The 230,686-nt window shown below is 37.6% G+C and carries 219 protein-coding genes, 3 tRNA genes and 1 riboswitch (2 of these 223 only partly in view); of the genes, 139 read left to right on the top strand and 83 right to left on the bottom strand.

The window, feature by feature from the left end; genetic code table 11:
• Together ACZZZK_RS11165 and ACZZZK_RS11160 are read right to left on the bottom strand one after the other, a co-directional pair.
• Window positions 1–228, bottom strand: the beginning of a protein-coding gene (locus ACZZZK_RS11165) for a hypothetical protein (protein WP_463484192.1). The gene continues 555 nt to the left of window position 1, outside the view; the window shows 228 of its 783 coding nt (coding positions 1–228); its start codon is at window positions 226–228; the stop codon falls past the left edge of the window.
• A gap of 221 nt (window positions 229–449) precedes the next feature.
• Window positions 450–1,151, bottom strand: coding sequence for an SAM-dependent methyltransferase (locus ACZZZK_RS11160; protein WP_463484191.1), 702 nt, complete (start codon window positions 1,149–1,151; stop codon window positions 450–452).
• Window positions 1,152–1,428: 277 nt separating this feature from the next.
• Here ACZZZK_RS11160 and ACZZZK_RS11155 point away from each other — a divergent pair, with 277 nt between their 5' ends.
• Window positions 1,429–3,267, top strand: a complete 1,839-nt coding sequence (locus tag ACZZZK_RS11155) for a DUF6600 domain-containing protein (RefSeq protein ID WP_463484190.1) — start codon at window positions 1,429–1,431, stop codon at window positions 3,265–3,267.
• A gap of 44 nt (window positions 3,268–3,311) precedes the next feature.
• Here ACZZZK_RS11155 and ACZZZK_RS11150 read toward each other — a convergent pair whose 3' ends face one another.
• Window positions 3,312–3,935 (bottom strand): HAD family hydrolase, encoded by a 624-nt coding sequence (locus ACZZZK_RS11150; RefSeq protein WP_463484189.1) that lies wholly within the window; start codon window positions 3,933–3,935, stop codon window positions 3,312–3,314.
• Between the two features lie 79 nt (window positions 3,936–4,014).
• On the opposite strand from ACZZZK_RS11150, the gene ACZZZK_RS11145 reads away from it, so the two are divergent.
• From ACZZZK_RS11145 to ACZZZK_RS11135, 3 genes are all read left to right on the top strand, one after another.
• Window positions 4,015–4,263 (top strand): YtxH domain-containing protein, encoded by a 249-nt coding sequence (locus ACZZZK_RS11145; protein WP_056851094.1) that lies wholly within the window; start codon window positions 4,015–4,017, stop codon window positions 4,261–4,263.
• A gap of 60 nt (window positions 4,264–4,323) precedes the next feature.
• Entirely contained in the window at window positions 4,324–5,757 is a 1,434-nt protein-coding gene (locus ACZZZK_RS11140; protein WP_463484188.1) for an MBL fold metallo-hydrolase RNA specificity domain-containing protein, read from the top strand.
• 69 nt (window positions 5,758–5,826) lie between these two features.
• A complete protein-coding gene (locus tag ACZZZK_RS11135) occupies window positions 5,827–6,510 on the top strand; it encodes a class I SAM-dependent methyltransferase (protein WP_463484187.1) in 684 nt (227 codons plus the stop codon).
• A 50-nt stretch (window positions 6,511–6,560) separates the two neighbouring features.
• Here the strand turns inward: ACZZZK_RS11135 and ACZZZK_RS11130 are convergent, their stop codons facing one another.
• The 8 genes from ACZZZK_RS11130 to ACZZZK_RS11095 all read right to left on the bottom strand — a co-directional run bounded on the left by ACZZZK_RS11130 (window position 6,561) and on the right by ACZZZK_RS11095 (window position 17,876).
• The gene (locus tag ACZZZK_RS11130; RefSeq protein ID WP_463484186.1) at window positions 6,561–9,335 is read right to left on the bottom strand and encodes an outer membrane beta-barrel protein; all 2,775 of its coding nucleotides are present in this window, start codon (window positions 9,333–9,335) and stop codon (window positions 6,561–6,563) included.
• A 275-nt stretch (window positions 9,336–9,610) separates the two neighbouring features.
• A complete protein-coding gene (locus tag ACZZZK_RS11125; RefSeq protein ID WP_463484185.1) occupies window positions 9,611–10,687 on the bottom strand; it encodes a DUF5694 domain-containing protein in 1,077 nt (358 codons plus the stop codon).
• A 178-nt stretch (window positions 10,688–10,865) separates the two neighbouring features.
• Window positions 10,866–12,005 carry a M28 family metallopeptidase gene (locus tag ACZZZK_RS11120; protein ID WP_463484184.1) on the bottom strand — a complete coding sequence of 380 codons (1,140 nt, stop codon included), beginning with the start codon at window positions 12,003–12,005 and terminating at the stop codon, window positions 10,866–10,868.
• A gap of 105 nt (window positions 12,006–12,110) precedes the next feature.
• Complete coding sequence (locus ACZZZK_RS11115) at window positions 12,111–12,302, bottom strand: hypothetical protein (RefSeq protein WP_463484183.1); 192 nt, start codon at window positions 12,300–12,302, stop codon at window positions 12,111–12,113.
• Window positions 12,303–12,411: 109 nt separating this feature from the next.
• Window positions 12,412–13,332, bottom strand: a complete 921-nt coding sequence (locus ACZZZK_RS11110; protein WP_463484182.1) for a DUF6607 family protein — start codon at window positions 13,330–13,332, stop codon at window positions 12,412–12,414.
• An 18-nt stretch (window positions 13,333–13,350) separates the two neighbouring features.
• On the bottom strand, window positions 13,351–14,511 hold the full coding sequence (locus ACZZZK_RS11105) for a PepSY-associated TM helix domain-containing protein (RefSeq protein WP_463484181.1): 1,161 nt from the start codon (window positions 14,509–14,511) through the stop codon (window positions 13,351–13,353).
• A gap of 9 nt (window positions 14,512–14,520) precedes the next feature.
• On the bottom strand, window positions 14,521–16,944 hold the full coding sequence (locus tag ACZZZK_RS11100) for a TonB-dependent siderophore receptor (RefSeq protein ID WP_463484180.1): 2,424 nt from the start codon (window positions 16,942–16,944) through the stop codon (window positions 14,521–14,523).
• A gap of 224 nt (window positions 16,945–17,168) precedes the next feature.
• A complete protein-coding gene (locus ACZZZK_RS11095) occupies window positions 17,169–17,876 on the bottom strand; it encodes a DUF4397 domain-containing protein (protein WP_463484179.1) in 708 nt (235 codons plus the stop codon).
• Window positions 17,877–18,185: 309 nt separating this feature from the next.
• Between ACZZZK_RS11095 and ACZZZK_RS11090 the strand changes: the two genes are divergently transcribed.
• From ACZZZK_RS11090 to ACZZZK_RS11030, 13 genes are all read left to right on the top strand, one after another.
• Entirely contained in the window at window positions 18,186–18,734 is a 549-nt protein-coding gene (locus ACZZZK_RS11090; RefSeq protein ID WP_463484178.1) for a hypothetical protein, read from the top strand.
• Window positions 18,735–19,094: 360 nt separating this feature from the next.
• Window positions 19,095–19,796 (top strand): N-acetyltransferase, encoded by a 702-nt coding sequence (locus tag ACZZZK_RS11085; protein WP_056851082.1) that lies wholly within the window; start codon window positions 19,095–19,097, stop codon window positions 19,794–19,796.
• A complete protein-coding gene (gene argG, locus ACZZZK_RS11080; RefSeq protein WP_463484177.1) occupies window positions 19,796–20,992 on the top strand; it encodes an argininosuccinate synthase in 1,197 nt (398 codons plus the stop codon). The genes ACZZZK_RS11085 and argG overlap by 1 nt, the downstream gene beginning before the upstream one ends.
• Before the next feature lie 151 nt (window positions 20,993–21,143).
• The gene (gene argC, locus ACZZZK_RS11075) at window positions 21,144–22,151 is read left to right on the top strand and encodes an N-acetyl-gamma-glutamyl-phosphate reductase (protein ID WP_463484176.1); all 1,008 of its coding nucleotides are present in this window, start codon (window positions 21,144–21,146) and stop codon (window positions 22,149–22,151) included.
• Window positions 22,152–22,228: 77 nt separating this feature from the next.
• Window positions 22,229–22,585 (top strand): four helix bundle protein, encoded by a 357-nt coding sequence (locus ACZZZK_RS11070; protein ID WP_463484175.1) that lies wholly within the window; start codon window positions 22,229–22,231, stop codon window positions 22,583–22,585.
• A 97-nt stretch (window positions 22,586–22,682) separates the two neighbouring features.
• Window positions 22,683–23,813 carry an aspartate aminotransferase family protein gene (locus ACZZZK_RS11065; protein WP_463484174.1) on the top strand — a complete coding sequence of 377 codons (1,131 nt, stop codon included), beginning with the start codon at window positions 22,683–22,685 and terminating at the stop codon, window positions 23,811–23,813.
• A 227-nt stretch (window positions 23,814–24,040) separates the two neighbouring features.
• Window positions 24,041–25,015, top strand: coding sequence for a Rossmann-fold NAD(P)-binding domain-containing protein (locus tag ACZZZK_RS11060; RefSeq protein ID WP_463484173.1), 975 nt, complete (start codon window positions 24,041–24,043; stop codon window positions 25,013–25,015).
• A gap of 81 nt (window positions 25,016–25,096) precedes the next feature.
• Window positions 25,097–25,927, top strand: coding sequence for an acetylglutamate kinase (gene argB, locus ACZZZK_RS11055; protein ID WP_463484172.1), 831 nt, complete (start codon window positions 25,097–25,099; stop codon window positions 25,925–25,927).
• Between the two features lie 276 nt (window positions 25,928–26,203).
• Window positions 26,204–27,013 carry a pyrroline-5-carboxylate reductase gene (proC, locus tag ACZZZK_RS11050; RefSeq protein WP_463484171.1) on the top strand — a complete coding sequence of 270 codons (810 nt, stop codon included), beginning with the start codon at window positions 26,204–26,206 and terminating at the stop codon, window positions 27,011–27,013.
• A 69-nt stretch (window positions 27,014–27,082) separates the two neighbouring features.
• Window positions 27,083–28,147, top strand: a complete 1,065-nt coding sequence (locus tag ACZZZK_RS11045; RefSeq protein WP_463484170.1) for a M20 family metallo-hydrolase — start codon at window positions 27,083–27,085, stop codon at window positions 28,145–28,147.
• 108 nt (window positions 28,148–28,255) lie between these two features.
• Window positions 28,256–29,587, top strand: a complete 1,332-nt coding sequence (argH, locus tag ACZZZK_RS11040; protein ID WP_463484169.1) for an argininosuccinate lyase — start codon at window positions 28,256–28,258, stop codon at window positions 29,585–29,587.
• Window positions 29,588–29,699: 112 nt separating this feature from the next.
• Entirely contained in the window at window positions 29,700–30,953 is a 1,254-nt protein-coding gene (locus ACZZZK_RS11035; RefSeq protein ID WP_463484168.1) for a pyridoxal phosphate-dependent aminotransferase, read from the top strand.
• Between the two features lie 72 nt (window positions 30,954–31,025).
• Window positions 31,026–31,877 carry a hypothetical protein gene (locus tag ACZZZK_RS11030; RefSeq protein WP_463484167.1) on the top strand — a complete coding sequence of 284 codons (852 nt, stop codon included), beginning with the start codon at window positions 31,026–31,028 and terminating at the stop codon, window positions 31,875–31,877.
• Between the two features lie 112 nt (window positions 31,878–31,989).
• Here ACZZZK_RS11030 and ACZZZK_RS11025 read toward each other — a convergent pair whose 3' ends face one another.
• The 3 genes from ACZZZK_RS11025 to ACZZZK_RS11015 form a co-directional block, all read right to left on the bottom strand.
• Entirely contained in the window at window positions 31,990–33,414 is a 1,425-nt protein-coding gene (locus ACZZZK_RS11025) for an RtcB family protein (RefSeq protein ID WP_463484166.1), read from the bottom strand.
• A 196-nt stretch (window positions 33,415–33,610) separates the two neighbouring features.
• Entirely contained in the window at window positions 33,611–34,708 is a 1,098-nt protein-coding gene (locus tag ACZZZK_RS11020; RefSeq protein WP_463484165.1) for a slipin family protein, read from the bottom strand.
• Between the two features lie 360 nt (window positions 34,709–35,068).
• Window positions 35,069–35,132: transfer RNA gene (locus tag ACZZZK_RS11015), tRNA-OTHER, on the bottom strand.
• A 545-nt stretch (window positions 35,133–35,677) separates the two neighbouring features.
• Between ACZZZK_RS11015 and ACZZZK_RS11010 the strand changes: the two genes are divergently transcribed.
• Complete coding sequence (locus ACZZZK_RS11010) at window positions 35,678–36,709, top strand: helix-turn-helix transcriptional regulator (RefSeq protein WP_463484164.1); 1,032 nt, start codon at window positions 35,678–35,680, stop codon at window positions 36,707–36,709.
• Window positions 36,710–36,719: 10 nt separating this feature from the next.
• Here ACZZZK_RS11010 and rsmA read toward each other — a convergent pair whose 3' ends face one another.
• Window positions 36,720–37,508 carry a 16S rRNA (adenine(1518)-N(6)/adenine(1519)-N(6))-dimethyltransferase RsmA gene (rsmA, locus tag ACZZZK_RS11005; protein WP_463484163.1) on the bottom strand — a complete coding sequence of 263 codons (789 nt, stop codon included), beginning with the start codon at window positions 37,506–37,508 and terminating at the stop codon, window positions 36,720–36,722.
• Window positions 37,509–37,692: 184 nt separating this feature from the next.
• Here rsmA and pdxA point away from each other — a divergent pair, with 184 nt between their 5' ends.
• The 17 genes from pdxA to ade all read left to right on the top strand — a co-directional run bounded on the left by pdxA (window position 37,693) and on the right by ade (window position 55,189).
• Window positions 37,693–38,772 (top strand): 4-hydroxythreonine-4-phosphate dehydrogenase PdxA, encoded by a 1,080-nt coding sequence (gene pdxA / locus ACZZZK_RS11000; RefSeq protein WP_463484162.1) that lies wholly within the window; start codon window positions 37,693–37,695, stop codon window positions 38,770–38,772.
• A gap of 151 nt (window positions 38,773–38,923) precedes the next feature.
• Complete coding sequence (locus ACZZZK_RS10995) at window positions 38,924–39,766, top strand: sulfurtransferase (protein ID WP_463484161.1); 843 nt, start codon at window positions 38,924–38,926, stop codon at window positions 39,764–39,766.
• A gap of 306 nt (window positions 39,767–40,072) precedes the next feature.
• Window positions 40,073–40,603 carry a YceD family protein gene (locus tag ACZZZK_RS10990; protein ID WP_056851063.1) on the top strand — a complete coding sequence of 177 codons (531 nt, stop codon included), beginning with the start codon at window positions 40,073–40,075 and terminating at the stop codon, window positions 40,601–40,603.
• A gap of 15 nt (window positions 40,604–40,618) precedes the next feature.
• On the top strand, window positions 40,619–40,810 hold the full coding sequence (gene rpmF, locus ACZZZK_RS10985) for a 50S ribosomal protein L32 (protein ID WP_010600130.1): 192 nt from the start codon (window positions 40,619–40,621) through the stop codon (window positions 40,808–40,810).
• Between the two features lie 101 nt (window positions 40,811–40,911).
• Window positions 40,912–41,850, top strand: coding sequence for a phosphate acyltransferase PlsX (plsX, locus tag ACZZZK_RS10980; protein WP_056851062.1), 939 nt, complete (start codon window positions 40,912–40,914; stop codon window positions 41,848–41,850).
• 18 nt (window positions 41,851–41,868) lie between these two features.
• Window positions 41,869–42,867, top strand: coding sequence for a beta-ketoacyl-ACP synthase III (locus ACZZZK_RS10975; RefSeq protein ID WP_463484160.1), 999 nt, complete (start codon window positions 41,869–41,871; stop codon window positions 42,865–42,867).
• Window positions 42,868–43,023: 156 nt separating this feature from the next.
• Window positions 43,024–43,500, top strand: coding sequence for an acetyl-CoA carboxylase biotin carboxyl carrier protein (gene accB / locus ACZZZK_RS10970; RefSeq protein WP_463484159.1), 477 nt, complete (start codon window positions 43,024–43,026; stop codon window positions 43,498–43,500).
• A 98-nt stretch (window positions 43,501–43,598) separates the two neighbouring features.
• Window positions 43,599–44,945, top strand: coding sequence for an acetyl-CoA carboxylase biotin carboxylase subunit (accC, locus tag ACZZZK_RS10965; protein ID WP_056851059.1), 1,347 nt, complete (start codon window positions 43,599–43,601; stop codon window positions 44,943–44,945).
• A 170-nt stretch (window positions 44,946–45,115) separates the two neighbouring features.
• Window positions 45,116–46,315, top strand: coding sequence for an LVIVD repeat-containing protein (locus ACZZZK_RS10960; RefSeq protein WP_463484158.1), 1,200 nt, complete (start codon window positions 45,116–45,118; stop codon window positions 46,313–46,315).
• A 120-nt stretch (window positions 46,316–46,435) separates the two neighbouring features.
• A complete protein-coding gene (tatC, locus tag ACZZZK_RS10955; protein ID WP_463484157.1) occupies window positions 46,436–47,317 on the top strand; it encodes a twin-arginine translocase subunit TatC in 882 nt (293 codons plus the stop codon).
• Between the two features lie 45 nt (window positions 47,318–47,362).
• A complete protein-coding gene (gene rpiB / locus ACZZZK_RS10950) occupies window positions 47,363–47,800 on the top strand; it encodes a ribose 5-phosphate isomerase B (protein ID WP_463484156.1) in 438 nt (145 codons plus the stop codon).
• Between the two features lie 31 nt (window positions 47,801–47,831).
• On the top strand, window positions 47,832–49,469 hold the full coding sequence (locus tag ACZZZK_RS10945) for a M28 family peptidase (RefSeq protein ID WP_463484155.1): 1,638 nt from the start codon (window positions 47,832–47,834) through the stop codon (window positions 49,467–49,469).
• Between the two features lie 87 nt (window positions 49,470–49,556).
• Window positions 49,557–50,945 carry a LutB/LldF family L-lactate oxidation iron-sulfur protein gene (locus tag ACZZZK_RS10940; protein ID WP_463484154.1) on the top strand — a complete coding sequence of 463 codons (1,389 nt, stop codon included), beginning with the start codon at window positions 49,557–49,559 and terminating at the stop codon, window positions 50,943–50,945.
• Between the two features lie 69 nt (window positions 50,946–51,014).
• On the top strand, window positions 51,015–51,248 hold the full coding sequence (locus ACZZZK_RS10935) for a DUF4160 domain-containing protein (protein ID WP_463484153.1): 234 nt from the start codon (window positions 51,015–51,017) through the stop codon (window positions 51,246–51,248).
• On the top strand, window positions 51,238–51,480 hold the full coding sequence (locus ACZZZK_RS10930) for a DUF2442 domain-containing protein (protein ID WP_463484152.1): 243 nt from the start codon (window positions 51,238–51,240) through the stop codon (window positions 51,478–51,480). Before ACZZZK_RS10935 ends, ACZZZK_RS10930 begins: the two co-directional genes overlap by 11 nt.
• 19 nt (window positions 51,481–51,499) lie before the next feature.
• Window positions 51,500–53,476 (top strand): alpha-ketoacid dehydrogenase subunit alpha/beta, encoded by a 1,977-nt coding sequence (locus ACZZZK_RS10925; RefSeq protein WP_463484151.1) that lies wholly within the window; start codon window positions 51,500–51,502, stop codon window positions 53,474–53,476.
• 75 nt (window positions 53,477–53,551) lie between these two features.
• Window positions 53,552–55,189 carry an adenine deaminase gene (gene ade, locus ACZZZK_RS10920; RefSeq protein WP_463484150.1) on the top strand — a complete coding sequence of 546 codons (1,638 nt, stop codon included), beginning with the start codon at window positions 53,552–53,554 and terminating at the stop codon, window positions 55,187–55,189.
• Between the two features lie 4 nt (window positions 55,190–55,193).
• On the opposite strand, the gene ACZZZK_RS10915 is transcribed toward ade, so the two are convergent.
• From ACZZZK_RS10915 to ACZZZK_RS10905, 3 genes are all read right to left on the bottom strand, one after another.
• Entirely contained in the window at window positions 55,194–55,799 is a 606-nt protein-coding gene (locus tag ACZZZK_RS10915) for a SprT-like domain-containing protein (RefSeq protein WP_463484149.1), read from the bottom strand.
• Window positions 55,800–56,030: 231 nt separating this feature from the next.
• Window positions 56,031–58,301 (bottom strand): helix-turn-helix domain-containing protein, encoded by a 2,271-nt coding sequence (locus tag ACZZZK_RS10910; RefSeq protein WP_463484148.1) that lies wholly within the window; start codon window positions 58,299–58,301, stop codon window positions 56,031–56,033.
• Between the two features lie 171 nt (window positions 58,302–58,472).
• On the bottom strand, window positions 58,473–58,613 hold the full coding sequence (locus ACZZZK_RS10905; RefSeq protein ID WP_463484147.1) for a hypothetical protein: 141 nt from the start codon (window positions 58,611–58,613) through the stop codon (window positions 58,473–58,475).
• Between the two features lie 461 nt (window positions 58,614–59,074).
• Here ACZZZK_RS10905 and ACZZZK_RS10900 point away from each other — a divergent pair, with 461 nt between their 5' ends.
• From ACZZZK_RS10900 to ACZZZK_RS10890, 3 genes are all read left to right on the top strand, one after another.
• Entirely contained in the window at window positions 59,075–60,658 is a 1,584-nt protein-coding gene (locus ACZZZK_RS10900; protein ID WP_056851049.1) for a peptide chain release factor 3, read from the top strand.
• Window positions 60,659–60,725: 67 nt separating this feature from the next.
• Window positions 60,726–61,091, top strand: a complete 366-nt coding sequence (locus ACZZZK_RS10895; RefSeq protein WP_463484146.1) for a hypothetical protein — start codon at window positions 60,726–60,728, stop codon at window positions 61,089–61,091.
• A 101-nt stretch (window positions 61,092–61,192) separates the two neighbouring features.
• On the top strand, window positions 61,193–61,789 hold the full coding sequence (locus tag ACZZZK_RS10890; protein WP_463484145.1) for a thioredoxin family protein: 597 nt from the start codon (window positions 61,193–61,195) through the stop codon (window positions 61,787–61,789).
• Here the strand turns inward: ACZZZK_RS10890 and ACZZZK_RS10885 are convergent.
• From ACZZZK_RS10885 to ACZZZK_RS10875, 3 genes are read right to left on the bottom strand one after another with little or no spacing between them, the layout of a single operon-like run.
• Entirely contained in the window at window positions 61,786–62,115 is a 330-nt protein-coding gene (locus tag ACZZZK_RS10885; protein WP_463484144.1) for a type II toxin-antitoxin system RelE family toxin, read from the bottom strand. The genes ACZZZK_RS10890 and ACZZZK_RS10885 overlap by 4 nt on opposite strands.
• The gene (locus ACZZZK_RS10880; protein ID WP_463484143.1) at window positions 62,105–62,311 is read right to left on the bottom strand and encodes a hypothetical protein; all 207 of its coding nucleotides are present in this window, start codon (window positions 62,309–62,311) and stop codon (window positions 62,105–62,107) included. The genes ACZZZK_RS10885 and ACZZZK_RS10880 overlap by 11 nt, the downstream gene beginning before the upstream one ends.
• Window positions 62,312–62,355: 44 nt before the next feature.
• On the bottom strand, window positions 62,356–62,637 hold the full coding sequence (locus tag ACZZZK_RS10875) for an ATP-dependent Clp protease adaptor ClpS (protein ID WP_010599054.1): 282 nt from the start codon (window positions 62,635–62,637) through the stop codon (window positions 62,356–62,358).
• Between the two features lie 133 nt (window positions 62,638–62,770).
• On the opposite strand from ACZZZK_RS10875, the gene ACZZZK_RS10870 reads away from it, so the two are divergent.
• The gene (locus tag ACZZZK_RS10870; RefSeq protein ID WP_463484142.1) at window positions 62,771–63,817 is read left to right on the top strand and encodes a 3-oxoacyl-ACP synthase III family protein; all 1,047 of its coding nucleotides are present in this window, start codon (window positions 62,771–62,773) and stop codon (window positions 63,815–63,817) included.
• A gap of 93 nt (window positions 63,818–63,910) precedes the next feature.
• On the opposite strand, the gene ACZZZK_RS10865 is transcribed toward ACZZZK_RS10870, so the two are convergent.
• From ACZZZK_RS10865 to ACZZZK_RS10855, 3 genes are read right to left on the bottom strand one after another with little or no spacing between them, the layout of a single operon-like run.
• Window positions 63,911–64,294 (bottom strand): hypothetical protein, encoded by a 384-nt coding sequence (locus ACZZZK_RS10865; RefSeq protein ID WP_463484141.1) that lies wholly within the window; start codon window positions 64,292–64,294, stop codon window positions 63,911–63,913.
• A 36-nt stretch (window positions 64,295–64,330) separates the two neighbouring features.
• Window positions 64,331–66,775 (bottom strand): hypothetical protein, encoded by a 2,445-nt coding sequence (locus tag ACZZZK_RS10860; RefSeq protein ID WP_463484140.1) that lies wholly within the window; start codon window positions 66,773–66,775, stop codon window positions 64,331–64,333.
• The gene (locus tag ACZZZK_RS10855; protein ID WP_463484139.1) at window positions 66,741–67,766 is read right to left on the bottom strand and encodes a hypothetical protein; all 1,026 of its coding nucleotides are present in this window, start codon (window positions 67,764–67,766) and stop codon (window positions 66,741–66,743) included. The genes ACZZZK_RS10860 and ACZZZK_RS10855 overlap by 35 nt, the downstream gene beginning before the upstream one ends.
• Window positions 67,767–67,796: 30 nt before the next feature.
• On the opposite strand from ACZZZK_RS10855, the gene dtd reads away from it, so the two are divergent.
• From dtd to ACZZZK_RS10840, 3 genes are read left to right on the top strand one after another with little or no spacing between them, the layout of a single operon-like run.
• Window positions 67,797–68,249: a D-aminoacyl-tRNA deacylase gene (gene dtd, locus ACZZZK_RS10850; RefSeq protein ID WP_463484138.1), complete on the top strand. Its 453-nt coding sequence runs from the start codon at window positions 67,797–67,799 to the stop codon at window positions 68,247–68,249.
• A 59-nt stretch (window positions 68,250–68,308) separates the two neighbouring features.
• A complete protein-coding gene (locus ACZZZK_RS10845) occupies window positions 68,309–69,895 on the top strand; it encodes a glycosyltransferase family 39 protein (RefSeq protein WP_463484137.1) in 1,587 nt (528 codons plus the stop codon).
• Complete coding sequence (locus tag ACZZZK_RS10840) at window positions 69,885–70,211, top strand: nucleotide pyrophosphohydrolase (protein ID WP_463484136.1); 327 nt, start codon at window positions 69,885–69,887, stop codon at window positions 70,209–70,211. The genes ACZZZK_RS10845 and ACZZZK_RS10840 overlap by 11 nt, the downstream gene beginning before the upstream one ends.
• 96 nt (window positions 70,212–70,307) lie before the next feature.
• Here the strand turns inward: ACZZZK_RS10840 and ACZZZK_RS10835 are convergent, their stop codons facing one another.
• A complete protein-coding gene (locus ACZZZK_RS10835; RefSeq protein ID WP_463484135.1) occupies window positions 70,308–70,619 on the bottom strand; it encodes a DUF4286 family protein in 312 nt (103 codons plus the stop codon).
• A gap of 84 nt (window positions 70,620–70,703) precedes the next feature.
• On the opposite strand from ACZZZK_RS10835, the gene ACZZZK_RS10830 reads away from it, so the two are divergent.
• Entirely contained in the window at window positions 70,704–71,258 is a 555-nt protein-coding gene (locus tag ACZZZK_RS10830; protein ID WP_463484134.1) for a GNAT family N-acetyltransferase, read from the top strand.
• Between the two features lies 1 nt (window position 71,259).
• Here the strand turns inward: ACZZZK_RS10830 and ACZZZK_RS10825 are convergent, their stop codons facing one another.
• Window positions 71,260–72,867, bottom strand: coding sequence for a S41 family peptidase (locus tag ACZZZK_RS10825; RefSeq protein ID WP_463484133.1), 1,608 nt, complete (start codon window positions 72,865–72,867; stop codon window positions 71,260–71,262).
• Window positions 72,868–73,056: 189 nt separating this feature from the next.
• On the opposite strand from ACZZZK_RS10825, the gene murQ reads away from it, so the two are divergent.
• From murQ to ACZZZK_RS10775, 10 genes are all read left to right on the top strand, one after another.
• Window positions 73,057–73,872, top strand: a complete 816-nt coding sequence (gene murQ / locus ACZZZK_RS10820) for an N-acetylmuramic acid 6-phosphate etherase (protein WP_463484132.1) — start codon at window positions 73,057–73,059, stop codon at window positions 73,870–73,872.
• Between the two features lie 92 nt (window positions 73,873–73,964).
• Window positions 73,965–74,531 carry a hypothetical protein gene (locus ACZZZK_RS10815; protein WP_056851036.1) on the top strand — a complete coding sequence of 189 codons (567 nt, stop codon included), beginning with the start codon at window positions 73,965–73,967 and terminating at the stop codon, window positions 74,529–74,531.
• 40 nt (window positions 74,532–74,571) lie between these two features.
• Complete coding sequence (locus ACZZZK_RS10810) at window positions 74,572–75,315, top strand: Bax inhibitor-1/YccA family protein (RefSeq protein WP_056851035.1); 744 nt, start codon at window positions 74,572–74,574, stop codon at window positions 75,313–75,315.
• Window positions 75,316–75,604: 289 nt separating this feature from the next.
• Window positions 75,605–75,710, top strand: a riboswitch (SAM riboswitch).
• A 164-nt stretch (window positions 75,711–75,874) separates the two neighbouring features.
• A complete protein-coding gene (gene metH / locus ACZZZK_RS10805; RefSeq protein ID WP_463484131.1) occupies window positions 75,875–79,591 on the top strand; it encodes a methionine synthase in 3,717 nt (1,238 codons plus the stop codon).
• Window positions 79,592–79,629: 38 nt separating this feature from the next.
• Complete coding sequence (locus ACZZZK_RS10800) at window positions 79,630–79,989, top strand: four helix bundle protein (RefSeq protein ID WP_463484130.1); 360 nt, start codon at window positions 79,630–79,632, stop codon at window positions 79,987–79,989.
• A gap of 27 nt (window positions 79,990–80,016) precedes the next feature.
• A complete protein-coding gene (locus ACZZZK_RS10795) occupies window positions 80,017–80,970 on the top strand; it encodes a methylenetetrahydrofolate reductase (RefSeq protein ID WP_265799409.1) in 954 nt (317 codons plus the stop codon).
• Window positions 80,971–81,076: 106 nt separating this feature from the next.
• Window positions 81,077–81,379, top strand: coding sequence for a hypothetical protein (locus ACZZZK_RS10790; RefSeq protein ID WP_463484129.1), 303 nt, complete (start codon window positions 81,077–81,079; stop codon window positions 81,377–81,379).
• Window positions 81,380–81,449: 70 nt separating this feature from the next.
• Window positions 81,450–81,869 (top strand): tail fiber domain-containing protein, encoded by a 420-nt coding sequence (locus ACZZZK_RS10785; protein ID WP_463484128.1) that lies wholly within the window; start codon window positions 81,450–81,452, stop codon window positions 81,867–81,869.
• Between the two features lie 98 nt (window positions 81,870–81,967).
• Complete coding sequence (locus ACZZZK_RS10780; RefSeq protein WP_463484127.1) at window positions 81,968–82,522, top strand: hypothetical protein; 555 nt, start codon at window positions 81,968–81,970, stop codon at window positions 82,520–82,522.
• Window positions 82,523–82,588: 66 nt separating this feature from the next.
• A complete protein-coding gene (locus ACZZZK_RS10775) occupies window positions 82,589–83,464 on the top strand; it encodes a hypothetical protein (protein WP_463484126.1) in 876 nt (291 codons plus the stop codon).
• A 159-nt stretch (window positions 83,465–83,623) separates the two neighbouring features.
• Here ACZZZK_RS10775 and ACZZZK_RS10770 read toward each other — a convergent pair whose 3' ends face one another.
• The 4 genes from ACZZZK_RS10770 to thrA all read right to left on the bottom strand — a co-directional run bounded on the left by ACZZZK_RS10770 (window position 83,624) and on the right by thrA (window position 89,296).
• Complete coding sequence (locus ACZZZK_RS10770; protein WP_463484125.1) at window positions 83,624–84,166, bottom strand: REP-associated tyrosine transposase; 543 nt, start codon at window positions 84,164–84,166, stop codon at window positions 83,624–83,626.
• Window positions 84,167–84,331: 165 nt separating this feature from the next.
• A complete protein-coding gene (gene thrC / locus ACZZZK_RS10765; protein ID WP_463484124.1) occupies window positions 84,332–85,642 on the bottom strand; it encodes a threonine synthase in 1,311 nt (436 codons plus the stop codon).
• 184 nt (window positions 85,643–85,826) lie between these two features.
• Window positions 85,827–86,756 (bottom strand): homoserine kinase, encoded by a 930-nt coding sequence (locus tag ACZZZK_RS10760; RefSeq protein ID WP_463484123.1) that lies wholly within the window; start codon window positions 86,754–86,756, stop codon window positions 85,827–85,829.
• 92 nt (window positions 86,757–86,848) lie between these two features.
• Window positions 86,849–89,296: a bifunctional aspartate kinase/homoserine dehydrogenase I gene (gene thrA, locus ACZZZK_RS10755; RefSeq protein WP_463484122.1), complete on the bottom strand. Its 2,448-nt coding sequence runs from the start codon at window positions 89,294–89,296 to the stop codon at window positions 86,849–86,851.
• Window positions 89,297–90,071: 775 nt separating this feature from the next.
• Here thrA and ACZZZK_RS10750 point away from each other — a divergent pair.
• Window positions 90,072–90,407, top strand: coding sequence for a hypothetical protein (locus ACZZZK_RS10750; RefSeq protein ID WP_463484121.1), 336 nt, complete (start codon window positions 90,072–90,074; stop codon window positions 90,405–90,407).
• A 1-nt stretch (window position 90,408) separates the two neighbouring features.
• Here the strand turns inward: ACZZZK_RS10750 and ACZZZK_RS10745 are convergent, their stop codons facing one another.
• Complete coding sequence (locus ACZZZK_RS10745; RefSeq protein WP_463484120.1) at window positions 90,409–90,858, bottom strand: GyrI-like domain-containing protein; 450 nt, start codon at window positions 90,856–90,858, stop codon at window positions 90,409–90,411.
• A 199-nt stretch (window positions 90,859–91,057) separates the two neighbouring features.
• Between ACZZZK_RS10745 and rsgA the strand changes: the two genes are divergently transcribed.
• Both rsgA and ACZZZK_RS10735 read left to right on the top strand, forming a co-directional pair.
• Complete coding sequence (gene rsgA / locus ACZZZK_RS10740; protein ID WP_056851023.1) at window positions 91,058–91,978, top strand: ribosome small subunit-dependent GTPase A; 921 nt, start codon at window positions 91,058–91,060, stop codon at window positions 91,976–91,978.
• 163 nt (window positions 91,979–92,141) lie between these two features.
• Window positions 92,142–93,095 (top strand): Smr/MutS family protein, encoded by a 954-nt coding sequence (locus ACZZZK_RS10735; protein ID WP_463484119.1) that lies wholly within the window; start codon window positions 92,142–92,144, stop codon window positions 93,093–93,095.
• A gap of 28 nt (window positions 93,096–93,123) precedes the next feature.
• Here the strand turns inward: ACZZZK_RS10735 and ACZZZK_RS10730 are convergent, their stop codons facing one another.
• The 4 genes from ACZZZK_RS10730 to ACZZZK_RS10715 are packed head-to-tail and all read right to left on the bottom strand — an operon-like array spanning window position 93,124 to window position 95,967.
• A complete protein-coding gene (locus ACZZZK_RS10730; protein ID WP_463484118.1) occupies window positions 93,124–93,990 on the bottom strand; it encodes a carbohydrate kinase family protein in 867 nt (288 codons plus the stop codon).
• Window positions 93,991–94,032: 42 nt separating this feature from the next.
• Window positions 94,033–95,025, bottom strand: a complete 993-nt coding sequence (locus tag ACZZZK_RS10725; RefSeq protein ID WP_463484117.1) for a hypothetical protein — start codon at window positions 95,023–95,025, stop codon at window positions 94,033–94,035.
• On the bottom strand, window positions 95,018–95,299 hold the full coding sequence (locus ACZZZK_RS10720) for a hypothetical protein (RefSeq protein WP_463484116.1): 282 nt from the start codon (window positions 95,297–95,299) through the stop codon (window positions 95,018–95,020). The genes ACZZZK_RS10725 and ACZZZK_RS10720 overlap by 8 nt, the downstream gene beginning before the upstream one ends.
• The gene (locus ACZZZK_RS10715; RefSeq protein ID WP_463484115.1) at window positions 95,299–95,967 is read right to left on the bottom strand and encodes a suppressor of fused domain protein; all 669 of its coding nucleotides are present in this window, start codon (window positions 95,965–95,967) and stop codon (window positions 95,299–95,301) included. The genes ACZZZK_RS10720 and ACZZZK_RS10715 overlap by 1 nt, the downstream gene beginning before the upstream one ends.
• A gap of 173 nt (window positions 95,968–96,140) precedes the next feature.
• Between ACZZZK_RS10715 and ACZZZK_RS10710 the strand changes: the two genes are divergently transcribed.
• Entirely contained in the window at window positions 96,141–96,569 is a 429-nt protein-coding gene (locus tag ACZZZK_RS10710) for a YybH family protein (protein ID WP_463484114.1), read from the top strand.
• A gap of 2 nt (window positions 96,570–96,571) precedes the next feature.
• Window positions 96,572–97,111 (top strand): hypothetical protein, encoded by a 540-nt coding sequence (locus tag ACZZZK_RS10705; protein WP_463484113.1) that lies wholly within the window; start codon window positions 96,572–96,574, stop codon window positions 97,109–97,111.
• Here ACZZZK_RS10705 and ACZZZK_RS10700 read toward each other — a convergent pair.
• From ACZZZK_RS10700 to ACZZZK_RS10685, 4 genes are all read right to left on the bottom strand, one after another.
• Window positions 97,089–98,357 carry a DUF5690 family protein gene (locus ACZZZK_RS10700; RefSeq protein ID WP_463484112.1) on the bottom strand — a complete coding sequence of 423 codons (1,269 nt, stop codon included), beginning with the start codon at window positions 98,355–98,357 and terminating at the stop codon, window positions 97,089–97,091. The two genes, ACZZZK_RS10705 and ACZZZK_RS10700, sit on opposite strands and share 23 nt — an antisense overlap.
• A gap of 80 nt (window positions 98,358–98,437) precedes the next feature.
• Window positions 98,438–99,052 (bottom strand): sugar O-acetyltransferase, encoded by a 615-nt coding sequence (locus ACZZZK_RS10695; protein ID WP_463484111.1) that lies wholly within the window; start codon window positions 99,050–99,052, stop codon window positions 98,438–98,440.
• 174 nt (window positions 99,053–99,226) lie between these two features.
• A complete protein-coding gene (locus ACZZZK_RS10690) occupies window positions 99,227–100,108 on the bottom strand; it encodes a cupin-like domain-containing protein (RefSeq protein WP_265799392.1) in 882 nt (293 codons plus the stop codon).
• 131 nt (window positions 100,109–100,239) lie between these two features.
• Window positions 100,240–101,025: a DUF3050 domain-containing protein gene (locus ACZZZK_RS10685; protein ID WP_463484110.1), complete on the bottom strand. Its 786-nt coding sequence runs from the start codon at window positions 101,023–101,025 to the stop codon at window positions 100,240–100,242.
• Window positions 101,026–101,199: 174 nt separating this feature from the next.
• On the opposite strand from ACZZZK_RS10685, the gene ACZZZK_RS10680 reads away from it, so the two are divergent.
• Window positions 101,200–101,421 (top strand): hypothetical protein, encoded by a 222-nt coding sequence (locus tag ACZZZK_RS10680; protein WP_463484109.1) that lies wholly within the window; start codon window positions 101,200–101,202, stop codon window positions 101,419–101,421.
• 124 nt (window positions 101,422–101,545) lie between these two features.
• Here the strand turns inward: ACZZZK_RS10680 and ACZZZK_RS10675 are convergent, their stop codons facing one another.
• Window positions 101,546–102,328 (bottom strand): SDR family oxidoreductase, encoded by a 783-nt coding sequence (locus ACZZZK_RS10675; RefSeq protein WP_463484108.1) that lies wholly within the window; start codon window positions 102,326–102,328, stop codon window positions 101,546–101,548.
• A gap of 87 nt (window positions 102,329–102,415) precedes the next feature.
• Entirely contained in the window at window positions 102,416–103,543 is a 1,128-nt protein-coding gene (gene hemW, locus ACZZZK_RS10670; RefSeq protein ID WP_463486287.1) for a radical SAM family heme chaperone HemW, read from the bottom strand.
• A gap of 97 nt (window positions 103,544–103,640) precedes the next feature.
• On the opposite strand from hemW, the gene ACZZZK_RS10665 reads away from it, so the two are divergent.
• The 6 genes from ACZZZK_RS10665 (at window position 103,641) to porN (ending at window position 110,298) form a co-directional block, all read left to right on the top strand.
• A complete protein-coding gene (locus tag ACZZZK_RS10665; protein WP_463484107.1) occupies window positions 103,641–104,618 on the top strand; it encodes a DUF4271 domain-containing protein in 978 nt (325 codons plus the stop codon).
• Between the two features lie 14 nt (window positions 104,619–104,632).
• Window positions 104,633–105,403: a uroporphyrinogen-III synthase gene (locus tag ACZZZK_RS10660; protein WP_056851011.1), complete on the top strand. Its 771-nt coding sequence runs from the start codon at window positions 104,633–104,635 to the stop codon at window positions 105,401–105,403.
• A 223-nt stretch (window positions 105,404–105,626) separates the two neighbouring features.
• Entirely contained in the window at window positions 105,627–106,952 is a 1,326-nt protein-coding gene (gene porK, locus ACZZZK_RS10655) for a T9SS ring complex lipoprotein PorK/GldK (protein WP_056851210.1), read from the top strand.
• Window positions 106,953–106,997: 45 nt separating this feature from the next.
• Complete coding sequence (porL, locus tag ACZZZK_RS10650) at window positions 106,998–107,807, top strand: type IX secretion system motor protein PorL/GldL (protein ID WP_463484106.1); 810 nt, start codon at window positions 106,998–107,000, stop codon at window positions 107,805–107,807.
• A 42-nt stretch (window positions 107,808–107,849) separates the two neighbouring features.
• Window positions 107,850–109,382 carry a type IX secretion system motor protein PorM/GldM gene (porM, locus tag ACZZZK_RS10645; protein WP_463484105.1) on the top strand — a complete coding sequence of 511 codons (1,533 nt, stop codon included), beginning with the start codon at window positions 107,850–107,852 and terminating at the stop codon, window positions 109,380–109,382.
• 7 nt (window positions 109,383–109,389) lie between these two features.
• On the top strand, window positions 109,390–110,298 hold the full coding sequence (porN, locus tag ACZZZK_RS10640; protein WP_463484104.1) for a type IX secretion system ring subunit PorN/GldN: 909 nt from the start codon (window positions 109,390–109,392) through the stop codon (window positions 110,296–110,298).
• A 128-nt stretch (window positions 110,299–110,426) separates the two neighbouring features.
• Here the strand turns inward: porN and uvrC are convergent, their stop codons facing one another.
• The 3 genes from uvrC to porW form a co-directional block, all read right to left on the bottom strand.
• The gene (gene uvrC, locus ACZZZK_RS10635) at window positions 110,427–112,259 is read right to left on the bottom strand and encodes an excinuclease ABC subunit UvrC (protein WP_463484103.1); all 1,833 of its coding nucleotides are present in this window, start codon (window positions 112,257–112,259) and stop codon (window positions 110,427–110,429) included.
• Between the two features lie 196 nt (window positions 112,260–112,455).
• Window positions 112,456–114,678, bottom strand: coding sequence for a transglycosylase domain-containing protein (locus ACZZZK_RS10630; RefSeq protein WP_463484102.1), 2,223 nt, complete (start codon window positions 114,676–114,678; stop codon window positions 112,456–112,458).
• A 110-nt stretch (window positions 114,679–114,788) separates the two neighbouring features.
• Window positions 114,789–117,566 (bottom strand): type IX secretion system periplasmic lipoprotein PorW/SprE, encoded by a 2,778-nt coding sequence (porW, locus tag ACZZZK_RS10625; RefSeq protein ID WP_463484101.1) that lies wholly within the window; start codon window positions 117,564–117,566, stop codon window positions 114,789–114,791.
• A gap of 110 nt (window positions 117,567–117,676) precedes the next feature.
• On the opposite strand from porW, the gene ACZZZK_RS10620 reads away from it, so the two are divergent.
• The 8 genes from ACZZZK_RS10620 to atpG all read left to right on the top strand — a co-directional run bounded on the left by ACZZZK_RS10620 (window position 117,677) and on the right by atpG (window position 123,850).
• Window positions 117,677–117,898: an AtpZ/AtpI family protein gene (locus tag ACZZZK_RS10620; RefSeq protein ID WP_056851004.1), complete on the top strand. Its 222-nt coding sequence runs from the start codon at window positions 117,677–117,679 to the stop codon at window positions 117,896–117,898.
• Between the two features lie 132 nt (window positions 117,899–118,030).
• Window positions 118,031–118,420, top strand: coding sequence for a hypothetical protein (locus ACZZZK_RS10615; RefSeq protein ID WP_463484100.1), 390 nt, complete (start codon window positions 118,031–118,033; stop codon window positions 118,418–118,420).
• A gap of 14 nt (window positions 118,421–118,434) precedes the next feature.
• Window positions 118,435–119,601 (top strand): F0F1 ATP synthase subunit A, encoded by a 1,167-nt coding sequence (atpB, locus tag ACZZZK_RS10610; RefSeq protein ID WP_463484099.1) that lies wholly within the window; start codon window positions 118,435–118,437, stop codon window positions 119,599–119,601.
• Window positions 119,602–119,641: 40 nt separating this feature from the next.
• Complete coding sequence (atpE, locus tag ACZZZK_RS10605; RefSeq protein WP_029287406.1) at window positions 119,642–119,854, top strand: ATP synthase F0 subunit C; 213 nt, start codon at window positions 119,642–119,644, stop codon at window positions 119,852–119,854.
• Between the two features lie 85 nt (window positions 119,855–119,939).
• Window positions 119,940–120,434 (top strand): F0F1 ATP synthase subunit B, encoded by a 495-nt coding sequence (gene atpF / locus ACZZZK_RS10600; protein WP_265799377.1) that lies wholly within the window; start codon window positions 119,940–119,942, stop codon window positions 120,432–120,434.
• 93 nt (window positions 120,435–120,527) lie between these two features.
• The gene (atpH, locus tag ACZZZK_RS10595) at window positions 120,528–121,067 is read left to right on the top strand and encodes an ATP synthase F1 subunit delta (RefSeq protein WP_463484098.1); all 540 of its coding nucleotides are present in this window, start codon (window positions 120,528–120,530) and stop codon (window positions 121,065–121,067) included.
• A 229-nt stretch (window positions 121,068–121,296) separates the two neighbouring features.
• A complete protein-coding gene (gene atpA, locus ACZZZK_RS10590; RefSeq protein ID WP_056850999.1) occupies window positions 121,297–122,871 on the top strand; it encodes a F0F1 ATP synthase subunit alpha in 1,575 nt (524 codons plus the stop codon).
• Window positions 122,872–122,956: 85 nt separating this feature from the next.
• Window positions 122,957–123,850: an ATP synthase F1 subunit gamma gene (gene atpG, locus ACZZZK_RS10585; RefSeq protein WP_463484097.1), complete on the top strand. Its 894-nt coding sequence runs from the start codon at window positions 122,957–122,959 to the stop codon at window positions 123,848–123,850.
• Window positions 123,851–123,918: 68 nt separating this feature from the next.
• On the opposite strand, the gene ACZZZK_RS10580 is transcribed toward atpG, so the two are convergent.
• On the bottom strand, window positions 123,919–124,653 hold the full coding sequence (locus tag ACZZZK_RS10580) for a hypothetical protein (protein ID WP_463484096.1): 735 nt from the start codon (window positions 124,651–124,653) through the stop codon (window positions 123,919–123,921).
• Window positions 124,654–124,838: 185 nt separating this feature from the next.
• Here ACZZZK_RS10580 and ACZZZK_RS10575 point away from each other — a divergent pair, with 185 nt between their 5' ends.
• The 4 genes from ACZZZK_RS10575 (at window position 124,839) to ACZZZK_RS10560 (ending at window position 127,676) form a co-directional block, all read left to right on the top strand.
• On the top strand, window positions 124,839–125,603 hold the full coding sequence (locus tag ACZZZK_RS10575; protein ID WP_463484095.1) for a 5'-nucleotidase, lipoprotein e(P4) family: 765 nt from the start codon (window positions 124,839–124,841) through the stop codon (window positions 125,601–125,603).
• Between the two features lie 58 nt (window positions 125,604–125,661).
• The gene (locus tag ACZZZK_RS10570; RefSeq protein WP_056850995.1) at window positions 125,662–125,880 is read left to right on the top strand and encodes a hypothetical protein; all 219 of its coding nucleotides are present in this window, start codon (window positions 125,662–125,664) and stop codon (window positions 125,878–125,880) included.
• Between the two features lie 250 nt (window positions 125,881–126,130).
• The gene (locus tag ACZZZK_RS10565) at window positions 126,131–127,015 is read left to right on the top strand and encodes a DUF4349 domain-containing protein (protein WP_463484094.1); all 885 of its coding nucleotides are present in this window, start codon (window positions 126,131–126,133) and stop codon (window positions 127,013–127,015) included.
• A 220-nt stretch (window positions 127,016–127,235) separates the two neighbouring features.
• Complete coding sequence (locus ACZZZK_RS10560; protein WP_463484093.1) at window positions 127,236–127,676, top strand: hypothetical protein; 441 nt, start codon at window positions 127,236–127,238, stop codon at window positions 127,674–127,676.
• 246 nt (window positions 127,677–127,922) lie between these two features.
• Here the strand turns inward: ACZZZK_RS10560 and ruvC are convergent, their stop codons facing one another.
• Window positions 127,923–128,510: a crossover junction endodeoxyribonuclease RuvC gene (ruvC, locus tag ACZZZK_RS10555; protein WP_463484092.1), complete on the bottom strand. Its 588-nt coding sequence runs from the start codon at window positions 128,508–128,510 to the stop codon at window positions 127,923–127,925.
• Window positions 128,511–128,551: 41 nt separating this feature from the next.
• Between ruvC and ACZZZK_RS10550 the strand changes: the two genes are divergently transcribed.
• Genes ACZZZK_RS10550 through ACZZZK_RS10540 form a run of 3 tightly spaced genes read left to right on the top strand, consistent with a single transcriptional unit; the run spans window position 128,552 to window position 131,785 of the window.
• On the top strand, window positions 128,552–129,529 hold the full coding sequence (locus ACZZZK_RS10550) for a hypothetical protein (RefSeq protein WP_463486286.1): 978 nt from the start codon (window positions 128,552–128,554) through the stop codon (window positions 129,527–129,529).
• Window positions 129,507–130,643: a glycosyltransferase family 2 protein gene (locus ACZZZK_RS10545; protein ID WP_463484091.1), complete on the top strand. Its 1,137-nt coding sequence runs from the start codon at window positions 129,507–129,509 to the stop codon at window positions 130,641–130,643. The genes ACZZZK_RS10550 and ACZZZK_RS10545 overlap by 23 nt, the downstream gene beginning before the upstream one ends.
• Window positions 130,643–131,785: an ABC transporter permease gene (locus tag ACZZZK_RS10540; RefSeq protein WP_463484090.1), complete on the top strand. Its 1,143-nt coding sequence runs from the start codon at window positions 130,643–130,645 to the stop codon at window positions 131,783–131,785. The genes ACZZZK_RS10545 and ACZZZK_RS10540 overlap by 1 nt, the downstream gene beginning before the upstream one ends.
• A 380-nt stretch (window positions 131,786–132,165) precedes the next feature.
• On the opposite strand, the gene ACZZZK_RS10535 is transcribed toward ACZZZK_RS10540, so the two are convergent.
• Both ACZZZK_RS10535 and ACZZZK_RS10530 read right to left on the bottom strand, forming a co-directional pair.
• Window positions 132,166–132,507 carry a TfoX/Sxy family protein gene (locus ACZZZK_RS10535; protein ID WP_463484089.1) on the bottom strand — a complete coding sequence of 114 codons (342 nt, stop codon included), beginning with the start codon at window positions 132,505–132,507 and terminating at the stop codon, window positions 132,166–132,168.
• 2 nt (window positions 132,508–132,509) lie between these two features.
• Window positions 132,510–133,109 (bottom strand): hypothetical protein, encoded by a 600-nt coding sequence (locus tag ACZZZK_RS10530; protein ID WP_463484088.1) that lies wholly within the window; start codon window positions 133,107–133,109, stop codon window positions 132,510–132,512.
• A gap of 82 nt (window positions 133,110–133,191) precedes the next feature.
• Between ACZZZK_RS10530 and ACZZZK_RS10525 the strand changes: the two genes are divergently transcribed.
• From ACZZZK_RS10525 to ACZZZK_RS10515, 3 genes are all read left to right on the top strand, one after another.
• Window positions 133,192–133,800, top strand: coding sequence for a ribonuclease HII (locus tag ACZZZK_RS10525; protein WP_463484087.1), 609 nt, complete (start codon window positions 133,192–133,194; stop codon window positions 133,798–133,800).
• Between the two features lie 65 nt (window positions 133,801–133,865).
• Entirely contained in the window at window positions 133,866–135,158 is a 1,293-nt protein-coding gene (locus tag ACZZZK_RS10520) for a WG repeat-containing protein (RefSeq protein ID WP_463484086.1), read from the top strand.
• 46 nt (window positions 135,159–135,204) lie between these two features.
• Window positions 135,205–136,407, top strand: a complete 1,203-nt coding sequence (locus ACZZZK_RS10515; RefSeq protein WP_463484085.1) for a glycosyltransferase family 4 protein — start codon at window positions 135,205–135,207, stop codon at window positions 136,405–136,407.
• Between the two features lie 48 nt (window positions 136,408–136,455).
• Here ACZZZK_RS10515 and ACZZZK_RS10510 read toward each other — a convergent pair whose 3' ends face one another.
• Window positions 136,456–136,914, bottom strand: coding sequence for an SRPBCC family protein (locus ACZZZK_RS10510; protein WP_463484084.1), 459 nt, complete (start codon window positions 136,912–136,914; stop codon window positions 136,456–136,458).
• Between the two features lie 293 nt (window positions 136,915–137,207).
• On the opposite strand from ACZZZK_RS10510, the gene gcvT reads away from it, so the two are divergent.
• Entirely contained in the window at window positions 137,208–138,287 is a 1,080-nt protein-coding gene (gene gcvT, locus ACZZZK_RS10505; protein ID WP_463484083.1) for a glycine cleavage system aminomethyltransferase GcvT, read from the top strand.
• 81 nt (window positions 138,288–138,368) lie between these two features.
• Window positions 138,369–139,094 (top strand): 2-phosphosulfolactate phosphatase, encoded by a 726-nt coding sequence (locus ACZZZK_RS10500; protein ID WP_463484082.1) that lies wholly within the window; start codon window positions 138,369–138,371, stop codon window positions 139,092–139,094.
• 138 nt (window positions 139,095–139,232) lie between these two features.
• Here ACZZZK_RS10500 and ACZZZK_RS10495 read toward each other — a convergent pair whose 3' ends face one another.
• Window positions 139,233–140,009 (bottom strand): patatin-like phospholipase family protein, encoded by a 777-nt coding sequence (locus ACZZZK_RS10495; RefSeq protein WP_463484081.1) that lies wholly within the window; start codon window positions 140,007–140,009, stop codon window positions 139,233–139,235.
• A 74-nt stretch (window positions 140,010–140,083) separates the two neighbouring features.
• Window positions 140,084–141,115 (bottom strand): gliding motility lipoprotein GldB, encoded by a 1,032-nt coding sequence (gldB, locus tag ACZZZK_RS10490; protein WP_463484080.1) that lies wholly within the window; start codon window positions 141,113–141,115, stop codon window positions 140,084–140,086.
• Between the two features lie 26 nt (window positions 141,116–141,141).
• Between gldB and ACZZZK_RS10485 the strand changes: the two genes are divergently transcribed.
• Together ACZZZK_RS10485 and ACZZZK_RS10480 are read left to right on the top strand one after the other, a co-directional pair.
• Entirely contained in the window at window positions 141,142–141,816 is a 675-nt protein-coding gene (locus ACZZZK_RS10485) for a porin family protein (RefSeq protein ID WP_463484079.1), read from the top strand.
• Between the two features lie 46 nt (window positions 141,817–141,862).
• A complete protein-coding gene (locus ACZZZK_RS10480) occupies window positions 141,863–143,503 on the top strand; it encodes an NAD+ synthase (RefSeq protein WP_463484078.1) in 1,641 nt (546 codons plus the stop codon).
• A gap of 56 nt (window positions 143,504–143,559) precedes the next feature.
• On the opposite strand, the gene ACZZZK_RS10475 is transcribed toward ACZZZK_RS10480, so the two are convergent.
• From ACZZZK_RS10475 to rsmI, 6 genes are all read right to left on the bottom strand, one after another.
• Complete coding sequence (locus ACZZZK_RS10475) at window positions 143,560–143,976, bottom strand: OsmC family protein (RefSeq protein ID WP_463484077.1); 417 nt, start codon at window positions 143,974–143,976, stop codon at window positions 143,560–143,562.
• A 96-nt stretch (window positions 143,977–144,072) separates the two neighbouring features.
• Entirely contained in the window at window positions 144,073–144,600 is a 528-nt protein-coding gene (gene lspA / locus ACZZZK_RS10470; protein WP_463484076.1) for a signal peptidase II, read from the bottom strand.
• 11 nt (window positions 144,601–144,611) lie between these two features.
• Window positions 144,612–145,073: a DinB family protein gene (locus tag ACZZZK_RS10465; RefSeq protein WP_463484075.1), complete on the bottom strand. Its 462-nt coding sequence runs from the start codon at window positions 145,071–145,073 to the stop codon at window positions 144,612–144,614.
• A 4-nt stretch (window positions 145,074–145,077) separates the two neighbouring features.
• Entirely contained in the window at window positions 145,078–146,688 is a 1,611-nt protein-coding gene (gene lnt, locus ACZZZK_RS10460) for an apolipoprotein N-acyltransferase (RefSeq protein WP_463484074.1), read from the bottom strand.
• A gap of 85 nt (window positions 146,689–146,773) precedes the next feature.
• The gene (locus tag ACZZZK_RS10455; protein WP_463484073.1) at window positions 146,774–147,421 is read right to left on the bottom strand and encodes a PH domain-containing protein; all 648 of its coding nucleotides are present in this window, start codon (window positions 147,419–147,421) and stop codon (window positions 146,774–146,776) included.
• 37 nt (window positions 147,422–147,458) lie between these two features.
• On the bottom strand, window positions 147,459–148,184 hold the full coding sequence (gene rsmI, locus ACZZZK_RS10450) for a 16S rRNA (cytidine(1402)-2'-O)-methyltransferase (RefSeq protein WP_463484072.1): 726 nt from the start codon (window positions 148,182–148,184) through the stop codon (window positions 147,459–147,461).
• A gap of 99 nt (window positions 148,185–148,283) precedes the next feature.
• Between rsmI and serS the strand changes: the two genes are divergently transcribed.
• Window positions 148,284–149,555: a serine--tRNA ligase gene (gene serS / locus ACZZZK_RS10445; protein WP_463484071.1), complete on the top strand. Its 1,272-nt coding sequence runs from the start codon at window positions 148,284–148,286 to the stop codon at window positions 149,553–149,555.
• Between the two features lie 157 nt (window positions 149,556–149,712).
• Here the strand turns inward: serS and ACZZZK_RS10440 are convergent, their stop codons facing one another.
• Window positions 149,713–150,027 (bottom strand): hypothetical protein, encoded by a 315-nt coding sequence (locus ACZZZK_RS10440; protein WP_265799347.1) that lies wholly within the window; start codon window positions 150,025–150,027, stop codon window positions 149,713–149,715.
• Between the two features lie 100 nt (window positions 150,028–150,127).
• Window positions 150,128–150,817 (bottom strand): SIMPL domain-containing protein, encoded by a 690-nt coding sequence (locus tag ACZZZK_RS10435; RefSeq protein WP_463484070.1) that lies wholly within the window; start codon window positions 150,815–150,817, stop codon window positions 150,128–150,130.
• A gap of 442 nt (window positions 150,818–151,259) precedes the next feature.
• Between ACZZZK_RS10435 and hemC the strand changes: the two genes are divergently transcribed.
• The 16 genes from hemC to ACZZZK_RS10355 all read left to right on the top strand — a co-directional run bounded on the left by hemC (window position 151,260) and on the right by ACZZZK_RS10355 (window position 166,082).
• On the top strand, window positions 151,260–152,840 hold the full coding sequence (gene hemC / locus ACZZZK_RS10430) for a hydroxymethylbilane synthase (protein ID WP_463484069.1): 1,581 nt from the start codon (window positions 151,260–151,262) through the stop codon (window positions 152,838–152,840).
• Window positions 152,841–153,110: 270 nt separating this feature from the next.
• The gene (gene hemB, locus ACZZZK_RS10425) at window positions 153,111–154,079 is read left to right on the top strand and encodes a porphobilinogen synthase (protein WP_463484068.1); all 969 of its coding nucleotides are present in this window, start codon (window positions 153,111–153,113) and stop codon (window positions 154,077–154,079) included.
• A 94-nt stretch (window positions 154,080–154,173) separates the two neighbouring features.
• Window positions 154,174–155,544 (top strand): glutamate-1-semialdehyde 2,1-aminomutase, encoded by a 1,371-nt coding sequence (gene hemL / locus ACZZZK_RS10420; protein WP_463484067.1) that lies wholly within the window; start codon window positions 154,174–154,176, stop codon window positions 155,542–155,544.
• A gap of 468 nt (window positions 155,545–156,012) precedes the next feature.
• Window positions 156,013–156,879, top strand: coding sequence for a sensor histidine kinase (locus ACZZZK_RS10415; protein WP_056850967.1), 867 nt, complete (start codon window positions 156,013–156,015; stop codon window positions 156,877–156,879).
• A gap of 8 nt (window positions 156,880–156,887) precedes the next feature.
• Complete coding sequence (locus ACZZZK_RS10410) at window positions 156,888–157,592, top strand: response regulator transcription factor (RefSeq protein ID WP_025146905.1); 705 nt, start codon at window positions 156,888–156,890, stop codon at window positions 157,590–157,592.
• Window positions 157,592–158,107, top strand: a complete 516-nt coding sequence (locus tag ACZZZK_RS10405; protein WP_056850966.1) for a hypothetical protein — start codon at window positions 157,592–157,594, stop codon at window positions 158,105–158,107. Before ACZZZK_RS10410 ends, ACZZZK_RS10405 begins: the two co-directional genes overlap by 1 nt.
• A 191-nt stretch (window positions 158,108–158,298) precedes the next feature.
• Window positions 158,299–159,324 carry a uroporphyrinogen decarboxylase gene (gene hemE / locus ACZZZK_RS10400; RefSeq protein WP_463484066.1) on the top strand — a complete coding sequence of 342 codons (1,026 nt, stop codon included), beginning with the start codon at window positions 158,299–158,301 and terminating at the stop codon, window positions 159,322–159,324.
• A gap of 50 nt (window positions 159,325–159,374) precedes the next feature.
• Complete coding sequence (locus ACZZZK_RS10395; RefSeq protein WP_463484065.1) at window positions 159,375–159,584, top strand: hypothetical protein; 210 nt, start codon at window positions 159,375–159,377, stop codon at window positions 159,582–159,584.
• A 111-nt stretch (window positions 159,585–159,695) separates the two neighbouring features.
• Window positions 159,696–159,866 carry a type II toxin-antitoxin system RelE/ParE family toxin gene (locus ACZZZK_RS10390; protein WP_463484064.1) on the top strand — a complete coding sequence of 57 codons (171 nt, stop codon included), beginning with the start codon at window positions 159,696–159,698 and terminating at the stop codon, window positions 159,864–159,866.
• Between the two features lie 28 nt (window positions 159,867–159,894).
• On the top strand, window positions 159,895–160,449 hold the full coding sequence (locus tag ACZZZK_RS10385) for a CopD family protein (protein WP_463484063.1): 555 nt from the start codon (window positions 159,895–159,897) through the stop codon (window positions 160,447–160,449).
• A gap of 54 nt (window positions 160,450–160,503) precedes the next feature.
• Window positions 160,504–161,088, top strand: a complete 585-nt coding sequence (locus ACZZZK_RS10380; protein ID WP_463484062.1) for a hypothetical protein — start codon at window positions 160,504–160,506, stop codon at window positions 161,086–161,088.
• An 86-nt stretch (window positions 161,089–161,174) separates the two neighbouring features.
• A complete protein-coding gene (locus tag ACZZZK_RS10375) occupies window positions 161,175–162,311 on the top strand; it encodes a hypothetical protein (RefSeq protein ID WP_463484061.1) in 1,137 nt (378 codons plus the stop codon).
• 442 nt (window positions 162,312–162,753) lie between these two features.
• Window positions 162,754–163,323 (top strand): RNA polymerase sigma factor, encoded by a 570-nt coding sequence (locus ACZZZK_RS10370; RefSeq protein ID WP_010601060.1) that lies wholly within the window; start codon window positions 162,754–162,756, stop codon window positions 163,321–163,323.
• The gene (locus ACZZZK_RS10365) at window positions 163,304–164,050 is read left to right on the top strand and encodes a hypothetical protein (RefSeq protein ID WP_463484060.1); all 747 of its coding nucleotides are present in this window, start codon (window positions 163,304–163,306) and stop codon (window positions 164,048–164,050) included. The genes ACZZZK_RS10370 and ACZZZK_RS10365 overlap by 20 nt, the downstream gene beginning before the upstream one ends.
• A 100-nt stretch (window positions 164,051–164,150) precedes the next feature.
• The gene (locus tag ACZZZK_RS10360; RefSeq protein ID WP_463484059.1) at window positions 164,151–164,945 is read left to right on the top strand and encodes an outer membrane beta-barrel protein; all 795 of its coding nucleotides are present in this window, start codon (window positions 164,151–164,153) and stop codon (window positions 164,943–164,945) included.
• A 144-nt stretch (window positions 164,946–165,089) separates the two neighbouring features.
• Window positions 165,090–166,082 (top strand): ABC transporter ATP-binding protein, encoded by a 993-nt coding sequence (locus ACZZZK_RS10355; RefSeq protein ID WP_463484058.1) that lies wholly within the window; start codon window positions 165,090–165,092, stop codon window positions 166,080–166,082.
• Window positions 166,083–166,091: 9 nt separating this feature from the next.
• On the opposite strand, the gene ACZZZK_RS10350 is transcribed toward ACZZZK_RS10355, so the two are convergent.
• Window positions 166,092–166,499, bottom strand: coding sequence for a hypothetical protein (locus tag ACZZZK_RS10350; RefSeq protein ID WP_463484057.1), 408 nt, complete (start codon window positions 166,497–166,499; stop codon window positions 166,092–166,094).
• Between the two features lie 136 nt (window positions 166,500–166,635).
• Between ACZZZK_RS10350 and ACZZZK_RS10345 the strand changes: the two genes are divergently transcribed.
• The gene (locus ACZZZK_RS10345) at window positions 166,636–167,196 is read left to right on the top strand and encodes a DUF4230 domain-containing protein (RefSeq protein ID WP_463484056.1); all 561 of its coding nucleotides are present in this window, start codon (window positions 166,636–166,638) and stop codon (window positions 167,194–167,196) included.
• A gap of 18 nt (window positions 167,197–167,214) precedes the next feature.
• On the opposite strand, the gene ACZZZK_RS10340 is transcribed toward ACZZZK_RS10345, so the two are convergent.
• From ACZZZK_RS10340 to fabV, 4 genes are all read right to left on the bottom strand, one after another.
• On the bottom strand, window positions 167,215–167,562 hold the full coding sequence (locus ACZZZK_RS10340) for a cupin domain-containing protein (RefSeq protein WP_463484055.1): 348 nt from the start codon (window positions 167,560–167,562) through the stop codon (window positions 167,215–167,217).
• A 312-nt stretch (window positions 167,563–167,874) separates the two neighbouring features.
• Entirely contained in the window at window positions 167,875–168,327 is a 453-nt protein-coding gene (locus ACZZZK_RS10335; protein ID WP_056850953.1) for a cold-shock protein, read from the bottom strand.
• Between the two features lie 227 nt (window positions 168,328–168,554).
• On the bottom strand, window positions 168,555–169,109 hold the full coding sequence (locus ACZZZK_RS10330; protein WP_463484054.1) for a GNAT family N-acetyltransferase: 555 nt from the start codon (window positions 169,107–169,109) through the stop codon (window positions 168,555–168,557).
• 169 nt (window positions 169,110–169,278) lie between these two features.
• Complete coding sequence (gene fabV / locus ACZZZK_RS10325; RefSeq protein WP_463484053.1) at window positions 169,279–170,472, bottom strand: enoyl-ACP reductase FabV; 1,194 nt, start codon at window positions 170,470–170,472, stop codon at window positions 169,279–169,281.
• Between the two features lie 376 nt (window positions 170,473–170,848).
• Here fabV and ACZZZK_RS10320 point away from each other — a divergent pair, with 376 nt between their 5' ends.
• Together ACZZZK_RS10320 and ACZZZK_RS10315 are read left to right on the top strand one after the other, a co-directional pair.
• Window positions 170,849–171,553 carry a DUF2490 domain-containing protein gene (locus ACZZZK_RS10320; RefSeq protein WP_463484052.1) on the top strand — a complete coding sequence of 235 codons (705 nt, stop codon included), beginning with the start codon at window positions 170,849–170,851 and terminating at the stop codon, window positions 171,551–171,553.
• 96 nt (window positions 171,554–171,649) lie between these two features.
• Window positions 171,650–172,540 (top strand): hypothetical protein, encoded by an 891-nt coding sequence (locus ACZZZK_RS10315; RefSeq protein WP_463484051.1) that lies wholly within the window; start codon window positions 171,650–171,652, stop codon window positions 172,538–172,540.
• A 149-nt stretch (window positions 172,541–172,689) separates the two neighbouring features.
• Here the strand turns inward: ACZZZK_RS10315 and ACZZZK_RS10310 are convergent, their stop codons facing one another.
• The 5 genes from ACZZZK_RS10310 to ACZZZK_RS10290 all read right to left on the bottom strand — a co-directional run bounded on the left by ACZZZK_RS10310 (window position 172,690) and on the right by ACZZZK_RS10290 (window position 179,101).
• Window positions 172,690–173,202, bottom strand: a complete 513-nt coding sequence (locus ACZZZK_RS10310) for an STM3941 family protein (RefSeq protein ID WP_463484050.1) — start codon at window positions 173,200–173,202, stop codon at window positions 172,690–172,692.
• Window positions 173,203–173,513: 311 nt separating this feature from the next.
• Complete coding sequence (locus ACZZZK_RS10305; protein ID WP_463484049.1) at window positions 173,514–174,245, bottom strand: head GIN domain-containing protein; 732 nt, start codon at window positions 174,243–174,245, stop codon at window positions 173,514–173,516.
• Between the two features lie 301 nt (window positions 174,246–174,546).
• A complete protein-coding gene (locus ACZZZK_RS10300) occupies window positions 174,547–176,199 on the bottom strand; it encodes a M1 family metallopeptidase (protein WP_463484048.1) in 1,653 nt (550 codons plus the stop codon).
• A 177-nt stretch (window positions 176,200–176,376) separates the two neighbouring features.
• Entirely contained in the window at window positions 176,377–176,730 is a 354-nt protein-coding gene (locus ACZZZK_RS10295) for an endonuclease domain-containing protein (RefSeq protein WP_463484047.1), read from the bottom strand.
• A 502-nt stretch (window positions 176,731–177,232) separates the two neighbouring features.
• On the bottom strand, window positions 177,233–179,101 hold the full coding sequence (locus tag ACZZZK_RS10290) for a CocE/NonD family hydrolase (RefSeq protein ID WP_463484046.1): 1,869 nt from the start codon (window positions 179,099–179,101) through the stop codon (window positions 177,233–177,235).
• A 193-nt stretch (window positions 179,102–179,294) separates the two neighbouring features.
• Here ACZZZK_RS10290 and ACZZZK_RS10285 point away from each other — a divergent pair, with 193 nt between their 5' ends.
• From ACZZZK_RS10285 to ACZZZK_RS10260, 6 genes are all read left to right on the top strand, one after another.
• Window positions 179,295–180,194, top strand: a complete 900-nt coding sequence (locus ACZZZK_RS10285; RefSeq protein WP_463484045.1) for a DUF6515 family protein — start codon at window positions 179,295–179,297, stop codon at window positions 180,192–180,194.
• A 99-nt stretch (window positions 180,195–180,293) separates the two neighbouring features.
• On the top strand, window positions 180,294–181,457 hold the full coding sequence (locus tag ACZZZK_RS10280) for an esterase-like activity of phytase family protein (protein ID WP_463484044.1): 1,164 nt from the start codon (window positions 180,294–180,296) through the stop codon (window positions 181,455–181,457).
• A gap of 94 nt (window positions 181,458–181,551) precedes the next feature.
• Window positions 181,552–182,217, top strand: a complete 666-nt coding sequence (locus ACZZZK_RS10275; protein ID WP_463484043.1) for an HAD family hydrolase — start codon at window positions 181,552–181,554, stop codon at window positions 182,215–182,217.
• Between the two features lie 198 nt (window positions 182,218–182,415).
• Entirely contained in the window at window positions 182,416–183,822 is a 1,407-nt protein-coding gene (gene lpdA, locus ACZZZK_RS10270; protein ID WP_463484042.1) for a dihydrolipoyl dehydrogenase, read from the top strand.
• Window positions 183,823–184,327: 505 nt separating this feature from the next.
• Window positions 184,328–185,857 (top strand): choice-of-anchor I family protein, encoded by a 1,530-nt coding sequence (locus ACZZZK_RS10265; RefSeq protein WP_463484041.1) that lies wholly within the window; start codon window positions 184,328–184,330, stop codon window positions 185,855–185,857.
• Window positions 185,858–186,040: 183 nt separating this feature from the next.
• On the top strand, window positions 186,041–187,243 hold the full coding sequence (locus ACZZZK_RS10260) for an MFS transporter (RefSeq protein WP_463484040.1): 1,203 nt from the start codon (window positions 186,041–186,043) through the stop codon (window positions 187,241–187,243).
• A 12-nt stretch (window positions 187,244–187,255) separates the two neighbouring features.
• Here the strand turns inward: ACZZZK_RS10260 and ACZZZK_RS10255 are convergent, their stop codons facing one another.
• From ACZZZK_RS10255 to ACZZZK_RS10225, 7 genes are all read right to left on the bottom strand, one after another.
• Window positions 187,256–187,549 carry a type II toxin-antitoxin system RelE/ParE family toxin gene (locus ACZZZK_RS10255; protein WP_463484039.1) on the bottom strand — a complete coding sequence of 98 codons (294 nt, stop codon included), beginning with the start codon at window positions 187,547–187,549 and terminating at the stop codon, window positions 187,256–187,258.
• A complete protein-coding gene (locus ACZZZK_RS10250) occupies window positions 187,546–187,788 on the bottom strand; it encodes a hypothetical protein (RefSeq protein WP_463484038.1) in 243 nt (80 codons plus the stop codon). The genes ACZZZK_RS10255 and ACZZZK_RS10250 overlap by 4 nt, the downstream gene beginning before the upstream one ends.
• Window positions 187,789–187,827: 39 nt before the next feature.
• The gene (locus tag ACZZZK_RS10245; RefSeq protein WP_463484037.1) at window positions 187,828–188,631 is read right to left on the bottom strand and encodes a hypothetical protein; all 804 of its coding nucleotides are present in this window, start codon (window positions 188,629–188,631) and stop codon (window positions 187,828–187,830) included.
• Window positions 188,632–188,892: 261 nt separating this feature from the next.
• Window positions 188,893–192,069, bottom strand: coding sequence for an efflux RND transporter permease subunit (locus tag ACZZZK_RS10240; protein ID WP_463484036.1), 3,177 nt, complete (start codon window positions 192,067–192,069; stop codon window positions 188,893–188,895).
• A gap of 95 nt (window positions 192,070–192,164) precedes the next feature.
• Complete coding sequence (locus ACZZZK_RS10235; protein WP_463484035.1) at window positions 192,165–193,229, bottom strand: efflux RND transporter periplasmic adaptor subunit; 1,065 nt, start codon at window positions 193,227–193,229, stop codon at window positions 192,165–192,167.
• 2 nt (window positions 193,230–193,231) lie between these two features.
• Window positions 193,232–194,572, bottom strand: a complete 1,341-nt coding sequence (locus tag ACZZZK_RS10230; RefSeq protein ID WP_463484034.1) for a TolC family protein — start codon at window positions 194,570–194,572, stop codon at window positions 193,232–193,234.
• Window positions 194,573–194,747: 175 nt separating this feature from the next.
• The gene (locus tag ACZZZK_RS10225) at window positions 194,748–195,353 is read right to left on the bottom strand and encodes a TetR/AcrR family transcriptional regulator (protein ID WP_463484033.1); all 606 of its coding nucleotides are present in this window, start codon (window positions 195,351–195,353) and stop codon (window positions 194,748–194,750) included.
• A gap of 170 nt (window positions 195,354–195,523) precedes the next feature.
• Between ACZZZK_RS10225 and ACZZZK_RS10220 the strand changes: the two genes are divergently transcribed.
• From ACZZZK_RS10220 to ACZZZK_RS10200, 5 genes are all read left to right on the top strand, one after another.
• A complete protein-coding gene (locus tag ACZZZK_RS10220) occupies window positions 195,524–195,964 on the top strand; it encodes a sterol desaturase family protein (protein ID WP_463484032.1) in 441 nt (146 codons plus the stop codon).
• Window positions 195,965–196,008: 44 nt separating this feature from the next.
• Complete coding sequence (locus ACZZZK_RS10215; protein ID WP_463484031.1) at window positions 196,009–196,449, top strand: hypothetical protein; 441 nt, start codon at window positions 196,009–196,011, stop codon at window positions 196,447–196,449.
• Window positions 196,446–197,537 (top strand): DUF4369 domain-containing protein, encoded by a 1,092-nt coding sequence (locus tag ACZZZK_RS10210; protein ID WP_463484030.1) that lies wholly within the window; start codon window positions 196,446–196,448, stop codon window positions 197,535–197,537. The genes ACZZZK_RS10215 and ACZZZK_RS10210 overlap by 4 nt, the downstream gene beginning before the upstream one ends.
• A gap of 159 nt (window positions 197,538–197,696) precedes the next feature.
• The gene (gene murB, locus ACZZZK_RS10205; protein ID WP_463484029.1) at window positions 197,697–198,713 is read left to right on the top strand and encodes a UDP-N-acetylmuramate dehydrogenase; all 1,017 of its coding nucleotides are present in this window, start codon (window positions 197,697–197,699) and stop codon (window positions 198,711–198,713) included.
• A gap of 128 nt (window positions 198,714–198,841) precedes the next feature.
• Complete coding sequence (locus ACZZZK_RS10200) at window positions 198,842–199,372, top strand: RNA polymerase sigma factor (protein WP_154279199.1); 531 nt, start codon at window positions 198,842–198,844, stop codon at window positions 199,370–199,372.
• 459 nt (window positions 199,373–199,831) lie between these two features.
• On the opposite strand, the gene ACZZZK_RS10195 is transcribed toward ACZZZK_RS10200, so the two are convergent.
• The gene (locus ACZZZK_RS10195; protein ID WP_463484028.1) at window positions 199,832–201,469 is read right to left on the bottom strand and encodes a phytoene desaturase family protein; all 1,638 of its coding nucleotides are present in this window, start codon (window positions 201,467–201,469) and stop codon (window positions 199,832–199,834) included.
• Between ACZZZK_RS10195 and ACZZZK_RS10190 the strand changes: the two genes are divergently transcribed.
• From ACZZZK_RS10190 to ACZZZK_RS10180, 3 genes are all read left to right on the top strand, one after another.
• On the top strand, window positions 201,469–201,960 hold the full coding sequence (locus ACZZZK_RS10190) for a hypothetical protein (RefSeq protein ID WP_463484027.1): 492 nt from the start codon (window positions 201,469–201,471) through the stop codon (window positions 201,958–201,960). The genes ACZZZK_RS10195 and ACZZZK_RS10190 overlap by 1 nt on opposite strands.
• Window positions 201,960–202,646, top strand: a complete 687-nt coding sequence (locus ACZZZK_RS10185; RefSeq protein WP_463484026.1) for a lycopene cyclase domain-containing protein — start codon at window positions 201,960–201,962, stop codon at window positions 202,644–202,646. Before ACZZZK_RS10190 ends, ACZZZK_RS10185 begins: the two co-directional genes overlap by 1 nt.
• A gap of 157 nt (window positions 202,647–202,803) precedes the next feature.
• Window positions 202,804–203,037 carry a cytochrome b5 domain-containing protein gene (locus ACZZZK_RS10180; protein ID WP_265799475.1) on the top strand — a complete coding sequence of 78 codons (234 nt, stop codon included), beginning with the start codon at window positions 202,804–202,806 and terminating at the stop codon, window positions 203,035–203,037.
• Window positions 203,038–203,222: 185 nt separating this feature from the next.
• On the opposite strand, the gene ACZZZK_RS10175 is transcribed toward ACZZZK_RS10180, so the two are convergent.
• From ACZZZK_RS10175 to ACZZZK_RS10165, 3 genes are all read right to left on the bottom strand, one after another.
• Window positions 203,223–203,903, bottom strand: a complete 681-nt coding sequence (locus ACZZZK_RS10175) for an aspartate/glutamate racemase family protein (protein WP_463484025.1) — start codon at window positions 203,901–203,903, stop codon at window positions 203,223–203,225.
• Window positions 203,904–204,018: 115 nt separating this feature from the next.
• Window positions 204,019–204,095 (bottom strand) — tRNA-Asn (locus ACZZZK_RS10170).
• 84 nt (window positions 204,096–204,179) lie between these two features.
• Window positions 204,180–204,253, bottom strand: a tRNA-Asn gene (locus ACZZZK_RS10165).
• A gap of 144 nt (window positions 204,254–204,397) precedes the next feature.
• On the opposite strand from ACZZZK_RS10165, the gene ACZZZK_RS10160 reads away from it, so the two are divergent.
• The 6 genes from ACZZZK_RS10160 to ACZZZK_RS10135 all read left to right on the top strand — a co-directional run bounded on the left by ACZZZK_RS10160 (window position 204,398) and on the right by ACZZZK_RS10135 (window position 208,459).
• Window positions 204,398–205,318 (top strand): PfkB family carbohydrate kinase, encoded by a 921-nt coding sequence (locus ACZZZK_RS10160; RefSeq protein ID WP_463484024.1) that lies wholly within the window; start codon window positions 204,398–204,400, stop codon window positions 205,316–205,318.
• A 302-nt stretch (window positions 205,319–205,620) separates the two neighbouring features.
• Window positions 205,621–206,064, top strand: coding sequence for an Hsp20/alpha crystallin family protein (locus tag ACZZZK_RS10155; protein ID WP_463484023.1), 444 nt, complete (start codon window positions 205,621–205,623; stop codon window positions 206,062–206,064).
• Between the two features lie 56 nt (window positions 206,065–206,120).
• Window positions 206,121–206,408, top strand: coding sequence for a hypothetical protein (locus ACZZZK_RS10150; RefSeq protein WP_463484022.1), 288 nt, complete (start codon window positions 206,121–206,123; stop codon window positions 206,406–206,408).
• A gap of 54 nt (window positions 206,409–206,462) precedes the next feature.
• Window positions 206,463–206,993, top strand: coding sequence for a DinB family protein (locus tag ACZZZK_RS10145; protein WP_463484021.1), 531 nt, complete (start codon window positions 206,463–206,465; stop codon window positions 206,991–206,993).
• A 74-nt stretch (window positions 206,994–207,067) separates the two neighbouring features.
• The gene (locus ACZZZK_RS10140) at window positions 207,068–207,493 is read left to right on the top strand and encodes a DUF1801 domain-containing protein (RefSeq protein ID WP_463484020.1); all 426 of its coding nucleotides are present in this window, start codon (window positions 207,068–207,070) and stop codon (window positions 207,491–207,493) included.
• Window positions 207,494–207,574: 81 nt separating this feature from the next.
• Entirely contained in the window at window positions 207,575–208,459 is an 885-nt protein-coding gene (locus ACZZZK_RS10135) for a DUF808 domain-containing protein (protein WP_463484019.1), read from the top strand.
• On the opposite strand, the gene ACZZZK_RS10130 is transcribed toward ACZZZK_RS10135, so the two are convergent.
• Window positions 208,451–209,203 carry a response regulator transcription factor gene (locus ACZZZK_RS10130; protein ID WP_463484018.1) on the bottom strand — a complete coding sequence of 251 codons (753 nt, stop codon included), beginning with the start codon at window positions 209,201–209,203 and terminating at the stop codon, window positions 208,451–208,453. The genes ACZZZK_RS10135 and ACZZZK_RS10130 overlap by 9 nt on opposite strands.
• A gap of 121 nt (window positions 209,204–209,324) precedes the next feature.
• Between ACZZZK_RS10130 and ACZZZK_RS10125 the strand changes: the two genes are divergently transcribed.
• Window positions 209,325–209,972 carry a DUF1349 domain-containing protein gene (locus ACZZZK_RS10125; protein ID WP_463484017.1) on the top strand — a complete coding sequence of 216 codons (648 nt, stop codon included), beginning with the start codon at window positions 209,325–209,327 and terminating at the stop codon, window positions 209,970–209,972.
• A gap of 247 nt (window positions 209,973–210,219) precedes the next feature.
• Entirely contained in the window at window positions 210,220–211,755 is a 1,536-nt protein-coding gene (locus ACZZZK_RS10120; protein WP_463484016.1) for a SulP family inorganic anion transporter, read from the top strand.
• Here the strand turns inward: ACZZZK_RS10120 and dinB are convergent, their stop codons facing one another.
• Window positions 211,756–212,856 (bottom strand): DNA polymerase IV, encoded by a 1,101-nt coding sequence (gene dinB / locus ACZZZK_RS10115; RefSeq protein ID WP_463484015.1) that lies wholly within the window; start codon window positions 212,854–212,856, stop codon window positions 211,756–211,758.
• 91 nt (window positions 212,857–212,947) lie between these two features.
• On the bottom strand, window positions 212,948–213,307 hold the full coding sequence (locus tag ACZZZK_RS10110) for a response regulator (RefSeq protein ID WP_463484014.1): 360 nt from the start codon (window positions 213,305–213,307) through the stop codon (window positions 212,948–212,950).
• A gap of 311 nt (window positions 213,308–213,618) precedes the next feature.
• On the opposite strand from ACZZZK_RS10110, the gene ACZZZK_RS10105 reads away from it, so the two are divergent.
• The 10 genes from ACZZZK_RS10105 to ACZZZK_RS10060 form a co-directional block, all read left to right on the top strand.
• Window positions 213,619–214,644 (top strand): LacI family DNA-binding transcriptional regulator, encoded by a 1,026-nt coding sequence (locus ACZZZK_RS10105; RefSeq protein WP_463484013.1) that lies wholly within the window; start codon window positions 213,619–213,621, stop codon window positions 214,642–214,644.
• Between the two features lie 422 nt (window positions 214,645–215,066).
• The gene (locus tag ACZZZK_RS10100) at window positions 215,067–218,033 is read left to right on the top strand and encodes a SusC/RagA family TonB-linked outer membrane protein (protein ID WP_463484012.1); all 2,967 of its coding nucleotides are present in this window, start codon (window positions 215,067–215,069) and stop codon (window positions 218,031–218,033) included.
• Between the two features lie 13 nt (window positions 218,034–218,046).
• Window positions 218,047–219,657, top strand: coding sequence for a RagB/SusD family nutrient uptake outer membrane protein (locus tag ACZZZK_RS10095; RefSeq protein WP_463484011.1), 1,611 nt, complete (start codon window positions 218,047–218,049; stop codon window positions 219,655–219,657).
• Window positions 219,658–219,676: 19 nt separating this feature from the next.
• Entirely contained in the window at window positions 219,677–220,711 is a 1,035-nt protein-coding gene (locus tag ACZZZK_RS10090; RefSeq protein WP_463484010.1) for a SusE domain-containing protein, read from the top strand.
• Window positions 220,712–220,772: 61 nt separating this feature from the next.
• A complete protein-coding gene (locus tag ACZZZK_RS10085) occupies window positions 220,773–222,689 on the top strand; it encodes a glycoside hydrolase family 13 protein (protein ID WP_463484009.1) in 1,917 nt (638 codons plus the stop codon).
• 49 nt (window positions 222,690–222,738) lie between these two features.
• Complete coding sequence (gene pgmB, locus ACZZZK_RS10080) at window positions 222,739–223,419, top strand: beta-phosphoglucomutase (RefSeq protein ID WP_463484008.1); 681 nt, start codon at window positions 222,739–222,741, stop codon at window positions 223,417–223,419.
• Between the two features lie 121 nt (window positions 223,420–223,540).
• Window positions 223,541–225,859: a glycoside hydrolase family 65 protein gene (locus ACZZZK_RS10075; protein ID WP_463484007.1), complete on the top strand. Its 2,319-nt coding sequence runs from the start codon at window positions 223,541–223,543 to the stop codon at window positions 225,857–225,859.
• Window positions 225,860–226,041: 182 nt separating this feature from the next.
• Window positions 226,042–227,721, top strand: coding sequence for an alpha-amylase family protein (locus tag ACZZZK_RS10070; RefSeq protein ID WP_463484006.1), 1,680 nt, complete (start codon window positions 226,042–226,044; stop codon window positions 227,719–227,721).
• A gap of 151 nt (window positions 227,722–227,872) precedes the next feature.
• Entirely contained in the window at window positions 227,873–229,249 is a 1,377-nt protein-coding gene (locus tag ACZZZK_RS10065) for an MFS transporter (RefSeq protein WP_463484005.1), read from the top strand.
• Between the two features lie 136 nt (window positions 229,250–229,385).
• Window positions 229,386–230,686, top strand: the 5' portion of a protein-coding gene (locus ACZZZK_RS10060) for an alpha-amylase family glycosyl hydrolase (RefSeq protein ID WP_463484004.1). The gene runs 583 nt beyond the window's last position; 1,301 of the gene's 1,884 nt are visible here — the first part of the coding sequence; its start codon is at window positions 229,386–229,388; its stop codon lies off the right edge, out of view.

Below are 230,686 nucleotides of genomic sequence, written 5' to 3'. Positions count from 1 at the left end.
GTGTTCACCGGTAAAGCCCGATAAAAAATTACCCAAACTTTTGGCATATTGCATCATCAAAGTTTTATCATCGGTAATCTTTTCTGCTGTTACCACAATTAAATCCAAATCAGAAAATTCATCTATTTGGTTGCTTAGCCACGATCCGCCTACAGCTAAACCAATTACGTTTTCATTTTTTGAAAATATTTCTTTTGCCTTTTGCGCAAATTCTAGTTGCATCATCATGATATCGATTAACCTTGAAATGTTGACAATTTAAAAAAAAAATCTTCTCAATTTTTTTCATTGGAAATACCTTTTCTTGATCTCGATTTATTGTTTCGGGCTTTGAGGACACAGACCGTGGCGTTAAAATTTTTCCACTGCACATATGCCCTTTATTGCCATCCGGCTTCAGCCGACGGATGTATTAAAATAAAAAGCCTGTTCGTCACAGGCCATTTGTTTTAATACATTAAAAATATAGTAGGTTTTTTATGAAGATCAATTTCTTCTTTGCGCCAATTGTAAACGCTTTGGGTTTTGATAAATTCGTCTTCAGCAGTGAGGTTGCTGGCCACGCAAATCTGCGTGTTGGGTTTACAACTTTTTAACACCTCTTCAAAAAGCTGATTGTTACGAAAAGGCGTTTCGATAAAAATTTGTGTTTGCTTGTAGCGACTTGCTGATAAATCTAAGTCTTTAATCCGTTTGGTGCGCTGTTCTTTATCTATTGGTAAATATCCCCAAAAAGCAAAACTTTGTCCATTAAATCCTGAAGCCATTAAAGCCAACAAGATCGAACTTGGGCCAACCAAAGGAACTACCTTGATACCACGTTTGTGGGCTTCGGCAACAATTTCTGCACCTGGATCTGCAATGCCCGGGCAACCTGCTTCACTCATCAAACCAACGTCTTTTCCTTCCTTTAGTTCGTTAAAAAACTGTCCTAAATCTGTGCGGTTATGTTTGCCATAGTCGTGTACAATGAGGTCTTTTTGTGGCGTTTTTAATCCGGCCTCTTTTAAAAAGCGACGGGCTGTTTTGCTATTCTCCACAATGTAAGTATCAATCTGATTGATGGTATCAACCAAATAAGGAGTAAAAGTTTTGTGTGAAACCTCTTCTGCCAGAGGAACAGGAATAAGATATAAGGTGCCGTTTTGCATGTTGCAAAAATAGGCACAATAAACAGAATTTTAGTTCTAAAGTTTTGCGTTAATGCGATATAATCTATTTTCTAAACAGTGGTGTAGCAAATATTATTTCTGGCTGACTTATTTTCTGCACAATTAAGCTTCGCTTAAAACGTTAAATATTAGTTAAATATGCCTTCAGAGGCAATATCAGGCCGAAAAACGAAAAACTATGCAAGCATATTAAACCTTGATGAATTTTGGTTCTCTAATTGATACACACAAGTTAGGTTATTAAATAAACACACAAATGAAAACACTGAAAAAATCGGCAATTGTGCTGGGGCTTTTTGGGCTCCTTGCCGGAACCACCACCTTAGTCAGGGCACAAGACTATCAAGACAATTATCAGGATGATGGTTATAGCACAGGGAATGTTTCTATGCAAACCTTTTATGATGAACTTTCTCCTTACGGTACCTGGATTCAAGATCCGCAATACGGTTATGTTTGGCGTCCTGATGTTGATCAAAACGAATTTCGCCCGTATTATACCAATGGCCGCTGGGCAATGACAGAATATGGAAATACCTGGGTTTCGAACTACGATTGGGGTTGGGCTCCGTTTCACTATGGCCGTTGGGTAATTAACAGCTATCGCCAGTGGATTTGGTTGCCAGATACAAACTGGGGGCCAGCATGGGTAGATTGGAGAAGTGGCGATGGATACTATGGATGGGCACCAATGGCACCAAGCATTAGCATTAATTTAAGCTTTGGAAGGCGTTATTCAGTTCCTGAGTTCTGCTGGAATTTTATTCCTCAGCGTAATATTTATATAAATACTTTTCCAAGGTACGATTACGGCCGTAACAATGTTTACATCCGCAATACTACGATCATCAATAATACCTACGTTTACAATAGAAGGTCGTATTATGGCGGTCCGAGGATTGATGATATCAGAAGAGCAACTAATCGTGATGTAACTGTTTACAGGTATGCGCAAAGTAATCGCCCGGGTGCAAGTAGAGTTGGTGGAAGAGAGGTTTCGATTTACAGACCAAGGCCAGAGCGTAATGCCGATAACCGCAATGCAGCTCCAAGGAAATTTGAGCAGGGAAATGCAGGGATAAGCAGAGGTGGAAGAAATGAAGGTTACGCAAACCGTAATCAACCTGGTAGAGATAACAACGGCAATCGCAACGATAATGATCAAAGGGGAAATAATGATAACCGCTTTGGAAACAGAAACGATAACCGTGGTGGCCAACCGAATAGAGGAAATGAAGCTAACGCCGGTCGTGACAATAATCAACCAAATAATAGGGGTGAAGCTTACGATAGAAACGCAAATGGCCGTACCAGCAGAGGCAATTCAAATGGAATTGACCAACGTAACAATGACGGCAACGTAAATAGAGGTCAAGATCAGGAACGGGCAAACCAAATGCGTCAGCAACGTAATCAGCAAGATCGCATGAGTCAGGATCAGCAGCGTGCTCAAAATGAGACGAGAGGAAATAATGACCGCTCAGGAGATGCCCAAAGACAACAACGTTCAGAACAGGCAGCACAACAAAATGCACAACGCAACGAACAGATGCAGCAACAGCGCAGTCAGCAGGCTGAGCAACAAAGAGCTCAACGCGATCAGCAAATGCAACAACAACGCGGTCAGCAGGCAGAGCAACAAAGAGCTCAACGCGATCAGCAGATGCAGCAGCAACGCAGTCAGCAGTCGGAACAACAAAGAGCTCAACGTGATCAGCAAATGCAGCAGCAACGCAGTCAGCAGGTGGAGCAACAAAGAGCTCAACGTGATCAGCAGATGCAGCAACAACGCAGTCAGCAGGCTGAACAGCAAAGAGCGCAACGTGATCAGCAAATGCAACAACAACGCAGTCAGCAGGCGGAACAGCAAAGAGCTCAACGTGATCAGCAGATGCAGCAACAACGCAGTCAGCAGGCAGAGCAACAAAGAGCACAACGTGATGCGCAACAGCAACAGCAAAGAGCACAACAACAGCAACAAATGCAACAACGCCAGGAACAAAGAAGAACTGAATCGGCCCCTCAACAACAAAGAGGTGGTGGCGAAAGAAGTGGCGCTGAAGGTGGCAGGCCATCAAGAGGTGGCAGAGGATAAATTAATGAAAAGTCCCGGTGAAAACCGGGACTTTTTTTGGGTAATTACTGCCCCGCAGCCTGGTGCAGCTGACTTAAATTTTTTCCAATATAGGTGCTTTTGGCATTTGGATGAAGGTTTTCAGGATCCAGCAAAAAAGTTTCGATGCCAAGTTCCAGCCCATATTTAATTTCCGATTCTGCATCATCGCCAATGATCAGGATATCTTCAGTATCCAGATTAAATTTTTCAATTAAATTTAAGAATGCCTGTTTTTTATTGCTAACAGTTACATCAACAACTTGAACATCGTCGAAATCATCAGCTATTCCTAACATTTTCACTTTTGAATACTGTTGTTTAGGGAAACCGGCGGTAACGATAAACTTTCTGCCCTTTAAACTTTTTATATTATGGTAATCATCACTCGGAATTAATGCTTTGGTGACTTCTCTATTCGATAGATAATCAATTAAACGATCGGTTACCTCTTTTGGAAATTCGTATTTTTCGGCCACTTTTAAGAATGGTGTTCTTAGCATTTCCGCTTTTGCGGATAAATATTGTTCGTCAGTGAGTTTTAAATCTTGCTGCTCAAGCAAATCATACAGTCCTTTCATCAAAACATCTTCATTCGGTTTGGTAAAGTAGATCGTGTTATCTAAATCGATAAAAAATACTTGTTTCATTGTGGTTTGGTTTTTGCAAGGTAAAAAAAGTTAAAACACCTTAAGGGTTAATATGTTTAATAACTAAATAACGAAAACCATGAAAAAAGAGACAAAAATTATAGTGGGCGTTTTAGCCGGAGCAGCATTAGGCGCAACAATTGCATTAGCATTATCGTCAGATTCATCTAGTGATTTAAAAGGTAAGGTTTCAGATTTTTTTGCTGATCTTTTAGATGCTTCTAAAGATAAGTTAGCTGGATTAGCAGATAAGGCATCAGGTTTAGCAGACAAAGCCTCTGGAGTAGCAGAGAGAGTTAAAGATAAAATCTCAGAAGTTCACGCTTAAAGAAATTGGAAATGCCGGAAATATCCGGCATTTTTATACTACATTAATTCTAACCATCTAATGAAGATTGCCTTTCATGGTGCTGCCCGTACAGTTACGGGAAGTAAGCACCTTATTACCCTAAAAAATAACACCCAGATATTACTAGATTGTGGCCTGTTTCAGGGAATGGGTCGTGTTACCGATAAACTAAATGACTATTTTGGTTTCGATCCCCAAAAAATTACCTATCTCATTTTATCTCATGCCCACATTGATCATTGCGGTTTGTTGCCTAAACTGGTAGCCGATGGCTTTAGCGGAAAAATCTTTTGTACGCCCGCCACAATGGATCTTTCCCGCATCTTAATGATGGACTCAGCGAAGATCCAGATGCAGGACGCTGATTTTTCGAATAAGCATCGTCGTGAAGGTGAGGAAATGGAAGAGGCGCTCTACACAGAGGAAGATGTGACCCAGACTTTGAGTCAGATGAAAATTGTGGAATATGAGGAAGATTTCGAAATTGATGAAAACATTCGTTTGAAACTCACCGATGCCGGACACATTTTGGGTAGCTCGGCGGTTCATTTAACTATTACCGAAAACGGCGACACGAAAAGGATTACCTTTTCTGGCGATGTTGGTCGCTATGGAGATTTACTTTTGAAAAGTCCTCAGCAATTCGATCAGGCTGATTACATTTTGATGGAATCTACCTATGGCGATTCACTTCATACAGACCTCGATCCGATTGAGGATATGCTCTACGAAATCATTAACCACACCTGTATCGTAAAAAAAGGTAAAGTAATTATACCGGCATTTGCGGTTGGGAGAACGCAAGAGTTATTGTATGCACTAAACGGCTTGGAGTTAAAAGGAAAATTGCCAGATGTTCCATTTTATGTTGATAGTCCGCTATCATCAAAGGCTACCGAAATTTTGCGCAACCACCCTGAGGTTTACAATAATGGTGTAAAACAAGTTTTAAAAGTTGACCACGACATTTTTGGATTTAAAGGCTTGCGTTTCATCGAAAGTGTAGAAGAATCGAAAAAACTGAACGATGATCCACGTCCTTGTGTAATTATTTCTGCATCGGGCATGGCAGATGCTGGCCGTGTGAAACATCACATTAGAAACAATATAGGAAACCAGAAAAACACCATTTTGATGGTGGGTTATTGCGAACCCAACTCTCTGGGTGGGCAATTGGTTGCTGGTAAAAAAGTGGTGGAAATTTTCCGCGATGAATATGATGTGAAGGCGGAAGTGCAGGCAATAAAATCGATGAGTGCGCATGGCGATTACGAAGATTTATTGCAGTTTTTGTCTTGTCAAGACCCAGCGGAAGTGAAGCAACTTTTTCTTGTGCATGGAGAATATGAAGTTCAGCAGCATTTCGCAACACGATTAAAAGACCAGGGATTTAAACATGTGGCTATTCCGGAATATCATCAGGAGTTTAGCCTCACCCCAGCCCTCTCCAAAGGAGAGGGAGCGCAAACTTGAAGAAGGTAGTTGCTTTAGTCTTTAGTCTTTTTGCTTTCAGCTTTAGTCTTTCTAACTATCTTTGCTTCCATGGATGTTTTTGGCAAAGCGCTTACTGATATTTACAAAACCGGCGAAGCCGATACACTTTGGTTGCACAATTCTTATGGTGAGCCTGAAGAGATGCCCTTAGAATTTTTCTTCCGTGATGATGAAGATATGCCCGTTTTGGAGCTTCAAGCTTTGCACCTGTGCAACGGGAAAGTTTTAGATATCGGAGCCGGCGTTGGCAGTCACGCTTTGCTTTTGCAAGCTTTTAATATCGATGTAACTGCTATTGATGTTTCTGAAGCTGCGGTTAACATTATGAAAGACCGTGGAGTAAAAAAAGCTTTGCTACAAGATGTCTTTACCTATCAGGAAAGGTTCGATACCATTTTAATGTTGATGAATGGCATTGGCTTAACCGGAACATTGGCCGGTTTTAAAGATTTCTTAATCAGAATTAAAAATCTACTCCATCCGGGCGGACAGGTAATTTTCGATTCATCCGATATTTCTTATTTATATGAGGATTTGCCAAAGCCCCAAAATCAATATTACGGTGAAGTTTCTTATCAATATGAATACAAAGGAGAGAAGGGAAATTGGTTTAACTGGGTTTATGTAGATGAAGAAACCATTAAAGCCATCGCGAAAGAAACCGGCTGGAATTGTGAAATGATATTCGATGATGGAGAAGACCAGTATTTGGTGAAGCTTACCTTGGCGTAAATGCGTCATTGCCTGCCTGCATATCGCAGGCAAGCCATGAAGCTTTAAGTTTAAAAGCTAAAAAACGTTTGTCTTCCGCCTACTTTCTGCCCAAAATTTTGGATATTGTAAGTTAGCGTTATCATTCCATACCTGCCTAAATTATTGGTTTGGTAATCGATTACGCTATTTCCGGTAATCTCCACAGATCGCCTTACATTACTTTGCAAAATATCATTCACCGCTAATTTCAATTGTAGTCGGTCATTTTTCATGAATAGATAGGTCACTGCTGCATTCCACAGTTTAATGTTATTGTTGTAACCGGCAATTTGTTGCGTATTTGCAGTGATGGCGAAATTGGTTTCAAAAACCACCTTTTTTGGGTATCGAATAATTAATTCTGAGGTTGCGTTCTGTGTGTTGTAGCTCAGGTCTGTATAGAAATCATCCTGATAGCGGCTGCGGTTTAGGTTAATGGAATAAGATTGGTTAAGCTCCACAAAATCATTGAAGTTTAATTTTATATTTCCGTTCGGACCAATATAAAATACGTTTGCATCACTTCTAATATCATTGATAATAACTGGTGTATGATTGAAGTTTGCCCAGAAACCTAAGCCAACTTTTAAATTTGTTTTATTGATTTTGAAATCCTTCGAACCATTTGCACCACCGTTAAAATTATAAATGCCGCTCACGTTAATTGGAGTTACGGTTTGCACACCATTGCTAATTGTAGTGGTATTTACGATGCCGTTTTTGGTGAAATTTCCGTAACCATACAAATTATAATTCACTAGCAACTTCGGATCGTATTTGTACATGTTCAAACTCAATCTTTGCATTCTGGCTGGCAACAAATTAGGGTTACCATTTCTAATGTAAAGGGCATTGGTATTATCGGCTACAGGTTGCAAATAACTTACATTGGGTTCTGTAAATCGGGCATCGTAATTCAACCTAAAAATTTTATACACCAGTTGAAATGAAGGCCAAATGAAGTGATATCGCTGATCGATATTGGCGCTATTGCTAAAGCGGTTATTTAACGAAATGTAGTTGTGTACAATTCCAGGTTGGATATTAAAATCTTTAGTTATTCGGTATTTCAAACTAATATTCGTGTTCGTTTTAAAACCAGCCTGCTCTACAGTTTGGCTTAAGCTTGGGATTACAACATCGTAAAGTTGGTTTGCAGGGTTTCTGTAAAATGTGCTCAAGGCATTTTCGTTGTTCAAAATATTTCCGCTTAAATCAATTTTAAAGCTTAATTTTTTACTGATGGGTTCGCTATAATTGGCATAGATGTACGATCGAAAATTCTCAATTTGATTGTTCCGCAGCTGATCTATTTCTGAAGTTGATGGCGTAATGAAGAAGTTGCTGATGCTGCGGTTATAATTTAAGGTTGGATTTGGAGTAGTCGAAATATCAAAACCGATATTGAATGATCTGCCCGCTTTCTTAAAATCTTTACTTAAATCGGCTACGAGCTGATATTTATTACTTGATGAATTTCGGTCGTTTATATTCTGCAAGTTATTAACCAGCTGACCAGCAGCATTTGTGTTTGTGGAGCGATTGGTGCTGATAGCGTTGTTCGAATTTAAAACGATAAAAGGCTCAATGGTAAGTTGTGTTAATGAATCGATTTGCCAATCTAATTTCCCTGCAATATTATGTTTAAGCGTTAATGCGCTTGTGTTTTCATTTGCATTGGTAATCAACCGATCATTGCCCAGCGTTTGGTTCGTATTGGTTAATCGTTCCAGTAAATTATCATTGCGGCCGAAAAAATATTGCGTATTTAGCTTAATGCCTTTTTTTGTGAGGGTGTTAAAGTTAAAGCCGCCACCTGATGATGTTTGTACACCGCTAAAGCTTCCACCAAAACTAATTCCATTAAACTCAAAATAGCCGCCAGAACTCATCATCATCGAGTTAACACCACTTCGAGCAAAGCCACCAATCCTTTGTACATCATTGGGGTTAAAGCCCGGCTGGTTGATGTTGTTTCCATAAGCCAGAATACTCACCTGAGTCGTATCGCGGAAAAAATTCATTAAACCTCCAGCTTGATAAAGCTCTTTGATGCCACCACCAGCATACAACTTGCCAAATGCACCTTTCTTAATGGCTTTCTTCAATTTCAAATTGATGATTTGAGGAATTTCTGCCGCGGTTAAATCGGGATCTCGTCTTTTTGCTTGCTTATCATCCACCACCTGAATTTTATCAATAATGTTGGCAGGTAAATTTTTAGTGGCGATTTGCTGGTCGCCTCCAAAAAATTCCTTTCCATCAACCAGAATTTTGCTTACTGCTTTCCCGTTAACCATAATCGACCCATCTTCGGCAATTTGTACCCCCGGGAGTTTCTTCAACAAGTCTTCAACTACGGCAGAGGGAAGTGTTTTGAAAGACTCTGCATTAAATTCAATCGTGTCTTTACGCACAATAACAGGCGGCCTTTCTGCTACAATATTCACTTCGTTTAAATCGTTAGCCTTGGTTGATAAATAAATGGTGCCTAAATTTAACGCCGGATTTTCTGGCGTCAGCGCAATCTCTTTGCGGTAGGTGCCATACTGCCAGGCAGAAATAATTAGGCGATATTTTATCCCCGTTTGTAGGTTATTTATTTTAAAAGTGCCTTTATCATCAGAAAGCTTATAGGTGGTAAGTACACTATCGCCAACTTTGTAAACCGAAACTGTAGAATAATTCAAAGTGGTTTTGTGGTTGGCACTATCGGCTAATATTCCGGTGATGCTACCGTTTTTCTGTGCCAAGAGATTTAGAAAGAAGAGAGAAAATAAATTAGAAAGTAGAAACTGCTTCATATAAGGTAAGTAAGAATGTTGGGCTAATTTAATGTTGACGTTTAAATGGTTTTCAAAAATGTGACGAATTCGATTTGAAATGTGATGAATTTAGATTCTCGATTTATTCCACGCCAAATAACAAACAGGTTGTATCCCAGAACTATCAACTAAATCTTTAGGTAAAGATGATTTTATATTTGATTAATTACAAATGCAATCAAAAAAATTACAAAGGTGGAAACGAAAAAATCCCCAAAGGTTAAACTTTGAGGATTAATATTAAGTCGTGGTTCTTACTTTAAGTCGTTGTAGCTGACGATTTTCACATCGGGATTCTTTGCTAAAATTTCTTCCATCCAAACGCGGTGCGCTGCTCCGACACCAACCACTACTCGCTTCGCATTTTTAGCTCTTGCCTGTTCGATCACGTTTTTGCACATCCCTTCGTTTCTGTTTGTCCATTGTGCCACCATGTCTTTTAAATTTTCGGTAGGGAAACCTGCATAGCCATAAAATTTACGACCGCCATAAAAGTTCCATGCTTCAATCAATTCTCCGTATTTGGCTGTAGCCATTCCTGCATATTCATCAGCAGAAAACTTCTTTTCTTCCTCATTACTGTAAACCCAATATTTGTCTATCGCAGCCATTGTTCTTCCTTCTGGTGATAATGAATCTGCTTTAGCTTTTTGGGCCATTACTTTATATGCAGAATCCATTTTACCCCAAGCTTCACCCCAGGGTTTATCATAAGTTTGGCAATCCATATTATAAATTTGGTTCTGACCGAGTTGATAAATCAACGGGAAATATATTTTGCTGTACTCGCTTCCTGGTCTGATGATGCCGAGTTTTTTTAGGGAATCCAGGCTTCCAAAGATTTTAGCATAGGTTTCTTGCTCTTGCTTTCCAAACCTGGTTTTCATTTCATTTTCCAGTACAAACATCTGATAATCGAAATTACCCCTGTCCCAATTTTTAGCATATTCAACAGCTAAATCCATTCTTGTTTTGTGGTAGTATGCAAAAGAGGTTAACGCTTTCTGTTTTTTCTTAATCGAAGCAGCACTATTTTTTAGGGGACCGGGATTCAATCTGGTAATGTAGTTAACCTTTTTTACAAACCCTTGTTTAGCCCAATGGTCATTACTTAGGGTAGCATAATCTGTTGCTGGCAAATACTCTCCGAAAACCATATCAGGTTTAAAATTTTTAAGTTTATCAATTATAGCCTGAAAATTTTGTGTCGATTTAACGTTATCGTGAGAAGAAGCCACAATTACAATTTCTATTTGATTCTGGGCTTTGCTATTAACAGCTATGCTGATTAATAGTAGCAATGCGAAGCTGAAGTTTAGGATGGTTTTCATAGTGAATCTTTTTTCTTTTTTGTTGATTCAAATATGAGGAGAACAACTTCGCCACTATATTTAATTATCCCAACGGCTTTAAATTTTATCCCAATAGGGTTTACAGCTTAATCAACAATTCGTCACCACACAGATGGCGTTGATATAAAATTTGAGCTAATTCATACCAGAATTGAAGCTATTTCATTAACTTTTTATTAAAGTTGACCAGCAATTTAAAAAGATCATTATACTCATTTAATGGTAAAGTATCGGCTTGATCAAACACATCGTGATAGGCAGAAGGCCCACCTTGAGTATAGATAAAAAAGGCAGGAACCCCTTTTTCGGAGAAAAAATAATGATCACTATTTGCCGCCTTGCCTCTCGAATTTATTTTTGAAATATATTGATGCTGATCATTGATTTCCTTTAATAAGGAAAATGCCTTTGGATAAACTGACGCATTAACTACTGTCATCCCAGCCTCGCCTGTGCCCACTAAATCGAGATTAATAAGGAATTTAATTTTATTCAGCGGCAAAAGTGGATTTTCGGTATAGTATCTTGAACCCAATAAACCTGCCTCTTCGGCTGCGAAACAAATAAAACCAACGGAGTAAGGCTGAGGATTTGCGGCGTAGAATTTCGCCAAACTTAAAAGTGTGGCAACACCGGCAGCGTTATCATTTGCTCCCGGAAAATATGTGTTTATACCCATGCCACCCAAGTGATCGTAATGAGCGGTAATCATTAAAATAGAATCTGGGTATTTGGTGCCTTTAACCAACCCGCAAACATTAGAAGCCTGGAAGTTGGTAATAAATCTGTTTTCGATATCAACATTTATCCGCTTCGGGCTAGTATTCAAAGCTTTTTTATTGATTTGGATTTGTGTCGTCTCACCAACTTCAGTAGCTACAGACCAGGTGAGTTTATCTTTCAACGAAACTTTTAATATTGGGCTTGCCTGAAAATTTAAACTATCAATTTGCTTTAAGGCTGCTTTTAGCTTAACCGTTGGGCTTTCGTTATTGATGATGAAATCTTTGCCTGGAATTAATTTTTTTCCATCAACTTCTACCGTCATTTTTCCAGGGAATGTGTTAACCGGGAAATTAAAATCCTGTTTGTAACTTGTGCCGAAGGGAATTAAACCCAGCTTGTTATATTCTTCAGCAATGAAATCTGCAGCCTTTTTCATTCCGTCTTTTGTGTAACCTCTGCCCCAAAATTCTTTTGCAGTAAGTTTATTCACCATTTTTCTGGTGTAGGCAGAATCTTGAGCAGGACAAAAAGAAGAATAAAATAAGGCGACTACAAGCAACAAGTTTTTCATGCTTGTAATTTACCAATGTTGATGCAAGTTTTTTCTATCGATTGTTAAATCACAGAAATTTTTGGCTATTTATTTATAAAGTACCCAAGCCAAGATGATATAAAATCATTGCTGCAATTCTGCCACTTTAGGTTTTTCTAATGATTTAATTATGGCATAAGCCAGAGGCAGTATTAGCGTGATAATGATTTCCTGACGCTGAAAATTTAATTGGAATAATAAGATCGAAAGTGCACATAATGTCCAGATTACACCAGATGCCAGGAAAAAGTGTTTTGAAAAGTTGATAAGCTTCATTTTATAAGGCGATTAATTTTATAAGCTAATATAATCACAGTAACTTAATTTGCAATCAAAAAAAAGGTCGGTTGAAAATCAACCGACCTAAAATATGGTTTGGATAAATCTACTTAACTAAATAGGGTTGCAAGGCTGTTTTTATTTTCTGCTTATTTTGGCTGGCAGTCCATTTTTCTTTAATCGATTGATCGCCTAAAGTAAATAATGTTTCATAAAGCAATTTGCCATTTACATTGGTTTGAACTTTGAAATTGGTAGTGGAAGTTTTAGCTAAATCTGCCCAAACGTCGCGTACATCTGCCCAATATGTTTTTTGGCTATCCCACCATTTTTGCGCATAGGCAAATTTAGCCGGATCTATTTTCGTAAATTCTTCATAACCCTTTTCAACAGCAATGAGTTTATCACCCTGGGGTGTTCTAACAACTTTTTTATTGTCTTGCTCAAACATCCAACCCTCTTTGGTAATGGTAATTCTGCTGCCGCGGTTTAAAACATTGTAATCTTTACGTACGGTAGATTCTCTTCTGGGAAGTGGAGAATCGGTTTCACTTTGCCAGGCATCGCGACCCCCAACATGGCTCCAGGTTCCATAACCCTGGTAACGCGGACTATCATCAACCTGATAAACTTTTTGCGTCCATTTTCCCTTAACGTCAGCAGGATTTAAAGTAACCTTCTTCCATGCATTATCTTGAGTATAAAGCATAATTTCAGGGTCTTCGTAAGTCCAATCCTGGCGCCAGTGTTTAATTACGGTCGAATCGTTAATCGCCAACATGTGCTGAATGACGATCTTTTTAGGCTCATCAACAATTACTTCAGCCCATTCATTTCCATGGCTTCTGTATGGCTTGCTAAAGATATAATTTGGATCAGGTGAGGTAATTTCCCCATAATTGAAGTTTACTTTGTAAAAGCCGGCCAATGATTTGATGGCTTTTCTATCTTGCTCTAATTTATCTTGAGCATTAGCGCTAAACGTAAAAAATACAGTTAGTGCCAGAAGGAGGTTTAAAATTTTCATAGTTTAAATTGTTATCGTTTATTGAGCTGCAGGGGTAGATTTTTTCTTTTTCTTGTTTCTTCCAATCCAGATGAGAACACCTGTAATTGGCATACTTGCTGCAATTAAGCTGGCGAAAAATGCGATGATTTTTCCAGGTAAACCAGCAATTGCCCCAACATGGATGTCGTAATTCATCCGCATGATTTTATCGGCAACAGTTGCGTTTTTTAACTTTCCGAAAACATGTTTAACTTCGATTTCCTTCAAGGTATGCTGATCAAAATAACTGTAGTCAGCTTTCCAATAGGTCTCTGGATCGGGATTTTTTGCAATTTCGATAGATGCTTTTTCGTTTTCAGGGACATGGACATCAAGACTTCCGTCAAATTTTGGATCGGCATCCAGATAAGATTTCCAAAGTTGATCAGCAGCTGAAGCATTTAGCTGCAGCTTTGTATTACGGGTGGTATCAGAATACGTTTCTTCGAACTGATTGAGCGTTTTGCCGCCCGAGCTTACAAAGTAAACCGATTTGGCAAACCATTGGAAGCCCATCACCATCCCCGAAAGTGCAATAAAAATGATAATCCAGGTGATGTAAAAGCCCAACACGTTATGGAAATCATAATTAACCCGACGCCATTTAGCGTTCCATTTGATGGTAAAACGTTGTTTTGAAGCCGCTTTATTTTTTGGCCACCACAATATCAACCCAGAAAACAATAAAACCACAAACATTAAGGTAGCTGTAGTAAGTACCGGCTGGCCAATTTCTGGTGGCAACCATAAATAATAATGCCCCATGATCACGATTCGGAAAAAATCGTCGTTCATGTTTTTAACTTTAATTACTTCGCCCGTGTACTGGTTTACGAAAACGATATAATAGTATTCTGGATCAAAATTATAGTAAACAACTTGTGCACTTTTGCCCGGTTGATAAGTAATGCTGTGGGCATGTTTGTTTGGCAAGGCTCGATCCGCAATCTTTTTTAATCCGGTAGGTGGAAGTAAGGGTTTGTTTTGAACCTCCAGATTGCGATAGGGTTGGGTAACATTTTCAATTTCTCGTTCAAAGGCTAAAATGCAGCCGGTAATTCCAAGGAAACAAACAAACAACCCGGAAATTAATCCGAGCCATAAGTGTATTCTTCCCACCCAATATTTAAATGTTTTATTTTTTTTCTTTTCAGACATGTATGCTGATTAAAATTTATAGGCTACGCTAACTCTGAAATTTCTTGGTGCTTCGGCTTGCCATGAATAAGCTGGCTGATTATAATCTGGCGCATTCCAGTAACCCGTGTAGTAGGAGCCGCTGTACAAATATTTATCAAGAATGTTGAAAACGTTGGCGTTGATTTTCAACTTCCTGTTTCCCCAAAATAAACCTCCATCCAATTTGAAATAATCTGGTAGGTTTTGCTCAGGATTGGTAGGGCTAAAATTCGCAGTAGCCCGATCGGCCAGGTAGGTAAATCCTCCGGAGATCCCGAAACCTTTTAATGCTCCATTTTGTAAAGTATAAGTTAACCAGGCGTTAGCAGTATGTTTTGCAAAACCCGGTACAACTTGGCCTACGAAAAGAACATCCGTTACAGCGCCTTCGGCTACCTCGGTTACTTTACCATCGGTATAAGCATAATTCGCAATCAGGTTTAATCCTTTTGTTATCTCTCCGCGAACATCAAATTCAATCCCTTGGGCTTGTTTTTCGCCAACAACAATACTATAGTTTTCTCCTGCCTGGTTAAAGGGATCGGCAGCAAGTTCATTTTGCTTGGTAATTCGGTATGCAGATAGCGTAGTATTCCAACGTCCATCAAGCCAGTCTTTCTTAATCCCGATTTCTTTGTTGTTTCCGGTGATTGGTTTTGGTGTAGATCCATCACGCAACAAACCAGATTGTGGTGTAAAAGCCTCGTCATAAACGGCATAAACGGAAGTGTTTTTATCAACCGAAACACTTAAGCCCACTCTTGGCGTAACATGTTTGGCTTTATCTGGCGCAGCACCCCAGGCTGATTGACTTACATAAGTATAACGACCAGCAAGTGTTAAACGAATCCTGTTTTCCCAAAAACCCAACTCATCCTGAACGTAACCGCTTAAATATTTTTGATCAATTAAACCTCCGCCAGCTATTGCTCTTTGCTCAAGACTGGTGTTTCTGTCGAAATTCGGATATCCATTTGATGGAAATCCATAATTGGGATTTGCCAGACTGAATGGCGAACCTGGAAGGTCTAAATCATGTGACTGACCGAAATCTGCCATGTATCCCTTCTTCCCTCCATCGAAGCCTGCAAGAATTCTATGAACGATACCTCCGGTTTTCACTGTTCCGTTTACAAATACCTGGGCCAGTTTCATTGAGCTTGATGCATCCCAGATTCCTACATTTCTTATCAATGTTCCGTTAGGATATACTGCGGATGGCCAGGAGCTAGAGCCCATTTGTAAGTATTTATAATAAGCAGCTTGTGCTGTTAATTTCCAATTCTGACCTAATTGCTGTTGTAAGTTTAGCGTTAAGCTTTGATCATTGATGCGGGTGGGCTGTACGCCAGGTTGGGTAAGGGTAAAATCTCTAGGTAAAGTTGCATAACCTGTAGTGCTAAATAGATAATATGAACCTACTTCAGTCATTTTTGCGTTCTGCAAAGTATATTCTGCTGTTAATTTAGTGCTTGGTGTAATTTGATAGCTTAGAACCGGGGCAAAACTGAAGCGGTTGTTTTCTTCGTAAGGTCTGAAAGAACCTTTGCTTTGTGCAGCCGCATTTAACCTGAATAAAAATTTGCCATCAGAGGTAAGTTTATGGTCTAAATCAACCGTTGTTCTAAACAAATCGTAGCTACCGGCTGTAAACGAAACTTCACCCTGATTTAAACCTGTAGGCTTTTTGGTCACCACATTATACAATCCACTCGGATCTCCGTTGCCCAGCATAAAACCAGCAGGACCTTTAACAAACTCAATGTGATCGACAAAACTCATGTCTTCAGTTAATGGGCCCCAGTAGGAAGAAACAATATTAAACCCATTGCGCATGGCTTGAATTTGCGAGCCACGCATGGTAATGTTGGTGTATAAATCGCCCCAATGCTCTAAACGTACAGCGCCACTTACATTCCTTAATACCCCATCACTCATGCTAATTAATTGCTGATCTTTTATGGCTTGATTACTCACCACCTGGATGTTTTGAGGGGCTTCCAGCAAAGGCTCATTTAGCCTTAAAGTAGCGGAGGGTAAACTTATTTTATATTTTTTGTTGATGCCGGCAATCGTTACCTCTTCCAGGGCCTGATCATTTTCCTGCAAAGAAAAATCAACTGAAACAGTTTCTCCGGCTACAACATTCACTGTTTTTTGGGCAGGGGTAATGCCAATTGCGGAAGCTTTAATGGTATAACTGCCCGCCTTTACACGGTTTATTGTATATTTTCCGCTTTCGTCGGTGATTGTTCCTTGTCCTTTACCTGTAAGTCCAACTGAAATATAGGCTGCAGGTTTACCATTTGAAGTGGTTACGAGACCTTTAATAGTGCCAAATTGTTGAGCGTAGGATGTTAGTGAGAGTGTAGCGAGTAAAAACGTTAAAACGAAAAGTTCAATTTTGCGCATCTTAAATTTATTTGGATTAATTCTAAACAGCCGCAAAATAACAGCACAAAAATTTATTTTCCAAATTATTTTGAACAATTCTAAATAAGAATTGTCGATTTTAAGATTTAATGGGCATTAGTTTTTTGATCTGATGTAAGTTAACTAGCGCATCATACAAAAATAAAAAAGGACTGTCAGCTAGCCGACAATCCTTTGAATGATGGTTTTTTGGGTAAAATTCTTTACTTAATGGTTAATACGAATAAATTAAGTGAACGCTCAGTATCGTCTGCCGGACTTGCTAAACCGCCACAAACAATATCATAATGGTAACCAGCCACTAAAGTTGTATTTTCTGAAACAACTTTCGTGTTACCAGTTGCAGTTTCCTTTGCATCGAAAGTAAAGGTGCCTGGAGAAACTGCTATAAATCCACTTGTAGTTTTATATGTTTTATTGCTGGTTAACATAGTAGTTTCGCCGGTTTTAGCGAGGTCGAGTGCTGGTGCATCAGGCGATAAATTAATGAAACGGACATAAGCTTTATCTGCAGATGGTATGCTTAAATCGTCAGTGATCAACAAACCATCTAATGAACCTGGTTTGTTAATTAAATAAAAACTGTTGTAGGTGCTGGCAGTAAGCGAAAAACTTTTGGTTAGTACACTTTCGGCATTGTTTTCAGTTGTAAATTTTAAATTGCTAACGCCAGCCGATACCGGTCCGAAAGCAGTGGATCCACCAAAGGGTAATGCTGAGGAACTTACTGATGCACTATTTAAAAAAGGATAGTAGGTGGCTAAAGTTGGTGCTGCGTTAACTACCCGAATATAACTCACGGAGCTGGCTGTTTCTTCTTTTTTGCAAGCACTAAATGTTGTTAAAATCAATAGAAAAATAACGGAAGCGAAGGCTAATGTTCTGAATGAGGATAGGGAAAATGTTTTCATCAATTTTTAAGGTTTTAAATTATATAAACGATTACTATTTAAACGGCATCGAAGACCAATTCGCTACAGCCAATGCAAAGATTGAAGTTAATGGCTTCTGTGGTTGTTAAATGGTGTTAATGCTTGTTAAACTTTCCCTATAGATTTTAACAATGTTAATTTTTGTGAAAAATAGGTTTTGATATTAAATTCCTCGAAAACAAAAAATCGATGTGGTTGTTCATCTAAAGTTTATTTAACCATTTAATAATCTTAACATTAAATACTTATTGCGATTATAATTTCGTCTAACCATCAAATATTAAAACAATGATTAAAAACATCTCAAAATTTGCGCTAATCTCCTTAGGAACGATTGCGCTTTCGTCGTGTGGCGGTACTTCAAAAGATAAGGCTGCTGATGCAGACACAACCATCACCAAAAGCGAAACCATTATTAAGCATGGTGATAAAGCAGAAAACGGTCCTGAAACGATTGCTTACACCGTTTCGCCAGATACTGCAGTTTTAGGAAAGGCGAAAGAAGCGCTTGTTAAAGTTGTGGAGGCAAGTGCTGTTAATTTGCAAGATGCAGAAGGAAAATCGACCGGGGCAGAGCTTACTGTAAAGCTATTGGTAACTAACAAGAGTACTCTCGATGCCAAAAAGTATTTTTCAATTCCAGCATCTGATGCGAGATTACAACTTGACAATGGCACATCGATTCCGGGAAGTAAAGAAAGTGGAAGTACCGAACCAGATGCCGAAGCTTCAACCGAAGCGGTATGGAAGTTTCAGGTGCCCGCAAATGCGAATCCCTCAAAGCTCAACTTCTTCTTAGATGGAACAAGAGTTTCAGTAGGCATTATGAAAGAATAAAATTAAAATCCCGAATCTTCGGGATTTTTTGTTTCTGCTGATTAGTAAAAAAATGTAAAAAAGTTAAAAAATATTGTGGAACTCAATTATTATTTAAACCTTTGCACCTCAATAGAGTTAAAGCCGTTTTAATACGCAAGAAATGATTAAACAATTTTTACATAAACTTTCTAGTTTCACAGCCCACCTGGTTGCTGGTGAAAGTTTATTTATTAATCGTTTTCAGCCCGTATTTTATTATCCCACAAGCCGGCAAAATTTCACTCCACGTATTTAGTACTCCACTAAACGTAACGAGGAATTGATCCTCTCTAAAAACCCAATTAACAAGAATACTTATAATTTTTCGTTAGAAAACGAATGGATATTAACGAATTTATAGTGCAGGTCGCACTTCCTGAACATCGTGTATTTGCAGAACAAATCGTAACCGAGATGGCCGAATCTGCTAAAGCACGTGGTACAGGCATTGCAAAACGTTCTCCTGACTACGTTGCCAATAAAATGCAAGAGGGCAAAGCTGTTATTGCATTCCATAAAGATGGTACATGGGCTGGCTTTTGCTATATCGAAACCTGGAGTCATGGTCAATTTGTGGCTAACTCTGGCCTAATTGTATCTCCCGAATTTAGAAAAGCAGGTTTAGCACACGCCATCAAAGAGAAGGTTTTCGAATTATCGAGAGCTTTATACCCTAAAGCAAAGATTTTTGGTTTAACCACTGGTTTGGCTGTAATGAAAATCAATTCAGATTTGGGTTACGAACCAGTTACTTATTCTGAATTAACCCAGGATGAGGAATTTTGGAAAGGCTGCCAAAGCTGTGTAAACTTCGAGATTTTGAAAATGAAGGAACGTAAAAACTGCATGTGTACTGCCATGCTTTACGATCCTGCTACGCAAAAGCACGATGCGGCAAAGAAATTCGCCGAAGAATTACAGAAGAAACCCAAATTATATGAGCGTTTTATGCGCATCAAGCAACGTTTAGTTGTTAAACCTAAGCCAAAATCTGGCTTCAAAGTATTGATGTTTTTATTTACCCTGTTATTTAATAAGTAATGAAGAAAAAAGTAGTTTTAGCTTTTAGCGGAGGTTTAGATACCTCATTTTGTTGTATATATCTCGCTCAAGATCGCGACTTGGAAGTTCACTCGGTAATTGTAAATACTGGTGGTTTTTCTGATGAAGAATTACAGGAAATAGAGAAAAGAGCTTATGCTTTAGGCGTGAAATCTCATGCTGTGGTAGATGAAACGGAAAGTTATTATAACGATTGCATCAAATATTTAATCTTCGGAAACGTATTAAAAAATGCTACTTACCCACTTTCTGTAAGTGCTGAACGTGTGAGTCAGGCAACGGCAATTGCGAACTACGTTAAAAAAATCGGAGCTGATTATGTCGCTCATGGAAGTACTGGTGCCGGAAACGATCAGGTGCGTTTCGATATGATTTTTAATATCTTAATTCCAGAGGTTGAAATCATTACGCCAATCAGAGATTTGAAATTATCCCGCGAAGCGGAAATAGAATACCTGGCTGAACATGGAGTTGAATATAGTGCAGCAAAAGCACAATATTCAATTAACAAAGGTTTGTGGGGAACTTCAGTAGGCGGGAAAGAAACTTTAACCTCAAACGAAACTTTACCAGAAAGCGCATGGCCAACCCAGGTGAGTGAAACAGAATCGCGTAGACTGGAATTAACCTTTGAGAAAGGGGAGCTTGTTGCTATTGATGGCGAAACTTTGGAGCCTGTTAGAGCGATTCAAAAATTACAAGCTATTGCGCAACCTTACGGTATTGGCCGCGATATCCATGTTGGTGATACCATTATCGGCATTAAAGGCCGTGTGGGTTTTGAAGCTGCGGCACCTGTTTTAATTATTAAAGCACACCATACTCTAGAAAAACACACGTTAACGAAATGGCAGTTAACCTGGAAAGAGCAATTATCTTCTTTTTATGGTAACTGGTTGCATGAAGGTCAATTCCACGACCCAATTATGCGGAATATTGAGGCTTTTTTAGCAGATACTCAAAAAGTAGTAAGTGGGAAAGTATTTATAGAATTATTACCCTATCGTTTCCAAATTATCGGTATTGAATCGAACCATGATTTAATGAGCAACAAGTTTGGTAGCTACGGCGAAATGAACAATGCCTGGAGCGGCGAAGATGTTAAAGGTTTCTCCAAAATCTTCGGTAACCAGGTAATGATTTGGCATAAAGTAAATAATGAGGTAGAGGGCTAAAAGGTTGAAGACGTAAGGTTTCCTCGCTTCTCGTCATTGCGAGGAGGCACGACGAAGCAATCTCCTTAATTTTGTCATCTTGAATTGTGCTGATCCGATAGCTATCGGATTTACATCGGTAGCTTGTCGAAGGATTAAAGTTATATAGACTATGAGTAGTAAAATAAAAGCAGGAATAATTGGTGGTGCAGGATACACAGGTGGCGAAATGCTCCGTATCTTGGTCAATCATCCAAATGTTGAAATCGCTTTCGTAAATAGTACCAGTAATGCAGGGAATTTAATTTCGGATGTACATACTGACTTAATCGGCGATACTGATTTAAAATTTGTAAGCGATATTCCGCAGGATATTGATGTACTTTTCCTTTGCGTTGGTCACGGCGATGCGAAAAAGTTTTTAGCAGCTAACCCGATTAACGATAGCATTAAAATCATCGATTTATCTCAGGACTTCAGACTTTCAGCAAACGCTAGTTTTTCGACTCCAGACTCAGGACTTCAGACTAAAGACTTCATTTACGGTCTTCCAGAGTTAAATAGTGATCAAATTAAATCAGCGAAAAATATTGCCAATCCAGGTTGTTTTGCAACTTGTATCCAATTAGGTTTATTGCCTTTGGCTGCAAAAGGTTCAATCAAAAGCGAAGTTCACATCAATGCGACAACTGGTTCAACAGGTGCTGGACAAAGCTTATCAACTACTTCTCATTTTAGCTGGAGAAATAATAATCTTTCCATTTATAAAGCATTTGAACATCAGCACTTAAATGAGATTGGAGAAAGTTTAACACAGCTTCAGCCTTTAATTTCTGAAGCTTTAAATTTTATCCCACAACGTGGTGCTTTTTCCAGAGGGATTTTAGCCTCCATGTATTTAGAAAGTGATTTGACTTTGGAAGAAGCTCAAACTATCTACGAAGAATATTATAGTGCTCATCCATTTACTCATGTAAGTCGGCAAAATATAGATTTAAAGCAGGTTGTAAATACCAACAAGGCGCTGGTTCACATCGAAAAACACGGTAATAAATTATTCATTATCAGCATTATCGATAACCTGTTGAAAGGTGCCAGCGGACAAGCAGTTCAAAATATGAATTTAATGTTTGGCTTGGAAGAAAATAGTGGTTTGCGCTTAAAGGCAGCTTATTTTTAGACCAAAGCTGAAAGACCAAAGACTAAAGCGAAGATAGCGTATTGCTATTAGATAGATTAATTATTGTAAGTTCAAAAATGAGAGACTATCAAAAATTAGACGTTTGGAAGAAATCACATTTGATGGTTTTGCATGTTTACAAAGTTATTTTACCTGCATTTCCCGCTCATGAAAAGTATGATTTGCATAGTCAAGTAAAAAGAGCGGCTTATTCTGTCCCCCTAAACATAGTTGAGGGAGCAGGTCGGCGTACAGAAAAAGATTTCGCTCACTTTCTTGATAATGCATTAGGCTCAGTTCAAGAAATGGAATATGCTTGTTTTCTTGCTAAAGATTTAGAATATCTGGAAGAAAGCAAATATTTAGAAATTTGTAAAATGGCTGGCGAAGTTAAAGCTATGTTAATCGGCTTAATTAAACATTTGCGACCATAATAACCCATGGATTAAAAACTATTGATTAGGCTTGCAGCTATATAAAATATTGCGGGAAGCTTTAGTCTTTAGTCTTTGGTCTTTAACCTTTAAAAAAATGAACTTATTCGACGTATACCCACTTAACGATATAGAAATCACAAAAGCATCTGGCAGCAATGTTTGGGATGCTCACGAACAAAAATATTTAGATTTATACGGAGGTCACGCAGTGATTTCAATTGGACATACCAATCCGCATTATGTAAGTCGCTTAACTGATCAATTGAACAAAGTTGGTTTTTACTCTAATTCAGTTAAAATCCCTTTGCAAACGCAATTGGCTGAGAAATTAGGCCAGGTTTCTGGCAAAAAAGATTTCCAATTATTTTTGGTTAATTCTGGTGCAGAAGCCAATGAAAATGCGCTAAAACTGGCCTCATTTTACAATGGCAGAAAAAAAGTAATTGCTTTTACTGGCGCTTTTCATGGACGTACCTCTTTGGCAGTGGCAGTTACGGATAATCCGAAAATTGTAGCGCCTGTTAATCAAACCGAGAATGTAATCTTTTTGCCCTTTAATAATGAGGTTGCACTTGAAGAAGCTTTTAAATCGCAAGGCGATGAAATCTCGGCTGTCATTATTGAGGGTATTCAAGGTGTTGGCGGAATCAAAGAAGCCTCAAAAAGTTTCCTACAGAAAATCCGTTCTCTTTGCGATGAGTACAATGCGGTTTACATTGCCGATTCAGTTCAGTGCGGTTATGGTAGAACAGGGTTGTTTTATTCGCATGATTATTCGGGCGTTGAAGCAGATGTTTACACGATGGCGAAAGGAATGGGTAACGGATTTCCAGTGGCAGGAATTTCCATTGCGCCGAAATTCAAACCTTGGCATGGAGAATTAGGAACCACTTTTGGGGGCAATCACCTGGCTTGCGCTGCAGCTTTAGCCGTTTTAGAAGTGATGGAAAGAGATCGTCTAATGAAAAATGCTGAGGAGATTGGAAACTATTTAATTACCGAATTGAAGAAATTCGAGCAAGTTGTAGAAGTTCGTGGCCGTGGGTTGATGATAGGAATTGAATTACCAGAAGAATTAGCTCACGTTAAAAAAGAATTATTATTTACACATCATATTTTCACCGGCGAGGCCAAACCAAACGTAATTCGTTTGTTGCCAGCTTTGAATTTAACAAAAGAAAATGCTGACGAATTTTTGGCGGCTTTTGGTGAGTTAGTAAAATAATACACTCGTCATTGCGAGGCACGAAGCAATCTTACAACGCTAGAAATACTTAGCAATTGCTTTAAGATTGCTTCGTACCTCGCAATGACAACAAAATAACAAACGAGGTTAAAGCAATGCTGATCGAATTGCTGAAACGGTTAAGAAACAATTGACTGAAGTCTGGGGCTGTTTTTGCATTGGCAAGAAGCTTTCAGCCTTGAGCTTTAGTCTTTAAGCTTTAAAAAATGAAACTTTTTACTTCCGTAAACGATGTTCCGAGCATCAAACAATTTGTAAATGATGCACTTGAATTAAAGGCAAATCCTTATGCACACCAAGATTTAGGTAAAAACAAAACCTTGGGATTGGTTTTCATGAATCCAAGTTTGCGTACCCGTTTGAGTACCCAAAAAGCGGCGCTAAACTTAGGTATGAATGTGATGGTAATGAATTTAGACAAAGAAGGTTGGGCATTAGAAACACAGGATGGTGTAGTCATGAACGGGTCGACAGTGGAACATATTCGTGAAGCGGCAGCCGTGATGGGTCAATATTGCGATATTTTAGGCTTGCGTTCTTTTCCGAAATTAAACAATCGCGAAGAGGATTATAGCGAAGACTTTTTTAACAAGTTTGTTAAATACTGCGCCGTTCCCGTAGTGAGTTTGGAGAGCGCTACCCGTCACCCGTTACAAAGCTTCGCCGATATTATCACCATCCATGAAACTTGGAATAAAAAACCAGACGGACGTAAACCAAAGGTAGTTTTGGCTTGGGCCCCTCATGTAAAAGCATTGCCTCAGGCTGTTCCCAATTCATTTGCAGAATGGATGTGCAAGGCACAAGCAGAGGGAATGATTGATTTCACCATCGCACAGCCAGAAGGTTATGAACTCGCCGAAGAATTTACGCCAGGTGCAGATATTCAATATAATATAGAAGAAGCTTTAGCTGGCGCTGACTATGTTTATGTGAAGAATTGGAGTAGCTATAAAGAATACGGTAAAGTTTTAACTTATCCTGATGGATGGATGATGAACAACGAAAAACTGAAGTTCACTAACGACGCAAAAGTAATGCACTGTTTGCCTGTTCGTCGCGATTTGGAATTATCTTCTGAAATTTTGGATGGACCAAATTCACTGGTGATCCATGAAGCAGGAAATCGTTTATGGGCAGCGCAAGCGGTAATTAAAGCGATGTTGGAAGAAATGAAATAATCTGTTGTGTGTTGCCAGTTACATGTTGCCGGTCTAATTGCCTGAACATGTAACTGGCAACTGGCAACTCATAACACATATATGAAACAACTTACCATCATAAAAATAGGCGGAAACGTAATTGATAATTCTGCGAATTTGCATCAGTTTTTATTAGATTTTACGGCCTTACCTGGCGATAAAATCTTGGTTCATGGTGGGGGCAAAATTGCAACCGAACTGGGCGAAAGCTTAGGCATTGAAGCTAAAATGGTTGAAGGTCGTCGGATTACAGATCTTGAAACTTTGCGAATCGTTACGATGGTTTATGCAGGGTTGATCAATAAAAATATGGTTGCCCAGCTACAAGCTAAGGGCAACAATGCAATTGGATTATCGGGAGCGGATGGCAACATCATCAAAGCTAAAAAGCGTCCTGTTGTTACAAAAACACATGGAGCAGCTCCGGGCCCATTAGCCGGAGAAGTTATCGATTATGGTTTTGTTGGCGATTTAGATGAAAATTCTGTTTCTGCAACTACATTGGATAGTTTGTTAAAAGCTGGATTAACACCGGTTTTATGTGCAATTACACATGATGGAGATACACAATTATTAAATACCAATGCGGATACCATTGCCTCAGCTGTAGCAGTTGCAATGTCGGCTTTATATGAAACGCGTTTGGTATATTGCTTTGAAAAAAAGGGCGTTTTGAAAGATGTAAATGATGATGATTCAGTTGTCAGAGAAATCAAAGCGGATGAATTTGAGGGTTTAAAAGCTGACGGCACAGTACAGGGTGGAATGATTCCGAAATTGCACAATGCTTTTGAGGCGATAAAAAAAGGTGTTGCTACAGTTTATATTGGCAAAGCTGATGAATTAGGAGAACTTGCGGATGGGACTTTCGGGACGAAGATGAACCTCTAAATCTTCTAAAAGGGGAGGCAGGGTTTTGCCTTTCCGAGGTACGAAGCAATTTTAAAACTGTAGCTATTAGCATAGTGTACTGGGAGTGCTTCATAACTTGCAATGACGGAAGTGAATTAAACCTGATAGAAACGGATCCCGATTTTTTATCGGGATAAGTGAATAGTTCCAAGGGAATGCCTTTGGCACAGGACTGACATTAACTAAAAACTGCAATTGCTTTCCAAAAAAATATAAATATCAGTTTAAGTAACTGAACCAAATAAAACTAACCACATGAAAAAAATAGCCATAATTGGTAGCGGAAATATTGGATTATCTTTAGCAAAAGGGTTGGTAAAAGCCGATTTTGCTGAAGCTGGCGACATTATGCTTACCAGAAGAAATATCGACCATTTGCAGTCTTTCGCATCGGCAGGCTTTGTTGTTTCAAAAGATAACAACCAAGCGGTTGCAAGTGCTGATGTCGTAATTCTTGCTGTTTTGCCTCAACAATTAAATACGGTTTTAGATGAAATCAAGTCCTCGATAAATTCAGCTAAACACCTTGTAATTTCGGTGATTTCGGGTGTGAGTTGTGCTGCGGTCAGAGAAAAATTAGGAGACGATGTAGAGGTAATCCGAGTGATGCCCAATACAGCCATTGCCATCGGGCAATCTATGACTTGTATGGCTAGCGACAATGCATCTGTAGAAAATATTGCCGACGTAACCAGAATGTTTGAAACGGTTGGTTCCGTGGTGAAGATTAACGAAGATTTAATGACGTCGGCAACGGCGCTTTGTGCTTGTGGTATCGCCTTCTTTTTAAGAGCAATAAGAGCCGCTTCGCAAGGTGGTGTCGAAATTGGTTTCCATGCAGATGAAGCACTTAAAATGGCTGTTCAAACCGCTAAGGGAGCAGCAGATTTGCTTTTATTACATGGCACACACCCAGAATCAGAAATAGATAAAGTAACTTCGCCGAAAGGTTGTACCATTGCGGGCTTAAACGAAATGGAGCATAATGGCTTTAGTTCATCATTAATAAAAGGTATAAAATTATCAGCTTTAAAAGCTGGAAATTTGTACACTAAAGAAGGTTAAAAGTATATGGTAAAAGGTTTAGGGGTTTAGGCTCCACATCTTGATACTTAATACTAAATACTTGATACTATGTTGTTAGAAAATATACAAAAAGAAAGTCTGGATTTGTTGCGACAGTTAATCCGCATTCAGTCTTTTAGCAAAGAAGAAGACAGAACAGCGAATTTAATTGCTCAATTTTTAGAAGAGCGAGGAATTAAAACCCAACGCAAAATGAACAACGTTTGGGCTTATAATAAGTATTTCGATGCAAGTAAACCTACGGTGTTACTGAACTCGCATCACGATACTGTTAAACCAAACTCGGGCTACACTCGTGATCCTTATGATGCTGCCATTGAAAGCGATAAATTATTCGGCTTGGGAAGTAATGACGCTGGTGGTTGTCTGGTTTCGTTAATTGGTGCGTTTTTGTATTACTACGAGCAGGAGAATTTAAAATATAACATCTGTTTGGCCGCAACGGCGGAAGAAGAAATTTCTGGTAATAATGGCTTGGAACTGGTTTTGCCAGATTTAGGTGAGTTAGAATTTGGAATCGTAGGCGAACCAACAGAAATGAATTTAGCCATTGCAGAACGTGGGTTGTTGGTGATCGATTGCGTTTCTCATGGTAAAGCTGGTCACGCGGCAAGGGAAGAGGGCGAAAATGCAATTTACAAAGCGCTGAAAGATATTGAGTGGTTCAGGAATTATCAGTTTCCTAAAGTATCGGAAGTTTTCGGTCCGCTGAAAATGACGGTTACCATTATCAATGCAGGTTCTCAACACAATGTGGTGCCGGCAAATTGTACTTTTACAGTTGATGTTCGCGTAACCGATGCTTACACAAATGAGGAAGTTTTAGAAATCATCAGAGCCCATGTAGATTGCGATGTTACACCTCGTTCCATTCGTTTAAAACCATCGTCGATAGATAAAAACCACCCGGTAGTTCAGGCAGGAATAGCATTGGGTAAAACCACTTATGGTTCGCCAACTACGTCAGATCAAGCGCTATTGGATATCCCATCAGTAAAATGTGGACCGGGGTTTTCTGGACGCTCGCACATGGCAGATGAGTTTTTATACGTTAGAGAGGTTGCTGAAGGTGTTGAGGGATACGTGAATATGTTGAAACCAGTGATACAATAAATCCGTCATTGCGAGGAACGAAGCAATCTTAATGCAGAGGAATCGTAAGGTGTTTTTAATTTCATACAAAGGGGATTGCTTCGTGCCTCGCAATGACGAAGTTTGATTATGAAGATTTGGCAAAAAAATATAGATGTAAATAAATTCGTGGAAACTTTTACGGTTGGTAAAGACCGCGAACTGGATTTACAAATGGCAAAGTTTGATGTTTTGGGCTCTTTAGCGCATACACAAATGTTGGAAACTATTAATCTGCTTACCGCCGAAGAATTGAAAACGGTTCAACAGGAACTTAAAAATATCTACGCTGAAATTGAGGCCGGGAATTTTACTATTGAAGATACCGTTGAGGATGTGCATTCGCAGGTAGAATGGTTGTTAACGCAACGTATCGGCGAAGCAGGCAAAAAGATACACAGTGGCCGTTCACGTAACGACCAGGTTTTGGTTGATTTGAAGTTGTTTTTCCGTGCCTGTATTGAAGATATGGTTAACCAAACATCAACCTTGTTTAATCTGCTCATCGAATTAAGCAATACGCACAAGGATAAGTTGATGCCAGGTTATACGCATTTGCAGATCGCGATGCCATCATCTTTTGGTTTGTGGTTTGGTGCTTACGCCGAAAGCCTTGCCGATGATATGGAATTAATGCTTGCTGCATGGAAAATCACCAACAAAAATCCTTTAGGTTCTGCAGCAGGTTATGGATCGTCATTTCCTTTAAACAGAACACTAACCACCGAATTGCTAGGTTTTGAAAGCTTAAATTACAATGTGGTTTATGCACAAATGGGTAGAGGAAAAACGGAAAGGATTTTAGCGCAGGCAATGAGCGCTGTTGCTGCAACTTTAGCCAAAATGGCGATGGATGTCTGTCTGTTTATTAACCAAAATTTTGGATTTATAAGCTTCCCTCCCGAATTAACAACAGGTTCGAGTATTATGCCACATAAGAAGAATCCTGATGTTTTTGAATTGATTCGCTCACGTTGCAATAAAATACAGGCTTTGCCAAACGAGATTGCAATGATGATTACCAATCTTCCATCTGGCTATCATCGCGATTTACAGTTGTTGAAGGAAAATCTATTTCCAGCGATTACCTCATTAAAGGAATGCTTAGAAATTGCGACCTTCATGTTCCAGAACATCACTATTAAAGATGATATTTTGAAAGATAAGAAATACGATTACTTGTTTAGTGTTGAGGTGGTAAACGATTTAGCTTTGCAAGGGGTTCCTTTTAGAGAAGCCTACAAAATAGTTGGCGAGCAGATAGAAAATGGTACTTTTGCACCATCGGGCCAAATAAATCATACACACGAAGGAAGTATCGGCAATCTTTGTAATGAGCAAATTTCTGCAGGAATGCAGGCAGTTTTGTCACAATTTGGCTTTGAGAAAGTGAATAAAGCAATAGAAGATTTAATTCGTTAAGTCGTCATTGCGAGGTACGAAGCAATCTTATAAGCATGGGTTTCCTAATTTGCTAAGACAGTAATTGTTTCATGTCTCCGTTTGACGGGTAAGGCGACTAATAGTAATATATATGAAAGTTTCAGTATTAGCCAGTTCATTAATAGGCTCAGAAATTATAAAAATTGGTAACGAGGTTAATGAAATGAAACGCAAAGGCGCTTCAATCGCCAATTTAACCATCGGCGATTTTGATTCGAACATCTATCCCATTCCAGCGGAACTAAAAGCCGGAATCGTAGATGCCTATCATGCAAATCAAACCAATTACCCGCCTGCCGACGGTGTTTTGCCATTGAGACAAACCGTTTCCGAACTATTGAAAGATAGATTTGGTTTGGAATACAACACCAATAGTATTCTGGTTTCAGGCGGCTCTCGACCATTGATTTATGCTACTTATTTAGCTTTGATAGATCCGGGTGACACAGTTGTTTTTCCTGCACCATCCTGGAACAACAATCACTATTGCCACTTAACTTCGGCAAAGGCCATTGCTGTAGAAACTGATGCAGCGCATAACTTTATGCCAACTGCAGCACAATTGAAGCCACATTTAAAAGGCGCAACATTATTAGCGCTTTGTTCGCCATTGAATCCAACAGGAACCATGTTTGCTGCAGATTCTTTAGCGGAGATATGCGATGTTATTTTAGAAGAAAATGCATCCCGCGGAGCGGATGAAAAACCATTGTATTTAATGTACGATCAGATTTATTCATTGCTAACTTTTGGTAAGGAACATGTAAATCCGGTGTCATTACGCCCGCCAATGCGTGAATTTACTGTTTTCGTAGATGGTTCTTCGAAATGTTTAGCTGCAACAGGTGTGCGTGTAGGTTGGGGTTTTGGCCCCGAAGATATTGTTAACAGAATGAAGGCATTGGTTGGGCACATGGGTGCTTGGGCACCAAAAGCCGAACAGGTTGCAATGTCTAATTATTTTAACGATAAAACGCAGGTAGATACATTTTTAACCAGTTTTAAAGGTCAAATTCAAGATAGCTTAAATGCGCTTTACAATGGCTTCAATGAATTGAAAAACGAAGGTTTTAATGTTGACGCGGTTGAACCGATGGGTGCAATTTACCTCACCATTAAAATCGACTACATCGGAAAAACTACTGAAGATGGTCAGCTTTTAAAGGATAGTGCGGATGTAAACTTCTACTTAATTAAAGAGGCTGGAGCAGCATTGGTTCCATTTTCAGCATTTGGAAACGAACACAGCATGCCTTGGTTCAGGGCATCGGTTGGTGCTTGCACCTTGCAGGATATTAAAGACATGCTCCCCCGGATTAAAACGGCATTAAGCAAGTTAAAATAAAACATTTGAGCACCCGAGCAAACAATTAGTTGGCTCGGGTGTTCAAATAAAAAATCTCATCTAAACGCTTTTATGGAAAACAAATACACTCCTCAGGGATATGCTTCGCCCTCAGCAATCCTCATTACGCTTGTCATTGGTATTTTATCAGCTTTCATCTTACCGCTAATCTATATTATTCTCGGAAGACTAATTCCCAATATCTGGTTTATTGCTATCATTGCGCTACTTCTTGGTGTCAGCTTAGGTTTTTGTATTGATTTTGGCGTAAAACTTGGCAAACTCCGAAATAAAAAAATAGTTGTATCCATCGCAATTTTTTGCGGATTACTGGCCTTCTATGTTCAATGGGTTTTTTTCGATGCTTTAATTTACAGCGCCAAAGGATTCACTTTTAATTTGACCAGTGCTGATTTAAAAATTTTAGCCAGCGATTTCTTTTTTCTGTTCACACATCCTCATATACTTTTTCAAGAAATTGTAAACCTAAATGCAGTAGGTTCTTTTCAGATCAAGAGCATGGGTACGGTAAGCGGTCTGGTTTTATGGTTGATTTGGGCAGCAGAGTTTATTGTGATTTTAGGTGGAATCATATTTACTGTTTTCAATGGTCAAGTAAGCAAGCCTTATTCAGAAATAAACGATCAATGGATGAAAAAGCGTAAAATACAGAACCGAATTCCTTTGGTACATGATAAAAATTTCATTTTGAATGAATTAAATAATAAAAATTTTGCGGTTTTGAGTGATGATCCATCATTAATCAATGAGCAGAATTACTCGGAGGTGGTTGTTTACGAATCAACTGGCGATCCGGTAAAGTATATTAGTATTGTGAATGTCTCTAATCCGACAGGGAAAGCGAAAGACAAAAAAATGAATAATATTATCGAATTTTATCCGCTGCAGAACGCAAATATTTAGTGTGAGGTTGTAGCAGAAAAATATAAAAAATAAACGCCCTATTTTCATTTATTGAGAATAGGGCGGTTTTATAAATGCCTAACTGACAACTTTGTATTCATTCTTCCTAAAATCAATCCTCCCGACTTCCGTCATCCGCCATGCGCACCATTTTTGGTTCAAACTTCGCAATTACATCAACTAAATCAGTTTGTGCAGCCATTACCTTATTGATGTCTTTATAAGCCATTGGCGCTTCATCTAAACCTGCACCGATTAACGTTACATTGTGGTCTTTTAAAATCGCTTTCATGTCAGATTTAGTAATCGATTGAATGGCTTTTGTACGGCTCATTAATCGCCCTGCGCCGTGAGATGCAGAATTAATTGAACTTGTCTCACCTTTTCCTCTAACCAAAAATCCTGGCGCAGTCATACTTCCCGGAATAATTCCCATCACACCTTCGCCCGCTGGCGTAGCACCTTTTCTATGAACAATTAATTCCTCGCCATTTAAGGTCTCTTTCCATGCAAAATTATGATGGTTTTCTACCTTGGCTAAAACTTTAGCACCAATGGCTTTGGTCAATCGTTTATGAATTACATCATGACAAGCAGAAGCATAGTCTCCAGCTAAGTTCATAGCAATCCAATATTCTTGACCTTCAGCAGTATTCATATCTAAATAAGCAAGATTTACAGCTTCTCTAGGCAACTTACAAATGTCTTTCGCCAGTTTGGTGTAATGACCAGCTATGGTTGCGCCAAATCCACGAGAACCAGAGTGGGTCAACAAAGCCACGTAACGTCCTTTATCAATATTCAAAACCTCATCTCGCTCTGCAAAATCAATAATTCCCCATTCTACGAAGTGATTTCCGCCACCAGAAGTACCTAATTGTGCCCAAGCTTTGCCGTGTAAGTTTTTTAAGAAAGGAGTAGCGTTAAAATCTTCATTTTCTAAAACTTCATGGTCGGCTCTTTCATCTCCTTTATAGTTTTGTCCGGCGCCAAATTTGGTATGAGCGATTAATTCTCGTTTGTACATCGCATCTTTCCCGAAATAATATTTCTCGGGAATATCGAAAATACTCAAAGCCATTCGGCAACCAATATCCACACCAACGCCATAAGGAATAATCGCATTACGAGTTGCTAAAACTCCGCCAATTGGCAAACCATAACCTTGATGCGCATCTGGCATTAACGCCCCAGCTTCCGTAACAGGCAACTTCATGGCAATATTCATTTGGTCTTTTGCACCATCTTCAATATAGCCTTCACCAAATACAGTGTAGCTTTTTGCATTTTCAGTTAACTCAATTGTGCCATCATTTTTAGGTGTAGCTTCTTCAATTAATGCCGTTGCTAAAACACCTAAAACTTCATCATCCAAAAAACTCTCTGGATAATTTTTCACTTTTTTTAATAATTTTTGAATTTCATTAGCTTCCACGTCCTTAAAGTTATCCTTCAAGATTTCCAATGCTAAGCCTAATATTTTTCCTTCGGTATAACCTAATGCTTTTAGGGTTTTACCTGTTATTTCTGTTTTCATTTTGTTCCTAACTAAGCCTCGGTAGGCATCGTTCACCTAGCCGAGGGTTTCTAAATTTAATTTATTTTTTCTCCTTTTCGTCATTTCGACCGTAGTGGAGAAATCTTTCGATTTCGGTTTTCACATCAACTTCAAAGATTTCTCCGTTTCGCTGCGCTCCAGTCGAAATGACGACTTTAGGAGCATTTGATAAATATTACTTCACAAAGATTTGTTTCAATTGGTCAACAATTTGCCCGCTGCCAGATAAACTGATGGTATTGATTTTCTCTGCAATTTTTTCCACGTATTCCATCTCTTTCAATTTGTACAACATGGCATTGTCTTCCATTAGTTTTGCGGTATTCAACAAACTTCTGGTCGATGCAGTTTCTTCTCTTCTGGTAATCATGTTGGCTTGCGCTTTTTTCTCTGCAATTAAAACTTGGTTCATGATATCTTTAATCTCTCCAGATAAAATGATGTCTTTTACACCTCCATTTGCCAATTTTACTCCCAACTCTTCTGCTTTGTTAATGGTGCTTTCTAAAACCGATGTTCCGATTTTTTCTTTGCTCTCCATCAATTCATCAAAAGTTAATAAGCCTACCGCCTCTCTCAAAGCCAATTGCATGGTAATGTACAATTGCTTTTCGAAATCTTTATTGGCCAACAACGCTTTAACCACATCCTCCACTTTGTATTGAACCGTAAAGTTCATTCTCAATTGCGCTTTGTCTTTTGTTAAAATCTCTTGACCGATAATCTCCATATTCAATTGCCTCATATCGGTTTTCAAAACTTGTATAGTGATGTTATTTTTCCAGTAAACATAGTTTCCAGCCAATAATACTTTATCAAACATGCCATCAATAAATAATAAACCAGTTTCGTAAGCTTCAATTTTATAAGCTCTGATATAGTTGATCAAAGCGGCTTTCTCAAACAAATTCCTATCAATGTTATCCTCAATTTCAATTCTGCTGATATCTACTTTAACAAAGCTGTATTCCGACAAACCTTTCCAGATGGCATATCTACCTGCCCTTAAAACGTTTTTAAAATTTTTGTTTTGATAAACCAAAGCCAACTCATTATCTGCTACGCTTACCAAATAAACTAATTTGGCAAAGTCGGTATTTAATAAAAACGTATCCAATTCTGCGACAGAGAAATCATAATCTTTGCTCATGTCGTACATAGTGATGGTTTCGCCAAAGCCCAACCAGTAACTACCTGCTGTTAATACTCTTTTTAATTCTCCTTTTTTAAACACCAATGCAACATAATTGGTGTTAATTGTAATTTTTCTCATGCTTTTTGATGTTTAAAATTTATAATTATTCAACTGTTTATTTTTTTAAAAAGCATTGCGAAAACATTCATTTGTTTTCTGCGGAAATAAATTGCTTCTGGTTGTTTTTAAGAATGAAATCTACTTTTTGCTTTGGCGATATTCTGTTGAATATGGCTTTCTACAGCTAGAAGATTTGATTTTTAAATCAGCACCTTTTTCGTTTTACTTGCAAGCAAAAGGCAAATTTGCTTTTGAGATTTCTAAAATCTTTTGAGCAGAATGCATTTCGCAACGCTTTTGGTTTGAGAAATTTGAAGTATCTCTTCTTTCTAGATGGAACCCTAATCATTGCATTACCCTTTTGCTATTCCAATCACTTGGAAGCAGGATTCGAACCTGCATATTTGGTGTTGTTATTCTACCAGACTGAACTATTCCGATTGCTCGGAAGTGGGATTCGAACCCACGACACATAACGTGTTTCGACAATACATCTTTCTCTCTATCAGAATATGAAATGCAACGGCACTCATACTTTGGGGCTATTTAAAACCCGCAACTGTGGATAGATACCTCTCTATATTGCCATCCCGATTTTTACACCGGAATATCTTTATATCTAATTTCTATATGTAATCAAAGAACTTTATCACTTAGCACAATGTCAGTATTTAAAAAATTTCGTCGTTGCGAGGGTCGATTTTCATCGTGCCTCGCAATGACGCTTTGGGACAAATCCGAAAGCTTAACTAATAACATTGCGCTGGGCGACATTACAAAGTTGTTACCCACTTGCGCAGCAGATTTGCGCAATAGAAAATATTTTAGAAATAACACCTAAGTGTTTGATAATGAAAGAAAAAAAATTTTGTTGGTTACTTTGTCATCAACCCATTGCGCAATTAGGTTGCGTAGATGTAAAAGAGTTTTCTATATTTAGATAAGCTAAAACATCAGATATTTAGCGAGAAACCAAAATTGCTTTAAATGGCTGTAAATAAATTAGCGCTCATTCGATACAAAACCATTGATGATTGTCTGAAAAATCGTTTCCGAAAGTGGACTTTAGATGATATTATTGAAAAGGTTGCCAAAACTCTTTATGAGCTAGAAGGAATTACTACGGGCGTAAGTAAACGCACCATTCAGGCGGATATCCAAATTATGCGGAGCGATAAACTAGGTTACAATGCACCAATTGTGGTGCAGGATAAACGGTTTTATGCCTACGATGACGCGAGTTACAGCATTACTAAAGCTCCAATCAATAATGCTGACGTTGATAAAATGAAAGAAATTGTGGGCGTATTAAAAGAATTTAATGCCTTTAACTATTTCGATGAAATGAGCGATATGATTGCCCGCCTGGAAAATAATCTTTATAAAAGCACAAAACAAAGCGGAAATAATATCCAGTTAGAAGGGAATAAGTTGGTAAAAGGATTAGAGTGTATTCCTCCATTATATCAGGCGGTTTTAAATAAGCGATCATTATTAATTGAGTATAAATCATTCAAAGCACAACAAGGGCAGCAAGGAATTTACTATCCTTATTTATTGAAGGAATACAGAAATAGGTGGTTTTTAATCTGCAAAGCGAAAAAAAGACCTGGGATTTTAAATTTGGCTTTAGATAGAATAATTGATTTTCAGGAATTACCTAACGAAGAATTTGTACTTCATGAAGGCGTAGATTTCGATCGCTATTATGATGACTTGATCGGAGTGACAAAAAATGACAGAGACCGAGCGCAAAAAGTAGTTTTAGAATTTACAAACGATCATGCGCCTTATGTGGTAACTAAGCCTTTACATTCCTCGCAAGTGCTGTTAACAAAAACTGAAAAAACAACAACTTTTAGAATTGACGTGGTTTTAAATTTCGAACTCGAAAGAGAAATTTTAGGTTTCGGAGAATGCGTTAAAGTGCTAGCACCACGTTTCTTGATTTCGAAAATTAAAACGCGGTTGCAGAAATCCTATGGCCAGTACGAAGATAACGGCGACAAGAAATCATAACATACAGACCTTACTCTTGTTGCATCAAAGCGCTTACATGCTGCGTTAACTTCACAAAATCATCCACAGTTAACTGTTCAGCACGTTTTTCGAAATAGATGTGAGTGTCCATTTTATCTTTTGGCATCACAGCAGAAACGGCGTTACGCAAGGTTTTTCTACGTTGGTTAAAGCCAGCTTTTACTACACGCCAGAATAGTTTTTCGTCGCAATCTAAAGTTTCAACCTCATTTCTGGTTAAGCGAATTACGGCAGAGTGCACTTTTGGGGGTGGATTAAAAGTGCCTGGTTTTACGGTAAACAAATACTCAATTTTGTAATAAGCCTGAAGAAAAACACTCAAAATCCCATACTCTTTGTTGCCTGCTGGCGCAGCACAACGTTGGGCCACCTCCTTCTGAAACATGCCCACCATTTCTACCACTTTGTGGCGGTTATCCAAAATTTTAAATAGAATTTGCGATGAAATATTATAAGGGAAATTCCCAATGATGGCAAATTTATCCGGGAAAATGCCGTCGAAATCTAGTTTTAAAAAGTCTCCATTAATTAAGCGATCGCCCAATTGCGGATATTTTTCATTCAGGAAATGGAAAGACTCAGTATCAATGTCGATCAAATAAGTTTGTAAATCTCCGCGTTGCAACAAAAAATCAGACAAAATCCCCATTCCTGGCCCAACTTCCAAAACCTGGTTGTACTTTTCAGTATTTACCAAGCTTTCTACAATGCGGTTGGCAATACCCTTATCGGTTAAAAAATGCTGACCTAAATGTTTTTTCGCTTTTACTAAACTCATCTCGAAGATTTTTTTTGCCACGGAAACACAGAAAGCACGGAAAAATTAGAATTACATTTTGTTCATCGTGCTGTAAAAGCTGTGTTTTGCAGACTAACTATTTTCTACAAAATAACTAATTTTTATCCGGTAAGCACCTGTTTAAGCGAAAATCAGTAATTTGCGCTAAAATTTTCCAGTAATTATGAGCAATAAACTTAAAATTGGTATCAGTATAGGCGACGTGAATGGCATAGGTTTGGAAGTAATCATTAAAACGTTATCAAATCCGGCTATTTTAAATTATTGTACACCAATTGTTTATGGTCATACCAAGGTTTCCTCTTTCCATCGAAAGGCAAATAACCTGGGCGATTTCAGTTTTAACGTTATTAATCATGCTAATCAAGCGCAGCTTAAAAAAGCAAATATGATTAATTGCTGGGAAGAAGATGTAAAAATCGAACTTGGGCAGGTAACTGAAACGGGTGGAAAATATGCGCTTTTATCGCTCGAAAGAGCAACGGCCGATTTAGTTGCGGGCGACATTGATGCTTTGGTTACGGCTCCGATTAACAAACACAACATTCAATCAGAAACCTTTTCGTTTCCTGGTCATACCGAATATTTGCGGGAAAAAAGCGGAAGTAAAGACGTGCTGATGTTTTTAATCAGTGAAAATTTACGTGTTGGGGTAGTTACCGGACACATTCCTGTTAAGGACGTTCCAACATCTATTACCAAAGATAAAATTCTCAGTAAATTAAAATTGATTAATGATAGCTTGAAAAAAGATTTCTGGATCGAAAAACCGAAAATCGCTGTTTTGGGGTTAAATCCTCATGCCAGCGATAATGGTTTATTAGGTGCCGAAGAGGCCGAAATTATTTCTCCAGCCATTAAAGAGGCTTATGATAAAGGTTTAATGGTTTTCGGTCCTTATCCTGCTGATGGATTTTTTGGAAATGGAAGCTACAAACAATTCGATGCAGTGTTGGCTATGTACCACGATCAGGGTTTAATTCCCTTTAAAACATTGGCTTTCCATAATGGCGTAAATTTTACGGCAGGTTTAAATTTCGTTCGCACATCGCCAGATCATGGAACGGGCTACGATATCGCTGGTAAAGATTTAGCCGATTCTACCTCATTTACTGAAGCATTATTTTCAGCCATACACATCGTTAAAAACCGCAGAGAGCAAGAAGAAATGTTAAGTACTCAGTTACGCGGTGGTGGAAAGGTTGTTGAAACACAGTTTGACATAAAAGACGACGCTTCTTAAGACTTAGATCTTAATTTTTTGTAAAGCAAAGTTCTGTGTCTTATCGGTTGCGAAAGTCCTGCTATTCGTTCCAATTCCCGATGAAGAATCGGGAGATTTTCACTGCTATCAGGTTTATTTTGGTTAAAATTGTATATCAAATAAAAATGAAATGAGCAAAATTTCCCCAATTATCAAGCCCGAAGATTTAACCTGGTTAAATCAAGATGATGAAATTGTAATTGTCGATGCGAGTGCGGGCTCGAAAGTCCGTTATGATGAGCAACATTTAGCAGGTGCAATTTTTGTCGATGTAAACGATGATTTAGCCAATATCGGCGACTTTGCAGTTGGTGGTCGCCATCCATTGCCTAGCTTGGAGCAGTTTGCCAATACGTTGCAGAAACTTGGCATTACAAAGCATAGTCATGTTATCGTTTATGATGATAAAAACGGTGGTAATGCTGCCGCGAGGCTTTGGTGGATGCTGAGATCTGTTGGCCATGAAAAAGTTCAGGTAATTGATGGAGGTTTTCAAGCGGCGGTAAAAGCAAATTTCCCGACAACAAATAAGGTCGAGATTCCAAAATCTGTTGGTCAATACGAAGTTGGTTCATGGAGTCTGCCTTTGGCTGATATAGAAGAAGTGGAAAGAGTTTCTAAAGCAGATGATCATATCGTAATCGACGTACGGGATGCAAATCGTTTTGCAGGCTTAACAGAGCCGATTGATACGATAGCTGGCCATATTCCAGGTGCAATAAACATTCCCTTTACAAAGAATTTAGATGCGGACGGCAGATTTTTAAATCAAGAGGTTTTAAGAGAAAATTATACCAAAGCTTTAGAAAAAGTTAAGCCTGAAAATGTTATTGTTCATTGCGGATCGGGTATTACCGCGTGCCATACGCTTTTAGCAATGGATTATGCGGGTTTGCCTATCCCTAAATTGTATGTGGGCTCATGGAGCGAATGGAGTAGAAACAATAAGGAAATGGTATTAGCCAAACATTAATCTTTGATTCTTCTAAAGGAAGTTATAAATAAGCCCCTGCCTGCGGCAGGTAGACGATTAACTTGCAAATCTATTTTGTTGTTCTTTAAAGTTACTAACTCTAATGTGCAGGTGCTTATTAGAGTTAGTAACTTTCCAATAAACAGCGAAACTTTCGTAACTGCTTAGCAACGAAACTGATTTTCAAAAAATTATGATTTAGTCTAATATTCCAAATCTCGCTTCCAGAACAGCAACAATTTTTAAAAAACATTTTTTATCTAACTATTTTATCCCTACATTTGCAGGCTAAAATTTTACAGTACTTTGAAGCCATTAAAACAATTTTCTATACCGTTTACCGGATTAAAATTGGGAGTTCATCACTTTGATTATGAGCTTGATGACCGCTTTTTTAATGCGTTTGAATATTCATTAATTAAAAGCGGAGATTTAAAAGTAGAACTGGAACTTGAGAAACAAGAGACCATGTTGCTTTTAAAATTTAAAGTTATTGGAACAGTAAATTTAGATTGCGATAAATGTTTATCGGAGTTTGCCTACCCGGTAAACTTGTACGAAAGACAGATTGTGAAATTTGCTGAGGATGAGTTGGAAAGCGATGATGAGGAAATTATTACGCTAAACCGCAAAGACACCGAGATTGATATATCGGCACCTTTGTACGAAATGATTAACGTAGCTGTACCTTATATCAAAAACTGCGAGCAGGCAGATAAAGAGTGTGACCAGGAAATGATTGACCGGTTAGAGCAGCTCTCTATTGATAAGCAAGCAGAAGAAAACGAACAAACAAGCGACCCACGTTGGGAAGCCCTTAATAAGTTAAAAAAATAATTAGATTATACACCAATGGCACATCCAAAACGGAAAATCTCGAAACAGAGAAAAAATAAAAGAAGAACGCACTATAAAGCAGTAACTCCTTCTTTAGCAACTTGCGCAGCAACAGGTGCTATCCACGTACCTCACCGTGCATACAACGTTGATGGTAACTTATACTATAACGGTAAATTGGTTATCGAAAATACTCAAATCGGGTAATTTTCTTAAAAAATTGTTTGTGTTTTCAGCGGCTTTAGTCATACCTTAGTCGACTGATAATTTTAGGATTTTACCTAATCTAACACAAACAGATTTTTTCTATGAAAATAGGCCTCGACATAATGGGCGGAGACTATGCTCCCAAAGCAATCGTTTTGGGAGCAATAGCAGCTCATCAATCGCTAAACGCCGGAGAACATTTAGTTCTTATTGGCGATACCGAACAGATTAAACCCATTCTCGCAGAAGAGGGCTTTAATCCGGATCATTTTGAATACGTTCATACTGATGAAGTTATTGGTATGGGCGAACATCCTACCAAAGCTATTGTTCAGAAACCAAATTCGAGCATTGCGGTTGGCTTTAACCTTTTAAAAGAAGGTAAAATCGATTCTTTTGCAAGTGCCGGTAACTCTGGTGCGATGCTGGTTGGCGCTGTTTTCAGCGTTAAAACTATTCCGGGCATTATTCGCCCTTGCCTTTGCTCTATTCTTCCAAAACTTAAAGGTGGTACCGGTCTGTTATTAGATGTAGGTGCAAACGCTGATTGCAAACCAGATATTTTACTTCAGTTTGGCGTTTTGGGAAGCTTATATGCCGAAAATTTATTGCAAATAGAAAACCCTCGGGTAGCTTTAATGAATATTGGTGAAGAAGATGAAAAAGGAAACATGTTAAGCATGGCTACTTTTCCGTTGATGAAGGATACCAATCTTTTTAATTTTGTTGGGAATGTTGAAGGTAGAGATTTATTCAACGATAAATCGGATGTAATCGTTTGCGATGGTTTTACCGGAAACGTGATGCTAAAATTAGCAGAATCATTTTATGTAATTACCATTAAAAAAGGTTTGAAAGATGAGTTTTTCGATCGTTTTAACTACGAACAATACGGTGGAAGTCCGGTTTTAGGCGTTAACGCTCCCGTTGTTATCGGACATGGAATTTCTAGTCCGCTGGCTGTTAAAAATATGGTTCTTCAATCCAGAGAAATGATTACCACTGGATTGGTAGAAAAGATTAGAATGGCATTTAAATAATTTATTAAAATTTTTAAAATGAGTAAAATTCATGCTGCTATTACTGCAGTAAATGGTTACGTCCCCGACTATGTGTTAACGAATGCAGAGTTAGAAACCATTGTTGATACGTCTGATGAATGGATAACCAGCAGAACGGGAATTAAAGAGCGTAGAATTTTAAAGGGCGAAGGTTTAGGTACTTCAGATATGGCTGTGCATGCTGTAAATGGGTTACTTAAAAAAAGAGGTATTGATGCAAAAGAAATTGAATTGATTATCTTTTGCACCACTACACCTGATTTTACTTTCCCTGCAACGGCGAATGTTTTAGCCGATAAAGTTGGGGCGACAAATGCATGGGGTTACGATTTACAAGCTGCTTGCTCGGGTTTTATTTTCGGTTTAGCTACCGGTGCATCTTTCATTGAATCGGGAAGACATAAAAAAGTTTTAGTTGTTGGTGGCGATAAAATGTCGTCTATTATCAATTATGAAGACCGTACAACCTGTATCATCTTTGGTGATGGCTGTGGTTGTGCTTTATTAGAGCCAAATGAAGAGGGCTTTGGTATTCAGGATTCTATTTTAAGAACCGATGGTTCGGGAAGAGATTTCTTAGGAATGAAAGCCGGTGGTTCTGTTAAGCCAGCAACTCATGAAAGCATTGATGCCAGAGAGCATTTCGCACATCAGGAAGGCCCTACAGTATTTAAATTTGCGGTAACTAATATGGCCAATGTCGCAGCAGAAATTATGGAACGTAACAGCTTAACCGCTGATGATGTTGCATGGTTAGTGCCTCACCAGGCTAACAAACGCATTATCGATGCTACTGCTAACCGTATGGGCGTAACTACTGATAAAGTAATGATCAACATTGAGCGTTACGGCAATACCACAAACGGAACTATTCCATTGTGCTTATGGGAATGGGAAAGCAGACTGAAAAAAGGAGATAACATTGTGTTAGCTGCTTTTGGAGGGGGCTTTACCTGGGGTTCTATTTACCTTAAATGGGCATACGATACAAATTAGAGAATGGAAAATTGTAGATAGAAAATAGATGATGTACTTTCTAGCCAGGTCTATTCCCTATTTCCGTTTCCTATTTTCTATATAATTACAAACAAAAAAAAGTATAACTTAGTTAATTCATTTATACACTATTTTTTACATAACAAGGATTAAAAAATGGATATCAAACAAATACAGGAACTGATTAAATTTGTTTCTCGTTCTGGAGTAAACGAAGTTGCTATTGAGCAGGAAAACTTCAAGATCACGATTAAAACAAACCAGGCACCAACAGTTGTGCATGCTACCGTACCACAAGCACCACTTGTGCAGGCTGCTGCGCCAGTTGCTACAGCTCCTACAGCTCCGGTTGCGACTACACCTGCGGTACCAGCTGCAGAGGATACATCAAAATATATTACTATTAAATCTCCAATGATTGGTACATTCTACCGTTCTTCTAGTCCGGATAAACCGATGTTTGTAAACGTTGGCGATGAAATCAGCACTGGTAAAGTAGTTTGTATTATTGAAGCAATGAAACTATTTAACGAAATTGAAAGTGAAGTTTCAGGTCGTATCGTTAAAATTTTGGTTGATAATGCATCACCAGTTGAATACGATCAGCCGTTGTTTTTAATAGAACCTATTTAGAAGCCGATTTCACAGATTAATTTGATTTCACAGATTTGTGATGATACCGACCCAATCGGTGTAATCCTTAAAATCAGTGCAATCCTAAATTAAAAATTATGTTTAAAAAAATACTGATTGCCAACAGGGGAGAAATCGCTTTGCGTATTATCCGTACCTGTAAGGAAATGGGCATCAAAACAGTTGCTGTTTATTCTACCGCCGATCGCGAAAGTTTACACGTACGTTTTGCTGATGAGGCTGTTTGTATTGGCCCTCCTCCAAGTAAAGATTCTTATTTAAATATTCCAAATATTATTTCAGCAGCAGAATTAACTAATGCTGATGCCATACATCCAGGTTATGGTTTCTTATCAGAAAACGCTAAGTTTTCTAACATTTGCCGCGAGTACGGTATCAAATTTATTGGTGCAACTCCCGAGCAAATTAATGGTATGGGCGATAAAGCCTCTGCTAAAGAAACCATGAAAATTGCGGGTGTACCTACTATTCCAGGTTCAGAAGGTTTGCTTACCAGCGTAAAAGAAGGTATTGCAATTGCCAATGAAATGGGTTACCCTGTAATCCTTAAAGCAACTGCCGGTGGTGGTGGCCGTGGAATGCGTGTAGTTTGGAAAGATGAAGATTTTGAAAATGCCTGGGATAGCGCCCGTCAGGAATCTGGTGCTGCTTTCGGTAACGATGGCTTATATTTAGAGAAATACATCGAAGATCCACGTCACATTGAAATTCAAATTATTGGAGATCAGTTTGGTAAAGCTTGCCATTTATCCGAGCGTGATTGTTCTATTCAACGCCGTCACCAAAAGTTGGTAGAGGAATCTCCTTCACCATTTATGACGGAAGAACTTCGTGTAAGAATGGGAGAGGCTGCTATTAAAGGTGCACAGGCAGTAAACTATGAAGGCGCTGGTACAATCGAATTTTTGGTTGATAAACACCGCAATTTCTATTTTATGGAAATGAATACGCGTATTCAGGTAGAACATCCAGTTACTGAAGAAGTAATCAATTTTGATTTAATTAAAGAGCAAATTAAAGTAGCTGCCGGAATTCCGATTTCGGGTAAAAATTATTTCCCTGATATGCATGCGATTGAATGTCGTATCAATGCTGAAGATCCAGCGAATAATTTCCGTCCTTCGCCAGGGAAAATCACGAATTTCCACTCTCCAGGTGGTCACGGGGTTCGTGTAGATACACATGTATATGCAGGTTATTCTATTCCATCAAACTACGATTCGATGATTGCAAAGCTAATTTGTGTGGCACAAACCCGCGAAGAAGCCATTTGTACTATGGAACGTGCTTTAGGAGAATTTGTAATTGAAGGTGTTAAAACTACCATTCCTTTCCATTTACAATTGATGAAAGACCCTAACTTTAGAGCAGGTAACTTCACTACAAAATTTATGGAAACGTTTGAATTTATAGATTCTGAATAACTGAAAATTTAAATATTTTAAGAAGCCAGGTTTGAAAAAACCTGGCTTCTTTTTTTTTGTGGCGATCTGAGTGGATGTTAACGTTCAATCTCAAGTGATATCAAAAATAAATTCTTAACCTTGTAGCGTTTAAGTAATTACGCTCGTTTTTAAATTAAAACCCTCAAACCATGAAAAAAAATCTACTTAACGTATTTCTGCTTCTTTTTGTTGGAGTATTGTTTACACAATGCAAAAAAGATGAATATGAAGTAATCAAAATCACAAAAATGATTTCTGTTGAGGCAATGAGAGCCTTGCCAGTAGGAGTTAGTAAAGCCATCGAAGCCAAAAAAACTGGAAAAATCTACATTTACAACGATTACCTTTTAATTAATGAGCCTTATGAGGGTATTCATATTTACAATAATGCGAATCCTAATGCACCGGTAAATATTGCTTTTTTAAAAATTCCTGGAAACGTAGATCTTGCTGTTCGTAACAACATTCTCTATGCAGATAGTTTCATCGATTTGATTGCCTTCGATATTTCGAATATGAGCGGTATTAAGCAAGTTAAACGGCTAAACGATGTTTTCAAGCAGGTTTATTCTACAGGTGTTCAAAAATATCTATACTACACAAAAGATACAGTGGTTAAAAAACAAAAGTACACAGGTGTTGTAAATGACATTTCTGCATACTCCAGCTCGTCATCTCAAAGCGGCTCATCTGGTCAGGGCGGTTCCATGGCAAGGTTTACATTGATGAATGATTACTTGTATACGGTAGGCATGTATGAGCTGGGTTTATTTGATGTAAAAAATGCTGCGAGTCCATCTTATGTTAAATCAATCAACCTGGGTTGGGGAGTTGAGACTATTTTTCCTTACGATAATAAATTATTCATCGGTACCAATACAGGTATGCATATTTTTAATGCTGTTGATGCTGCAAATCCGGTAAAACTATCTACTTACAGTCATGTTTTTGCCTGCGACCCAGTTGTGGTGCAAGGGAAGTATGCCTATGTTACTTTAAGAACGGGAACGTTTTGCAGACAAACCGTTAATCAGCTGGAAGTGGTAGATATCGAAGACCCAACAAAACCTAAGCAGGTAGCGCTTTACCAGATGCAGAACCCACACGGCTTAAGTATTAGTGGGAATAATTTGTTTTTATGCGAAGGTAATTTCGGCATCAAAAGCTTCAATATTTCTGATCACAAAGCTATTGGAAGTAACATGTTACAGCATCTGCAAACGGTAAAAAGTTTCGATGTAATTGCAGGACCGAAATCACTAATTGTTACCGGAGAAGACGGCGTTTACCAATTTAATTATAGCAATGCTTCTAATTTGAAACAGATGAGTTTAATTAAAGTGAAATAATAAAGTAGGAAACATATAAAATCAATTTTTATATGCATTTCTCATAATTATCTAAACTATTTCTATATTTAACACGTAGATACCATTCTATTCAATTAGAATGGTATTTTTGTTTTCAACATGAGCGACACTAAAAAAACTTCCCTTACAAAAGCTATAGGACAAAAGAGTACAACCTTAGAGGCAGAAATGTCTTTCTTCGATCACCTTGATGTTCTCCGTAAACACTTAATCAGAGCTGTAATTGCCATTGCCGTTTTTACTGGTATCGCTTTCTATTTCAACGAATTTATTCTGGATAAGATTATTTTTGGCCCGAAGAAACCCGATTTCTGGACTTACCGCATGATGTGCAAGTTGGTAGAGAAATTTCCTTCACTCGGAGCAGATATGTGTATCACCAAAATTAATGGTGAAATTATCAATACCGAGATGGCAGGACAGTTCAATCTTCAGTTAAACGTTTGCGTGATGTGCGGTATCGTGGTAGGATTTCCTTATTTGCTATGGGAAATCTGGCGATTTATTAAACCTGCTTTGCATGAAAATGAGCGTAAATCTGCCAGCGGTTTTGTGTTTTTTGCATCAGTACTTTTTGTTATTGGTATTTTATTTGGATATTTCATTGTTTGCCCGCTTTCGATTAACTTTTTAACAGGATATACAGTAAGTGAAGAGATTAAAAATACCTTTACAGTTGATTCATACTTATCATCTGTTGCTACTTTAACGTTGGGTACCGGAATTATCTTCGAGCTTCCTGTAATTATTTTTATTTTATCGAAGCTTGGATTAATGACGCCAAAGTTAATGAGATCGAGCAGAAGATATGCAGCAGTAATTATTTTAATTATAGCAGCTATTGTTACGCCAACACCAGATATTATGACAATGTTGATTGTAGCGACACCACTATTTTTGCTTTATGAATTGAGTATTTTCGTTTCTGCTTTCATCGAAAGAAAAAAGAAAAAAGATGAAGCAGCATTCTTCGCTAACTAACAAAAACATTACGAATAGATTTTATAATTCTATATAAATTTGGACATGTCTGAAACTAGAATAAAAATAGCGATTGGTGGAGATCACGCTGGTTTTGAATATAAAGAATGGTTAAAAGATTATCTTGTCAATTATGATGTAAAGGATTTTGGCACCTATTCGTTAGATTCTGTCGATTATCCTGATTTTGCCCATCCGGTAGCAGCTGCTGTCGAAAGTGGCGAGTTCCTTTATGGCATTTTATTGTGTGGATCGGCAAATGGGGTAGCCATAGCCGCCAACAAACATGCAGGTATTCGAGCAGGTTTATGCTGGGAGAATGAAGTAGCATCATTAGTAAGAAAACATAACAATGCTAATGTATTGTGTATTCCGGCCAGATTTGTTTCAGAAGAATTGGCAAAAGAAATTACATCAACTTTTTTAAATACCGAATTTGAAGGCGGTCGCCATCAAACCCGTGTTGATAAAATTTCATGTTAACCCTATCAAACTAAACTAACTATTACCCATAATGAATAAAAGATTTTTAACCCTAGGCTTGGCGTCGATATTAAGTGTTGGCTGCTTCGCACAAGTTAAACCTTTAGCGCCAAATAAGGATGCGATTAGGTTTAGCAAAGCGATCAATCCTGAAAATGCATTTAAACACCTTTCTGTTTTGGCTTCTGATGAATATGAAGGTCGTGAAACAGGTAAAAAAGGTGCGTGGATGGCTGCAGATTATATTCGCGACTATTTTAAATCCATTGGATTAAAAGGACCGGTTGATGGTGGTTATTTCCAGAAAATTGACCTGGCAACTTACGCGATTAGTGAAAGTATGCTCACTATAAACGGTCAACCGAAACAAGCATACAAAGATTACTTAATCACCAGTAATGCTGTAGGTTTAAACGGCTTTACTTTTAGTGCTGATGAGATTATTTTTGCTGGCTATGGCATTTCTAAAGACGGTTTTAACGAATACGACGGCATCAATGTAGAAGGAAAAGTAGTTGTCATTTTTGCAGTTGGCGATCCGACAATGAAAGCAACTGATAAAGCAGACAGACGTGCCGCAATGATGGCAAGGCAGAAGAAATTGGGTTATCTGGCTCAAAATAAAGCCAAAGCAGTTATATTAATCGACCCAACTGTTGACAATATTTCTGCAGAACGTAAAGCATCTTTAGAAGCTGGCCAAGTGGTAATGAGAACCGAAGAAGTGGTGGAGCGGATGAAAAAGCAAAATCCATTTACTGTCATCAGCGTTTCTACCGCTACCGGAAACGAAATTTTAAAAGCTGCAAATACCACGATAGATGCTTTTCAGGCGAAAGTGGACGAAACAAATAAACCTGCCTCGCAGACCATTAGTTTAGCCATTTCTGCAAGTGCAATGAAAAAAGGTACTGATGTTCGCGGAGAAAATGTCTTAGGTTTCCTTGAGGGAACAGATCCGAAATTGAAGAAAGAAGTTTTGGTATTAACAGGCCACTACGATCACATTGGTATTACGCCAGAAGTTGAAGGACCAGATAAAATCAATAACGGTGCAGATGATGATGGTTCTGGTACCACCGGTGTTCTTTTAATGGCAAAAGCCTTTACCGACGCTAAAAAAGCCGGAAAAGGATCTAAACGTAGCATTCTTTTCATGACTGTTGTTGGTGAGGAGAAAGGTTTGTGGGGTTCTGATTGGTATTCTCAGCATCCTGTATTCCCGGTAGAAAATACCATCGCAAACTTGAATACGGATATGATTGGTCGTATCGGTGAGAAATATTTAGGTACACCAGATTCAGCGAACTATATTTATTCTGTAGGTTCAAATATGTTGAGTAGTGATTTAGGAACCCTAAGCGAGCAGGTAAATGCCACTTATACCAAAATGAAATTGGATTATAAATATGATGATCCTAACGATACAGACAGGATTTATTACCGTTCTGATCACTACAACTTTGCGAAGTTAGGGATTCCGATTATTTTCTATTATGATGGAATGTTAGAACAGGATTATCACAGACCTGGTGATGAAGTAAGCAAAATTAACTTCCCGCTATTGACGAAGAGAGCCAAACTTACCTATTTCACCGCTTGGGAATTGGCCAACCGCCCTAAGCGTCCTGCTATTGATAGAGACGGAAAAGGAAATCCAAAGAAATAAAAAATAAAATTTAAGCCCCGATTTGTGAATCGGGGCTTTTTTATGCACAATACTTTTGGTGGCAATAGAAATTCCTATCTTTGAAATATGATGAAAACTGCCGATGAATTTTTAGAGAAATCTGATAAAAAAGCGTTCGATCTACCGCATCGTAAAACCATTAATTTTAATATTGGTAAATACAATACTGCAGTAGAACGCGGTTTATCTAAATTCGAAAACCTGGAGGCATCAAAGAGAAAAGCACATGTTATCAAATGGCGTGTGATGGAAAATCTAGATAAATATCTGCCAGAGTTCGAATCAAATTTCCAACGTCGGGGGGGCAAGGTGATTTGGGCAAATGATGCAGCAGAGGCACAGCAAGAAATCTTGAATATCATCAAACGGAATGGCGGTAAATCGGTTATCAAATCAAAATCGATGACCACCGAAGAAATTCACATCAACGATTTTCTTGCTGAAAACGGAATCGAGTCGTTAGAAAGTGATTTGGGAGAGTATATTGTTCAGTTATTGGGACAAGCTCCTTACCATATTGTAACTCCAGCCATGCACTTAAGTGCTACTGACATCGCACAGTTGTTTCATGATAAATTTGGTACACCAGTAGATGCTACGCCACCTCAGTTGGTTCAAAAAGCGAGGGAATTGCTTCGTGATAAATATTTAAACGCTGATATTGGAATTAGTGGCGGTAATTTTCTGATTGCCGATACAGGAAGCATTGCCATTACGGAAAATGAAGGGAATGCCAGATTGAGCACCACATTTCCAAAAATTCATATTGCAATTGTAGGGATCGAAAAAATAGTTCCGTCAATGGCTGATTTAGATTTGTTTTGGCCATTGTTAGCTTCACATGGAACTGGGCAAAACTTAACGGTTTACAATACCATTTTAAGTGGCCCACGCCAACCAAACGAAACGGATGGTCCGGAAGAAATGTATGTGATCCTTTTGGATAATGGACGTACAAATTTATTGGCTCAAAAAGACCAGCGTCAGGGTTTGTATTGCATTCGCTGTGGTGCCTGTTTAAATGCATGTCCGGTTTATAAAAATATTGGCGGCCATACTTACAACACCACTTACAGCGGTCCTATCGGCTCGGTGATTACTCCGCATTTAAAAGGCATGGAAGAGTTTAAGCACTTAAGTTACGCCTCTAGTTTATGCGGAAAGTGCTCTGAAGTTTGTCCTGTGAAAATCGATATTCACAAAATGTTACTTCTTAACCGTAGAGACGCGGCTTCAACACATGAAAATGGCAAAGTAGAAGAAATGGGTTGGGGAATGTTTAACCGAATGATGCAAAAACGTAAGTGGATGGATTTTTTCGGTGGAAAATTCAAGAACTTCATGCTAAAATCATTCTTCAAAAAAAGTTGGGGGAAATACCGTGAAATGCCTAAAGTGGCCGATAAGTCTTTTGCAAAACAGTGGGAGGAATTGAAGAAGAATAAGGAGGAGTAATAAAACATTGAATATCATTACTGCTTCTTCCTATCAAATTCGTAAATTCACAGTTAAGTCGTGTAGATTATGCCAACACTTTTCATCGTCTTTGGATTGAGATTTTTCTTCTATTCTAATGAGCATTTACCTGTTCATGTTCATGTTAAAAATGCTGACGGTGAAGCTAAATTTGAAGTTGAAGAAGTTAAATTGATTTCAAATAAAGGCCTTAAGAATAAAGATGTTAGTTTGGCGATTGCTTTAATCGAAGAGAACAAAGAAATTATCATCAATAAATGGAATGAATATCATGGACATTAATGTAATTAAAGTTTGGTTTGATGATGGAAACATTTTCATTAAAACAAATACTGATGAAGTTAGAGGTCATCCACTAAGTTGGTTTCCAAGGTTGCAAAAGGCATCAAAATCTTCACTGGAAAATTTTACACTTTCGCCATTTGGAATACATTGGGAGGAGCTTGATGAGGATTTGAGCTTTGAAGGTTTTTTTAATTTTACACCTCATGAATCAATTTTAGAGAAAAAATAACCAGGTCTTCAAAATTCATATGCACTTCAACCGCCGCGATAAAGACGACAAATTCTTATTGAATTTATACAAAAGATTGCTTTATCCTCGAATGGTTGAGGAAAAGATGCTTAAACTTCTGCGCCAAGGTAGAATTGGCAAATGGTTCTCAGGAATTGGGCAAGAAGCCATTGCAGTTGGCAGTACATTAGCCATGCAGCAACATGAGTATATTCTGCCCATGCACCGCAATCTTGGTGTTTTCACCTCAAGAGATATTCCCTTAAAAAAGCTGATGGCGCAATGGCAAGGCAAAATGACTGGTTTTACCAAAGGCCGAGATCGCTCTTTTCACTTTGGGACACAAGATTATAAAATCATTGGAATGATCTCTCATCTTGGGCCGCAGATGGCTTTAGCTGATGGTATTGCCCTGGCAGATATTTTAGACAAAAAACAAAAAGTAACGTTGGTTTACACTGGGGAAGGAGCCACAAGTGAGGGGGATTTTCATGAAGCCGTTAATGTTGCAGCAGTTTGGAATTTGCCTGTTATCTTCCTGATAGAAAATAATGGCTATGGCTTATCCACACCAAAATCTGAACAGTTTAAGTGTAAAAATCTGGTTGATAAAGCGATTGGCTATGGCATTGAAGGAGTTCAGATAGATGGAAACAATATTCTGGAAGTTTACGATACCATTAATCAATTGGCTAATGAGCTTAGAAAAGACCCTCGTCCTGTTTTGGTGGAGTGTTTAACGTTCAGAATGCGTGGACACGAGGAGGCATCAGGCACGAAATATGTTCCTCAGGAATTATTTGATGAGTGGGAAAAGAAAGATCCGTTGAGCAATTATGAATCGTACCTGATTGAACAAGGTGTGTTAAGCACCGATGCGGCGATCGACATTAAAATTCAAATTAAAAGAAATATAGAGCTTGAAGTAGAAGAAGCTTTTAATGAGGCGGAGCCTAAAGCGAATGCTGGACAGGAAGAGCTTGATATGTATTTTCCATACGAACAAACTGTTGTTGCGCCAAGTCAATCTTCCACAGAAAAAAGATATTTAGATGCCATCACTGATGCATTAGATTTAGCCATGCAGAAATACCAAAACCTCGTTTTAATGGGGCAGGATATTGCTGATTATGGCGGTGCTTTCAAAATAACCGATGGGTTTACCGCCAAGTATGGCAAGGGCCGAGTTCGCAATACACCAATTTGCGAATCCGCTATTGTCGGCGCTGGTTTGGGTTTGTCTATTAACGGTTACAAGGCAGTTGTAGAAATGCAGTTTGCAGATTTTGTAACGGTTGGTTTTAACCAAATTGTAAATAATTTGGCCAAAACACATTACCGTTGGGGCGAAAAAGCCGACGTTGTGGTTCGGATGCCAACGGGTGCAGGAACGGGTGCCGGTCCATTCCACTCACAAAGCAACGAGGCCTGGTTTACCAAAACTCCAGGATTAAAAGTAGTTTACCCTGCGTTTCCAGAAGATGCTAAAGGATTGCTTCTTGCTGCTATTGAAGATCCCAATCCAGTGCTTTATTTCGAGCATAAGTACTTATATAGAAGTTTAACCGCGGCAGTTCCCGATGGTTATTACACCACCGAAATTGGCAAGGCGGTGAAGTTAACTTCTGGAACTAAGTTTACTATAATTACCTACGGATTGGGCGTTCACTGGGGATTAGATTTTATTAAAAATAATCCGGATTGCGGTGCTACTTTAGTTGATTTAAGAACACTTCAACCCTGGGATAAAGAAACGGTTAGCGAAGCAGTAAAATCGACAGGAAGAGTTTTAATCTTACATGAAGATACCCTCACCAGTGGCTTCGGTGCAGAAATTTCTGCATGGATTGGCGAACATTGCTTTTCGTATTTAGATGCCCCAGTAATGCGTTGCGCCAGTTTGGATACGGCAATCCCCATGAGCAAAATATTGGAAGACGATTTTTTAGCCAAGGCGAGATTAGCAGAAACAGTTGATAAATTATTGAAATATTAGAATTAGAACCACAGATTAACACAGATATTTTCATCCGTGTTCATCCTTTTTATCTGTGGTTAATTATATAAAATTATGAGCAATTTTAAAGTTGAGGGAAACATTGTTGATATCAGAAAGCGAAATATTTTCTTTGGAGAAGTTGAAGTTGAAGAAGGCAAAATAAAAAATATTACGAAACTTTCCGAGACCAAAAGTGATGCTCATTTTATCCTCCCGGGATTCATTGATAGCCACGTCCACATAGAAAGTAGCATGCTAATTCCGAGCGAGTTTGCAAGGTTGGCTGTCGTTCATGGAACGGTATCTACCATTAGCGATCCACACGAAATAGCGAATGTTTGCGGTTTGGAAGGTGTAGAATTTATGATTGAGAATGGCAAAACTGTTCCTTTCAAGTTTAACTTCGGTGCTCCGAGCTGTGTTCCGGCAACTATTTTTGAAACCGCTGGGGCAGAATTAAACCACGAAGATGTTCGGTCACTTTTGGAGCGACCAGAAATAAAATACCTCAGTGAAATGATGAATTTTCCTGGTGTGCTTTACAAAGATGATGAGGTTTTAAAAAAGATTGCTGCTGCACATGAGTTGGGTAAACCTGTGGATGGACATGCACCGGGTTTAAGGGGCGATACTGTTCAGCAATATATAGATGCAGGCATTTCTACCGATCATGAATGTTTTACCGCAGAGGAGGCTTTAGATAAATTGCAACGCGGAATGAAAATCCTAATCCGTGAGGGCAGTGCTGCTAAAAATTTCGAAGCGTTGATCGATTTGCTAAACGATTGGCCTGAGATGATGATGTTTTGCAGCGATGATAAACATCCGGATAGCTTGGTAGAAAATCATATCAATGCACTTTGTGCCAGAGCAGTTGCCAAAGGGGTTGATGTGTTTAAAGTACTGCAGGCCGCTTGTATCAATCCTATTCTTCACTATAAACTTGATGTCGGCGCTTTGCAAATTGGCGATGCGGCAGATTTTATCGTTATTGAAGATTTGACAAGCTTTAACGTGAAGCAAACTTATATTGATGGCGCATTGCTTGCCGAAAACGGCAGAACAGTGGGTAATTGGGTAACACATATTGAAGATGCAAAATCTGTCAATCATTTTGCTTGCAGCCCGAAAAAAGAGGAAGATTTCATTTATCCTTTCAAAAGAGAGGAAGAACTTGCGGTAATTGAAGCACTGGATGGACAATTAATTACCAATCGGATTGCTGTCGAACCAAAAGTGTCTAATGGTAGTATTGTTAGTGAATTAGAATACGATGTTTTGAAGATGGTGGTGGTTAATCGCTATCACGATGCACCTGTTGCAATATCATTCGTTAAAAATTTCGGACTCAAAAATGGTGCGATTGCATCAAGCGTTGCTCACGATAGCCACAACATTATTGCTGTAGGGGTAGATGATAAAAGTATTTGTGAAGCCGTAAACCATGTTATTGAAAAAACTGGTGGCGTAGTTGCACTTGGAAACGGAAGGGTAGAAGTTTTGGCTTTGCCAGTAGCGGGTTTAATGAGCAATCAAGATGGATATAAAGTTGCAGAAAGCTATACTAGCATAGATAGGTTTGCAAAAGAATTGGGATCTACTTTGCTTGCTCCATTTATGACGCTTTCGTTTATGGCGTTGCTGGTTATTCCACATTTAAAGTTAAGCGATAAAGGTTTGTTTGATGGCGATAAGTTCGAGTTTGTTTAAACAACTAAACCACAAAAACTTCTGCCAAAGGATTAAAAAGATAGATTCTTTTATCATCTAAACATACACAGCGATAGCGTTTTCGAATGCGTTCGCCTTTAGTAAACCGACGGCCATCTTTTATTTTGAATATCGTATTGAGTGAAAGTTGTTCTAAATGCAGCGTTTCAACGGTATTAGAATCGTACTTTTTCAAAGCTCTTGATAAATGCAGATCTGAACAGCTCGACGCAGCAGGGTTAGACATGTAATTATCAATAGCCTGATGAATATCAGCAGGGAAAATGTTCATATCAAAAAATGGAACCATCATTCTTTGGAAGTTTTTTTTCCACTCCAAACCATGAGGTTTTACTTTGTTTTTGAAATCGTTCCAGGTGAGTAAATGCGCAAATTCATGAACTGTGGTAACCAGGAAAGCGTAATGATTTAAATTAAAATTTACAGAAATGCGATGTCCCTTGTCGCGGTAAGGGTGGCGGTAATCACCAAGTTTTGTAGAACGGGTTTTAGCAATTTTAAACTCGCATTGAAAATAATCTATCCACTTTGCAATTAGCGGCGCCGCCTGGGCAGGCATATATTGCGCTAACAAACCAACTTTCTCCACGAATGCTAAGGTAAGGAATTGCTAAAATATTTAACCACAAAGGGCACAAAGATTTACATAGAGTTAACGAAGTAATTAACCACAGAGTACACCGAGTTTCATTACACACTAATTTGCCAATTCGTCATTGCGAGGTACGAAGCAATCTTAATGCGGTCGCTATAAAAACCCGTGGTAATGAGATTGCTTCGTACCTCGCAATGACGACCGTTGTATGATTAAATTTAAAACCTACTCCTCTGATGGGAACAAAGAAGCTAACACCAGTTTAATTTCTCCAAATGAATAATCTTTTCCTAAAAAATCTCTGATCGTAGCCATCGATTTTGTTTTCTGGCTTTCCACTGCGTCAGCAATATTTCTAATTTTGTTAGGCTTAACCAACTTCGATACATCTATTTGCTGCGTGGAAACATAATAAGCCAGGTGACCCTCAATTGTACCAACAGAAAAGCCTCTTTCTTTTGCAATTTCATCCAATGTTTTGCCTTGTTCGTAAAGTTCAAAACTGACTAATTTTGTATCAATCTTCGGCTCTTTCTTTTTCTTCTCAACAGCCGATTTTACTTTTAAAACCTGGCCTTTCAGTTGAATGGCCTTTTGCAATTGCTCATTTCGTTCAGCCAGATTCAAAAGTTTGTCAGTATCGGCTTTGCTGAATTCTTTTCCGTTAATAATCGCACTGAGCAATGCTTTGCTTTTGTGCATTTTTTTCAATTGTTCATAAACCAAAATTTCCAGTTCAAGCAATTCGGTTAGGTAAGTTTTGATTCCCTTCTCTTCCTTAATGGATTCAATTTGTGCTAATAGTTTATCTGATACAGCTTTAATAAGCGGATTGAAATATTTTAGTGCAGCTTCAACTCTTTTCGAAACATTAAATAAGGTATGTTCGGTTTGTTCGGAGAATAAGCCCTTCAGTTGATTTAGAAATGTATCAGCTGTAGCAGTAGTTTTCTGAAATTCCTTGTACAAATCCATCGTCCAGCCATCATACCGCTGTTTGGTAGACTTCGCCTCACTTTTATCGAAAGTTTCCACATGCTCTTTCATATAGTATCGAACCAAGTTTAAGTCGAATGCAGCCAGTAAATAACTTCGGATAAAATCGTAACTCTCCAGGCTTATTTGTTGGGTTAAGATCTCTGCAGGTTGTTTTGTGCTGGAGAAATAGTGAATGTTCTGATCTTGCTGCAAACCATTCTCTCGCAAATGCGAAGTAAGCACCAATCCTTTTAGCGAGCGCAAACGCGATAATGCTACATATGCTTGGCCAGGCGCAAAGGCATCCCCGATATCAATTATTGCTTTATCAAAAGTTAGACCCTGGCTTTTATGAACAGTAATTGCCCATGCCAATTTTAGCGGATATTGGACAAAAGAGCCCGCCACATTTTCTGCAATTTCATTTGTAGCTTCGTTGAGTTTGTATTTTACATTTTCCCAGGTGTAGGGCGAAACGGCAATTACCGTTCGCTCGTCAGGGAGTTCTATTTCGATAATATCCTTTTCAATGTGGTGCACAACCCCGATTTTTCCATTATAATAGCGCTTTTCGGCAGTCATATCATTTTTAATAAACATAACCTGAGCGCCAACTTTCAGCTCTAAACTTTTTTCATTAGGGTAAGAGTATTCATTGAACTCGCCGGTAACTTTCGCATCAAAAAAATACGACTTTGTTTTCAACTGCGTTAGCCTTTCCCGGTTAATGGTATCAGCTTTATTGTTGTGCGTAGTTAAAGTGATATAGTTTTCATCGGCCGCAGGCTTAAAATCTTGTTTAAAATGCTGGCGCAGCAAAGCGGTATCTTCGAGCGTAATCTTGTTGTTGCGCAGGTTATTTAACAAATCAATAAACACTGCATCATCCTGACGGTAAATTTTATCCAGCTCGATATATACTGGCGGATTATTTTGTAAAGCCAGTGCATCAAAAAAATAAATGCTCTTGTAGAAACCAGCCATCACCCGCCATTCATCGTTTTTTACTACCGGGGGCAACTGGTGTAAGTCGCCAATAAATAGTAATTGCACACCGCCAAAAGGCACATTTCTATTTCTCCGAATATACCTTAACGAGAAGTCAATCGCGTCGAGCATGTCGGCACGGAGCATACTCACTTCATCAATCACCAGCAATTCAAGCTCCTGAATCATGCGCTTTTTGTTGCCCTGCATATTCAGGTGCTTCACAATGGTTCGCGGCGTATTAAAATTAAAAGTGATGTTTTGGTTGATTAGATTACCCGCCGCATCAGGAAAAAATGCCCCGAAAGGCAACTGAAATAGGGAGTGAATGGTTACACCGGCAGCATTAATTGCAGCAATACCAGTTGGTGCACAAATCAGCGCCTTCTTGTGCGTAAGCGAAATCAATTTCCGCAGAAAGGTAGTTTTACCTGTTCCTGCTTTTCCAGTTAAGAAAACATGTTTTGAGGTGTAATTGACAAACTTTGCAGCAATTTCTGCGGGCATAGAAGTTTCTTCTAGTTGTGGCATCGGCAGTAAGATTTTGGTTTGCTTTAGTTGGAGGGATGATTAAAGCTAACAATTTTAGCACAAAAATAGGTATGATTTTTAGTTTTCAGTTAATAATTTAGGTAATCAAAGCTAAATGTCTGGAAATGAATGTTCAGTTTTTCATCGGGAATGGTAGTCCTGCTGTTCGCTTTATCCCGATGAAAAATCGGGATGCCCGCTGCCATCAGTTTTATTTAACAAGGGGTTACCGCTTTTGGGAGAAAAACCAATCCCAACCGCTCCTTGAAATAAGAAGCGGAGAAGTACGGTGCTGATATTAAAATTTAACATAATTTCCCGTTTGGTTAAAAGCATAAACTTTAAAACGGGCACAATTTTGAAATAGCAAACCCCTTGCCCCTCATAATTTAGGAGGGGCGAGGGGTGGTTAAATATTTTCTAAGAACTACTTAAATAGATTATTTAAACCCGACAGCAATGGAAATACTTTTTGTTGTACTAGCAAACCTCATAGGTTTTTAAAACCTACGAGGTTTAGGTAACGCAGAAGCTTTAACAAAAAGATTGTAATGAATGGCGGGACTGCTTTACCGATGAACTACTGCAGTTGCTTTTCCAAACGTGATTTAGGGTTTGAACGGGTAACGCTATTAAAGATTAAACCATTAACCAGTTCAAACAGTTAACCAATTTTCTTATCTTTGCAGCCTGATGAAACAAAATTATTCAAATCTTATCGCTGTTAAATTTCTTTAACCCGGTTTCATCGCCATTTTTACCCCAAATTTATTATGCTTAACCCTGAAATAGAAAAACGTAAAACCTTTGCCATTATTAGTCACCCCGATGCGGGCAAAACCACACTGACAGAAAAATTTCTGTTATTTGGTGGTGCCATTAACACAGCTGGTGCGGTAAAGCGGAATAAAGCGAATCAAAGCAATACTTCCGATTTTATGGAAATTGAAAAGCAACGTGGAATCTCGGTAGCTACTTCGGTTATGGGTTTCGAATACAGCGGCAAGCGAATTAATATTTTGGATACCCCAGGTCACAAAGATTTTGCTGAGGATACTTACCGAACGCTTTCTGCTGTGGATAGCGTTATTTTGGTGGTAGACTGTGTAAAAGGAGTGGAGGAACAAACCGAAAAACTGATGTCGGTTTGTCGGATGCGTAACACCCCGGTAATTATATTTATCAATAAAATGGATCGTGAGGGTAAAGAAGCTTACGATTTGCTTGATGAAATTGAAGAAAAACTAAACATCAGCTTGTGCCCGCTTTCATGGCCAATTGGTCAGGGCCATACCTTTAAAGGTGTTTACAGCATCTACAACAAACATTTAAACCTATTCAATTCTGATAAAACCAAAGTAACCGATTCTGTAGTTGCGGCAAATGATTTGAACGATCCTTCTTTGTTGAATTACCTAAAAGAAAACGAAATCAACAACTTAAAAGATGATGTTGAGTTGGTTGATGGTATTTATGGAAAGATTGATAAAGACTTATATACCGAGGGTTTGGTTGCGCCAGTATTTTTTGGAAGTGCCATTAACAACTTCGGTATTAAGGAGCTTTTAGATACGTTTATTGATATTGCGCCAAGTCCCCGCCATAGAGAAGCCGAAGAGCGTGATGTATTGGTAGAGGAGAAAAATTTTAGTGGTTTCGTATTTAAAATTCATGCCAACTTAGATCCAAAACACCGCGATAGAATTGCGTTTTTACGGATTTGTTCAGGAAAATTCGAACGCAACAAATTTTATTACCATACCCGCCAGGATAAGAAATTAAAATTTTCGAACCCAATGGATTTTATGGCGAATGAGAAAAGTATTGTTGAAGAAGCGTGGCCAGGTGATGTGGTTGGTTTATATGATAGTGGCAACTTCAAAATTGGCGATACGCTAACTGAGGGCGAAAAATTGCAATTTAAAGGTATTCCAAGTTTCTCACCATCTATTTTTAAAGAGGTAGAAAATATGGATCCGATGCGTACTAAACAGTTGGAGAAAGGTATTGAACAGTTAACGGATGAGGGGGTTGCTCAATTATTTGTGATGCAGCCCGGAAACAGAAAGGTGATTGGTGCGGTTGGTGAACTTCAGTTTGAGGTAATTAATTTCCGTTTAGAACATGAATATGGTGCTAAATGTCGTTTCCGTACCTTAAGTTACACACGCTCGAGCTGGGTAACCTCAACCGACAGAAAAAAACTGGATGAATTTGTGAAGCGTAAGCAACAACATATTGGATTTGATAAAGAGGCAAACCCCGTTTATTTATCTGATAGTGATTATATGATTAACTTGACTAAGCAGGATTACCCGGATATCGATTTCCATAAAACGAGCGAATTTAAGAGCTAAATTTTCTTGCTAGTCCATGCAACTAAAATTTACAAATTTTCGTCTGATAAGTAACAAACTAAAAAATATGAAAAACAAATTAGCTTCCGCTACTTATCTATTGTTTATTCTTTTAGTATCTTCTTGCGCAACGCTAAAAACGGATCCGAAGTCGTGGACACTTATGATTCCTTTAGAAGCTAAAAAGAAATTAACGGTGAATTTGGCTGATACAAGCGCATTTAATGTGGATATACAAAATCCAACTAAAGATACCTTGATCATTAAACAACCGAATAATCAGGATCAGGTTATTGTTAATGATAAAGTTTCGCTATCTCTTCCGGCTGGAAATCATCTGGAGATTTTAAATATTTCTAAAAAGACTATCAAGCCTATTGTCAGGATTTTTAATCATAAAGCTAAAGTTGTATCAGCAGTTTCAGCGTTTTAATAAGTTTAATAATTTGATTAATTATAGAACAATCAAATTGCAAACCGATGATTTAAATTATCAACTTTCTCCTTTTCTTTGTCACATCAATTAAAAACATCATGGTTAACTATAGCGAAATTTTCAATGAGCAAGGAATGGATTATCAAACGTACCGTGCACTGGTAGACCAGCTTTTGCTGGAAGGAAAGGCTACCGGCGATGTTACTTACGATTTGCACTATACAAAAATGAACGTGCAACGTATGAACCGAGTTGATAAAACCGCAAGTTTGACTGATGAATTAACTGCTACCATCGATAATGTTAAAGCCACGTACAAATTTTTGGTAATTACAGAAGGTTGGTGCGGAGATGCGGCTCAAATCATTCCCGTTTTTAATAAAATAGCCACAGCTTCTTTAGGTAAAATTGATTTGAGATTTGTACTTCGCGATAAAAATCTTCCTTTGATAGATGCGCATTTGACTAACGGAGGGAGAGCAATACCAGTTTTAATTATCCTGAACGAAAATGCGGATGAAGTTTTAGCAACATGGGCACCACGTCCACAGGTTTTGCAAGAATTGCTTAAAGAGTGGAGAAAAGAAACAACTGAAATGCCTGTTCTGGCAGAGAAGCTTCACAGCTGGTATGCTAAAGATAAAACACAAACTACGCAAGCAGAGCTGAATGTGCTTTTGAGGGGATTAATTTAGGCTTCTAAAGATCGTAGAACTGATTCAAGCTCTTTATCGGAAATGGAATCTTGTTCAGATTTATCGTAAACTGATAACAAATAAACTGTTTTGTTTACGATCCTTACTCTTGTTATTATTCTTGCTCCTGATGACTTCCCTTTTCCCTTACTTGAAATTGCTATCCTAATTTTATAGCAATCTTTTCCAATAGGACTACCTAGATGTGGATTTTCTTTTAGTTTGTTAACAAGGGAGATAATATCGTCTTTCGCAGATTTATGTTTTTTACAGATTTTTTTAAATTCTTTTTCAAAGAGGGATGATGTTAATATATCATATATCATCTAAAATTTCGTCAAAACGTTTTAACTTTAACTTTCCTTTTTCAGCTAATTCTGTCTCTTGATAAGCATTAGAAAGATCTTTTAAATAATTCTCTTTTAATTGCTCTACGTTTTTAATCTTTACTCCTTTAATGCTTTTTAGCTTTTCAATTATTGAAAATGCCGCATCGCTTTTTATTTCCAATGTGATTTCCATAAAAGTATATTTAACTAAATATACATAATTTACATTTGAATAATCTAATCAACTGAAACCGTTAATCCCTCTTGCTGTAAAATTTTACGGTAAACTTCCATTTCAGTGAAAGAGCCTTCTAAAACTGGGCACTTTCCGTCATTATGTACTTTCCACGCAATTTTTTCCGCCTGAGATTCGTTATAATCCAAATACTTCATCATACAGTAAATCACATGATCAAAAGTATTTACATCATCATTCCACAAAATAAGGCGATGCACAGTTTTCAGGGAAGTTAAAATTTCTTCGAGCGTAAAGGTCTCTTCTTTGGTTTCTGTAGACATGGTTGCAAAAATAAACAATAATTAGAAGATTTGGGATATTAGATTTGACAAGTCAGACGATATGGGCTTGCTATCTTTCACCCATCTCATATCTTTATAAAATAATTACATTTACCTAATCAAATATTTGAGCATGCATCAATCCAAAATAGCAGGAATAGGTTACTACGTTCCAAAAAATGTTTATACCAATACCGACTTAAGTCGTTTTATGGATACCAACGATGAGTGGATTCAGGAACGAACCGGCATTAAGGAACGTCGTTTTGCCGATCGAAATGAAGAAACCACCACCACAATGGGAATTGAAGCAGCAAAGATTGCTATCGAGCGTGCTGGCATTACCGCAAAGGATGTCGACTTTATTGTTTTTGCCACCTTAAGCCCTGATTATTATTTTCCAGGATGCGGTGTTTTGCTACAACGCGAAATGGGGATGGGCGAAATCGGTGCCCTTGATATTCGCAATCAGTGTTCAGGATTCGTTTACGCACTTTCGGTGGCCGATCAGTTTGTAAAAACCGGGATGTATAAAAATGTTTTGGTGGTTGGTAGCGAAAAACATTCGTTTGCTATGGATTTCGAAACTCGCAGTCGTAATGTTTCAGTAATTTTTGGCGATGGTGCAGGTGCTGTCATTTTACAGCCTACCGATGAAAAAGGTAAAGGGATTTTAAGCACTCATTTGCACAGCGATGGCGCTGATGCGGAAATTTTAGCCATGTATTATCCAGGTTCTCATGCAAATAAATGGATGAAGGATAAACCTGCTTTTCCTGATCAGGAATTAGGCGGATTGTTTATGACGCCTGAAATTTTAGAAAGTGGTGCCGCACTGCCATACATGGATGGCCCGGCAGTTTTCAAAAAAGCTGTCGTAAAATTTCCGGAGGTGATTAAAGAAGCTTTGGCTGCAAACAACTTAACGGAAAAGGACATTGATATGCTTGTGCCACATCAGGCAAATCTACGGATCAGCCAATACGTTCAAAACTTGTTAGGCTTGAGCGATGATCAGGTATTTAATAATATTCAAAAATACGGAAATACCACAGCAGCGTCTGTCCCTATTGCTTTGTGCGAAGCCTGGGAAGCCGGAAAAATTAAGGATGGGGATTTGGTTTGCCTTGCCGCATTTGGGTCAGGTTTTACCTGGGCAAGTGCGCTAATCAGGTGGTAACCTGAGGTACAAGGTTGAGGATATTACGTTTTAACACTAATATCCTCAACATCATTTCATTTAGAACAGTAAATCTTATTGCCTATTTCAAGTTTAAATTCTTCCTTTATAAAATAGCGCAACGAAGCCAAATAAGATGAAGCAAGCACTAATGCAGGAAAAAACTATAGTGGTTGATGCAATCCCCCTGCTAATACCATAACTTTCGTTATAAAATATAAATTCCTTTATTCCGACACTATTTTTCTCAATATCGCGGCTTCTATCTACCGCTTCAATGGTTTTGTTATTATGTATGAATTGAAATACGGGATAATACACATATGTAAACCTTTTATTGTTCACCCGTTCAACAGCAACAATGGTAGCTTCGGTTTTTGTTCCGAATAGTATTGGGCGGTACGATCCTATCAATCCATAAGCCAGAAAAAATCCGAGCAGGATCAACGAAACTCCAAATACTTTTATTACTGCCATTTTAATTTTTGTTTAGTTCTAACAGCTTTTCAACCTTTAATTCCTCGCTATAAAATCCCCTAGATAACTACATTCTCCAGCTGCCACCTGATAAAACGGCGTTTTGCTGTATTTCAATTTCAATTCTTTGAAATACGGATTGTTGTAATTCGCATTGATAAAATTTTGATACTTTATATCATCTTTATCCCAATAGCTGAATGAATTTAACTTTGAGTTTAGGATAATTTGCTTTTGAGCGCATTTGGCAAGCATGAAGGTGCATTTAGCTTTAAAATCTGCATTTGTACTCAGCGCTCTAGCTTTCAAATACCAGCTTTTGGCAGTTTGAGCTTTTTTATAGTCTACATCATAACCGTATTTTGCCGGGCTGGCATTGTCATAAGTCGACCAATCGTAGCTAATCAAAAACCAGCTATTTCCGTAATAGCCAGTTTGATAAACAGCGTTCGCCATTTTGTAATAATACAGGGAAGCATTTTTCTTATCGCTAGTGGTTAGTTTTTGTAAACGAGACATTTCAGATGCAAAAGCTTTCTTTGTTATCGATGCCTTAGCATTTACATATTTCTTGGGGAAATCATTAATGGTTTGAATAAATGGATTTGCATAAAGCTTCGAATTGGCATCATCAGCGTACCAGTTTTCGGGATTGAAATAATGATAACTTGGCGATACCTTTGCAAACATTTCAACCGCTTTTTCATACTGATGTGTTCTTAGATAAGTGGTTCCAAATAGCTCATAGAAATCATCATTCTTAAGTTGATTTAAAGCCTTCGAAAGCAAAGCCGTTACATCGTTTCCAACTGCTTTCTTTTTATAATTTAGCAAACCTTGCATACTTTTCGGACTTAAAAATTGTTGCCAGAAAGCAGTCGTTTGATAGCTCATATTTTTGAAAAGCGAGTTATCTTTTACGATCTTGTATTCCAAATCTCCCTTAACCATTGCCAGGGCAGCTTTGGCTGTATCGCCTAATTTTAAATATGCAGGTGCTAATAGCTGCTGATAGAAGTTTCTTGTGGTTCTGCTAAAATGTTTGCTTTCTGCATCTACCCAATCATAATATTTATCTCCAGGATGCGAGCTATTTTCGGCAAATCTTTTTTCGTCTAGCCATTTTAGCGTCGGCAATAGTTCATTTTCGTTAAATGGATTTCCTTTCTTAATATTTTTAGCTTTAATCAATAAATCAGTAATCCGGTATTGATCACGCAATTTTTCAGGAAGTTTTTCAGGATTCAGTGTACTTAAGTAATTGGTGGCAACTGCATCTTTATTTTCCATCCACGATAAATAAGCAGCTGTCAAAGTACCCAATTCTGGCTGCGGATATTTCTTTTCGGTTGCTAATTTAACTGCAAAATCTCTAACCAGGTTTAGCTGTTTTAAGTTCAAATTTTTAACACTATCCCTTCGTCGCGGGTTACTTTCAGAGAAATAATAGCTATAGGATATTTTTGCAATATCATTCGCCTCAATCAATGCCTGCTCCAGTTTGTTAACTTCTCTAACCAATAGCGCCCCGTTAAGCTCACTTTTAGGTTCGTATTGATATACTTTATATAAGCTTTCAATATCGAAATCTGGATTTCCAAAGCCGTTAATTGCCCAAATGTTGGCTTTTTCACTATTGGTTTTAGCATATTTCAAGGCTCCGTCTATAGGAGCGCTGTTGTAATAATAATTCTTATAAGCCTGCACTCTCCTTTCCGGATTGGTTGCAAAAACTTTTGAAAATAAAAATGCAGATTCTGCCGGATTTCCCAATCGGCGAATAGAACCGGCATAAAGTGCCAAAGCCCATCCTTTAACAGCACTATTGGTTTTATTCGTTTTGATAAACTTTTCGTAAATGCTTTTGCTATCGGTATGCAGGCCTGCATAATGAAACATCCGCTCCGCCTGATAAGCATAACGCAATTTTAAGAAATCATCTTTCTCCAATTCTGTTAAGTTGAGAGCTTCTTTAGCAAGCACATCCATTTGGGTGGTATCTCGGGGTATTGGATCCCAAAGATTGAAGTTAATATTAGCATGGGGCTCACAGCTTTTAGCGAAAGTATAATATTTCAAGGCGGATTTGTTTTTGCTCAATCCCTGTACAAAAGTGTTTTTTTGCAAACTATCTGCCAAACCTGAAAGCTTTCCATCGAAATGTGCAAGCTTGATACTTGTTGCAGTATCTACATTGTACATAATCTCATAAACATCCTGCTCCTTAACATCTAAATATTTCGCCCATTCCCGGCTATTAATTTGCGATTCGCTTTCTACATCTTCCTCGTTATTCAGATAAGCCATTTGGTTATAAGCAAATGGCGTGTACTCATCACCCTCAACGTTGTTGTGGAAATAGGAAATATAATAATCGTAGGGGTCAATTTCTCCGCCACAGGCGATATTTACCGCGATTTCGCCAAAGAAAGTAACAAGAAAAACGCTAAAAATTAGCGATAACTTTTTGAAAGTCTTCATCTGTAAAATGTTTTAAAAGGTCGGTATCGAGATGATAAAAAACGAGATTTCGCTCTTCAGGTTTTAAATATCGGGATAAAAAATTAGATGTTGTAAATAAATCTCCTGCTGATATTTCTTCCCACCTAATCACGTCACCACGTTTTAAGCCCGCCGCTGGATAATCGATTAAGAGATCGTATAAAATGGAATGGCCTTTTTGCTTAAATAGGTTTTTGTCATTAATTTGATCTTTGGTAATTCGTTTAGAAATTCCAGCATATTCTTTATTCCTGAATACGACTGCCCACTCAAAAATAGGTAAGGCAACATCAAGCTTTAATGGGTAATTGCGGAGGTAATCTTTTAAATAGATATCCATTTCTTTTTGATCAAGAATGGAATTTTGCTCGCCATACTTACGCAGATTCCCCATGTTGTAACACATCAGCATGGCCTTTTTTACCGGGGGAATACCACTGGTCGACTTGTTTTTTACCTGATGTAATCTTAAGGTAACGGAAATAGTTTTGTTCTTCAGAAGCGGCTGAGCTTTCAGTTGATCAAGAAAATTGAAATACTGGTCTCTGGTGGTTTTAGTCCAATCGCAGTCTATTTGAAGTTCAGAATAATTCGTTTTTCCGGCCTGCTTAACTTTGGCATCAACGAATACTGCAATTCTACTGGCTAGTGATTTTATTCTGCTCGAATCTATGTCATTAAAAATATGGTTAACAAGAAAAACTACAGGAATGATGCCGATTGTTTTTGGAAGCGAATTGGAAAACTTTATAGGAGAAATAGGAACATCCTGTTGAAAGTCCGGATTAAAATCTACATCCATAATGCGAACGTAAAGCGATTTCGACTTAAATTTCTCGAGGTAATCAGTTTCAACTTTTTTGTTTTTATAGTTCGTTCGCCAAAAATAAAAAGTGGGGTGAACGATTGACTTTTGCTTACAACCGAATAAGAAAAATGTAGAAATCACTAAAATACTTATCTTGCGCATATCAATTTTATTGATCAAAAGTAAGATAAAATGCGAGCAGTTTTACAAAGAGTTACACAAGCAAGTTGCACGGTTGATGGCACAATCTCGGGCGAGATTAAAACCGGATTTTTGGTGCTTTTAGGTGTTGAAGATGCCGATACGACCGATGATTTGGATTGGCTTGCTCAAAAAATTGTTAATATGCGGGTGTTTGGTGATGAAAATGGGTTAATGAATAAAGCGTTGGCTGATGTTAATGGAGAGATTTTGTTGATTAGCCAGTTTACCCTATTTGCATCTACAAAAAAAGGTAACCGCCCAGGTTTTACCCGAGCCGCGAGGCCAGACACGGCTATTCCGCTTTATGAAAAAATGATCGAAAAATTATCGACTTTAATGGGCAGGAATGTGCAGACAGGGATTTTTGGAGCGGATATGAAAATTGCTTTGGTAAATGATGGGCCGACTACAATTTTAATTGATACGAAGAATAAAGAATAAGCCCCCACTCTCTAGAGGGGAGCTATAAGCAGTAATTGCATAGAGTTAAGGCAATATTTATGGAAGTTATAAATTCAGGGTTGTATGTGGGGGCAGATGACTCTACCTCAAGCAGGGAAAAGCCTACTTTGTGGAGTAAGGGTTTTCTTGTTTTCTTTCTTTTGCTCAAATTCGTATTAAGCTATTTGTTAGTAAATAATGTTTACGAACTTCATAGAGATGAATTCTTACACTTGGATCAGGCTAATCATTTGGCTGCAGGTTTTACTTCTGTTCCGCCGCTTACCTCCTTATTTTCGTTCATAATTAAGTTTCTGGGTAATAGTGTTTTTTGGGTTAAGTTTTTCCCAGCTCTTTTTGGTGCCTTAACCATATTGTTTAGCTGGAAAATTGTTGAACATTTGAATGGAAATTTACTTGCAAAATGCTTTTTGGCAGTGGCCTGCCTTTGCTCGACATTTTTAAGATTAAACACACTTTATCAGCCAAATTCATTTGATGTCCTAGCCTGGACAGCCACATTCTTTTATTTACTCAAATATTTTGATAATACAGTACCTAAGTATCTATATTTCTTTGCCATTTGGGTGGCGCTTGGGTTCTTAAACAAATACAATATTCTCTTTTTGCTAATGGGTTTATTACCAGCAATTGTAATTTTACCAACTCGAAAAATATTTACTAACAAGCATTTTTATTTCGCCATTATTTTAGGCTTAATTATCGTTTCGCCGAATATCATCTGGCAAATTAAAAATGATTTTCCGGTGCTCGTACACATGAAGCTGTTGGCTAAAACGCAGTTGGTCCATGTCAATAGAGCAGATTTCTTCATCAATCAAGTCTTTTTTTTTGCAACAAGTATATTTGTTTTACTTGCTGGAATCGGTGCGTTAATTTTTTATAAACCCTTCGTAAAATATCGATGGGTAATTTTAACGTATGTTTTTACGCTAATGATTTTTAGTTATTTTAAAGCTAAAGATTATTATGCTTTAGGTTTGTACCCTGTGCTGCTGGCTTTTGGTGCTACTTACTTCGGCTTCATTTTGTACAAACGTTACCTATTTACCACGGCACTCTTAGTTTTCAATATTGGCTTGTTTCTTTGGGTATTGCCCCTGGTGATGCCGCTATATTCGCCCAAACAGATTATAGCTAACCAAAAACGCTTTGAAAGAGTTGGTGTGTTGCGTTGGGAAGATGGTAAAAACCATCAATTGCCACAAGATTATGCCGATATGCAAGGCTGGAAAGAAATTGCTCATTTAACTGATTTAGCTTACGAAAAGGTAAGCGATAAATCTGCTTTGTTAGTTAGGGCAGATAATTATGGTTTGGCTGGTGCGGTAAACTATTATTCCAAATATGGCAATATCGGAGCTGTTTCCTATAATGCTGATTACTTGTATTGGTTTAAAATGAATAAAGCGATTAAGTATGTGATTTTAATTCGCGAAGCAGGTGAAGAGGATCCTGAAAGAAAAAAAGAACAGCCATTTTTTGAGAAGATCACCAAAATCGGGGAAATCAAAAATCCCTTTGCCAGAGAAGTTGGTGCAAGTGTATTTCTTTTAGAGGGTGCCAAAATAGATGTAAACAAAAGGATTAAACAAGAAATAGAAGAAGAAAAGCATGACCATTAATGAAGCGCAGGAAACAGTAGATCAGTGGATCAAAACTACAGGCATCAGGTATTTTAACGAGTTAACCAATACTGCTATTTTAATGGAAGAAGTTGGGGAGGTAGCTCGGATTATGGCTCGGAGATACGGTGAGCAGTCATTTAAAAAGAGTGATGAAGCGGTAAACCTTGCCGATGAAATGGCCGATGTGATGTTTGTACTAATCTGTTTGGCCAATCAAACAGGTATTGATTTGAGTGATGCTTTTCAGAAAAATCTCGAAAAGAAAACCATTCGCGATGCAGACAGGCATAAAAATAACGAGAAGCTAAAATAAGTCTAAGGTCTTTAGTCGGGAGTCCTGAGTTAAATAAGCGCTACTGACATTTATTTTTATTTGTCGAAATCGGCTTATGCCTTTCAAAATCCCCCTTTAGATAGTTGGGGGTACAAACTCCATTAAAGTTCTGTAGGCCACAAAGCGGTTTTTAAACTTGCTGTTTAATCTCTCTTGTAGCTCTGGAGCAAATTTGCTTTGGTATTCGTTGTAATTTTCTAAAGTTTCGGCAACATATTGTGCGCAATAAGTTACGCCTTCATTTGGCGAATCAAGTACCTTTAATAATCGATTGGATACAAACATCCCGGTAGCCATCACTTCTGGAATATGGGTTTCCTGCATCCATTGCAACCATTCTTCAGCTGCAGCATCATCTAAAATTAGGGTAACGTTATATAAAAGCATGTCGCAAAGATAATAAATGTGCCCAAGTAAAAGATAGATGAAAAACTGAATTTCTTATATTCGGCGATTATTTAGAGCATACTCATGATTGAAATTTCAACATCACAAACAGTAATGGATTTAGAAGGTATTATTACGCTTCAAAAAAAGAATCTAAGAGCCGATTTAACTGTGGAAGAAATTGAACAGCAAGGTTTCGTGACAGTATCGCACAAGCTTGATGATTTGGAAAAAATGCATCAGCATGAACCGAACATCATCGCCAAGGACAGTGAAAAGTTAATCGCTTATGTATTGGGGATGACGGAGCAATCGAAAAATGATATTCCCCGATTAGTAGAAATGTACGAGAGTTTCGATCACATTCAATATCATGGAAAATCGGTGGCTGAGTATCAATATATTGTTGTGGGCCAGGTTTGTGTTGATAAAGATTACCGTGGGAAAGGCTTATTTGATCAATGCTATCAGGCTTATAAGAATTTTTTCGAAGATAAATTTGAATTCGCAATAACTGAAATTGCCACTATAAATCTACGTTCAATGAAAGCGCATGAGCGTATTGGGTTCAAAACGATTGATACCTATACAGATCAAATGAGCACGGAATGGAATGTGGTGGTTTGGGACTGGAGATAAACTATTGAAGGTTTATCAAGGCCTGCTTAACTGCATTATCGGTTTGATTTACTGATCGGTAGTAGCCCACATCGCCAAGATAATAGCGACATAACAATGCTTTCAAATCGCTCAAAATTACAGGCTTAGCATTGTACAATTGAAAACGATCGATCTGTACGTTTTTGCGTTGAATATAACCTATAAAATCTTTAAAATCATTATCTCCCAACGTAAAAGAATTAATGTTTTGCTCTACAAAGCCAGCGTTATATTTGTTTGTTAATACATTGAAAACATAATCTGATAAAATCTTTTTGCTTACCAGGGTAGCATAAAATTTATTGTAACCAACGGTATCCAGTTTGACAAAAACATCTGGCTGTATGCCTCCACTAGGCTTTTGTTTTTTTACATTTTGTATGGCTACACCTTCTGCTTTTTCTATCGAATCCTGGAAAGAAGTGCGATCTCCGGTCAGTTCTCCATCCATCATTCTCTCATCCAACTCATGTTTGTAAGCATCATAACCTTTTTTGTACGATTTCTGGATGCTTCGTCCCGATGGCGTATAATACCGGGCAATGGTTAAGTTTAAAGCAGATCCGTCACCGAAAGAAAACTGTTCTTGAACCAGTCCTTTGCCAAAAGATCGCCTACCAACAATCACCCCTCTACCTAAATCTTGAATAGCACCTGCAACAATCTCACTTGCCGATGCGGTATTCTCGTTAATCAATACCGCTAATTTGCCATTTTGAAACGCACCGGTACCGGTTGAAAAATAATCGGTACGAGGTTCGTGTTTACCCTGGGTGTAAACAATGAGTTTGTTTTCTGGTAAAAACTGATCAGCTAAACCCGTAGCAGCAGAAAAATACCCTCCACCATTGTCGCGGAGATCGAGGATAAGCTTCTTCATCCCTTTGGCTTTTAAATTATTAGCTGCAGTAGCGAAATCATTATCGGTATTTGCTCCGAACTTACTAATTCTTATATATCCAGTCTCAGGATTAATCATATAAGAAGCATCAATGCTGCTAATGTTTACCTTACCCCGGGTAACCATTAACTTACTTTGTACCTGTGTTCCATTATGCATTAAAACAACGCTCACGCCACTTCCGGCTTTACCTCGGAAACGTCCGGTTAACTGCTCTTTTGGCAAGTTTCGCCCGCTTACCACTGCGGTATCAATACTCAAAATTTTATCTCCCAGTTTTATTCCGGCCTGATAGGCAGGCCCGTCTTTAACCACCCCAGTTACCATCATCGTATCATTGAGCATGTAATACTCAATGCCAACACCTTCAAAGTTACCTTCTAAATTGTTGGTCATATCTTGCGCATCGGTTGGAGGCAAATAAACACTATGGGGATCTAGTTGATGTAGAACGCTATCTATAGGTAGATTCTGTAAAGAATCCGTATTAATTTCATCAACGTAGTTTTTATTGATAATGTGCAGAATCTCTTCAAGTTTTCCGTCACTATTTATAGCCAACTGCGGACTTCGCTGAACGCCAAAACCCTGGTCTTTTATAAATTTTATCCCCAAAATCATACCTACTATTAAAATTACAGAATAGCTTATTGCAATCAGTAGGTTATTTCGGGTATTTTTTTTCATTAGCGTTGTGCAAATTTATGAAATTTAGCGGGTTACTATATTTTTTAACTGCATTTTCATGTCTTTTGTTTCTAATATTTAACATAAATTAACGGATGTAATTATTCTTACAGCTACAGGAAGATATATTTTTAAGTTTTTACGCCGCTTTTTAAAAAGAATTTACCGAATTTTATCAAAATTAAATTTATGAACAGAGTTACCGAGCAGGAATCTAATTATGATAACATCGACAAAATGTCGGTATTGGAGGTTTTGCAGGGCATTAATAATGAAGATAAGACCGTTGCTTTTGCAGTCGAAAAATCTTTGCCTCAGATAGAAAAACTAACTTCGGCAGTTGCCGAAAGAATGAAAAAAGGCGGTCGCTTATTTTACATTGGCGCAGGTACAAGTGGTCGTTTAGGTGTCGTGGATGCCTCCGAATGTCCACCAACTTATGGAGTTCCTTTTGATTGGGTTGTTGGAATTATTGCCGGTGGCGATACGGCCATTAGAAAGGCAGTAGAATTTGCGGAAGATGATGCCGAACAAGCGTGGAAGGATTTGGAAGAATTCAGCATCAATGAAAAAGATTGTTTGGTAGGTTTGGCCGCATCTGGAACTACACCTTATGTAGTTGGCGGTTTAAATACTGCCCGTAAGCACGGCGTTTTAACAGGTTGTATTGTTTGCAATACTGGTGGACCAATCGCTGCTGAATCTGATTTTCCTGTTGAAGTTGTTGTTGGCCCGGAATTTATCACCGGTTCAACCCGAATGAAATCTGGTACTGCACAGAAATTGGTTTTAAACATGTTGAGTACCACCGTGATGGTTCAGTTAGGACGGGTAGTAGGAAACAAAATGGTAGATATGCAGTTAACCAATAACAAATTAGTCGATCGCGGAACTCAGATGGTGGCCGATGAATTAAACATAGGATATGATGAGGCGGCAGATTTACTTACAAAATATGGAAGCGTACGTAAAGCGGTAGAGGCGGGACAACGACAACCACAGTAAATGAATGAATGATATAATGAGTGAATGATAGAGTTAGCATCGCCGTTAAATTCAGTCATTCAAAATTCACTCACTCAAAATTAAATATTAAAATGCACGAAATCGAGCCTTATTACCAGTGGAGAGATGATTATGTTTCGGCAGAAGATGAGCGCTCACCATTTTACAATACCGAGTATTCGGAAATTTACTTCGACAAACAAATTTATAATTTTCTACTGCATCCGCAGTGGGACGAATTCGGGTCGAACACCCTTTACATGAAGGTTTTGTATGCTGATTATGATCGCAGTTATGCCATTATCGAATTTATCGGCGAATGGAATGATGCAATTAATAATGATATCATGTTACTTAAACGTGATATTTTAGAATTGATGATGGACGAAGGGATTACCAAATTTATTCTTATTGGCGAGAACGTTTTAAATTTTCACGCATCTGATGATAGCTATTATGAAGAGTGGTTTCAGGAAGTAGAAGATGGATGGATTGTTGGCGTAAATTTTCAAGAACACGTTATTTCCGAATTTAAAGACAATAATATAGATTACTATATCAATTTCGGAGGAGCTTTTGACAATCTGCCGTGGCGTACACTTAAACCGCTACAGTTCTTCAAAAAAGTTGAAGAACTCTTGACAAAAAGATTAAACTAAATTGTTATTTTTAAAATCATTTAAATACACAAAATTAAAAATGGAACAACAAAATTATAATTATCAAACCAATAGTGTCTTTGTACAGGAAAACTCTGTATCGAAGAAGTTTTTTGCAAACGTATTCCTGTGGATGTTTGTAGCGTTGGCTTTATCCACTCTATCTGCTTTTTATATTTCAAACACTGAATCGGCCTTAAGATCTTTAATCGATTTTGAAACTGGAAGAAGAACTGCGTTAGGTTATGTGGCCATGTTTGCGCCACTTGGGCTAGTTTTAGTAATGGGGGCTGGCTTTTCCAGACTATCTTATGGCGCCTTGTTAGGTGTATTTGTCCTGTTTTCTGTGTTACTGGGCGTAAGTTTGAGTTTCATTCTCTTAATTTACACTGGCACCTCGATTATAACTTGTTTTGCTGCAGCCGCAGGGATTTTTGGTATAATGGCTGTTATGGGTTACACAACAAATATAGATTTGAGCAAGTTCGGCCCAATTTTAATGGTTGGTGTTGCCGGTTTATTTATAGCCAGTATTGCAAACATGTTTATCAAAAGTGAACAGTTTAGCTTAATTATGGCATTTGTTGGTATTGCTGTTTTTACAGCATTGACTGCATACGATGTTCAAAAAATTAAAAGAATTGGAATGGGAATTGAAGAAAGCGGAGAATCAATTCCATCTGCTGATACAAAGAAATTAGCTATAATGGCAGCCTTGTCGCTATACCTTGATTTTATAAATATCTTCCTTTTCTTGCTACGCATTTTCGGAAGTAGAAAATAATGAGCAAGTTTTTGGTAATCATATTCTTCATTTTAGTTGGCGGCATTATCCAGGCAATTACTGTGACTTATATTACAGATCATATCTTTATTAGTTGTTTGCCTAGTGCGTTTTTGATGGGATATTTGATTATCTACTACAACAAAAGATTCGGAAAAAGGGAGGCTGTTTAAAGCACTCAAACAAAACAATATTCTTAAGGCTGTGCAAATTTGCATGGCCTTTGTAATTTTATTTGGCAGCAGAGCGATAATTTTTGGAATTGATGTTGCTTTGTTGCATTTTTGTACGCTTATTAAGAAAGACGGAGGGATTAGACCCAACGAAGTCTTAGCAACCTGTGACCACACAAGGTGCTACATTCTATCCCGATTTTAATCGGGGGCAGATAAGTTTAGGATTACGATTCTCGTACCAACTTTTTAAATAAGCTTTTTTAGTACTTAGTATATAGTCTTTAGTATTTAGATAACAAATGCCAGATTACATATTGAGTTGAAATGTAGTTACATCTCGTGTCGAATGTCTTGATACTCGATACTAACTACTAAATACTAGTATGAGCATAAGAGAAGAATTAGAAAAACGTATTTTAGTAATTGATGGTGCGATGGGTACCATGATTCAGCGTTATACTTTAACCGAAGAGGATTTTAGAGGGGAACGTTTTAAAGATCATCCGTGTGATGTAAAAGGCAATAACGATTTGCTCAACATCACTCGGCCTGATATTATTAAAGCCATACATCTTGAATATTTAGCCGCTGGTGCGGATATTATCGAAACCAACACCTTCAGTACACAAAGAATTTCCATGGCTGATTACCAGATGGAAGATCTTTCTTATGAGTTAAGCTTTGAAGGTGCGAGGGTGGCAAAAGAGGCTGCTACTGAATTTATGGCTGCAAATCCTGATCGGAAATGTTTTGTTGCAGGCGCAATAGGGCCAACCAACAGAACCCTTTCTATGTCGCCAAATGTAAACGACCCAGGTTTTAGGGCGGTTTATTTCGACGAACTGGAAGCAGCATACTATGAACAGGTTCGCGGTTTGGTAGATGGAGGTTCTGATGTGCTTCTCATCGAAACCATCTTTGATACACTAAATGCAAAAGTGGCCATTGTGGCCATTAAAAAATATGAAGAAGTAGTTGGTCGTAAGCTCGAAATTATGATTTCTGGAACCATTACCGATGCTTCTGGAAGAACGCTTTCTGGTCAAACAGCAGAAGCTTTCTTAAATTCGGTAATGCATGCAAAACCTTTAAGCATTGGTTTTAACTGTGCTTTAGGGGCAAAAGAGATGCGTCCGCACATCGAAGAGCTGGCTACCAAAGCGGGTTGTTACGTTTCTGCTTATCCAAATGCCGGCTTGCCGAATGAATTTGGTGCTTACGACGAACAACCACATGAAACGGCTCACCTGGTAGACGATTTTATTCAATCTGGTTTTGTAAATATTGTGGGTGGCTGTTGCGGCACCACTCCTGATCACATTGGCTGCATTGCAAAGAATGCTAAAAAAGCTTCGCCACGGAAATTGCCAACTATTGAGCCTTTTATGCGCTTAAGCGGATTGGAGCCTGTAACGATAACGCCGGAAAGTATTTTTGTAAACGTTGGTGAAAGGACAAATATCACCGGATCTCCAAAATTTTCGAAGTTAATTTTAGGTGGCGATTACGAAGCGGCCTTAGCTGTTGCGCTACAACAGGTAGAAGGTGGAGCACAGATTATTGATGTGAACATGGATGAAGGTATGCTCGATTCGGAAGCTGCCATGACGAAGTTTTTAAATCTGATTGCCTCCGAACCGGATATCGCCAAATTACCTATCATGGTCGATTCCTCTAAGTGGTCGGTGATAGAAAATGGATTGAAATGTTTGCAGGGGAAAGGAATTGTTAACTCTATTTCGCTTAAAGAAGGCGAAGACAAGTTTCGTGAAAGCGCCCGCAAAATTATGCAATATGGCGCTGCAGTTGTTGTAATGGCTTTTGATGAACAAGGCCAGGCCGATAACTACGAACGGAGAAAAGAGATTTGTAAACGAAGCTATGATATTCTGGTACATGAAATCGGTTTTCCTCCTGAAGACATTATTTTCGATCCGAATATCCTTACCGTAGCCACAGGTTTAGAAGAACATAATAATTACGCGGTAGATTTTATTAATGCGACCCGTTGGATCAAAGAAAACCTGCCACATGCAAAAGTAAGTGGTGGTGTATCAAATATTTCATTTTCATTTAGAGGAAACAATGTTGTCCGCGAAGCGATGCACTCTGCATTTCTTTACCATGCCATTCAGGCGGGTTTAGATATGGGGATTGTAAATGCAGGTATGCTTGAAGTGTATCAGGAAATTCCACCCGAACTGTTGGAAAGGGTAGAAGATGTTCTTTTGAACCGACGTGATGATGCCACTGAGCGATTGGTTGAGTATGCTGATACGGTAAAATCAAAAGGGAAAGAAATTGTAAAAGACGAAGAATGGAGAAAGGGATCCGTTGAAGAACGCCTATCTCACTCCCTGGTAAAAGGAATTGTAGAGTATCTTGACGATGATGTTGAAGAAGCTCGTCAAAAATATGCCCGCCCAATACAAGTGATTGAAGGACCATTGATGGACGGAATGAACATTGTTGGTGATTTATTTGGTGCCGGAAAAATGTTTTTGCCTCAGGTGGTTAAGTCGGCCAGGGTGATGAAAAAAGCGGTGGCTTATTTGCTTCCTTTTATTGAGCAGGAGAAATTAGATAATCCAGATCAGGATCAGAATTCCTCGGCAGGTAAAGTGTTGATGGCTACCGTTAAAGGTGATGTTCACGATATTGGGAAGAACATTGTGGGGGTAGTTTTGGCCTGTAATAACTTTGAAATTGTAGATATGGGCGTGATGGTTCCTGCGCAGGAGATCATCAAAAAAGCCCGAGAAATAAATGCCGATATTATTGGCTTAAGTGGATTAATTACACCATCACTTGATGAAATGGTTCACTTTGCCAAAGAAATGGAACGAGAAGGTTTTACCATTCCATTAATTATTGGTGGAGCAACCACGTCACGGATTCACGCGGCTGTAAAAGTTGCCCCAAATTATTCTGGTCCGGCTATCCATGTTTTAGATGCATCGCGAAGTGTTACTGTTTGCAGTACCCTGATGAATCCTGAAACAAAAGCTGACTACGTTGCCGGCATCAAAGCAGAGTATGAAAAAGCCAGGGAAGCGCATTTGAACAAGCGTTCTGATAAGCGTTTCAAAACCATTGAAGAAGCACGGAAACATCAGTTTAAGATAGATTTTGATCAAAATTTGCCAGTTCCTGAATTTACCGGAACCAGGGTTTTTGATCAATATCCTTTGGATGAATTAGTTCCATATATCGATTGGACACCATTTTTCCATACCTGGGAACTTCGCGGAAGCTACCCTAAAATATTTGATGATAAAAATGTAGGGAGTGAAGCAAAAAAACTTTTCGATGATGCACAGGCATTATTGAAACGGATTTTAGATGAAAAGTTGTTAACTGCTAGAGCGGTAATTGGATTTTGGCCAGCAAACGCAGTTGGAGATGACATTCATTTGGAAGTAGAAAGTCGGAAGTCCGAAGTCGGAAGTCTACCTGGCGACTCTGGACTTAAGAGTGAAGACTCAAGACTAGTTACTATCCACACACTGCGTCAGCAAGCCGAAAAGGTTGATGGTCAGCCCTATTATGCTTTGTCTGATTTCATTGCTCCTAAAGAATCTGGTATTCAAGATTATTTTGGGTGTTTTGCTTTAACTGCAGGAATTGGGATTGATGAGTTGGTAGCAGAATTTGAGGCCAATCATGATGATTATAATAGCATTATGGCCAAAGCATTAGCCGATCGTTTGGCTGAAGCTTTTGCCGAACGCATGCACGAGCGGGTTCGGAAAGAATACTGGGGTTATGCGAAGGATGAAAACTTAAGCAATCAGGAATTGATCAAGGAGGAATACGCAGGTATTCGTCCGGCGCCGGGTTATCCTGCATGTCCGGAACACACGGAAAAGGGAACTTTGTTTAGCTTGCTTGATGCGGAGAACAAAATTGGCTTACACTTAACAGAAAGTTACGCCATGTATCCAACAGCTGCGGTGAGTGGTTTTTACTTTGCCCATCCCGAATCAAGATATTTCGGCCTGGGAAAGATCACCAAAGATCAGGTGGAAGATTACGCAATCAGAAAAGGAATGACGATAGAGGAAGCGGAGAAGTGGCTCTCGCCTAATTTAGCATATTGATATAGTATTTAGTACATAGTATAAAGTAATTAGACAAGATGCATAATTTTAGGGAGCTTAAAGTTTGGAAAATGGGAATTGAAATCTCTAAAATGGTTTTTCAAGTTACTAGAACTTTTCCTGTGGAAGAAAGATATTCTCTAACCTCTCAACTAACTCGTTGTGCTATTTCAATTCCTTCAAATATTGCTGAAGGATGTGGAAGGAAATCTGCCAAGGAACTAAATCAATTTTTAAGCATTAGTTTAGGGTCTGCTTTTGAATTAGAAACGCAAATGATATTAGCTTACGAATTTGGATATATGGATAAAGCGATTTTCGACAATGCAATAATCCAAATCAATGAAGTACAAAAAATGATAAGTGGATTGCAAAGAAGTCTAGGCATCCAATCATGATACTAACGACTTTATACTAAGTACTTAATGAAAATTACAGACCATATAAATAATTCAAAGGGCAAAACCTTGTTCTCTTTCGAGCTATTGCCACCAATAAAAGGGCAAAGTATCCAATGGATTTACGATGCCATCGATCCTTTGCTAGAGTTTAATCCTCCTTTTATTGATGTAACCTCCTTAAGAGAAGATTATATTTACAAGGAACAGGAAAACGGCTTGTTGCAAAAAGTATCGTACCGCAAACGCCCAGGTACAATTGCGATCTGCGCTGCAATTATTCACAAATACAAGATAGATGCAGTACCTCATTTAATTTGCGGTGGTTTTACTAAAGAGGAAACTGAAAATGCATTAATCGATTTGCAGTTTTTGGGAATAGATAACGTGCTGGCTTTACGCGGTGATGCCCGTGCTGCCGATCATTCATTTGTTCCAACTAAAGGCGGCCATTGCTACGCAACTGATTTAATCCAGCATATCAAAAATCATAACGACGGTAAATTCTTGCATGAAGATGTAGAAACTTTCAAAAGTGATTTCTGTATCGGCGTTGCCGGATATCCCGAAAAGCACTTTGAAGCACCCAATCTAAATGCCGACTTCAAATACCTAAAAAAGAAAGTTGACATGGGGGCAGAGTTTATCGTTACGCAAATGTTTTTCGATAACCAGAAATATTTCGACTTTGTAAAAAAGTGCAGGGAGAATGATATCAATGTGCCCATTATTCCAGGCTTAAAGCCTATAAGCACACTTACTCAATTAAATGTTTTGCCGAAAATTTTCCATATCGATTTGCCTGATGAGCTAACAGACGCACTATCTTATGCAAAAAGCAACGCTGAAGCTAAAGAAATTGGAACCGAAGCCATGATTAAACAATGTAAAGAGTTAATCGACTTTGGAGTGCCAGTGCTCCATTTTTATACGATGGGGAAACCGCAACAAACCAAAGCCATCGCGAAGGCTATATTCTAAACCTTAACAAAAAATCCGCTTTCATTTTAGAGAGCGGATTTTTTATTTTACAGAACTTTAACCGTCGATTTTTGTTAATTTAACTGTACAACTTATATTTGTAAGGATGAAGTTTTTAACACTTAAATACTTTTTGATTTTATGCATCGCCATAACCCTTTTTTTAAAGGTTGGCAATGTATTGTCGTATTTAAGCTATTCCTCTACTGATATTGAAAATGTCGTATCAAATGATGACGCGACTGAGAAAGAAGAAAAAAAGGTTGAAACAGAGTACTTTATGCAAGATTTTATGGCTGAAGAACTTTGCAATCTTCCCCTTGCAATGAAACAAAAGATAGCAATTCCAGCATGTCTTGATCACTCTCCCTACTTTGCGGATGTTTTAACACCTCCGCCCTCCGTTTAGTAGCCAATTCTAAACAAACCCTTTATCGGGCAATAATCCAGTATTTTATTTCTATTAATTTATAACGAATATGAAACGAGCAATTTCATTCTGTTTTGCGGTATTTGCAATTTCCGCATCATTAAAAGTTAGCGCACAAGAAGTGACGCAAGCTAATGTAAAACCAGTAAGTAACTCTTTAGAGATGGTTTCAAAACTTCAGCCAGTAAGCTTTAATTACGACAAAACCTGGGCGGAGAAATTAAAACTTCCAGCCACTTCGCAATACGGTTTCGTGGGAGCTGAGGCTAGAAGTGCTGTTCCAAGTTTGGTAACTGTACAGGCCAAACAATATCCAGCAGGCAAAAATGCTTACAACTCAGCTACTATAACCAAAGTTGATTATGAAAGCTTAATTCCGCTTTTGGTGGGTAGTATTAAGGAGCAGCAACAGCAAATTGACGAGTTGAAACGTGAGTTGCGTTCACTAAAATCGCAAGCATCGAAATAGTTAGGTTTAGTTTTATAGTTGAAGAGGTTGGAGTTTTTAATTCCAGCCTTTTTTTATTTCTTGATAATTATTGTAGTTTCAAGGAAATAAATAAAATCATGAGAAAAATCATTTTATCGTTCATGCTGACCCTATCCCTAAATTATCTACATGCCCAAATTACTTCTACAGCAATGAAAGTGGAGGATTTGAAAGATGCACCCTTTAAATTCAAGGGAAGTCGGGCTATGATGGTTGATCGGATAGATGATGCTTCGTCGAAAAATATTTTTGTTTTCTCCAAGGTAAAGTCGGGGAGTAATCCGGATACATTGTTCGCTCAAAAATTTACCAAAACCGGAGATTTATGGAAGTTGACTCAAGAGAAAACCATCACTCATAAAGGTATTATAAGTATTTGGGGGTCGAGAAAAGCTTTCAGCGATGCCGATAAGGATAAACAGGTTGATGCCTTATTTATTTATAGTTTTCACGATAGTGATATGAAAAACCAACTTTCGGTGAGCCTTTTGTTAATGCACAAGGGCGAAAGTTATATCCTCACGGAAACTGCAGATAAGAAGAATAGCTTTAGTGCTAACTATTCATCTTTACCTGACAGCATAAAAAACTTTGTTAAGGAATATTGGGAAAAATTAGATAAATGGAAATAATTAAATTATAATTGATTGCAATTCCCTGTTGTTATCTTATAGTTTTAATTTTTTACCATTTTAAAAATGAAATACTTAAAGAATGTTGACTGGTGGAGTTTGCTAAAGGAAATCATACTTCCACATGTTGGAACCTTAATCCTTTATATTATTTTATTTTTTGTTGTAGGGATTGTTTGTGGGATAATCTACAATGTAGTTTTGTGGAAGAAACAGTTCTATAAAAGGGAACCAAAATATTATAACTGGGGTGCTAAGCTCTATATCGTAGCTAGCATGGGTGTCTTCATCTATTTTTCACTTCATCTTGCCTTTATTTTTGCAGCGAAAAGTATCATCAAAAAAGAAGAAAACCGAATTGTATCTCAAATTTATGAGCAAGCGGCAGTGATGGCTTTTGAAACACCGGAACTGCGAAATAATTTTATCCGAAAAATTCAGGAAGGTACGATCGAGATTCAAGCAGGTACAAAAAACACTGCAGTTGCACTAGGTAAATATGTTGCATCTAAAAATGTAGGAATAGGCTTTGTTGATAAGAGTAAAAACAAATTAGCAGTTTATATTTTCGATAAATATAAAGACGATATTTACAGCGCAAGTTTATACGGAATGCTACTTGCGGCAGGAAGAGGGCATGTAAAAATCGAAGATTTGAGTTACGATGATTTGAAAGCGCTAGTTGCAACGTTAAATACTTTGGAGCCAAAAAAGATAGAGGAATCTATAAAAATTAAGCTTACTGAAAAGGTAGATGAATTGGTTTCCGCCAAAATAAGTGCATTAATTCAAAGCACTTTCATATTATTTATTTTGATTTTGTTAATTCCAATTGTTGAATTTTACATTTACACTTGGTGGTGGAAGCGAAAAGTTGAACAAGCCGTAACAACTGATGAAGCTTCTACTAGTCCAATTAATCGGGGCGACAATCTTCCGTAGCCCCAATTATTTTTCCTGCAATAACTTCGTTTTAACCTCTCAGCAAATAACTTTTAAACCCTGCAAAATCTACACCCAATTTATCTGCATATTGATAAAAGATAGTCGAGATTTGTAATCTCGACTATTGAACTGTGGATTTCTAATCCACCTATGATCTTATAGATAAACAATTTCAAGTAAACCTAATCCACCACTATAATCTATCGCCGAGCTATATTGATAATGTTCAGGTTCATAAACCATACCCGACTCTACGGGATTGTTGTGGATATAATCCAGCTTTTGGTCTTTAAACTCATTTGAATAAAGTGCGATTGGATGAAACCCATCTTGCCAAAATTTATAATCTTTTGTTTTTACATTTATTTTGGCAGCAAATGCAAACTTATCTAGCAGCCAATCGCGACTTTCATTTATTTCCTTTAACGTCAGAATGATTCGTTTAGAGGTGAATTTTTTCAAATCTCGCATGATATCTGACAAATTCTTTCCTTCTTCTGCGCTGATAATCATGTGGAGATGACTAGGCATTAGGCACCAGGCATAAATTATTAAGCCTTTTTCACGCTGACAATATTTAAGGCTTTCGATAATTACGTATGCAAGCTCTTTCCTGGTGAAAGCATCTATCCAGCCAACCACAGTCGTCGTGACAAAATAGATATCGTTTTGATCAGAAACAGAATATTTAAAAGCCATAAATGAATATAGCTATTCGAATCGAGATTCTGCCTGGAGGATTAAAAATCCTTAGTCCGTGAGTCGGGATTAAAAATCCCGACTAGCAAAGAGCTATACATGAATTTTGCTATTCTAAGTACGAGATTTGTAATCTCGGCCATTTTAGTTTTTAATCTACCAAACTTAAGCCTTATCCAACAAATAACTTTTAAACCCTGCAAAATCTACACCCAATTTATCTGCATATTGAGGCAAGCTTTCCAATACGCTCACCTGCTTCGGAATTTCGATTTTTGCTGCAATATCGATAGGAAAAATATCAGGGAACTTACAAGCATGAGCAGTTGATAAAAAGACTGCTGCGCTCTGATCCTCCGGATTTTCCTTTCTGTATTTTTCAATTGCCAGGTAAGCAATTGCAGTGTGTGGACAGGCAACATAGTCAAACTTGGAGTCGATTTCTTTGATGCCAGCAAGCGTTTCCTCATCATTAAAACGATACGATGTAACAACATTTTTCAAGGCATTTACATCTTCGTCAAATAAGTCCATGATGCGAACCCAGTTACTTGGCGCACCAACATCCATCGCATTTGAATAGGTTTGAGTAGACGGTTTTGTTTCGTAAATACCGGATTCCAGGAAGCGTGGAACGGTATCGTTTATATTAGTAGCTGCAATAAACTGCTTAACTGGTAACCCTAATTTATAAGCCAACAAACCTGCACCGATGTTGCCAAAATTCCCACTTGGAACGGAAAAAATTACATCCTTTAACCCTTGTTTTTTCAGCTGTGCGTAAGTATTGAAATAATAAAACGTTTGCGGAATTAACCTCGAGATGTTTATCGAATTGGCGGATGTAAGTCGGAAAGTTGCGTTCAACTCTTCATCTGCAAAAGCTTGTTTCACTAAAGCCTGGCAATCATCAAAAGTGCCTTTTACTTCCACTGCTCTAATATTTTGACCGTTGGTGGTTAATTGCAATTCCTGTATCGGACTTACTTTCCCCTCTGGATAGAGAATAGTTACACGGGTATTTGGTACACCTAGGAAACCTAAAGCAACTGCACCACCGGTATCTCCGGAAGTAGCAACTAACACATCTAAAAGTTGCTCGCCATCTTTTAGAAAGTAAGCCATCACTCTGCTCATAAAACGGGCGCCAAAATCTTTAAAAGCTAAAGATGGTCCGTGGAAAAGTTCCAGTACAAAAGTTTTTTGGTCTAGTTTTACCGCTGGTGCTTCAAAGTTAATGGCATCTTCAATCAAGGCTTGCAGATCTTCCGCAGGAATTTCATCTTTTAATAAAGTTGTAGCTACTTTATAAGCAATCTCTGGCAAAGAATACTGTTCAATGTTAGCTAAAAAGTCTGCATCCAATTGAGGGATTTCCACTGGCATATACAAACCTTTATCTTGAGGCATACTATTAAAAACGGCTTCTTTAAAAGAAACACGTAAATCTTTATTGTTGGTTGAGTATAAAATCATGGTTGGAAGGTTGAGGATTGGAAGGTTGGAAGGTTTGGGAACATAATTCCCATTCTTCTAACCTTTTTCATCCTATTGTTATGTTTTATTCTTAATAATTTTAAAGTTGGACGGTTGAGATCTGGAAGGATGAAGATTAAGGCAACTGAACCATCAACCTTAATACCCTCGGCCATCAACCTCTTTACAATACTCTCGGTCCTTCGGCATTAACAGAAGAAACGTAAGCTTTGCTGTTTATATTAATTTTGTGTAAATGTTGTTGCTGTGCTTTTGTTATTTTTTTGGCGGTTTCTTCATCTTTCGCTAAAGCAAAAACCGATGGACCTGAGCCAGAAATTCCGAAACCAATAGCGCCGTTTTCCATGGCTATTGCTCTCATTTCTTCAAAACCTGGAATTAAAATCGATCGGGTTGGTTCTACCAAAACATCTTTCATGCTGCGGCCAATTAAGTCGAAATCATTCATAAATAAGCCACTAACCAAACCAGCAACATTGCCCCATTGCGTAACCGCATCTTTCAACAATACCTTGCTGCGAATCATTTGACGGGCATCTTTTGTGGGAACATCCACCTCAGGATAAACAATCGCTGCATACATCCCTGCAGGAGTAGGTAATGAGATTACATCCAAAGGATCGTAACTTCTAACCAACACAAACCCACCCAGAATGGCTGGTGCAACATTATCGGCATGGCCATAACCACAAGCAAGCTCTTCGCCTTTCATGGCGAAAGGAACAAGTTCTTTAGGCGTTAATAAATCGCCCATCAGTTTGTTAATGGCGAATAAACCTGCAACGGTACTTGCCGAGCTTGAGCCCAAACCGCTACCAATTGGCATCTTCTTATGGAGCTCGATTTCGACACCTACATCTAATCGATCGATGTGTTGCAAATAATGCTGAACACTTGCGCTTACCGTATTTTTAGTCGAATCCAAAGGCAACCGGCCATCATCGCCAGTGATTCTTTTGATTACCACACCAGGTATATCTGTTAAACGCATTTCAACTTCATCCCCAGGTTCATTTACGGCAAAACCCAAAACATCGAAGCCACAAACTACGTTTGCAACGGTTGCAGGTGCGAAAACTTTTATTTCTTTCATAATTCGAATAATGATGAAGGAGCCAAGACTAAAGGTCTAAACTCCAACTCATTTATATTTATATCTTTTGTCTTTGTTCTTTTATCCTTTGTCTAATTGCTTCCAACATTTATAATATCGGCAAAAACACCCGCGGCAGTAACTTCTGCTCCTGCACCTGGGCCTTTAACCACTAGCGGGCGAGATTTGTACCGATCTGTCGTAAAAGAAATGATATTATCGCTTCCCGAAAGCATATAAAAAGGATGACTGTCATCAACCATTTGCAGACTGATTTCTACGTTTCCATCTTCAAGTTTACCAATGTAGCGCAACACTTTCTTATCGTTTGCAGCCTTAGTTTTCAAATCTTCAAAGTAAGCAGCATTTTTTTGCAATTCAACATAAAAATCTTCGACAGAAGTTGCATTTAAACAAGCTTCTGGTAAAATATTATCGATTTTAACATCCGCTGCTTCCAATGGATAACCTGCATCACGAGCAAGGATTAACATTTTACGCATGAAATCTTTTCCGTTCAAATCATCACGTGGATCGGGTTCGGTATAACCCAATTCCTGCGCTTCTTTAACCGTTTCGTAAAATCCGGCATCGCCTTTAAAGTTGTTAAAGATGTAAGAAATTGTTCCAGATAAAATGGCCTCGATGCGTGCAACTTTATCGCCGCTCATCATCAACTCTCTTAAGGTACGGATGATTGGCAAGCCTGCACCAACATTGGTTTCGTAGTAAAAATCAACACCAAATTTTCGGGCAGTATCTTTAAACGATTTGTATTGTGCAAAGTCTGCTGAATTTCCCTTTTTATTGCAAGTAACAACAGAAATACTGTTTTCAAAAATGCCCTGATAATATTCAATCGGAGATTCTGCTGCAGTATTATCCACAAAAACGCAGTTTGGTAAGTTTAATGCTTTCATGCGTTCTACAAAACCAGCTAAGTCTGCCTGCTCACCATTTGTACCCAGGTTAGTTTCCCAATCTTCGAGCGATAAACCTTCGGGATTGAAAATCATTTTGCGGGTATTGCTAATGCCGGCAACCTTAACTTGCAAATCATTGTTTGCGGCTAAGAATGGCATTTGCTCTTTCAGCTGGTTAAACAACGTTTTGCCGATATTTCCTGTGCCCAAACAAAAGATATTTAATGTGCGTTTTAAGTCGGTAAAGAAAGCATCGTGAACGGCATTTACCGCTTTTGATAAATCAGCTGCGCTGATAATTACCGAAATATTGTATTCGGATGAACCCTGGGCAATTGCTCTAACATTAATTCCGTTTCTACCCAATGCGTTAAACAACCTTCCGCTCATGCCAGGCGTACGTTTCATATTCTCGCCTACAATGGCCAAAACGGCTAGATTGTTTTCAACTTCCGGTAGAGCCAGTTTGTTGGCATCGAGCTCCAGTTCAAATTCTTTCTTAATTAAAGCAATCGCCTGACCCGCATCAGTGGGCTTAACCGCAAAAGTAATGCTGTGCTCTGACGAAGATTGCGTAATCAACACCACATTAATTTGCTCCCGGGAAAGTAAAGAAAACAATCTCCCACTGAAACCTGCTTTACCTACCATGCCGCTGCCGGTAAGATTGATAATGCTGATATGGTCGATAGAGGAAATGCCTTTTATCGGCAGGGTTGACGCTTTAACATCACTTTTGATATAGGTTCCGGAAAAATCAGGCTCAAATGTATTCTTGATTACCAGCGGAATTTTCTTCATGAAAGCCGGAATCATTGTTGGTGGGTAAATTACTTTGGCTCCAAAATAACTCAATTCCATTGCTTCCGTATAGCTTAATTCAGGTAATGAAAAAGCCTTCTTCACAATGCGTGGGTCGGCAGTCATCATCCCGTTTACATCTGTCCAAATTTCAATTTCTTCAGCATTTAAAGCTGCGCCCCATACTGCTGCAGTATAATCAGAACCACCACGACCTAAAGTAGTTACTCTGCCTGCGGCATTGCTGGCAATGAAACCCGTAACAAACAATACCTTATTTTTATTGGCCTGGTAAAAATTATTAATCAACATTTCAGTCAGTTCGGTATCAACCTTTGCCTGGCCAAAATTGCTATCGGTTTTTATAAATTCCGAACCATTTACATACAAAGCTTCAGCAAATTGCTGTGAAGCGATATGTGCAATCATGAAAGAGGAGCAACGTTCACCATAACTTAAAATCTGGTCTTTGGTTTGCAAACTCAATTCGCGAAGGTTGGTTACGGCCTGCAATAGATCTTCCAGCTCGTTAAAGAAGATTTTCAAACGCGTAAACACGGGGTTTTGGGCAGCTGCTGGCAAAAGCGAACGAATCACTGCAAAGTGCTTGGCCTCAATTTCTTTTAAACCAGTGTCGTAATCTTCGCCACGTTCGGCTCTTTCGGCCATATCGGTTAGCAAATTGGTTACGCCACTCATTGCCGATAATACAACTACCGGATTGCTCTGTAATTTTTCTTTGGCTACTATGCTCAGTAACGTTTTGATGTTCTCGGCCGAACCTACGGATGTGCCGCCGAATTTTAATACTTTCATTAGTTTTTAGTTTTAATGAACCTTGCACGCTTGCTTGTTAATTAGTTTGTGCAGTTTTCAATGGTTTTGGTTTAAAAAAAAAGCGCCCCGATTTGTATCGGGACGCTTTCTGTGTTTTATGTTAATTCAACTTACAACAAATTAGCCCCGCTGGTTTATCCCGGTGGTAATAATAATCGTTGTAATAATTGAAGTATTCGAAATCATTTCTGTTGGTGTATTTTGTACACCGTAAAGTAGCAGATTATTTTTCTTAATTGCAAACAATTTTGAACTTTATTTGAAAAATTTTTAATAAAACGTTTAATCAAATGAAACAGCGGCATTTTTTGAACCGAAAACTAAAATAGAAAATCGTTATTTCGAAGATGATCGACGCAAGAATCTCAATGCTTTGGGTTTTCAACTCCCCTCCTTATTTTAAGGGGTGCCCGCAGGGCGGGGTGGTTAATAAATGATTATTTTATTTTGTTGAAAAGCAGATTCCGTAATTTTTAGGTTAAAGCAACCCTGCCATTTGCTACAATCTTTTTGCGGATTCTTCTGCCTTTCCCATTACCGTCATTGCGAAGAGGAACGACGTGGCAATCTATTTAGTTAATGCAACAAAAAGTATTTCCGCGGCTGTCAGGTTTAGCTAAGCTAGTGCAAGGTACTATTTGAGTTTGCTGCTGGTATGATTTAGAAAATCGTGGTGTAGAATATTCGAGTGCTATACTGCCTTTATTATTTTATGGAATTTCCATCCAGTAAGAATCATCATTAAAACATCTTTATGAAATCTCTTTTCTTTATTCTGCTATGCACAGCTTTTAGTTTCAATGCTTACTCACAAACTCAACCAACAATAAGATTAAGGTGTTCTTCAACGATTTTGGATAATCCTCCGCTTTGGGTAGTTGTCTTTAAAAAGAAGAGTTATATTTTAAATGATTCCTCTTCAACAATGATAAACCCGAATACAATTGAAAAGGTAGCAGTGTTAAAAGATGCGGCTGCTACTGCGATCTATGGTGTCAGGGCAGCAAAAGGTGTTATTGTGGTAACTATAAAGAATGCAGACTCAAGAAAGGAATTTAATCGCTTAAAACCCTATCTTGAAAAAGGATAATCTAACTCCTCACCCCAATATAAATCTCTACTTCCGAATCTGACCCCTGCTGAGATTCTGCTCCGTAAACCTCAAAGTCGGCATTGTAAGTTCTATATAAAGCAATGTCGTTTGCCCATATTTCTTGCCACGTATCTAAAATAGCCCGTGGCATTTCTCCCTTAGCTTTGTATTTAATGAGCCTCTCATTTTTAATTTCTCTACCCACAAAACCATCTGGAATGTGATCTAATGTGCTTACCCGTTGCCCGATAATCGTGGTGTATCTACCAGTATAGTCGCTTTCATAATCAGTGTAAATGGCATAAATATCTTCAGTCTCTTTATTGGGGATTTTGGAAGCTATTTCTTCGGCGAAAAATCTTTGCCACAGTTTTCCTAAATCTGCTGCTGCCTGATTGTTTTGATTGCTGGTTTCTGTGGAGATGCCAATAATTTTGAAGTTTTCCATTTGTAGGTTTTTGGCGAAGTTAATGTTTAAAATCCTAAAGATATCCGTCATTTCGAGCGCAGCCGATAAATCTTTGTATTATGAAGAACGTTATGGTCAATAGATTTCTCCACTTCGCTATGCTATGGTCGAAATGACGATTTACACGTAATTTTTCCCACCAACATCTTCCATCCTTTTCATACCTTTGTTTTCAAATATGCAGGGCTTAATTATTAAATCTACGGGCAGTTGGTATAGCGTTTTGGCTGATAATGGCAAGCGTTACGACTGTCGTATTATTGGTAAATTCAGGATTAAAGGGATTAAAACTACCAACCCAATTGCGGTGGGCGATCGGGTAAAATTCGACCTGGAGAAAGACAGTAATCAGGGCTTAATAAATGAGTTGCTGCCTCGAAAAAACTACATTATCCGCAAATCGATTAACTTAAGCAAGCAGGCACAAATCCTGGCTGCAAATTTGGATATGGCCATTTTGCTGGTTACACTTGCTTCACCGAGGACATCATTGGGTTTTATCGATCGGTTTTTGGTAACCGCCGAAGCTTATGATGTACCTGCCGTTTTGGTATTCAACAAGCTCGATTTATTCAGCAAAGAGGGTTTAGAAATATTACAGGAATTCAAAAATATCTATGAAAATATTGGTTATCCCTGTTATGAAGTTTCGGCTTTAAAAGGGATCAATATTCCAGTTATTCAAGAGGTAATTACAAATAAAATTACCTTAATTTCCGGGCATTCGGGCGTTGGTAAATCGAGTTTAATAAATGCTTTGCTGCCTGATAGAGATTTGAAAACAGGTGAGGTATCAGATTGGAGCGATAAAGGCCAGCATACCACAACCTTTGCAGAAATGTTCGAATTGCCACAAGGCGGTTTTATTGTAGATACGCCAGGCATTAGGGAATTGGGGGTAATTGATATCGAAAAAGAGGAGTTAGGTCATTTTTTTAGGGAGATTTTTAAAACTTCACATCAATGCCGGTTCAATAACTGTCGCCATGTAAACGAACCTGGGTGCGCCGTAATCGAAGCGGTGAATGAGGGTGATATTGCTGTGTCGCGTTATGAAAGTTATTTAAGTATCTATCATAATAACGATACAAGGCATTAAGCCCCCCGGCCCCCTAAAGGGGGAGTTGAAAAGCAGGCGGAAAACATAGCGTAATAGATAGAAAGGTTTACGCACTTTGCTTAAACTGTAGAAAATAAAAGCCCCCTTTAGGGGGTTGGGGGTAAATAAAAAGGAGAAGTCCCCTTTAGGGGATTTAGGGGTTATGAAATTTAAATTAGGAGATTTTGTTCGTTTTGTTGATGAAAAACGGGAGGGTTATGTAACCAGGATTATCGACGCACAAACTTTGGGCGTTACCGATGAAGATGGTTTTGAAATTCCGGTTGCCGTAAGCAATTTAACTTCGGTGCATGGGCATGGTGTAGTTGCAGAAGAAATCGATGCACCCAAACCCATTCAGGTAAATGTTCCATCTGTAAGCAAAATTGAAAATGGAATTTATGTCGCCGTTGCTACAGATAATAAAGCCGGTAATGTGGTTCATTTTTATCTTCAAAACCAATCGCCTAACGTGTTATTGGTGAGTTTAACCTCAGAGAAGAAAGAGAAATACTCAGGCTTATTTCATGGAGTGGTTGAGTCTTATCAATCAAGTTTGGTTTATTCGGCATCGTTAGCCGATTTAGATATTTGGCCAGAATTTACTTTTCAAATTTTAGTTTTTAGCAAAGCTGATGTTAAACCTGTTGATCCTTTAGTGATTCGCAAAAAATTCAGGGCAAAGGATTTTTCTACAGAACAAAAAGAACTGCCACAATCTAAACTCAAAGGTTGGTTGATCCGTTTGGATGATCTGGTACCCATTACTATCGATGCTCAAAAGCTGAAAGAAAGTTTTTTCAAATCGCCTGCTGAAAAGCGGACTGTAGATGCACCTGCAAAAGAAATAGATCTTCACATTGAGAAATTAAGAGACGATCACCATTTTTTAGAGGCTGATGAAATTCTCCAAATTCAGCTAAATCATTTTCAAAATGCTTTAGATGCAGCAGTAGTGCATCACTATGATAAAATGGTTTTCATACATGGTTCAGGAAACGGAACACTGAGAGATAAAATTCATAAACTCATTAGTAAAAATCCTCATATTAAAACTTACATGGATGCTCGAAAAGAAAAGTTCGGTTATGGAGCGACAGAGGTGGTATTTAAATAAATGGTTTACGAATTAAAACATTAGCATTCTAATGAAAAACTTCGTCTCCGTAATCAGGGTTTGCTCCAGCTTGTGATGCTACAAAGCTTCCAACCTTGCAGGCTCTATCCAAAACTGTGTCAATCGGGTAGCCCTTTAAGTAGCTGGCAATAAAAGTAGCCAAGAAAGAATCGCCTGCCCCAACGGTATCGGCCACTTCTACCTGATAGCCTTTATGGTGATAAAGTTTATTTTCCTGTAATACATAAGCACCTTTTTCGCCAACGGTCAAGCAAATCATGTTGATGTTGAAAAAGTTGCTCAATTGTTTCAGCAATTGTTCATCTGTATTGCCGGTTAAGGCGAGTTCGTTTTTCAAATAAAGTAATTCGTGCTCATTAACCTTTAAGATATCGGCTGCAGAGAGTAGCACCTTTAAAGTTTCTATGGTGTAAAAAGGCGGACGAAGATTAATGTCAAATATTTTGAGCCTGGCTTCCTTTAGTAAAGATAAAATGGTGTTTCGGCTGTTTTCATTCCGGCAGGTTAAACTACAATAAACAAATGCATCAGCATTTTTCACAGCAGCAATATTTTCTTCATTAAGTTGAATTGCATCCCAGGCAACTGGTGCCACAATAGTATAAGTGGCCTGATGCTGCGCATCTAATTGAACTTCTACCGTACTTGTTGGTAAGTTGTGTGTTTGGATGAATTGCGTTGGAAACTGATTTGAAGATAAAAAATTTAAAAGTTCTTTTCCATTTTCATCATCGCCAATGGCACTTATAAATTGGCTGTTTATACCTTGTTTGTGCAAGTTAAGCGCCACATTCATACTCGAGCCCCCTGCCTTTTTTCCTTCGGGAAAAACATCCCACAATATTTCGCCGATAGACACAACTGTTTTTTTCATGGTAGATTTTAAGTTTTGCAAGGTAGCAATTTTCAGGATCTGTTAATTGTCTATTATATTTCCTTCTATCAAGGCTTTGAATTCTCTTTCCACATCGGATAAATGTTGTGTGTTCGAGCTTTTTGCGAGGGTATGTTCACTGTTTTCTCTGCCGATGATTAAACTGGTGTAAATCGAAAGGCCATTAATCTGGGTATTTCTAATCGCAATTTTTTTGATGGCATTAAATGGAAATTCAACAACTAAAAAGCCGAAAAAGGTTTCTCCAATGATCTTTCGATTGGTATCAACATATATAACTTTCGAATTTATAAATGCTAATAAAAGCAAAAACAATCCAGCAATAGCTGAAAATAATCCGATTGCTAATTCTGTGAATGCAAACTTCGCAAAGAGAAAGTTGGCCATTAGTAAGAAGAAAAATCCTGCAAAAGCCAATTGAATTATCGCCAGAATTGTTTTTTGAAACGATACAAAACGATAAAGCTGAGGCGCTCTTTGCTTAAAGTATTTAAGTTGTACAGGGTCGGTTTGTTGGTCTATGGTGATTTTATCAAGTAAATAATTTTTTATCAGCGGTAAAACCTGATGGTAAAACTCGGATTTAGCAGTTTGCTGCGTTTGATTGTAAGTTGGACTCAGCCTAATGCTATGTCCAATCGGATTCCGCTTTAGTACCACAAAATAGGCTTCAGGCAATGAGCCCGAACGCATTTCTACATTTAAAATATCAGCAAAGGCTATTTCTTTTAATTGAATACCAAAATGAGATACAATAATCTTTTGCTTATGGCCGTTGATGATTACTTTTTTGTATGCTGTGGCAAAGCCCAACGTGATTAAGAGTACTGTGCCGATGAAAATATAACACATGTTGGCATTACCAATATTTTGATGGGTTTTATTAACGCTATAAAGTGCATAACAAAACAAAATAGCTAGTATACCGATAATCACAAATCCTTTTAGATTGCCATAATCCGGATAAAGAATTAGATTCCCGTCCTTCTGCTCGAATTTGTTGCGTTTAAACATTGGCTTTTCTCTTGAACTTATTTATCAATGTAAATATGAGCCAGCTCCCCGCTAATGCGAATGTTACATCGGCTAAAAGTGAAAAAGAATTAAATTCTGTACTGGTTCCTCCTTCTTTTGTGATCACATCATAGCCACTTACTTTATTGTAAAAGTTTAGAGGAAACCCATATTGGTCAGCACCATCAGCATCGTAATTTAGGCTAGCGGTTGCCCAGTTAATGATGATGAAAAGCAGTATTCCTCCTAATAATATTTTATAGACTGCTTTCATTAATCTAATAAGTTTCCTCTTTGCTTATTAAAAACCTCTTTCTCATCTTTCTCAATCAAACGATCTAGCAAAGCATTATAGCCATTGGCAATTTTATATTCCAGTTCGTTCTTGTACAAAGGGAAAATAGACAAAATGTTGATCACATCGTTATCTGCTTTTATCTCGGTAAATTCTTCATCAAACGTTACCGAGGGTAGAACAACTAAACCAACAAAATCAGTTTCTTGGTCATAAGGTTCCATATCTGAAGTGGCTTGTAGAGTATGGCCAATGCTTAGCCAGGTATCATAATGGTGTGGGAAACGAGCAGTTTCTTTTAACATGCCTAAAATCCAATCGTTCTCATTTTCACTTGGAAAAACCTTTCCAAACTCAATTTCTTTTGGAAGCAGAATCATTAGCTCGGCAAACTTGTATTGCTCAGGATTTTCTACACCCTCCGGAACGGTCATTTCCAATAAACTCATCCCGCAGGTAAGTAAAATGTTAAAGCTGTGCTTTGCTGAACTGATAAAATACACATCCAAATGAAAATGGGGAGATACCATTTCATGGAAAACCGTGATTTCTTCTGATGTGTAAAAATTATCCAGGTGATTGGCAATCGCTTCTGGGTGGTTATCAAAAAAAGTTAGGTTGCGAAATTTTTCGTAAAAGTCATTCATAGGTTTACATTTATTTGGTATCAAAAATTATCTAAAAACAGGTCACAAATCTTATTCCATGATTAAAATACGATATTATCTAAATTTAAAAGCTTTTTATTATTTTAGTTGAGGATGTATTTCTACATTCATACCTAACGGGAAATTAATGATCCCCAAAAATTAAAATTAAAATGAGGAAATCAATTTTTGCAATACTCTTTTGCCTGATCACTTTTTCTGTCGCAGCTCAAACATCGGCAGATAAAAAAGCTATTCTAGACGTGCTTGAAAAGCAAAGATTAGCCTGGAACAAAGGCGACCTGGAAACATTTATGCAGGGTTATGTTAAAAGCGATAGTTTACTTTTTGTAGGCAAAAGCGGACCCACTTATGGCTGGCAAAAAACGTTGGATAATTACAAAAAAACTTATTCGGGAGAAGCTGGAATGGGCCAATTGACTTTCGGGATTAAGAAAATAGATTTCTTAAATAAAGATGTGGCTTTTGTTTTGGGTAGCTGGCATTTAAAACGCGAAAAAGACGAGCCACAAGGCTACTATACTTTGCTTTTTAAAAAGATTGAGGGTATTTGGAAAATAATAGTAGACCATAGCTCCTAAATATGAAAATAACTTTTCTATCGGTATTGGCTTTGATGCTACTGCTAACAGCTTGCAATTATTCATCCACAAAAAAGAAAGAATTTGTTTTATACAGTAAAGGAGGTTGGAGTTTCAGCTTACCTAAATATTGGAAGGTTAAAAAAGATCGCCCTATTGAAGGCGTTCCAAATAGCCGGTTTATTTCTGCAAGCGACGACGAGCCCTTTTCTAAAGACGCTTACCTCATCATAACCGCAATTGATTCGGTAAGTGTAGAAAAGAACCTGGAAAATCTGATTATACAATCAAGAGCAAGTTACCATAAAAGAAAGATTGAATTTGGGATGCTAAACCAACCAAAGGAAATTATGGTTGGGACGCAAAAGGTTTTAAGGGCTGATTTTGAAACAAAGGTAATTACAAATCGAAATAAGGGAAGTTTTAGCGTCTTCAATTGGAAGGGCAAAACCTTTTCATTTGTATTCAGTGTTGATGTTAAAGATAAAAAGGAGAATTTCAATGTGGTTGATTCGGTAATCAAATCTTTGAATGTGAAATAAATTTCCTTGAAAAATACAGGAGTGAGTAAACAGTAAGCAGGCAGCCAATGATAGATAAAATGATTACGCTGTTAGAAAAAAATGTTACCCAGTTCAATTTTACTTTAAATATTTCTTTACTCAATAAAACGCCAATACTCCCTACATAACCAAACGAATCGGCGATGTAAATTAAAAAACCTACGTTGCTGGCGTACTTAAATGTTGATATTAACCGATCGAAAAATACTGCGTTAAATGGGATGTAAACCATGTAGAGCCCAAGGCCAACCAAAGTCATCCACCAAATGGGTTGGAGTAAATTTGCTTTAAAAAGTAGTGTACATGCACCCGCTAAAATAAATCCCGCTAAGATAAAATAATGTGCTGTTTTAAGAGCCGTAAAATTATTTTTGATCAGCACCATGCTGCCAATTAGCAACAAAACAATTAATGTAATTGGTGTTTCTGTTTTGGCAAAAATGGCGGGTTGGTTCGCAAAACCCATCTCATTCCACATTTCGGCGCTAAAATTATCTCTGATATCTCTAAAAATTGTGGCGAAGCAATAAATGATTACACAGGCAACCAAGCCAGCAAAAAACTCTTTAACAAACAGCTTTCTGTCCTGCTCAGTCATTGGTATTCTATCAGCTCTGTCTTTAATGTCTTCATCATCGGGTGGAGGTATTTTCTCCATTAAGAAAACGAAAATCAAAAGCGGAACCATGAAGACTAAACCAGCATAAAATGGTATCCAAAATTCTGTTAAATTAAAGGTTATACTTAACCATGAGCCGACCGATTTTACAAATCCTGAAGCAAAAATGAAGCTTACGGCTAAAGTTGCACCAATGAAATCGGTACTTCGTCTGCCTTCTACGTACGAGAATACAACGCCCCAAAGCATGCCTAAGGGAAATCCGTTAATGAAAAGAAAAACGATATTATAAGGTACGGGAACGAGGGCAAATAATAGCCAGCTTAACCACGCTATAGTTGTTAGGACGATAATAATTTTTCCTCGGCCTGTGCGTTTAAGTTCGGAAATATATTTAATGCCATAGAATTTGGCTAGTAAATAGCCAAGCATTTGGCAAATCACTAAAATGGTTTTATAGCTATATCCAGCTATGGTTAATCCCTCAAAAGTAGCAACTGTAAATGTCTTTCTGAATCCAAAAATCATCGTATAAGCCAGGAAAACTACTATAGCAGCATATAAACCTGTTTTAATTTGACTTTTGAACGTAAAGCTTTTGGGCATATCTCCTGAAAATTACCGTAGCGGAAATATAGCTGTAAAAATCCATAAAGCCACAGTCAGTCTCGATATTAGCTAGTGGATTACAACTCTAACTTGAAATCTTTGTAGTAAAAATCTTTGTCTGCATCAGTGAGCTGGCGGATTACCCTGCACGGATTTCCTGCCGCAAAAACATGGTCTGGAATATCTCTCGTAACAATGCTCCCCGAACCGATCACCACATTTGAACCAATTTTTACTCCTGGGTTGATTACCACGTTTCCTCCGATCCAAACGCTGTTGCCGATGGCTACTTCTTGCGCCCATTCATATTCCTGATCGCGTAGGTATGCATGTATTGGGTGGCCGGCGGTGTAAATGGATACATTTGGCGCAATAAAAACGCTATTGCCAATGCTGACTTTTGCGCAGTCTAAAATGGTTAAATTGAAGTTGGCGTAAAAATTATCGCCAATTTCGATATTGTAACCATAATCGCAGCGAAAAGGAGGCTCTACATAAAACATCTTTTCCGTTTTACCGAATAATCTTTTAAGTAACTCTTTACGTTGTTTAATAAATTTTGGAGCGAGGTTATTAAACTCGTAAACAATTTCTCGGGCTTTAAGCCTTTCTTGCGATAATTCTTTCCCTCCGGCTTGGTAGGCTTTGCCAGCCAGCATCTTTTGTTTTTCGGTAAGTATTTCGTGTTCCATTTATATCTTGATATTCGTTAATTTAATCAACATTATGCAATGCCTTCATCGTTCTTCCTCGAGAAAATGAAGATTTCAAGAAAGCAGAAACAAAAAAAATCGGGACTATCGTTTCCGATGCCCCGATTTATTCGTTTTTTTGAATCCTCAATCGAAGACCCTTTAGATTTACATTTATCTTGGATTACCGTTTCTCATTGCTTTTTCTGCAATTTTAACAGCTTTCTTTTCTCTCCAATGCGCATATTTCTCTTTGAAAGTCATTTTAATCAAGCTATCAATGGCACCATGGGTAAATAAACTCCAAACACTTGCTACTTTACGCGTAACAGATTGATCCCAGGCACGTAAACTTAAAGAGAATGAGCCATCAAGGTATTTCATCCAATGCCACATTCCAGTTGGCATAAATAAGGTATCTCCATGTTCTAAAAACACTTCGTAGCCTTCCACGCCTTTTAAAGCAGGAAACTTTTCGAAATCTGGATTAGCTACATCATAATCTTCCAAAGCATAAGTGGCATTTGGCAGGCAATACAATCTATCTTTCCATTTATTGTCAAAAAGTACAATATGTTTTCTTCCACCAAAATGAGTATGGAAAATGTGCGGTAAATCGATGTCGTAATGTAAAAATGTTACCGAATTGGAACCGCCAAAAAACATGGCAGGCATACTTTCAATAAAGCCACCCATTAAATCTTTTGGTATTTTTACATCGTTAATTAAGCTTGGCACTTTCTTAAATAAATTGAAGAAAAATATTCGCAATTCAGTGGGTTCGCGTTTAATTAAATCCAAATAATCGCCGAATTTCATGTGTGCTGTAGCTGCATTAATTGGTTTAGAAGGATCTGCTTTTGAGTTGTCGTACAAAGGCACTTCCAAGTCGCCACCAATCTCTTTTAAATATTCAGTTGTCCATTTTTCTCTAGCTGGCCAATCTTTTGTTAAGCCCCTAATTACCAATGGTTTTTTTGTTTTCAAATAATTTTTTTTGAAATCTTCGGGAGTAATATTCTCGACGATATCTACAGGTTTTAATATGAAACTCATGCGTTTTGAATCGGTTATTTGTTGCCGAACAACAAATGTGTAAATTTTATTTTACAAATAATATATCTCTAATCAAATGTGACGCAATTTACTTAATTCAGAATTAGCATTAGCTTGATGTTTTGTTAACGCTAAGCCAAAACTTTTCTGCCCACAATTTCTGCATAAGCGGCATCCCATAAATCAATTCTTTTTTGCAAGGCTTCTATCGTTGCCTCTTCTGCTTCTGCCCAAAAACTTTCGTCTTTCTCGCAAAGTTTTTCTGTCATAGCTAATGCTAAGTGGCTATGATGATCTCCATCAACTTCGATATGGCGTTCTAAATAATATTTGAAAATAGAAACCTGATCTGGTTGATTGCTATTCAAATCGTTAACCATACTAAAGAACATATTTGGGATTAAATCTTCGCGGCCAAAAGTAAAACTAGCGGCCTGAAGGTGGGCTTTTCCACTCTTTATTGTCTTAAACGTCGAATCAACGAAGGCTCTAGCTGAAGGCGGAACTTGAGCCAACTCAAAAGCCATGTCGAAATCACGGCCTTTCTGTAACGACAACAGAAATTGATTGATGGGCTTAACATTTGCTCCACATTGAACCATCGCTTCCAGGTATAGCTCGAAATGACTTTTGATTTCTCCATCTGCACCTACATCACTTTCTTCACCGGCAACTATTTCGTTTATCAGTTGCCTTGTAACCGCATCTCCAACCGGAAACCAAGGTAGAGTTGTACAGGTTAAATTTATTTGTAATGCTTTAAGCAGCGACATGAAATCCCAAACTGCATAAATGTGGTGTTCCATGAAGGTTTGAAGATCTTCCAGGTCGCTTATTGCAGAATAAACTTTGTGATTAATAATTTGCTGCCTCAAGGGCGCTATGTTATTTTGGATTTTTAAGATATTGGGATGCATGTTCAGTTGTATAATGCCAAATTAATGTCTATCCAAGCTTAGCTTTTTCGCTTAGTTAATGAGGCGAAATTAATCACTTAGTAGGTTCAATGTGTATAATCGCTAAAACTTTGAAATCCTGCTGACATAAAAGTGACGAGATGATTGAGATATTTTAGCCTAAGTATCTATCTGATGAAATTAACCAAAAACTTAGCTAAGCAAAAGGGCGTCTTCTTGATTTGTATTGCCAATAGAAATGGATACGATACGACTTGGTTTTATCATACCAAAAAAGCAAAAGGTAATTCCGCCATAAATCTTTCAATCGATGGAGGAATTAGGTTTGTTTGGGTAGTATTATCCGCTGATTATGAGGGAAAAGTGCAATTCGTCACTTTCCAGCTAAATGCTTAGTCCAATGTATGGTTTAAATAGTTGGGTCGCATTCGGCGATTTCATTTTAAGTATTATTTCAAGTAAAAACTGAAAGATTTATACTTGAAATGACCTTGATCACTTTCCAATGATATTCTACCGATTAGATCACGGTCGCTGTACGAACTTTTTTAGAGAAAACCCTTGGAAAGAAACGTTTCAGCCAAATCGCTTTCGTTTCTTTCCCTCCAATGTAAACCTCTTCTTTTTTTGCCTGAATAGCTTTTAGCATCTGTTTGGCGCATTCGGCTGGAGACATGGCTTTATCATGTGCATCGCCCATGGTATTCAACGGTTTCCCATCGCCTGTTAAGGCATTATAAGTCACATTCGTTTTAATAAATCCAGGGCAAATGATAGTAACATCTATGTTTTGGTCAAACACTTCCGAACGAAGAGAGTCAAAATAGCCATGTAAAGCATGTTTGGAAGAGGAATACGCTGACCTTAACTTCGTTCCGAATTTTCCAACCAGACTGCTGACCACAACGATTTGGCCGCCGCCGTTTGCTATCATTGTTGGTAAAACCGCTTTGCTTAAAACAACAGTTCCCCAAAAATTGGTGTTCATAATTTGTTGCTCAGTTTTTATGTCGGTTTCCAAAGCCAGGCACCGCTGACTTACACCACCGCTATTAATGAGTAGATCAATTTTGCCAAAAATTTTAATGGCATCTTTCGCCTTGCTATCTAATTCTGAAGTTTCGCTTAAGTCGAAAGGTAAAACATGTACATTAAATGAATTTTGGCAGTTTCCCTTTACTCGAAACAACTCATCGCGGTTGCGACCAGAAATGATCAGTTTATCGCCAGCTTTATAATACTCGTAAACCAAGGCTTCTCCAATTCCTGAAGATGCGCCTGTTATCCAAACAATTTTCGACATATATTTTGATATTGAGTAAGTGGATGAGTGAGGGATTGAATGGAATGTTAAAATTCACTCCTTCATAACTCAATCATTCACTAATTTCTATTCTACTATGAACAATTCTGATGCAATATGATCTGCAAATAACTTTCCTTGTTCGGTCAGCTTTACTTTATCCCCATCATAAATAAGCCAGTCTTTATCATTTAAACCTAAAATGTTGTGCTTGGTTTGTTCCAGAAAGTCTTTTCCAAAATCATCATTTATTTTTTGCAAGTTCGTTCCCCACATTGTTCTTAATGATGTCATGATATATTCGTTAAATCTGTCGTTCAAATTCAGCAGCTCTATAACTTCTGGCAGTTTATTGCTTTCAATGGTTTCCATGTAGAGTGCATTATTTGCCGGATTCATATATCTGTTTTGTCCGTCAAAACCATGTGCCGATGGGCCGATACCAATATAATTTACGCCCTTCCAATAATTGGTATTATGAACGGCATAACGATCTGGCTTAGCAAAATTTGATATTTCATAGTGATCGAAGCCCGAAGTCAGTAACTTTTCCATTAAAATTACGAACTGAGCAGCGCTTTGGCTATCGCTCACTGGAATTTCCTGTTTGTTTTTTATGGCATGGGCCAAGGCTGTTTTTGGCTCAACAGTTAGTGCATAGGCAGAAATGTGTGGCACAGCCAACTCTATAGCTTTGTTAATATTGCTCAACCATTTTGCATCTGTTAAAAGTGGATAACCATAAATAAGATCTAGAGTCAGATTTTCAAAACCAGCATCCTGACTTCTTTTTATACAATTTTCGGCTTCATCAGCATTATGCGCTCTGTTCATCCAGATTAAATCTTCATTGTAAAAAGATTGGACACCAACGCTAAATCGGTTAACGGGCAGTTGTTTTAGCTCTTTTAATTTTTGAGATGTTAAATCATCGGGATTGGTTTCAATGGTAATTTCAGCTTCGGAATTTACAGAAAATGTCTGATTTATGGTATCAAATATTTTCTGCAAAGCGGCTTGCGATAATATGGAAGGTGTTCCACCTCCAAAATAAATGCTTCCAACTTGCCCGGAAATTCTATCTTTTTTCATTTTGATTTCCTTGCAAATGGATTCGACCATTTCATCGGCATATTTTAATGAGGTACTGAAATGAAAATCGCAATAGTGGCAAGCTTTTTTGCAGAAAGGAATATGAATATAAATACCGGACATTGGCCACAAAGATACAGCATAATCCATATCCATTTATTTTCTTTAGGTAAACAATGATTAATCGATTACTTTTGCTTTCTTAATTTTTATTTGCAGCATGCCAAAGTTTATTGTCGTTTTATTCGCGTTTTTGTTGTCATCCAATTGCTTGGTTTCACAACAGATTTCCGCTAATACCGATTCAACAGCGGTGGTAAAATATCAATTCAAGCGATACCGTTTGGATTCGGCTGCACTTGCCCGGCAAAAATTTGTTACCGATTCCATTGTTAAACATACCTGGGCGCTGCCCGATAGTTTATTAAATAAAACCATCCTTTTGGATAGTGTTGAAAAAGAGTTTCTCTTTCCATCACTCGATATAATTGCCTGGCAAAAAAAATATGCACACCTCAAGCGAAAAGCAAATCCATACCAACTGGGCTCGCAAATTCCGAAAGGTAATGTAGGCTTATTGGGTTTTATATTTGCGATGCTGGTGATTTTTGCGATTTTAAAAAACGCCTTTTCTAAACAGCTCTCCGCAATTGTACAATCCTTTTTTAGTGACCGGATTTTAAATAATATCAACAAAGAAGATAACCTTTTCAGCTCTTGGCCATTTCTGCTCTTATTTGTACAGTTTGGTTTTGTTTTTGGAATGTTTTTCTTCCTGGTTGCCCAGTGGAGAGATATGTATCAAGCGAAAGATGGATTTAAGTTTTTCTTCACAATTTCGATCACCATTATACTATTCTATGCTTTAAAATTAGTCGTGTTAAGGTTTTTGGGATTTTTATTTAATGTTCAAAAACCTGTAGGTGAATACATCTCCATATTGTATCTTAGTTATTTCAACGCATCATTGCTTTTTATCCCTCTGGTGGTGTCATTTGCATTGTCACCTTTAAAATACGGCGAGGTATATATCATATTGGCGGTCTTATTGTTAGGGGTAATTTTCGCTTTTCAATTGCTTAGAGCTGGGGTTACTATACTTTCTAATAATAAGTTTTCCAAAATGCATTTATTTTTGTACTTTTGCGCCCTCGAAATATGTCCTATTTTAATACTAATTAAAACGATAGGATTGTAGCAGGAAAAAGGAAAATGCAAGAAAAGAACGACTCTAGAATTCGCAAAGTGAAAAGTATTTTGGTTACTTTACCAAAACCTGAAACAGAAAAATCTCCTTACTACGATTTGGCCAAAAAGCACAATTTAAAGGTTGACTTTAGGTCGTTCATTCATGTTGAAGGAGTGCCAGCAAGAGACTTTAGAAAAGATAAAATTAACCTTGCCGATTTTACGGCTGTTATTTTTACCAGTAGAAATGCTGCCGATCATTTTTTCAGAATTTGTGAAGAAATGCGTTATGATGTTCCTGCAGAATTGAAATACTTCTGCTTGTCTGAAACCATCGCCTTGTATCTTCAAAAATACATTCAGTACAGAAAGCGTAAAATTTTCTTTGGTAAGCAAACTGCCGCAGATTTGGCTGAAGTACTAAAAAAACACGCAAACGAAAAGTTTTTATACCCTTGTTCTGATGTAGCTACGGAAGATACCATGAAGTTTTTGGAAAAGAGCGGATATGATTTTACACCTGCAGTGCTCTTTAGAACGGTAGTGAGTGATTTATCCGATCTTGCCGAAGTTTTTTATGATGTAATTGCCTTTTTCAGTCCTTCTAGTATTCAATCACTTTTCAAAAATTTCCCTGATTTTAAACAGAATAATACCCGTATCGCTGCCTTTGGCGTAAATACAAGTAAGGCATGTGCTGATATGGATTTGATTGTAGATATTGCAGCGCCAACCCCAGGCGTTCCATCAATGACAATGGCCATTGAAAATTATATCAAAGTATCTAATAAATAATACAACCAATAATTTATTTTTAGTCAACACAATAAAAGCGTAACTTTGCTGTTATAACAGGGTTACGCTTTTATTTGCAGCAACAAAATTAGGCCAAAGAAGGGTTTAACTAGCCCAATTTGCTTTAAACAAACGATTTAACTTAAAATATTTGCAATTGTTGATTATTTCAATGATTTTTGATAAAATTGCTCCTAATCGTGCTTTGCACACTATAAGAAATATGAAGAAAATCTACCTTCTAGCTATTGCGGGTATAACTGTTTTGCTAGCAAGTTGTGGCCATGGGGGTCAGGGCGAGCTAGTGGGAGCTTATAACCGGAAATTCAAAAACAACAGAATCCCTTTGGGTATGGTTTACATCCCGCCAGGGCATACACCACTCGGTGGATCTGATGAAGATATTACTTTCTCGCAGAATGGTCCTAGTAGGATGACTACTATTCCAGCCTTTTTTATGGATCAAACTGAAATTTCAAACGCTGAGTATCGTCAGTTTACCAATTGGGTTAGAGATTCGATTGCAATTGCCATGATGGGCAATCCACAGCAATTTATGATCACGCCAAAGGGAAATGCAGCTAATGCGCTCGGTGGTGAAAAATACATCGATTGGAAAAAAGTAGGTACTAATGGCGTAAACATTTGGCGGAACAAAGGTAAAGGTGCCAGTGGTGCTCAAGCTAGTCAGTTAGATGGCATGTACTATTCGGGATTGGATGCTTTACCAGGAAAAAAAGAAATAGATGTCAGAAAGTTAGAGTATTCGTACGCGGAACTTAACATGGATAAAGCGGCTTTAGGGCATAAAAATCCAAACAGCAAACGTCAGGATTATATAGATCGTTATACCATTGCAATTTACCCTGATACAATGGTTTGGAAAACAGATTACTCATACTCGATGAATGATCCAATGGTTCGTGCTTACTATAGTCACCCTTCTTACGATGATTATCCGGTAGTAGGGGTGAGCTGGGAGCAGGCAAAAGCATTCGGTCAGTGGAGAACAAGATTATATGATGGTGTTGCGCAAGCAAGAAGAATGCCTGTAGGATCGAGATCTGATTACAGATTACCAGCCGAAACTGAGTTTGAATATGCAGCTAGAGGTGGTAATACCAAAACAAAATATCCTTGGGGAGGCCCATATATCAGAAATACAAAAGGGTGCTTGCAAGCTAACTTTAAGCCTGGACGTGGAGACTACTCGAGCGATGGTGGTATTTACACAGTTGGTGTAAGATCTTATTTTCCTAACGATTACGGTTTGTATAATATGGCCGGTAACGTTTCTGAGTGGACAATTACCGCTTATAACAAAGGTGCAGCACCATTATTGCATGATTTAAGTCCAAACTTTACTTATGATGCAAATGCTGGAGACAGCAAGTATAAAAAACGTAAAATCATAAAAGGTGGCTCTTGGAAGGATACAGGATATTTCCTTCAAAATGCAGTTTCCACATACGAATATCAGGATACACAAAGATCATATATCGGCTTTAGATGCGTTTCCTCTTACCCTGGAACTGATTTAAGAAATTAAAAAACAAACCAAACAACTAAAAACTAAGAAAAACATCAAAATTTTATGGCAGCAAAGAAACAACCAGGCTGGTTACACGTAGCAATTTCATGGGGAGCAAGTATCGTAATTGTAGGAGCATTATTTAAAATTCTTCACATTGGTGGTATCGTGGGTAACTATATGATTGGTATAGGTCTAGGCGTAGAGGCAATATTATTCTTTTTGACGGGATTTTTTCCGCCAGAACCAGAACCAGCATGGGAGAGGGTTTATCCAGAATTAAGAGAAGATTTTAAAGGTGAACTGCCAACGGCTTCTGCAAGACCAGTTGCAGCACCAGTTTCAGCAGGAAATACAGCGGCATTAGATAAAATGTTATCAGATGCTAAAATTGGACCGGACTTAATCGAAAGTTTAGGATCAGGTTTGCGCACATTTGGTGATAAAGTTGCAACGATTTCAAATGTTGCTGATGCTTCAACTGCTACAAACGAATTCACAAGCAAAGTAAAAACAGCTTCTGCTGGTTTTGATAATTTAAGCGCATCTTTCGAGAAAGCTACAGCTAACTTAAAAGCAATGGGTGAGAGCAATGTAGATTCTCAAGCTTATCATGATCAGGTTAACAACTTAGCTAAAAACTTATCTGCTTTAAATGCAGTGTATGAATTGGAATTACAAGATTCAAGCGCACATTTAAAATCGATGAATAAATTCTATTCTAACTTATCTTTAACGATGCAAAACTTTAACGAATCGATGGAAGATTCGAAACAGTTTAAAGAAGAAGTGAATAAGTTAGCGAAGAACCTGGCATCGCTTAACTCAATTTATGGCAATATGCTATCGGCTATGAATGGTCCACGTGTATAAATTATCTAGTTTTTAATTTTAAAAAAGAAAGCTACATAACACATGGCAGGAGGAAAAGAAACAACAAGGCAGCGGATGATCAATATCATGTATTTGGTATTGTTGGCTATGCTTGCCTTAAACGTATCAGATACAATTTTAGATGCATTCAAAAATATCAATGATAGTTTGGATACCTCTAAAAACAATGTAAACACCAGTATTAATCAGCTATTTTCTGCTTTCGAAAATTCGAAACTGAAGGAAGAGCCAGCTCGTGCACAGCCGATTTACGAAAAGGCTAAACAAGCACAGGCAGCTGCTGATAATCTAAATAACTACATTGAAAGTTTAAAGAAAGAATTTACTACAGCTGGAGATGGTATAGATCCGGAAACTGATGATTTGGTAAACAGATCTAATCAGGATATTGCTCAAAATATCATGATCAACCAAAAGAAAGCTGATGAGTTAAAGAAAAGAATTAACGCTACACGTGAGAAACTAATTTCTTTACTAGATCCGGCTGATAGAGCAACTGTTGCTTTTTCATTAGAGGCCAAAGATCCGGTTAGAAAAAGAAAAGGCAACTGGCAAGAAACTTACTTTGGTGAGGGAACGCCATTAACCGCTGCGATGACTATTTTGACAAAATTGCAAACAGATACTAAAAATGCTGAAGCAGAAGTAGTTAAAAAGTTATTCGGAAACATGGATAAAGCTCAGGTTAACTTAGATCAGTTTGCAGCGGTAGCAGTAGCGCCAACTTCTTATGTTATCCAAGGACAACCTTACACCGCTGAGGTATTTTTGACAGCTAGTGATTCGAGATCAACTCCTGATATTACCGTTAATGGAAATAAATTATCCATTAAAGAAGGTAAAGGAACTTACACGGGCGGTACAAGCAGTGTTGGTGAATTTACATGGGTAGGTACTATTCGTGTTCGCCAAACTGATGGACAAGTGAAGGAATACAAAACGCAGCCTCAAAAATATCAGGTTGCAAAACCATCTGCTACTGTTTCATCTACAAAGATGAATGTAATTTATGCTGGTATTTCAAACCCATTCACGGTTTCTGCTGCTGGTTTCCCATTAGAAAGTGTTCGTGCTTCTATATCAGCTGGATCAATGTCTGGTTCAAATGGAAACTACAGTGTAAACGTTTCTGGAGGACAAGTTGGAAGTGAAGTTTCTATAAACGTAAGTGCAAGCAATGCTGGTAAAACAGTGAGTTTAGGTGCACAGAAATTTAGAGTAAAAGCAATTCCGAAGCCAGTAGCTAAAGTTGGTGGAAGAGCTGGAGGTGACATTGCATCAGTTCAATTGAAAAGTGAATCAGAAATCGAAGCAGATCTTGATGATTTTCCTTTCGATGTGAAGTTCAAAATTCAACGTTATAAATTAACGGTTATAAAACCACGTTCAGACGCGGTTACTATTTCTGGTAGTGGTGGAAGTTTTGCTGGCGCTGTTAAAGCGGCAATTAATTCTGTAACCCCAGGTACCAGAGTATTTTTTGAAGATATCGTTTCTGTTGGTCCTGATGGCCGCCAGAATGTTTTACCTTCATTAGCATTTAGTGTTAAATAAGAAGAAGATGAAAAGGATTGTAAGCATCATTGCCTTGGCTTTATTTACTACGTTGGCTTTCGCACAGAAAAAGCCAACTAAGTTGGCTCCAAAAAAAGCTGCAGTTGCACCAGCACCTGTTGCCGACACCGTTGCAGCGCCAGTTAAAGTAGCCAAGAAAAAACTTAAGGTTCCACCTAAGGATGGTTTTTATGCCCGTAAGGATATAGATAGTACGGAAATGGTGCCTTTGGCTGATGTAAGAGAGGAAGATGTATTTTATGCAAAGCGTATTTGGAGAGAAATTGACTTAAGAGATACCGTGAATTCATCGCTGAAATCTCCGAAATCAAGATTAATTGATGTGATCTTAGCGGCTGTTAAAGCAGAAGAATTAACTGCTTATGCTCCTATTGATAGTGTGCTGAACGAAGACGATGCTTTCAATACACCAATGACGAAAGATTCTGCAATGATGGCTGCCGCTGGAACCGTAGAAGTTACTGATGCTAAAGCAGGTACTGTAAAAACTGTTGCAAATGATCTTAATCCTGAATCATTTTTAAAATTTAGAATTAAAGAAGATTGGATTTTTGATGTTAAGCGTTCTATTTTCGAGCCACGTATTGTAGGTATTGCACCAATGAAATACAATGAGGTTTCAAAGCAATGGCAACCAGTTTTTTGGGTTTATTATCCAGAAGCTAGGGAAATATTAACGAAGAAACGCTTAATCAATACCAATAATGATGCTTCATCATTAAGCTTTGATGACTTCTTTATACGCCGTCTGTTTAGCAGTTATATTGTAAAGGAATCAAATCCTGGAGATAACAAGTTAAGAGATATTATTGCTGATCCTAGACAACGATTATACGAATCAGAAAGAATCAAAAAGTCGGTTCTTGATTACGAACAAGGACTTTGGGAATACTAAAAGGAAAGCTTCGATGAAAATCGAAGCTTTTTTGTTTTTAGCTCCTCATCAGTTAAACACATCGTCATTGAGAGCTACGAAGCAATCTAACTGACTTCGTTGGTTAATAATTTCCAAACACCTAACTATTAGGATGGGTTTTCAACTTCCCCTTCAGGGGGCTGCGGGGTAAAATAATTCTGCAAAGTTATCATCTGCTTTTTATTAAGCACTTCGCTCAACTCTTTCTCTGTAGCTTCTCTTATTTTCTTAACTGATTTAAAATGTTTTAGCAATTTGTCGGCCGTAGTTTTACCAATGCCTTCAATTTGTTCCAATTCAGTTTTTAAGGTTCCTTGATCACGCTTTTTGCGGTGAAAGGTAATACCAAACCTATGCGCTTCATCACGGAGTTGTTGAATCACTTTTAACGTTTCCGATTTTTTATCGAGATAGAGCGGAAACGAATCACCTGGATAGAAAAGTTCTTCCAATCGTTTCGCAATACCAATAACCGTTACACGATTTTCGATACCAAGCAACTTCAAGCTTTTCATTGCCGATGAAAGCTGCCCTTTACCGCCATCAATAATAATTAACTGAGGCAAAGGCTGGTCTTCGTCAAGCATGCGTCTGTAACGTCTAAAAACAGCCTCCTCCATGGTCGCGAAATCATTAGGACCTTCAACTGTTTTCACGTTAAAGTGGCGATAATCTTTCTTTGAAGGTTTGGCATCTTTAAAAACCACAATTGCCGAAACAGGGTACTTACCTTGAAAGTTGGAGTTATCAAAACATTCAATATGCTTCGGCAATTGTGTCAGTCGCAAATCTTTTTGCATGGTTGTTAAAATGCGATCGGTCCTTAAATCAGGATTTAACTTTTCGTATTGATTTAGCTTCTCTTTTTTGAAAAACAATACGTTTTTCTGCGATAACTCTAAAAGTTTCTTTTTTTCACCAAGTTTTGGAACGGTAAATTTTAGCGTTTCATCTTCCAAAGAAAGTTCAAATGGAACAATGATTTCTTTTGATGTACTGTTAAACTTTGTTCTGAACTCCAACATTGCTGTAATTAAAAGTTCATCGTCACTTTCATCCAATTGCTTTTTAATTTCAATAGTTTGCGTTTGAATGATAGTTCCGTTCATCACTTTCAAGTAATTCACAAAAGCATAACGCTCATCAGAAGCAATGCTTACCACATCGACATTGGTAATGGCGCTGTTCACCACGGTCGATTTACTTTGATATTTCTCTAAAACCTGAAGTTTTCGCGAATATTGATGTGCCAATTCAAAGTTTAATTCTTCTGAAGCAGTTTTGATAATGCCCTTCACATCCCTAATCACATTACCAATTTTGCCGTTTAAAATTTCTTTAATCTCAACAATATTTTGGTTGTAATCACTTTCTGTTTGGTAGGCCTGACATGGGCCTTTGCAATTTCCAATCTGATATTCCAGGCAAACTTTAAACTTGCCTTCAGCAATATTTTTGTCGTTTAATGGCAGCGTACAAGTCCTTAAAGGGTATGTTTCTTTAATTAGATCTAAAATAGTGTGCATCATGCCAATCGATCCATATGGGCCGAAATAGGTTGATCCATCTTTAATCACCTTTCTGGTCCAATAAATACGGGGATAGGGTTCGTTTTTAACGATTATCCATGGGTAAGTTTTATCATCTTTTAAATTGATATTGAACTTAGGCTGATGCTTTTTAATCAAACTATTTTCAAGCAACCAGGCATCAATTTCTGTATCAACAATAGTAAAAGTTATCTTCCTGATTTTGGAAACCAGCACCCTGGTTTTGCCGTTAAATTGTTGCTTATCGCTATTGAAATAGGAGCCAACACGGTTGCGAAGGTCTTTTGCCTTACCAATATACATCAACTTTCCATCTGCGTCCCAATATTGGTAAACACCGGGTTTATGCGGAATGGCGGTTAGTGCGGTTTTATGGTCAAAAGTGCTCATCAATTACAAAAATAGTATTCAAATGCGAAATCCTTATCTAAACGGATAAGGATTCGATATTAGTTAAAAGAATTTGGGCGTTCCCCTAAGCTACGCAAAGGGTCAGGCTATCCGTTACAATCTTTTGTTTTTACTTTCGCTGCGGTCAAGTTTACAAAAGGATTTACACTTCTATCCTTCACGCAAACCCATTGTATTAAAAACCTAATTTTTCATCAAGTTCAGGGTTGGTTTCCTCTTCCTGTTGCTGATATTGGTTACAATCGTAGGTGATGGATACACCTGCTTTTGGTGCTTCAAAATCGGCATGACTTATTTTTAACGCAGGGTTTGCGTAAACCCGTTTAATAAAGCCTGCAAAAATAGGAAGTGCCGTATTTGCACCCTCTCCCTGATTGGTACTAATAAAGTGGAATGCCCGATCTTCGCAACCAGTCCAGATACCAGTAACTAATTGAGGGGTAATGGCCATAAACCAACCATCAGAGTTGTTTTGTGTGGTACCCGTTTTTGCGCCGATTGGTGCGTTAACTTTGTATTTATAATTTAATCTGGAACCTGTTCCATTTGAGACTACTCCTTTGAGCATTCTTGTCATTACATAGGCCACTTCTTCGCTCATAATTGGTTTGGGGATTTCCTTTTGCGAAAAAAGCACAACCCCATTTTTATCTTCAATCTTCAGCAAATAGATTGGTTTGGTATAAACGCCTTTATTAGCGAATGCACCGTAAGCGCCAACCATGTTATAGATAGAGGAATCGAAAGTTCCAAGGCAGATGGAAGGGTAGGCAGGAACATTTGGGATACCCATTTTGGTTGCCAAATTCGAAACTGCTACTGGTCCAACCTGTTTCATCAAAAATGCGGTTACATAATTTTGAGAATAAGCTAATGCTTTTTGTAGCGTTATGGCACCAGGAAGGGGCTTTCCTGAATTCCTCGGTGTCCAGTTTTCTCCATAACCTTCAATTGTTACCGGTGTGTTAGAAACGGTATAACAAGGCGAATATCCATTTTCAATAGCAACGGCATAAGTAAAGGGTTTAGCTGTTGAACCTACTTGCCTGGTTCCCATTTTAACCTGATCATATTTAAAGTGCTCGTAGTCAATTCCACCAACCCAGGCTTTCACATGCCCGTTTGTTGGATCCATTGTCATCATCGCATTACGCAATAACATTTTGTAATAGCGAACCGAATCAATGGGTTTCATAACAGTATCAATATCACCTTTCCAGGTAAATATGGTCATTTCTGCTTTGGTGTTGAAATTTTCTTTGATCTCGTCATCAGATTTACCTTCTAATTTTAAGGCTTTATACCGATCTGATCTTTTTACACCTTGCTCAATTTGTAATTCTTTCCCTTTAAAAGGATTTCTCCCTTTCCAACTGCTGATAAACTGCGCCTGCAAAACCTTCATGTATTCTTTTTGCGCTTCTTCGGCATATTTCTGCATGTCGAAATTTAAGGTGGTGTAAATTTTCAATCCATCACGGTCCAAATCATATGGTGTACCATCTGGCTTTACTATTCCTTGCTCCTGGAAAATTGTTTTAATATCGTTTTTTAAAACTGATCTAAAATAGGGTGCAATGCCATCGTTTACAGTTGCAGCGTTAAATTTCAAACCTAAAGGTTTTTCTTTTTCTTCATTAAAATCCTGCTGAGTTAATAGTTCTGATTTTACCATCATGGCCATCACAGTATTTCTCCGGTTTCTTGAGCGCTCCGGATGACGGGTAGGGGAGTACATCGTAATCCCCTTCTGCATGCCTACCAAAGTTGCCGCCTGGGTTAAAGTTAGTTTATCAGGCGTGGTATTAAAATAAACTCTTGCCGCTGATTTAATTCCATAAGCTTGATTGCCAAAATCTACCGTATTGAGGTACATCGTGATGATTTCTTCCTTTGTGTAATTGCGCTCCAGCTTCACAGCAACTATCCATTCTTTAAATTTGGTGAGTACCAATGAGAAAAAATTCAGGTTTGATTCGCGTGGAAATAGATTTTTGGCCAACTGTTGAGTAATTGTACTTGCACCTTGTTTTTTGCCGATTAAATTATAGCCTATGATGGTGAAGGTACGTTTGAAATCAATTCCGGAGTGATCTTTAAAACGGGTATCCTCGGTTGCAATTAAGCCATTGATCACATTTTCGGAAATATCTTTATAAGTAACATTAGATCTGTTTTGTACAAAATAGGTTCCCAAAGGGCGTCCATCTTCGGCAATAATTTCTGATGCCTGGTTACTTTTTGGGTGTTCAATATCTCTGAAAGAAGGTAATTCGCCAAAAAGACCAAGTCCGATCATTGATATAAAAATGGCGAAAAGCGCTATTCCGCCTACCAATATTTTCCAGATGATTAAACTATATCTTTTTGTTTCTTGTGCAGAAAGGGATTTATTCATTTTGTGTTGTAATTAATGCAAAGGCCTAGCAAATTGGAAGCCATTTTGGCCACAAATTTATTAAAATTTTGATGAACTCTTTTTTTGGCCTTTTGTAGGCGGTTATATGCCTATTTATAATTGTCTTTCAAAAATTCCAAATATTCATTAATGCGATCTCTACTATTCAGCTTTTCGAAATTTTCTTTGCTGATAATAAAGCCTCTGTAAAGATTTGCAGGAACTTTCATTATATTTTTTAACTGACCAGCAATGCTTGATTCGTAAATTTTTGCATCTTCCAAATCGATAAAACTGGTTACGTAAATCAATTGATTATTATCCAACTCAACCAATTTGTGCGCCAGATCATTATCTGGATAATTTCCGCGGTTAAACTGACCAATACCGAAGCGTGATGAACTTAAAGTTAAAGTAGCATCGGCTACATCAATAACATAATAATACTCTTTTGATGTGGCTGCGCTAAAAATACTGGCGGGCTTTACTACGTCAATCGGCTTAACTTCTTCCGGTTTTTCCACTGGTTTTACAGCGATTTCTACTGGTTTTACTTCTGCTGCAGCATTAATATCGGTATTGAGTGGTTTCGCAGGTACAGCAATTGGTTTTGCCTGGCTCACGAAACGAGGCTCGTTTGAATCAAAGTCGATCAAGGCAACAGGGCGCTGCTTAAACTCAGCCAAGTTTGCTTCAATATACTTTAAATGATCGCGTACTAACGGTGTAACAATTAAATCGTTAGGGTATTGGGTGGTAATGGAATTAAACTCGGCCAATAATGGATCTAGTTTCGAAGTACGGCCAACTGCAATTGCTTTTAGGTAGGCATATTGTGGAGCCAGATCGTTATCAGGAAATGCATTTACATTATCATTGGCTTGTTTGATTACTCTTGGATAATCTTTTTTAGCGTAGGCCTCAAAAGCAACATTATAGTTGTTGTTTGCAATGTTTTCCATCGCACTCTGTTTGGCAGAAAATGATGGGTCTAAAATCGTTTTGGCGTAATTCGATTCTGGGTATTTTGTTAGCACTAACTGCCTAAACTCATTTGATTTATTCTCATCAACACCTTTGTTATTTAGGTATAAGCTGTAATAAATGGCAGCGAGGTGGTTATTATTTGGATATCTTCTTAAAAGTTCATCGTAAATCTTATTGGCTTCTTTTTTGTCGTTCAGCTCTTGTTGATAGAAACTGGCGATTTCAAAATAAGCATCAATAATTTTTTGATCGGATGTAATAAGCAGTTCTGGTGAAACTGGCAATGCATCCAGATATTGTTTTTCTATCGAGGTTTGATCTGCTGATGTTGTGGTGTTAGTTCCATTTGCAGGTGTGATGGTGTTGGCTACGTTTCCGCCAGACATTACCTGTGCGTTTTCCTGAGCTGATGAACGTTGGCTTTGGCGCCAGTTATCTTCTAATTGCCTATTACCCCAGCGCTTTTTGAAATCGGCAAAACCAGTAGTTATTGCTGCATTATTGTTAAAGTAGAAAGTATTACCAGCACCAGTTTGAGGAGCGTTTAACGTCTGGTTCGGAAAATCTGGATTATTAAGGCTTTGATTATTTGAAATCGGAATAGTGGCTACTTCAACTTTCTGCGTTAAATACGCTTTTACTTTTGCTTCGCGTTCTGTTGCAGGCAACTTGGCAATCATTTGAGCGGTATCTTCTTTCGAGATTATTGTGTAACGATCTGTTAAATACTGAAGATTTTCTGCTTTTTTAACAATGTTATCGTAATCAGGAAAGTTTTTTGGCATAATCAATACCGTGCTATCATAGTACAGTTTCGCCTTGATGTAGTTGTTGAATTCCTTAAAATTTAAATCGGCAATTTTCAAATAAGATAGCGCTTTTTGGTTTTGATTTTTTGTGCTCTGCTGAACTGATTTTTGATAGTTTTCTTCTGCTTTAACAAATTTGCCTTCTTTTGAGAACAGCTCGCCAACCTGATAATATATTTGATCGGTGTAGTCGAAATTTTTATCGTCTTTTAGTAATGCCAACAGGGCTTTATCTTCATCCACTTTGTAGCCGCTAATTAATGCTCTTAACTTTATGCGTTGCAAATTGGCATGGAAATACATTTCAAATGGTGCATTACTGTTTTCAACTTTTGTGTAATTGATGAATGCATTTTGAAGATCGTTCTCCTGTTCTTGGAGCTGTGCTAAAATATACCGCCAACGAATACGGAGTTGTTTATCATCGCCTAACCGAACAGCGTTTTCGAGTAGTAGGATTGCCTCTTTATTTCTTTTTTGATATATCCTCATTTGGGCGGTTGTAGCCAAAGGTTCGGCGATATCTTTCTTTAGATTATCGGCAGCACGAAGCATGGTATCTAAAATTTTATCAGCCACCGCCATATTATTTAATTCCATTTGGCTGCGTGCTTTCCAGTTCATAGCCATAACAAAAGTCTGTAGATCTTTGTCGTAAGCTTTAGCTACGTAATCAAAATACTCTGATGCGATAAAATAGTTTCCTTTTAAATAGTTCGCTTTGCCTAAAAGCATGTAGGCATCGTCTATATAATTACTGAAACTTTTATCGTTTATGATGGTTTGTCCTTTTGTAATTACCTCATCAAGTTGTTTGTTTGGAGCGCCTGGAGTAAGCACTAAATTAACCTGTGGTTCTGGATCAAGATAAACAGGTAATATTTTTTCGTAATTATCAGGGTAGCTTTGCAGTAAACCGTCATTATATTCGGTGAGCAGAACCTTAGAATTATAGATATAGTTGTAGCGTGCCGTTAAGTTTTGAAACTTACGGTCGATAGCGGTATCTTTATTTGCTACACAGCCATAAGCAAAAAGCAGGCTGAAGAGAATGATGAAGGGATTTAAAGTCTGGTTGGAGTATTTTTTCAAGTATAATCAGTCGCGTTAGTGGATATACAATAAACAAAATTTTAGCAAAATTATTTTCTTTGCTGGCAAAACTTAATTATTCAAAGTTAACTTAATTATTGCATTTATAAATGGAAAATCCTAAAGAAGAAGATACATCAAAAAAAGTAAATGCAGCGGCAAAATATTCTGCAATAGGGTTTCAAATGATTGCTACTATTGGATTGTTAACTTTTATCGGTTACAAAATAGATGAACATCGAAATAGTAGAACAAAATTAATAACAGCGGCATTTGCACTTGCAGGTGTGGGCATCGCATTATATCAGGCTATAAAGCAAGCTACACGATAAACCATGCCTAAGTTAAATCGCTTAATTGCTATTTAATTTTATGGTAAACTATTTAGAAATCAAACAAGTTAACAATATTTCATCCTTAAATCTTATCTTTGCCAAAGTTTTTAATTGTAAAGAATTATTCCTTTGACGCTAACCAAGTTTACAAGCATCTACTTCATTTTTGTTGGAATACTGATAGCGATAATCGCTGTTTTGCCCAACATTTTCCCTGAAAAGCAGATTTTGGTTAAGAATTTTTGGGTAATTTTTGGCTTTATGGCTGGCATCACCTACATCGCATATATGCTGGTTGCAATCGGTATAAAACGCGATCCTGAGGTTGGCATAATGGCGATCATGGGATCAATTGCAGTGAAGATGATTTTTTGTATGGCTTTTGTGCTGGTTTACAGTATAAAAGCAAAGGGAAACGGGCTACTTTTTGCACTAAATTTTTTTTCTGTGTATTTATTGTTTACGGCCTTTGAAATATACTGTTTGTTGCGTAACTTGCGCCACCAAAATTTAAAGTAAAAAACTGCCAATAAATGGATTGTAACCAAGTTTTTGTGTCGAAAGTTAAGAAGGTAATCTTTGTTTTTACGCTTTTAATCGCGTTTTTATCTATCAGAAATAATACTTTCGCTCAGGCTGATAGTACTATTGCTTCTCCTGATAGTGTTGTTGCTGAATCTGCTCATGCAGTTTCTGGCGAGCACGGAGCAACAGAACACGGTGAAGAAAAGTTCGAGCCAACTAAAGTAATTATGGAACACATTGCAGATTCGCATGTGTGGCATTTATGGGGGCACACTTCAATTCCTCTTCCAGTAATTTTATATACTTCTGGTGGTTTGGAGATTTTTTCTTCAGCACATTTTCATCACGGTGAGCAAGATTATCAAGGTAAATACAACAAATACCGTTTGGTAACAGGTTTAAAACAAAGCATGACTAAAGATATGTTCAACAAGAACATTAAAGTTGTTGGTGCTGATGGTCAAATTGATGAAGCAGCATCTGATACAGTAATTGATTTCTCCATTACAAAAAACGTAGCTGCGATGTTTATCTCCATTCTTTTGATTGTTATTATTTTCGGTTCAATAGCTGCCAGCTACAAAAAACGAGTGGGTAAAGCGCCAAAGGGATTACAGTCTTTCTTGGAGCCAGTGATCATATTTGTGAGAGATGATATCGCAAAACCAAACATCGGACATAAATACGCAAAGTTTATGCCTTACTTGTTAACGATATTCTTTTTCATCTTATTTAATAACTTATTGGGTTTATTCCCAGTTTTTCCTGGTAGTGCAAACGTAACGGGTAACATCGCTTTAACTTTTGTGATGGCAACTGCTACCATGTTGGTTGTTAACTTAAACGGTAACAAATATTACTGGAAGCATATTCTTACGCCAGATGTGCCTTGGTGGTTATATCCAATCATGATTCCGGTAGAACTTATTGGTATCATTTCAAAGCCATTCGCTTTAATGGTTCGTTTGTTCGCAAACATTACCGCTGGTCACATCATTGTATTGAGTTTAATCTCACTTATTTTTATTTTCAAAACATTGGCTATCGCTCCGGTTTCAGTTGCATTCGTTTTATTTATGGATGTTTTGGAATTACTGGTAGCATTTTTACAAGCGTTTATTTTTACATTATTATCTGCGCTATTTATCGGAATGGCAGTAGAAGAACATCATTAACAGAAAACTATTTTTTACAAATTATATAATTAAATTAGTTATGGTAGGTTCAATCGCGGCAATTGGTGCCGGTTTAGCAGTAATTGGTGCCGGTATCGGTATCGGTCATGTAGGTGGTAAAGCAATGGAAGGTATTGCTCGTCAGCCTGAGGCTGCATCAAAAATTCAAACTGCAATGATTATTGCTGCTGCCCTTATTGAGGGTGCTGCATTATTCGGTGTGGTAGTTGCATTATTAGGCTTAGGCGTTTAATAGCAATTTAGAATTATTAATCGGGAATTCAACGATTGGTTGTTTTCCCGATTTTAACGAAAAAGTCAATAAAAAAATATAAAAAATGGAATTAGTTACCCCAAGTATTGGATTGGTTTTCTGGACAGCATTAGCTTTTATTTTCCTATTACTATTACTTAGAAAACTTGCATGGAAGCCAATTTTAGGAGCTATTCATGAGCGTGAACAAAGTATTGATGAGGCTTTAAATAAAGCGGAGTTGGCTAAGCAAGAAATGGCTCGTTTAACTGCTCAAAACCAAGATTTGATGCAACAAGCACGTGCTGAACGCGATGAGATTTTGAAAGAAGCTAAAACGCTAAAAGATAGTATCTTAAACGAGGCTAAAAAACAAGCACAAGTAGAAGGTTCTAAATTAATCGAGAAAGCAAAAATCGAGATTGAAAACCAAAAGAAAGTGGCTTTGGCTGAAGTGAAAGATCAGGTTTCTACTTTATCATTAGAAATTGCTGAACGTGTTTTGCGTAACCAATTGGATGATAAAACAAAACAAGAAGCTTTAGTAGCTAATTTGTTAAAAGACGTTGAATTAAATTAAGTTTCAAAGTACAAAGTTTAAAGTGCAAAGTTCAAAGTTTCAATCTCGGGGTTAAACTTTCAACATTAAACTTTCAACTTTCAACTCAAATATATGTCAGAAATTAAAGTAGCAGGCAGGTATGCCAAATCATTAATCGACTTAGCTGTTGAAAATAACGGCTTGGCTGAATCTTATAATGATATGGTTTTATTTGAAAAAGTAGTTGATGAAACTCCTGAACTAGAAGCGATATTGAAGAACCCAATTGTGCCTTTAGATAAAAAGATCGGCATATTGAATGGAATTTTTGCTGACAAGCTAGGTAAGTTGAGTCTTACTTTTTTCAAAATTGTTGTAAATAAAGGTCGTTCGGCTATTTTATTTGCTACTGCAAAACAATTTATTCAACAGTATAATAAAATTAAAGGTATTGTAACTGCTGATGTAACTACAGCAACTGCTTTAAGCGCAACTGCTAAGCAGGAGATTATTGCCATTGTAAAAAGAGAATTAGGTGCCAATGAAGTTATCGTTAAAGAAAAAATTAATGAGAAGCTAATTGGTGGGTTTATTTTAAAAGTAGGTGATAGGCAATTTGATGCAAGTATTGCCAGTAGTTTAAGTAAACTTAAAAAAGAATTTGCTGCTTAGAAATATGAGTATCGAGTATTAAGATTGACTTTGTTAAACTTTGAGGGATACTGAAATAACAAAAGAACTACAGCGCAATAATATATAAACCCGATAGTAGTGAAAAGCTTTTTGTTGTTGTGCTTCGACAAGCTCAGCATGACATTAACAAAAACTTGGAACGGATAGCGGGACTAGAATAACAAAAGAACTACAAGATTTACATTTACAAAAAGATATAATTAAAACTATGGTAGAGGTAAGACCAGACGAAGTTTCGGCAATTATCAGACAGCAATTGGCGGGCTTCAAATCAGAAACCGAACTGGAAGAAGTTGGTACCGTGTTGCAAGTGGGCGACGGTATTGCCCGTGTTTACGGTTTAACTAAAGTTCAATCGGGTGAGTTGGTTGAATTTGCAAACGGCCTGCAAGGCATTGTATTAAACCTTGAAGAAGATAACGTTGGTGTGGTACTTTTGGGTGCATCTGACGAGATTAAAGAAGGCGATACCATTAAACGTACCAAAAAAATTGCCTCTATTAAAGTTGGTGAAGGTATGCTTGGCCGTGTAGTGAACACTTTGGGTGAGCCTTTAGATGGTAAAGGTCCAATCTTAGGTGAAACTTACGAGATGCCTTTAGAGCGTAAAGCACCAGGTGTAATTTATCGTCAGCCGGTAAATGAGCCTTTACAAACGGGTATTAAAGCAATTGATGCAATGATTCCAATTGGTCGTGGTCAACGTGAGTTGGTTATTGGCGATCGTCAGATTGGTAAAACTGCTGTTTGTATTGATACTATTATTAACCAAAAAGAATTTTATGAAGCAGGCCAGCCTGTGTTTTGTATTTATGTAGCTATTGGTCAGAAAAACTCTACCGTTGCTAACATTGTACGTACACTTGAAGAAAATGGCGCTTTACCATATACAGTTGTTGTTGCTGCTTCGGCTGCTGACCCTGCTCCAATGCAGTTTTATGCTCCGTTTGCTGGTGCTGCAATTGGTGAGTTTTTCCGTGATACAGGTAGACCAGCTTTAATTGTTTATGATGATTTATCTAAACAGGCAGTTGCTTACCGTGAGGTGTCATTATTACTTCGTCGTCCACCGGGCCGTGAGGCTTATCCAGGTGACGTGTTCTACTTACACAGTCGTTTGTTAGAAAGAGCTGCGAAAATTAACGCGAATGATGATATTGCTAAAGACATGAATGATTTACCAGAATCGATTAGACATATCGTTAAAGGTGGTGGTTCATTAACAGCTTTACCAATTATCGAAACTCAAGCGGGTGACGTTTCTGCCTATATTCCAACTAACGTAATTTCGATTACTGATGGTCAGATTTTCTTAGAGTCGAACTTGTTTAACTCAGGTATTCGTCCGGCTATTAACGTAGGTATTTCGGTATCACGTGTGGGTGGTAATGCTCAAATTAAATCGATGAAAAAAGTAGCAGGTACTTTGAAGTTAGATCAGGCTCAATACCGCGAATTAGAGGCTTTCTCTAAATTCGGTTCTGACCTAGATGCTGCAACGAAATCAGTTTTAGATAAAGGTGCCCGTAACGTAGAGATGTTAAAACAAGCGCAGTTTTCTCCATTTACGGTAGAGAAACAAGTTGCAATTGTTTATGCAGGTACTAAAAATTTAATGCGTAGCGTTCCTGTTAACAAGGTTAAAGAATTTGAAACTGAATATTTAACTCAATTAGAAATGCGTCATCCAGAAACTTTAGCGGCTTTAAAAGCTGGTAAATTTGATGATACCATTACTGGCGTTTTAGATACAGTAGCAAAAGAGATTTCAAGTAAATACTAATTAGATAAAAGTATAAAGTATCAAGTATAAAGATTGGGTTTAAACCTTGTCTTAATACTTGATACTAAGTACTAGATACTAAAATATGGCTAATTTAAAAGAAGTAAGAAACCGGATTGCATCGGTACAATCAACACAGCAAATTACCAAAGCTATGAAAATGGTTTCGGCGGCTAAGTTGAAACGTGCTACAAATGCAATTATCGCTTTACGTCCTTATGCAACGAAACTGAAAGAGATTTTAGGAAATCTTTCTGCAAGTTTAGAAGGTTCTTCATCGCCTTTTATCCAAGAGCGTGAACCTAATAAGGTTTTAATTGTGACGGTATCATCAAACCGTGGTTTGGCTGGTGCTTTTAACATGAACGTAATTAAAGCGGCCAATAATTTAATTGCTGAGAAATATAGCGATCAGTTTAAAAATGGTAACGTAAGCATTATTTCTATCGGTAAGAAAACTCAGGATTTTTACGAAAAACGTAAATACAATGTTATTGGCAACAATAATGAAGTATATTCTGCTTTAACTTTTGAAAACGTAACGAAGATTACAGATGCGATTATGGCTGGCTTTTTAAAAGGCGAGTTTGATAAAGTGGAGGTAGTTTATAATCGTTTCCGTAATGCAGCTGTTCAATTTATTACTACTGAACAATTATTGCCTCTTCAAAAAGTAGAAGCAGTTGCAGAAACTAAAGAAGAGAAAAAGGCAGCAAATGTAGATTATATTTTAGAGCCTTCTCAGGAAGAAATTGTAGAGCAATTAATCCCTAAGTCTATTAAAATTCAGTTATACAAAGCGGTGTTGGATTCTCATGCGTCTGAGCATGGTGCCCGTATGACATCAATGGATAAAGCAACTGAAAATGCAGGTGAGTTACTGAAAGCCTTGAAACTTTCTTATAACCAGGCTCGTCAGGCAGCAATTACAACTGAGTTAACGGAGATTGTAAGTGGTGCAGCAGCGTTGAACGGATAAGTTTAGTCTCAGCCTTGAGCCATTAAAATATTAGAAGCCCATTTCTTAAGTGAAATGGGCTTTTTTTGTTAAAAATAAAGGTTCTCTGGACTAATAATTAATCGTAAATATCCATTCTCAATTTTTTTAATGTTTGTTCCATCACCCCGATAGACTGATGCATTAAACCTCGCTTCTATCAAATATCTTCCTGATTTTAGTTTTTGCAATTTTGTAATTTCAAATTTAGATTGACTTTGCAACTCAGGCTTTAATAATGCGTGATATGCAAGACTAGGATATCCATTTGTTTGCAAGCCATAATTATCTCCAAATAACTCAAAAACAACACCGTTTTGTGAGTTATTTCTACTAAAATCCATAGCGAATTTACGTTCCCCCACTGAAAATAGGTCTAATTTATCTTTTGGTACAAAACTAGAGGTTTGGTTGGTTTGTGGCTGAGCTTGATTTTTGTTGTATTTTTTTAGTAAAGAGATTTCAATTTTATTTCTGTCTCCATCTCCAAAAAGAAATCCGACTCCAAACATCACAGAATCTTTATCACCCGAGGTATACTCTTTCTGCTTTACTAATGAATCAAGCTTAACATTAGCTACAGCATTTTTTAGAGAATTACTCCGGTCTTCTGATTTTTTTTGTACCATTTGCTTTCCATCAATAATGTAGAAAATTGAATCTTTTAACAGTTCTATGGGATCACTTTTTTCAATAACAGGGGGCTCTATTATCGGGTTTTCTTTCTTGCACGCAGCAAGGCAAAATAAAGCTATTGCGAGCCCTATTAATTTGTTGGTTTTCATATGATTGATTTTATTTGTGTGTGTTTAAAAATAATAAAATTTCATGATCACGAAACTAATACGCCCCCATATCGTATAAGTTATTTGTGATAGCAATGTAACATGTTGAGGTTAAGTGCAATTAAATTAGCTTAAATTTTGTGCAAAAGATAGAGTTGGTATCTTTGTTTTGGTTATAACCAGTTATGAAAAAATACATCTTCATCATTTTATCGCTCCTCCCTTTTTTTGCGTCAGCTCAAAACCCAGCCAGAGATTACACCAATGCCGTACTTTGGCAGCAAACCAGTGGCGAATATAGGGCCTTATGCTTTCAGGCTTATAATTTCGCTCGTTTGTCACTGAAAGAAGCGATGTGGGCTGATACAAGTAAGAAACCGAATTGCGTTATTGTAGATATAGATGAAACCGTTTTGGATAATTCTCCATTTCAAGGGCACGAAATTAAGAAAGGACTGAGTTATGATCCTGCAGACTGGACTGCGTGGACAAGTTTGGCCAAGGCAGATACTGTGCCCGGAGCATTGGCTTTTTTAAAATTTGCAGCGTCAAAAAATATTGAAACTTTTTATCTGAGCAATCGCGATGAAAAGGATTATGCTTCTACGATGAAAAATTTACAGGCTTTTGGTTTTCCTTATGCCGATGATGCCCATTTACTGGTTTCAAAAGGAACTTCAAATAAAGAACCGCGACGCCAAAAAGTTGCTGAAACTCATAATATACTCATGCTCTGCGGTGATAATTTGAGCGATTTTTCTAACATTTTTTATCGTGAACAAAAGAATACTTTCGATCAGGTAAATGCAAATCAAAACCTTTTTGGGATCAAATTTATCGTGTTACCAAACCCCATGTATGGCGATTGGGAAAAACCATTGTATACGGGTGAAAAACTAAACGATAAAGACAAAGCAAACCAGCGTTTAGAACGATTAAAAAGTTACTAAACATTTATAATTATTCAGCAATAAGTATTACTTTTGCTGCATCATAAAAATAAATATTATGGAGAACAGCGAATTAAAGCACAATACAGAAAGTATGAAAACGGCTAATCAGCCAGGAATATATAAATTAATGATTTTTGGTGTATTGATTTGTATGGTTGGTACTTATGCTCGTTTTGCATTCGATTCTTGGGTGTTATCATTGGTTTCATGGATTATCCTTTTTATTGGTGCAATCATCAGCATTAAAGGTGTATTTAAAATTTTAGACGCATAAAATATTTCTCTCTAAATACAGAGCCGATGATATACTCATATCATCGGCTTTTTTATTTATTGTCCTTTCCTTTTATGGAAAAATCCGCCCTATTGCATCTATACTTAAACGTTTTTAAGATTGGGTTACCTATTTCTATTTTCAGTATAAAGGGAAAATATGACGACTTAACCTAACCAGAAACGTCTAACTTCTAATGGCCATTTGAAGCAAATATTTAAAATGATTAATTTATTAGAACCCCAGAATCATGAAAAGGAATATCATTGCTGCTGCCATTATTTTAACAATTTTTGGCTGCAATAGCAAAAAAGAAGGATACGTTACGGATAGTGCTGCCGAAGCCAAAGAAATACAAATACCAGATACAGTAGTTGCAGATAAAATTATTAAAACTGCCGACATGCGCTTCCGTGTGAAGGACGTTCAAAATACCAAAGAAAAGCTGAGTCAGATCATTAGATCAGAAGGAGGAACAGTTGCCGAATTTTCTATCAATAGTACCATACAAGAAACCGACAAATTTAAATTAACAGCCGATTCCTCAAAGGAAATTACTTCCTATCGAACCGATGGTGTTTTAGTAGCGAAGATCCCTGCAGAAGGATTGGATGAGTTTACAAACGCGATTGCCAAAATGGCTGTTTTTGTAGATAATTCTTCTTTAAAGCTCGACGATCAAAGTATAAATTATCTGGCTAATCAATTAAAAGGTCAGAATAGGATAGATGCTTCTAAACAAATTGGGAAAATCCCGAGCAAAAAAACAGCTAACGTCACAACTTCTATGAATTTAAGTGATGAATCTATCGATCGGAAAATAGATAATATGAACATTGATGCCAAGGTGAAGTTCAGCACAATTACCCTGAACTTCTACCAGGATAATACGGTTAAAACAATGATCGTTGCGAATGACAATCTCTACGATTATCGGCCTGCATTTGCTAACCGTTTGTGGTTAAATATTGTAAACGGCTGGACTATTTTTAAAGAGATTATCCTTGCTCTTGCTAACTTATGGATGTTGGTTCTTGTTGGCATTGCCGCCTTCTTTACTATTAGATATTTTGTGAGAAAGAATAAAGTGGCCATGGAACTGGCAACCAGGAATATGATGGAGAATAGGCAATAAGCTTCATTTTTCCGATTGAGATTGCCACGAAATGATAGCAGAATTGTTTCTCCCGAGGATGGGGGTGGTACTAACCAATAGGAGAAGATGGTATTGATGCGTATTTGAGTTGGTCGGTGGGGACACCGACCAATAAGATAAATGTAATTTAGTTTAGGAGATCAGTTTCGACTTCGCTGTGACTTAATCATTAAAATTTATATTTTAAAAAATCAACTCTATGCTTATTAAACCGCAAGCACTCTGGTATCTATACGACCTGGATCATTTTGAAGAAGTGGATGATTATCTGTGTCGCTTGGGGTTTATTTCTCAAAGCAGCGAAGATCCTATTAAAATATATAAAGGAAGAAATGAGGCCTTGATGATCAGCTTATTAGATGATGCGATAGTTCAGGCTAATTATAAAACCGTGGATGAACAAAACTATCTCATGTTTATCAACTATGCTAAGGATAATTTCGATTATGTTTTGATACACGAAGATCAAAAACCTACATCTACTTTTCTTCGTTATGATGATGATAAGCATAGTCTGATTTTTATGGTAATTTCAGTAAATATTCTTACAACTTATACCGTCATATTACAAAAGAAGTTGGATCAGAGCGCTACAGTTTTACAAGATATTAGCATCGGTCCGCCTCCGGAAGCAATTTAAACAGAACGTAATAATAAGACAATAAGTGTTTTATTTTCGAATGAGATTGCCACGAAATGATAGCAGAATTGTTTTTCCCGAGGATGGGGGTGGTACTAAGTGATAAGACAGAAGGTATCGGTGTTTAATTGAGTTGGTCGGTGGGGACACCGACCAATAAGATAAATCGCATGAACAAATGAGATTGCTTCGTGCCTCGCAATGACGAAAGGTATATAATCAGTCGGTCGGTGTTTCACCGGCCGACTATTTCTTCACTTTCACCGCCAAACCTTTTACTTTCGTTTTGTTGTCGCTCACAAAAGATTCCCAGCCAGAATACGTTTTTGATTTGCCCGTCGAGGTGATTTTTTGAAAAGAGTGACAAACAGCAACCGCTAAACCATCTGTTGCATCTAAAAACTCCGGCGTTTCTTTAAAATTCAATAACCTTTGCAACATCGCAGCCACTTGCTCTTTGGTTGCGTTTCCGTTACCGGTAATGGATTGTTTGATTTTTCGAGGAGAATATTCCGTTACCGAAATATTTCTGGAAAGTGCTGCAGCAATTGCGATGCCTTGCGCTCTTCCTAATTTTAATAGTACCTGAATGTTTTTTCCATAAAAAGGTGCTTCAATCGCTAAAACATCTGGTTTGTATTGATCAATAAGCACCACTGTTTTTTCGAAAATGCGTTGGAGTTTTAAGAATGGGTCATCAAGGTGCGTCATCTTAACTACCCCTAAACTAATCAGTTCTGTTTTATTTCCCTTCTCTAAAATTACGCCATAACCCATTACCGCAGTGCCGGGGTCGATGCCCATAATTATCCGTTCTTTTTTTTCATTCAACATTACAGCAATATTAAGCATATTTGCAAACTAAAATGATAATCTTGACAGGCAAGAATAAAAATATATTATCAATATTAATTAAAGCTGCAATTGTAGTATTTGCTTTTTGGTTCATTTATCATAAGCTTGTTGCCAATAAAAATCTTGAGAATTTTGCATCACTTCTGAAAAATATTCCACAAGTCGAAATTTTTGGTATTATCGGCTTCGTGGTTTTGCTCATGTTTTTAAACTGGTTTCTGGAAGCCGCAAAGTGGAAAAGATTAATGAGTCACATTGAACGCATTAGTTTTTACAGGGCAATCGAATCTGTTTTTTGCGGATTAACATTAGCCATATTTACCCCAAACCGGTTGGGCGAATATGGAGGAAGAGTTTTTTTTCTTTCCCCAAAACGTAGGATAGTAGGCATTGTTGCCATGACGGTCGGTAACATTGGTCAATTGGTATTGACAAACGTTTTCGGCGCTATAGCAGCATGCTTTTTTATCTACAGATTTGTACCGATCGATCATCTGGTTTTTTTGGCAGTCGTGATTTTAGCAATGGCCTTCTGCTTATTTTTCATTGTATTTTATTTCAATATTCAATGGCTTAATGGCATCCTGCTTTCTTTTAAATTCACCCGTAAATACAAAAAAATTTACAGCATTCTAGGTCGATATAGAAAAGAAGAACTTTTTAAAATCATGCTTTTCTGTTTGGCCCGATACCTGGTTTTTAGTTTTCAATACTTCATTTTATTTGTATGGCTAATCCCTGGCTTGCAATATCTGGATATCGTAATGATGACTTGCCTTTTATTCTTGATTCAATCTGCATTGCCATCATTAGATCTCTTCGATGTTGGCATTAGAAGTGTAACCGCTGTAGAATTATTTAAACATGTAACCAATCAACACGTTGCGGTTATTGCCTGCACAGCCAGTATTTGGCTAATAAATATTATTATTCCTGCTATCTTAGGCACATATTTCGTCTTTAAACTCAATTTTTTTGGAAATCCTAAAACTAGTTAGTCTACTATCTGCTGCTTTAACCATTATTTATGGTTTACTCGTACTTACTTTTATCAAAGGCTGGTATAACCTAAATTTATATAAAAAAAGTATCATCACGCCCTCTACTAAAGTTTCTGTTATTGTTGCTGCACGTGATGAGGAGTTGAATATCGGGCGAACAATAGAGGCATTAATTGCCCAGGATTATCCAAAGGATTTAACTGAAATCATTTTTATCGATGATCATTCTACAGACAACACCGCAGAAATTGGGGCTTCTTATGCTAATCGCGGGGTTAAACTGATCAAGCTAAATGAGAATCAGGCTTTAAATTCCTACAAGAAAAAGGCGATTCAAACAGCCATTGGCTCTTGCAGTGGCGATTTAATTATCACTACAGATGCCGATTGTGTGATGGGTACAAAGTGGCTTACTTCCGTTGTAGAATTTTATCAGGATAAGGGGTATAAGATGATTTCTTCGCCTGTATCTTATTTTGAAGAGAAAACTTATTTTGAGCGGTTACAATCCTTAGAATTTCTATATCTAATTGGCTTAGGAGCATCCACAATCGGGAATAATAGGCCATCTACGTGTAATGGGGCTAACTTGGCTTATGAGAAAGCTACATTTTATGAAGTAGGTGGTTTTCAGGGAATCGATGATTTGGCCTCTGGCGATGACGAACTTTTGTTGCATAAAATCGCTGCAAAGTATCCAGATAAAATAGGCTTTCTAAAAAACAGATCAGCTATCGTTTATACTCATGCGAAGGAAAACTTAAAATCATTTATCCAACAACGGAAAAGGTGGGCTTCGAAAAGCACACGTTATAAAAATAAAACCATCATCGTTTTAGGTGTTTTCGTTTGGGTATTCAATTTGAGTATTTTAGCAAACTTCATTACAGGATTATTTATTCCCAGCTTTTTAACGATAACAATTTACCAATTGATAGTTAAAATGATTTTAGAAACATTATTTTTATGGGATGTGACCGGCTTCGCAAATAAGCGGAGACTACTCGTGCTAATCCCAGTTTTAAATGTTTTGCATATACTTTACATCGTTTACATTGGTATTGCCGGAAACAGCGGTAAGTACAATTGGAAAGGCAGAATGGTTAAATAATGGATAATAGCCCATCTAAAAAAGTCTGGTTAAAGTTTAAAAGAAATAAGCTCGCTTTTGGCGGTCTCATTTTTATTTTACTCTTGGTATTGATGGGTATTTTAGGTTATATCATTACGCCCGATAGTACACCTGACGCCAATACGCAAATATTACCCCTTAATAAGAAAAAGCCTGGAAGTACCTTTAAATTTATCATTCTCAATAAAAATCCAAATATCGCAGCGGTTGGTTTCTTCGGGAAAATGCTAAATGGACAAAAGTCGAGTATTACAAGTATTCCAATTGTGTCTTATCGAATTGAAGATAATGATGTCTTTATAACGCCATACATCGGCGACGAGGAGAAAGCTCCAGAAATAAAGTATAATTTAAGAGAACTTTGTCCCAGGTGTACGCCATATTCTAAGCTTGGTACACCGGCTACATTATTCGAACATTATAATGTTTACGAAAAAACGTATTGGCTGGGTACAGATATCTATGGTCGTGATTTATTAAGCCGGATGATTCTTGGAATTCGTGTTTCCCTTTCTGTGGGCTTAATGGCCGTTTTAATTTCGCTATTTATTGGAGTAAGCTTAGGTGCAATTGCAGGCTATTTTGGTGGAAAAACTGATGCTGCAATCAGTTGGTTTATGAATGTAGTATGGTCATTACCATCGCTGTTGTTGGTTATCGCTATTTCATTTGCGCTTGGAAAAGGCTTTTGGCAAATTTTTATCGCCGTTGGCTTATCTACATGGGTAGATGTGGCCCGTTTGGTGCGTGGGCAAGTAATGGCTTTAAAAGAAGTGGAGTTTGTAGAGGCCGCAAGAGCTTTAGGCTTTAGTACCTCAAGAACCATCATTAAACACATTTTACCTAATATTGCGGGACCAATTTTGGTTGTTGCCTCTTCTAATTTTGCATCGGCTATTTTATTAGAAACTGGACTAAGTTTCTTGGGCTTCGGTGCGCAACCGCCAATGCCAAGCTGGGGAAGCATGATTAAAGAGCATTATGGCTACATCATTATGGATGCCGCTTATTTGGCAGTTTTACCTGGTTTGGCGATTATGCTCACCGTTTATGCTTTCAATGTTTTAGCGATAGGCTTGAGGGACGCTTTTGATGTGAAGGGGCAGAATACAACGGTTTAGATTTTTTTTGAAAAGCAGTTTCAGTGCTAATAGGTTCCTGTAGCCCCGCTTTCGCTGCAATCTTTTTGAAACTGCCGTCATGCTGAGGCACGAAGCATCTGTTTCATCGGCTGCAGTTACTTCGTGCCTCAGCATTGACAGCATATTCAGGGTTGCTGCAACAAAAAGTATTTCTGCTACAATCAGGTTTAAATAGCAATGCTTGTAGAAAAAAATATGCACCTTAAATTAGAGGCTGTCTAAATTTTTAAGAATAAAATGATGGTGTCGTAGACACGAACCACCGCCTCATTGTACAGGCCTAAACTGCCAATAAAATGATTAAAAAAGATTTGATACGATAATTGTTTGGTTGATTAAATCAACTCAAAAAACCAACACTATTTTTTTTTCTTTGATGCTTTAGCCAAAGGGTTAAAATCCAAAGCTAAGTTTAGCCAAAATTTTAGTTCTTCTTCTCTATTTAGTACATCTTCTGAAACTAAAATATAACCCTTCATAACGGTTTTACTCATCATCATTTGCTCCCATCCATCTTCATTATCCAGCAATTGCAAGCTTGCGGGATTTATCCTAAGCATCAATTTTTCTTTCATTACACCGATGCACATTTTAGAATCTACCATAAACACCAATCCGCCAAACATTTCTTTTTCTTCAACATCGGCAAGGTGCTCCAATTTTTCTGCTACACGAGCGGCAAGATATTCGTTGTATCTCATAGCTATTCTGGATAAATATCTTCGGAAGAAGTTTTTTTAATGTTATTATTTAAAAATAGCTTTTTCAAAAGACTAAATTTTTCAGTGCAAAGTTCACCTAAACTAATTTTGTTAGTGCTTGGTACAAATTTTTCACAATCAAAACATATTTCGACGTAATCTTTCACAGTTTTCTTGTCATCAAAAAAGATAATACCATTGTGAGGATTGTAGCATTTAAAATTTCTTACTAGCCTAGGCAAACTTCTAGACCTATATCCATAGTTAAAAATTAGATCTGATAACTTGTCGATCTCTATCTGTGAGAGTATCCTTTCTTCCAATACTAAACTTCTATCTAATTTCTTGTTCTTTATAGGAATTTGACTTCGAAATTCCGATGTGGTATCTCTAAAGGAAATGAATGAAATTTTTGCGGCATCTTTAAAGGGAAACATTAGCCTTCTTTTGTCAACCGGATAAACATCTCGTTTTAAGCATTTTACATTAGCTTCCATTTTTGCATCAAGTTCTTCAATGGTTAGCTTTCGCTTTCGAGTTGCTTGCGCATTTGCAAAATTAAAAACAAATAAAAGAGAGATGAAATAAGTGAGGTTGCGCATAGATTTAGTATTTGTTTAAAACTAATTTAACCCTTTCTTATCCAGTTCACAAGTTTTATCCGTTATTCATTAAATTTGCAGGATGTTATTAGCTTGTTATCAGGAAGAATTTTTAGAGGCCGGTTGCGATGAAGCTGGAAGAGGCTGTTTAGCAGGGCCAGTGTTTGCTGCGGCGGTTATTTTACCAAAGGGTTATGTGTTGGATGGCTTAAACGATTCGAAACAATTAACACACGAACAGCGAAATTTACTTCGGCCGATAATTGAAAGAGAAGCTTTGGCCTGGGCAGTAGCTTCGTGTGATCATGAAGAAATTGATCGCATCAACATTCTTAATGCTTCTTTTTTGGCGATGCATAGAGCAGTTGAGAAGCTTCACACTCAACCTGGTTATCTTGTTATCGATGGAAATCGGTTTAAAGCTTATCCGGAAATTCCACACAGCTGCATTATAAAGGGTGATGGAAAGTATTTGAACATTGCTGCAGCTTCCATTCTGGCAAAAACCCATCGAGATGAATACATGAGCAACCTTCACATCGATTTTCCACATTATAACTGGCTATCAAACAAAGGTTACCCAACCATTGCCCACCGTAAAGCAGTCATTGAGATTGGTTTATCTCCTTTCCATCGGAAAACTTTCAATGTGAGCGATCCTCAACTCGATTTGTTTTCAAAAGCAATATAATTCGCTTTATTAAAATTGATTTTTATCTTGCCTGATAAATCAGATCATTATCAAAAACAAAATTTATGTCGCTCTCTCAAACAAATCACTTTAAGAAGGTAAAATTATTCACACTAATGTGTTGGTTCTTTACCCTTCTCTGCGCATGCAACATTGATAACGATTTACAAAAGACAAGAGATGAGCTACAGGCTCACATCGATGAAACTGAAAATATTATTGATATCACAAGCTTAGAAGTTAAACCTTCTAGTTTATCACCAAAGGAAGCATTTGACGAAAATAACCAGTATAACTTTACATCCGATTACATAAAATACCTTACTGTTGATGAATTTGTATCTTTCATTAAAAAGGATGAAAATATTGATGCTGAGGTTGTTAAGCCAAATAACTTAGTAAAACTTTCTGTAGATGTTATGGATTTGAATAATTTATTAGGTTTAGAGATTGGAGACAATGCGATAATTGCGAATGCCCCTTCATTTATTCCAAGTACAATACATTTTTGGGATGGAACAACATTAGCGGTGAATGGAAATTATAAAACATTAGATACTACCAAAATAAAAGAACGCAATGGGCAAGATGCCAATGGATTTAAATATAACGAGTTTTTAATTCCTGTTGATAAACCCATTCGTGCTGTAGATTTTGATGTTAAGTTTAAACATAAAGGGTTTAGAGGTTACCGATTGGATAGTGTTAACAAAATAGCCGAAGTAGATGGTGGGCGAATTGAATGGCAAGGCAACCAAAATGGAGAGGTGAAAATAAGCTATCCGCAAGTTATGGATAAGCGGATTGGCGAAACACATGGCTTTTATAAAAATGGTGAAATGTTGAAAAATTCTGGAAGAACAAGCTATTCAGTTCCTTCTATAGAAATGATAGAATGGTTAAAAAAGACTTTGCCCACTTACCAAAAAGCGGTTGATTTAATTGATAATAAAGAATTGAAATCAAAGCAAGAGGTTGATGCTTATTTAGCCAAAAACCTTTTGAAAAAACCTGCTCAATCTGATAAAAAAACATTTGCTAAAACTTTTTATGCTGGCCCTGTAGATCATATTATCATCTATGTAGAAGATAGTAAGCCAGAAAGTGTGACTAAAAAAGTGACTTTAAAGCTCCATAAAGATGATCGGGAATGGTTTAATGAAGGCTATTTTGTAGCTAAAGATTCAAAAAACAATAAATATGGCATTGTAGATGCAAAAGGCAACTGGATAATCAATCCAACTTATGATGATGTTAGGGCAGAGTCGGAAGGTAAATTTAGCGTGTACCAGAATAATATAGGAAGAGTAAGAAAACTCGATGCATTGAACAAAAAATTCGTTGACTTACGCGACTAATAAATTTTTTAAAAAAATCGCTTTAATTAGTTAAATTCACAACATTGTGAAAATTCTGTTAATTACTAAGCGGATTCCCTTCCCGCCAAATAGTGGTTATCCAATTGTGGTTTATAATACCATGAAAGGCCTGCTGCAACTTGGTGCAGACATTACTTTGTTTAGTTTGAACCCTATGAAAGGGCGGATTGATATGGAAGATATTTACGATCCGATTTTCGAAAAGATCAAGTATCATACTGTAGATCTCGACACCGAAGTAAATGTATGGTCAGCTTTTTTCAACATTTTCACTAATGAATCGTATAACGTTTCCAGGTATTTTAGTGAGGATGCAGCACGGCAACTCGAAAATATTCTGCGGGAAAATGTCTTCGATGTCATCCAGTTCGAAGGATTATTTGTAGTGCCTTACCTGGATGTTGTAAAAGCAAATAGCAATGCTAAGCTCATTTACCGGGCCCATAATATCGAATTTACAATGTGGGAACGACTGTCTCACTCAGAAAGTTTTCTAATTAGGAGAAAGTATTTAGCTTTTTTAGCTCAACGGTTAAAAGCTTATGAAACCGATCAAATTAACCGATTCCATCAAATATTTGCCATTAGCGAACCCGACAGGCAAAGTATTATCAGGTTTGGTTGTGAAGTGCCGATGACGGTTTTTCCAGTAGCCATTGATTTAGAAAAGTATAAAGTTGATAAAACGAAAACGAGTTTCCCTACGCTATTTCATCTGGGGGCGATGGACTGGCGTCCAAATCAGGAAGGGTTGGAGTGGTTTCTCGATGACATTTGGCCAGATATTGAAAAATTGAATAAAGACCTTCGTTTCTACATCGCGGGCAAAAACATGCAGAAACATTTTTTTGAATATGATTCTGATAACTTAATTGTTGAGGGAGAAGTTTTTGATGCGATTGAATTTATGAATTCGAAAGCGATTATGATTGTGCCACTTATTTCTGGCACTGGCATGCGGGTAAAAATTATTGAAGGCATGGCAATGAAGAAATGCATTATCGCTACCACTACTGCAGCTGAAGGAATTAATTGCCGGCACGGACACGATATTTTAATAGCAGATTCTGCCGACGAATTTTACCGCTATATTTTGCAATGTATCATAAATCCGAAGCGCTGGATGGAAATAGGAGAGAATGCAAGAAGAACAGTAGAAAATGATCACGGTATAAAATTGATTGCCGGTAAAATGCTGGAGATTTACGAGGAATTAATTAGTGCTTAACAAACGGCTGTAATTTAGTATAAATTGAGCCGCCCATCCTGGTTTTCATTATTTCATCTTATTCAATTCTATTTCCAATCGATCGAAATTTTCTTCATTTTTATCCACTACGAAGGGCTTGAGTTTATTACACTCGTCTGGAGAATTGAATAGCATTTTGAAAACAACCTGCGTTTCGTTTTCGGTGATTTCATCAAAAGTGGCCAAAACTTGAAAGTGAGGTTTTGAATGTCTTTTCCAGGCTATTAACGAAGGTGCTTCAATTTTTGTAAATTCACATTCGTTAGGATAATTCCCCTTATCGGGCCCGTGCATAATAAAGCTCCATCTGCCTCCTACGCGAAAGTCGAAAATATTGAAGGTATTGGTGAAACCCTTAGGTCCCCACCAGTTTTTTAAATGTGCTGGATCTGCCCAGGCTTTATAAACCAGTTCTCGAGGAGCATCGAAGTTTCTTGTGCTTACAATTTCTGATTCTGGCGTGGTGCTTATGATTTCTGTTGCCATTGTCTGTTTATTCGGTTTGTGATTTGATTTTCTAATTTACATATTCTGCAACTGCTTTAACTAATCAACTCGCTACCTTTATTACAACTTAAGTTTTAAGCAGAAATTAGGTGATGTAAACCTGATTGGAGCGAACACGAAACCCGATTTTTTATCGGGTAAGTAAAGCGGAAAGCAGGACTGAAAAGGCGATGAAATGCTTGCATTCTTTTCCATATTCAATTAAAAAGCCAAAAATTTAAGGCTAAAACATTCCGGTTTTCTTATTACTTTTGCGCAACTAAAATTTACTCATGAGAAACACCGCATTAACAGAAAAACACATCGCTTTAGGCGCTAAAATGGTTCCATTTGCAGGTTATAATATGCCTGTTACTTACGAGGGTATAAACGCTGAACATGCAACGGTGCGTAATAGTGTAGGTGTTTTTGATGTGAGCCACATGGGTGAATTTATATTGAAAGGTGAAAATGCTTTAGATTTAATTCAACGCGTAACCAGTAACGATGCCTCAAAATTATATGATGGCAAAGTTCAATATTCGTGTTTACCTAATCAAGATGGGGGAATTGTTGATGATCTTTTGGTTTACCGTATAGATGAAAAAACCTATATGTTGGTTGTTAATGCATCGAACATTGAAAAGGATTGGAACTGGATTAAACAGTTTAACAATCACGATGTGGAGATGCACAACATTTCTGATAAAACCTCTTTATTGGCAATTCAAGGGCCAAAAGCAGCTGATGCTTTGCAAAGTTTAACAGATGTTAATCTGGCTTCAATGGAGTATTATACCTTCGTTAAGGGAACATTTGCAGGCGTTGATAATGTGGTTATTTCGGCTACGGGTTATACTGGTGCAGGAGGATTTGAAATTTATTTTGATAACGAGCACGCAGATAAAATCTGGGATGCAATTTTCGAAGTCGGTGCAGCTTATAATATCAAGCCAATAGGCTTAGGTGCCCGTGATACGTTGCGTTTAGAAATGGGTTTCTGTTTGTATGGAAATGATATTGATGATACTACTTCTCCAATTGAAGCTGGTTTAGGCTGGATTACCAAATTTTCAAAACCTTTTACCAACTCTGATGCGCTACAAGCACAAAAAGAAGCCGGTATTCAAAAGAAATTAGTGGGTTTTGAAATGATTGACAGGGGAATTCCTCGCCATGATTATGAAATTGCTGATGCTGATGGAAATATTATTGGTAAGGTAACTTCTGGTACGCAGGCACCTTCGTTACAGAAAGCAATTGGTATGGGCTATGTAGCTAAAGAATTTTCGAAAGAAGGAACGGAAGTTTTTATCAACATCCGCAATACGCCAATTAAGGCTAAAGTAGTTAAGTTTCCATTTTATAAATAAGATTTTGAGACAATAGATGTGAGATTTGAGTTCGTTTGTTCTTGGTCTCACATCTTAAATCTCAGTACTCAAATCTAAGAAATGTCAAAAAAAATAGAAGTTTGTTTAACCCCTGCTTTGATCGATCTATATGATATTGAGCAAAGTATTGTGGTTGTTATTGATATTTTAAGGGCTACCTCGTCCATCACCTACGGAATTGAAAATGGTGCTGAAGCCATTATTCCGGTTGCCAATGTGGAAGATTGCTTAAATTACAGCGATAAAAATTATTTATTGGCTGCGGAGCGGAATGGGGAAGTTGTGGTGGGTTACGATTTTGGGAATTCGCCATTTTCTTATACCAAAGAAAAAGTTGCAGGAAAAACAATTGTTCTTACTACCACAAACGGAACTAAGGCATTGCATTTGGCCAATAAACGGGCTTATCAGGTGGTGATCGGTTCATTCTTAAACTTAGATTCGCTTTGTAATTATCTGGCAAGTCAGGATAAGAACGTATTGCTGCTTTGCGCTGGATGGAAAGACCAATTTAATTTGGAAGATACCTTGTTTGCCGGTGCAGTTGTAAATCAATTGCGCAAAAATTTCGAACATTTCGATGATTCCAGCGTTGCAGCTGAAGATCTATACCTGCTTGCAAAAGACGATTTAAGGAAATACCTACATAAATCTTCTCACAGCAATCGTTTAGCGCAATTAAATATTGAGGATGATGTAGTGTTCTGTTTGCAGTTAAATGTTTGTAAAGCTATTCCGGTTTTAGATGGGGAAAGATTGGTTAGCCTAACCCCCCAAACCCCCTGAAGGGGGCTTTAAAAAGCATGATGGAAATCCAAGAAGGTAAATAATATTATAATTCGGTTTCCTTTTAAAGTGGAAAAATCTTCTTAGTGGTTATAAAATCCTACATCCTGCCTTACTTCTGACTAGGCAAATTCCCCTTTAGCGGACTGGCGTGATAAGTTCCCTAATTTCTGGCGTATTTTTAATGGTAATCAAAGCCTCTTCGTGTGCCAGCCAATAAATATCTTCCGCCCGTTTCATATCGAAAGTACTGATAGCACCTAAACCTTTTGGTTCAATCATCACATTACAGAACTTAGCTTTACGCTCCATATCATGGTTTATCGACATGATTCCTGCTCGTCCCATTAAATTGGTAATGCCTGTAATTTTATCTACAGGTTTTAAATGATTGCAAGATGAACCAATAATGAAATCGCATTCTTCCATTAAAGGCTCGACTGGGAAGTTATTTAGAATTCCTCCATCAACGTACATTTGCCCATCAATCATTATAGGTTTAAAAATACCAGGAATACAACTTGATGCCTGTATGGCCCTGATCAGCGGTCCTTTGGTAAAATATACCAACCGACCTTCGCTAAAATTTACAGCCGCAATTGTAAGTGGTATTTTCAGTTTTTCGATGCTATCTTCAGGGAAATATTCTCTAAGTATGTGTGCGGTATTTTCGATATTTATCAAACCCAGTGAGCCAACGGCCGGGCGAATAAAGCGCCAGAGTTTAGTTTTTAAGAAAATGCTTAGTCCTTCTTCCGGATCAATTCCAGCTGCAAAAAAAGCGCCTGCAATTGCTCCCGCACTTGTTCCGCTGATGTGGCTGAAGGTAATTCCCAAATTCTTAAATGCCTTAAGAATGCCAAGGTGCGCTATCCCTCTAATTCCTCCTCCTGATAATACGATACCTACTCTCATTTACAAATACTTGATGTTTAAACTGAAGAACCGGCTAATTTGTTTGTTGCCTGAGTCTTTCTAATTGCCAACGTTTACTTCTGTTTCGGTTTATATTTAGATTGATTGAGAATTTTTTGCGCATCGTTATCTGCCATGAGTTGCTGTAGCGTTACTTTCGGATTTTCGGCCATGTACTTTCTCACAATTTGCCAGCCTGTCCATACGCCTAATTTTGGTGCCGACTTTTGGTCGCCCAATGCAGGTGTAAATGGTCCTTCAGAAAGGAAAACCTGGATTTTGTGGTAGTCGGTTTCATAAAGGAAGTTGTTTTCCAAAAAGTAAGCCCAAATATCACCTTCAAAATCTTGGGTCCATTGTAATTGTTGCTGTGTGTAGCCAATTTTGGTAGAGTCTGGCATATCTTCCGGTAATACCTGATCCAGAAAGTAAAGAATTTTTCCCTGGAAGATCATTTTGGATAATAACGTCCGGTTTTCATCTGGTTCTGGAAACAAGTCCTCGTGAGCATAGGTTTCTGCTACCCGGGGTACAATATATTCGGGAGTAAATCTTCGCGATAGGTATAAAGGAACACTTTGGACTATGGCACCATAAAATTTGCTGTCTTTACCTAAAAACATATCTAAACCTATACCCAAATAATTGTCTCCAACGGGCATCTGATAAGCAAAACCCGAAACAAATGAAATTATTTTTGGCACTTTGGCCTTCGGGTAATAGTATTTGATGTATTTAAAAGTTTCTGTTAAACCTGCTTCCTGAACTTTTAAATTAGGGTAAACACTATCAACTTCCTTTGTTAAATCACTGTAAGCTTTATCATTAAATAAGGTATTCAATATTTCGTCATTGCTGTAATCAGGAGAGCCGATCATTTTATGAATATAATCATCATAAAAAAAACCATACTTTTTTGAAAGAAAGGTATTGGTAGCGGTTACATTTTTATCTTTCGAGGCAAACAATTCTTTATCAAATCGTTCAATTTTTATATCGAGCTTAATGTTGCTTACATCAGGGCGTTTGCTTTGTTTGCAAGAAATAAATGCGGCAGCAAAAAGAAAAATTAGATAAATTTGCCTGTGTTTTACGTTATACATCATGTACAACAAATATAATCACATTAAGCATGAAAAAAATAACGACTATTTTAATTTTATCTTTTTTGGGTTTTGTCTCCTATGCTCAAAATTCTCGATTAACCAATTATGGTTTCAGATTAGGCCTAACCGCTACACCAACTATCGGTTGGATAAAACCTGAACCTGGAAAAACAAACAGCGTTGCACTTGGGTTTTCTTATGGATTAATAGGAGATTTTAATTTTGCCCCGAACTACAGTTTTTCAACTGGTTTAACCATTACAACTATCAACGGAAAAAGTACTGAGGTAAACGTTTCACCTTATTATGCAAATGCAAATAGTAGTATTCCTGTGGCTTACGATTTGAAATATAAGATGCAATATATTGAGTTGCCGTTAACGGTGAAGCTTAAAACGCTAAAAGCTGATGGCAAACGTTGGTATGGACAATTTGGTTTATCGAACGGATTTAACATTAGCGCTAAGCAAGATGCAGTAAGTGGTGCTAGTACTGTTGGCGATAATCAAAAAATATCAGATTTTACGAAATTCTATCGGGCGGGTTTAATACTCGGAGCTGGAGGTGAATTCGATATTTCTGGTAACGCAAGTATTTTGGCTGGTTTAACCTATAATAATGGTTTTACTAATATCACAACTGATAAAAACCGCGATGTGAGAAACCATTATCTTGCACTTAATTTTGGTGTATTTTTTTAATTTGCATTTTACATTTTTCTTAATATTCGATACTTAATTCTTCAAAATGAAAATAGCGCTGGCCCAACTCAACTACCACATTGGTAATTTCGAAAATAATACGAACAAGATCGTAGAGCACATTCAGCTTGCAAAAAGTAAAGGTGCTGATCTGGTTGTTTTTGCAGAGTTGGCTGTTTGTGGTTATCCACCGAGAGATTATCTGGAGTTTGATGAGTTTATAGCCCTTTGCGAAGATGCGGCTCAAAAAATTGCAAAAAGCTGTGTGGATATTGCTTGTATTATTGGCTTGCCGGTTAAAAACGATATTCTCGATGGTAAGGATTTATTCAATGCGGCTTATTTTATCGAAAATGGTAAAGTAAAAGCCATAACAAAGAAAGCGTTGCTGCCCACTTATGATGTATTTGATGAATACCGTTATTTCGAACCTGCTTCAAGCTTCAAGTGTATTGATTTCAAAGGAAAAAAGATTGCGCTTACCATTTGTGAGGATTTGTGGAACATTAATGATAACCCATTATATGTTTCAAACCCGATGGATGAACTGATTAAGGAGCAACCCGATTTAATGATCAATATTGCGGCTTCCCCTTTTTCTTATACGCATGATGATGAGCGGATTAAAGTTTTGGCCGATAATGCAAAGAAGTACAATTTGCCGGTTTTCTATGTGAACCAGGTGGGAGCACAAACGGAAATTATATTCGATGGCGGCTCGCTCGTTTTTGATGCCGATGGCGCCATGAAAGCTGAAATGAAATATTTTGAAGAAGACCTTCAGGTATTTGATTTAGATGAAATTGAAAATGTTAAAAATAAATACCCACAGCCCGAACGGTTAACCGATATAGAGCAAATTCATGATGCATTAATCCTGGGCATTAAAGATTATTTTGAAAAATCTGGCTTTAAAAAGGCGGTTTTAGGATTGTCAGGCGGCATTGATTCTGCAGTGGTGTGTGCGCTGGCGTGTCGTGCTTTGGGTGCTGAAAATGTAATGTCGGTTTTAATGCCTTCTAAGTTTTCTTCAGATCACTCCATTCAGGATGCTTTAGATTTGGTAAAAAATATTGGATGCCAGCATGAAATTATTGCGATAAAGGAAGTAGCGGAAGCTTTTGATCACATTTTAGCACCAGCTTTTGAAGGTCTGCCTTTCAATTTGACAGAAGAAAATATCCAAGCCCGTATTCGTGGGGTAATAAATATGGCCATGAGTAACAAATTTGGCTATATTTTACTCAATACATCCAATAAAAGTGAGTGCGCTGTTGGTTATGGCACTTTGTACGGCGATATGTGTGGAGCAATTGGGGTAATTGGCGATGTATATAAAACCCAGGTTTTTGAACTGGCGAGATACATTAATAAAGAAAAAGAAATTATACCAGTAAACACAATTGTTAAGCCACCTTCGGCAGAGTTGAGGCCAGATCAAAAAGATTCTGATTCATTACCCGACTACGACACGCTCGATCGCATCTTATATCAGCATATTGAAAAAAAGAAAGGATCAAGAGCAATTATTGAGCAAGGTTTTGATGAAGAACTTGTAAAAAAGATAATTAAAATGGTTAACGTAGCTGAGTTCAAGCGTTATCAAACTCCTCCAATTTTAAGAGTTTCGCCTAAAGCCTTCGGTATGGGTAGGCGGATGCCAATTGTAGGTAAACACCAAATCTAGTAGGTTTGAGGATATTAAAAAGCTTGTTGACCAATAATCAACAAGCTTTTTTTGAGTTATGCTAACGTTGCGTCAACAGTAATCGAAGTATTTAATAATTTTGAAATCGGGCAATTTTTCTCTGCATCAGCTACTAATTCATCGAATTTTTCTTGAGTAAGATCTGGAACCTCCGCAGTTAAAGTCAAATGCGATTCTACAATTTCTCCCTTTGAAGGATCTAAGTTAATTTCACATTTCGTTTCCAATTTAGTGGCGGTAAAACCTGCTTCAGCTAAGTTAGCAGAAAGCTTCATGGTAAAACATCCGGCATGCGCAGCGGCAATTAATTCTTCAGGGTTGGTACCAACTCCTTCTGCAAAACGAGAATTGAAAGAGTATTGTGTGTCATTTAATGTAGTGCTTTGTGTGGTCAGTTTACCGGCACCTTCTTTAATAGAGCCTTGCCATACGGCTGTTGCATTTCTTTTCATGTTGAATTATTTTTTTTGAGATAAGATTTCTAACAATAAATATAACCTAATGTTTGTATAGCAAACGCAATTATTTCGTTAACATTTGATAAAGTTTTAATCTTCTTTTTCTACGTTAGATGGATCCACTGTAGGTGTTGCCTTCATTCTTAATGATTGGATGAGTAAGATGCCGACGCCAATCATGATTGATATATCGGCAATATTAAAAACACCGGTTTGGAAGATTTGAAAATCCATGTGCATGAAATCAGTAACGGAACCGTGAACAATCCGGTCGTACAAATTACCCATTCCACCGCCAATTAAAAAGCAAAGCGCAATTTGCATGGTGCTCGGTAAATTCTTTTTTGAAAATAAATAATATAGGCCGTAACCTAAAAATAAGACGGGTAGACCTGTTAAAATGATGAGACGAAAAATATAAGGCATATTGTCGCCTAAACTTAAGAAAGCCCCACTGTTCTCCACTTTAGTTAGGGTGAAAAAATTTTTAATCAACACAATATGTTCGTAATCAGAAATCTCATTTCGAACGACGAATTTTGATATCTGATCAAGGGCGATGTTTAAAATCAAAACAATCAAAAGGAAAAACCAGGTATAATTTTTATGGTATTGCATTTCTTTAAATTTTAGCGAATAATGTCAGCATCAACGGGTGTATAGCCCAAAATTCTGCTCAACGACATGATTTGTCCTTTGTGGTGAAACTCATGCGTAATCACGTGTGTAAACAATTGCAAGGCACTAATCTTTGTTGTTTTGCCATTGCGAAAAATCTGAATCTCTTTTTGATAATTTCCTTCAAACTGATTTAAAAATTGATCGATGGAAAGATTAATCCGGTTGAAGTATTCAATACAATCATTCAAAGTTGAGTAATTTTCGAAAGCGGGATAAGTTAATGGTAAGCCTAGTCCTCGCTCAACAATCCATGAGGAGTAAGTATCACAAATGTGAACCAACAAATTACGAATAGAACCTTTGCCAAAAGCACTGTTATCGCAAGTGAAGTCTTCATGAGATATGGTTTTAATGTAATCTAAAATGGTTTCTCTGGAAAACAAAACGAGTTCATATTGTTGTTTCAGCATAGAATTACTTTTTAACCCACTTTTTATAAGGAATAATCAGCGCCAGGATTAAAGCTAATATACAAAGCACTTTTGCAATGATGTCGCCATTTCTGGTGTAAAATGTCAGTTCATCATTCAGGTTGATATCAGCTTTTAGGGCAGTTCTTGTCCACCATTTTGTACTTTGAGTAATGTCGCCACGCTGGTTGATAAAGCAAGAGATACCAGTGTTTGCCGATCGGGCTATGTCTCTGCGGTTTTCGATGGCCCGTAGTTTGGCATACATTTCATGCTGATCTTTGCCCGATGTATTTCCCCACCAGCCATCGTTGGTAATAATGGCAATAAATTGTGCGCCATCTTTAACTTGGTGTCCTATCCAATCGCCCCATAGGCTTTCATAACACACTACAGGTGCGGCGCCAATGCCACTTTGTGCATATAAAACACTGGGCTTTTCTTGCCAGCCCCATCCACTAACACTTCCGCCTAATTCAGAAAAAACACCGTCTAAAAATGAAAATACTTTCGGAAAAGGCATTTTTTCTGCTCCTGGAACAAGTTTCGATTTATGGTAAAACTGAACATTGGCTGAATTTTCCAACTGCATTGCAGTATTAAAATTATCGTAATATCGCCCGCTACGCTCGTCAAGTTTTGCGGATATTGTCTTTTTATCCGCATAAATTTTTACGGTTTCCATTCCGGTAATTAAAGTGCCGTTTCTATACTTACTTAAAAAGTTCTGTAAAGTAATCACTTCAGGATATATCCTGATCTGATCCTCATCTGCATAAATGGGCACAGCAGTTTCCGGCCAGATAAAATATTCGGTATTCGGTTGTGCAAGGGAATCAGATAAATGAGTCAATATCTGAATTTGCTCTGCAGGAGGAATTTCACTTAATTTCTTGTAAGGATCGATATTGGGTTGAACGACTACCACATTGCTGGGTGTACCTTGTTGTTCGGCGTTGAAATATGTTACTATGGAAAATGTAGCTGGAACAATTACTACTAAAGCCCAAATACCCGCTGGTTTGAATTTCGCATATCCGGTTGTAGAATTGAATTTTTTGTAAGCTTCGAAGGCCAAAATATTGCTTAGCAAAATCCATAATGTACCACCATAAATGCCAGTATAATCATACCATTGCGCAAGTTGGTGCATACCGGCCAGGCCATTTCCCAAAGTCATCCATGGGAAAGCCAGATCCCAGGTTTGTTGTAAATATTCGAGTGCAATGTAAAATGAGATCAGCCCTAAATAGGCAATCACTTTATTGGTATATCTACTTAAGCGATAAAAAAGCCAGAAAGCGGTAGTCATTAAAAATGCCCCTAATCCGTAAGGAATTAAGGAAACAGGGATAGCAACGGCGGTACCATTGTAGGCACTAATGGCATTATATACCCAATAGATAGAGGCTGTGTTCCAAATTAGAAAAGTAAGCCCTGCGGTTAAAAAAACTTTTTTGCCTTTCTTTTTTTGGTCGCTATTAAAAATCGAATCAAGCGCAATAAATAAAGGCACTAATGCAATAAGCAACAGCGGAGTTGTAAAGGGCATAGGTGGCCAGGCCAGCCAAAGTAAAAAGGCGCTTAGTATGGCTAAGAGATAGCTTTTTTTCATTTTTTAGGGAAATGAGAAATAGGAAATAGATTAGTTGGTCGACCTTGTGTCTAATTGACTATTCTCCATTCCCTATTTCCTGAATTTAAAAACTATCTAAAATTGCTGCTTTTTTAGCTTCGTATTCTTCCTGAGTAATCAAGTGTTTATCATAAAGCGTTTTCAGCTTACGAAGTTTTAATGTAGTCTCATCTTCCGGCTCTTCTACTACTTCCGCAATTTGAATAGGCTCAGGTTCTGGAGTATGAGATTCAATAGGTGTAAAATCTGCGAAAGGTTGAGGTGCTGGCTGAATAGGTGCAGCTGCCCGATCTTCTTCCAATTTCTGCTGTCTTAAAGATTCCTTATAATCCTCTAGCTGCTCATTTGCCGCTTGGTACAACTTCCTGGCCTGCGTTTTAGGTATAAACTCTGTAACGATGTTTTCGCCAGTTTGCGGCACACAAATAAATTTCGAACCAAACAATTCTTCCTTGAATGAAACCTCTTTAATGTTTTTAAGCGAAATATCTTTAAAGTTCATGGTTAGGCCTAAATTTCCTGGCTCGCAATAAAAAATGCGTTTATTGGTTACTGCAATACTATCTGGCAACAAGTTTACAGCAGGTTTTTTTTGCACGGCGAGGTATAAAATTTCTTCGCCTGTGGTTAAAAGGTCATTAAGCTTTCCGATAACTTTTTCAACCGCTTTTGGGTCTTGTTCGTCGCTTAAAAATCTATCTATGCTAATCATAATTGTTATTTAAATTGATTGTGGTTAATTTAAGACACTACTCGGCATCATCGTATTTATCCTTGTTCTTTGCTCTTTTATCTTTACTCATGTCTTTCCCGGCAATGCAAATTACGAATTCTCCTTTTAAAGTATTGTTCTCGAAATGTGATTTTATTTCTAATAATGTGCCTCTAACGGTTTCTTCGAACATTTTAGTAAGTTCTCTACTTACGGATGCCTGTCTATCCGCCCCCAAGTACTGGGCAAACTCTTCCAAGGTTTTTAATAAGCGGTGTGGACTTTCATAAAGTATGATGGTTCGATCTTCTTCGGCAAGTTTTTTAAATTTTGTTTGACGGCCCTTTTTTACGGGCAGAAACCCTTCAAAACAAAAGGCCTCAGCAGGTAAGCCAGAATTTACCAAGGCAGGCACAAACGCCGTTGCACCTGGCAAGCACTCTACATCAATTTCGTTTTTTATCGCTTCGCGAACAAGAAAAAAGCCTGGGTCTGAGATAGCTGGCGTTCCAGCATCCGAGATCAATGCAATTTTTTGTCCTTCCTGTAAAAATTTGATAATCTCCGAAGTCGCCTTATGTTCGTTATGCTGATGGTGGGAGAATACCCGTTTATCAATGCCAAAGTGTTTAAGCATGGGTGCACTTGTGCGGGTATCTTCTGCTAAAATTAAATCGCACTCTTTTAAAATCCGAATTGCCCGAAAGGTCATGTCTTCCAAATTGCCAATCGGCGTAGGTACGAGGAATAATTTGCCATCCATAGTATCAAGTATCAAGTATCAAGTATCAAGATGTTGCATGATCTAAAACTGCAAACTGAAAACTGAAAACTCTTTCTATCTTTGTAAAAAAATTAAATAATGCTGCAAGTTAACTATATCCGCGAAAATAGAGAGAAAGTTTTAGAACGTTTGAGTGTACGTAACTTTAAACAACCAGAGTTGGTAGATGAAATTATCAAAATTGATGAAGATCGTCGTGCTACCCAAACTTCGCTTGATCAAATTTCCGCAGAAGCAAATGCAGCAGCCAAACAAATTGGCGATTTAATGCGTACTGGTAAAAAGGATGAAGCAGAAGCTATTAAAGCCCAAACCACTTCTCATAAGGAGAATATTAAAAACCTGACCGAAAAATTGAACGAGCTGGAAACTGCTCAGTTTAATGCAGTTGTTCAGTTGCCGAATTTACCTTACCATTTAGTGCCAACGGGCTCAACTGCCGAAGAAAATGAGGTAGTTTATGAGCATGGCGCACCAGCAGAATTGCCAACTAAAGCGTTACCACATTGGGAACTGGCGGCTAAATACGATATCATCGATTTTGAATTAGGGGTTAAAATTACGGGTGCAGGTTTTCCGGTTTACAAAGGAAAAGGAGCGAGGTTACAACGTGCTTTGATTAATTTCTTTTTAGATCATGCAACTGCTGCGGGTTACAAAGAAATGCAGGTGCCTCATTTGGTAAATGCTGCATCTGGTTTTGGTACTGGTCAGTTACCCGATAAAGAAGGACAAATGTATCATTCAACTGTTGATGATTTATACCTGATTCCTACGGCAGAAGTTCCGGTTACCAATTTATACCGCGATGTAATTATTAAGGAAGAAGACCTGCCGATCAAAAACACAGCTTACACACCCTGCTTTCGTAGAGAGGCTGGTTCTTATGGAGCGCATGTTCGTGGTTTAAATCGTTTGCATCAGTTTGATAAAGTTGAGGTGGTTCAGATTACACATCCTGAAAAATCTTACGAAACGCTGGAAGACATGAGCAACTATGTACAGTCTTTGTTGCAGGAGCTTGGCTTGCATTACCGCGTTTTGCGTTTATGTGGAGGAGACATGGGATTCACATCGGCCATGACTTACGATATGGAAGTGTGGAGTGCCGCACAAGAGCGTTGGTTAGAGGTTTCTTCAGTATCAAACTTCGAAACTTATCAGGCCAACCGTTTAAAACTTCGTTTTAAAGGGAAAGAGGGCAAAGCACAATTGGCACATACGTTAAATGGAAGCGCATTGGCATTGCCTAGAATCGTAGCTTCAATTTTAGAAAATTATCAAACGGAAAACGGAATTAGAATTCCGGAAGCACTGGTAAAATACACAGGCTTCGATATGATTGATTAGATTTCCACAAGTCGTCATTGCGAGGTACGAAGCAATGTCTTTTGCTGTTAGATTGCTTCGTACCTCGCAATGACGGAAAATAAGTAGGCATAAAAAAAAGCTTTGCATCACTGCAAAGCTTTTCGTTTTTTATAGATAGATGTAATTGTTTTTCTGATTATAGAATCAAAATCAATAATAAGATGATGATGATAATTGCACCAACTGAAAGATAAACGCCACCAGAAACTGCACGGGCCTGACCTTTCAATTCTCTCAATTCGCTACGTAATGCCTTACGTTCTGCTCTTGTTAAATTAGATTTATCCATATCTCTAATTTCTTCAACACGAGTTTTAATTCTTTCTAACTGTGCAGATTGTTCAGCAGTTAATTCTGTAGGGTTTTTTGCAGGTTTGTTAGCCGCTTGAACGGAGTTGAAGCTGATACCTAAAGAGAAAATAAGTGCTAGTGTGTAAATGAATTTTTTCATAATTTCTATTTTTTTAGTGTTTCAATGTGTACGTAACAAAAAACCTACCAAAATGTTCTTGGTAGGTTTTAAGATGCGAATATCTTAGTGCTAAAACGGATTATTTAATCTCGAAGACTACATTCACAGTGAAATTTAGTTTAATCTTCTTGAAGTCGATTTCTGGTGCTGCGTCTGCAGATTCAGCCATTGCAGATTTCATCATATAATTTCTGTAAACAGGTTGTATAATATTGTCGCCGCCATCCTGTATCTCTATAGCACTACCTAATTTATCGCCCATGGCCTCAACCATATAAGCTGCCTTTTCTTTTGCGGCTAATAATGCCTTAATTTTTAAATCTTTCTTAAGGCTTTCAATTTTCGAATAATCATAGCTTTCAATGTTAGTATTGGCAATTCCTTTTGGATCAATAGCCTCTAAAATGGCGTCGAATTTATTAAGGTCACTTACTTTTAAACGATATTGTTTGCTCGCTAAAAAATCAGGATTTTTCTTTTTCTCCGTAGCATAATTCCAGCTGCTCAGGTTGCTAATGGTCAAATTTTCTTTTGCAATTCCTGCTTTCTGTACAGCAGCAAAAAGTTGTTTTTCTAATTCAGTAATGTCTACTTTCTTTTTTCCGTTCAAATATTCCTTCAACGAAATCCCAATGTAAATGATGTCTGGAGTAACCTCTGTTTCAGAAGTTCCGCTTACGCTAATTTTCCTGCGTAAATCTGTTTGCTGAGCCATTGCCGATGAAAGGCCTAAAAATGCAACTAGTGCAACTGCTATTAACTTTTTCATAATCTTTAGTGTTTTTAATTGTAATGAAGCTTGCATAAGCTTTTTTTATTTAGCTTTTGTTTGCTTATGCAGGTTTCATAATTCTATTTTTCTTTGTGTGTGTTGTTATGATGTGCCTTGTGTACAAATTCCACACCATGATTTAATTTTATTAAAATATTTGAAAATGTAAGGCAGTACTAATCAGCAAAACCAGCCCCGTTATTCGTTACAAGTCCTCTTCCAATGAATTATTGGAATGCGGGCTTCCCACTACTACCGCCTGCCTGCCGCAGTCAAGGGTTTATTGAGGGAAATTTGTGCTGATAACAATCCGTTTGATTTTTAATTTGTCAGTAAAAACCCACAAAACATTTGCTCTGTAACGGCACTGTCTCATTTTTAAACAATTCATGGTATAAAGCAAATTAACGTTAAATTTGCAGTTCATTAAAAGTTTATAGTGAAGAAATTAATCATCGGAACACGCGGTAGCGAACTTGCATTGTGGCAGGCTAATCACATCCAAAGTGAGTTAGAAACAATCGGTATTGAAGCAGAAATCAAAGTTATTAAAACGCAGGGCGATAAAATTCTGAATTTACGTCTGGATAAATTAGAAGGCAAAGGGTTTTTTACCAAAGAACTGGAAGAAGAACTTTTGGGCGGAACAATCGATTTGGCGGTACATTGCCTTAAAGATTTACCAACCAACCATCCTGCTGGCTTAACCATTGCTGCAATTCCGCCACGCGAAGAAGCAACCGAATATCTTTTGATTTTAAAAGACTGTGTTGATGTTTCTCAAAAATTGTCTCTGAAAAAAGGCGCAATGGTGGGTACTTCATCAAACAGAAGAAAAGCGCAACTTTTGGGTTTACGCTCTGATTTGGAAATCGAAGATTTACGTGGAAACGTTCCAACCCGCATTCAGAAACTCAGAGATGAAGATTACGATGCTATTATGTTGGCGAAAGCAGGTATTAAACGCTTAGGCTTAGATGTTAGTGAATTTCACGTTGAAGAATTGGAGCCGACAGAATTTGTTCCTGCTCCTGCTCAAGGTGCTTTGGCTATTCAAATCAGGGAGAATGATACTGAGCTCTTCGATGCACTTCAAAAATTGCATGATCCTGCGACAGCAGAAGAGGTTGGTGTAGAACGGAAAGTGCTTAATATTTTTGAAGGTGGCTGCCACATGCCTTTGGGTTGCTATTGCAAAAAAGAAGATGGCGCCTACGAAGTGTGGACTTCGAAAGCGGAAACTGCCGATGATTTTCCTGAGCGTTTATTCTTACGTTCTGAAACAACAGATGGTTTAGCAGAGAAAATCGTGGCTAAATTTTCAAAGGAAAGAAAAAAGCCTACAAAGGTTTTCATCTCCCGTGAAATTGGTGAGCACAGTTATTTCCGCAAAGCGTTAGAAAATAACAATATAGAAATTGAGGGTCGTTCGTTAATCCGTACGTTTCCTATCGTTACCGTTTTAGACCAGTTTATATTAAAAAATATCGATTGGATTTTCTTCAGTAGTAGAAATAGTGTGGAGTATTTCTTCAATTTAAAACCGCAATTGCCAAAGAAAACACAATTTGGCGTAGTGGGAAGAGGTTCTGAAGATGCTTTACGCAAATTTAATCATTTTGCAGATTTCGTTGGTGCAAGCGGCGATATTTCTGAAGTTGCAGAAGATTTTGCGAAACTGGTTTCTGGAAACAATGTTCTATTTCCAAGGGCGCAGGATTCTTTACAATCCATTCAGAAATCTTTACCTGCTGATGCAAAAATTATCGACTTGCCAATATACGAAACGGTAATCGAAGAAAATATCGATCAGAGTTATGCTGATGTTTTAATTTTTACCAGTCCATCAAATGTAGATGCTTATTTCGCTGATAATTTATTGGAACCTGGTCAGCAGGTTATTGCAATTGGAAATTCTACAGGCAAGAAGTTTGACGAAATGGGCGTAAAGTATGCTTTGCCATATTCGCCTGATGAAATTGGCTTGGCAGAAGCGGTTTTTGGAATAGAAATTAAATAGAGGTTGAGGGTTTAAAGGTTCAAGGTAGGGGTTTGGATGCTGAAAGACTAAAGCTGAAAGACTAAAGCGAAAAGCAAGACCGCATCGTCATTGCGAGGCACGAAGCAATCTTACTACGAAAGATCTTCATTGCAAACGCATTAGGATTGCTTGCCTGCGTTGCAATGACGACCGTAAAAACTAAAAATGCTCGTAATAATACAATACCCAAGTCTTGATACCAGCCTAAGCGGCAGGCGAGCTTGATACTAAATACTTGATACTAATAAAATGTTACACCGTCCGAGAAGATTAAGGAAAAACCCGTTGGTTAGAGAGATGGTAGCCGAAACCCGACTATCGAAAGATATGTTTGTGTACCCGTATTTTGTTGTGCCAGGAACAAATGTGACACATGCGATTGATGCCATGCCGGGAGTGAACCATTATTCGGTTGATACTTTGGTGAAGGACGTAGAATCGGGAATGAAAAAAGGCTTGAATAAAATCATGCTCTTTGGCGTAGGCGACGAAAAATCTGCTGATGCAAAATCAGCCTATCATGATCATTCACTGGTTCCAACTGCCGTTCGCGAGTTAAAAAAACAATTCGGAGAAGATTTATATGTGATCACTGATGTTTGCGTTTGTTCTTATACCACTCACGGTCACTGTGGAATTATGGAGAACGATTATGTTCAAAACGATAAAACGGTTGATGTGATTGCAAAAATGGCTTTAACGCATGCGCAAGCAGGAGCCGATATGTTTGCACCATCGGATATGATGGACGGGAGAATTGAAGCGATGCGTAATCTTTTGGATGATAATGGTTTTGTAAATGCAGCCATTATGAGTCATGCTACAAAGTTTGCATCGGCTTACTATGGTCCATTTAGGGAAGCTGCAGATTGTGCGCCAAGCAAAGGTGATAGAAAAGCATACCAAATGGATTTCAGAAATCCTCTGGAAGCTCTGCGTGAAGCACAACTAGACGAGCAGGAGGGAGCAGATGTTTTGATGGTAAAACCGGGTTTGGCTTATCTGGATATTATTCAACGTTTGAAACAGGATACAAACTTGCCTGTTGCGGTTTATAATGTTTCAGGAGAATATTCGATGGTGAAAGCTGCTGCAGAACGTGGATGGATTGATGAGCAGAAAGTGGTAATGGAAACCATGCATGCCTTTGCCAGAGCTGGAGCAAGTATTATAACCACTTACCACATTAAAGATATTTTAAATAACGATTGGATGTAGATAAGCTGAAAGTTTAAAGCCGAAAGACCAAAGCCATTTTAAGCGCTTTACTTTTCGCTTTAACCTTTAGTCTTTCAGCTTTTAGCTTAAAAAAATGTTAGATTCATTAAAGAAAATGTTTTCAGGCAACGAGGCCGATGTTCCAGTAAATACAGGAAGTAAGCCTGATATTTCAAGAGTAAAATCTGCGGAGTTGTATGAGAAATCAAAAACTTATTTCCCAGGGGGTGTAAACTCACCGGTTAGGGCTTTTAAATCAGTATATGGAACGCCACTTTTTATTGAAAAAGGAGATGGTTGCTATATCTGGGATGCCGATGGAAATCAGTTTATTGATTTCTGCGGAAGTTGGGGGCCATTAATTTTGGGCCATAACAATCCAAAAATTCGTGAGAAAGTTACTGAGGTAATGCAAAACGGAATGAGTTTCGGGGCGCCAACAGCTTTGGAAAACGAACTTGCGGAATTGATTATCAAAAACAATCGTTTTGTAGAGAAAATCCGTTTTACAAGTTCTGGTACTGAAGCGGTGATGTCGGCCATTCGTTTAGCTAGAGGTTATACCGGAAGAGATAAAATTCTAAAGTTCGAAGGTTGTTATCACGGCCATAGCGATTCACTTCTAGTAAAAGCAGGTTCGGGTTTGGTTACTTTTGGCGAAACATCTTCGGCTGGTGTTCCAAAATCTTTTGCTGAAGAAACCATTGTGATTCCTTTAAATGATAAGACTGCAATTGAACAAGCTTTTAATCAATTTAAAGACCAGATCGCTGCGGTAATTATTGAGGGTATTCCTGCCAATAATGGCTTGATTATGCAGGATGAGGAATACATTCAGTTCTTGAGCAAAATCTGTAAGGAAAATAATTCGCTTTTGATTTTCGATGAAGTAATTACAGGTTTTAGGGTTGGCTTTGAAGGTGCTGCAGCTTATTATGGCATCACGCCCGATATAGTCACTTATGGGAAAATCATTGGTGGCGGTTTACCTGTTGGGATGTACGGTGCAAGGGCTGAAATTATGGCGCACATTTCTCCAGATGGTGGCGTTTATCAGGCCGGTACTTTATCTGGCAATCCAGTGGCGATGGCTGCGGGAATCGCAACCTTAACGGAATTAAACAAATCTGGTTTCTACAAAGATTTAAATAACAAAACGCAAGATTTTGTAGCCAGTATTCAGCGTTTTGCTACGGCGAGAAATTATAAATTTAAGGTGTTTACGGTGGGTTCTATCTTTTGGTTTGCTTTTACAGAGAAGGATAAAATACAGTCTGCCGATGATATCGATGCAAGCAGCATGGAGAAATTCAAAATTATGCACCGTGAACTGTTAAACCGAGGAATCTATTTAGGTCCTTCGGGATATGAAGTGGGTTTTGTTTCAGCGGCACATACTAAAATCGAGTTGGAGAAAGCGAAGAGAGCGATTTTTGAGGCGTTGGATTTAGTGTTTAAGAAGTAGGGTTTAACCACAGAGAGTTTAAACCATAGTAAGTATACGTGCCTGTGGCAGGCACGTAAGAAAATATAAGGTCACGGTTTCGTCATTGCGAGGTACGAAGCAATCTTAAAGCTTTGGGTTAAAATAGCTTTTGTTGTAGGATTGCTTCGTACCTCGCAATGACGAGTTTGGTTATAAAATTGAGGGAACTCCCCTCCTTATTTTCAAGGAGAGGTTGGGGGTGGTTTTAAGCTTCTTGCACAAACCAAAGTGATCTAAACGCGATTGATGTGAAAATACTTTTTGATTTAAAAGTTACTAACTCTAATGAGCAAAACGCCTGTTAGAGTTAGTAACTTTGCAAAAAGATTGCAACGGAAAGCGGGGCTGAAATAACCGAAATGTACAGAGACTTGCTTTTCTAATAATAATTTAGCTATTTGAGAAATATCTTAAAACCTTAAAGCCTAACAATCCTGGTAAAGACAGATGAAGAAATCCATTATCATATTTTACGCATTATTACTTTACGCATTAATTCAACTTATTTCTTGGGGCACTTTGGTGGTGCGTTTGCAGCCAAGCCGCATGACCATGATTATGGGTGAAGGATCCGTATTTCTGTTTTTGCTTTGCATTGGTGGCTATTTCCTGCATCAATCGTTAAAACGGGAAGATAAATTGAGGGAGCAACAGCAAAATTTTCTAATGTCTATCACGCATGAGTTGAAATCGCCATTGGCTGCCATCAAACTTTCCATTCAAACCATTGTTAAAAGAGATTTAGATAAAGCCCGTCAGGTTTCTTTGTTGAATAATTCACTGAAAGATATTGAGCGTTTGGACGATTTGGTTGAAAATATGTTGCTTGCAACCAAAATTGAAAACCGTTCGTACACCTTTCCGAAGGAGGAATTTAATTTTTCGGAGTTGGTCTATAAAATTACAGATCGGCTGCAGGTGCATTCATGCGGAAACGAACAGCTTATTAATGCGCATATTCAGCCAAATTTGCAGATAATGGGTGACAAGTTTGCCTTATCGTCAGTAGTTACGAATTTAATTGAGAATGCTGTTAAATATTCCAGTCCCTGCGATGAGATAAATGTTTATTTAGATGAGGTGGAAGGGCATATTCAGTTGAGTGTGGTAGATAAAGGGCCGGGTATTTCAGATGCCGAAAAAATGTTGATATTTGATAAATTTTACCGCGTTGGTAATGAGAATGTCAGGAAAGCGAAGGGAACAGGTTTAGGCTTGTTTATTGTGAAAGAGGTTTTACAATACCATGATGCAGATATTACAGTAAAAGACAATTTGCCTCAAGGAAGTATTTTTGAAGTAACATTTAGTTAATCTCAATTATGTCACAAAAATTAAGAATTCTATTGGTAGAAGACGAGGATCACTTGTTAGATGCTATCAAATTAAACCTAGAACTTGAGGGTTATAAAGTTCATGCCGTTAAAGATGGCAAAACCGCTCTTAAAATATTTAAAGAAGAACGTTTCAATTTAATCATTCTGGATGTGATGCTACCAGAAATGGATGGTTTCCAGGTTTGCGAAACAATCCGTTTAGAGAATGCAGAGGTTCCGATTATGTTTTTAACGGCTAAAAATACTTCAGAAGATCGTGTTTTAGGCTTGAAAAAGGGTGCTGATGATTATTTAGTAAAACCTTTCAACTTAGAGGAATTAATTCTCCGTGTTGGAATTTTGGTTAAACGCAGTTTGAAATCTGATGATTTGAAAGAATTAAATTCTTATAAAATCGGCGATAAAACCATCTATTTTAATTCCTTTGAATTGAAACATGATGATGGCACCATTACGCCATTAACTAAAAAAGAAACCATGTTGTTAAAGCTTTTAATTGAGCGTAAAAACGATGCGGTTTCTCGTGAACAGATTTTGGAAACTGTGTGGAATTATGATGTTTATCCTTCAACAAGAACGATTGATAACTTCATTCTAACTTTCCGTAAGTATTTCGAACCTGATCAAAAAAACCCAGTTTATTTCCACTCTATTCGTGGTGTAGGTTATAAATTCACTGATAGTCATTAATGTACAATAGTTTAGGCCGGTATGTTTTAATGGCCGTTTTCTTGCTGGCTGCTTTGGTTTGTATCGTTTACGATCAATACGAGTTGGCAGCAGTAGCGGGGTTTTTATTGCTCTTTTTGATTTGGAGTCATTTTAGACACAGCTCTGTTTTAATGGCTTCCAAGTATTTCAAAAACAATGAATTTGGGAAAGCAAAGCTGATGCTTGCTGAAGTTCCAAATCCTGAGCGATTATCAAAGAATCGTAGAGGATACTATGAATTCATGCAAGGCAATATGGCTTTGAAAGAGGAAGATTACGAAAAAGCTGAATATCATTTTCAGTTGGCCAGTCGTTTTCCTGTTGGCGGAAAAAATGAGAAATCTTATGTATTGATTCATTTGGCCAACCTCGCTTTACGTAGAAAAGATAAAGAAAGGGCGGAAGTTTATGTGGCCAAGGCCAAAGAACTTTCTGAATCATCACGCTCTAAAGACATTATCGTTAAAATTGAAAAAGAAATAAGCAAATTATAATATTCGTATTGTCATTTTGAGAAACGAGGCGCCGCTTTAGTAATAAAAAGGTTCTTCGTTTTTTTTTATTTCATACCTTTGCGCAATTAAAATTTGCTCAATCGTCATGCTGAATTTAGTTCAGCATCTTTCTTGCTATTAAGACCCTGAAATAAATTCAGGGTGACGATTGATCGACACAACTACAAATCATGAAGAATAATTTATTTTTAGACGCTGCATTTTCGAAACAAACAGAACGTCCACCGGTATGGATGATGCGTCAGGCTGGTCGGTTTATGCCGCAATATTGGGAGATTAAAAACAAGTACTCTTTTTTAGAGATGTGTAAAACTCCTGAGATTGCTGCCGATGTAACGATGTTGCCAGTAGATTTATTAGGAATTGATGCAGCGATTTTATTCTGTGATATTTTAGTAACGGGCGAAGCCATGGGTGGCGATTTAAGCTTTACTCAGGGTGTTGGTCCTAAGTTTGCTAATCCGGTACGCACGGCACAAGATGTTGAAAACCTAAACGTTGATTGTTTGGATGAGTTACAATATGTAGCTGATGCAATTAAAGTGATTCAACAACGATTAGACGGCAGTATTCCACTTATTGGTTTTGCTGGTGCACCTTTTACAGTAATGAGTTACTTAATTGAGGGTGGGTCTTCTAAAGATTTTAAGTTAACGAAGCTATTTATACACAACCAACCAGAATTGGCGCATAAGCTTTTGGCGAAAATTGCTAAAGTAACGGCAGATTATTTGAACCTTCAAATTGCTGCAGGTGTTAACGCCGTTCAGATTTTCGATAGCTGGGCGCTTGCTTTATCATGGAATGATTATCAAGAGTTTTCTCACCGTTATATCCAGGAGATTATTTCAAACTTAAATAGAAAAGATATCCCAGTGATTTCTTTCTGTAAAGGAAGTTCTGTATTTGCGCCAATGATGGCAGAGGCGAAACCAGATGTAATTTCAGTTGATTGGAACGCCGATTTATTGAATATCAAAAATGCTTTGCCAAAAGGTATTGCTGTCCAGGGAAATTTAGATCCACATATTTTATATGCTGATCAATCGGTGATTAAAGCACAAATTCATAAACTGTTTGAGCGCATGCGTGGAACAGAAGGATTTATCTTCAACTTGGGTCACGGTATTATGCCAGATATTCCTTTCGATAACGTGAAATATGCAATTGATGTGGTGAAGGAGTTTAGGTACTAAATCCTGTATGTCGAAATTTGGCTGCGGAACAAAATTGATTATATTTGAGTATGGAGACATTAATTATTGATATTCCTGAAAACAAAAGTTCATTGGTGAAAAGCCTGTTGAAAGAACTTGGCGTTACTATTCATGAAAATAGTGATCAAAAAGCTAGAATTCCGAATAAACTTACACGCAAAACCATTGAAGATGCACATAAAGGGATTGGAATTGGAGAACCTATACAAGATATAAAATCATTTTTGGGTTCTTTATAATGTTCACTTTAAAGCCTACAAATCAATTCAAAAAGGATGCAAAAAAAGCAATTAAAAGAGCATCTCAAAATTTAGAGTTGATTGAGGCTTTTTTGCAGAAACTGCAAATTAATGGTGCAAGCGGCATTTAAAAAAAAACATCTGGCCCACAAGCTTACCGGAAATTACAAAGGTAATTGGGAGGCTCATATTAAACCTGATCTACTAATCATTTGGTTCGAGATTACAGAAGATAATGGGATCATCTTGTTGAGGTTAGGCACTCATTCTGATTTATTTTAGATCAAAAATCTATTTCTTTAATCCTATAATGATAGAAATTCTTCAACCATATTATCAATATTTTAAAGCTGTTCATATCGTATTTGTGATTAGCTGGATGGCGGGGTTATTCTATATATTAAGTTTGTTTATCTACCACACAGAAGCAAACGAGAAAGAGGAGCCGGAAAGAGGTATTCTGCAAAAACAATTTGTTAAAATGGAGGCTACCTTATGGAAAATTATTGCTACTCCGGCCATGATTATTTCCGTTCTGGCTGGTGCCGGGATGCTTACGCTCAACAGTGGCCTTTTACAAATGGATTGGATGTGGGTTAAGCTTGCTTTTGTAATCGGCCTTCTTATTTATCATTTTATCTGCCAAAATATTGTAAAGCAACTTAAAAATAATGTATTCAAAATGAATAGCTTTCAATTGCGTTTATGGCGAGAACTGGCTACGATTTTCATGATTGCGATTGTGTTTGTGGTTATTCTCAAAAGTGCAATTAACTGGATTTATGGTTTGATTGGCATTATGGGAATTGCCATGGCGATAATGATTGCAGTAAAATTGTATAAGAATTATAGGTTGAGAAAGTAAATTCGGTAACGAATATGGAATAGAGATATAATCTACATCATTTCTGAAAAAATTATGTATAAAGCTCTCTCAATATTTCTCGTGTTTTTAAGCCTGTCTTCTTACGGCCAAGATTTTACTTCCCGAAAACAGAAATCCAATCAAGAAGAAAAAGTATATCTCAATGAAGTTCAGGCTTTTATTCGATATATTCACAAAGACCGATTGAAAGATTCTACATATGTTTTGTTAAACGAACCCCAAATAGAAGTTAGTTGTGAAAAACAGCTGGCATTTGATTCTTTATTTTCTGTTACTGAGAAAAATAACCTGAGCGAGCAGCTTAGAAGTCAGCGTATTAAATCATGGAAAGAGGTTTGGCCTTACAGAATTAAATTTATTTCTTCTCGTGATTTAAAAGAATCTTATAAATTAAATAATGCCTTTAATTGGATAGCTTTTAAGGAGAATATAAGTTCAAGTTATTACATAATATCAAGTCCCGTGTTTTTTGAAAACTACCAGCTTTGTATTTATTATGAAGCAAATTATAGCGATAGTGCGGAGACTGGAGTTGCTAAACTTTACAAAAAGGTTAGAAACAACTGGGTTTTTGAGAGATCGGTATGTTCTTGGCTCCATTCATGGGATACTAATTAAATATAATAATGGAATTGTCAAAGCTTTTTTTGCATTGAATATTACCTGAAATTAAAGCTGTACTTTTGGAAGTATATTTACATTAGATGAAAAGAACCTTACTTCTGATATCACTTTTTTTTAGTTCTTATTTCGCCTCGGCACAGTTTAATCAACAAGCTCTTGAAAACAGAATCCGTCCGGATAGCAGCTTAACGAACGAAGTTCACTTCAATTTCTACAATTTCAATTACGTTCGTAATTACGAGTACACAAACGATTTTCACGATGGTTATACGCTGTATGGAACACAGTTGCAACCTCAAATTGTTTATTATGCGCATCCAAACTTGGCCATCACTGCTGGTGCTTTTATTCGTAAAGATTTTGGTAGAAATGGAATTACGGATGCAAAGCCTTTGTTCAGTTTAAAGTATCACAAGCGAAACCTCACTTTAATTTTCGGTAGTCTTGAGGGAGGCATTCAGCATAAATACATAGAGCCAATTTATAATTTCGAAAGAACAATTACTAATCCAATTGAATATGGAACACAGTTATTGGTGGAGCGCAAGAAATTTAATTTAGATGCCTGGATTGCCTGGCAAAAAATGATTGATAAAGGCGAAGCAGCCAAGGAGGAAATTGTGGGAGGTTTATCTACTGAAACTACATTGGCAGAAAGCAATGGATGGAAACTCAGCTTTCCTGCACAGTTTTTAGCTTTTCATCAAGGCGGACAAATTGATGTTTTAAAAGAGATTCCGATTAGTACAGTTTTGAATGGTGCCGCTGGATTGAAATTGCACAAAGAAATTGGTACTAATATTACTCAAGTTTATACCGATAACTATATCGCTGTTTATAAAGATTTATCGCCTGATAAAAGAAGAGCCTACGAAGGTGGATTTGGTTTGTGGTTAAATGCAGGTGTGGAAAGTAAGTGGGGAAGTTTAGTGGCCTCTTATTGGAAAGGAAACAACTTCATTTCGATAAAAGGAATGCCTTTGTATGAATCGGTTTCGAATAATTTATATACAAATGGTTTAAAGCAAAGCGGCAGAAACATTGTTTCGTTGCGTTATGCCTACCAAAAGGAACTGATTCCACATTTATATCTAGATGTTCGCTTTGAACCACATGTTGATTTGGACAATACCGATAAACAACTTCAGTTTAATCACTCCTTTTTCTTAACTTATAAACAGGATTTTAGATTGTTTAAGGTTAAGAAAAAAGACTAAAATTTCTGCCGTCAGCTAAAGTAAGACGGCAATGAAATTCAAGATGCCTAAACTATCGCTATTCTTTGCAGTTGGCTTCAGCCAACGGATAACAAGTATTTCTTTTTGGCTTTAGCCAAATTTTGCGCCTTGCAGGGTTCGTTTTCTGCAAAGTCTGAAATTAATAAACCTGATAGAAGTGATAATACTTTTTGATGCAGATCTTCGACAAGCTCAGACGGACAGTCGCAAAAAGATTGTAACGGATAGCGGGACTAACGCCTCAAAAAAGCTCCTGACATTGCTTTCCAAATCAAAAAACAATATCTTTCCTGAAATTAATTTAATATTTATCTAGTTGATAATCAGATATTAAAAATAAATTTTAACTTTTATTTAACTTTTTCTTACCCCTCATGCAACCAATGTTTGTAATCTGCCATCTTCTATATACAAACACACAATGAAATTGACGCGAAGCTATACGATAAACGATTTGATGGAAGGCTGCAAGGCTGGCGACCGGAAGATGCAAGAGTTGCTGTACAAGCAAACTGCATCGAAGATGTTGGCCGTATGTATGCGTTACGCCAAAGATAGGATGGAAGCTGAGGATGTATTGCAAATGGGATACATCAAGGTTTTCCAAAAGATTAAAGAATATAGAGGAGAGGGTTCTTTTGAAGGTTGGATTAGAAGAGTGATGGTTAATACCGCTATAGAAAGCTATCGCAAAAATCTGCGCAGCTTAAATGTAGTTGAGATTGACGAGGCATACGAGCAGCCTTCAACAGGGTTCGATTTTGGAACACTAGGTATGCAGGATTTAATGAAAGTGATCCAAAAGCTTGCCGATGGTTACCGAATGGTTTTCAATATGTATGCAATTGAAGGTTATTCACACAAAGAGATCGGAGAAACACTCGGCATTTCGGAAGGCGCAAGTAAGTCGCAATTATCGAGAGCTAGGGCAATATTAAAAGAAGAAATTATAAAAATGGAGGGATTTGGTTATGCAACCTATACAGGATAAGGATTTTGATCAGTTATTTAAAAATGCTTTCGAAGATGCCGAAATAACGCCATCGAGAGATTTGTGGAGTAGCATTGAAAGTGAAATTGAACCAAAAAGAAAAAAGGTTTTTCCAACTTATTGGTTGTCTGCAGCAGCAGTTTTACTAATTACAGCAGTTGGGTTTTTAGTTTATCAACAGCAGGAAAAACCAAAACAATTTGCAAGTAGGCTTGAATTAAAAGGTACGAAGCCAGTTGTTGAAACGCAACCTCTTCAAGATTCTTCAACAGTTGTTAACACACAGGAGAAGGTGATTAAGCAAGTTTTACCAACTATAGCGCAACCCTCCACAGCAATTGCAAAAACTAAAGTTAAGGAAACATTCAAGCCTATAGAAGAAAAGAAAATAGTTACGGCGGCTGAAATGCAAAAACAGGAGGTTGTTCTAGCTAAAAATGAACCAGCTAAACAAGATCTTAAAGAGAAGATTGATGCGGCCATTTTAGAACAGGAAAAACCAATACTCGCTTCGAATGCGGCTGCAGTTAAAGCTGATGAAGTAGCTGGAGGAGATGATCAAGCTGATAATAAAGGGATCCGTAATGTGGGTGACGTAGTCAACTTGATTGTAAATAAAGTAGACAAAAGAAAAGATAAGTTTATCCAATTCCGTACTGATGATGACGACTCTTCAATTTCAGCAATTAATATTGGTCCGTTTAAGTTTGGCAAAAAGAAAAAATAACCAGGATTGGTGAGGATTTAAGGAATACAAGATCAGGTCTTATGTTGCTTTCATTCAATCATTCTCTCCATTAATCATTAAAAAAACACACGCAACACATATGAAACATCTAATTTTTACAACACTTTTGGTAAGCGGGCTTGCCGGTGTTATGGCTCCAAGTGCTTTTGCTCAGCAAGATTCAACAAAAAAAGACAGAAAAGATCTAAATTATGGAATTGTTACTATCACAAGAGATGGAAAAGATAGTTCCAAAGTTGATCCAAAAAAGGGTCGTTTTGTAGGCGGGATAACTTTTACCAGAGTAGATTTAGGCTTCTCGAGGTTAATAGATAACGGAAGTTTTAACTTATCTCCTACTAATGAGTTTTTAGATTATCGAGGCGGTAAAACAAGCACATTCTCTTTCGATGTTTTGCAGTTCGGATATCGCTTTAATTCAAATTTTAAAGTTTATTTAGCTGGTGGTTTCGACTGGACTTTAATCAGATTAAGGGATAATGTAACCATCCAAAAGAACTTGCCAACGCTAACTGCGCTTCCTGAAAATGTTGAGTTTTCTAAAAATCGTTTCTCGAGCAGTTATGTACACATTCCTTTAAACTTCGAGATCCGCACTAAAGAGAATGACAAAGGCAAACGTTTTTACTTTGTTTTAGGTCCGGAGGTTAGTTTTTTACTCGGCGGGAAAGTAAAACAAATAAGTGATGAGTTTGGAAAACAAAAGCAATATGATAACTACCATTTTCAGTCGGTACGTTACGGTGGTTCATTCAGATTTGGATATGGTGGCTTAGGTTTATTTACCAAATATTACTTCAACGATATGTTTGATACCCCTGCACAAGCTGGTTTGAAAAACATGAGTTTCGGTATCACCTTCGGTTTAAATTAACCCCTAAATCCCCTAAAGGAGACTGATAAAAGCCTTCAGGAAGTATATTAGCAACACACAAATTAAATCCTGTTTCGGTTAGGCGGAACAGGATTTTTTGCTTAAAAACGCTTCTATTTAAGCTTTAAGCTTTATCTTTACCAGGTGAGCGATAATATAATAAGCGTTAAAAATTTAACAAAGCAGTATCAGGCAGAACAAGCAGGTGGTATTAAAGACATCAGTTTTGATATTAACAGGGGAGATGTAGTAGCGATTATTGGCGAAAGCGGAAGTGGTAAATCGACATTATTAAAATCAATTTACGGTTTGCTGAAAACTGATGAGGGGGAGATTTTCTTCGATGGTGAAAAAGTAAAAGGACCAGATGAACAATTAATCCCAGGTCATAAGCAGATGAAAATGGTTACTCAAGACTTTTCGCTGAATATTTACGCCAAGGTTTACGATAACATTGCCTCACAACTCTCGAATACTGACTTAAAAACAAAGGCCGAAAAAACTTTGGCTATTATGGAGCATCTCCGGATCCTTCCGCTGCAAAATAAAAAGATTATTGAACTCAGTGGTGGTGAGCAACAGCGTGTGGCCATTGCCAAGGCAATGGTTGCCGATACCAAAGTTTTGCTTTTGGATGAACCTTTTAGTCAGGTTGATGCCTTACTAAAAAACCAGCTAAGGGCTGACATTAAACGTGTGGCAGCAGAAACAGGTGTCACCGTGATCTTAGTTTCCCATGATCCTGCTGATGGTTTGTTTCTGGCCGATCAACTCTTAATTTTACGTAACGGAGCGCTGCTTCAAACGGGGAAGCCCTCCGAAATCTATCAGCACCCTAAACACATTTATACCGCTCAAATTTTAGGAAATGCTGTTGTCTTGTCTCGAGGCGACGCGGAGAAACTGGGATTGAAAACCTTTTCTGGAAATGTAGTATTTTATCCCGAATGGGCCGAAATTAATAGTAATTGGAGTAGCAGACGCTTTGAGGTGAAGGATGTTTACTATAAAGGTTTTTATGATGAACTGCTATTGGAAAGAAATGGTGTTACCGTTAGAGCAATACAACTGAATAGAGGCGAGCATAAAAAAAACGACTATGTTCAGTTGAACATTAGTCGTTTTTTAGAGTTTTAGAAAGATTATTTATTCTGAAGATGACGCAACCAAAACAATTCTTGCAGTTATGCTCGATGTTGGCCTAGTCGGTTCTAAACCTTTGTTGTTGTTGTTTTGCAGATATACTCTTATTCTGCTTGGGAAAGAACTGTAACTGTATGAATCAAGACCGTAATTAAATGGTAAGGCATCGTAGCCGTCATCATTGAAACGGGCGAAGGATAATATGATTCCATCGTCCTCGTACTGCTCAATTCTACTATCAGTAATGTCTACATAATAATAAATTCCATTATCAGTATTGCGTTGCCACTGATTTGGTTGAATAGTTTTGTACAATGTAATGTTTGGAGTGTTCTGAACAATTGTGTCTTTCTTGCAAGATGCCAAACCTAGTGTGACAATGCAAAGCATTAGGATAGTAAATTTTTTCATTTTGATTAGTTTTATTTGTGTGTGTGCTTTGCGTAATACAAAACAACTGCCAAAAATGCTGGAAAACACAATGTGGATTAATAATTGTTTAAAGGGTAATGCACAACATCGAAAATTGAATTAAAACATCGCCGCAATGAGAGTATTTTTTAGAGTCTTACCCTGGTTGATTTTATTGATTGCAGGTTATTTCTTTATCTCGAAAAAGTTCAGCATTAGTACATCGGTAGAAAGCAAACACCAGCTTTTAGTAGATAAAATAGAGGCTATAGGTAAGCTAGAGCTGGTTCGTTATCAAATTAGTGATGTACTCGAACACAAAAACAAAACAGATTTTTTACCTGAAGCAAGTGTGTTGCTTATTGTTAAAGCAGAGGCTGTTGGGTGTATCGACCTTACAAAAATAACAAAGGACGATATTGAAGTAACAGCAGATACAGCTGTAGTAAATTTACCACAGCCAGAGATTTGCTATGTAAAAATTGACCACAAAAATTCAAGGGTATACGATACCAAGATGGCCTTTTTTAGAGAAGCAGGTTTAGTGGACGAAGCTTACAAAGCTGCTGAAAAACAGATTACTACTGAAGTAAAAAAATCGGATATTTTAAAGCAGACCAAAACCAATGCGACAAATGTGCTAAAACCAATAATTGAGGGATTGGGTTACAAGAATGTAAGGTTAACTTTTGAGTAAACTCAATATGAAGTTAGCTTACAAGAAATCTTCACGGTGTGGATTAAAAATATCGATTAATAAACCTGCCTCTAAGCAAACTACACCATGAAAAACATTTGACGGTGCGAAGAATACATCGCCTTCATTAAGGATTTTTTTCTCATCGCCCATAGTAACTTCAAAACTTCCTTTTGCTACATAACTCAATTGCAAATGTGGATGGTTATGAATCGAACCAATGGCATCTTTCTCAAATTCGACCTTTACTAGCATCAGATTATCATCAAAAGGCATTACTTTACGCCTAACACCGGCACCTAATTCTTGCCAGTCTAAATCATTATCACTAATTAAGGTTTTGTTAGCTAAATCTTTAAAGTTCATTTTATTATTTTTAGATTTTCAACTACTATTAGATAATGCTGAAAAAGGTTCCTTCAAAATTCGTCGCGATAAAAATAAGAACTGCCGTCCGTTTATTTTATGTTTATCGATATTATTGTTAAAAAAATATAGTGTACGCGATAGCATTAGCGAAGTAAATGCTAGTTCCTGACATTATAAGCTGTTGAAAGGAAAAAATATGCGCTAGGTTTTATGCTTAAATAGACGGAATTATATATTTTATAAAACCTTGCGCAGCAGAAATTGATCTGCAGAATTTTTACAATGCCCGAGTATGGGGCTGAGTGAGAACTAAACTTTAGAAACCTTAACAGCAGTTGGTCCTTTTTGACCCATTTCTACCTCAAAAGTTACTTTATCGCCTTCTTTGATTTGCGTTACGCAACCATTCGCGTGAACAAAAATACTATCTTGAGTTTCAGTGTTTTTAATAAAACCGTAACCTTTGCTATCGTTAAAGAAAGTTACTGTTCCTTTTTTAACCGGATTTTCATCGATAATGTCTTCTTGTCTTGTAATACCAATTTGAACATCCTCAATATTGAAAACCTTTTTCTTTTTCGGATCTGGTGGAGTAGAGGAAATGTTACCGTTTTCATCAACGTATGCAAACATTTCTTCAAGCGCTAAGCCTTTTTTAGCATTAGATTGACGCTCTTCTTTTTTCTCTTGTTTGTCTTTTTGTTTTTTTAATCGTTTTTTTTCGTTCTCTTTTTTACTGTATGTTGCCTGAGATTTAGCCATATATATTTAATTGTTTTTTGTTTTTAAGGTGAGTGGAAACAGAGATTTATACAAATATAACAATACTAAAACGAAAACACGATTTTATTCAACTAAGCGTTACGCAAATGGTGTATATAATTTTTTTAGCCACAGATTAGTACATTTAATCTTTTACTAAAGATATTGCCATCAGAACACAGATTTATCGAATTGTATCTTTCTAAAACTTTAAAACTATAATAATCTTAGAATCTGCGGTCGCCTAAATTTTGCGCTTCCCATTTCGCTTTTTCCATTTGATAAACGAAATTCCATTTTACAGGTTCACCATAGTAAGCTACCTCAAGTTCGCCAATTTTTTTAGCGCCTAATTTTTCCGTAGCTTTTTGAGAGCGGAAGTTTGTTGCACCGATGTGAAGAATAACATTATCAACAAACTGGAAAGCATAATCAAACATCAACTTTTTTAATGCGGCATTATGTCCTTTACCCCAGAAGTCACGGCCAATAAAGGTATATCCTACAACAACCGAATTGTTTTCTTCATCGAAGTCGTAAAACCGGGAACTGCCGACAACGGCACCTGTAGCTTTATCATAAACAATAAAGGCACCGTTTGATTCTAATGCGCCTTTAAAAAAGTTTTCAAAAACCTCCCTTTTATAGCGGTCTTTATTTGGATGTTGTTCCCAAATTAGTGGATCGGAAGCTACCTCGAAAAGTTTTTCGAAGTCTTCAGCTTTTAAAGGAACCACTTCAATCAAATCGTTTGCTAATGTAGGTTGTAGGTCGAAGTGCATATTATAGGGTTATAAAAAACGGCTGACTATAAGCCAGCCGCCTAAAATGTTAGCGATACAATCGTTTAGCTATTGATGCACTCATTAGGAATGAGCGCAATTTTTACAATGTCATTCTGAGCTTGGCTAAGAATGGGCGAACGCTTTGCGACAAAGCTTAATTGGACAACTAATCTACTAATCCTTCAATTTCTACCAGTTCATTTGCTTCTTTTTGATAATCAACATTATCAATCTCAAAACCAAATAAGCTTAAAAAGTCTGAACGGTAACCTGGCAAATCGCCGATTGCAGGTAATGTTTCGGTAGTAGCTTCTTCCCAAAGTTTTGCCACCTTAGCTTGTACATCATCACGCATTTCCAAATCATCAATTCTGATTCTTCCTTTTTCATCAACAGGAATATCACCGCCGGTGTATAATCGCTCTGCGTATAAACGTTGAATTTGTTCAATAGTACCTTCGTGAATGCCTTCCTCTTTCATTATTTTGTACAACAATGAAATATATAATGGAATAACAGGAATAGCCGAACTTGCTTGTGTAACCAAAGCTTTATTAACGGAAACGTAAGCTTTACCGTCTATATTTTTTAGTTTATCAGCAATTGTAAAAGCAGTAGCCTCTAAATCATCTTTTGCACGGCCAATAGTTCCTTTGCGGTAAACTGGCTCTGTCAGTTTAGGGCCAATATAAGAGTAGGCAACTGTTGTAGCGCCCTCAGCCAACAAGTTTTCTGCTTTTAAGGCATCAATCCACATCGCCCAATCTTCTCCACCCATTACGGCAACAGTATTCTCAATATCTTCTTCAGTAGCAGGCTCTATTGAAATTTCTGTAACATTACCCGTGTGGAAATCTACGGTTTTGTTGGTGTAAGTTCCGCCAATTGGTTTTAAAGTAGAGCGATGTAAAACCTCTGTATCAGGGTGTTTCCGAACCGGAGAAGCTAAACTGTAGATTACTAAATCTACCTGACCTAAGTCGGCTTTAATTAACTCAATGGTTTTTGCTTTGATTTCTTTCGAGAAAGCATCGCCATTTATACTTTTTGCATATAAACCAGCTGCATGGGCTTCTTTTTCGAAAGCAGCACTATTATACCAACCTGGAGATGCAGTTTTGCCAGCTGATGGTGCTTTTTCGAAAAAAACACCAATTGTAGCCGCATCAGAACCGTAGGCAGCAGCAATACGAGAGGCCAAGCCAAAGCCTGTTGATGCTCCAATTACCAATACTTTTTTAGGTCCATTGATGGCACCCTTTGATTTTACATATTCAATTTGGTTCTTTACGTTTTGAGCACAACCATCTGGGTGCGCTGTTAAACAAATAAAGCCCCTCATTCTCGGTTCAATAATCATTTTGTTCTTTTTTACGTTTCGTAATGTTAAAATGGCTTTAATCCGAATAGTACAAAGCCAAATCTTTAACGAAGATAAATTTTTAATTCCTTTCGGCTAAATGAATTTTAAATAAAGCTGGTAGCTTATTAATTTTATTGGAAAAGTAAGGGTAGAAGATTTCTTAAACGTTAGTCGGGCTATACGCTATAGCTCCGATAGAAAAATCGAAGGCTGCCGCTGCTATCCCGTTTAAGTGGCTAAAATATTACAACTATTTAAGGCTGTATGGTTCAAAACTGATCCATTCGAAAGACTTGAATCCAAACTTTAGTATTCGCTATTAATAATTTTCTGTTAATTTAGCAGCGCAACAGATAAACCGGATTATCTTTTTATGAGAAAAATATTATTACTGGCTATGATTTCCTTCATAGCATTAGGAAAGCTTTCTGCTCAAACGCAGTATCAGAACTCTGGCTGGTTCTTTTTTTTAAACAATACCAAGTTTAATAAAAAGTGGGGTTTGCAGTTCGATGCTCAAATCCGTTCTGCCGATGATTGGGGGTATGTTAGGAATACCTTAATTCGCCCGGCACTACAATATTTTATCAATGATAAACATAATGTGGCACTAGGATATCTGTGGCAAACTACAGATTTGAGGTTGGTTGGCACAAGCAAGAATTTATTTAACGAACACCGAATTTTCGAACAATATATTTACACACATAAATTAAGATCAGTTTTCGCTAGTCATCGTTTTAGGGTTGAGCAACGTTTTATAGAAAGAACAAATGAAGAAGTGTTTTCGCAACGTTTTCGGTATTTCTTTCGCCTAGTTCAACCTTTGCAAAAAACAGCGGCGAGTTTTGATAAAGGCGTTTTTGTAGCTTTGCAAAATGAGGTTTTTTTAAACTTTCAAAATAAAGAGAAAATCAACAACAGTGTTTTTGATCAGAATAGACTTTACTTAGCTGGCGGATATAGGTTTTCAAAGAAAGTAGATTTAGAAGTTGGCTATATGAATCAGGCGGTTAAAAATTTTACCAACCATACGAATAACAGCATTGTTCAACTTGCGGTATATACCAGGTTTTAATACGGTTTTAATGTTTTAAAGTCATTTTTTGTTTGAGATTCATTACAAAATGTTAAAGGTGTTGTAATTGGTCGGCGTTTTCACTCAATTTGCCGCGTGAAAAAATTGTCTATTTTATTTTTTGCGCTCTTGTTTGGCAAGCGGATGCAAGCACAAGAGTTGAAAACGTCTTCTGTTAATAGTACACCAACTTCCAAAAGTTTATTTAATCCAGAGCATAAAAGGAATTTTTCCCGTAAAGGAGATTTTTATTTTCATTGGGGATATAATAATTCCTGGTATGGTAAAAGCGATATCCAATTCCAGGGTCCAAATTACGATTTCAAGCTGCACGATGTTGTCGCTCACGATAGGCAATCAAGACTAGGATGGGATTATCTAAATCCAAGTTTAATCACCGTTCCCCAATACAATATTCGTGTTGGTTATTTCATCAAAGACAATTATAGCATTTCCATTGGCTGGGATCACATGAAATACGTAATGGATATTCCGCAAACGGTAGCTATTACGGGCACAATTGGTGCCAACATTACTCCAGAAAATATCCCGACCGGTGCTCTAGCTGGCACCTATAATGGGCAAATGATCAATGTGAAAGAAAGTATGTTAACCTACGAGCATACTGATGGCTTTAACTATGCAAATGTCGAAGTAGAGCGTTATGATGATATTTGGGTAGCCCCAGGTGGAAACACTTCTTTGACTTTGGAAACAGGGTTAGGAGCTGGGTTGATGGTTCCGCGAACGGAAGCTCATCTCTTCGGGTTAGGTAGAAATAACCACTTCAGTATATCAGGTTACGGCATTTCAGCTAAAATTGGATTAAAGTTTTATGTCTGGAAAAATGTTTATTTGCAAAACAGCACCAAATTTGGAGCGACTAACTTAACCCGGGTACATACCACTGGATGGGACGAATTTGATAAGGCTAGTCAAAAAATAAACTATATTGAAAATTTAACGGTGATTGGTTTTCAGTTTTAAACTACTTTGTGTTTAGATTAAGGAAACCTTTTTAGTCATTTTGTGTTACCGGAAATTGATCAAACCATTACCTGTATTTCTAATATGGCCTTAATTTTAAATTTTGGAGGCTTAAAGGGTTGTATATCAATGGACAAAATGTTGATGGATTATTGATCTTTCAGCTTGTTTAATTTCGAACGAAGTAAGTTTAACAATTCCGTTTCAGTAATATCCAGCAGATTAACATCAATCCAAAGTAAATCTGGCTTTGATCTAAAAAGCATTCCGACTTTATTGAAGTAATGAAGGTATGTACTTCGCTTAATTTGATTATATTTTTGAGGCTGGACCGTCACTATATAGATCTGATTTTGCGAGCGATAATAACCATTTCTAAATTCGACAATCTCCTCGAAAGGAATAAAAATATTGGTGTCCTGAGTATTGTTGGTAATACCAAATTCATTCACTTTAATACCAAAATAACCTTTATAGTATAGTTTTAGTGCTTTTATGTTGTGAAAATATAAAATATGAATAGCAGCCAGCAATAGAAAAATACTAATGGGTTTGTAAGAATTCGATGCGTAGATAGTAGCATAGACAAGAAAAATCATAAATGCAAGGCACAGCACTATTGATGTTATTAACTTCTTTTTTTTGAATTTTATTTCTGCCATTAATTTATTGTTGGTCGATGTGCGATCAATAAATGTCTATTCAATTTAAACATCACCTGATAGTAATTATAAAACGAATATAAATGTTTGAACACAAAATTTGAACACAATGAAACGGAGGTTTCTTACTGAAATAGGGCATCTAGGTCTGATTAATTGACAGGCATTGCGTAATAAAAAAAGCTTTGTGATTTTGCTGAGCGATAATTGAACGAAGCAAAGTGATGTGAGAATGAAATCTTGAATTCACTTCATAAAAAAAAACGTCTCAAATTTCATTGAGACGTTCGAACTAAAATATTTACACTTTTTTAAATTTTTCTTACCCTACCTGAGCCGATGATGGTTTTATCAACACTTGCATCGCCAGAATAACTTAAACTTCCAGAACCGCTGATAAATGCTTTAATTGATTCATCTGCTTTGATGTGAACAGTTCCAGAACCACTTATGGTAGTCGTTAATGCATTTACTGCGAAACTTTTTCCTTCGAAAGATCCTGAACTGCTGATAACAACCTTCGCACGATCGGCGCTGCCTGTGATGTTCAGTGAACCAGAACCGCTAATTACACCGTTGTAATGATCAACATCTGCCGAAGCTTTGATGCTACCCGAACCGCTTATGGTGGTGGTTAAATCGGTCATGCTGATTTTCCCATTAACAACCATGCTACCAGAACCGCTCATGGTTAAGCTAGCTAATTCTCTCGCCGATACGTAAGCGGTTATTTTTTTACCCTCATATTTTCTAGACCAACTAGTGATGCTGTTTTGAGGACGAATAATTAACACATTGCCTTTCACTTCAGTGATGATCGATGAAATCGCTTCAGCATCACCTTCTAAACGGCAACTTTCTTTGCTGCCTAAGGTAACCACAACATTTATTGGTCCGGCGGAAGCGATGCCATTGAAATTGCTAACCTCTCTTTCATCATCATTAACCTTTGATGATTTGATATTAATTTGTTCTTTGGCAATTGCGCTGATACCTGTTGTTAAGGTAAATGCTGCAAATAATAGGGCAAATATTCTTTTCATTTTAGATAGAAGTTTTATAGCCAATTGAGATGGCCTCAATCGGTTGATTAATACGTTTTTCTTATAAGACGATCATTTTATCAAAAAGTTGCATGGCTTACTAAAACTAATTCAATTTTCTGTGTGATTCGTTGGCCCATAGGCATTAAAAATGATCTTGATTATTGTTCCCACAACAGGATAATGAAGCCTCGATTAAATTTCTTTCTGGTTATTAATCGCAGGGTTGTTGCCATCCATCTAACAACAAAGCCCAATGCGTTATGCAATGAGCTTTGTTTTACCTAGGTTTCAATTCTGGCTATCCTTTTTTAATATTAATATAAAATGCAGGATCATTTTTGAAGTTTTCGGCAGTAATGCTTGCATCAACTTTTATAGTTTTCCAATTATTAGTTGGTTTTATCAAGCTATAAACGCCATCTTTTAGGGTTACGCGAACCGGCATGTCAAAACCTTTAACATCCGTTATCCAACGATATGAAAGTGTTCCGTTTTCAATTTTATATTCCAGTAAAGGTATGTTGGTGTGGCGAAGATATTGATCGAAGACTTTATCTAGTTTCAATCCACTTTGCTGAGCAATGTAGTTCTCTATTTGCGCTGTAGTTACCGTTTTGTGGTAGAAGGTTTTATTTAAGCCACGTAAAATCTGTCTGAACTTTTCATCATCATTAATTAACTGACGAATGTTGTGAATAAGATTTGCACCTTTTGGGTACATATCGCCAGAACCTTCTTTATTTACGCCATACGGGCCAATAATTGGAATATCATTGCTAATTCCTTTACGGATACCAATTAGATACTCGCTACCCGATGCCTTACTATCAGTACATTCTGTAAACAGCGTTTCAGAGTAATTGGTAAAACCTTCATGCACCCACATGTCTGCAAGGTCTTTGGTGGTAATATTATTTCCAAACCATTCGTGGCCACTTTCGTGTACGGTGATAAAATCCCATTTTAAACCGTGTCCCGTTCCGCTTAAATCTCGGCCTAAATAGCCTTTTTTAAATTGATTCCCATATGCTACAGCGCTTTGGTGCTCCATGCCTAAGTGTGGCGCCTGAACCAATTTGTAGCCATCTTTATACCATGGATAAGGGCCAAACCAATATTCGAAGCATTTTAACATCGGTTTTACGTCAGCATCCCAATGCGGACGGGCTTTTGCGCTATCCACCTGAAGTGCCCAATAATCAATCGATAATTTTCCATTTTCGCCATCATAACTATCTTTCCAATGGGCGTATTTTCCAATATAGAAACTTACATCATAATTGTTAATTGGGTTGCTAACAAACCAGTTGTACTGTTTGTAACCATCAGGCTTGTCAACCATATTTCTTAATCGGCCATTTGATATTTCTTGCAGTGTATTGGGTACGCTGATGCTAATAAGCATGCTATCCACTTCATCGCTTTGATGATCTTTATTTGGCCACCAAACACTGGCTCCCAAACCCTGACACGCTACGGAAACGAACGGATTTCCTGCAGAATCTTTCTTAAAGATAAAGCCACCATCCCAAGGGGCATTTTTAGCTACCCTCGGATTCCCAGAATAAAAAACAGTAAATCTGTCTTTGCTTCCTTTTTTAATTGTTTTAGGGAAGGTTACAAAAACCGCATTATATTCTCTTGAAAATTTCAATGATGTGTTATTATAAACTACTTTTTCAACCTTCAGATTATCGAAAAGATCAAATTGCAGTTTGTTAAAATCCTGCGTAGCGGTGAAAGCAAATTCATTGCTTCCTGCAACTGATTTTTGGTCGATATCAATTTTCACATCCAGGTGGTAATAATTAATGTCGTAACAAGTTCGTAAGGGTGTAAGCGTTCCGCGTAAACTATCGGCTCTTGAGTTTACTTGATTTTTGCCAAGCATTTGGGCATTTGCGCTTGCAATGCTTAGTGCAATGGAGAGAAGGGTAAGTAGTTTTTTCATTGTTGGCTTGTTTACCACCCCTTTGCCCCTCCTAAAAATAGGAGGGGAGCTGGACAGGGGGATTTAATTATTTTGTGCTTTTATTAATGTTAGTTTTGTTGCATACAATTTAAGCTTTGCCTTTACTCAAGAACGGAGCTCCCCTCCTTATTTTCAAGGAGGGGCTGGGGGTGGTTTTTAATTACTAAAATGCCTTCTAATTTCCTCTAGAACATTTTCTTCGTCGTTAACATCCTTATTTTCAAATCTAATTATTCTTATTCCTAGTTTATTTAATTCAGCGGTTCTTTCATTATCATATTCATCAGAAGCAAACCCATCATGACTACTTCCATCCAATTCTATTCCTAGTTTCTCCGAAGGACAGTAAAAATCCAAAATATAATTTTTTATGCTGTGCTGCCTCCTGAATTTACGTCCATCCAGTTTAGAGTTTTGCAAATATTTCCATAAAGTTGCTTCTGCCGGAGTTAGATTATTTCTTAAATCTTTCCTAAACTCTTTTAGGTATTTTACATTGTGGATTGGCATTATCATTTGTTTTGGCTTACCACCCCTTGCCCCTCCTAAAATAGGAGGGGAGTTGGGCAGTGGGGTTCAATCATTTTGTTCCGTTATTGAAGGTTCTGTTTTTGCTTAAATACTGTTTCTTTTTACCACCCCCTTGCCCTCCTAAAATATGAGGGGAGTTGGACAGCGGGTTTAATCATTTTGTTCTGTTATTGAAAGTTCTGTGTTTGCTTAAATATTGTTTCTTTTTACCACCCCTTGCCCCTCCTAAAATAGGAGGGGAGCTGGACAGCGGGTTTAGTCATTTTGTTGCGTTGTTAAAGTTTCTGTGTTGGGTTAAATACTGTTTTTTCCGCCCCCTTTCCCCTCCTAAAATATGAGGGGAGTTGGACAGTGTGGTTTAATTATTTTGTGCTTTAATTAATGTTAGTTTTGTTGCATACAATTTAAGCTTTGCCTTTATTCAAGAACGGAGCTCCCCTCCTTATTTTCAAGGAGGGGCTGGGGGTGGTTACTTCCATGTTTACTTCAAAACCGAAACCGTTATAAACGAACTGTTTTTTACGTCGTGATAAATTTTGTGTGTTGCTTTTTGGAAATCGCTTGGTTCTGCCTGGTAGATATCCATAAATTTTTGTGGATTACGATCAGCTAAAGGAAACCATGAATTCTGAATTTGAATCATGATTTTGTGTCCTTTTTTGAAAGTATGCGCCACATCTGGCAATGGATAATTCACTTTAGTAATAGCACCAGGAGTAAATGCCTCTGGCTTTTCGAAACTGTTGCGGTATTTACCACGCATAATCTCACCACGAACCAGCATTTCATATCCTCCCATGATAATGTTTTTAGGATTTGGATTCGGGTTTGGTTCATCCTCCGGATAAACATCAATTAATTTAACCACATAGTCGGCGTCTGTTCCGGTAGTAGAAACGACCAGATTCGCCAATACTGGTCCGGTTAGCGTGATGTCTTCTGTTAAAGCATCCGTTTGGTATGTTTTTACATCAGGTCTTCTGGCAGCGAAACGTTGATCATCGATCATGTATTCTCGGGTTCTTCTTGCCTGAACGCCATCCTGGTAAGGTACAGGATTATTCGGATCGCTCACATATTCGTCCCAGCTATCGGTTCTGCCCACTTTTTCAAAGCTCAATTTTCCGTTAGGTTGCAGGTATAAATTTTTAGTTTCAATCTCTTGCGGTGGCCAGCTTGCAAATTTTTTCCATTGGTTAGATCCCGTGACAAAAATGTTCGCTTCGGCAGCGTTAAAATCCCCTTCACCTTTTAGGTAGTGTTTAAAAAAAGGAAGTTCAAACTCTTGTTGATAATCAATGCTTGTTTTAGCTCCGAACTGAATATCGCCAAAAGATGAACCATCAGCTCGTACCCAGCCGCCATGAAACCAAGGTCCAGCCACTAAAATATTGGTAGCTCCTGGATTTTGCTTTTCAATGGCTTTGTACGTATCGAAAGTTCCGTAAGCATCTTCGGCATCGAAGAAACCACCAACCACCATCACAGCTGGTTTAACATTTTTTAAATGCGGGGTAATTAATCGTGCTTTCCAAAAGGTATCTAAGTTTGGATGTTTAAATAAATCATTCCAAAATTTAATGCTATCAGCAAAATACTTTTCCTTTAAGTTTTTTATCGAGCCTGATTCCAAATAAAAGCGATAGTTATCCTGGATAGGAAATTGGAAACCTTTTGGCCCTTTATCTGGCGTTATCGGTTTTGGACGCGGAACACCGAAACTGCTCATAAAACTGAAAGCGTCCATTAAAAACAAAGTGCCACGGTGGTGGAAATCATCACCCATAAACCAATCGGTAACGGGCGCCTGTGGCGAAACAGCTTTTAGCGCCGGGTGCGCATTTGGAAGAGAAGTAGTGGAATAAAATCCCGGATAAGAAATTCCATAAATCCCTGCTTTGCCATTATTGTCTTTCACGTTTTTTATTAACCAATCTATGGTATCATAGGTATCGGTACTTTCATCAATAGCCGTTTTACCTTTTTTGTTAGTTTGTGGCCGAATATCTTCAAAAGTCCCTTCACTCATCCAACGTCCGCGTACATCCTGATAAACGAAGATAAACCCCTCACGAGCCATGGCAGGGAAATTTCCCAGGCTTACTTTATAATTATCGGCACCATATGGAGCAACTGTGTAAGGCGTTCGGTTAATCAAAAATGGATATTTTTTGGATTGATTTTTGGGTATGTAAATGGAAGTGAAGAGTTTAACTCCATCCCGCATGGGTATTTGACGTTCTATTTTAGTGTAGTTTTCTCTAACATAAGCCGAATCAGGTTGCTGAGCCCATAGTGGAGTGGAAATAAACAAACAAAATAGGAGACTTAAAAATCTTGAAAAGTTCATTCAGGTTTGGTTTTTAGTAATAAAATTTAAATATAGGTGATTAGAAATTGATTAGAAAAAACATCCCGTAAAAGGTTTGTTAGCTGCCTGAGAGGTGATCGTCATTGTTCTATCAGAATTTAGTTAAATAATGTTAACGACTAATCTTTCTAACGCTTTCATCGTCATATTTATGATTAATTTAAACACAAACATGAAAAGGTTATTAAATAAAGGAATAGTTGTTTTGGCTGCGGCAGCGATGATGACAACTTTGACTATCGAAAGTGTTTCAGCTCAACGTCCAAGTAGAGGTGGCGGGGGTTCATCAAGTGCTGGAGGCGGTAGGTCAAGCTCCGTTTCACCATCAAGGGGCAGTATGTCGAGACAGCCTTCTATGCAGCCTCCATCAAATAATAGGATGTCGCAGGTTCCCAATAGAGGTTCAAACAGGTCAATAGATCCAGGATTTAGTCGCTCTAATTCGGGCAGGCCTGAACGCTCTGGGTATAGTTACAACAGGTCAGGTTATAATAGACCGGGATTTCGCCCAGGCGGAAATTACCGGCCGGGTTATGGGTATCGCCCAGGTTTTGGAAGACCCTACTATCGACCATATTACAGCTATTATAATTTTTATAGGCCGTTTTTAGGTTTTAGAATTGGCGTTTTACCATATGGTTATTACCCGTTTAATTATGGTCCGAACCAATTTTATTATTCCGGGGGATTATTTTATCAGCAAAATAATAACCAATATGAGGTAGTAGTACCACCAGTTGGAGCAGAAGTACCAAGCTTGCCACAAGATGCAAACCTGGTCACTATTGATGGGGTAGACTACTACGAATATAAAGGCGTTTACTACACTCAAGGTCAAAATGCAGATGGCGCCACCGTTTATATTGTTGCTGGCAAAGATGGCGTGTTAAATACAACTGATGGCCCGGTTGATACCCATCAAATTGGCGAAATTATTACACAGTTGCCCGATGGATGTAGAGAAGTAACCATTAAAAACGAAAAGTATTTTGTTTCTCCTACCGATGTGTATTACGAAGAAGTTGTTGATGGAGATAAGATTTCTTACCGCATCATTGGGAAATTGTTTTAAACCATTCATTGGATAAAAAATTTAGCCGTTTCAATATTAAATTGGAACGGCTTATTTATTTCATCAAATTCTATACTTTTGCCACCAAAACATTTCGATTTGAAAAAAATATTCTCGAAAATCTCCCTTTTCAATTTTGTTGCTATCCTATTGTTTTCTTCGTGTTACACAACAAAAAATGTTGTTGATAGAAATAAGGAAAATTCCATTTCATCAATAAAATTTCTCAGCGAATACATTATGCCTCTTAATGGAACCTTCCAGAACACATTGGTGGGTGGTTTATCCGGTATTGATTATGACACAAAAAACAATCAATATTATCTGATTAGCGACGATCCATCGCAGTTTAGTCCGGCAAGGATTTACACCGCAGCAATTGATATCAAAGAAGATAAAATAGATACGGTTAGATTGACAGGAGTTACCTTCATGCAGCAAAAAGATGGAACGCAATATCCGAAATATCAATACGGTAAAAATTCAAAAGCTGATGGAGAATCTGTTCGCTATAATCCGTTAGAACAAACTTTTGTTTGGAGCAACGAGGGCGAACGACTTTACAGAAAAACAGATACAACTATTGTTCAGCCTGCACTAACATTGATATCTACAACAGGAAAATATGTAGATACCATTCCGCTGCCCGCAGGTTTTCACATCACTAAACAGGAGTACGGCGTTCGTAAAAATGCCTTTTTTGAAGGTTTAAGCTATGCAGATAATTTCAAAACTTTATATGCCAGTTTAGAGGAACCCTTATATCAAGACGGTGAGCAGTCGCATTTCGAATTTGATCGAGCCTTAACAAGAATTGTGAAATTTGATGTAGATAAAAAACAAAATACAGCACAATATGCATACAGATTAGATGCTTTGCCAATTAAGCCGACAGCAGAGAGTGATTGGAATTTGAATGGTATTTCCGAAATTCTGACTGTAAATAATCATACATTATTGGTTATGGAAAGGGCCTGGGCAAAAGGACGCGATGATCATTCCTTCGTGAAACTTTATTTGGTTGATTTGGATGGCGCTGAAAATGTAATCAACAACCCATCTTTTATTGCTAATCCGCCTAAACCATTAAATAAAAAACTGCTTTTCGATTTCGATTCTTTGAATATGCATATTGATAATATTGAAGGAATTACTTTTGGCCCGAAATTGCCAAATGGGAATAATACATTAGTTTTCTGTGTAGATAATAATTTTGGTAAAGCACAAGTTCAACAGTTTTTTCTTTTTGAAGTAATCAGATAATCTGAAACCCATAGGTTAGAGTCGAAAACCCGAGTCGGAAATCAAATGCCAAGCGGAAACCAATTTTAATCTATGCAATCAATCCTTAGAAAATATGAGTAAAATAAAAGCGCTGCTATTTGATTTAGATGGAACATTAATTGATTCCGAAAAGTTTCACTTTGATTGTTGGAATGAGTTTCTTTCCCCATATCATGTGGTGCTTGATTTTAAGGATTGGCTGAGCAATTATGCTGGTATTCCTTTGCCTCAAAACGCAAAAACGATTATCAGCAAATATAAAATAGATGCAGATCTGGATGACTTTATCGAGCGAAGAGAGCAACTCACCTTCGATGGATTTAGAACAAAAGATATTGCCCTAATGCCATTTGCGTTAGATTTTGTTCAATATTTCTACAATAAAGGATTTATCTTGGCCGTGGTTACTGCAAGTCCGAAAATAGATGTAGATGCGGTTTTTGCGAGAAATGGATTGGCTAAATATTTTACTTTGTTTGTCACCCGAACCGATGTAACGAAAAGTAAACCTGATCCTGAAAGTTACAATATTTGTGTTCAAAAACTGGGGCTCCAGAAAGAGGAATGTATTGTATTTGAAGATACTATAAATGGTGTAAAATCGGCAATGGCAGCTGGAATAACTACCTATGCCGTTCAAAATAATGTTAGGGCTCACCAAAAGTTAAAAATCGCAGATCAACTATTTTTAAATTTCGCTCACGTAAAAACTTATATTCTCGAGCATGGAATTTTCTAGGGTCTTTAGCTTTTAAAATGCAGTGTATATTGGCCTAAGCCATCTTAAGGCTACACAGATTAAAACAAGGTTAGATATTTCAATATCAATCCTTTTTCATTGTAAAATTGTGCTTTTTCCATTGCAGCTTAGCGCTTTTGACTTTCAGCTTTCCGCCTTTTTTCCCTACCTTTGACTAATCAAAATTCTCAAGAAATTATGCAATACGATGTCGTTGTTATCGGTTCAGGGCCGGGCGGTTATGTTGGCGCAATCCGTTGTGCTCAGTTAGGGTTAAAAACTGCCGTTATAGAAAAATACAAAACTTTTGGAGGTACTTGCCTTAACGTTGGCTGTATTCCATCGAAAGCTTTATTAGATTCTTCAGAGCATTACCACAACGCTGCTCATACTTTTACCACTCATGGTATCGATTTAAAAAACCTGAAAGTAAATATGCCTCAAATGATCGCTCGTAAAGACGATGTTGTTGCACAGAATACTGCCGGGATCACTTATTTATTCAAGAAAAACAAAATCGATTCGTACGAAGGTGTGGGTTCTTTTGTAGATAAAAATACTGTTTTAATCACTAAGGCAGATGGTTCTACTGAAACGTTAACAGCCAAAAACGTAATCATTGCAACTGGTTCTAAACCTACTACATTACCATTTTTGCCAATTGATAAGAAACGTATCATTACCTCAACCGAGGCTTTAAATATCAAAGAAGTTCCAAAATCGATGGTGGTAATCGGGGGTGGAGTTATTGGTTTAGAATTAGGTTCGGTTTATGCCCGTTTAGGCACAAAAGTTTCTGTGGTTGAATTTTTGCCATCTATTATTGCAACTATGGATGCAAGTTTGGGTAAAGAACTTCAACGTGTATTGAAGAAAAACTTAGGCATGGAATTTTACATGGGCCACAAAGTTACCGGCGCAACCACAAAGGGGAAAACGGTTACTGTAACTGCTGAAAATCCAAAAGGCGAAACTATTTCTTTAGATGCCGATTATTGTATTGTAGCGGTTGGCCGTACGGCTTATACTGAAGGTTTAGGTTTAGATAAAATTGGAATCACTATTGAAGAAAGAGGTAAGAAAGTTCCGGTAAACGAGCATTTGGAAACTTCTGTTCCGGGTGTTTATGCCATTGGCGATGTAATTACTGGCGCAATGTTGGCCCACAAAGCCGAAGATGAAGGGACTTATGTGGCGGAAACTATTGCCGGACAAAAACCACACATCAATTATAACCTCATTCCAGGCGTGGTTTATACCTGGCCAGAAGTTGCATCTGTTGGTTTAACAGAAGAGCAATTGAAAGAAAAAGGTACAAAATATAAAGCAGGCTCATTCCCGTTTAAAGCTAGCGGACGTGCAAAAGCGAGTATGGATACCGATGGTTTTATCAAGGTTTTGGCTGATGCCGCAACAGATGAAGTTTTAGGTGTGCATATGATTGGTCCACGTGCTGCGGATATGATTGCTGAGGCCGTTATTGCGATGGAATTCCGTGCTTCTGCTGAAGATATTGCCCGTACTTGCCACGCTCACCCAACTTACACGGAAGCGTTAAAAGAAGCGGCTTTGGCTGCTACTGATAACAGAGCGATACATATTTAATATAAAACCTTGGTTTGTGTCCTCACAAACCACATATAAAATTACAAAGCCGATAAGAGATTATCGGCTTTTTTTGTGAAACTGGTTTTTTAATTAACATCATTTTTATTGCAACAGGAAGATCTCTCAAAGATTTTTTAAAATTTTGGGCATGCCCCAAGCTGCGCAAGGGTCGGGCTATTCGTTCCAATCTTTTTGTTGACCTTCGACTACGCTCAGGATCACAACAAAAAGGATTTCCACTGCTATCCCTCATGCAAAACCCATCGCATATCATCCAAAATATTTGCGCTAGTTTATTGGTTCTTTGCGCTAAACGCTATGCTCTAAACTCCAAACACTAAACACTAAACTCCAGACTCCCTACTTGTAATTTTACTCTTTGTTCTTTAATCTTTGCTCCTTACTCCCTTTTATCCCAATTCCTTAACAAAATGATAACAAATACCAACTGAAAAACAGCGTTGTTCAAATTTATTTTTGCGGTTCAGATATTAAATAAACCATGAATTGTAAAAAACTTTTCGTTGCCTTATTGGTTGCAACGATTGCTTTAAGCGCCTGTAAAAAAACAACAGAACCGATAGATACAGAAGAGCCGATTGTGGCAGAAGATATTGCAAGTTTTAAAGAAACAGCCTCAGTAGATTTGGGTGGCGAAACTGCAGCAGAAATCACCGCTTACGATCCTTCAACTAAGAAGCTTTTTGTGGTGAGCAACGATGGTGGTGCTAAAGTTGAAGTGTTAGATTTAGCCAGTTATCCTACAGTGACCAAAATAAAAACACTCTTATATGCCAGTAACGCAGGGATTAACAGTGTTGCAGTGAGCAATGGTTCATTGGCTATTGCCTTAGATGGTGCAAATAAACAAGGCAATGGAGATATAGTAATATTGAAAACATCAGATTTGTCAGAAGTTAAAAAAGTGACAGTTGGCGCTATGCCCGATATGGTAACTTTTAGCCCTGATGGAAACTATATTCTTTCTGCAAACGAAGGTGAACCAAATGACGAATATACTGTAGATCCAATAGGGACGGTTTCAGTGATTAATATCAAAGATAATTATTCAGTTAAAACTTTAGATTTCTCGGCTTTCGAATCGCAAAGAGCAACTTTGGTGGCGGGCGGTTTTAGAATATATGGTCCGAAAGCAAGTTTTGCTCAAGACATTGAACCGGAATATATTGCAGTAAGTTCCGATTCGAAGAAAGCTTATGTAACCTTGCAGGAAAATAATGGTGTTGCCGAAGTTGATATCATTGCCGGAACGATTACTAAAATTACTCCGCTAGGAACAAGAGATATAAGCTTGGCCGAAAATGCCTGGGATGTCAGCGACGACGAAAAAAGCGGAAAGAAGATTCAGCTGGAAAACTGGCCAATTAAAGCTTTCTACTTACCAGATGCCATTTCTTATTTCAGCACTGGCGGTACATCTTATTTAGCATTAGCGAATGAAGGTGATACGAGAGCATGGAAAGGTTACGATGAAGAAGCAAGAGTGAAAAGTTTAAAGCTAGATCCAACAAAATTTCCTTCGGCGGCAACTTTGCAATTAGATGCTAACTTGGGTAGATTAACGGTAACAAAAGCCTTTGGCGATACAGACGGGGATGGAGATTACGATGAACTTTATGCTACTGGCGGAAGAAGTATGAGCATTATCAACGCAAATACAGGTGCACTAATTGCAAACGTAGGTAAAGATCTGGAACAGCAGGTTATCGATGCTGGCAAATACGATGATACCCGATCGGATAATAAAGGAGTTGAAGTTGAAGGTGTTACAGTGGCAGAAGTAAACGGCAAAACCCTGGCTTTTATCGGTATGGAACGGGTAGATATGATTGCAGTTTATGATGTGAGCACACCGTCTGCCCCTAAATTTGTTCAGTTGTTTGGTACAGGAGATGCCCCGGAAGGTTTATTATTCGTAAAACCAAAAGACAGTCCGAATGGAAGAAGTTTACTTATTGTTGCCAGCGAGGGCGATGGTGTAGTAAAATTTTTCCAACCGAATAGAATATAAATATCATTTCTACCTATAATTAAAAACCGCCTTCTTGGCGGTTTTTTTATTTTTAACCGTAGGCTCGAATTAAAATAATTATACCACTTGGTTTTATTAAGTTAAAATGATAAATACATCTTTCAATTCCCATTTGATTTGAGGAACTTTGCAGCCAAATCCCCGGATATTAAAAATCAAGTTTTGGAAGAGAATAGTACGCATCAGGAAGTTTTAAATCAGGCAGAAGTTAAAACCGTTCAAATCCAAAGTTCTCCAAACCGGATTCGGTTAGCGGTTTCATTATTTTATTTTGGGCAAGGTATTGCATTTGCCTCCTGGGCGAGCAGAATTCCTGATATTAAACACAGCTTAAATTTATCAGATGGCGAACTTGGCAGTATTTTGTTGGCGCTTCCATTGGGGCAATTGGTTACTATGCCAATTTCAGGTGGGTTGGTAACTAAATACGGCAGTAAAGTTATTTTGACCATTACGGCTCCCTTATATGTTCTGGCCTTAAGTAATTTGGGGTTGGCTACCGCTTCCTGGCACTTAGCCGCGTTTCTCTTTCTTTTTGGTGTAATAGGAAATATGTGCAACATTGCGGTAAATACGCAGGGTTCAGAAGCAGAAAAATTATTTGGTCGCCCTATTATGACATCTTTTCACGGCGCCTGGAGTATTGCAGGTTTCACGGGTGCATTGGTTGGTTTATTAATGGTTAATCTCCATATTGTTCCTTATCATCACTTTTGGATTATTGTCGCTTTAATTTTCATAAACGTATTTTTCAATTATAAACACTTGGTTCCTGGCAAAGGAACGAGAACTGAACGGAAAGGAAAGCTTTTTGTAAAGCCCGAGGGCGTTCTTTTACAGTTGGGGATTATTGGTTTTTGTAGCATGGCCACAGAAGGCGCCATGTTCGATTGGAGTGGGGTTTATTTCAAGGAAATCGTTAAAGCACCATCTTCTTTAGTAATTTTAGGCTACGCTTCTTTTATGGTCATGATGGCCACCGGAAGGTTTGTGGGTGATCGAATTATTGCCAGCCTAGGAAGAAAAAAGACCATTCAAATCAGTGGGTTAATTATATCTTCCGGAATGTTTCTTTCTGTTTTTCTGCCTTATATTATTCCAGCAACTATCGGTTTTATGTTGGTGGGTATAGGTGTATCGAGTATCGTTCCTACAGTTTACAGCGTTGCAGGGAAAAATGGAAAAATGTCGGCGGGTATGGCTATCGCGATGGTTTCTAGTGTGAGTTACTTAGGCTTTTTGATGGGACCGCCGCTCATTGGTTATATTTCAGCATTGTCAAGCCTTCAGTACTCGTATGCTGTAATTGGGATATTTGGGTTATTGGTAAGTTTTTTGGTAACGAAGATAAAAGCTATTGAGTAGATTATAGAATACTTATCTGGTAAACGGTCTTCTTGCCGAATGTCTAATCCTTAGTATTCTAATTTCCTGATCTAGTTTTCTAAATGATATTCTATAGCTATCAATTTCAAATGCATAGAAACTTCCATCATTATTTCGTTTTAAACGATCAGTTTGGTAAACATCGAAGTGGACTGGTAAAGATCTTATTTTTGATAAAATTTGGTTTTCTATCTTGATTGCATAATCTAAAAGATTGTTGTCTTCCAGGTATTGAATAATATTTAAAAGTTGAATAATTGCAAGTTTATTCCACTTTATTCTCATGTGTTTGAATTACGCCTTTTTGCAAAATATGCTTCCACATCTTCATGTAAAATGAATTCACCTTTAGCAATTTGTTTGTCGGCTTGATTTAACTCCTCATTATATTGATTAGCAAATTCACTTTCCACATCATCAGCTTTATCTCCAACTCCCGATTGATATTTATAATTTAAACTTTCTAAAAAAGCAATCAAAATTTTTTCCTCTTGCTGATTTTTTACGCTAACAAGTATGCCCATAAATCAAATTTAATGAAAATTAACTGCAATTGATAGGCTCTACTCTTTCTTAACGAGATTAAATTCCCTCAACGTAGCGATCGCCAATTCTATCAGCCTTAAGTTTTCATACTGATGGCCATGTTGCACTTCTACATTAATATAAGGAATGCTATTTTGCATGGCATATACAGAAAGTGATCCATCATTTTCAACAAATTTCGATTGCAATATCACATTCACATTGGCTTTTTTCAAGCTTGTAAATAATCTTGGTTCAGTTACATAAAGTAAATCATCGCCATCCATTTCAAAATTTATAAATACAGAATCAGCGGTGCTGGATAAATCATAACCAGGCAAATAAGAAGAGATACCAAAACCTCCATCAGCATTATTGTGTAATGTTAAAATGTAGCCAGTTGATTTTGGATCGTAAAAATCAACAATTTGTTTACCTGCATCCAGAATCAATTTTTCTACCTCGTTAGAGCTAAAATAATCTTTTTTAAGTCTGCTGCTTACACCTCGCTGTGTATAAATTGCATTTGGATCTATTCGATATTGATCGTCCATGTGAGTAAAAACATAATCACGTACGCCACCATATTGGCTATCAATTAATTCTCCACCACTCCAGCGGATGTAATCAAAACCAGCCTTTACACCGGTATCTTCATTATCATGAACCACCAGAAACTTTATGCCATTGGGTTTGTATGAGTATTGAACTAAATTGATATTCAGATCGGCAATTTTAATAAATGATGAATCTGTTGTCATCGCTGGAAAAACAGGGGGATGTTGAGCATTTGCTAACAGTGAAGCGATGATTAAAATGAGAGTTGAAGCAACTTTAAACATATCACTAATATACAATGTTGCTTAATATTTTGTTTGGAAAGTTGGTTTTTGTACTGCTTTTGTACCTAAACGGGATGGAAGTGATATACTTTTAGTGGTACAAACTTAAAAATTGAACTGCCTTTTACTAAAAGATTTAACGAACAGCCCGACTGCACAATCCGATGAAAAACTGAAGCACCTTTTCTAAAAATTATTAACCAAAAAAGGTCGCCTTTGGGAGGCGACCTGATTGATTGTTAATGTGGATGAATTAATATTTTAATGACCGTGATCTAAATCATATTCATTTACATCTTTGTGATCGTAAGGCTCAACCATTAAATCATCAATAGTTTGACCCTTTTTATCATAACCAAATTTGTGCAACATATTGTCGAAAATTTGATACATCACCGGTACAACGACTAATGTTAAGAAGAGCGAACTCGTTAAACCACCGATAATAACCCAAGCCAAACCGTTTTTCCAATCGGCACCAGCACCACTGGCTAACGCGATAGGCAACATACCAATTACCATGGCAATGGTTGTCATCAAAATCGGGCGTAAACGGGCATGGTTAGCTAAAATTAGAGCCTCGTGAGTAGACTTTCCTTGTGCTTTCATTTGGTTGGTAAAATCGACGAGGATAATCGCATTCTTTGCCACCAAACCCATCAGCATAATGAAACCTAAAATAGTGAAGATACCCAATGCATTATTGGTTAAAGCCAGGGCAAGCAAGGCACCAATTAGGGCAAGCGGTAATGAGAACATTACTACCAGCGGATAAACAAAACTATCGTATAAGGCCACCATGATTAGATAAACCAATACAATCGCTGCAAGTAAGGCGATACCTAAAGTACCAAATCCTTCACTTTGATTTTCTTGGTCACCCGCCCAATAGAAGCTGATTCCGGCTGGTTTTTTCAATTTATCCAGCTCGGTTTGGAAATTGGTTACCACTGTACCCGTTGGTACGCCAACAGTTTGGGCTTTTACCGTTACTGAAGTCGATTTATTTAAACGCTCTAGTAAACTTGGTCCAGAACCTTCTTTAATTTCAGCAAACTGCGAAAGCTTGATTTGTTGCCCGGCCTGGTTAGTGAAAATCAGATTACGAACATCATCAATATCTTTTCTGTCGAAATCCTGATATTGAATGTTGATATCGTACTCATATTCTCCCTGACGGAACTTTCCATCAGTATTACCAGCAAAAGCAGTTTGCATCGTTGCACCTACTGTTTGCAGTGTAAGGCCCAAGGCCGACATTTTATCGCGATCTACCTTTACGTTAATCTCTGGTGTTCCTTTTTCTACTGATAATTTAGTTTGTGTAGCTCCTGGGATTTTTGCAAGAACATTTTGTGCCTTTTGTGCAAAAGCTAAAACGCTATCCAACTCAGAACCCATTACTACAAATTGGATTGGTGCGTCATCGGCAGTTCCCAAAATACCAATCGGAACGGTTTTAATTTTGGCTCCTACCAGTACTTTCTCTAACTCACGGGTGTAGGTAGTGGAAATGATATCCGAAGAAACATTTCCTCTCTCTTCTTTCTCCTTTAATTTTACGTTGATCTCCGATTTATAAGCCGTAGATTGACTTGCGCCCATACCTTCACTCGATTGACCAACCGTAGCAATGGTTTGAATTACATCTTTCTGTTTGCTTAAATAATCCTCAGCTTTTTGCGTGTAGAAGTTGGTTTGTTCCAAAGAAACATCCTTAGGCATTTCTATTTGCAATAAGAACTCGCCTTTATCTGATTTAGGGAAAAACTCAAAACCAATATATCCACCTGCTAATAAACCACATGATGAGATAAACATTACAAACATAATGATTAATGTAAGTGCCTTATGACCTAAGGTCCATATTAAAAGGTTTGTAATCCACTGGGTAAACTTGCGCAATTGTTTTTCAAACCAAAGGATGAATTTTCCGAAGATATTTTTTCCTTCAATACGTTCTAATTTACCAAAACGAGAGAAAATTAATGGTACAATAGTAAATGATGCTACCAACGAAAGCAATGTTGAAATGATTACCACCACACAAAACTGACGTAAAATGTTGGCCACCATACCGGTACTCACCGCAATTGGGAAGAACACTACTACGATTACAAACGTGATGGAAACTACGGTAAAACCAATTTCTCGGGTTGCATCAGAAGCTGCTCTAACCCTGTTTTTACCCATCTCCATGTGGCGCTGAATGTTCTCCAAAACCACAATCGCATCATCGACCAGGATACCTACCACGAGTGATAGACCCAGTAATGACATTAAATTTAAGGTGTAACCGAATAAAGCAATACCAATAAATGTTGCAATTAACGATGCAGGTATCGAAATCATTACGATTACAGCGTTACGCAAACTGTGTAAGAAGAAAAGCATTACGATTGCTACCAGCACAACAGCAAGCATTAAATCGTGGATTACCGCATCGGCTGATTCTAGCGTATAAACCGAACTATCGTTTACGATTTTAATATCTAAACCAACATTTTTATAATCGGCTTTAAGTTTTTCGATGGTTTGCTTTGTACCTTCACTTACCGTTACTGCGTTGGCATCACTTTGTTTAATAATTTGAACAGCGATAGAGTTTGCTCGGTTAATACGGGCAATTTTTTCTGTTTCCTTTTGCGTATCCTGAACGTCGGCAATATCACCTAAGCGAATTTGAGCCCCATCTTTACTGGTACTCACCACTAGGTTACGCATGTCTTCTACACTAGCGTATTTACCAGATAAACGTACCAAAATGTCTTGCGCTCTCGTTTTAACACTTCCGGTAGGGAAATCTAAGTTAGAAGATAAAATGGCTTGCTGAATTGCAGGAACCGATAAGCCGTAACCTTGCAGTTTTTTTGCATCCATTGCTACTTTAATTTCACGCTCAGAACCACCAATTAAGTTTACCTGTGCCACACCTGGTACACGCGAAATAATTGGTGCAATACGTTTGTCCATCAAATCGTAGAACGAAATATCGTCCATGTTGCCTGATGCAGACATCGTGATTACCGGAAAGTCATCCAAAGAGAACTTACTTAATGATGGTTGTTTTACATCGTCAGGTAAATCGGCTAAAATCGCATTTACCTTTCTTTGTGCATCATTTAAGGCAATATCTATCTCTGCTTTATCGGTAAGGGTAATAATTACTACAGATAAACTCTCATAGGAGTTGGCATTGATTTTTTTGATATTTTCCATTGAGGAAACCGCATCCTCAATTTTTTTGGTAACGGTACTTTCTACCTCATTAGGTGAAGCACCAGGGTAGATAGTTGAGATAGATACTACGTTAGAAGAAAACTTTGGTAAAAGTTCGTATCCCAACGAGAAATAACTCAATAAACCCATCAGCGTTAGTGCGGTAAATACCACAATAACCAATGAAGGTCTTTTTATTGATATGTCAGTGATTTTCATTTTTCTTGGTATTGCGTTTGGCGTACAGCGATTAGCTGGCCGGTTTAGCGCCAAGCGTTTAAGCCTGGAGCTTTTTACTTTTTACTTTCGACGTTTTACTTAATAACCGTAACTGGTGTACCCTCGTTTAAGTTAATTTGGCCACTGGTAATTACTGTTTCACCTTCTTTTAAGCCATCTATTACCTCTACGTTTTCACCCAAAATACGTCCTGAAACTACTTTACGGGTTTGAGCGGTATTTTTAGCTTTATCTAAAATATATACTTCGTTACTGCTTACGCTACCAACGAAAGCTGTACGTGGTACTAAAATAGCTGGCGCTTGTTTAGGGAATTTAAAAACCGCTGAACCATACATACCAGCTCTTAAGCTATTTTTAACATTGTTTGTTACTTCAACTTCGATAGGAAAGTTTAAAGTTTCATCGGCTTTAGCAGCAATGAAAGTTACTTTACCGGTAAACTTATCCTGTGGAAAAACAGAAGATTGAATTTGAACTGCATCGCCGATTTTTAAGTTAGCCACCTGGCTTTCGTTAACGTTTACTTTCAACTTTAACTTTGAAACATCTACCAATTCAAATAATTGAGTTCCTGGTGCTACAACAGCGCCAACTTCGATCATTTTTTTGTTTACAATACCATTAATTGATGATCTAATGTTAGCATCATTTAACTTACGTTGTTGTTGCTGTAAACGAATTTTAGCATTTTGAGCAGTTAAACGTGCCTGATCTACCTGCTGTTGAGTTACACCACCTGTTTTGAAAGAGCTTTCATAACGTTGTAAGTCTTTTTGTGCGTTTTGATAAGTAGCTTCTGCAGTTTCTCTATCGGTGTTCAAAATTTCAGCATCAATTCTAGCCAATACTGTTCCTTTGCTTACACGACTACCTTCTTCTACAAAAATTTTGCTCACACGACCAGAGTTTTCAGCCATGAAGTTTAATTCTTGATTAGCTGCAAAAGTACCATTCGCCGTAAAATCCAGGTTAATTTCTTTACGCTCAACTGTAGCGGTTTTAACAGCAACAGCGCCGCTGCCCTTCGCGATAAATGCTGTCGTTTCTTCTGCCTTTTTCTTGTTGTTTGTTAAAACATAAGCAATTGCGCCAAGGGCAACAATAACTACAACAATGATGATAATTATTCTTTTCATTTTTATTGTACTAGCGATTTAATATTTCCGTTTGATTTTATTAATTGTATTTCGGCTATTTTATAGTTTAATAAAGCCTGGGTATAACTGTTTTGAGATGATGTAAGTGAATTTTCTGTATCCAATAAATCAGTTAAAGAAGCCAACCCGTTGTTATAGTTATTCTGAGTGCTTTTGTAAATTTCTTGAGCCAACTCTACGTTTTTACGTTGCGAGTTAATGGTATTCAAGTTATTGCGAAGTTGAATTTTAGCATTTTCGTAAGCCAGATTCAGCGAGTTTACTGATTCCTTTCTGTCTTCTTTTGCTTTCAAAATTTCAACATTTGCCTGGCGAACTTTTGAACGCGTTAAAAAACCGTTAAAAATTGGAACACGTAAAGTTAAACCTATCGCCGATGCCCCGTAGCCAATAGCTGCAGCATTCGAGCTTAAAAAATCAAAACCATCACTCTGACTAGAATAAGTGTAGTTGCCTGTTAATGCCAACGATGGATAATATTCTGCCAGATAAGCTTTACGCTGTAAGCTAAGTAGTTTATCTTGCGTGTTGAGCAATTTAACCTCTGTTCTGTTTGCCAAATCAACTGAATCAGTAAAAACCGGCAATTGTGTAACCTGAGTTAATTCGGTTACCGGTAATTGGATAGGTGTGCTTACTGGCATCCCCATCGAAAATTTTAGCTGATTTTCCAATTGAACAATCGCGTTAACCACTTGCTCTCTTTGAGTATTTAAGTTGGTTAAATTTACGCTGATCCGATCCACATCAATTTTTCGTGCCAATCCATTTTTAAACTGGTTGGAGATTACTTTTTCAACCGTTTTAACATTTTTGATGTTAGTATCAAGTACATTTAATTGTTGTCTGTTCACCAAAACCTGATAATAGTTATTGGCAACCAATTCAATTATTTGTTCTTCGGTTAACTGTGAGGTGAGGTTGTAATATTCTTCGCTAGAACGTGCCGCCTGCAAACCTGTAAAAACCTGTTGGTTAAACAATTGTTGCGAAAGCTGTACGCCAGCATTAGAATTCCAGTTTTGTCCTAACTTAATAGCTTGTGCCTGACCACCGAAATCGGCAACTAATTGTCCAATGATTGGGTTGTAAGTTAAGCCAGCAGTACCAGTAAGTTGAGGTAAAGCCTGTGCCCTTACTTCTTGTACCTTATATCGTCCACCTTCAATGTCGAGTTTCGATTTGCGAACACGGGCATTGTTTTGAAGCGCATAGGTTAGCGCATCTTTTAAGGTAACCTGCTGTTGTGCAGTTACCAGTTCAGGTAAAGCCATGCCTATTAACAGGATGAGCATTAATTTTACCATTTTTACTCTAAGCATAATATATTGATTTTGTTTTTTGGGTTCTTATTTTTAGTATCAGGTAGTTGGTATCAAGTATCAAGACGTGATGACAATTGCAACTGTTTAGCACTGGAAATACTTGTTCTTTGCTCCTTGATCCTTAATCTTTACTTTTTGTTCTTTGCTCTTTACTCTTTGCTCCTTGTTCTTCCTAGCACTTCAATCCTTTTGTGAAAATTGAAGAAAGATCTTTTTGCTTTTGGCTCATCTTATTTAATGCTTTCTTATCAGGGAAAATATCTTTAGCCGTTTCCATTACGCACATGGTGGTTAAACCCATTAAGCTTTCTAAATATAGCTCTGCAACATGAGATACATCTTCATGGTCTATTTCGCCTTTTTCTTTTGCACTGCCGAAAACCTTTGCGAAAAAATCTTTTTCAATGTCTTTTAATTCATTCAGCTTGGTTTTAATCGATTCGTCGTTTAATAAATCTGGAACACCCTCCGCAATTTTTAACATGTAATATTTTTGGAAAAAGGTATTTCTAACATCTATTGTGTTTACCAATATGGTCTCTAATCCCAGTTCGGGATTGTACTTCTTTTGTATGGCCTCAAAAAATTCGTTAAAAATCTTCTCAATCACACCAAGAATCAAGTGTTTCTTATCTGGGAAATAATAATAAAGTGAGGGTTTGGAAACCGAAAGGTCATCAGCAATATCGTTCATAGTGGTTTTTCCAATACCGAAATGACTAAATCTTTTTATAGCACCCTCAATAATCTGCTCTCTCTTTTTATCAGCTACAATCATCTTACTTTTCTACTTTCTGACTTTTTTAATATTTTAGTCAAAAATAGGCCAATAATTTTAAATGTTAATCATCTGATTAAAAATTGAATGTTATGTTACAATGTTATGACACTTAAAAGCGTTTTTAAATGGTTTATTAGATAATTTGCAACTCTTAGATAAACTTTAGAATGAATGTATTTTTAAGCATCTTGATCGTAATTTCTACCATCGTTGTAATGGAATGCGTTTCCTGGTGCATACATAAATATTTGTTTCATGGTCCGCTATGGTTTATGCATAAAAGTCATCATGAAAAATCACATTCATTTTTTGAATGGAACGACTTATTTGCCTTGCTTTTTGCCGGCCTTTCTCTTTATTTAATGTTTATTGATAGAGATGGTTTTGGTTATCGTTTCTTCATTGGATTAGGAATTAGTGTATACGGCGTAATCTATTTTGTCATTCACGATTGGTTTGTTCACAGAAGATTTAAAACGTTTCAGAGTAATAATGGCTATTTAAGAGCAGTAAGAAAAGCGCATAAAATTCATCACAAAAATCAAGGCAAAGAAAAAAGTAGAGCCTTTGGGTTACTGTTTGTGCGGAAGGATTTGTTAAATAGCTGATAAATTCTGGCAAGGTGCTTGTTTCCAGCTTATAAACTTCTTTTATGAAAAATATATTCCGCCTCTTTGCAATTTCAATATTAATATTTTCCTGTACAAAAAGAACAGATAAAGATCGAGCCATAGATTTGGTTGAATCTAAATATGAAAATGCTGAACAGAAACTGGATTTTAATGATGTAAAGTTAGATAGCCTTTACAACATCTCGCCAAAAGCTTACGCGGATAGCTTGAGTAAAGGCCATCAGTTAGATTCCACATTGGCAGTTTTGGAGACTGAGATTGAACATTTACCTCAAGCCGAATCAGATAGTGTTGGTTTAGTAAGTGCAGCGTTAACAAAACAACGTTATCGGTTGCTCGAATTGGCGAAAACGAAGCCAGAGTTTCTAGGCTGGACACTATCGCGTGTAAAAGTCGAGGGTGTACAAAGAGAAACGATCAGTTTTAATTTTGATAAAGAGATCACAAAGATTGTGGAGTGATAGTTATATTAGTGATCACAAACTTCAGTCATGTCTATAAAACAATATCTTCTCTTTTTTTATTACTAATTGTACAGTCTGGTTTTTCACAGCAGCAATTAGGTAATAACCAATTTTCATTAGCTGGCACAACAGATCTTAAAGATGGGGAGATTATATTCCTACAATATGAGGGTGTAAGCGATTCTACCACGGTAAAAAACGGCAAGTTCCACTTCAAAGGCAGAGTTGATGAGCCTACATTTGCGGCACTCAAAAACGGAAAAACAAATGTATTAGACGGGCCGCCAGCTGTTAGGTTTTTTATTGAGCCTGTAAAAATGGATATTATTGCATGGAAGGATAAGTTTTATAAGGCAAAACTTTCAGGTTCTGAAACACAGAAAGTTCTAGATGAGGTTAATTTAAAGGATGAATATGATGTGGTACGGGATAGTCTCGAATTTTATACTGCCAAAATTCAAAAAGACGACAGGACAGGATTTATTAAAAGTAATTTAGACTCTATTTATAGAAGAAGATATAAATTGTTTTCTGTCATTAATGAAAGAAAATTAGCTTTTCTTAAAAATAATCCAACATCATATTTAAGTCCTTTTTTTTTGGTCGCAGAAAGAGGCATTTCTCGGGATTCAATCAGATTTTACTACAATCAATTTTCTCCAGTTGTGCAGAATAGTTTTTGGGGCCGAATGGTATATAAGCAATTAAATTATAAAAGTTTAAGCAATATTGGGCAGCAAGCCCCACATTTCAAGGCAAAATCTTTAAGTAATGAAGAAATATTGTTGAGTAACTTTAAGGATAAACAATATGTCTTGCTTGATTTTTGGGGTACTTGGTGCGTAAAATGCCGGGAGTTAAGTCCTGATTTAATTTCGCTGTATAAGCAATACCAAACTAAAGGGCTGGAGATACTGAGTATAGCATATGATCATGATCGCCAACTTTGGAAAAATGCAATTTCAGTCGACAAAACTGGATCATGGAAGCATGTTTTGTTAAAAGATGTGAACCTCATTGGATCAAATGACAACCTGTTAACTCAATATAGTATAAGTGCTTTCCCTACTTTTATTTTTAATTGATAAAGAAGGAGAAATTGCTGGTCGTTACTTAGGGTCGGGCAACGAATTTTATATTGATCTAAAAAATAAGTTAAAAGAGATTTTTGAATAACTTTCTCTTAAGTCTCATTAAAATTTCATCCCTTTTTATTTTACTTTTGTGGCAAATACAAACTAGTTATGCTTCACATTCAAGAAAATATTTCGCTCAAACCTTACAACTCTTTCAGTATCGATGTTAAGGCAAACTATTTTGCGGAGATTTTTTCTGAAGCAGATTTAAAAGACTTATTCGAAAACGAGCTTACTAAAACGCAGAAATTATTAATCATCGGCGGTGGGAGCAATGTGCTTTTCACGCGAGATTATGAGGGTTTAGTAATCAAGATCAGCATTAAAGGAATCGAATCAAAAACCGATGGAGATAATATACTCGTTACTGCAGGTGCTGGCGAAGTATGGAACGATTTTGTAAACGATTGCGTAGAAAAAAACTTTGCAGGAGTAGAAAACCTAAGCTTGATCCCTGGAACGGTTGGCGCTTCGCCCATTCAGAATATTGGTGCTTATGGAGTAGAACTTAAAGATGTTTTTGAAAGTTGTACCGCATTCGAAATCAAAACCGGCGAAATCAAAACCTTTAATTTCAGCGATTGCCATTTCGGTTATCGTGAAAGTATTTTTAAGGCGGAGTTAAAAGGTCAATTTATTATTACCTCAGTAACTTTCCGCTTATCTGCACAACCAAAAATAAATACATCTTATGGGGCTATTGAGGTAGAACTTCAAAAGCGGGCGATAGAAAATCCAACCATTGCCGATGTTTCTTCGGCAGTATCACATATTCGGGTGAGTAAACTTCCCGATCCATCTACCATTGGCAATGCCGGTAGCTTTTTCAAAAACCCGGTAATTGAGAAGTATGAATTTGCCGATGTGGTGGCCAAACACCCTGATGTTGTGCACTATCCAACACCCGATGATAAGATCAAACTTGCTGCGGGCTGGTTGATAGAGCAATGTGGCTGGAAAGGAAAAGTTGTTGGCCAAACCGGTACCTGGAAAAATCAGGCCCTGGTATTGGTTAATCATGGAAATGCAACGGGTTCGGAAGTGTATAATTTTTCTGCACAAATAATAGACAGTGTGAAGTCTACTTTTGGAGTCACTCTGGAAAGAGAAGTAAATATTCTGTGACGGAAGCAACCTTTAGCAAGGTTTTGCTGTTTTAGTTCCGTGCCAAAAAAACTTGGTATTAAGTTTGTTTAGTAAAAAACAATGAACATCAATTCATTTGTTTTAAATCTTACCTAAAGCTAAATATCATGACAAAATTTGAATTCAATCATCTGGTTAACCATCACTCAGTTTCACTTAGATCTTATGCTTTAAATTTTACCAAAGATGCCGAAGATGCAAATGATCTTGTTCAAGATACAATGCTCAAAGCCATCACTTACTATAACAAGTTTAAAGAAGGAACAAATTTAAAAGGATGGTTGTTTACAATCATGAAAAATACTTTCATTAACAACTATCGTCGTTTAGTAAAAACAAATACTTTAATTACACAAAGCGAAGATATTTCTTCTGCTAACCTTTCTTATAGCGCTACAAAAAACCAGGCAGAAAGTAAATTTGTACTTGGTGATATTGACAAAGCACTTGCTCAATTACCAGAAGAATATTATGTTCCTTTCATTCGTTATTTCGAAGGTTACAAATACCACGAAATTGCCGATATGTTGCAGATTCCAATAGGTACTGTAAAAACCCGTATTCACGTGGCGAGAGGAATTTTGAAAAAATATCTGAAAACATATTCTAAAGATATTGCTATTGCAGAAATGGCATAAAACATATTTTCTGAAAAGAATGAGAAGTCTCAGCGAAAGTTGAGACTTTTTTTTGTCGAATTTTTTGGAGCGCAACAATTAGAACTCTTTTGTAAGTAAGTTCCCGCTTTCCCTACAAGTCCTCGCTTTTTCCATTCCACCATCCCACGCACAGCTCCGGGCTTTTCGTACAATCGGGGCTAATTTTAAAATGAACTGCTATTGGCAAGAGCTGCCAACGTTAAAAGTGTAGAGATTATTGCTGTTCAAATGATTTTCTGGAAAAGCAAAAGGCCCGGAAAATATCCAGGCCTTATTGCTTATCATATATTTGGTTAGTTGATTCTTATGTTTGCTTTCAACAATTTGCCTTCTCTCTCTATTCGAAACAAATGCAAACCTCAAACAATATTGCGTTTAAAAGGTTATTTGCAGTGTTTTTGTTTTGTGGATATAAAGATAAGGGAAATTTTAAGTTTGTCAAGCTTTTTTTAACTTTTTTATTATTTCTTGTGCTGCCACTTGGCCAGATATGATTGCAGGTGGCACTCCAGGGCCTGGAACAGTCAATTGTCCCGTGTATAACATATTTGTTACTTTGCTTTTCATTTTAGGTTTTAAAAATGCGGTTTGTTTCAAAGTGTTTGCTAGGCCATAAGCGTTGCCTTTAAAAGCATGGTAATCGTCAACAAAATCTTTCATGGCATAACTTCGCTTAAAAATAATGTTATCCTTAATATCATTGCCTGTTAAAATCTTAAATCGTTCTAATAATAAATTAAAATATTCCTCACGTTTAGTGTCACTGTCTTCCAGGTCAGGGGCAATAGGAATCAGGAAAAATAAATTCTCACAGCCTACCGGTGCAACGCTTTGGTCGGTTACCGACGGACAGCACGCATAAAATAAAGGTTTATCTGGCCACTTCGGGTTCGTATAAATTTCTTCAGCATGTGCATCAAAATCCTCATCGAAAAATAGATTATGATGAAGGATATTGTTTAATTTCTTATTTAACCCGATATAAAAAAGCAGGCAAGAGGGAGCCATTGTTCTCGATTGCCAATATTTTTCATCATAGTTGCGATAAGCCTTGTCCAATAATTTTTGGTCTATATGGTGATAATCGGCGTTGCCAACTACAAAATCAGTTGCAAAGTTGCCTTTGTTGGTTAACAGTTCCTTTGCAATTCCATCCTCCACACTAATTTTATTTACTTCGGTATTGAACAAGAATTTTACACCCTGTTGCTCGGCTATGCTTTGCATGGCTTCAACAATTTTATGCATGCCACCAATTGGATACCAGGTACCCAAAACTAAGTCAGCGTAGTTCATTAAACTATACAATGCTGGAGTGTTTTGTGGAGTAGCGCCTAAAAACAGTACAGGGAACTCCAAAAGCTTCCTAAGCTGCTCATTTTTAAAAAGCTGATGCACGTGTTTGCGCATATTACCTAACAGCTGCAGTTTAATGCCACTAATAGCCAAACGCGGATCAAAATATTCCATCACACTGTGCGAAGGTTTGAACACATATTCATTCATTCCTACATCATATTTGTACTTTGCCTGTGCTAAAAAAGAATCGAGGTTTTTAGAACTCCCGGGTTCAAGCTTTTCGAAAAGCTCATATAATTCTTCAAGCGTAGCAGGTACGTCTATAGTTTGCGCTTTTCCAAAATAGATACGGTAAGATGGATTCAGCCTTTTAAGCTCATAGAAATCGGCAGTTTTCTTACCGAATATTTGATAGAAATTTTCAAAAACATCAGGCATCCAATACCAGCTTGGCCCCATATCAAATAAGAAACCATCTTTACTCCAGGTTCTGGCTCGGCCCCCGGCCATTTCATTTTTCTCAATAACAGTAACATCGCAACCATCTTTCGCCAATAATGCTGCGGCAGATATTCCTGCGAAACCGGCACCGATCACGGTTACCTTTGGTTTTTTATCCATGGTGTAAATAAAGCGATTTTTAGTGATTTTGTTTTGATCGGCATGCTTTTCCCTTATCAATAGGATCAAAAATACGAAAGTATAAAACCATTCGCTTTTCTTACCTTTGCTTATACATGATAAAACTGCGATTTTTGTTCCTAACCTGTTTTGCATTGATAAACGTTGCAAAAGCACAGCTTTCTCCAAAAGAGATCGCAGTTTTAAAAACCGATTTGGTTAAAGCAGTAGAGAATGAAGCATTAACGGATTCGCTATTTAAAAAACTCAACCGGTTACCAAATAAAACTGCGTTAACCGTTGCCTATGCAGGTACTTTAGAAGCGTTGAAAGCTAAACATACCTGGAACCCATATAATAAAATAAAATACGTTAAAGGTTCTCTGAAAACCATGCAAAAAGCAGTAAATATGGACAAAGAAAATCTTGAAATCCGTTTTATGCGCTTTTCGATTGAGCACTTTACCCCAGGCTTTTTAGGGCTTAGTAAAAATCTAAACACCGATAGGAAAGAAATTGTTAAGCATTACCAGAACCGTAACTTTGGGGTCGCAGACGACGCTTTAATAAAAAATGTAGCCCGGTTTATGATTGATAGTAAGCGTTGTACCGCCGAAGAAATTAAAACTTTACAGAAATACATATAATGAACTACGTTTATCTACTCATCAATATTGGAGTAATCTTATTTCCCCTTGCCTTGTCTTTTGATAAAAAAGTTCATTTCTATAGCAAATGGAAATTTATCATCCCCGCTATCCTGATTACGGGCGTTGTTTTTTTAATCTGGGATTTGTTGTTTGTAAAGCTTGATGTGTGGTCTTTCAATCCTGATTACCTCGTGGGTATTTATTTATGGGGCCTGCCACTGGAAGAAATGTTGTTCTTTCTCACCGTTCCTTACGCCTGCGTATTTATCTACGAATGCCTCAACGCTTATTTCCCCAATAACAGCCTGCAAAAATATAGTTTGGCGGTAAGCCATGCCGTGTTGGGTATCTGCTTTGCATTTTTATTTTTTGGTTATACAAAATGGTATACGTTAATTAATTTCGGTTTTCTATTCGTGTTATTGTTCGCAGTAGAGTATGTCAACCAGAAATACAGGTTCATGTACAAATTTTATCGGGCCTATTTAGTTGCGCTGATCCCTTTTTATATTGTAAACGGCTTTTTAACATCCATCCCGGTGGTGATTTATAACAACAATGAAAATTTAAATTTCCGCGTTGGCACTATTCCTTTTGAAGATCATTTTTATTTGATGGGTTTGTTGTTAATGAACATTTATTTATACGAGCGATTTAAAATTAAAGCCCTACAAACGGGATGATAGGTTTAGGAAATGAAAGTTTTTACATCTTGGGTCAGATTGTCCCGCCATACGCTATAGCTCCGGGAAGGCCGGAGGCTGCCGCTTTTGTCGGGTTTAAAAACAAGGGCTTGTGCTATAACAAAACTACTAACAACCTCGAAATGTACACGAATTAATGGAGCTGCCGATTTATACAAAACAACAATTAGCGTTAAGAAACGGGCAAGATAAACCGCAGATTTGGGTTGCATACAAAGGTTTGATTTACGACATGACTGACAGCCGGTTATGGCGAAACGGTAAACATTACGAGCATTGGGCAGGACAAGATTTAACAGATGAACTTCCTGATGCACCCCATACCGACGCCGTTTTCGAAAAATTTACTCCTATTGGAAAAGTTGGCTAAATCCAGGCAAAGAATTAATAAACAACTCTTTCTCATTCTGGATGGTAATTCGCTCTCAAAAAATTCCCGAGGCAATCATCGTCAATTCTACGATCCTGTATACAAGGCGAAAACTATTACTTCAGGCTTCGGGCTGGCTAAGCTGGAACAAGCCGATTAATATCAAAACCGACAACCTTATGGTTTTACGAAACGATATACTCAACAATTGCTTGCGAATGTATTTTTGTAGTATCAAACATGGGGATATTAAAGTCGTCCTGATTGATTAGCATAGGGATTTCTGTACACCCTAATATGATACATTCAGCGCCACTGTCTACAAGTTCTTTTATAATAGAGATATAATTGATTTTTGTTTCTGGATTGATAAAACCTATCCCTAACTCTTCTTTTAAGGTTCGTTGAATATAATCTCTTGTTTCCTGTTTTTCAGGTATGAGCACCTCCAGTCCATACTGTTCTAGTTTGTCCCTGTAAAAGTTCATTTCCATTGTGAACTTTGTAGCCAACAGGCCTACTTTTTTGTACCCAGTTTTATTAATCGTTTTTGCAGTTTCTTCTCCAATATGAATGATAGGCAGTCCTATTGTACCCTGAAGTTTATCCGCAAAAAGATGGGCTGTATTTGCACATAAAACAATACTTTCAACCCCTGAATTTTTTAAGCTTCTGCAGGCACCTAACAATAATTCATAAGAATTATCCCACCCTGCGGATTGAATGTCGCCAAAATTCAAGGAATAGATGATGCATTCTGCAAAGTTCAGTCCTCCTAGCCTGGCATTAACCCCCTCGTTAATGAATTTGTAATAATCCATTGTTGATACCCAGCTTATTCCGCCAACCAGTCCTATTTTTTTCATAGAAATATTTATTGCCAATATTAACTTATTTCAAGCGCTCTCAACAGCCGCTTGATTAATAGAATTTCTGAAACAAGAAAGCCTTACCGGGCATGGTAAGGCTTGTTCTTGATATTGGCTCCCTCTGCTGGGCTCGAACCAGCGACCCTCTGATTAACAGTCAGATGCTCTAACCAGCTGAGCTAAGAAGGAATATTATTTTTTTTGTATTCAATTTGCCAAAATCCTTTGGCAATCATTTCATAAAAAATCCCCACATTGCTGTGAGGATTTTTGCTCCCTCTGCTGGGCTCGAACCAGCGACCCTCTGATTAACAGTCAGATGCTCTAACCAGCTGAGCTAAGAAGGAGTGCTGGTTGTTTCCTAAACGAGGTTCTTTGTGCTTTGCAGCTTATAAGGCCTTGTTCGTTTTGGGAATGCAATATTAGGGCTTTTAAATTATTTATGCAATATTTGCAGTGAAAAATTTTTAAAAAAATTCAAAATAAAATATATGAGCCTGATAATCATAGGTACTGTAGCTTTCGATGCTATTGAAACTCCATTTGGAAAAACAGATAAAATTGTTGGTGGCGCCGCAACGTACGCAAGTTTAGCTGCATCTTACTTCTATAATAAGGCAAAAATTGTTGCAGTAGTAGGTGATGACTTTCCACAATCTGATATAGATAGTTTCAAAGAACATGGTATTGATACCGAAGGCTTACAGGTAAAGGCGGGTGAAAAGTCGTTTTTCTGGTCTGGAAAATATCATAACGATATGAACAGCAGAGACACCTTAATTACTGAGCTGAACGTATTAGAAAATTTCGATCCAATTATTCCGGAGAGCTATCAGGATTGCGAATACTTGATGTTGGGCAATTTAACGCCACAAGTTCAGCAAACGGTAATCAAACGGTTAAAGAATCGCCCGAAATTAATCGTGATGGACACCATGAACTTTTGGATGGATATTATGATGGACGACTTGCTGGAAACCATTAAATTGGTCGATGTTTTAACCATTAATGATGCAGAAGCCCGTCAATTGTCTGGAGAATATTCTCTTGTTAAGGCTGCCAATAAAATTTTGGCTATGGGTCCAAAATACCTGATCATAAAAAAAGGAGAGCATGGCGCATTGTTATTCCATGAAGATCAGATTTTCTCTGCACCTGCATTACCATTGGCAGAAGTATTCGATCCAACAGGTGCGGGAGATACATTTGCTGGCGGGTTTATTGGCTATCTGGCTAAAGTTGGTACCATCAACTTCAACAATATGAAAAATGCTATTATTTATGGCTCTGCGCTTGCATCATTTTGTGTAGAAAAATTTGGTACCGAAAAATTATTGAATTTAACAGAAGAAGAAGTGGCAGCAAGAATACAACAGTTTGTGGAGCTGAGCGCATTTACCATCGAAGCTTAAGTTTCAAAGATCACTATTTAAAATTTGTTGCAGAAGCCTTTTCTTTAGAAGAGGCTTCTGTGTTTTAGTACTACTTCTATATCAAGAGCGAAGCGATTCGAGATACTTTTTAATAGATTAGCCTAAATGCATTTTTGGCATTGCGACTGAAAATTTATCACTTTTTATGAAAATTTTTCAGCTAAACTCGGGCAAAAAAGGTTTGGCATTTGTGTTGTTTAAGTTAGTCTGAGCATTTAGCTCAAGAGTTTAATTAATTATTTAGTTTTTTAATCATTAATAAATTTAAGGAGGAAAAACCTATGACACTGGTTAAATTTAATTCGGAAAACAACAAAAAGACCAATTCAATGCCGGCCTTTAACAATGTTTTTGATTCGATCTTTAACGATACGTTCTTCTCTGATCGAATAGTTACAAGAGTGCCTGCTGCAAATGTTAGCGAATCTGCAGATCACTTTCACATCGAACTTGCTGTGCCTGGCCTCGCCAAAGAAGATTTCAAACTGAAACTCGAAGGCGATGTTTTGTCAATCTCGGTAGAGCAAAGCCACCAAGATCAAAGGCAGGAAAGAAGTTATGCAAAGCGGGAGTATAGCTACAGCTCATTTGTGAGAAGCTTCACCTTACCAGAAAGTGCAAATGCGGATCAGATTCAGGCGAAATACGATAGCGGAATTTTAAATATTGATATTCCAAAAAGAGAAGAAGCCAAAATGGTTACCCGACAAATTGAAATCCAATAATTAGCATTTAATAATCAGTTTAGAGCTGCCTGTAATGGCGGCTCTTTTGTTTTGTTATGGAAACTAATTTCGAAATATCATTAAAGTTCAAACTGTGTAAAGGTATTGAAGAATACGGGTGCTTTCAGGTTGGTGCCAATGAGCTTTTTGCAAAGGAGTTGTTTAACATGTTGGAAGGAACCGAAGACATCACAAAAGAGTCTATTATGTTGATTGATTTTATTAAATGGGAGAAAGGCATCCCTTTTCCCATTAACGCCAAACATTGTACCTACGATCAACTCGCGACCAATGTGAAGTTGATCACAAGGGAATTGTTTAAGCAGCATCAGTTGGCTCATTGATTTAATTCTTTTATTCCATCAATACTCCATATGTTTGAGTATAAATTCAACAAAATGAAAATAATTAAACAATCCGCTTTGCTAGTGCTGTTGATGTTTTCCATCCTAACAGCTAAAGCGCAAACTGCTCTTGAAAAAACCGTTGCCGATTGGGAACGAGCCAAAACTTACACAAAAGAATATTTAGATGCCATGCCTGAAGGTTCTTTTTCTTTGAAACCTACGCCTCAAATGCGGTCTTTCGCCGATCAGTTTTTACACCTCGCTGATGCAAACTACGCATTCGCATCGGCAGCTACGGATGAAAAAAGTCCGATAGCGATGGGCGGTTTAGAGAAAGGCGCCGATAAATCTAAGGCAACGGTAACAAAAGATGTTTTAGCAAGCTACGACTTCGTCATTGCTGGTATTGAAAAAATGTCAGCCGAGAAGCTATCAGAAAAAGTAAAACTTTTTGGGAAATTCGAAATGACCCGGGAAGATGCACTTAATAAATGTTTTGAGCATCAAACGCATCACAGAGGACAAGGAACTGTTTACATTCGTTTGGCTGGTGCAACTCCGCCTGCCGAAAAGTTATTTTAGCATTAGAATGGGGCGAATAAATTGCCCCATTTCTTTTTACAATACTTTTGGAAATCATCACCTGTAAATACAATATGGCTCAGAAAAATAAGCTTGCAGAAATTAAAACAAAACCAACACAAGCCAGTGTGGATGAATTTATCAACAGCATCGACAATGAGCAAAAACGGGAAGACAGCTTTACTATTTTGCAAATGATGAAGGATGCCAGTGGTGAAGAGCCGGTATTGTGGAGCAGTGCGATTATAGGGTTTGGAAATAAACAAGTTACCAGTGCGGCAACGGGAAGAACAGTAAACTGGCTGCTGATTGGGTTTTCGCCACGTAAGGCAAATTTGTCGTTGTACCTCACTGTGAATTATGAAAAACATTCGGATCTGATGAAAGAACTTGGAAAGCACAAAACCGGAGCAGGTTGCCTTTACATTAATAAACTTGATGACATAAATTTGGATGTATTACGAAAGATTATAAAACTATCGCTCGATAATTTAGTTTAAGTATTCGGATTAATGTTGTACAGTATAATTCGCTCAATTCCGAAACGAATTTCTATTTTGCGGCATAATTATTAGATAGAAATGGCTTCAGGTTTTTTTGCAATTTTAGATGATATAGGTGCTTTAATGGATGATGTGGCGATGGCTAGCAAGTTGGCTACCCGAAAAACCGCAGGTATCTTGGGAGACGATTTAGCTGTTAACGCTGAAAAAGCAACGGGTTTCTTGGCATCGAGAGAAATTCCGGTGCTGTGGGCCATTACAAAAGGATCATTTTTGAATAAGCTGATTATTGTTCCAATTGCATTGTTGCTTCAGGCATTTTTTCCGGTTGCCATAAAAGTGATTTTGGTTTTAGGCGGCTTTTACTTAGCTTATGAAGGTGTAGAAAAAATTATTGAATTCTTTTTTCATCGCTCGAAGCCAGCACCCGTGGCTGCTGCTGAAGTTAGACAAGACGATGCTGAAGCAGAAAAGGCGAAGGTTAAATCGGCAGTATTAACCGATTTTATCCTTTCTATAGAAATCGTAATTATTGCGCTTGGAAGTGTGTTAGATAAATCATTGGCCATTCAAATTTTAACTGTATCTGTTGTGGCTATTTTAGCTACAATTGGTGTTTATGGCATTGTAGCTTTAATCGTCCGTATGGATGATGCTGGGCATAAATTGATAAAACGCTCCAACGATAAAGGTTTTTGGGCATCTCTGGGGCACTTTTTGGTTAAAGCTTTGCCGATTATTATAAAAACGTTAGCTGTAGTGGGTACCATTGCTTTAATTCTGGTTGCAGGAGGGATTTTTGTTCATAATATTGAATTTATGCACTATGTTCTGCCAAACCTTCAATCTACAATAAAAGAATTCGGAGCGGGGATAGTGGGTGGTTTAATTGCTGTTCCTGTAATGATGGTGGGCAAAAAGCTAATCGGTTTGTTCAGTAAAAAGCCAGCAGTTTCAAAATAATTCAAGCGTTTCTGCAACTCTGCAAGCTTCCAAGGCATTCGTCACGTTTAGTTTTTGAAAGATATTTTGGCGGTGGCGGTTGATCGTATTAATGCTCAGTGAAAGTTTATCTGCAATTTCCTTACTTCGTTTTCCGTGTTTAATCAGTTTTAAAATTTCCTGCTCCCTGCTGGAGAGTAGGTTGGAAAGATTCCTAATCTCGTTGTCAATCACTTTTCCGGTCTGCTTATTCACAATTAATCCACTTGGAATACTACATTCCGGGTGATCATATATTAGGTTGTAAAGACACAGCGCCAGCCAAACATTACCATCAGCAGCGTTTGCGATATAAATTAGGCGGTGCTTGAGCATCAGATATTTTCCCTCCGTGTTTTTTACTCTTAACCTGGTAATTACCTCATAATGCTGTCTTTCGTCCAGGCTAACGGACTGAATCATCCTAAAGAATTGAAATTCTAACTGGTATTTTTTAGTCAAATCTTCCGGATGAACTTTGCTTAATAGTTCGTCTTCCCAAATGGAATTGATTTCATCTTTTTGCTCGGAAAGGCCAAGGTCGTTAGCAATTGAATTATAAAAAAGATAACTTTTCCTGCTCTTCAAATCGCTTAATACGCTAATCCCGTTCTCAAGTTTACTGTACATTTCAGCAATTGCCTTAGCCTGCTCAATTTGTAAATTCTCGCTTGCATTACCTTTAAAGGTTTGCCCTAACAGTTTTATGTCAAGTAAATTTCTCATTGCTTCTCAAAGGTAATGGTTATTTTTTACCATTGAGCGATAGGGAAATCATAGATAGCTTTGAGCTTCTGATTGGCTAAACTCAGGTTTAGATACACCCTTAAAAATGATAAGATAAAGAATGAAAAAGATACTATTGGCCATCTGTATGTTGGTAAGCCTAAATAAATTACAAGCCCAAAATTTAAATAATATGCAATGGTTTAATGAGCCTGAAAAGTGGTCAGTGAAAGATAACAGCTTATTGATGCAGGTAACTCCTCAAAGCGATTATTGGCGCATTTCGCATTACGGGTTTACCGTAGATGATGCTCCGTTCTACTACGGCACCTATGGCGGTGAATTTGAAGTAAAAGTGAAATTAACGGGAGATTATAAAGCTCGTTTTGATCAGATGGGTTTAATGATTCGCATTGATCATCAAAATTATATCAAAACAGGAGTGGAGTTTGTAGATGGAAAGTTTAACGTGAGCACTGTAGTCACTCATCAAAAAAGCGACTGGAGTGTTTTACCGCTCGAAAAAGTGCCTCCATTTATTTGGGTTAAGGCAGTAAGAAGGCTTGATGCTGTTGAAATCTTTTACTCACTTGATGATAAAAATTATATCATGACGAGAAATGCACCATTACAAGATAACACCCCTGTTATGGTTGGATTAATGGCTGCCAGTCCGGATGGCAATGGTTTTGAAGCAAAATTTGAAGAGTTTAAGGTTAAACATTTACCAGACCAGCGGAGACTTGAATGGTTAAAAAATCATCAATAATTGTTGATGATAAACATTTGTTTACAGACCACCGCATAAGTTTAGAGTTGAAATTCAACGTCGTTTTGTATTAAAGATAGGTCCAATGTTTTGTTTGGTGCCATATCAGGATCATTTGTAGTACTTTCTTCTGGTCGCGTTCGAAAAGGATTTGCAAAGAAGGTTTGAAGCAAATCAACTCAGCAATATCATTTATTATTATCGATTTCAAGATAAAAGCTGATATTTGTAGCTTCAAAAAACAGCAATGAAACCCTACCTGCAGCTATTCGACTTCTCTAAAAAAATAAATTATAAAGCAGAGATTTTAGCGGGGCTCACTGTTGCGATGACGATGATTCCCGAATCTTTGTCGTTTGCTATTTTAGCAGGTTTCCCACCTTTAACAGGTTTGTATGCAGCCTTTATTATGGGGCTAGTTACCGCAGTTTTGGGCGGTAGGCCGGGCTTAGTATCAGGAGGGGCCGGAGCAACCGTAATTGTACTCATCGCTTTAATGAAAAGCCATGGCATAGAATATGTATTTGCTGCCGTTGCTTTTGCCGGAATAGTTCAGATTTTGGTTGGCCTTTTTAAACTTGGTAAATTTGTAAGACTCGTTCCTCAGCCTGTAATGTTTGGCTTTGTAAATGGGCTGGCCGTAATTATTTTTATGTCGCAGCTAGAGCAGTTTAAAACAATTGTAGGCGGCAACATTACTTGGTTAAGTGGGCCGGCACTTTACACCATGTTGGGTTTGGTGGCTCTAACGGTGCTTATTGTTATTGTTTTGCCAAAATTTACCAAAGCAGTTCCATCCTCGCTAGTCGCTATTATAGTTGTGTTTATTGTCGTTCTCGTTTTTAATATCGATACCAAACTGGTTAAAAATATTGCTTCAGTAAGCGGTGGTTTTCCCCCTTTTCACATTCCTAAAATCCCTTTTGATTTAGATACTTTAAAAATCATTTTTCCATATGGATTAATTATGGCTGGTGTAGGTTTAACGGAAGGTTTGCTCACTCTAAATTTGGTTGATGAAATTACAGAAACTAAAGGCAATGGAAACAGGGAAAGCATTGCCCAGGGAATTGCAAACATTACCAATGGCTTTTTTACAGGTATGGGTGGATGCCCGATGATTGCACAAACGCTTGTAAATTTATCTGCCGGAGCAAGAGCGAGACTGTCGGGCATTGTAGCAGCATTAACGATTTTACTTATTATTCTCATCGGTGCGCCGGTTATTGAGCGGGTGCCAATGGCGGCATTGGTTGGCGTGATGATGATGGTTGCCATAGGTACATTTGAATGGATGAGCTTTAAGGTGATCAATAAAATGCCCAGACAGGATATTTTTATAGGAATCTCTGTGGCTGTGATTACGATTTGGCTCCACAATTTAGCTTTGGCGGTATTAATTGGCGTTATTATTTCTGCTTTGGTATTTGCCTGGCAGAGTGCAAAAAGGATAAGGGCTAATCAATTTAAAGATGAAGGGGGTATTAAACATTATGAAATTTATGGTCCTTTATTTTTTGGTTCCGTAGCAAATTTTAACGAACTCTTTGAAGTGTCTAATGATCCTGAGTATGTAGTAATCGATTTTAAAGGCAGTAGAATTTATGATATGTCTGGTATTGATGCGTTAAACAAACTGACTGAAAAATACCGGAATGCCAATAAAAAACTTCATTTGCGGTTTTTAAGCGAAGATTGTAAACGGTTACTTAAGAATGCTGAAGATATTATTGAAGTCAACATCATCGATGATCCTCGTTATAAAATCGCTACGGAGAAATAATTAAAAATCGAATTCTAGCTGACTATTTTCCAGTTTTTCTTCAGCCATGTCATCATAAAATCGAGATAGCGTAATTCCCAGTAGTCTTATCTTTGCAAAGCCAATATTCGCCTCATTTAATAAGTTAATAGCTTCGGTATAAATGGTTTCCGCTTTATTAATTGAGGTGGGAAAAGACCTGCTTCTGGTAATAATTTTAAAGTCTTCAAACTTAATTTTTAAAGTAATAGTTTTGCCTTTTAGCTGATATTTTTCTAATCGCTTCGCTACCGTTTCGCTAATTTGTCGGAGTAGATCATGCATTACCGCATCTTCATTGGTATCTTCAGATAAAGTGTCTTCGGCTCCTACAGATTTTGTTTCCCGATTTGCTCTTACCGGACGGTCATCAATTCCCCTTACAATTTTATAATAGAATTTGCCCGATTTCCCGAATTGTGCGATTAGTTGCGCCTCACTTAGCTTTTTTAAATCAGCACCGGTATTGATTTGCATTGCTTTCATTTTGGCAGCCGTTACTTTACCTACGCCAAAAAACTTTTCGACAGGTAACTTCTCCATAAAAGCTTCAATTTTCGACGGCCCGATAAAGGTCAATCCATCTGGTTTGTTCATGTCTGAAGCAACCTTCGCCACAAATTTACTTACCGAAACACCCGCCGATGCGGTTAAATTCAATTCATTTTTTATGGCGTCTTTTATTGATTTTGCAATGTCGATAGCAGAGCCAATTCCTAGCTTGTCTTCGGTAACGTCCAAATAAGCTTCATCTAAAGATAAAGGCTCAATAATGTCGGTGTAGCGGCTAAATATCTCTCGAATGGCTTTGGATGCGGCTGCATAAGCATCAAAACGAGGAAACACAAAAATTGCAGTTGGACAAAGCTGGTAGGCTTTGCTGCAAGACATGGCGGATTTGATTCCGAACTGACGAGCTTCATAACTGGCAGTGGCAACAACGCCACGGCTGTCTGGCTTGCCGCCCACCACTATAGGCTTGCCTCTATATTCCGGAAAATCGCGTTGCTCTACGGAAGCATAGAATGCATCCATATCAATGTGGATTATCTTTCTTAAAAGAGGTAGATTTTGATCAGACATGTAATGCCTAAATTTCGGAAATTTAAACTTGATACCAGCATATTTCTGGAGCTTGTAACCTGGTAATTCTAGATCATCTTAAGGTATGACTTTAGTTCAACAGAAAGTCAACCTTGTTTAGCAACGAATCCATTTCAAATGGTTTTTCCATAAAATCGTTGGCGCCGGCATCCAAAGCAGATTGACGAATGTCTCTACTTGCTGAAATCATTAAAATAGGTATTTTTTGATATTGAGGATCACTTTTAAGCAATTTGCAAATGTCGCGGCCATCATGTCCGCTCATCCAAATATCCAACAGAATTAAGTCTGGTTTATTTTTAACGGCCTCGATAACTGCTCCACCATCGTAAGTAAATTCTACCTCATAACCCATTACTTCCAATATCATCGTCACTGCATCTACAATCCCTTCATCATCATCGGCGATGAGTATTTTCTTAGTTCCCATTGACGTAAATTTTTGCTATAGTGATTTATTTAAATGTGAGGATAAGGATGATAATTAGTATAGTATTAATACTGAATTAGCAGTTTTTGTTTTCAAAAATCGCAATTTATTTTGATATAGATTAGCCTGGTTATCGATAATTTAAGATTAGTTTATCTTCATCGTAACATATTAGTTTTTTATTGCTCAAATGTTTATATATGCTTATCAGAATAAGAAACTAGAAGTTTTGAGCAGTTTCATTTATCTATTTCGATATATTATAGATTATATTTACAACGAAAATTCAATTACATAGGTGAGTAGCCAAAATGGATAGCATTAATATTAAGAAGTTAGCTGAGGCTTTAAATTTATCTACTTCGACTATTTCTAGGGCGTTTAGAGATAATAGTGACATCAGCATTGCTACCAAAGAACGTATTTTAGCAAAAGCCAAAGAACTGAATTATCAACCCAACCATTACGCAAGTAATTTACGAGAGCAAAAAAGCAAAACCATTGCTGTGATTGTTCCTGAGCTGGCTAACAATTATTTCTCTCAGGCCATACATGGTATTGAACGGGTGGCCAGGGAAAACGGTTACCATATCTTAATTTATGTTACCGATGATGATTATAAAAAAGAAGTAAACTTTATTCGCCACTTACATAATGGCCGGGCAGATGGCATAGTGATGTCGGTTTCTGGTGAAGCCAACGATCACAATTACCTCAATAAATTCGGTGCGCAAAGGCTACCTCTGGTTTTCTTTGATCGAATTTATGAAGATATTGAAACGCCAAGAGTAATCACCAACGATTATAACAGTAGCTTTCTGGCTACAGAGCATTTAATTGAACAAGGTTGCAAACGGATTGCCTATTTGGTGGTAAACAAAAGTTTATCTATCGGAAAAACCAGGATGCAGGGCTATATTGATGCGCTTGCCAAATACCAAATTCCGTTTGAAGAAAATTTGATTGTAGATTGTAGCAACAGCTACGAAGAAAATAGTGTGATCATCAAAAATGCATTGCAGCAATTGCAACCAGATGGCGTTTTTACCTCGGTAGAGCGTTTAGCATTTGCTACCTACTATGCTTGTTACGATTTGAATATAAGTATCCCAAACGATATAAAAGTAATTAGCTTTTCTAGTCTGGAAATCGCACCATTACTAAACCCATCTTTAACAACTATTACACAACCTGCAACAGAAATAGGGGAGCAGGCGGCCAAGTTACTTTTCAAAATATTGGATGATAATCAGGATAAAAATCTCTTTTCCGAAGTTGTTTTGGAATCGAAAATTATCAAGAGAAATTCTACAGCAATTGGGGATAAAAAAGGCTAAAAAACAGGGTTTAATTTTGGCCTAAAAATTTGAAATTTTTTCTTCACTTAGTGTAAAATAAGCAGAATTCGGCACAATCTTCGGGAACGTTCCCGAAAACGACCAGTGTTTTTATCATTCATTTTCGGGAACGTTCCCGAAAAACCTCCTGAAAATAGCTTAGTGTAAAAAGTACACTAAAATTTATCAAATCAATTTTTTAAAATACTGATTTATAGGCTTTTAATATTTATATATCATTATAATTCATTCGCGTTTATTAATCGAAAATAAAATTTAGATTAAGTTTTCTCTTTGTTTTTTATCGCTTAAAATATATTTTTTAAATAAATTTTGAAATCTCATTAAGTGCTGTAAATTAGGCCTATGTGTAAATCACTATAATATTTAACCAAATTTATATACTTAAAAGAGCTTCGAATATGAAAGTATTTTACCTGTTAAAACAGGGGCTTTTAGTGCTGTTAGTTTTTTCAGCATTAATCGTAAAAGCACAAACCGGATCGGTATCCGGAAAGGTGCTTGATGAAACCGGCCAACCTTTACCCGGTGCTTCTATTGTTGTAAAAGGAACAACAAGAAGTACCTCAACCGATGTTAATGGTGTTTTTAAATTAGCAGGCTTAAACAATGGCGCTGTAACTTTATCTGCAAGCTTCATTGGCTATCAAACGCTTGATAAGCCAGTTACTCTTTCAGCTAACGGCACGGTTAATTTCCAATTAGTGCCCGATGCACAAAAACTGAATGAGGTTGTTGTAATCGGTTACGGTACTGCCGAAAAGAAAAACTTAACTGGTTCAATCACTACAGTAAGTTCAAAAGACTTCCAAAAGGGTGCAATTACTACACCAGAACAATTAATTCAAGGTAAAGTTGCTGGTGTGAATGTAATCTCAAACAGCGGTCAGCCTGGTGTTGGAAGTACAATTCGTATCCGTGGCGGGGCATCACTTAACGCCAGTAATGATCCGTTAGTGGTGATTGATGGAGTTCCATTCAGCGGAAACACAATCGACAATGCACCAAGTCCTTTATCATTAATTAATCCTAATGATATTGAAACATTTACAGTGTTAAAAGATGCAAATGCGACGGCTATTTATGGTTCAAGAGCATCAAATGGTGTTATTTTAATTACCACTAAAAAAGGTAGTGCTGGTGCTCCGGTAATTAATTTTAGTACCAACAATTCTATTGCGACAGTAATTAAAAATGTTGATGTACTTTCTGCAGATCAAGTTCGTGCTTATGTAAATGCCAATGGTAGTGCCTCTCAAAAAGCATTATTGGGCACTGCAAATACAAATTGGCAAGATGAAATTTATCAAAGAGCCTTTACAACTGATAACAATCTAAGTATTTCAGGTTCATTCAAGGGTGTTCCTTATCGTGTTTCTGCTGGATATTTAGATCAGGATGGATTGTTAATTACCGATAAACTTAAGCGTGGAACGGGTTCAATTACTTTGTCACCTAGATTGTTTAACGATCATTTAAAAATCGACTTGAACTTAAAAGGTTCATTAACTGATTCTCATTTTGCAAATGGTGGTGCAATTGCGAACGCCATTCAATTCGATCCAACGCAGCCTGTAAATGTGAATAACAGCTACGGCAATTACTACGAGTGGACACAAGGTACAGGTGCTGATATGGTTCCAAACCCAAATTCACCTCGTAACCCTGTTGGTTTAATTAGATTACAGGACAACAATGGCCATGCCGCCAGAAGTGTTGGTAATGTTAAGTTTGATTATTCTTTCCATTTCTTGCCAGAATTGCATGCCAACTTAAACTTAGGTTACGATGTATCTAAAGGTTATGGCTCAATCAGGGTCCCAACATTTGCTGCTCAAAGTGCTTCAACTCAAGGATCTTTCTCCCGGGCATTAAGAACAGGTAATGATAAATTTTCTGAGTTTTATTTAAACTATGCTCATACTGTAGAAAGCATTAAAAGTAGATTCGACGCAACTGCTGGTTATGGTTATTATGATATCTCAACTACAGGCTACAATTTTACAAATTATACAGGCACAGGTGTTCCACTTGTAACTCCAGTATTTCCTTTTTCTGTTGAAAGAAACAAGCTACTTTCCTACTACGGAAGGTTAGTTTATACTTTAGCTGATAAATATATTCTTTCTGGTACAATGAGAGCTGATGCATCTTCAAAATTTGCTGAAAACAATCGTTGGGGTTATTTCCCATCAGCAGGTTTTACCTGGAGAATTATTGGTGAAAATTTCTTAAAGGATAGCAAAGTAATATCTGATTTGAAACTAAGATTAAGTTATGGCGAAACGGGTAATAAAGATGGTATCGGTAACTACGATTACTTATCTAAATATTATGCTAATTCCAACACTGGTCAATACCAAATTGGCAACACTTTTTATAACTATTACGCACCTGCAGGTTATGATCCAGATTTGAAATGGGAATCAACTACCACCTATAATGCTGGTTTAGATTATGGTTTTTTACAAGGAAGATTGTATGGTAGTGTAGATGTTTACTACAAGAAAACCAAAGACTTATTAAGCACAGTAACTATACCTGTGGGAACAAACTTTAGCAATGTATTAACAACAAATGTTGGAAATATGGAAGTAAGAGGTGCTGAAGCTAGTTTAAACTTTGTAGCAATTAAATCTGACGACATCAATTGGGATTTTGGAATTAACGCTGCTTATAACAGAAGAAAGGTTACTAACCTAACTTTAAATCCAAATTCTGGTTTTAAAATCGATGCAGGAGATATTACTGGAGGTACTGGTGTTCACTTAAAATACAACGCAGTTAATCAAATTCCAGGTTCATATTTTGTTTACAAACAAGTTTATAATGCCAACGGAAAACCACTTGAAGGTGTTTTTGAAGATTTGAATGGTGATGGTGCAATTACACCAGATGATCAGTATTTTTATAAGTCGCCTAATCCTGATTTTACTTTTGGCTTTAATACTTCGTTTAGCTATAAAAAATGGACAATCAATACCGTGTTAAGAGCTAATATTGGTAATTATGTTTATGATAACGTGGCATCAAATTATGGTGTGAGATCTAATATTCTTACTTCGGTAGGTGTAATAAATAATGCAAGCACCGATTTGTTAAATACAGGTTTCACTGCTACGCAATTTCTAAGTGATTATTATATTAGAAACGCATCGTTTCTTAAAATGGATAATTTGGGGCTGGCATATAATGTTGGTAAATTATCTAAAAACGGAAATACCACAATGCGTATTTCAGCAAACTGCCAAAATGTTTTTGTCGTATCTCAGTACAAAGGGCTTGATCCAGAGTTAGTAACAGGTATTGATTATAATCTTTATCCTAGACCAAGAACATATACTTTAGGTTTAAACGTTGGCTTTTAATTAAGATATAAAAATGAAAAACTCATTTAAAACAATATTAACCTCGGCAGTCGTATTGCTGTCGTTAAACTCTTGTAAAAAAGAGTCATTAAACGTACTTCCAACTAATGATGTAACAGAAAGTGTAGTTTATGCTACACCAGCAGGATACAAACAAGGGTTAGCTAGATTATATGCAAATTATGCTTTAACTAGTCCTTCAGGGTCTGATAACAGCGATGTTGGTGGTTTAAACGCAGGATTTGCAGATTTTTTAAGGTTATTCTGGACTAGTCAAGAATTAACTACCGATGAAGCAATTTGTAATTGGGGCGATACTGGTATTCCTGAACTGGATAACTCTACCTGGTCAACGGATAACCAATTTTTAAGAGGATTGTACTCAAGAAGTATTTCGCAAATCACTTTAGTTAACGAATATCTTCGTCAAAGTACACCAGAACAATTGGCTAGTCGCAACATTACAGGTGCAGATGCTACAAATGTTGTACGTTATCGTGCTGAAGCCCGTTTTTTACGTGCTTTTCAATACTGGGTTTTATTGGATGCTTTTGGAAACCCACCTTTTTTAACTGAAAATGATTTAATTGGAAAGGTAAATCCTAAACAAACTACCCGAGCAGCATTATTTGCATATGTAGAGTCTGAATTAAAAGCTATTGAAGGTGATTTAGCCAATCCAGGAAGTGCCGAAAGTGAATACGGACGGGCAAATAAAGGTGCCGATTGGGCATTATTAGCAAGATTATATTTAAATGCACAAGTTTATACAGGTACTGCGAAATATACGGAAGCCATTACTTACTCGAGTAAGGTAATTGCATCAAGTTATTCTTTAAAACCAAACTATAGAGATTTGTTTTTAGCTGATAACAATATTAACAATACGGAAAACATCTTAACTATTAATTATGATGGGGTTAACGGAACAAACTATGGCGGAACAACTTTTTTAATTAATGCAATGGTTTACACGGCTCCAGATGCTGCAGGTATGGTTTCTACTGCTTACGGAGTTCCTAACGGTGGATGGGCAGGTAATCGTACACGTCAAAATCTTCCGGCTTTATTCCCTGATCCAAATGGTACTTTAGATAAACGTGGAATTTTTGTGGGAACTAAAGCCGTAATCGATGCAATTGATGCACCAAATGACGGTTTAAAGGTTACTAAATTTAAAAATATTACTTCAACTAACACCACTCCACCATCTTTAAATGGAACGTTCAGTTCATTAGATTTTGCGCTATTTCGTTTGGCAGAACAATATCTAATTTACGGGGAAGCAGTTGCCCGTGGTGGTTCTGGCGGTAGCGTTGCACAAGCTTTAACTTACGTAAACGCTTTACGCTTTAGGGCTTATGGCAATAACTCAGGAAATGTGAGTGCCGCTGCCCTGACAACTGATTTTTATTTAGATGAGCGTGGTCGCGAATTATATTGGGAAGGTCATCGCCGTACAGATTTAATACGTTATGGCAAATTTACAGGTTCTACTTACCTGTGGCCATTTAAAGGCGGCGTAAAAGCTGGAACGAGTGTGCCTGCTTATCGCAATTTATACCCAATTCCAAATGCAGATTTGATTGCCAATCCGAATTTGGTTCAAAACCCAGGCTATTAATTTTTATCGATAGAAAGATATGAAATCAAAATTATTTAAAACCTTAGCTTTAGGCTTAATTGCAGTATCGCTTTGGTCGTGTAAAAAGGAAGAAACCAGAACGGTTTCTAACATTACGCCAGCAGGAACACTTACGGCATCAGCAACTACCTTAAACTTGGTACAAGTTAATGGAGCATTGCCTGCATTAACGCTAAGTTATCCTTTGGCAACTTCTTCTGGTTATGTTGTTCCTATTACAACTACAATACAGTTTGGTTTAAAAGGAACTAATTTCTCGCCAGCAAGGGAGTTTGTAGTAACCAGCAAAACTTATGCGCCAACCATTACAGAAATTAATAATATCATTCTTGCATTAGGTGGAGTAGTTGATAAACCTGCACAAATAGAAGTTCGTTTAAAATCAGGAGCTGCGGTAAACGATTTTACATACTCTAATGTAGTAACGTTAACGGCTACACCTTATTTGGCATCTGCATGGATTTATGCTCCGGGCGCTTACCAAGGTTGGAATCCATCAACTGCAGATAGTTTAATTTCTCTATCAAGCAATGGTGTTTATACTGGTATGATCGCTTATACTACTGGTAATTTAGAATTCAAAATTACTCCTGCAAAGAAATGGGATGTAGCTTATGGAGATGCTGGTGGCGGTAAAATTAGCTCAAGCGCCGGCGATAACCTAAAATCTCCTGATGCAATTGTGAAACAAATTACTGTTGATTTAAATAAAAATACAATCGTTTTTGGTACACCAAATGAATGGTCAATTATAGGCGACGCTACACCAGGCGGATGGAACAACGATACCGATATGAAAGGTGTGAACGATGGGAAATTTACAGTTTATTCTATCAAAACCACATTAGGCGTAGGCGAGTTTAAATTCCGCTTCGGTCATGCGTGGGATGTGAATTTAGGTGGTGGCGCAACACTTACTACAGGTGGCGATAACATCAAAGTTACCGCTGCTGGTAACTACACCATTACGCTTACTGTTATTAAAACAGGAGATAAAGTAACTGGTGGTACTTACACTATTGTTAAAAACTAATCTATAAAATTTGTCCCGTGGTAAGCCCCGCGGGACTTTTTCAATCTTTCAAAGTTTTAGCATGATCAAAACCCAACCTATCCTGCAGCATCCCATCTCTTCTAATGCTCGTTCCAATCATTGGCGTTTTGCCATAATAAAATTAATAACACTTTCCTTTTTAATTCTTTCAGGTGCAAACCTCTTTGCTCAAAAAGTAGAGCGAATAGAACCGATGTTCTGGTATGCAGGAATGCACAATCCGAAACTCCAACTGCTTGTTCATGGAGAAAACATTGCTGCCAGTACGATCTCATTAACTTACCCAGGTGTAAAGCTGGTTAAGGTAAACAAAGTTGAAAATCCAAATTATCTATTTTTGGATTTAGAACTTTCTTCAGCAGTAAAATCGGGAACGTTCCCAATTAATTTTACAGTTAAAGGAAAAAAAATATTTAGTTATCAATATGAATTAAAGAACCGCAATAAAAACGCGGACAGAATTCAGGGTGTAACGCAAAAAGATTTTATTTACTTATTAATGCCGGATCGTTTTTCGAATGGCGACAAAAGTAATGACGTTGTTAAAGGTTTAGCAGAAACAGCACTCAATCGTGATAGTATGTATTACCGTCACGGTGGAGATATTCAAGGGGTAATTAATCATTTAGACTACCTTAAAGATTTAGGAATCACCACGGTTTGGATGACTCCCGAAATCGAAAATGATATGGAAAAGGCTTCCTATCATGGTTACGCGGTAACAGATCATTATAAAATTGATCCCCGTTACGGAACAAACGAACTTTACAAAAAATATGTAGAAGCTGCTCATGCAAAAGGCATGAAGGTAATTAAAGATGTGGTCCATAATCACATCGGTACGGGTCATTGGTTTTTCAAAGATTTGCCCATGAAGAGCTGGGTACACCAATGGCCAAAATATACACAAACCAGTTATCGCGATCAAACGGTAATGGATACTCACGCATCTGCTGCCGATCGTAAAAAAATGTTAGATGGTTGGTTTGTTCCATCCATGCCCGATCTTGATCAAACCAATCCTTACGTTCAAAATTATTTAACGCAAAACCACATTTGGTGGATTGAATATGCAGGAATTGATGGATTACGTTTAGATACCTATCCTTATAACGATCCGGCATACATGGCTGATTGGGCAATTAAATTGAAAGCTGAGTTTCCAACTTTATCCATTTTTGGAGAGACTTTTGTTTCAGGTGTAGCCAACCAGGCTTACTTCACGGGTGGAAATACCGTTAATCGTGGTTTCGATACGCACTTGCCGGGCATTACCGACATGGCCGTTAAAGAAGGGATTTACGAAGCTTTGAATGGTAAAAACGGCTGGACAGATGGTATTAACCGATTGTATGATGTTGTGGCACATGATTTTCTTTACAAAGACCCTACATTAAATTGTATCGCTTTAGATAATCATGACATGAGTCGTTTTTATTCTGTAGTGAATGAAGATTTTGATAAATATAAAATGGGTTTAGCCATGCTATTAACCATACGTGGTATTCCTCAAATGTATTATGGAACAGAAATTTTGATGAAAAATTTCTCTGCCCCTGATGGTCTGGTTCGTTCTGATTTTCCTGGCGGATGGGAAGGAGATAAAAAAGATAAGTTTATCTCCAATGGCAGAACAAACAAAGAAAACGAAGCTTTCAATTTTGTGAAGACTTTGGCCAACTACCGCAAAAATAGCCCAGCTTTACAAACTGGTAAATTAATGCAGTTTGTACCTGAAGATGATATCTATGTTTATTTCAGATATAATGCTACTGCAAAAGGTACGGTAATGGTTATCGTGAATAATGCAGAGAAAGAGAAAACGCTCAATACGGAGAGATTTGCAGAAAGAACAACTGGAATTACTACTGCCAAAAATGTGATTTCCGGAGAAAGCATTCAAATCAAAGAAATTAAAGTGCCAGCAAAAACCACCTTAGTTTTAGAATTAAATTAATATTCATTCATTGCCGTTCGGCTTTAGCCAACGGATTTTTATAACAGCAATGCAAAACACATCAAACATACTACCTGCAACATCTCAAATTAAAGCCTGTCTCTTTGATTTGGATGGTGTACTGGTAGATACAGCAGTTTACCATTACCAAGCCTGGAAACGCCTGGCCAATACCATGGGTTTCGATTTTACAGAAGAACAAAATGAGCAGCTTAAGGGCGTAAGTCGTGTAGAAAGCTTAAATAAAATTTTGGCCTGGGGTAATGTACAAAAAACCGATGCGGAGAAGGAAGAACTTGCCAGTTTGAAAAATAGCTGGTATGTGGATATGATTACCAAAATGACTCCTGCTGAAGTGTTGCCCGGAACGGTTGATTTTTTAACAGAGATTCATAAAGCGGGCTATAAACTGGCTTTAGGTTCTGCAAGTAAAAATTCAGGAATCATTTTAGAACGTACCAATCTTGCTCATTTCTTTGATGAAATTGTAGATGGTAACATGGTTACGAAATCAAAACCCGATCCAGAGGTATTTTTGAAAGGTGCAGAACTTTTAGGCTTTAAACCTGATCAATGCGTGGTTTTTGAAGACGCTGTTGCAGGCGTCGAGGCTGCAAAGCGTGGCGGAATGAAGGCCATAGGAATTGGCGAAAAAAGCGTACTTACAGAGGCAGACCTTGTGGTAAGTGGGTTAGATAAATTAACGGTTGAAGATTTAGAAAAGTTATAAAATGGCAAGTGCCATCATTGCGAGGCACGAAGCAATCTCGATAAAGGAATTCAATAAAATTGTGAGGACGAACACTCTAAATGAGATTGCTTCGTACCTCGCAATGACGAAAGTATAAAAGATGAAGAATTACATTAAAGCAGACGAGTGGAGTATTATCGAAGAAGGCTTTGATCCACATTTAAATAAAATTTCAGAAAGTATTTTCAGCTTGGGTAACGGCCGTATGGGCCAGCGTGCCAATTTTGAAGAAACTTATTCTGGAGAAACTCTTTTAGGGAATTACGTTGCAGGCGTTTATTATCCTGATAAAACCCGCGTGGGCTGGTGGAAAAATGGCTATCCGGAATATTTTGCTAAAGTTTTAAATGCGGCAAATTGGGTAGGTATCGAAGTGAAGTTGGAAGATGAAATCTTGGATTTGGCAACAGCCGAAGTAAGCGATTTCAAACGTGTTTTGAATATGCATGCTGGTGTTTTAGAGCGAACTTTCACAGCCAAACTTAAAAGTGGAAAAATTGTTAAAGTAAAATCAACTCGTTTTTGTAGCATTGCCGATGATGAAGTTGGAGCGATCCGTTACAGCATTACGCCTGTAAACTTTGATGGCAAAATCACGTTAATGCCTTTCATCGATGGCGATATCAAAAATCAGGACAGCAACTATGATGAGAAATTCTGGACTTTAGTTTCTGATGAAATTACCGACACAGAGGCCTTTATCAAACTGAGAACAAAGAAAACAGAATTTGAAGTTTGCACCGGAAGCCACATTGAATTGTATAGAAACTCGGATAAAGTTTCCATCAATCCGGAAGCTGTTCGAAAGGAAAAATTCGTCGGACAAACTTTTTCTGTTGAGGTAAAAGCGAATGAGGAAATCACTTTGATTAAAATCGCAGCGAATTTATCTTCAGAAAATTATGCAAAAGAATCACTTTTAAAAGAGGCCAAAGCAGTTATTGCAAAAGCTACAGCTAAAGGTTTCGATACGTTATTAAAAGAACAAACTGAAGCTTGGGCCACGAAATGGGAAGAAAGCGATATCATTATTGAGGGTGATATTTCGGCGCAACAGGCCATTCGTTTTAATATTTTTCAGTTGTTTCAAACCTATACAGGTAAAGATGATCGGTTGAATATTGGTCCGAAGGGTTTTACTGGCGAGAAATACGGCGGTTCTACTTATTGGGATACCGAAGCGTATTGTGTGCCTTTTTACTTAGCAACGGCTCCGCAAGAAGTAAGCAAAAACCTATTGGTTTACCGCCACAAACAATTGGGCAAAGCGATTGAAAATGCGGCAAAATTAGGTTTTAAAGATGGCGCTGCATTGTATCCGATGGTTACCATGAATGGCGAAGAATGCCACAATGAGTGGGAAATCACTTTCGAGGAAATCCACCGTAATGGTGCTATTGCATTCGCAATTTACAACTACATCCGATATACTGGCGATGAAAGTTATTTATCAGATTTTGGTTTGGAGGTGCTTATCGGTATCGCCCGTTTCTGGAAACAACGGGTAAATTGGAGCGGCGAAAAGCAGCAATATGTAATGCTTGGTGTTACTGGTCCGAACGAGTATGAGAACAACGTAAACAACAACTGGTACACTAATTTATTAGCAACCTGGTGCATGAAGTATGCAACAGAAGCTGCCGAAATTGTGAAAAATCAGCAGCCAGAAAAATATAACAACTTATTAAAAAGCTTAAATTTCGATGCTCAGGAATTTGCTGATTGGGCAGATATTATTGAGAAAATGTATTATCCAGAGGATAAAAATTTAGGCATTTTCTTGCAGCAAGATGGTTATTTGGACAAAGAGCAAACTTTAGTTAAGGATTTACCAGCAAGTGAAAGACCAATTAACCAGAAATGGAGTTGGGATAGGATTTTGCGGTCGCCATTTATTAAACAAGCTGATGTTTTACAAGGATTGTATTTCTTCGAAGAGGATTATGACTTGGAAACCATCAGAAGAAATTTCGATTTTTATGAGCCACGTACCGTTCACGAAAGTTCATTATCGCCTTGCGTACACAGTATTTTGGCTGCTAAATTAAATGATGAAGCTCGTGCTTACGAATTCTATTTACGTACTGCCCGTTTAGATTTGGACGATTATAACAACGACACGGAAGATGGCTTACACATTACATCAATGGCCGGAACCTGGATGAGTGTGGTAGAAGGTTTCGCCGGTATGCGTGTTCGCGATGGTAAATTGCAGTTTAATCCTTTCTTACCAAAGCAGTGGAAATCGTTCTCGTTTACCATTGGTTTTAGAGGTGCAACTTTGAAAATAAATATCACTGAAAACGGCATCAATATTAAAAATAATAACGCTGTTGATTTAGAAATCGGAATCAGAAATCAGTTTTATAAACTGTCTGGAAACGCAGAAATCGAAGTAAATAACGTGGAGTTGGTATGAGAAAGGTTGATGGTTTAGAGGTTGAGGGTATAGGGTTTACGGCGCAGAGCTTAAAATCAGTAAAGAGTTTTTCGGCTCTATGCTGGTCCCCCTTTGTAGGGGGTTGGGAGAGGACTTTAGCTCTTTTACTTATCTTTACCATTATTTCACAATCATCCTTTGCACAAAAAAAGAGTAAAAATATGAACGATAAGCAAATCGTTATATATCAGTTATTGCCCCGTTTATTCGGAAACAAGAATACCACTAACATCCCATACGGAACCATTGAGCAAAATGGTTCTGGCAAGTTTAATGATATCACAGATAGGGCGCTAGATGGGATCAAAGAGTTGCATGTAAATTACGTTTGGTACACGGGCGTTATCGCACATGCAAGCTTGACCGATTATTCGAATTATGGAATTAAGGTTGATGATGCCGACGTGGTTAAGGGCAGGGCTGGTTCGCCTTATGCAATCCGCGATTATTACGATGTAAATCCTGATTTAGCAGTTGATGTGAAAAACCGGATGCAGGAATTTGAAGCGTTGGTGAAAAGAACACACGCGAGGAATTTAAAGGTCATTATCGACTTTGTCCCAAACCATGTAGCCAGAGGTTACCATTCTTATTCCAAACCAAAAAAAGTTATCGACTTTGGCGCTAATGACGACGTAACTAAAGCTTTCAGCACAAAAAATGATTTTTATTACATCCCTGGTCAGCCGCTTGTAGTGCCTACGAACGGACAGGAGACGCCGCTTTCTATTCTTCAAGATGGCAAGTTTGACGAAAACCCGGCAAAGGCCACTGGCAACGATGCGTTTACTGCTGCTCCAAAATACGACGATTGGTACGAAACCGTTAAGCTGAATTATGGCGTGGATTATCTGAATGGGAGAAAAGAATATTTTAATCCCATCCCTCCGGTTTGGACGAAGATGCGAGATATTTTAGTTTTTTGGGCAGATAAAGGTGTTGACGGATTCAGGTGCGATATGGCCGAAATGATTCCTATTGCATTTTGGAACTGGGTTATTCCACAGGTTAAAAAAGTTAATCCTAATTTGATTTTCTTAGGTGAAGCCTACAATCCTAAGGTTTACAAACAATATTTAGAAGAAGGAAAATTCGATTACCTATACGATAAAGTGGGTTTATATGATGGCTTAAAAAAGCTGATTAGAAATGAACCCGGGGGAGATGTGTCGGCTATTCGTTACGTTTGGCAGAAAGAAAGCGCTGGCTTTGGAAAAAAAATGTTGCGCTTTTTAGAGAACCACGATGAAGAACGGATTGCATCAGCCGGCTTTGCGGGCAAGGCCGAACTTGCGCTACCAGCGATGGTGGTTTCGGCTACCTTAGGTGCTGGTCCGGTAATGTTGTATTTCGGACAGGAAGTTGGAGAACCGGGAAAAGGCAAAGAAGGTTATGGCGGAGATGATAACCGCACCACTATCTTTGATTATTGGGGTGTTCCAAATCATCAAAAATGGATGAATGGCGGCCTTTTTGATGGACATAAACTTAATGCTGCCCAGCAACATTTAAGAGCTTATTACAAACAGCTTTTGAAAGTCACATCAGCAAGTGATGCAGTATTGAACGGCGAAATCTATGAGATTCCTCAAAGCGGAAACATGAATAACCGGATGTATGCTTTCATTCGTTACTCTGGTAAGCAACGTTTGTTGGTAGTGACAAATTTCGATAGGAATTTAACGTTGGAGGCGAGCATCCAAATCCCTGAAGCGGTATTGAAAGTTAAGAACTCATCTCCGGTTACGGATTTATTAACGGATACAAAACTGAACATACCAGCAGGAACAACTATACCCGTTAAACTTGCACCAGTTTCGGCACAAGTAATAGAATTTTAGAATGGTGAGTTTCATTGTCTGTGTCACCACAGACCATTTTAAATTTACATTTCGGTCTGTGAAAACACAAACCGGGTAATAGCAATAAAAAAAATTGCGCCTTTGCGTTATTCACTTAGCGTACTTTGCGGTTAAATAAAAACCAAATATAATGAGCTTAAAAACAATATTCGAGAACCCGAAACTAACGCTTGCACAAATTATCAATATGAGTGTCGGGTTTTTCGGAATTCAGTTTGGCTGGGATTTGCAGCGTGCCAACATGGGGCGTATTTACGAAAATCTGGGCGCAAACCCCGATCAGGTTCCTCTATTATTTTTAGCTGCACCACTAACGGGTTTGTTGGTTCAACCTATTATTGGTTATCTAAGCGATAGAACCTGGCACCCGAAATGGGGGAGAAGAAGGCCTTATTTTATGATTGGGGCAATTGTAAGCAGTATCGCTTTAATTTTTATGCCTCACAGCAGCGCTTTGTGGATGGCTGCGGGCTTACTTTGGGTTTTAGATGTATTTGGTAATATTGCGATGGAACCTTTCCGTGCTTTTGTTACCGATAAGTTGCCAGATAGCCAGGTGAATCGTGGCTTTATCATGCAAAGCATGATGATTGGTTTAGGTGGAAGTGTAGCTTCAGCCTTACCTTGGTTAATGAACAATGTTTTCGATTTACAGAACACAGCAGCTCAAGGTCAGATTCCTGAGAATGTAAAATTCTCTTTTTATATTGGTGCATTTTTCTTTTTTGCTGCCGTATTGTGGACGGTTTTCACCACCAAAGAATATCCACCACAAGATCCCGATTTTAAAGAGAAGTTGAAGGAAAATAGTAATGGTTTTTTAGGTGGTGCAAAAGAAATCTTTCATGCGTTAAGCAATATGCCTAAGCGTATGCAAATTGTTTCTCTTGTACAATTTTTTACCTGGCCAGGCTTATTTCTAATGTGGTTTTACTACACTACAGCAGTAGCGGTAAATGTTTTTGGAGGCAAAGATGCTGCCGATCCTGTATATGCACAGGGAGCAGATTTCGGAAGTTTAACCTTGGCTTACTATAGCGTAATTACTTTCCTTTTTGCATTGGTGTTACCTAAAATTGCTGATGCATTGGGCAGAAAAACAACTCATGCCATTTGTTTGCTTTGTGGCGCAATTGGACTAATCAGCGTGGCTTGGGTACATGATAAAAATATGCTTTATCTATGCATGACTGGTGTTGGTATCGCCTGGGCAAGTATTCTTTCCATGCCTTATGCCATGCTCAGTGGTTCTTTACCAAAAGATAAAATAGGTATTTACATGGGAATATTTAATTTCTTCATCGTTTTACCTGAGATCATTGCATCACTGGGTTTCGGCTGGTTAATGCGAAATGTGCTTAATAATGACAGGCTTTTAGCGGTTCAGCTGGGCGGTGGCTTAATGATTTTAGCCGCAGTTATTTGTTATCTGTTTATCAGAGAACCGAAGAAAACAGATGAAACCTTAGCTTCAGAACTGGCTATTGAAGAAAACAGGTCGGTATAATAACTCTGCAAATAATTTGTAACCACAGAGAACACAAAGAAAAGGCGCAAAGTAAACAGAGTTGAATATTTTGCTCTGTTTACGCTGTGAAAAGCTCTGTGTGCTCGATGGTAAAACTCCCTTAATCCCTAACCAAATGAAAAAAATTATTTACCTGTTACTGCTGGTTACAGCATTTAATATCTCGTGTAAAAAATCTTCAACAGAGGGCGGAACAGAAACTCCGACCCAATCCTCGGTAGATTTACCTGCGGGCGCAAAAGATGGTGTCGCTTTCATCAACAACGGAACTTCGGCAATTGTTACCCTTTATGCGCCTGGGAAAAATTCAGTTTCACTTATTGGTGAATTTAATGATTGGTCTGCAACGGCTTCAGTGATGAAAAAAACTGCAGATGGTAACACCTGGTGGATTCAGGTAGACAACCTAAATCCAAATACCGAATATGCTTATCAATTTTTTATTGATGGCAAATTGAAAGTTGCCGATCCTTACAGCGAAAAGGTGCTTGATCCAGATAATGATAAGTATATATCTGCAACTGTTTATCCAAATCTGAAAGCTTATCCGGCAGGGAAAACTACGGGAATTGTGAGTGTGATGCAGGCTAATCAACCGGTTTACACCTGGAAAAATGCAGGCTTTTCTAGACCCGAGAAAAACAATCTGGTTATTTACGAACTGCTGATCCGCGATTTTACAACTGATCACAGCTATGCTTCTACGTTAACCAAACTCGATTACTTATTAAGTTTAGGCATCAATGCCATCGAATTAATGCCGGTAAACGAGTTCGAAGGAAATTTAAGCTGGGGTTATAATCCCTCTTTTTACTTTGCTGCCGATAAATATTATGGAAGCAAGACGGCACTGCAAAACTTTATCGATGAGTGTCACGGTAAAGGAATTGCTGTGATTTTAGACCTGGTTTTGAACCATTCTTTTGGTCAATCGCCAATGGTACAAATGTATTTTGATAATTCGAAACCTACATCAAATAGCCCATGGTTTAATGTGGATGCAAAACATCCGTATAATGTAGGTTACGACTTTAATCATGAAAGTGCAGCAACCAAAAAGTTTTCGAAAGATGTGATGAAATTCTGGATGCAGCAGTACAAAGTAGATGGATTTAGATTTGATTTGTCAAAAGGCTTCACCCAAAAAACTTCTACAGATGATGCGGGAATGAGTGCTTATGATGCAAGCAGAATTGCGATTTGGAAAGAATACAATAGCTATATCAAAAGCATCGACCCTAACAATTTCTATGTTATTTTAGAACATTTTGCTGATGCGACAGAAGAAAAAGTGTTGGCTGATGAGGGGATGATGCTTTGGAACAACGTAAACTACAACATGAATGAAGCCACCATGGGCTGGTTGGGGAATTCCAATTTCCAATGGGGTTTTTATGCCAATCATCTTTTTTTAAA

It is taken from the genome of Pedobacter sp. AC163 (assembly GCF_979258665.1).
The sequence above is the reverse complement of the archived record's forward strand: the minus strand, read 5'-3'. Positions and strand labels throughout refer to the sequence as shown.

Coding starts and splice junctions, on each gene's coding strand:
- ACZZZK_RS10660 (WP_056851011.1), top strand. CDS start 104,633: ATGCAAGAAAAGAACGACTCTAGAATTCGCAAAGTGAAAAGTATTTTG.
- ACZZZK_RS11045 (WP_463484170.1), top strand. CDS start 27,083: ATGTTGTTAGAAAATATACAAAAAGAAAGTCTGGATTTGTTGCGACAG.
- ACZZZK_RS10410 (WP_025146905.1), top strand. CDS start 156,888: ATGTCACAAAAATTAAGAATTCTATTGGTAGAAGACGAGGATCACTTG.
- ACZZZK_RS10105 (WP_463484013.1), top strand. CDS start 213,619: ATGGATAGCATTAATATTAAGAAGTTAGCTGAGGCTTTAAATTTATCT.
- ACZZZK_RS11150 (WP_463484189.1), bottom strand. CDS start 3,935: ATGAAACAAGTATTTTTTATCGATTTAGATAACACGATCTACTTTACC.
- pdxA (WP_463484162.1), top strand. CDS start 37,693: ATGAGCAATAAACTTAAAATTGGTATCAGTATAGGCGACGTGAATGGC.
- ACZZZK_RS10485 (WP_463484079.1), top strand. CDS start 141,142: ATGAAAAAAATAACGACTATTTTAATTTTATCTTTTTTGGGTTTTGTC.
- ACZZZK_RS11110 (WP_463484182.1), bottom strand. CDS start 13,332: ATGAAAATTTTAAACCTCCTTCTGGCACTAACTGTATTTTTTACGTTT.
- ACZZZK_RS11020 (WP_463484165.1), bottom strand. CDS start 34,708: ATGAGAAAAATTACAATTAACACCAATTATGTTGCATTGGTGTTTAAA.
- argG (WP_463484177.1), top strand. CDS start 19,796: ATGAAGAAAAAAGTAGTTTTAGCTTTTAGCGGAGGTTTAGATACCTCA.
- ACZZZK_RS10860 (WP_463484140.1), bottom strand. CDS start 66,775: ATGAAGACTTTCAAAAAGTTATCGCTAATTTTTAGCGTTTTTCTTGTT.
- ACZZZK_RS10370 (WP_010601060.1), top strand. CDS start 162,754: ATGAAATTGACGCGAAGCTATACGATAAACGATTTGATGGAAGGCTGC.
- ACZZZK_RS10465 (WP_463484075.1), bottom strand. CDS start 145,073: ATGCTGAAACAACAATATGAACTCGTTTTGTTTTCCAGAGAAACCATT.
- ACZZZK_RS10840 (WP_463484136.1), top strand. CDS start 69,885: ATGACCATTAATGAAGCGCAGGAAACAGTAGATCAGTGGATCAAAACT.
- ACZZZK_RS10540 (WP_463484090.1), top strand. CDS start 130,643: ATGGATAATAGCCCATCTAAAAAAGTCTGGTTAAAGTTTAAAAGAAAT.
- ACZZZK_RS10710 (WP_463484114.1), top strand. CDS start 96,141: ATGAGGAAATCAATTTTTGCAATACTCTTTTGCCTGATCACTTTTTCT.
- hemE (WP_463484066.1), top strand. CDS start 158,299: ATGAAGAATAATTTATTTTTAGACGCTGCATTTTCGAAACAAACAGAA.
- ACZZZK_RS10685 (WP_463484110.1), bottom strand. CDS start 101,025: ATGCATCCCAATATCTTAAAAATCCAAAATAACATAGCGCCCTTGAGG.
- ACZZZK_RS11060 (WP_463484173.1), top strand. CDS start 24,041: ATGAAACTTTTTACTTCCGTAAACGATGTTCCGAGCATCAAACAATTT.
- ACZZZK_RS10880 (WP_463484143.1), bottom strand. CDS start 62,311: ATGGAAATCACATTGGAAATAAAAAGCGATGCGGCATTTTCAATAATT.
- ACZZZK_RS10580 (WP_463484096.1), bottom strand. CDS start 124,653: ATGAAAACCAACAAATTAATAGGGCTCGCAATAGCTTTATTTTGCCTT.
- porK (WP_056851210.1), top strand. CDS start 105,627: ATGAAGAAAATCTACCTTCTAGCTATTGCGGGTATAACTGTTTTGCTA.
- ACZZZK_RS11115 (WP_463484183.1), bottom strand. CDS start 12,302: ATGAAGCTTATCAACTTTTCAAAACACTTTTTCCTGGCATCTGGTGTA.
- ACZZZK_RS10940 (WP_463484154.1), top strand. CDS start 49,557: ATGATGAAAACTGCCGATGAATTTTTAGAGAAATCTGATAAAAAAGCG.
- ACZZZK_RS10245 (WP_463484037.1), bottom strand. CDS start 188,631: ATGTTTAAAGTTGCTTCAACTCTCATTTTAATCATCGCTTCACTGTTA.
- dinB (WP_463484015.1), bottom strand. CDS start 212,856: ATGTCTGATCAAAATCTACCTCTTTTAAGAAAGATAATCCACATTGAT.
- ACZZZK_RS10415 (WP_056850967.1), top strand. CDS start 156,013: ATGAAGAAATCCATTATCATATTTTACGCATTATTACTTTACGCATTA.
- ACZZZK_RS10745 (WP_463484120.1), bottom strand. CDS start 90,858: ATGGAAAACTTCAAAATTATTGGCATCTCCACAGAAACCAGCAATCAA.
- ACZZZK_RS10945 (WP_463484155.1), top strand. CDS start 47,832: ATGAATAAAAGATTTTTAACCCTAGGCTTGGCGTCGATATTAAGTGTT.
- ACZZZK_RS10215 (WP_463484031.1), top strand. CDS start 196,009: ATGAAAAATATATTCCGCCTCTTTGCAATTTCAATATTAATATTTTCC.
- ACZZZK_RS11070 (WP_463484175.1), top strand. CDS start 22,229: ATGAGAGACTATCAAAAATTAGACGTTTGGAAGAAATCACATTTGATG.
- ACZZZK_RS10395 (WP_463484065.1), top strand. CDS start 159,375: ATGGAGACATTAATTATTGATATTCCTGAAAACAAAAGTTCATTGGTG.
- ACZZZK_RS10680 (WP_463484109.1), top strand. CDS start 101,200: ATGAAATTAACCAAAAACTTAGCTAAGCAAAAGGGCGTCTTCTTGATT.
- ACZZZK_RS11085 (WP_056851082.1), top strand. CDS start 19,095: ATGGATATTAACGAATTTATAGTGCAGGTCGCACTTCCTGAACATCGT.
- ACZZZK_RS11140 (WP_463484188.1), top strand. CDS start 4,324: ATGAAGATTGCCTTTCATGGTGCTGCCCGTACAGTTACGGGAAGTAAG.
- ACZZZK_RS10135 (WP_463484019.1), top strand. CDS start 207,575: ATGGCTTCAGGTTTTTTTGCAATTTTAGATGATATAGGTGCTTTAATG.
- ACZZZK_RS10885 (WP_463484144.1), bottom strand. CDS start 62,115: ATGATATATGATATATTAACATCATCCCTCTTTGAAAAAGAATTTAAA.
- ACZZZK_RS10125 (WP_463484017.1), top strand. CDS start 209,325: ATGAAAAAGATACTATTGGCCATCTGTATGTTGGTAAGCCTAAATAAA.
- hemL (WP_463484067.1), top strand. CDS start 154,174: ATGTTAGATTCATTAAAGAAAATGTTTTCAGGCAACGAGGCCGATGTT.
- thrA (WP_463484122.1), bottom strand. CDS start 89,296: ATGAAAGTATTAAAATTCGGCGGCACATCCGTAGGTTCGGCCGAGAAC.
- metH (WP_463484131.1), top strand. CDS start 75,875: ATGAGCATAAGAGAAGAATTAGAAAAACGTATTTTAGTAATTGATGGT.
- argB (WP_463484172.1), top strand. CDS start 25,097: ATGAAACAACTTACCATCATAAAAATAGGCGGAAACGTAATTGATAAT.
- ACZZZK_RS10345 (WP_463484056.1), top strand. CDS start 166,636: ATGAGAGTATTTTTTAGAGTCTTACCCTGGTTGATTTTATTGATTGCA.
- ACZZZK_RS11120 (WP_463484184.1), bottom strand. CDS start 12,005: ATGAAAAACTTGTTGCTTGTAGTCGCCTTATTTTATTCTTCTTTTTGT.
- ACZZZK_RS10085 (WP_463484009.1), top strand. CDS start 220,773: ATGATCAAAACCCAACCTATCCTGCAGCATCCCATCTCTTCTAATGCT.
- ACZZZK_RS10100 (WP_463484012.1), top strand. CDS start 215,067: ATGAAAGTATTTTACCTGTTAAAACAGGGGCTTTTAGTGCTGTTAGTT.
- ACZZZK_RS10520 (WP_463484086.1), top strand. CDS start 133,866: ATGTCGCTCTCTCAAACAAATCACTTTAAGAAGGTAAAATTATTCACA.
- rsgA (WP_056851023.1), top strand. CDS start 91,058: ATGCAGGGCTTAATTATTAAATCTACGGGCAGTTGGTATAGCGTTTTG.
- ACZZZK_RS10110 (WP_463484014.1), bottom strand. CDS start 213,307: ATGGGAACTAAGAAAATACTCATCGCCGATGATGATGAAGGGATTGTA.
- ACZZZK_RS10720 (WP_463484116.1), bottom strand. CDS start 95,299: ATGAAAGCAGTCTATAAAATATTATTAGGAGGAATACTGCTTTTCATC.
- ACZZZK_RS10675 (WP_463484108.1), bottom strand. CDS start 102,328: ATGTCGAAAATTGTTTGGATAACAGGCGCATCTTCAGGAATTGGAGAA.
- tatC (WP_463484157.1), top strand. CDS start 46,436: ATGAGCGACACTAAAAAAACTTCCCTTACAAAAGCTATAGGACAAAAG.
- ACZZZK_RS11125 (WP_463484185.1), bottom strand. CDS start 10,687: ATGAAAACCATCCTAAACTTCAGCTTCGCATTGCTACTATTAATCAGC.
- ACZZZK_RS10240 (WP_463484036.1), bottom strand. CDS start 192,069: ATGAAAATCACTGACATATCAATAAAAAGACCTTCATTGGTTATTGTG.
- ACZZZK_RS10895 (WP_463484146.1), top strand. CDS start 60,726: ATGAAAAACAAATTAGCTTCCGCTACTTATCTATTGTTTATTCTTTTA.
- ACZZZK_RS10120 (WP_463484016.1), top strand. CDS start 210,220: ATGAAACCCTACCTGCAGCTATTCGACTTCTCTAAAAAAATAAATTAT.
- ACZZZK_RS10705 (WP_463484113.1), top strand. CDS start 96,572: ATGAAAATAACTTTTCTATCGGTATTGGCTTTGATGCTACTGCTAACA.
- ACZZZK_RS11135 (WP_463484187.1), top strand. CDS start 5,827: ATGGATGTTTTTGGCAAAGCGCTTACTGATATTTACAAAACCGGCGAA.
- ACZZZK_RS10715 (WP_463484115.1), bottom strand. CDS start 95,967: ATGAATGACTTTTACGAAAAATTTCGCAACCTAACTTTTTTTGATAAC.
- ACZZZK_RS10535 (WP_463484089.1), bottom strand. CDS start 132,507: ATGAGATACAACGAATATCTTGCCGCTCGTGTAGCAGAAAAATTGGAG.
- ACZZZK_RS10495 (WP_463484081.1), bottom strand. CDS start 140,009: ATGAGAGTAGGTATCGTATTATCAGGAGGAGGAATTAGAGGGATAGCG.
- rpmF (WP_010600130.1), top strand. CDS start 40,619: ATGGCACATCCAAAACGGAAAATCTCGAAACAGAGAAAAAATAAAAGA.
- ACZZZK_RS10145 (WP_463484021.1), top strand. CDS start 206,463: ATGAAAATAATTAAACAATCCGCTTTGCTAGTGCTGTTGATGTTTTCC.
- lspA (WP_463484076.1), bottom strand. CDS start 144,600: ATGCAATACCATAAAAATTATACCTGGTTTTTCCTTTTGATTGTTTTG.
- ACZZZK_RS10295 (WP_463484047.1), bottom strand. CDS start 176,730: ATGCCAATCCACAATGTAAAATACCTAAAAGAGTTTAGGAAAGATTTA.
- ACZZZK_RS10155 (WP_463484023.1), top strand. CDS start 205,621: ATGACACTGGTTAAATTTAATTCGGAAAACAACAAAAAGACCAATTCA.
- ACZZZK_RS10665 (WP_463484107.1), top strand. CDS start 103,641: ATGCCAAAGTTTATTGTCGTTTTATTCGCGTTTTTGTTGTCATCCAAT.
- ACZZZK_RS10405 (WP_056850966.1), top strand. CDS start 157,592: ATGTACAATAGTTTAGGCCGGTATGTTTTAATGGCCGTTTTCTTGCTG.
- ACZZZK_RS11025 (WP_463484166.1), bottom strand. CDS start 33,414: ATGAAAACAGAAATAACAGGTAAAACCCTAAAAGCATTAGGTTATACC.
- thrC (WP_463484124.1), bottom strand. CDS start 85,642: ATGATTTTATACTCAACCAACAATAAAGATTTACGTGTTTCTTTTAAA.
- ACZZZK_RS10905 (WP_463484147.1), bottom strand. CDS start 58,613: ATGTTAAATTTTAATATCAGCACCGTACTTCTCCGCTTCTTATTTCAA.
- ACZZZK_RS10225 (WP_463484033.1), bottom strand. CDS start 195,353: ATGATTGTAGCTGATAAAAAGAGAGAGCAGATTATTGAGGGTGCTATA.
- serS (WP_463484071.1), top strand. CDS start 148,284: ATGCTGCAAGTTAACTATATCCGCGAAAATAGAGAGAAAGTTTTAGAA.
- uvrC (WP_463484103.1), bottom strand. CDS start 112,259: ATGAGCACTTTTGACCATAAAACCGCACTAACCGCCATTCCGCATAAA.
- ACZZZK_RS10455 (WP_463484073.1), bottom strand. CDS start 147,421: ATGATTAGCATAGATAGATTTTTAAGCGACGAACAAGACCCAAAAGCG.
- ACZZZK_RS11095 (WP_463484179.1), bottom strand. CDS start 17,876: ATGAAAACATTTTCCCTATCCTCATTCAGAACATTAGCCTTCGCTTCC.
- ACZZZK_RS10250 (WP_463484038.1), bottom strand. CDS start 187,788: ATGGGCATACTTGTTAGCGTAAAAAATCAGCAAGAGGAAAAAATTTTG.
- murB (WP_463484029.1), top strand. CDS start 197,697: ATGCTTCACATTCAAGAAAATATTTCGCTCAAACCTTACAACTCTTTC.
- murQ (WP_463484132.1), top strand. CDS start 73,057: ATGAACAGAGTTACCGAGCAGGAATCTAATTATGATAACATCGACAAA.
- ACZZZK_RS10175 (WP_463484025.1), bottom strand. CDS start 203,903: ATGAAAAAAATAGGACTGGTTGGCGGAATAAGCTGGGTATCAACAATG.
- plsX (WP_056851062.1), top strand. CDS start 40,912: ATGAAAATAGGCCTCGACATAATGGGCGGAGACTATGCTCCCAAAGCA.
- ACZZZK_RS10475 (WP_463484077.1), bottom strand. CDS start 143,976: ATGAAAAGAAATGCAACAGCCGTATGGCAAGGCTCTATTAAAGAAGGT.
- ACZZZK_RS10290 (WP_463484046.1), bottom strand. CDS start 179,101: ATGAACTTTTCAAGATTTTTAAGTCTCCTATTTTGTTTGTTTATTTCC.
- porN (WP_463484104.1), top strand. CDS start 109,390: ATGAAAAGGATTGTAAGCATCATTGCCTTGGCTTTATTTACTACGTTG.
- ACZZZK_RS10435 (WP_463484070.1), bottom strand. CDS start 150,817: ATGAAAAAGTTAATAGCAGTTGCACTAGTTGCATTTTTAGGCCTTTCA.
- ACZZZK_RS10070 (WP_463484006.1), top strand. CDS start 226,042: ATGAACGATAAGCAAATCGTTATATATCAGTTATTGCCCCGTTTATTC.
- ACZZZK_RS11030 (WP_463484167.1), top strand. CDS start 31,026: ATGGAAAACAAATACACTCCTCAGGGATATGCTTCGCCCTCAGCAATC.
- ACZZZK_RS11155 (WP_463484190.1), top strand. CDS start 1,429: ATGAAAACACTGAAAAAATCGGCAATTGTGCTGGGGCTTTTTGGGCTC.
- ACZZZK_RS10440 (WP_265799347.1), bottom strand. CDS start 150,027: ATGAAAAAATTCATTTACACACTAGCACTTATTTTCTCTTTAGGTATC.
- dtd (WP_463484138.1), top strand. CDS start 67,797: ATGCGAGCAGTTTTACAAAGAGTTACACAAGCAAGTTGCACGGTTGAT.
- ACZZZK_RS10730 (WP_463484118.1), bottom strand. CDS start 93,990: ATGAAAAAAACAGTTGTGTCTATCGGCGAAATATTGTGGGATGTTTTT.
- hemW (WP_463486287.1), bottom strand. CDS start 103,543: ATGTCCGGTATTTATATTCATATTCCTTTCTGCAAAAAAGCTTGCCAC.
- ACZZZK_RS10375 (WP_463484061.1), top strand. CDS start 161,175: ATGAAAAGAACCTTACTTCTGATATCACTTTTTTTTAGTTCTTATTTC.
- ACZZZK_RS10790 (WP_463484129.1), top strand. CDS start 81,077: ATGAAGTTTTTAACACTTAAATACTTTTTGATTTTATGCATCGCCATA.
- gcvT (WP_463484083.1), top strand. CDS start 137,208: ATGAGAAACACCGCATTAACAGAAAAACACATCGCTTTAGGCGCTAAA.
- ACZZZK_RS10890 (WP_463484145.1), top strand. CDS start 61,193: ATGGTTAACTATAGCGAAATTTTCAATGAGCAAGGAATGGATTATCAA.
- ACZZZK_RS10300 (WP_463484048.1), bottom strand. CDS start 176,199: ATGAAAAAACTACTTACCCTTCTCTCCATTGCACTAAGCATTGCAAGC.
- ACZZZK_RS10310 (WP_463484050.1), bottom strand. CDS start 173,202: ATGGCAGAAATAAAATTCAAAAAAAAGAAGTTAATAACATCAATAGTG.
- atpH (WP_463484098.1), top strand. CDS start 120,528: ATGTCAGAAATTAAAGTAGCAGGCAGGTATGCCAAATCATTAATCGAC.
- ACZZZK_RS10785 (WP_463484128.1), top strand. CDS start 81,450: ATGAAACGAGCAATTTCATTCTGTTTTGCGGTATTTGCAATTTCCGCA.
- ACZZZK_RS10330 (WP_463484054.1), bottom strand. CDS start 169,109: ATGCACTTCGACCTACAACCTACATTAGCAAACGATTTGATTGAAGTG.
- ACZZZK_RS10695 (WP_463484111.1), bottom strand. CDS start 99,052: ATGGAACACGAAATACTTACCGAAAAACAAAAGATGCTGGCTGGCAAA.
- ACZZZK_RS10130 (WP_463484018.1), bottom strand. CDS start 209,203: ATGAGAAATTTACTTGACATAAAACTGTTAGGGCAAACCTTTAAAGGT.
- ACZZZK_RS10995 (WP_463484161.1), top strand. CDS start 38,924: ATGAGCAAAATTTCCCCAATTATCAAGCCCGAAGATTTAACCTGGTTA.
- ACZZZK_RS10810 (WP_056851035.1), top strand. CDS start 74,572: ATGGAACAACAAAATTATAATTATCAAACCAATAGTGTCTTTGTACAG.
- ACZZZK_RS10900 (WP_056851049.1), top strand. CDS start 59,075: ATGCTTAACCCTGAAATAGAAAAACGTAAAACCTTTGCCATTATTAGT.
- ACZZZK_RS10365 (WP_463484060.1), top strand. CDS start 163,304: ATGCAACCTATACAGGATAAGGATTTTGATCAGTTATTTAAAAATGCT.
- ACZZZK_RS10195 (WP_463484028.1), bottom strand. CDS start 201,469: ATGCAAAACAGGTTAGGAACAAAAATCGCAGTTTTATCATGTATAAGC.
- ACZZZK_RS11105 (WP_463484181.1), bottom strand. CDS start 14,511: ATGTCTGAAAAGAAAAAAAATAAAACATTTAAATATTGGGTGGGAAGA.
- atpB (WP_463484099.1), top strand. CDS start 118,435: ATGGATTGTAACCAAGTTTTTGTGTCGAAAGTTAAGAAGGTAATCTTT.
- ACZZZK_RS11100 (WP_463484180.1), bottom strand. CDS start 16,944: ATGCGCAAAATTGAACTTTTCGTTTTAACGTTTTTACTCGCTACACTC.
- atpE (WP_029287406.1), top strand. CDS start 119,642: ATGGTAGGTTCAATCGCGGCAATTGGTGCCGGTTTAGCAGTAATTGGT.
- rpiB (WP_463484156.1), top strand. CDS start 47,363: ATGTCTGAAACTAGAATAAAAATAGCGATTGGTGGAGATCACGCTGGT.
- ACZZZK_RS10385 (WP_463484063.1), top strand. CDS start 159,895: ATGATAGAAATTCTTCAACCATATTATCAATATTTTAAAGCTGTTCAT.
- ACZZZK_RS10360 (WP_463484059.1), top strand. CDS start 164,151: ATGAAACATCTAATTTTTACAACACTTTTGGTAAGCGGGCTTGCCGGT.
- ACZZZK_RS10335 (WP_056850953.1), bottom strand. CDS start 168,327: ATGGCTAAATCTCAGGCAACATACAGTAAAAAAGAGAACGAAAAAAAA.
- ruvC (WP_463484092.1), bottom strand. CDS start 128,510: ATGTTGAATGAAAAAAAAGAACGGATAATTATGGGCATCGACCCCGGC.
- ACZZZK_RS11145 (WP_056851094.1), top strand. CDS start 4,015: ATGAAAAAAGAGACAAAAATTATAGTGGGCGTTTTAGCCGGAGCAGCA.
- porL (WP_463484106.1), top strand. CDS start 106,998: ATGGCAGCAAAGAAACAACCAGGCTGGTTACACGTAGCAATTTCATGG.
- ACZZZK_RS10620 (WP_056851004.1), top strand. CDS start 117,677: ATGGAAAATCCTAAAGAAGAAGATACATCAAAAAAAGTAAATGCAGCG.
- rsmI (WP_463484072.1), bottom strand. CDS start 148,184: ATGGATGGCAAATTATTCCTCGTACCTACGCCGATTGGCAATTTGGAA.
- hemB (WP_463484068.1), top strand. CDS start 153,111: ATGTTACACCGTCCGAGAAGATTAAGGAAAAACCCGTTGGTTAGAGAG.
- rsmA (WP_463484163.1), bottom strand. CDS start 37,508: ATGAGTTTAGTAAAAGCGAAAAAACATTTAGGTCAGCATTTTTTAACC.
- ACZZZK_RS10835 (WP_463484135.1), bottom strand. CDS start 70,619: ATGCTTTTATATAACGTTACCCTAATTTTAGATGATGCTGCAGCTGAA.
- ACZZZK_RS10570 (WP_056850995.1), top strand. CDS start 125,662: ATGGAGAACAGCGAATTAAAGCACAATACAGAAAGTATGAAAACGGCT.
- proC (WP_463484171.1), top strand. CDS start 26,204: ATGAAAAAAATAGCCATAATTGGTAGCGGAAATATTGGATTATCTTTA.
- ACZZZK_RS10800 (WP_463484130.1), top strand. CDS start 79,630: ATGCATAATTTTAGGGAGCTTAAAGTTTGGAAAATGGGAATTGAAATC.
- ACZZZK_RS10795 (WP_265799409.1), top strand. CDS start 80,017: ATGAAAATTACAGACCATATAAATAATTCAAAGGGCAAAACCTTGTTC.
- ACZZZK_RS10865 (WP_463484141.1), bottom strand. CDS start 64,294: ATGGCAGTAATAAAAGTATTTGGAGTTTCGTTGATCCTGCTCGGATTT.
- ACZZZK_RS10975 (WP_463484160.1), top strand. CDS start 41,869: ATGAGTAAAATTCATGCTGCTATTACTGCAGTAAATGGTTACGTCCCC.
- ACZZZK_RS10780 (WP_463484127.1), top strand. CDS start 81,968: ATGAGAAAAATCATTTTATCGTTCATGCTGACCCTATCCCTAAATTAT.
- ACZZZK_RS10180 (WP_265799475.1), top strand. CDS start 202,804: ATGGAGCTGCCGATTTATACAAAACAACAATTAGCGTTAAGAAACGGG.
- ACZZZK_RS11065 (WP_463484174.1), top strand. CDS start 22,683: ATGAACTTATTCGACGTATACCCACTTAACGATATAGAAATCACAAAA.
- ACZZZK_RS10075 (WP_463484007.1), top strand. CDS start 223,541: ATGAAGAATTACATTAAAGCAGACGAGTGGAGTATTATCGAAGAAGGC.
- ACZZZK_RS10565 (WP_463484094.1), top strand. CDS start 126,131: ATGAAAAGGAATATCATTGCTGCTGCCATTATTTTAACAATTTTTGGC.
- ACZZZK_RS10750 (WP_463484121.1), top strand. CDS start 90,072: ATGAAATCTCTTTTCTTTATTCTGCTATGCACAGCTTTTAGTTTCAAT.
- ACZZZK_RS10725 (WP_463484117.1), bottom strand. CDS start 95,025: ATGTTTAAACGCAACAAATTCGAGCAGAAGGACGGGAATCTAATTCTT.
- ACZZZK_RS10350 (WP_463484057.1), bottom strand. CDS start 166,499: ATGAAAAAATTTACTATCCTAATGCTTTGCATTGTCACACTAGGTTTG.
- ACZZZK_RS10500 (WP_463484082.1), top strand. CDS start 138,369: ATGTCAAAAAAAATAGAAGTTTGTTTAACCCCTGCTTTGATCGATCTA.
- ACZZZK_RS10095 (WP_463484011.1), top strand. CDS start 218,047: ATGAAAAACTCATTTAAAACAATATTAACCTCGGCAGTCGTATTGCTG.
- ACZZZK_RS11160 (WP_463484191.1), bottom strand. CDS start 1,151: ATGCAAAACGGCACCTTATATCTTATTCCTGTTCCTCTGGCAGAAGAG.
- porM (WP_463484105.1), top strand. CDS start 107,850: ATGGCAGGAGGAAAAGAAACAACAAGGCAGCGGATGATCAATATCATG.
- lnt (WP_463484074.1), bottom strand. CDS start 146,688: ATGAAAAAAAGCTATCTCTTAGCCATACTAAGCGCCTTTTTACTTTGG.
- ACZZZK_RS10185 (WP_463484026.1), top strand. CDS start 201,960: ATGAACTACGTTTATCTACTCATCAATATTGGAGTAATCTTATTTCCC.
- ACZZZK_RS11035 (WP_463484168.1), top strand. CDS start 29,700: ATGAAAGTTTCAGTATTAGCCAGTTCATTAATAGGCTCAGAAATTATA.
- ACZZZK_RS10220 (WP_463484032.1), top strand. CDS start 195,524: ATGAATGTATTTTTAAGCATCTTGATCGTAATTTCTACCATCGTTGTA.
- ACZZZK_RS10855 (WP_463484139.1), bottom strand. CDS start 67,766: ATGCGCAAGATAAGTATTTTAGTGATTTCTACATTTTTCTTATTCGGT.
- ACZZZK_RS10530 (WP_463484088.1), bottom strand. CDS start 133,109: ATGCGCAACCTCACTTATTTCATCTCTCTTTTATTTGTTTTTAATTTT.
- ACZZZK_RS10735 (WP_463484119.1), top strand. CDS start 92,142: ATGAAATTTAAATTAGGAGATTTTGTTCGTTTTGTTGATGAAAAACGG.
- ACZZZK_RS10230 (WP_463484034.1), bottom strand. CDS start 194,572: ATGCTTAGAGTAAAAATGGTAAAATTAATGCTCATCCTGTTAATAGGC.
- ACZZZK_RS10830 (WP_463484134.1), top strand. CDS start 70,704: ATGATTGAAATTTCAACATCACAAACAGTAATGGATTTAGAAGGTATT.
- ACZZZK_RS10815 (WP_056851036.1), top strand. CDS start 73,965: ATGCACGAAATCGAGCCTTATTACCAGTGGAGAGATGATTATGTTTCG.
- ACZZZK_RS10525 (WP_463484087.1), top strand. CDS start 133,192: ATGTTATTAGCTTGTTATCAGGAAGAATTTTTAGAGGCCGGTTGCGAT.
- ACZZZK_RS10700 (WP_463484112.1), bottom strand. CDS start 98,357: ATGCCCAAAAGCTTTACGTTCAAAAGTCAAATTAAAACAGGTTTATAT.
- ACZZZK_RS10760 (WP_463484123.1), bottom strand. CDS start 86,756: ATGAAAGAAATAAAAGTTTTCGCACCTGCAACCGTTGCAAACGTAGTT.
- lpdA (WP_463484042.1), top strand. CDS start 182,416: ATGCAATACGATGTCGTTGTTATCGGTTCAGGGCCGGGCGGTTATGTT.
- ACZZZK_RS10845 (WP_463484137.1), top strand. CDS start 68,309: ATGGAAGTTATAAATTCAGGGTTGTATGTGGGGGCAGATGACTCTACC.
- ACZZZK_RS10770 (WP_463484125.1), bottom strand. CDS start 84,166: ATGGCTTTTAAATATTCTGTTTCTGATCAAAACGATATCTATTTTGTC.
- ACZZZK_RS11130 (WP_463484186.1), bottom strand. CDS start 9,335: ATGAAGCAGTTTCTACTTTCTAATTTATTTTCTCTCTTCTTTCTAAAT.
- pgmB (WP_463484008.1), top strand. CDS start 222,739: ATGCAAAACACATCAAACATACTACCTGCAACATCTCAAATTAAAGCC.
- ACZZZK_RS10910 (WP_463484148.1), bottom strand. CDS start 58,301: ATGCCACAACTAGAAGAAACTTCTATGCCCGCAGAAATTGCTGCAAAG.
- ACZZZK_RS10690 (WP_265799392.1), bottom strand. CDS start 100,108: ATGAGTTTCATATTAAAACCTGTAGATATCGTCGAGAATATTACTCCC.
- accB (WP_463484159.1), top strand. CDS start 43,024: ATGGATATCAAACAAATACAGGAACTGATTAAATTTGTTTCTCGTTCT.
- ACZZZK_RS10775 (WP_463484126.1), top strand. CDS start 82,589: ATGAAATACTTAAAGAATGTTGACTGGTGGAGTTTGCTAAAGGAAATC.
- ACZZZK_RS10960 (WP_463484158.1), top strand. CDS start 45,116: ATGAAAAAAAATCTACTTAACGTATTTCTGCTTCTTTTTGTTGGAGTA.
- ACZZZK_RS10930 (WP_463484152.1), top strand. CDS start 51,238: ATGGACATTAATGTAATTAAAGTTTGGTTTGATGATGGAAACATTTTC.
- ACZZZK_RS10935 (WP_463484153.1), top strand. CDS start 51,015: ATGCCAACACTTTTCATCGTCTTTGGATTGAGATTTTTCTTCTATTCT.
- fabV (WP_463484053.1), bottom strand. CDS start 170,472: ATGATTATTGAACCGAGAATGAGGGGCTTTATTTGTTTAACAGCGCAC.
- ACZZZK_RS10510 (WP_463484084.1), bottom strand. CDS start 136,914: ATGGCAACAGAAATCATAAGCACCACGCCAGAATCAGAAATTGTAAGC.
- ACZZZK_RS10255 (WP_463484039.1), bottom strand. CDS start 187,549: ATGAGAATAAAGTGGAATAAACTTGCAATTATTCAACTTTTAAATATT.
- ACZZZK_RS10150 (WP_463484022.1), top strand. CDS start 206,121: ATGGAAACTAATTTCGAAATATCATTAAAGTTCAAACTGTGTAAAGGT.
- ACZZZK_RS10390 (WP_463484064.1), top strand. CDS start 159,696: ATGGTGCAAGCGGCATTTAAAAAAAAACATCTGGCCCACAAGCTTACC.
- ACZZZK_RS10560 (WP_463484093.1), top strand. CDS start 127,236: ATGCTTATTAAACCGCAAGCACTCTGGTATCTATACGACCTGGATCAT.
- ACZZZK_RS10275 (WP_463484043.1), top strand. CDS start 181,552: ATGAGTAAAATAAAAGCGCTGCTATTTGATTTAGATGGAACATTAATT.
- gldB (WP_463484080.1), bottom strand. CDS start 141,115: ATGATGTATAACGTAAAACACAGGCAAATTTATCTAATTTTTCTTTTT.
- ACZZZK_RS10630 (WP_463484102.1), bottom strand. CDS start 114,678: ATGAATAAATCCCTTTCTGCACAAGAAACAAAAAGATATAGTTTAATC.
- accC (WP_056851059.1), top strand. CDS start 43,599: ATGTTTAAAAAAATACTGATTGCCAACAGGGGAGAAATCGCTTTGCGT.
- ACZZZK_RS10235 (WP_463484035.1), bottom strand. CDS start 193,229: ATGAAAAGAATAATTATCATCATTGTTGTAGTTATTGTTGCCCTTGGC.
- ACZZZK_RS10140 (WP_463484020.1), top strand. CDS start 207,068: ATGGCTCAGAAAAATAAGCTTGCAGAAATTAAAACAAAACCAACACAA.
- ACZZZK_RS10065 (WP_463484005.1), top strand. CDS start 227,873: ATGAGCTTAAAAACAATATTCGAGAACCCGAAACTAACGCTTGCACAA.
- atpG (WP_463484097.1), top strand. CDS start 122,957: ATGGCTAATTTAAAAGAAGTAAGAAACCGGATTGCATCGGTACAATCA.
- ACZZZK_RS10340 (WP_463484055.1), bottom strand. CDS start 167,562: ATGAACTTTAAAGATTTAGCTAACAAAACCTTAATTAGTGATAATGAT.
- ACZZZK_RS10305 (WP_463484049.1), bottom strand. CDS start 174,245: ATGAAAAGAATATTTGCCCTATTATTTGCAGCATTTACCTTAACAACA.
- ACZZZK_RS11010 (WP_463484164.1), top strand. CDS start 35,678: ATGGCTGTAAATAAATTAGCGCTCATTCGATACAAAACCATTGATGAT.
- ACZZZK_RS10090 (WP_463484010.1), top strand. CDS start 219,677: ATGAAATCAAAATTATTTAAAACCTTAGCTTTAGGCTTAATTGCAGTA.
- atpF (WP_265799377.1), top strand. CDS start 119,940: ATGGAATTAGTTACCCCAAGTATTGGATTGGTTTTCTGGACAGCATTA.
- atpA (WP_056850999.1), top strand. CDS start 121,297: ATGGTAGAGGTAAGACCAGACGAAGTTTCGGCAATTATCAGACAGCAA.
- ACZZZK_RS10480 (WP_463484078.1), top strand. CDS start 141,863: ATGAAAATAGCGCTGGCCCAACTCAACTACCACATTGGTAATTTCGAA.
- ACZZZK_RS10380 (WP_463484062.1), top strand. CDS start 160,504: ATGTATAAAGCTCTCTCAATATTTCTCGTGTTTTTAAGCCTGTCTTCT.
- ACZZZK_RS10870 (WP_463484142.1), top strand. CDS start 62,771: ATGCATCAATCCAAAATAGCAGGAATAGGTTACTACGTTCCAAAAAAT.
- ACZZZK_RS10575 (WP_463484095.1), top strand. CDS start 124,839: ATGAAAAAATACATCTTCATCATTTTATCGCTCCTCCCTTTTTTTGCG.
- ACZZZK_RS10285 (WP_463484045.1), top strand. CDS start 179,295: ATGAAAAGGTTATTAAATAAAGGAATAGTTGTTTTGGCTGCGGCAGCG.
- ACZZZK_RS10875 (WP_010599054.1), bottom strand. CDS start 62,637: ATGTCTACAGAAACCAAAGAAGAGACCTTTACGCTCGAAGAAATTTTA.
- ade (WP_463484150.1), top strand. CDS start 53,552: ATGAGCAATTTTAAAGTTGAGGGAAACATTGTTGATATCAGAAAGCGA.
- argH (WP_463484169.1), top strand. CDS start 28,256: ATGAAGATTTGGCAAAAAAATATAGATGTAAATAAATTCGTGGAAACT.
- ACZZZK_RS10925 (WP_463484151.1), top strand. CDS start 51,500: ATGCACTTCAACCGCCGCGATAAAGACGACAAATTCTTATTGAATTTA.
- argC (WP_463484176.1), top strand. CDS start 21,144: ATGAGTAGTAAAATAAAAGCAGGAATAATTGGTGGTGCAGGATACACA.
- ACZZZK_RS10320 (WP_463484052.1), top strand. CDS start 170,849: ATGAGAAAAATATTATTACTGGCTATGATTTCCTTCATAGCATTAGGA.
- ACZZZK_RS10265 (WP_463484041.1), top strand. CDS start 184,328: ATGAATTGTAAAAAACTTTTCGTTGCCTTATTGGTTGCAACGATTGCT.
- ACZZZK_RS10825 (WP_463484133.1), bottom strand. CDS start 72,867: ATGAAAAAAAATACCCGAAATAACCTACTGATTGCAATAAGCTATTCT.
- ACZZZK_RS11090 (WP_463484178.1), top strand. CDS start 18,186: ATGATTAAAAACATCTCAAAATTTGCGCTAATCTCCTTAGGAACGATT.
- ACZZZK_RS10200 (WP_154279199.1), top strand. CDS start 198,842: ATGACAAAATTTGAATTCAATCATCTGGTTAACCATCACTCAGTTTCA.
- ACZZZK_RS10160 (WP_463484024.1), top strand. CDS start 204,398: ATGAGCCTGATAATCATAGGTACTGTAGCTTTCGATGCTATTGAAACT.